Origin of the sequence: Aminobacter sp. P9b (genome assembly GCF_045345995.1) — a bacterium.
In the GTDB taxonomy this organism is placed as follows: Bacteria; Pseudomonadota; Alphaproteobacteria; order Rhizobiales; family Rhizobiaceae; genus Aminobacter; species Aminobacter niigataensis.
The window spans coordinates 637,934-860,647 of the sequence record NZ_CP150082.1; the positions used below are offsets into that span (position 1 = coordinate 637,934).

General features: G+C 64.6%; 222 protein-coding genes, 1 tRNA gene and 6 pseudogenes (2 of these 229 only partly in view). 113 read left to right on the forward strand and 116 right to left on the reverse strand.

Annotation, left to right across the window (positions count from 1 at the left end; translation table 11 throughout):
- A protein-coding gene (locus WHT83_RS03165) for an acyltransferase family protein (RefSeq protein ID WP_406872946.1) crosses the window boundary here: on the reverse strand, nt 1-24 show its 5' end (the start). Its footprint begins 1,959 nt before the window's first position; only the first 24 of its 1,983 coding nucleotides appear in the window; it begins with the start codon at nt 22-24; its stop codon lies off the left edge, out of view.
- 256 nt (nt 25-280) lie between these two features.
- On the opposite strand from WHT83_RS03165, the gene WHT83_RS03170 reads away from it, so the two are divergent.
- Both WHT83_RS03170 and WHT83_RS03175 read left to right on the forward strand, forming a co-directional pair.
- Nucleotides 281-709 (forward strand): hypothetical protein, encoded by a 429-nt coding sequence (locus WHT83_RS03170; RefSeq protein ID WP_406872947.1) that lies wholly within the window; start codon nt 281-283, stop codon nt 707-709.
- 169 nt (nt 710-878) lie between these two features.
- On the forward strand, nt 879-2,120 hold the full coding sequence (locus WHT83_RS03175; protein ID WP_108606335.1) for an MFS transporter: 1,242 nt from the start codon (nt 879-881) through the stop codon (nt 2,118-2,120).
- A 76-nt stretch (nt 2,121-2,196) separates the two neighbouring features.
- Here the strand turns inward: WHT83_RS03175 and WHT83_RS03180 are convergent, their stop codons facing one another.
- The 6 genes from WHT83_RS03180 to hemC all read right to left on the reverse strand — a co-directional run bounded on the left by WHT83_RS03180 (nt 2,197) and on the right by hemC (nt 8,176).
- Nucleotides 2,197-2,922 (reverse strand): glutamine amidotransferase, encoded by a 726-nt coding sequence (locus WHT83_RS03180; RefSeq protein ID WP_406872948.1) that lies wholly within the window; start codon nt 2,920-2,922, stop codon nt 2,197-2,199.
- Nucleotides 2,923-2,929: 7 nt separating this feature from the next.
- Nucleotides 2,930-3,409, reverse strand: coding sequence for a TerB family tellurite resistance protein (locus WHT83_RS03185; protein ID WP_318763333.1), 480 nt, complete (start codon nt 3,407-3,409; stop codon nt 2,930-2,932).
- 49 nt (nt 3,410-3,458) lie between these two features.
- Nucleotides 3,459-5,039, reverse strand: a complete 1,581-nt coding sequence (locus WHT83_RS03190; RefSeq protein ID WP_406872949.1) for a heme biosynthesis protein HemY — start codon at nt 5,037-5,039, stop codon at nt 3,459-3,461.
- Between the two features lie 10 nt (nt 5,040-5,049).
- Nucleotides 5,050-6,408 (reverse strand): COG4223 family protein, encoded by a 1,359-nt coding sequence (locus WHT83_RS03195; RefSeq protein ID WP_406872950.1) that lies wholly within the window; start codon nt 6,406-6,408, stop codon nt 5,050-5,052.
- A gap of 121 nt (nt 6,409-6,529) precedes the next feature.
- A complete protein-coding gene (locus tag WHT83_RS03200; RefSeq protein ID WP_406872951.1) occupies nt 6,530-7,246 on the reverse strand; it encodes a uroporphyrinogen-III synthase in 717 nt (238 codons plus the stop codon).
- Nucleotides 7,247-8,176, reverse strand: coding sequence for a hydroxymethylbilane synthase (gene hemC / locus WHT83_RS03205; RefSeq protein ID WP_406872952.1), 930 nt, complete (start codon nt 8,174-8,176; stop codon nt 7,247-7,249). It lies immediately after the preceding gene.
- A gap of 98 nt (nt 8,177-8,274) precedes the next feature.
- Between hemC and tsaD the strand changes: the two genes are divergently transcribed.
- Genes tsaD through WHT83_RS03230 form a run of 5 tightly spaced genes read left to right on the forward strand, consistent with a single transcriptional unit; the run spans nt 8,275 to nt 11,780 of the window.
- Nucleotides 8,275-9,360: a tRNA (adenosine(37)-N6)-threonylcarbamoyltransferase complex transferase subunit TsaD gene (tsaD, locus tag WHT83_RS03210; RefSeq protein WP_406873916.1), complete on the forward strand. Its 1,086-nt coding sequence runs from the start codon at nt 8,275-8,277 to the stop codon at nt 9,358-9,360.
- Nucleotides 9,357-10,340: an NAD(P)H-dependent glycerol-3-phosphate dehydrogenase gene (locus tag WHT83_RS03215; protein ID WP_406872953.1), complete on the forward strand. Its 984-nt coding sequence runs from the start codon at nt 9,357-9,359 to the stop codon at nt 10,338-10,340. Before tsaD ends, WHT83_RS03215 begins: the two co-directional genes overlap by 4 nt.
- Nucleotides 10,341-10,360: 20 nt before the next feature.
- Nucleotides 10,361-10,657: a YciI-like protein gene (locus WHT83_RS03220; protein ID WP_406872954.1), complete on the forward strand. Its 297-nt coding sequence runs from the start codon at nt 10,361-10,363 to the stop codon at nt 10,655-10,657.
- A 20-nt stretch (nt 10,658-10,677) separates the two neighbouring features.
- Entirely contained in the window at nt 10,678-11,112 is a 435-nt protein-coding gene (locus WHT83_RS03225; protein WP_108606326.1) for an EVE domain-containing protein, read from the forward strand.
- Nucleotides 11,067-11,780: a class I SAM-dependent methyltransferase gene (locus tag WHT83_RS03230; RefSeq protein WP_406872955.1), complete on the forward strand. Its 714-nt coding sequence runs from the start codon at nt 11,067-11,069 to the stop codon at nt 11,778-11,780. Before WHT83_RS03225 ends, WHT83_RS03230 begins: the two co-directional genes overlap by 46 nt.
- 6 nt (nt 11,781-11,786) lie before the next feature.
- Here the strand turns inward: WHT83_RS03230 and gcvA are convergent, their stop codons facing one another.
- Nucleotides 11,787-12,704 carry a transcriptional regulator GcvA gene (gcvA, locus tag WHT83_RS03235; protein ID WP_108606324.1) on the reverse strand — a complete coding sequence of 306 codons (918 nt, stop codon included), beginning with the start codon at nt 12,702-12,704 and terminating at the stop codon, nt 11,787-11,789.
- 134 nt (nt 12,705-12,838) lie between these two features.
- Here gcvA and WHT83_RS03240 point away from each other — a divergent pair, with 134 nt between their 5' ends.
- Nucleotides 12,839-13,087, forward strand: coding sequence for a hypothetical protein (locus tag WHT83_RS03240; RefSeq protein WP_108606323.1), 249 nt, complete (start codon nt 12,839-12,841; stop codon nt 13,085-13,087).
- A 93-nt stretch (nt 13,088-13,180) separates the two neighbouring features.
- Here the strand turns inward: WHT83_RS03240 and WHT83_RS03245 are convergent, their stop codons facing one another.
- Entirely contained in the window at nt 13,181-13,684 is a 504-nt protein-coding gene (locus WHT83_RS03245) for a L,D-transpeptidase (protein WP_406873917.1), read from the reverse strand.
- A 174-nt stretch (nt 13,685-13,858) separates the two neighbouring features.
- Here WHT83_RS03245 and WHT83_RS03250 point away from each other — a divergent pair, with 174 nt between their 5' ends.
- The gene (locus WHT83_RS03250) at nt 13,859-14,542 is read left to right on the forward strand and encodes a response regulator transcription factor (RefSeq protein WP_108606322.1); all 684 of its coding nucleotides are present in this window, start codon (nt 13,859-13,861) and stop codon (nt 14,540-14,542) included.
- A gap of 73 nt (nt 14,543-14,615) precedes the next feature.
- Nucleotides 14,616-15,071: a Crp/Fnr family transcriptional regulator gene (locus WHT83_RS03255; RefSeq protein WP_318763326.1), complete on the forward strand. Its 456-nt coding sequence runs from the start codon at nt 14,616-14,618 to the stop codon at nt 15,069-15,071.
- 190 nt (nt 15,072-15,261) lie between these two features.
- Here the strand turns inward: WHT83_RS03255 and WHT83_RS03260 are convergent, their stop codons facing one another.
- The 4 genes from WHT83_RS03260 to WHT83_RS03275 form a co-directional block, all read right to left on the reverse strand.
- Nucleotides 15,262-16,068: an exodeoxyribonuclease III gene (locus WHT83_RS03260; protein WP_183263455.1), complete on the reverse strand. Its 807-nt coding sequence runs from the start codon at nt 16,066-16,068 to the stop codon at nt 15,262-15,264.
- Nucleotides 16,069-16,333: 265 nt separating this feature from the next.
- Nucleotides 16,334-16,987 (reverse strand): outer membrane lipoprotein carrier protein LolA, encoded by a 654-nt coding sequence (locus WHT83_RS03265; RefSeq protein WP_406872956.1) that lies wholly within the window; start codon nt 16,985-16,987, stop codon nt 16,334-16,336.
- A 119-nt stretch (nt 16,988-17,106) separates the two neighbouring features.
- Nucleotides 17,107-19,752 (reverse strand): DNA translocase FtsK, encoded by a 2,646-nt coding sequence (locus WHT83_RS03270; RefSeq protein ID WP_406872957.1) that lies wholly within the window; start codon nt 19,750-19,752, stop codon nt 17,107-17,109.
- A gap of 125 nt (nt 19,753-19,877) precedes the next feature.
- Nucleotides 19,878-20,798 carry a hypothetical protein gene (locus WHT83_RS03275; protein ID WP_406872958.1) on the reverse strand — a complete coding sequence of 307 codons (921 nt, stop codon included), beginning with the start codon at nt 20,796-20,798 and terminating at the stop codon, nt 19,878-19,880.
- A gap of 290 nt (nt 20,799-21,088) precedes the next feature.
- Here WHT83_RS03275 and WHT83_RS03280 point away from each other — a divergent pair, with 290 nt between their 5' ends.
- From WHT83_RS03280 to WHT83_RS03290, 3 genes are all read left to right on the forward strand, one after another.
- Nucleotides 21,089-21,310, forward strand: coding sequence for a hypothetical protein (locus WHT83_RS03280; RefSeq protein WP_406872959.1), 222 nt, complete (start codon nt 21,089-21,091; stop codon nt 21,308-21,310).
- Nucleotides 21,311-21,452: 142 nt separating this feature from the next.
- Nucleotides 21,453-21,704: a DUF1344 domain-containing protein gene (locus WHT83_RS03285; protein ID WP_108606315.1), complete on the forward strand. Its 252-nt coding sequence runs from the start codon at nt 21,453-21,455 to the stop codon at nt 21,702-21,704.
- Nucleotides 21,705-21,848: 144 nt separating this feature from the next.
- Nucleotides 21,849-22,268, forward strand: coding sequence for a hypothetical protein (locus tag WHT83_RS03290; protein ID WP_108606314.1), 420 nt, complete (start codon nt 21,849-21,851; stop codon nt 22,266-22,268).
- A 128-nt stretch (nt 22,269-22,396) separates the two neighbouring features.
- Here the strand turns inward: WHT83_RS03290 and WHT83_RS03295 are convergent, their stop codons facing one another.
- From WHT83_RS03295 to WHT83_RS03305, 3 genes are all read right to left on the reverse strand, one after another.
- Complete coding sequence (locus tag WHT83_RS03295; RefSeq protein ID WP_108609651.1) at nt 22,397-23,779, reverse strand: ammonium transporter; 1,383 nt, start codon at nt 23,777-23,779, stop codon at nt 22,397-22,399.
- A 30-nt stretch (nt 23,780-23,809) separates the two neighbouring features.
- On the reverse strand, nt 23,810-24,148 hold the full coding sequence (locus WHT83_RS03300) for a P-II family nitrogen regulator (protein WP_055975214.1): 339 nt from the start codon (nt 24,146-24,148) through the stop codon (nt 23,810-23,812).
- Nucleotides 24,149-24,369: 221 nt separating this feature from the next.
- The gene (locus tag WHT83_RS03305) at nt 24,370-25,242 is read right to left on the reverse strand and encodes an acyl-CoA thioesterase (RefSeq protein WP_406872960.1); all 873 of its coding nucleotides are present in this window, start codon (nt 25,240-25,242) and stop codon (nt 24,370-24,372) included.
- A gap of 92 nt (nt 25,243-25,334) precedes the next feature.
- Here WHT83_RS03305 and WHT83_RS03310 point away from each other — a divergent pair, with 92 nt between their 5' ends.
- Nucleotides 25,335-26,594 (forward strand): ubiquinone biosynthesis hydroxylase, encoded by a 1,260-nt coding sequence (locus WHT83_RS03310; protein WP_406872961.1) that lies wholly within the window; start codon nt 25,335-25,337, stop codon nt 26,592-26,594.
- A gap of 674 nt (nt 26,595-27,268) precedes the next feature.
- On the forward strand, nt 27,269-27,694 hold the full coding sequence (locus WHT83_RS03315; RefSeq protein ID WP_406872962.1) for an OsmC family protein: 426 nt from the start codon (nt 27,269-27,271) through the stop codon (nt 27,692-27,694).
- Nucleotides 27,695-27,727: 33 nt separating this feature from the next.
- Here WHT83_RS03315 and WHT83_RS03320 read toward each other — a convergent pair whose 3' ends face one another.
- On the reverse strand, nt 27,728-28,699 hold the full coding sequence (locus WHT83_RS03320) for an AraC family transcriptional regulator (protein ID WP_406872963.1): 972 nt from the start codon (nt 28,697-28,699) through the stop codon (nt 27,728-27,730).
- A gap of 579 nt (nt 28,700-29,278) precedes the next feature.
- Here WHT83_RS03320 and WHT83_RS03325 point away from each other — a divergent pair.
- Nucleotides 29,279-30,397 (forward strand): Glu/Leu/Phe/Val family dehydrogenase, encoded by a 1,119-nt coding sequence (locus tag WHT83_RS03325; protein ID WP_406872964.1) that lies wholly within the window; start codon nt 29,279-29,281, stop codon nt 30,395-30,397.
- A 118-nt stretch (nt 30,398-30,515) separates the two neighbouring features.
- Here WHT83_RS03325 and WHT83_RS03330 read toward each other — a convergent pair whose 3' ends face one another.
- From WHT83_RS03330 to sdhC, 7 genes are all read right to left on the reverse strand, one after another.
- Complete coding sequence (locus WHT83_RS03330) at nt 30,516-31,154, reverse strand: YceH family protein (RefSeq protein WP_183263506.1); 639 nt, start codon at nt 31,152-31,154, stop codon at nt 30,516-30,518.
- A gap of 36 nt (nt 31,155-31,190) precedes the next feature.
- The gene (locus WHT83_RS03335; RefSeq protein ID WP_406872965.1) at nt 31,191-32,198 is read right to left on the reverse strand and encodes a glycosyltransferase family 4 protein; all 1,008 of its coding nucleotides are present in this window, start codon (nt 32,196-32,198) and stop codon (nt 31,191-31,193) included.
- A 145-nt stretch (nt 32,199-32,343) separates the two neighbouring features.
- Nucleotides 32,344-33,123: a succinate dehydrogenase iron-sulfur subunit gene (locus tag WHT83_RS03340; RefSeq protein WP_108609649.1), complete on the reverse strand. Its 780-nt coding sequence runs from the start codon at nt 33,121-33,123 to the stop codon at nt 32,344-32,346.
- Between the two features lie 10 nt (nt 33,124-33,133).
- Nucleotides 33,134-33,577, reverse strand: a complete 444-nt coding sequence (locus WHT83_RS03345; RefSeq protein ID WP_406872966.1) for a DUF3052 family protein — start codon at nt 33,575-33,577, stop codon at nt 33,134-33,136.
- Between the two features lie 3 nt (nt 33,578-33,580).
- A complete protein-coding gene (gene sdhA / locus WHT83_RS03350; protein ID WP_183263444.1) occupies nt 33,581-35,416 on the reverse strand; it encodes a succinate dehydrogenase flavoprotein subunit in 1,836 nt (611 codons plus the stop codon).
- Nucleotides 35,417-35,420: 4 nt separating this feature from the next.
- The gene (gene sdhD, locus WHT83_RS03355; RefSeq protein WP_108606305.1) at nt 35,421-35,819 is read right to left on the reverse strand and encodes a succinate dehydrogenase, hydrophobic membrane anchor protein; all 399 of its coding nucleotides are present in this window, start codon (nt 35,817-35,819) and stop codon (nt 35,421-35,423) included.
- A gap of 1 nt (nt 35,820) precedes the next feature.
- Nucleotides 35,821-36,237 (reverse strand): succinate dehydrogenase, cytochrome b556 subunit, encoded by a 417-nt coding sequence (gene sdhC / locus WHT83_RS03360; RefSeq protein WP_406872967.1) that lies wholly within the window; start codon nt 36,235-36,237, stop codon nt 35,821-35,823.
- A gap of 412 nt (nt 36,238-36,649) precedes the next feature.
- On the opposite strand from sdhC, the gene WHT83_RS03365 reads away from it, so the two are divergent.
- Nucleotides 36,650-37,006, forward strand: coding sequence for a hypothetical protein (locus tag WHT83_RS03365; RefSeq protein ID WP_108606304.1), 357 nt, complete (start codon nt 36,650-36,652; stop codon nt 37,004-37,006).
- Between the two features lie 6 nt (nt 37,007-37,012).
- On the opposite strand, the gene WHT83_RS03370 is transcribed toward WHT83_RS03365, so the two are convergent.
- The 7 genes from WHT83_RS03370 to rplS form a co-directional block, all read right to left on the reverse strand.
- Nucleotides 37,013-38,224 (reverse strand): diguanylate cyclase, encoded by a 1,212-nt coding sequence (locus WHT83_RS03370; RefSeq protein WP_406872968.1) that lies wholly within the window; start codon nt 38,222-38,224, stop codon nt 37,013-37,015.
- A 166-nt stretch (nt 38,225-38,390) separates the two neighbouring features.
- Complete coding sequence (leuC, locus tag WHT83_RS03375; protein WP_108606302.1) at nt 38,391-39,800, reverse strand: 3-isopropylmalate dehydratase large subunit; 1,410 nt, start codon at nt 39,798-39,800, stop codon at nt 38,391-38,393.
- Between the two features lie 355 nt (nt 39,801-40,155).
- Nucleotides 40,156-40,704, reverse strand: a complete 549-nt coding sequence (locus tag WHT83_RS03380) for an MgtC/SapB family protein (protein WP_406872969.1) — start codon at nt 40,702-40,704, stop codon at nt 40,156-40,158.
- 60 nt (nt 40,705-40,764) lie between these two features.
- The gene (locus tag WHT83_RS03385; protein ID WP_406872970.1) at nt 40,765-41,400 is read right to left on the reverse strand and encodes a class I SAM-dependent DNA methyltransferase; all 636 of its coding nucleotides are present in this window, start codon (nt 41,398-41,400) and stop codon (nt 40,765-40,767) included.
- On the reverse strand, nt 41,397-42,212 hold the full coding sequence (locus WHT83_RS03390; protein WP_183263438.1) for an amino acid ABC transporter permease: 816 nt from the start codon (nt 42,210-42,212) through the stop codon (nt 41,397-41,399). Before WHT83_RS03390 ends, WHT83_RS03385 begins: the two co-directional genes overlap by 4 nt.
- 235 nt (nt 42,213-42,447) lie before the next feature.
- Entirely contained in the window at nt 42,448-43,245 is a 798-nt protein-coding gene (locus WHT83_RS03395) for a basic amino acid ABC transporter substrate-binding protein (RefSeq protein WP_108609647.1), read from the reverse strand.
- Between the two features lie 176 nt (nt 43,246-43,421).
- Complete coding sequence (gene rplS, locus WHT83_RS03400) at nt 43,422-43,970, reverse strand: 50S ribosomal protein L19 (protein ID WP_108606297.1); 549 nt, start codon at nt 43,968-43,970, stop codon at nt 43,422-43,424.
- Between the two features lie 344 nt (nt 43,971-44,314).
- Between rplS and WHT83_RS03405 the strand changes: the two genes are divergently transcribed.
- Nucleotides 44,315-45,070, forward strand: a complete 756-nt coding sequence (locus tag WHT83_RS03405) for a sulfite exporter TauE/SafE family protein (RefSeq protein ID WP_406872971.1) — start codon at nt 44,315-44,317, stop codon at nt 45,068-45,070.
- A gap of 10 nt (nt 45,071-45,080) precedes the next feature.
- On the opposite strand, the gene WHT83_RS03410 is transcribed toward WHT83_RS03405, so the two are convergent.
- The 3 genes and pseudogenes from WHT83_RS03410 to rimM form a co-directional block, all read right to left on the reverse strand.
- Nucleotides 45,081-45,518: a DUF4279 domain-containing protein gene (locus tag WHT83_RS03410; RefSeq protein ID WP_406873918.1), complete on the reverse strand. Its 438-nt coding sequence runs from the start codon at nt 45,516-45,518 to the stop codon at nt 45,081-45,083.
- Nucleotides 45,516-46,190 (reverse strand): annotated as a pseudogene (gene trmD / locus WHT83_RS03415) (tRNA (guanosine(37)-N1)-methyltransferase TrmD); the annotation flags it as partial. The pseudogene trmD and the gene WHT83_RS03410, both read right to left, overlap by 3 nt.
- Nucleotides 46,187-46,789 carry a ribosome maturation factor RimM gene (rimM, locus tag WHT83_RS03420; RefSeq protein ID WP_406872972.1) on the reverse strand — a complete coding sequence of 201 codons (603 nt, stop codon included), beginning with the start codon at nt 46,787-46,789 and terminating at the stop codon, nt 46,187-46,189. The gene rimM and the pseudogene trmD, both read right to left, overlap by 4 nt.
- Nucleotides 46,790-46,857: 68 nt before the next feature.
- Here rimM and WHT83_RS03425 point away from each other — a divergent pair, with 68 nt between their 5' ends.
- Together WHT83_RS03425 and WHT83_RS03430 are read left to right on the forward strand one after the other, a co-directional pair.
- Nucleotides 46,858-47,796, forward strand: coding sequence for a tyrosine recombinase XerC (locus WHT83_RS03425; RefSeq protein ID WP_108606292.1), 939 nt, complete (start codon nt 46,858-46,860; stop codon nt 47,794-47,796).
- Nucleotides 47,797-47,866: 70 nt separating this feature from the next.
- Nucleotides 47,867-48,937 carry a TraB/GumN family protein gene (locus tag WHT83_RS03430; RefSeq protein WP_406873919.1) on the forward strand — a complete coding sequence of 357 codons (1,071 nt, stop codon included), beginning with the start codon at nt 47,867-47,869 and terminating at the stop codon, nt 48,935-48,937.
- Here the strand turns inward: WHT83_RS03430 and WHT83_RS03435 are convergent.
- The 13 genes from WHT83_RS03435 to acnA all read right to left on the reverse strand — a co-directional run bounded on the left by WHT83_RS03435 (nt 48,934) and on the right by acnA (nt 65,143).
- Nucleotides 48,934-49,413 carry a DUF2867 domain-containing protein gene (locus WHT83_RS03435; protein WP_406872973.1) on the reverse strand — a complete coding sequence of 160 codons (480 nt, stop codon included), beginning with the start codon at nt 49,411-49,413 and terminating at the stop codon, nt 48,934-48,936. The genes WHT83_RS03430 and WHT83_RS03435 overlap by 4 nt on opposite strands.
- 627 nt (nt 49,414-50,040) lie before the next feature.
- On the reverse strand, nt 50,041-51,480 hold the full coding sequence (gene lpdA, locus WHT83_RS03440) for a dihydrolipoyl dehydrogenase (RefSeq protein ID WP_406873920.1): 1,440 nt from the start codon (nt 51,478-51,480) through the stop codon (nt 50,041-50,043).
- The gene (locus tag WHT83_RS03445; protein WP_108606289.1) at nt 51,477-52,232 is read right to left on the reverse strand and encodes an SDR family oxidoreductase; all 756 of its coding nucleotides are present in this window, start codon (nt 52,230-52,232) and stop codon (nt 51,477-51,479) included. Before WHT83_RS03445 ends, lpdA begins: the two co-directional genes overlap by 4 nt.
- Entirely contained in the window at nt 52,229-52,723 is a 495-nt protein-coding gene (locus tag WHT83_RS03450) for a hypothetical protein (RefSeq protein ID WP_108606288.1), read from the reverse strand. Before WHT83_RS03450 ends, WHT83_RS03445 begins: the two co-directional genes overlap by 4 nt.
- Nucleotides 52,723-53,364 carry a LysE family transporter gene (locus tag WHT83_RS03455; RefSeq protein ID WP_406873921.1) on the reverse strand — a complete coding sequence of 214 codons (642 nt, stop codon included), beginning with the start codon at nt 53,362-53,364 and terminating at the stop codon, nt 52,723-52,725. Before WHT83_RS03455 ends, WHT83_RS03450 begins: the two co-directional genes overlap by 1 nt.
- Nucleotides 53,364-53,822, reverse strand: a complete 459-nt coding sequence (locus WHT83_RS03460) for a VOC family protein (RefSeq protein ID WP_183263433.1) — start codon at nt 53,820-53,822, stop codon at nt 53,364-53,366. Before WHT83_RS03460 ends, WHT83_RS03455 begins: the two co-directional genes overlap by 1 nt.
- Before the next feature lie 66 nt (nt 53,823-53,888).
- A complete protein-coding gene (gene odhB / locus WHT83_RS03465; RefSeq protein ID WP_108606284.1) occupies nt 53,889-55,154 on the reverse strand; it encodes a 2-oxoglutarate dehydrogenase complex dihydrolipoyllysine-residue succinyltransferase in 1,266 nt (421 codons plus the stop codon).
- Nucleotides 55,155-55,176: 22 nt separating this feature from the next.
- Entirely contained in the window at nt 55,177-58,164 is a 2,988-nt protein-coding gene (locus WHT83_RS03470; protein ID WP_108606283.1) for a 2-oxoglutarate dehydrogenase E1 component, read from the reverse strand.
- Nucleotides 58,165-58,303: 139 nt separating this feature from the next.
- The gene (gene sucD / locus WHT83_RS03475) at nt 58,304-59,200 is read right to left on the reverse strand and encodes a succinate--CoA ligase subunit alpha (protein WP_406872974.1); all 897 of its coding nucleotides are present in this window, start codon (nt 59,198-59,200) and stop codon (nt 58,304-58,306) included.
- Between the two features lie 4 nt (nt 59,201-59,204).
- Nucleotides 59,205-60,401, reverse strand: a complete 1,197-nt coding sequence (sucC, locus tag WHT83_RS03480; protein WP_406872975.1) for an ADP-forming succinate--CoA ligase subunit beta — start codon at nt 60,399-60,401, stop codon at nt 59,205-59,207.
- Between the two features lie 11 nt (nt 60,402-60,412).
- Entirely contained in the window at nt 60,413-61,381 is a 969-nt protein-coding gene (gene mdh, locus WHT83_RS03485) for a malate dehydrogenase (RefSeq protein ID WP_108606280.1), read from the reverse strand.
- Between the two features lie 203 nt (nt 61,382-61,584).
- Entirely contained in the window at nt 61,585-61,845 is a 261-nt protein-coding gene (locus tag WHT83_RS03490; protein ID WP_183263431.1) for a hypothetical protein, read from the reverse strand.
- 607 nt (nt 61,846-62,452) lie between these two features.
- The gene (gene acnA / locus WHT83_RS03495) at nt 62,453-65,143 is read right to left on the reverse strand and encodes an aconitate hydratase AcnA (protein ID WP_406872976.1); all 2,691 of its coding nucleotides are present in this window, start codon (nt 65,141-65,143) and stop codon (nt 62,453-62,455) included.
- 284 nt (nt 65,144-65,427) lie between these two features.
- Between acnA and ccmA the strand changes: the two genes are divergently transcribed.
- From ccmA to WHT83_RS03520, 5 genes are all read left to right on the forward strand, one after another.
- A complete protein-coding gene (gene ccmA / locus WHT83_RS03500; protein ID WP_406872977.1) occupies nt 65,428-66,039 on the forward strand; it encodes a heme ABC exporter ATP-binding protein CcmA in 612 nt (203 codons plus the stop codon).
- Nucleotides 66,040-66,267: 228 nt separating this feature from the next.
- A complete protein-coding gene (ccmB, locus tag WHT83_RS03505) occupies nt 66,268-66,933 on the forward strand; it encodes a heme exporter protein CcmB (RefSeq protein WP_108606277.1) in 666 nt (221 codons plus the stop codon).
- 126 nt (nt 66,934-67,059) lie between these two features.
- A complete protein-coding gene (gene ccmD, locus WHT83_RS03510; RefSeq protein WP_108606276.1) occupies nt 67,060-67,230 on the forward strand; it encodes a heme exporter protein CcmD in 171 nt (56 codons plus the stop codon).
- On the forward strand, nt 67,227-67,805 hold the full coding sequence (locus tag WHT83_RS03515; RefSeq protein WP_183263427.1) for a DsbE family thiol:disulfide interchange protein: 579 nt from the start codon (nt 67,227-67,229) through the stop codon (nt 67,803-67,805). The genes ccmD and WHT83_RS03515 overlap by 4 nt, the downstream gene beginning before the upstream one ends.
- Before the next feature lie 27 nt (nt 67,806-67,832).
- Nucleotides 67,833-68,900 carry a DUF2332 domain-containing protein gene (locus WHT83_RS03520; RefSeq protein ID WP_406872978.1) on the forward strand — a complete coding sequence of 356 codons (1,068 nt, stop codon included), beginning with the start codon at nt 67,833-67,835 and terminating at the stop codon, nt 68,898-68,900.
- Here WHT83_RS03520 and WHT83_RS03525 read toward each other — a convergent pair.
- The 5 genes from WHT83_RS03525 to dapF all read right to left on the reverse strand — a co-directional run bounded on the left by WHT83_RS03525 (nt 68,897) and on the right by dapF (nt 73,822).
- A complete protein-coding gene (locus WHT83_RS03525; RefSeq protein ID WP_108609643.1) occupies nt 68,897-69,064 on the reverse strand; it encodes a hypothetical protein in 168 nt (55 codons plus the stop codon). The genes WHT83_RS03520 and WHT83_RS03525 overlap by 4 nt on opposite strands.
- 165 nt (nt 69,065-69,229) lie before the next feature.
- Nucleotides 69,230-69,883: a septation protein A gene (locus WHT83_RS03530; protein ID WP_183263424.1), complete on the reverse strand. Its 654-nt coding sequence runs from the start codon at nt 69,881-69,883 to the stop codon at nt 69,230-69,232.
- A 3-nt stretch (nt 69,884-69,886) separates the two neighbouring features.
- Nucleotides 69,887-71,641, reverse strand: a complete 1,755-nt coding sequence (gene ftsY, locus WHT83_RS03535; RefSeq protein ID WP_406872979.1) for a signal recognition particle-docking protein FtsY — start codon at nt 71,639-71,641, stop codon at nt 69,887-69,889.
- Nucleotides 71,642-71,654: 13 nt separating this feature from the next.
- Complete coding sequence (gene mtaB / locus WHT83_RS03540; RefSeq protein ID WP_406872980.1) at nt 71,655-72,938, reverse strand: tRNA (N(6)-L-threonylcarbamoyladenosine(37)-C(2))-methylthiotransferase MtaB; 1,284 nt, start codon at nt 72,936-72,938, stop codon at nt 71,655-71,657.
- The gene (dapF, locus tag WHT83_RS03545; protein ID WP_406872981.1) at nt 72,938-73,822 is read right to left on the reverse strand and encodes a diaminopimelate epimerase; all 885 of its coding nucleotides are present in this window, start codon (nt 73,820-73,822) and stop codon (nt 72,938-72,940) included. Before dapF ends, mtaB begins: the two co-directional genes overlap by 1 nt.
- Nucleotides 73,823-74,043: 221 nt before the next feature.
- On the opposite strand from dapF, the gene WHT83_RS03550 reads away from it, so the two are divergent.
- Both WHT83_RS03550 and zapE read left to right on the forward strand, forming a co-directional pair.
- Nucleotides 74,044-74,589 carry a protease inhibitor Inh/omp19 family protein gene (locus tag WHT83_RS03550; protein WP_183263420.1) on the forward strand — a complete coding sequence of 182 codons (546 nt, stop codon included), beginning with the start codon at nt 74,044-74,046 and terminating at the stop codon, nt 74,587-74,589.
- Between the two features lie 32 nt (nt 74,590-74,621).
- Nucleotides 74,622-75,803, forward strand: coding sequence for a cell division protein ZapE (gene zapE, locus WHT83_RS03555; RefSeq protein WP_318763291.1), 1,182 nt, complete (start codon nt 74,622-74,624; stop codon nt 75,801-75,803).
- Nucleotides 75,804-75,846: 43 nt separating this feature from the next.
- Here the strand turns inward: zapE and WHT83_RS03560 are convergent, their stop codons facing one another.
- Nucleotides 75,847-76,551 (reverse strand): ceramidase domain-containing protein, encoded by a 705-nt coding sequence (locus tag WHT83_RS03560; RefSeq protein ID WP_406872982.1) that lies wholly within the window; start codon nt 76,549-76,551, stop codon nt 75,847-75,849.
- Between the two features lie 204 nt (nt 76,552-76,755).
- On the opposite strand from WHT83_RS03560, the gene WHT83_RS03565 reads away from it, so the two are divergent.
- The 4 genes from WHT83_RS03565 to WHT83_RS03580 all read left to right on the forward strand — a co-directional run bounded on the left by WHT83_RS03565 (nt 76,756) and on the right by WHT83_RS03580 (nt 79,954).
- The gene (locus WHT83_RS03565) at nt 76,756-77,511 is read left to right on the forward strand and encodes a thioredoxin family protein (RefSeq protein ID WP_108606267.1); all 756 of its coding nucleotides are present in this window, start codon (nt 76,756-76,758) and stop codon (nt 77,509-77,511) included.
- Nucleotides 77,512-77,922: 411 nt separating this feature from the next.
- On the forward strand, nt 77,923-78,306 hold the full coding sequence (locus WHT83_RS03570) for a DUF2794 domain-containing protein (RefSeq protein WP_108606266.1): 384 nt from the start codon (nt 77,923-77,925) through the stop codon (nt 78,304-78,306).
- A gap of 107 nt (nt 78,307-78,413) precedes the next feature.
- Complete coding sequence (locus WHT83_RS03575; protein ID WP_108606265.1) at nt 78,414-78,932, forward strand: GNAT family N-acetyltransferase; 519 nt, start codon at nt 78,414-78,416, stop codon at nt 78,930-78,932.
- A complete protein-coding gene (locus tag WHT83_RS03580; RefSeq protein ID WP_406872983.1) occupies nt 78,929-79,954 on the forward strand; it encodes a histone deacetylase family protein in 1,026 nt (341 codons plus the stop codon). The genes WHT83_RS03575 and WHT83_RS03580 overlap by 4 nt, the downstream gene beginning before the upstream one ends.
- Before the next feature lie 5 nt (nt 79,955-79,959).
- Here WHT83_RS03580 and WHT83_RS03585 read toward each other — a convergent pair whose 3' ends face one another.
- A complete protein-coding gene (locus WHT83_RS03585; protein ID WP_406872984.1) occupies nt 79,960-80,511 on the reverse strand; it encodes a DUF308 domain-containing protein in 552 nt (183 codons plus the stop codon).
- A 257-nt stretch (nt 80,512-80,768) separates the two neighbouring features.
- Between WHT83_RS03585 and WHT83_RS03590 the strand changes: the two genes are divergently transcribed.
- On the forward strand, nt 80,769-82,880 hold the full coding sequence (locus WHT83_RS03590; RefSeq protein WP_406873922.1) for a putative bifunctional diguanylate cyclase/phosphodiesterase: 2,112 nt from the start codon (nt 80,769-80,771) through the stop codon (nt 82,878-82,880).
- Nucleotides 82,881-82,924: 44 nt separating this feature from the next.
- Here WHT83_RS03590 and WHT83_RS03595 read toward each other — a convergent pair whose 3' ends face one another.
- The 5 genes from WHT83_RS03595 to WHT83_RS03615 all read right to left on the reverse strand — a co-directional run bounded on the left by WHT83_RS03595 (nt 82,925) and on the right by WHT83_RS03615 (nt 88,384).
- On the reverse strand, nt 82,925-84,568 hold the full coding sequence (locus WHT83_RS03595; RefSeq protein WP_406872985.1) for a CopD family protein: 1,644 nt from the start codon (nt 84,566-84,568) through the stop codon (nt 82,925-82,927).
- Nucleotides 84,569-84,570: 2 nt separating this feature from the next.
- Complete coding sequence (locus tag WHT83_RS03600) at nt 84,571-85,101, reverse strand: copper chaperone PCu(A)C (protein ID WP_406872986.1); 531 nt, start codon at nt 85,099-85,101, stop codon at nt 84,571-84,573.
- A 101-nt stretch (nt 85,102-85,202) separates the two neighbouring features.
- Entirely contained in the window at nt 85,203-85,583 is a 381-nt protein-coding gene (locus tag WHT83_RS03605) for a hypothetical protein (protein ID WP_406872987.1), read from the reverse strand.
- Nucleotides 85,584-85,678: 95 nt separating this feature from the next.
- The gene (locus WHT83_RS03610) at nt 85,679-86,725 is read right to left on the reverse strand and encodes a proline racemase family protein (protein ID WP_406872988.1); all 1,047 of its coding nucleotides are present in this window, start codon (nt 86,723-86,725) and stop codon (nt 85,679-85,681) included.
- Nucleotides 86,726-86,869: 144 nt separating this feature from the next.
- Nucleotides 86,870-88,384, reverse strand: a complete 1,515-nt coding sequence (locus tag WHT83_RS03615; protein WP_406872989.1) for an aldehyde dehydrogenase family protein — start codon at nt 88,382-88,384, stop codon at nt 86,870-86,872.
- A 581-nt stretch (nt 88,385-88,965) separates the two neighbouring features.
- Here WHT83_RS03615 and WHT83_RS03620 point away from each other — a divergent pair.
- Complete coding sequence (locus tag WHT83_RS03620; RefSeq protein WP_318763283.1) at nt 88,966-89,604, forward strand: protein-L-isoaspartate(D-aspartate) O-methyltransferase; 639 nt, start codon at nt 88,966-88,968, stop codon at nt 89,602-89,604.
- A gap of 1 nt (nt 89,605) precedes the next feature.
- Here WHT83_RS03620 and WHT83_RS03625 read toward each other — a convergent pair whose 3' ends face one another.
- From WHT83_RS03625 to WHT83_RS03640, 4 genes are all read right to left on the reverse strand, one after another.
- Complete coding sequence (locus WHT83_RS03625) at nt 89,606-90,181, reverse strand: N-acetyltransferase family protein (protein WP_406872990.1); 576 nt, start codon at nt 90,179-90,181, stop codon at nt 89,606-89,608.
- A gap of 108 nt (nt 90,182-90,289) precedes the next feature.
- On the reverse strand, nt 90,290-91,069 hold the full coding sequence (locus WHT83_RS03630; protein WP_406872991.1) for a Bax inhibitor-1/YccA family protein: 780 nt from the start codon (nt 91,067-91,069) through the stop codon (nt 90,290-90,292).
- Between the two features lie 193 nt (nt 91,070-91,262).
- Nucleotides 91,263-93,806: an ABC transporter permease gene (locus WHT83_RS03635; protein ID WP_406872992.1), complete on the reverse strand. Its 2,544-nt coding sequence runs from the start codon at nt 93,804-93,806 to the stop codon at nt 91,263-91,265.
- 10 nt (nt 93,807-93,816) lie between these two features.
- Nucleotides 93,817-94,524 carry an ABC transporter ATP-binding protein gene (locus tag WHT83_RS03640; RefSeq protein ID WP_108606255.1) on the reverse strand — a complete coding sequence of 236 codons (708 nt, stop codon included), beginning with the start codon at nt 94,522-94,524 and terminating at the stop codon, nt 93,817-93,819.
- Between the two features lie 65 nt (nt 94,525-94,589).
- Here WHT83_RS03640 and WHT83_RS03645 point away from each other — a divergent pair, with 65 nt between their 5' ends.
- Together WHT83_RS03645 and thpR are read left to right on the forward strand one after the other, a co-directional pair.
- On the forward strand, nt 94,590-95,210 hold the full coding sequence (locus WHT83_RS03645) for an arylesterase (protein WP_406872993.1): 621 nt from the start codon (nt 94,590-94,592) through the stop codon (nt 95,208-95,210).
- 139 nt (nt 95,211-95,349) lie between these two features.
- A pseudogene (gene thpR / locus WHT83_RS03650) lies at nt 95,350-95,947 on the forward strand (RNA 2',3'-cyclic phosphodiesterase).
- On the opposite strand, the gene WHT83_RS03655 reads toward thpR, so the two are convergent.
- The gene (locus tag WHT83_RS03655) at nt 95,851-96,369 is read right to left on the reverse strand and encodes a low molecular weight protein-tyrosine-phosphatase (protein ID WP_108606252.1); all 519 of its coding nucleotides are present in this window, start codon (nt 96,367-96,369) and stop codon (nt 95,851-95,853) included. The pseudogene thpR and the gene WHT83_RS03655 overlap by 97 nt on opposite strands.
- 52 nt (nt 96,370-96,421) lie before the next feature.
- Between WHT83_RS03655 and WHT83_RS03660 the strand changes: the two genes are divergently transcribed.
- The 4 genes from WHT83_RS03660 to WHT83_RS03675 all read left to right on the forward strand — a co-directional run bounded on the left by WHT83_RS03660 (nt 96,422) and on the right by WHT83_RS03675 (nt 98,463).
- Nucleotides 96,422-96,718: a 4a-hydroxytetrahydrobiopterin dehydratase gene (locus tag WHT83_RS03660; protein ID WP_108606251.1), complete on the forward strand. Its 297-nt coding sequence runs from the start codon at nt 96,422-96,424 to the stop codon at nt 96,716-96,718.
- Between the two features lie 75 nt (nt 96,719-96,793).
- Complete coding sequence (locus WHT83_RS03665) at nt 96,794-97,156, forward strand: YkvA family protein (RefSeq protein WP_183263404.1); 363 nt, start codon at nt 96,794-96,796, stop codon at nt 97,154-97,156.
- A gap of 239 nt (nt 97,157-97,395) precedes the next feature.
- Nucleotides 97,396-97,899: an invasion associated locus B family protein gene (locus WHT83_RS03670; protein WP_108606249.1), complete on the forward strand. Its 504-nt coding sequence runs from the start codon at nt 97,396-97,398 to the stop codon at nt 97,897-97,899.
- Nucleotides 97,900-97,965: 66 nt separating this feature from the next.
- Nucleotides 97,966-98,463, forward strand: coding sequence for a GNAT family N-acetyltransferase (locus tag WHT83_RS03675; protein ID WP_406872994.1), 498 nt, complete (start codon nt 97,966-97,968; stop codon nt 98,461-98,463).
- Between the two features lie 10 nt (nt 98,464-98,473).
- Here WHT83_RS03675 and WHT83_RS03680 read toward each other — a convergent pair whose 3' ends face one another.
- A complete protein-coding gene (locus tag WHT83_RS03680; protein WP_108606247.1) occupies nt 98,474-98,806 on the reverse strand; it encodes a DUF1294 domain-containing protein in 333 nt (110 codons plus the stop codon).
- Nucleotides 98,807-98,950: 144 nt separating this feature from the next.
- On the opposite strand from WHT83_RS03680, the gene rlmN reads away from it, so the two are divergent.
- From rlmN to WHT83_RS03695, 3 genes are read left to right on the forward strand one after another with little or no spacing between them, the layout of a single operon-like run.
- Complete coding sequence (gene rlmN / locus WHT83_RS03685; protein WP_318763279.1) at nt 98,951-100,183, forward strand: 23S rRNA (adenine(2503)-C(2))-methyltransferase RlmN; 1,233 nt, start codon at nt 98,951-98,953, stop codon at nt 100,181-100,183.
- Nucleotides 100,183-100,617 (forward strand): hypothetical protein, encoded by a 435-nt coding sequence (locus tag WHT83_RS03690; RefSeq protein ID WP_318763278.1) that lies wholly within the window; start codon nt 100,183-100,185, stop codon nt 100,615-100,617. Before rlmN ends, WHT83_RS03690 begins: the two co-directional genes overlap by 1 nt.
- Nucleotides 100,614-101,075, forward strand: coding sequence for a hypothetical protein (locus tag WHT83_RS03695; protein WP_406872995.1), 462 nt, complete (start codon nt 100,614-100,616; stop codon nt 101,073-101,075). The genes WHT83_RS03690 and WHT83_RS03695 overlap by 4 nt, the downstream gene beginning before the upstream one ends.
- Here WHT83_RS03695 and WHT83_RS03700 read toward each other — a convergent pair.
- Both WHT83_RS03700 and WHT83_RS03705 read right to left on the reverse strand, forming a co-directional pair.
- A complete protein-coding gene (locus WHT83_RS03700) occupies nt 101,049-101,696 on the reverse strand; it encodes a LysE family translocator (protein ID WP_406872996.1) in 648 nt (215 codons plus the stop codon). The two genes, WHT83_RS03695 and WHT83_RS03700, sit on opposite strands and share 27 nt — an antisense overlap.
- Before the next feature lie 207 nt (nt 101,697-101,903).
- Nucleotides 101,904-103,169, reverse strand: a complete 1,266-nt coding sequence (locus WHT83_RS03705; protein ID WP_108606243.1) for a Glu/Leu/Phe/Val dehydrogenase — start codon at nt 103,167-103,169, stop codon at nt 101,904-101,906.
- 346 nt (nt 103,170-103,515) lie between these two features.
- On the opposite strand from WHT83_RS03705, the gene WHT83_RS03710 reads away from it, so the two are divergent.
- From WHT83_RS03710 to WHT83_RS03740, 7 genes are all read left to right on the forward strand, one after another.
- The gene (locus WHT83_RS03710; protein WP_406872997.1) at nt 103,516-104,574 is read left to right on the forward strand and encodes a dipeptidase; all 1,059 of its coding nucleotides are present in this window, start codon (nt 103,516-103,518) and stop codon (nt 104,572-104,574) included.
- A gap of 37 nt (nt 104,575-104,611) precedes the next feature.
- Nucleotides 104,612-106,249, forward strand: a complete 1,638-nt coding sequence (locus WHT83_RS03715) for an ABC transporter substrate-binding protein (protein ID WP_183263498.1) — start codon at nt 104,612-104,614, stop codon at nt 106,247-106,249.
- A 27-nt stretch (nt 106,250-106,276) separates the two neighbouring features.
- Nucleotides 106,277-107,335 carry an ABC transporter permease gene (locus WHT83_RS03720; protein WP_406873923.1) on the forward strand — a complete coding sequence of 353 codons (1,059 nt, stop codon included), beginning with the start codon at nt 106,277-106,279 and terminating at the stop codon, nt 107,333-107,335.
- On the forward strand, nt 107,332-108,249 hold the full coding sequence (gene nikC / locus WHT83_RS03725; protein WP_108606241.1) for a nickel transporter permease: 918 nt from the start codon (nt 107,332-107,334) through the stop codon (nt 108,247-108,249). Before WHT83_RS03720 ends, nikC begins: the two co-directional genes overlap by 4 nt.
- Nucleotides 108,246-109,079, forward strand: coding sequence for an ABC transporter ATP-binding protein (locus WHT83_RS03730; protein WP_406872998.1), 834 nt, complete (start codon nt 108,246-108,248; stop codon nt 109,077-109,079). The genes nikC and WHT83_RS03730 overlap by 4 nt, the downstream gene beginning before the upstream one ends.
- Nucleotides 109,076-109,825 (forward strand): ABC transporter ATP-binding protein, encoded by a 750-nt coding sequence (locus WHT83_RS03735; RefSeq protein ID WP_406872999.1) that lies wholly within the window; start codon nt 109,076-109,078, stop codon nt 109,823-109,825. Before WHT83_RS03730 ends, WHT83_RS03735 begins: the two co-directional genes overlap by 4 nt.
- Nucleotides 109,826-109,929: 104 nt before the next feature.
- Nucleotides 109,930-110,370, forward strand: coding sequence for an RbsD/FucU family protein (locus tag WHT83_RS03740; protein ID WP_406873000.1), 441 nt, complete (start codon nt 109,930-109,932; stop codon nt 110,368-110,370).
- 278 nt (nt 110,371-110,648) lie between these two features.
- Here WHT83_RS03740 and WHT83_RS03745 read toward each other — a convergent pair whose 3' ends face one another.
- Nucleotides 110,649-111,431: an IclR family transcriptional regulator gene (locus WHT83_RS03745; protein ID WP_406873001.1), complete on the reverse strand. Its 783-nt coding sequence runs from the start codon at nt 111,429-111,431 to the stop codon at nt 110,649-110,651.
- A gap of 120 nt (nt 111,432-111,551) precedes the next feature.
- Here WHT83_RS03745 and WHT83_RS03750 point away from each other — a divergent pair, with 120 nt between their 5' ends.
- The 8 genes from WHT83_RS03750 to WHT83_RS03785 all read left to right on the forward strand — a co-directional run bounded on the left by WHT83_RS03750 (nt 111,552) and on the right by WHT83_RS03785 (nt 119,893).
- Entirely contained in the window at nt 111,552-112,301 is a 750-nt protein-coding gene (locus WHT83_RS03750; protein WP_318763270.1) for an SDR family oxidoreductase, read from the forward strand.
- Nucleotides 112,302-112,315: 14 nt separating this feature from the next.
- Complete coding sequence (locus WHT83_RS03755; protein ID WP_406873002.1) at nt 112,316-113,200, forward strand: amidohydrolase family protein; 885 nt, start codon at nt 112,316-112,318, stop codon at nt 113,198-113,200.
- A complete protein-coding gene (locus WHT83_RS03760; protein ID WP_406873003.1) occupies nt 113,197-114,741 on the forward strand; it encodes a sugar ABC transporter ATP-binding protein in 1,545 nt (514 codons plus the stop codon). The genes WHT83_RS03755 and WHT83_RS03760 overlap by 4 nt, the downstream gene beginning before the upstream one ends.
- Complete coding sequence (locus tag WHT83_RS03765; protein ID WP_406873004.1) at nt 114,738-115,736, forward strand: ABC transporter permease; 999 nt, start codon at nt 114,738-114,740, stop codon at nt 115,734-115,736. The genes WHT83_RS03760 and WHT83_RS03765 overlap by 4 nt, the downstream gene beginning before the upstream one ends.
- Nucleotides 115,737-115,837: 101 nt before the next feature.
- Entirely contained in the window at nt 115,838-116,785 is a 948-nt protein-coding gene (locus WHT83_RS03770; RefSeq protein WP_406873005.1) for an ABC transporter substrate-binding protein, read from the forward strand.
- Nucleotides 116,786-116,849: 64 nt separating this feature from the next.
- Complete coding sequence (locus WHT83_RS03775) at nt 116,850-117,704, forward strand: fumarylacetoacetate hydrolase family protein (RefSeq protein WP_108606232.1); 855 nt, start codon at nt 116,850-116,852, stop codon at nt 117,702-117,704.
- A gap of 123 nt (nt 117,705-117,827) precedes the next feature.
- Complete coding sequence (locus WHT83_RS03780; protein WP_183263391.1) at nt 117,828-119,105, forward strand: L-fuconate dehydratase; 1,278 nt, start codon at nt 117,828-117,830, stop codon at nt 119,103-119,105.
- A gap of 11 nt (nt 119,106-119,116) precedes the next feature.
- A complete protein-coding gene (locus WHT83_RS03785) occupies nt 119,117-119,893 on the forward strand; it encodes an SDR family oxidoreductase (RefSeq protein WP_406873006.1) in 777 nt (258 codons plus the stop codon).
- Nucleotides 119,894-120,028: 135 nt separating this feature from the next.
- On the opposite strand, the gene WHT83_RS03790 is transcribed toward WHT83_RS03785, so the two are convergent.
- Both WHT83_RS03790 and WHT83_RS03795 read right to left on the reverse strand, forming a co-directional pair.
- A tRNA-Gly gene (locus tag WHT83_RS03790) sits at nt 120,029-120,103 on the reverse strand.
- Nucleotides 120,094-120,318 (reverse strand): hypothetical protein, encoded by a 225-nt coding sequence (locus tag WHT83_RS03795; protein WP_318763201.1) that lies wholly within the window; start codon nt 120,316-120,318, stop codon nt 120,094-120,096. Before WHT83_RS03795 ends, WHT83_RS03790 begins: the two co-directional genes overlap by 10 nt.
- Here WHT83_RS03795 and WHT83_RS03800 point away from each other — a divergent pair.
- From WHT83_RS03800 to WHT83_RS03815, 4 genes are all read left to right on the forward strand, one after another.
- Nucleotides 120,317-120,829 (forward strand): prolyl-tRNA synthetase associated domain-containing protein, encoded by a 513-nt coding sequence (locus WHT83_RS03800; protein WP_406873007.1) that lies wholly within the window; start codon nt 120,317-120,319, stop codon nt 120,827-120,829. The two genes, WHT83_RS03795 and WHT83_RS03800, sit on opposite strands and share 2 nt — an antisense overlap.
- Nucleotides 120,830-120,902: 73 nt before the next feature.
- Nucleotides 120,903-121,871: a thioredoxin gene (gene trxA, locus WHT83_RS03805; protein WP_318763199.1), complete on the forward strand. Its 969-nt coding sequence runs from the start codon at nt 120,903-120,905 to the stop codon at nt 121,869-121,871.
- A 71-nt stretch (nt 121,872-121,942) separates the two neighbouring features.
- Nucleotides 121,943-122,614, forward strand: coding sequence for an LON peptidase substrate-binding domain-containing protein (locus WHT83_RS03810; protein ID WP_108606227.1), 672 nt, complete (start codon nt 121,943-121,945; stop codon nt 122,612-122,614).
- Between the two features lie 22 nt (nt 122,615-122,636).
- A complete protein-coding gene (locus WHT83_RS03815) occupies nt 122,637-122,861 on the forward strand; it encodes a Trm112 family protein (RefSeq protein ID WP_108606226.1) in 225 nt (74 codons plus the stop codon).
- Nucleotides 122,862-122,886: 25 nt separating this feature from the next.
- On the opposite strand, the gene WHT83_RS03820 is transcribed toward WHT83_RS03815, so the two are convergent.
- The 3 genes from WHT83_RS03820 to WHT83_RS03830 are packed head-to-tail and all read right to left on the reverse strand — an operon-like array spanning nt 122,887 to nt 128,637.
- Nucleotides 122,887-126,231 carry an error-prone DNA polymerase gene (locus tag WHT83_RS03820; protein WP_406873924.1) on the reverse strand — a complete coding sequence of 1,115 codons (3,345 nt, stop codon included), beginning with the start codon at nt 126,229-126,231 and terminating at the stop codon, nt 122,887-122,889.
- A 2-nt stretch (nt 126,232-126,233) separates the two neighbouring features.
- On the reverse strand, nt 126,234-127,703 hold the full coding sequence (locus tag WHT83_RS03825) for a Y-family DNA polymerase (RefSeq protein ID WP_406873008.1): 1,470 nt from the start codon (nt 127,701-127,703) through the stop codon (nt 126,234-126,236).
- Nucleotides 127,645-128,637, reverse strand: coding sequence for an ImuA family protein (locus WHT83_RS03830; RefSeq protein ID WP_406873009.1), 993 nt, complete (start codon nt 128,635-128,637; stop codon nt 127,645-127,647). Before WHT83_RS03830 ends, WHT83_RS03825 begins: the two co-directional genes overlap by 59 nt.
- Nucleotides 128,638-128,830: 193 nt before the next feature.
- On the opposite strand from WHT83_RS03830, the gene WHT83_RS03835 reads away from it, so the two are divergent.
- Nucleotides 128,831-129,253: a metallopeptidase family protein gene (locus WHT83_RS03835; protein ID WP_108606224.1), complete on the forward strand. Its 423-nt coding sequence runs from the start codon at nt 128,831-128,833 to the stop codon at nt 129,251-129,253.
- A 21-nt stretch (nt 129,254-129,274) separates the two neighbouring features.
- Here the strand turns inward: WHT83_RS03835 and WHT83_RS03840 are convergent, their stop codons facing one another.
- A complete protein-coding gene (locus tag WHT83_RS03840; RefSeq protein ID WP_108606223.1) occupies nt 129,275-129,481 on the reverse strand; it encodes a DUF1737 domain-containing protein in 207 nt (68 codons plus the stop codon).
- A complete protein-coding gene (locus tag WHT83_RS03845; protein ID WP_406873010.1) occupies nt 129,478-130,377 on the reverse strand; it encodes an HpcH/HpaI aldolase/citrate lyase family protein in 900 nt (299 codons plus the stop codon). The genes WHT83_RS03840 and WHT83_RS03845 overlap by 4 nt, the downstream gene beginning before the upstream one ends.
- Nucleotides 130,378-130,474: 97 nt before the next feature.
- Here WHT83_RS03845 and WHT83_RS03850 point away from each other — a divergent pair, with 97 nt between their 5' ends.
- Both WHT83_RS03850 and WHT83_RS03855 read left to right on the forward strand, forming a co-directional pair.
- Entirely contained in the window at nt 130,475-131,644 is a 1,170-nt protein-coding gene (locus tag WHT83_RS03850; protein WP_406873011.1) for an NAD(P)/FAD-dependent oxidoreductase, read from the forward strand.
- A gap of 273 nt (nt 131,645-131,917) precedes the next feature.
- On the forward strand, nt 131,918-133,474 hold the full coding sequence (locus tag WHT83_RS03855) for a hypothetical protein (RefSeq protein ID WP_406873012.1): 1,557 nt from the start codon (nt 131,918-131,920) through the stop codon (nt 133,472-133,474).
- Nucleotides 133,475-133,656: 182 nt separating this feature from the next.
- On the opposite strand, the gene WHT83_RS03860 is transcribed toward WHT83_RS03855, so the two are convergent.
- Together WHT83_RS03860 and WHT83_RS03865 are read right to left on the reverse strand one after the other, a co-directional pair.
- A complete protein-coding gene (locus tag WHT83_RS03860; protein ID WP_406873013.1) occupies nt 133,657-133,878 on the reverse strand; it encodes a hypothetical protein in 222 nt (73 codons plus the stop codon).
- A 104-nt stretch (nt 133,879-133,982) separates the two neighbouring features.
- Complete coding sequence (locus tag WHT83_RS03865) at nt 133,983-134,192, reverse strand: cold-shock protein (protein ID WP_108609632.1); 210 nt, start codon at nt 134,190-134,192, stop codon at nt 133,983-133,985.
- A gap of 486 nt (nt 134,193-134,678) precedes the next feature.
- Between WHT83_RS03865 and WHT83_RS03870 the strand changes: the two genes are divergently transcribed.
- Nucleotides 134,679-135,353 (forward strand): permease, encoded by a 675-nt coding sequence (locus WHT83_RS03870; protein ID WP_406873014.1) that lies wholly within the window; start codon nt 134,679-134,681, stop codon nt 135,351-135,353.
- Between the two features lie 91 nt (nt 135,354-135,444).
- Nucleotides 135,445-136,242: a DUF2189 domain-containing protein gene (locus WHT83_RS03875; RefSeq protein WP_406873015.1), complete on the forward strand. Its 798-nt coding sequence runs from the start codon at nt 135,445-135,447 to the stop codon at nt 136,240-136,242.
- Nucleotides 136,243-136,284: 42 nt separating this feature from the next.
- Here the strand turns inward: WHT83_RS03875 and WHT83_RS03880 are convergent, their stop codons facing one another.
- A complete protein-coding gene (locus WHT83_RS03880) occupies nt 136,285-136,743 on the reverse strand; it encodes a carboxymuconolactone decarboxylase family protein (protein WP_406873016.1) in 459 nt (152 codons plus the stop codon).
- Nucleotides 136,744-136,870: 127 nt separating this feature from the next.
- Here WHT83_RS03880 and WHT83_RS03885 point away from each other — a divergent pair, with 127 nt between their 5' ends.
- Nucleotides 136,871-137,743, forward strand: coding sequence for a sigma-70 family RNA polymerase sigma factor (locus WHT83_RS03885; protein WP_406873017.1), 873 nt, complete (start codon nt 136,871-136,873; stop codon nt 137,741-137,743).
- 44 nt (nt 137,744-137,787) lie between these two features.
- On the opposite strand, the gene WHT83_RS03890 is transcribed toward WHT83_RS03885, so the two are convergent.
- Both WHT83_RS03890 and WHT83_RS03895 read right to left on the reverse strand, forming a co-directional pair.
- The gene (locus WHT83_RS03890; protein ID WP_406873925.1) at nt 137,788-139,065 is read right to left on the reverse strand and encodes a serine hydrolase domain-containing protein; all 1,278 of its coding nucleotides are present in this window, start codon (nt 139,063-139,065) and stop codon (nt 137,788-137,790) included.
- Nucleotides 139,066-139,120: 55 nt separating this feature from the next.
- Nucleotides 139,121-140,641, reverse strand: a complete 1,521-nt coding sequence (locus tag WHT83_RS03895) for an alginate export family protein (RefSeq protein WP_406873018.1) — start codon at nt 140,639-140,641, stop codon at nt 139,121-139,123.
- A 225-nt stretch (nt 140,642-140,866) separates the two neighbouring features.
- Between WHT83_RS03895 and WHT83_RS03900 the strand changes: the two genes are divergently transcribed.
- The 3 genes from WHT83_RS03900 to WHT83_RS03910 all read left to right on the forward strand — a co-directional run bounded on the left by WHT83_RS03900 (nt 140,867) and on the right by WHT83_RS03910 (nt 143,282).
- Nucleotides 140,867-142,306 (forward strand): FAD-binding oxidoreductase, encoded by a 1,440-nt coding sequence (locus WHT83_RS03900; protein ID WP_406873019.1) that lies wholly within the window; start codon nt 140,867-140,869, stop codon nt 142,304-142,306.
- A gap of 119 nt (nt 142,307-142,425) precedes the next feature.
- Nucleotides 142,426-142,767 carry a helix-turn-helix transcriptional regulator gene (locus tag WHT83_RS03905; protein ID WP_318764143.1) on the forward strand — a complete coding sequence of 114 codons (342 nt, stop codon included), beginning with the start codon at nt 142,426-142,428 and terminating at the stop codon, nt 142,765-142,767.
- A 26-nt stretch (nt 142,768-142,793) separates the two neighbouring features.
- Nucleotides 142,794-143,282: an SRPBCC family protein gene (locus WHT83_RS03910; RefSeq protein ID WP_406873020.1), complete on the forward strand. Its 489-nt coding sequence runs from the start codon at nt 142,794-142,796 to the stop codon at nt 143,280-143,282.
- Between the two features lie 69 nt (nt 143,283-143,351).
- On the opposite strand, the gene WHT83_RS03915 is transcribed toward WHT83_RS03910, so the two are convergent.
- Nucleotides 143,352-143,669: a hypothetical protein gene (locus tag WHT83_RS03915; RefSeq protein ID WP_245439631.1), complete on the reverse strand. Its 318-nt coding sequence runs from the start codon at nt 143,667-143,669 to the stop codon at nt 143,352-143,354.
- A gap of 69 nt (nt 143,670-143,738) precedes the next feature.
- Nucleotides 143,739-144,641, reverse strand: a complete 903-nt coding sequence (locus tag WHT83_RS03920; protein WP_108606212.1) for a LysR family transcriptional regulator — start codon at nt 144,639-144,641, stop codon at nt 143,739-143,741.
- Nucleotides 144,642-144,793: 152 nt separating this feature from the next.
- Between WHT83_RS03920 and WHT83_RS03925 the strand changes: the two genes are divergently transcribed.
- From WHT83_RS03925 to WHT83_RS03935, 3 genes are all read left to right on the forward strand, one after another.
- Complete coding sequence (locus tag WHT83_RS03925; RefSeq protein WP_406873021.1) at nt 144,794-145,975, forward strand: MFS transporter; 1,182 nt, start codon at nt 144,794-144,796, stop codon at nt 145,973-145,975.
- 88 nt (nt 145,976-146,063) lie between these two features.
- The gene (locus WHT83_RS03930) at nt 146,064-146,897 is read left to right on the forward strand and encodes an aldo/keto reductase (RefSeq protein ID WP_406873022.1); all 834 of its coding nucleotides are present in this window, start codon (nt 146,064-146,066) and stop codon (nt 146,895-146,897) included.
- 209 nt (nt 146,898-147,106) lie between these two features.
- Complete coding sequence (locus tag WHT83_RS03935; protein ID WP_406873023.1) at nt 147,107-147,565, forward strand: glyoxalase superfamily protein; 459 nt, start codon at nt 147,107-147,109, stop codon at nt 147,563-147,565.
- A 70-nt stretch (nt 147,566-147,635) separates the two neighbouring features.
- On the opposite strand, the gene WHT83_RS03940 is transcribed toward WHT83_RS03935, so the two are convergent.
- Genes WHT83_RS03940 through WHT83_RS03950 form a run of 3 tightly spaced genes read right to left on the reverse strand, consistent with a single transcriptional unit; the run spans nt 147,636 to nt 150,515 of the window.
- Nucleotides 147,636-148,451 (reverse strand): ABC transporter ATP-binding protein, encoded by an 816-nt coding sequence (locus WHT83_RS03940; RefSeq protein WP_406873024.1) that lies wholly within the window; start codon nt 148,449-148,451, stop codon nt 147,636-147,638.
- Nucleotides 148,444-149,496, reverse strand: a complete 1,053-nt coding sequence (locus WHT83_RS03945) for a FecCD family ABC transporter permease (protein WP_406873025.1) — start codon at nt 149,494-149,496, stop codon at nt 148,444-148,446. Before WHT83_RS03945 ends, WHT83_RS03940 begins: the two co-directional genes overlap by 8 nt.
- The gene (locus WHT83_RS03950) at nt 149,493-150,515 is read right to left on the reverse strand and encodes a FecCD family ABC transporter permease (RefSeq protein ID WP_406873026.1); all 1,023 of its coding nucleotides are present in this window, start codon (nt 150,513-150,515) and stop codon (nt 149,493-149,495) included. Before WHT83_RS03950 ends, WHT83_RS03945 begins: the two co-directional genes overlap by 4 nt.
- Nucleotides 150,516-150,605: 90 nt before the next feature.
- Between WHT83_RS03950 and WHT83_RS03955 the strand changes: the two genes are divergently transcribed.
- From WHT83_RS03955 to WHT83_RS03970, 4 genes are all read left to right on the forward strand, one after another.
- Nucleotides 150,606-151,520 (forward strand): ABC transporter substrate-binding protein, encoded by a 915-nt coding sequence (locus WHT83_RS03955; RefSeq protein WP_406873027.1) that lies wholly within the window; start codon nt 150,606-150,608, stop codon nt 151,518-151,520.
- Between the two features lie 138 nt (nt 151,521-151,658).
- A complete protein-coding gene (leuD, locus tag WHT83_RS03960) occupies nt 151,659-152,264 on the forward strand; it encodes a 3-isopropylmalate dehydratase small subunit (protein WP_108606205.1) in 606 nt (201 codons plus the stop codon).
- Nucleotides 152,265-152,456: 192 nt separating this feature from the next.
- Nucleotides 152,457-153,290 (forward strand): hypothetical protein, encoded by an 834-nt coding sequence (locus WHT83_RS03965; protein ID WP_406873028.1) that lies wholly within the window; start codon nt 152,457-152,459, stop codon nt 153,288-153,290.
- 8 nt (nt 153,291-153,298) lie between these two features.
- On the forward strand, nt 153,299-153,679 hold the full coding sequence (locus WHT83_RS03970) for a RidA family protein (protein WP_108606204.1): 381 nt from the start codon (nt 153,299-153,301) through the stop codon (nt 153,677-153,679).
- A 27-nt stretch (nt 153,680-153,706) separates the two neighbouring features.
- Here WHT83_RS03970 and WHT83_RS03975 read toward each other — a convergent pair whose 3' ends face one another.
- On the reverse strand, nt 153,707-154,096 hold the full coding sequence (locus WHT83_RS03975; RefSeq protein WP_318763177.1) for a PIN domain nuclease: 390 nt from the start codon (nt 154,094-154,096) through the stop codon (nt 153,707-153,709).
- Nucleotides 154,093-154,323, reverse strand: a complete 231-nt coding sequence (locus tag WHT83_RS03980; RefSeq protein WP_406873029.1) for a type II toxin-antitoxin system VapB family antitoxin — start codon at nt 154,321-154,323, stop codon at nt 154,093-154,095. Before WHT83_RS03980 ends, WHT83_RS03975 begins: the two co-directional genes overlap by 4 nt.
- A gap of 141 nt (nt 154,324-154,464) precedes the next feature.
- On the opposite strand from WHT83_RS03980, the gene leuB reads away from it, so the two are divergent.
- On the forward strand, nt 154,465-155,568 hold the full coding sequence (gene leuB, locus WHT83_RS03985; protein ID WP_108606201.1) for a 3-isopropylmalate dehydrogenase: 1,104 nt from the start codon (nt 154,465-154,467) through the stop codon (nt 155,566-155,568).
- A 3-nt stretch (nt 155,569-155,571) separates the two neighbouring features.
- On the opposite strand, the gene WHT83_RS03990 is transcribed toward leuB, so the two are convergent.
- On the reverse strand, nt 155,572-156,276 hold the full coding sequence (locus WHT83_RS03990) for a DUF805 domain-containing protein (RefSeq protein WP_406873030.1): 705 nt from the start codon (nt 156,274-156,276) through the stop codon (nt 155,572-155,574).
- A gap of 302 nt (nt 156,277-156,578) precedes the next feature.
- On the opposite strand from WHT83_RS03990, the pseudogene WHT83_RS03995 reads away from it, so the two are divergent.
- Nucleotides 156,579-158,482 (forward strand): annotated as a pseudogene (locus tag WHT83_RS03995) (ABC transporter ATP-binding protein/permease).
- A gap of 2 nt (nt 158,483-158,484) precedes the next feature.
- Here WHT83_RS03995 and WHT83_RS04000 read toward each other — a convergent pair.
- A complete protein-coding gene (locus WHT83_RS04000) occupies nt 158,485-158,946 on the reverse strand; it encodes a DUF6644 family protein (protein WP_406873031.1) in 462 nt (153 codons plus the stop codon).
- 14 nt (nt 158,947-158,960) lie between these two features.
- Nucleotides 158,961-159,347: a DUF6152 family protein gene (locus tag WHT83_RS04005; RefSeq protein WP_406873032.1), complete on the reverse strand. Its 387-nt coding sequence runs from the start codon at nt 159,345-159,347 to the stop codon at nt 158,961-158,963.
- Between the two features lie 145 nt (nt 159,348-159,492).
- On the opposite strand from WHT83_RS04005, the gene WHT83_RS04010 reads away from it, so the two are divergent.
- The 4 genes from WHT83_RS04010 (at nt 159,493) to WHT83_RS04025 (ending at nt 163,254) form a co-directional block, all read left to right on the forward strand.
- Nucleotides 159,493-159,627: a hypothetical protein gene (locus WHT83_RS04010; RefSeq protein ID WP_256371662.1), complete on the forward strand. Its 135-nt coding sequence runs from the start codon at nt 159,493-159,495 to the stop codon at nt 159,625-159,627.
- 109 nt (nt 159,628-159,736) lie between these two features.
- Complete coding sequence (locus WHT83_RS04015) at nt 159,737-160,771, forward strand: aspartate-semialdehyde dehydrogenase (RefSeq protein ID WP_108606196.1); 1,035 nt, start codon at nt 159,737-159,739, stop codon at nt 160,769-160,771.
- 172 nt (nt 160,772-160,943) lie between these two features.
- Nucleotides 160,944-162,188: a glycosyltransferase gene (locus WHT83_RS04020; protein ID WP_406873033.1), complete on the forward strand. Its 1,245-nt coding sequence runs from the start codon at nt 160,944-160,946 to the stop codon at nt 162,186-162,188.
- A 160-nt stretch (nt 162,189-162,348) separates the two neighbouring features.
- Nucleotides 162,349-163,254, forward strand: a complete 906-nt coding sequence (locus WHT83_RS04025; protein WP_406873034.1) for a bestrophin family protein — start codon at nt 162,349-162,351, stop codon at nt 163,252-163,254.
- Here the strand turns inward: WHT83_RS04025 and WHT83_RS04030 are convergent.
- The 4 genes from WHT83_RS04030 to ffh all read right to left on the reverse strand — a co-directional run bounded on the left by WHT83_RS04030 (nt 163,245) and on the right by ffh (nt 166,311).
- Complete coding sequence (locus WHT83_RS04030) at nt 163,245-163,778, reverse strand: cupin domain-containing protein (protein WP_183263362.1); 534 nt, start codon at nt 163,776-163,778, stop codon at nt 163,245-163,247. The genes WHT83_RS04025 and WHT83_RS04030 overlap by 10 nt on opposite strands.
- A 167-nt stretch (nt 163,779-163,945) precedes the next feature.
- Nucleotides 163,946-164,338 (reverse strand): 30S ribosomal protein S16, encoded by a 393-nt coding sequence (gene rpsP / locus WHT83_RS04035; protein ID WP_108606192.1) that lies wholly within the window; start codon nt 164,336-164,338, stop codon nt 163,946-163,948.
- A 55-nt stretch (nt 164,339-164,393) separates the two neighbouring features.
- Nucleotides 164,394-164,720, reverse strand: coding sequence for a chorismate mutase (locus WHT83_RS04040; protein WP_108606191.1), 327 nt, complete (start codon nt 164,718-164,720; stop codon nt 164,394-164,396).
- A gap of 10 nt (nt 164,721-164,730) precedes the next feature.
- Nucleotides 164,731-166,311 (reverse strand): signal recognition particle protein, encoded by a 1,581-nt coding sequence (gene ffh, locus WHT83_RS04045; RefSeq protein WP_108606190.1) that lies wholly within the window; start codon nt 166,309-166,311, stop codon nt 164,731-164,733.
- A gap of 344 nt (nt 166,312-166,655) precedes the next feature.
- On the opposite strand from ffh, the gene WHT83_RS04050 reads away from it, so the two are divergent.
- Nucleotides 166,656-168,398: a putative bifunctional diguanylate cyclase/phosphodiesterase gene (locus WHT83_RS04050; protein ID WP_406873035.1), complete on the forward strand. Its 1,743-nt coding sequence runs from the start codon at nt 166,656-166,658 to the stop codon at nt 168,396-168,398.
- Between the two features lie 180 nt (nt 168,399-168,578).
- Nucleotides 168,579-169,304, forward strand: a complete 726-nt coding sequence (locus WHT83_RS04055) for a DUF2270 domain-containing protein (protein ID WP_108606189.1) — start codon at nt 168,579-168,581, stop codon at nt 169,302-169,304.
- Between the two features lie 41 nt (nt 169,305-169,345).
- Here WHT83_RS04055 and WHT83_RS04060 read toward each other — a convergent pair whose 3' ends face one another.
- Together WHT83_RS04060 and WHT83_RS04065 are read right to left on the reverse strand one after the other, a co-directional pair.
- Nucleotides 169,346-169,951, reverse strand: coding sequence for a DUF1236 domain-containing protein (locus WHT83_RS04060; protein ID WP_183263360.1), 606 nt, complete (start codon nt 169,949-169,951; stop codon nt 169,346-169,348).
- Nucleotides 169,952-170,067: 116 nt separating this feature from the next.
- Complete coding sequence (locus tag WHT83_RS04065; protein ID WP_406873036.1) at nt 170,068-171,303, reverse strand: flavin monoamine oxidase family protein; 1,236 nt, start codon at nt 171,301-171,303, stop codon at nt 170,068-170,070.
- A 166-nt stretch (nt 171,304-171,469) separates the two neighbouring features.
- Between WHT83_RS04065 and WHT83_RS04070 the strand changes: the two genes are divergently transcribed.
- Nucleotides 171,470-172,288, forward strand: a complete 819-nt coding sequence (locus WHT83_RS04070) for a lytic transglycosylase domain-containing protein (RefSeq protein WP_108606186.1) — start codon at nt 171,470-171,472, stop codon at nt 172,286-172,288.
- Between the two features lie 127 nt (nt 172,289-172,415).
- On the forward strand, nt 172,416-172,934 hold the full coding sequence (locus WHT83_RS04075; RefSeq protein WP_406873037.1) for a hypothetical protein: 519 nt from the start codon (nt 172,416-172,418) through the stop codon (nt 172,932-172,934).
- A 50-nt stretch (nt 172,935-172,984) separates the two neighbouring features.
- Here the strand turns inward: WHT83_RS04075 and WHT83_RS04080 are convergent, their stop codons facing one another.
- Both WHT83_RS04080 and WHT83_RS04085 read right to left on the reverse strand, forming a co-directional pair.
- Complete coding sequence (locus WHT83_RS04080; RefSeq protein WP_183263357.1) at nt 172,985-174,202, reverse strand: argininosuccinate synthase; 1,218 nt, start codon at nt 174,200-174,202, stop codon at nt 172,985-172,987.
- A 286-nt stretch (nt 174,203-174,488) separates the two neighbouring features.
- Nucleotides 174,489-176,677, reverse strand: a pseudogene (locus WHT83_RS04085) (Tex family protein); the annotation flags it as partial.
- A gap of 192 nt (nt 176,678-176,869) precedes the next feature.
- Between WHT83_RS04085 and WHT83_RS04090 the strand changes: the two are divergent.
- Complete coding sequence (locus tag WHT83_RS04090) at nt 176,870-177,226, forward strand: DUF423 domain-containing protein (RefSeq protein ID WP_318763163.1); 357 nt, start codon at nt 176,870-176,872, stop codon at nt 177,224-177,226.
- Between the two features lie 4 nt (nt 177,227-177,230).
- Here the strand turns inward: WHT83_RS04090 and WHT83_RS04095 are convergent.
- Nucleotides 177,231-178,642, reverse strand: a pseudogene (locus tag WHT83_RS04095) (short-chain fatty acyl-CoA regulator family protein).
- Between the two features lie 165 nt (nt 178,643-178,807).
- On the opposite strand from WHT83_RS04095, the gene WHT83_RS04100 reads away from it, so the two are divergent.
- The 5 genes from WHT83_RS04100 (at nt 178,808) to scpA (ending at nt 186,169) form a co-directional block, all read left to right on the forward strand.
- The gene (locus WHT83_RS04100; RefSeq protein WP_406873038.1) at nt 178,808-179,389 is read left to right on the forward strand and encodes a biotin transporter BioY; all 582 of its coding nucleotides are present in this window, start codon (nt 178,808-178,810) and stop codon (nt 179,387-179,389) included.
- Nucleotides 179,389-180,921 (forward strand): acyl-CoA carboxylase subunit beta, encoded by a 1,533-nt coding sequence (locus tag WHT83_RS04105; RefSeq protein ID WP_406873039.1) that lies wholly within the window; start codon nt 179,389-179,391, stop codon nt 180,919-180,921. The genes WHT83_RS04100 and WHT83_RS04105 overlap by 1 nt, the downstream gene beginning before the upstream one ends.
- A gap of 8 nt (nt 180,922-180,929) precedes the next feature.
- Nucleotides 180,930-181,835 (forward strand): hypothetical protein, encoded by a 906-nt coding sequence (locus WHT83_RS04110; protein WP_406873040.1) that lies wholly within the window; start codon nt 180,930-180,932, stop codon nt 181,833-181,835.
- Entirely contained in the window at nt 181,835-183,838 is a 2,004-nt protein-coding gene (locus WHT83_RS04115) for an acetyl-CoA carboxylase biotin carboxylase subunit (protein ID WP_406873041.1), read from the forward strand. Before WHT83_RS04110 ends, WHT83_RS04115 begins: the two co-directional genes overlap by 1 nt.
- Nucleotides 183,839-184,027: 189 nt before the next feature.
- The gene (gene scpA / locus WHT83_RS04120; RefSeq protein ID WP_406873042.1) at nt 184,028-186,169 is read left to right on the forward strand and encodes a methylmalonyl-CoA mutase; all 2,142 of its coding nucleotides are present in this window, start codon (nt 184,028-184,030) and stop codon (nt 186,167-186,169) included.
- 58 nt (nt 186,170-186,227) lie between these two features.
- Here the strand turns inward: scpA and WHT83_RS04125 are convergent, their stop codons facing one another.
- Together WHT83_RS04125 and hemN are read right to left on the reverse strand one after the other, a co-directional pair.
- A complete protein-coding gene (locus tag WHT83_RS04125) occupies nt 186,228-187,559 on the reverse strand; it encodes a UDP-glucose dehydrogenase family protein (RefSeq protein ID WP_406873043.1) in 1,332 nt (443 codons plus the stop codon).
- A gap of 80 nt (nt 187,560-187,639) precedes the next feature.
- On the reverse strand, nt 187,640-188,989 hold the full coding sequence (hemN, locus tag WHT83_RS04130) for an oxygen-independent coproporphyrinogen III oxidase (protein WP_406873044.1): 1,350 nt from the start codon (nt 188,987-188,989) through the stop codon (nt 187,640-187,642).
- A gap of 149 nt (nt 188,990-189,138) precedes the next feature.
- Between hemN and WHT83_RS04135 the strand changes: the two genes are divergently transcribed.
- Nucleotides 189,139-189,864, forward strand: coding sequence for a Crp/Fnr family transcriptional regulator (locus WHT83_RS04135; RefSeq protein WP_406873045.1), 726 nt, complete (start codon nt 189,139-189,141; stop codon nt 189,862-189,864).
- A gap of 9 nt (nt 189,865-189,873) precedes the next feature.
- Here WHT83_RS04135 and WHT83_RS04140 read toward each other — a convergent pair whose 3' ends face one another.
- Nucleotides 189,874-190,443 carry a hemerythrin domain-containing protein gene (locus tag WHT83_RS04140; protein ID WP_406873046.1) on the reverse strand — a complete coding sequence of 190 codons (570 nt, stop codon included), beginning with the start codon at nt 190,441-190,443 and terminating at the stop codon, nt 189,874-189,876.
- 62 nt (nt 190,444-190,505) lie between these two features.
- On the opposite strand from WHT83_RS04140, the gene ccoN reads away from it, so the two are divergent.
- The 9 genes from ccoN to holA all read left to right on the forward strand — a co-directional run bounded on the left by ccoN (nt 190,506) and on the right by holA (nt 199,612).
- Entirely contained in the window at nt 190,506-192,122 is a 1,617-nt protein-coding gene (gene ccoN / locus WHT83_RS04145; RefSeq protein WP_183263349.1) for a cytochrome-c oxidase, cbb3-type subunit I, read from the forward strand.
- Nucleotides 192,123-192,132: 10 nt separating this feature from the next.
- A complete protein-coding gene (gene ccoO / locus WHT83_RS04150; RefSeq protein ID WP_108606173.1) occupies nt 192,133-192,864 on the forward strand; it encodes a cytochrome-c oxidase, cbb3-type subunit II in 732 nt (243 codons plus the stop codon).
- 10 nt (nt 192,865-192,874) lie between these two features.
- Nucleotides 192,875-193,024 (forward strand): cbb3-type cytochrome c oxidase subunit 3, encoded by a 150-nt coding sequence (locus tag WHT83_RS04155; protein ID WP_108606172.1) that lies wholly within the window; start codon nt 192,875-192,877, stop codon nt 193,022-193,024.
- 3 nt (nt 193,025-193,027) lie between these two features.
- Nucleotides 193,028-193,891 carry a cytochrome-c oxidase, cbb3-type subunit III gene (gene ccoP, locus WHT83_RS04160; protein WP_183263348.1) on the forward strand — a complete coding sequence of 288 codons (864 nt, stop codon included), beginning with the start codon at nt 193,028-193,030 and terminating at the stop codon, nt 193,889-193,891.
- Nucleotides 193,892-194,052: 161 nt separating this feature from the next.
- On the forward strand, nt 194,053-195,609 hold the full coding sequence (ccoG, locus tag WHT83_RS04165; protein WP_318763151.1) for a cytochrome c oxidase accessory protein CcoG: 1,557 nt from the start codon (nt 194,053-194,055) through the stop codon (nt 195,607-195,609).
- Nucleotides 195,606-196,103, forward strand: a complete 498-nt coding sequence (locus WHT83_RS04170; protein WP_406873047.1) for a FixH family protein — start codon at nt 195,606-195,608, stop codon at nt 196,101-196,103. The genes ccoG and WHT83_RS04170 overlap by 4 nt, the downstream gene beginning before the upstream one ends.
- Entirely contained in the window at nt 196,100-198,373 is a 2,274-nt protein-coding gene (locus tag WHT83_RS04175; protein ID WP_406873048.1) for a cation-translocating P-type ATPase, read from the forward strand. The genes WHT83_RS04170 and WHT83_RS04175 overlap by 4 nt, the downstream gene beginning before the upstream one ends.
- Nucleotides 198,370-198,510, forward strand: coding sequence for a cbb3-type cytochrome oxidase assembly protein CcoS (ccoS, locus tag WHT83_RS04180; protein ID WP_108606167.1), 141 nt, complete (start codon nt 198,370-198,372; stop codon nt 198,508-198,510). Before WHT83_RS04175 ends, ccoS begins: the two co-directional genes overlap by 4 nt.
- Nucleotides 198,511-198,562: 52 nt before the next feature.
- Nucleotides 198,563-199,612 carry a DNA polymerase III subunit delta gene (holA, locus tag WHT83_RS04185; RefSeq protein WP_108606166.1) on the forward strand — a complete coding sequence of 350 codons (1,050 nt, stop codon included), beginning with the start codon at nt 198,563-198,565 and terminating at the stop codon, nt 199,610-199,612.
- Between the two features lie 56 nt (nt 199,613-199,668).
- Here holA and WHT83_RS04190 read toward each other — a convergent pair whose 3' ends face one another.
- From WHT83_RS04190 to mnmE, 5 genes are all read right to left on the reverse strand, one after another.
- Nucleotides 199,669-200,550 carry a ParB/RepB/Spo0J family partition protein gene (locus WHT83_RS04190; RefSeq protein ID WP_406873049.1) on the reverse strand — a complete coding sequence of 294 codons (882 nt, stop codon included), beginning with the start codon at nt 200,548-200,550 and terminating at the stop codon, nt 199,669-199,671.
- 33 nt (nt 200,551-200,583) lie between these two features.
- Complete coding sequence (locus WHT83_RS04195) at nt 200,584-201,381, reverse strand: ParA family protein (RefSeq protein ID WP_108606164.1); 798 nt, start codon at nt 201,379-201,381, stop codon at nt 200,584-200,586.
- Between the two features lie 41 nt (nt 201,382-201,422).
- A complete protein-coding gene (rsmG, locus tag WHT83_RS04200) occupies nt 201,423-202,055 on the reverse strand; it encodes a 16S rRNA (guanine(527)-N(7))-methyltransferase RsmG (protein ID WP_406873050.1) in 633 nt (210 codons plus the stop codon).
- Entirely contained in the window at nt 202,052-203,926 is a 1,875-nt protein-coding gene (mnmG, locus tag WHT83_RS04205; protein ID WP_406873051.1) for a tRNA uridine-5-carboxymethylaminomethyl(34) synthesis enzyme MnmG, read from the reverse strand. The genes rsmG and mnmG overlap by 4 nt, the downstream gene beginning before the upstream one ends.
- A gap of 170 nt (nt 203,927-204,096) precedes the next feature.
- Nucleotides 204,097-205,416, reverse strand: coding sequence for a tRNA uridine-5-carboxymethylaminomethyl(34) synthesis GTPase MnmE (gene mnmE / locus WHT83_RS04210; protein WP_406873052.1), 1,320 nt, complete (start codon nt 205,414-205,416; stop codon nt 204,097-204,099).
- A 63-nt stretch (nt 205,417-205,479) separates the two neighbouring features.
- On the opposite strand from mnmE, the pseudogene WHT83_RS04215 reads away from it, so the two are divergent.
- A pseudogene (locus WHT83_RS04215) lies at nt 205,480-207,499 on the forward strand (thioredoxin domain-containing protein).
- 5 nt (nt 207,500-207,504) lie between these two features.
- Here the strand turns inward: WHT83_RS04215 and rho are convergent.
- From rho to hemE, 3 genes are all read right to left on the reverse strand, one after another.
- Nucleotides 207,505-208,770: a transcription termination factor Rho gene (rho, locus tag WHT83_RS04220; RefSeq protein ID WP_055981803.1), complete on the reverse strand. Its 1,266-nt coding sequence runs from the start codon at nt 208,768-208,770 to the stop codon at nt 207,505-207,507.
- A 164-nt stretch (nt 208,771-208,934) separates the two neighbouring features.
- Nucleotides 208,935-209,474: a protoporphyrinogen oxidase HemJ gene (gene hemJ / locus WHT83_RS04225; RefSeq protein WP_108606160.1), complete on the reverse strand. Its 540-nt coding sequence runs from the start codon at nt 209,472-209,474 to the stop codon at nt 208,935-208,937.
- Nucleotides 209,471-210,505 (reverse strand): uroporphyrinogen decarboxylase, encoded by a 1,035-nt coding sequence (gene hemE, locus WHT83_RS04230; RefSeq protein ID WP_406873053.1) that lies wholly within the window; start codon nt 210,503-210,505, stop codon nt 209,471-209,473. Before hemE ends, hemJ begins: the two co-directional genes overlap by 4 nt.
- Before the next feature lie 400 nt (nt 210,506-210,905).
- On the opposite strand from hemE, the gene WHT83_RS04235 reads away from it, so the two are divergent.
- The 5 genes from WHT83_RS04235 to dnaQ all read left to right on the forward strand — a co-directional run bounded on the left by WHT83_RS04235 (nt 210,906) and on the right by dnaQ (nt 214,582).
- Complete coding sequence (locus WHT83_RS04235) at nt 210,906-211,727, forward strand: pyruvate, water dikinase regulatory protein (protein ID WP_108606158.1); 822 nt, start codon at nt 210,906-210,908, stop codon at nt 211,725-211,727.
- A gap of 53 nt (nt 211,728-211,780) precedes the next feature.
- Nucleotides 211,781-212,380: a Maf-like protein gene (locus tag WHT83_RS04240; protein ID WP_406873054.1), complete on the forward strand. Its 600-nt coding sequence runs from the start codon at nt 211,781-211,783 to the stop codon at nt 212,378-212,380.
- Entirely contained in the window at nt 212,373-213,209 is an 837-nt protein-coding gene (locus WHT83_RS04245; RefSeq protein ID WP_406873055.1) for a shikimate dehydrogenase, read from the forward strand. Before WHT83_RS04240 ends, WHT83_RS04245 begins: the two co-directional genes overlap by 8 nt.
- A complete protein-coding gene (coaE, locus tag WHT83_RS04250) occupies nt 213,206-213,796 on the forward strand; it encodes a dephospho-CoA kinase (RefSeq protein ID WP_406873056.1) in 591 nt (196 codons plus the stop codon). The genes WHT83_RS04245 and coaE overlap by 4 nt, the downstream gene beginning before the upstream one ends.
- A 69-nt stretch (nt 213,797-213,865) precedes the next feature.
- Nucleotides 213,866-214,582: a DNA polymerase III subunit epsilon gene (gene dnaQ / locus WHT83_RS04255; protein WP_406873057.1), complete on the forward strand. Its 717-nt coding sequence runs from the start codon at nt 213,866-213,868 to the stop codon at nt 214,580-214,582.
- Nucleotides 214,583-214,648: 66 nt separating this feature from the next.
- Here the strand turns inward: dnaQ and secB are convergent, their stop codons facing one another.
- Nucleotides 214,649-215,143: a protein-export chaperone SecB gene (secB, locus tag WHT83_RS04260; protein ID WP_055981830.1), complete on the reverse strand. Its 495-nt coding sequence runs from the start codon at nt 215,141-215,143 to the stop codon at nt 214,649-214,651.
- Between the two features lie 111 nt (nt 215,144-215,254).
- Nucleotides 215,255-215,728, reverse strand: coding sequence for an FxsA family protein (locus WHT83_RS04265; protein ID WP_108606153.1), 474 nt, complete (start codon nt 215,726-215,728; stop codon nt 215,255-215,257).
- 214 nt (nt 215,729-215,942) lie between these two features.
- On the opposite strand from WHT83_RS04265, the gene WHT83_RS04270 reads away from it, so the two are divergent.
- Genes WHT83_RS04270 through WHT83_RS04285 form a run of 4 tightly spaced genes read left to right on the forward strand, consistent with a single transcriptional unit; the run spans nt 215,943 to nt 218,692 of the window.
- Nucleotides 215,943-216,650, forward strand: a complete 708-nt coding sequence (locus WHT83_RS04270; RefSeq protein WP_108606152.1) for a Tim44/TimA family putative adaptor protein — start codon at nt 215,943-215,945, stop codon at nt 216,648-216,650.
- 22 nt (nt 216,651-216,672) lie between these two features.
- A complete protein-coding gene (locus WHT83_RS04275; RefSeq protein ID WP_406873058.1) occupies nt 216,673-217,779 on the forward strand; it encodes a murein transglycosylase A in 1,107 nt (368 codons plus the stop codon).
- Nucleotides 217,776-218,321 (forward strand): Smr/MutS family protein, encoded by a 546-nt coding sequence (locus WHT83_RS04280; RefSeq protein WP_406873059.1) that lies wholly within the window; start codon nt 217,776-217,778, stop codon nt 218,319-218,321. The genes WHT83_RS04275 and WHT83_RS04280 overlap by 4 nt, the downstream gene beginning before the upstream one ends.
- Nucleotides 218,318-218,692 carry a helix-turn-helix domain-containing protein gene (locus WHT83_RS04285; protein ID WP_108606149.1) on the forward strand — a complete coding sequence of 125 codons (375 nt, stop codon included), beginning with the start codon at nt 218,318-218,320 and terminating at the stop codon, nt 218,690-218,692. Before WHT83_RS04280 ends, WHT83_RS04285 begins: the two co-directional genes overlap by 4 nt.
- On the opposite strand, the gene WHT83_RS04290 is transcribed toward WHT83_RS04285, so the two are convergent.
- The 4 genes from WHT83_RS04290 to WHT83_RS04305 form a co-directional block, all read right to left on the reverse strand.
- A complete protein-coding gene (locus tag WHT83_RS04290; protein ID WP_406873060.1) occupies nt 218,689-219,651 on the reverse strand; it encodes a DUF1402 family protein in 963 nt (320 codons plus the stop codon). The genes WHT83_RS04285 and WHT83_RS04290 overlap by 4 nt on opposite strands.
- A 158-nt stretch (nt 219,652-219,809) precedes the next feature.
- Complete coding sequence (gene hslU, locus WHT83_RS04295) at nt 219,810-221,120, reverse strand: ATP-dependent protease ATPase subunit HslU (RefSeq protein ID WP_108606147.1); 1,311 nt, start codon at nt 221,118-221,120, stop codon at nt 219,810-219,812.
- Nucleotides 221,121-221,149: 29 nt separating this feature from the next.
- On the reverse strand, nt 221,150-222,220 hold the full coding sequence (locus tag WHT83_RS04300; RefSeq protein WP_406873061.1) for a hypothetical protein: 1,071 nt from the start codon (nt 222,218-222,220) through the stop codon (nt 221,150-221,152).
- Nucleotides 222,220-222,714, reverse strand: partial view of a DUF2585 domain-containing protein gene (locus WHT83_RS04305; protein WP_318763136.1) — the 3' portion only. It continues 105 nt past the right edge of the window; the window shows 495 of its 600 coding nt (coding positions 106-600); its start codon lies beyond the right edge, outside the window — the gene reads right to left on this strand; the stop codon is at nt 222,220-222,222. The genes WHT83_RS04300 and WHT83_RS04305 overlap by 1 nt, the downstream gene beginning before the upstream one ends.

Sequence of the window (222,714 nt, forward strand, 5' to 3'; positions counted from 1 at the left end):
GAACGTCGACGCGGCTGCGCTCATGAGTTGGCGGGGATGAGGCTGCTGGACATGCGGGCAGGATCGGCGACGCAGTCCGGCAGGACAACTCAAACTATGTTGCAATGCAATATGATCGCTTCGGCACGATCTGCCGCAACGCCATGGAAACGAACGCGCTGCGGCGCCTGCCGCCCATAACATCGAGCCTGACTTTTCTTGCCGGGCCTCTTTGGACGGAACCGATACCGCTCCGGCCGGTTAACCCGGCGCGAAGGGGTGAAAATCGAAGAGGTAGAAGATGAGACATTCACTCGCCATCGCGGTCCTGCTTGCGTCCACCGCTCTCGCAACGCCCGCCTTTGCCGGTGGCGCGGCCAGCACGGAAGCCCGCTCCGTGGACACCTCCACCACGGCGAGCACCGGCGCCAAGGCTGATCTCGGCACAGTCCTGTCGGCCATCCAGGCCAGCAAGAACACCGCGACCGCCATCCAGGCCATGACCACGGTCGGCGCGGTCAACATCGTCAAGCTGTTGCCCACCGGCGACGACAAGCAGGCGCTGGACAAGGCCGTCGGCGACAATCAGGCCGACATCACCGGCGTGCAGGCTGCGATCATGGCCAACAAAGCGCTCAAGACGAAGCTCGACGCCGAAACGGTCGACACCTCGGCCATCGTCGCAGCCAGCATCGAGGCCGACGGCTCGGTCACGGTCTTTGTGAGATAGCCTCACATCGGCCGCGCAGCGTGGTCCGGCGGCTTGAAGCGCCGGACCACGCTGGCACCCTTGCCGAAAAGCTTGATCCAGCGGCACAATATCGCCCGCCCGGCGCCGATCTGCGCTATGGCACCTCCGCCGGGGCGATCTGACCCGGCGTCGAAACCCGCCGGACCACATGACAGCCCATCCCGCAACCGCGCCAGAACAACGCTTCGCCGCATTTCGCCATAGCGCGTTCTCGCGTTTCTGGATCGCGCGTTTCCTCGCCACCTTCTCCACCCAGATCGTCTCCGTCGGCGTCGGCTGGCAGATCTACGACCTGACGCGAAATCCCTTCGACCTCGGCCTCGTCGGCGTCATCCAGTTCGCGCCGGCCTTGCTGCTGGTGCTCGTCACTGGCGTCGTCGCCGACCGCTTCGGCCGCCGGCTCATCATGGCGCTGGCAGCGCTTGTCGAGACAGCGTGCGCAGCAACCCTCCTGCTCCTCACCTTCCACGGACTTGCCGGTCCGCTGCCGATCTTCGCCGTGCTCGCCGTCTTCGGCATTGCCCGCGCCTTTTTCGGCCCTGCGTCGGCCTCGCTGGTCGCCAACCTGGTTCCGGCCGAGGATTTCGCCAACGCGGTCGCCTGGAACTCGTCCGCCTGGCAGACCGCCACCATCGTCGGGCCGGTCGCGGGCGGCCTGCTCTATGGCGTCTCGCCCGAAGCGGCCTATGGCGCGGCCACCGCGATCATGCTCGCCTCGGCGGTGCTGATCTTTTCGATCCCGAAGCCGGCACAGCGCAGCGAAACGGACGCGTCGACCGCCGAAACTCTATTCGCCGGTTTCCGCTACATCTGGGGTGAAAAGATCGTGCTCGGCGCCATCTCGCTCGACCTGTTCGCCGTGCTTCTGTCGGGCGCCGTCGCGCTCCTGCCGGTCTATGCGCGCGACATCCTCGAACTCGGGCCATGGGGCCTTGGCATGCTGCGCGCCGCTCCCGGCGTCGGCGCCATCGTCGTTGCCGTCTGGCTTGCCGGCCATCCGATCCGCGACCATGCCGGCCTCGTGATGTTCGTTTTCGTCGCCTTGTTCGGCGTGGTCACGGCAATATTCGGCGTCTCGACCATTCCCTGGCTGTCGATCACCGCCCTTGCCCTGATCGGCGCCACCGACATGGTCAGCGTCTACATCCGCGAGACGCTGATTCAGCTGTGGACGCCGGATCGTGTCCGCGGCCGCGTCAACGCCGTCAACGGCGTCTTCGTCGGCGCCTCGAACGAACTCGGCGAATTCCGCGCCGGTACCATGGCCGCCCTGATCGGAACCGTGCCGGCCGTCGTTTTCGGCGGCATCGGCGCCGTTGCCGTCGCCGGCATCTGGGCCTGGACCTTCCCGCAGCTGCGCAAGGTCAGGCGCCTCGATGGAAGGGTGTGACGGGACGCGGTAGGGGAATAGGGCAGTATCTATCCGAGGAGCCCTTACTCCCTTACTCCCTTACTCCCTTACTCCCTTACTCCCTTACTCCCTTACTGCCTTCCCCCTGGCCAAATATCGTAACCAGAAACTCGTCGAGCCAGCGCTTGAGGTGCATGTCCCAGATCAGCCGGCCACCGAGATGGTCGCGTCCGGGCTGTGCGCCGGGCAGAACGAAGCGTTCGGCCCCACGCACCACCCAGCGTTGCATCATCACGCGCGTCAGCTCGGCGTGGAACTGGATGCCCCAGGCATTGTCGCCATAACGGAAAGCCTGGTTGGGATACGTGTCCGAAGAAGCCAGCAGAACGGCGTCTTTCGGGAGAGAAAAGCCCTCGCGATGGAACTGGTAGACCATTTCGGGCCAGTGCATCAGCTTGCGGCCCTCCTCGGTCGCCTTGATCGGATACCAGCCGATCTCCACCAGCCCGTCGCCATGGCCCTCGACCTTGCCGCCGAGATGGTTGACCAGCATCTGTGCGCCAAGGCAGATGCCGAGGAACGGCCGGTTCTCCTTGAGCGGCACGGTCAGCCAGTCGGTCTCGCGGCGCACGAATTCATCGTGATCGTTGGCGCTCATCGGCCCGCCGAACACCACCGCACCGGCGTGTCCAGCAAGGGTCTCGGGCAGGTTGTCGCCCAGCGGTGGCCGGCGGATATCGAGATCGAAACCGTTCTCGATCAGCACATGGCCGACACGGCCGGCGCTGGAATGCTCCTGATGCAGGACAACCAGGATCTTCGCTCTCGCCTTGCCCGGCATCGAGCGCCTATTCGTCCGCTTCGGGTCCGACGGAACGCTGCGCCTTCTGCGCCGCCTTGCGCTTGGCCTCGATGCGATCGCGGCTTTCGACGCCGATCAGTTCGGCGATGCGCCAGATGGTGTTGTCCTCCATCTCGTGCAGCTCGCCATCGGCATAAACGATCTCCCACATCATGCCGATGAAGTCCTTGCGCGCCTCGTCGTCGAGGCTGCGCTTGAGCACGCTGGTGAAAGCGTAGAGATCGATCGCCTCGTTGTCGGCCTGCTCGCCGGCCTTCGCCAGCCGGTCGAGTTCGCCACCCGAAATGCCGTAGCTCTTGGCCAGCAGCTGCTTGACGCGCTCCCATTCGACGTCCTGCCGGTCGCCGTCGGCGTCCATGACGTGATACATCAGCGCCGCTGCGGCGACGCGCGGGTCGTCCTCGCTCGATTGCCTCGTGCCCGCCGACGGCAGATCCTTCAGAAACGAAATCATGCGCTCGAACATTGGCAGAATCCTGTTTGGGGCCAAGCCTAGATTTAGGGTTGGCCGATAATCAAAACAAACGGAAACGCCGCTGGGCGTTTTCCCGTTCCACCTCGGGGTCGACACCCGGGTCGTCGGGAAGCCGGATCGGCTCTGCCTTGTCCTCGTCCACCACCCCGGCGACACCATCCGGCGTCGGCGGAACGACTTTTGCCGTGGCTGTCTCAGTCGCCTTTTCCGGCATCACCTCGACGTCGCTTTCCACCTCAACGATGTCATCGCCGGCGGGCTGTGCGGCCCGGATCGCCGGGATCGCCACGCGTGCTTCCGGCTCCTCGTCTTGCTGTTCGATGAGATGGCCGAGACGCTCCTCAGGCGCCTTCCATTCGAAGGCGTCAAGCCTGCCGGTCACCGGCGAGAACGGCGCCCAGCGCTCGGAAACGACGCCGTCGGCGACCCATGCCGGGTCGCGCGGCGCCCGCACCGCCTTGGCGAGCCACTGTCGCACCTTGCCCTGGTTGCCGGTTTCCGCTTCTTCGATGTCGGCAAGCAGCAGGTAGGCGCCCTCGCGCGGCTGCATCCGGGCCGCCGCCTCGGCCTCGGCGCGTGCCAGCGCATAATCCTGTGCCTCCAGCGCCGCCCGCGCCACGGCAAGCGAGGATTCAGGGTGGTTCTGCTTCAGCGATTGCAGCTTCTTGGCCCGTGCCAGCCGGTCGAGCACCGCATCGCCGGGTCGGCCATGAACATAGAGTTCGGCGACATCTGGCAGCGGTTCGGCCTTCCACGCGCCTTCCAGCGCTTTCGAGCCCTTACGCACGTCGTTCTGGCGGAACAGCGCCTTGGCAGCGACGATGGCCGCCGGGCCGAACTCCGGCCGCAGCCGGTTGGCTTCAAGTGCCGCGGTCCGCGCCGTGTTGAAGTCGCTCTCGAACAGCGACATCGCCTTGGCCGTCAGCAGCACCGAGCGGCGGTTGTTGGCGACGTCGCGCTCGATCTGCCGTGTCGCTTTCTGGGCATCGACCAGCGCCAGGGCGCCATCCCAGTCGCCGCGCTCGGCCTTTTCCTCCAGTGTCGAATCCGCCGCCCAGGCGAGCTGTGGCGCAAGGCCTGCGGCGCGCCCGGCATAGTGGCGGGCGGCCGAGCGATCGCCAAGCCTTTCGGCCTCGAGATAAAGTCCGCGCAGGCCAAGCAGGCGCATTTCGGGATCGTCGAGCATGGCCTCGAATTTCTGCCGCGCGCCGTCATGGTCGCCTTCGAGCAGTGCCGCCTGGGCATCGAGCAGCTGGATCAGCGGCTCCTGGTCGAAGCGGATCAGCTTTGCCGCTTCCTTGTTCTTCTTGCGCGCGAGCGCCGCATCGCCGGCACCGGCAGCGATCATGCCGGTCGACAGCGCCTGGTAGCCACGGTCGCGGCGGCGGGCGCGGAAATGTCGGGCGATGGCATAGGGGCTGTTCCACAGCGACTTGGTCAGCCACCACGACAACATCACCGCAACCACGATGGCCGTCACGGCCACCGCAGCAACCATCAGGCTGACCTGGTACTGGTAGCCGCCGAAGGTTACCACCATGTCGCCTGGGCGATCAGCCAGCCAGGCAAAACCGAGCCCGAGCCCGAAGACGACGGCAAGGAAGAACAGGATGCGTATCATCTGATGTTCCTCACGCCTTCATCGCATTGGCGACGAGCTGGTCTACCAGCGTCTCGACCTCCAGCCGCGCCTTGACCTTGGCGGCAAAGTCGACACCCGCCGCCTTGGCCGTATCCGGCAGCGTCTCGTATTCGGCAATTGCCTTGGCGAAGTCGCCCTGGCTGACCGCCAGTTCCATGCGCGCCACCGTTTCTGGCGCGCCAGCGCCTTCGACGGCGCCGATCGGCCGCACCTTGACCAATTGTTCGGCGCTCGAAACCAGGCGCTCGAACACGCCGGCGTCGGGATTGACCGGCTTCGCCGCCGCGATCATCGCGTTGGCGGCGGCGTCGGTCTCGGCGACGATGTCGGCCCGTGTCGCCACGCCCTTTTCGGCATGCGCCCTGAGCGTGGCCAACTCCGGCGCGTCGGGCGAAATGGCGGCGAAGGTTTCGAGTTCGGCGCCGAAGGCGCCACCCCGGTCGACGGCTGCCTTGAGCGCCGATGCGGCGATCGCCAGCGCGATCTTGGGCTGGGACGCCTGCGCCTCGACCTTGGAGGCGAGCGCGGAAACCGACTGCTCCAGCGTCGCCATCTTGCCGTCGTCGGCAGTCGCTGCCTCGCCAGCCGACTTCACCGCCGCGTCGAGCCCGGCAAGGCGTTCGTTCAGCGCCGCGATCTCGGTCGACGCCGCCCCGTTCTGGCCGAGCGTGGCAACGGCCGCCTCGATCTGCTTGATGCGGCCGTCGAGCCCTGCGAGCGCCTCGCCCGATCCGGCCTGGCCGGCCGCCGTCTTCAGCGCCTCGACCTCGGATTTCACTTCCTGGACCGCTGTGGAAAGGCCATCGACCTGTCCCTTGAGCTCGCCGCCCCCGCTCGAAGCGCCGATATCGGCGACCTGCGACTTCAGCGATGCGATCTCGGCCTGCAACTGCTCGTCGCCGCTGCTGCCGGCGCTGCCTGGTGTGCCCAGCACGCCTGCATATTGCAGCCCGCCGGCCACCAGAAGCGTGATCAGGCCGCCGGCGAGTCCCGGCAGGATGCCGGACGTCGGCCGCCGCGCCGGGCCTGACGTGGAAGCAGCCGAACTTGACGCGTACGAACTGCCGGCACCCGAAGCTTCAGCCGGCGCCTCGGCCTTCGGCTTCTGCGCCTGCTGCCCATTGTCGAAATCATAGTCATAGGAAGCATAATCGCTATCGGCCGGCGCTTTCGGCTCGCGAGCCGCGGGCTCTGCCTCGTCACCCATCGTCGCCGAAACGCTTTCGGCCTCTGCCACGGCCTCGGCCTTGGCGACGTCCTCGACGCGCGACACCGCGCCTGGCTCCAGCTCGATCGTGACCGGCTCGCGATGCGTCTTCGAGTGGCGCGTCTTCGGCGTCTTGACCATGCTTGGGGCTCCGAGATTTCGTTGGCACATGTCCCGCGGCGGTTGCGGGGTCGAAGATCAAAATCAGTAACACCCACCGTCCAGCGAAAAAAGGCCGCGTGATGGCACGTTCAACGCAACGTCAGTCCGGCAAGCCAAGAAGATCGAGCAACGCATCCTCGTTGGGATCGGGCGCGACCTCGACGTTGAAGCCGTCGCCCAGCGCCGACGCAATACGCCCCGACAGGCAGAAACACGTCGCACCCCGTATCAGGTAATCCGCCTCGGCCTGCATTTCCATCAGCGTACCGAATGCGGCTGCCGCCCGGGCCGAATAGATCAGCACCGCGTCGACCGGCTGGCCGCCGAGTTGCTGGCGCACGAACGAAGGCGGCGGTGAAAGAGCTATCGTGTCGTAGGTTTCGATAGGCACGACCTTGATGCCGTTTGCGCCGAGGCGCCGCTCGAAATCCGGCATCCGCACGCGTCCGCAGAGATAAGCCAGCGTTGCCTTGCCCAGCTCGATGGCGATCATGTCGGCGAGGCCTGCCGCATCGCCCGGCCCTTCATTGACGGAGGAAAATCCCGCCTTGCGCGCGCCCTCTGCGGTCCGTGAACCGACCGCGTGGCAAGGCAGGTGGCTGAGCCGCTCGACCAGCCCGCTCGGGGCATGGCGGAGCGCATTGGCACTCGTCACGGCAACCGCGGTGGCGTTGGTCGGCACGCTTTCGCGCGTCACCGGCAGCGGCTGGGTTTCGGAAAGCGGCAGCAGGACTGGTTCGAAGCCGAGCGCTTCAAGGCGCCGCGCGGTGCGGGTGGCGCCGGGATCCGGCCTCGTCACCAGCACACGGCGTGCCATCTAGCTCCACCCCTCGAAGAACTTTTCGCCGGCTCGTGCCCTGACGTCTTCGCCGGCCTTGCGGCCGATTTCAGCAGCGTCTGCCGCCCGGCCCTCGGCCTTGGCTTCGTGCGACAAGGTACCGTCCGGTGTCAGGATCAAACCTTCAAACGACAGCCTGTCACCGTCGATCATAGCGTATCCGGCAATCGGCGTCCGGCACGAACCGTCGAGCGCCGCAAGAAACGCCCGTTCGCAGGCCAGCGCTTGTCCGGTCGGCTTGTGGTCGATCGCCGCAAGCATGTCGCGCACGCGACTGTCGCCGATGCGGCTTTCGATGCAGATAGCACCTTGCCCCGGCGCCGGCGGAAACACGTCCAGCGGCATCAGGTCGGTGATGATGTCCGCAAGGCCGAGCCGGCGCAGGCCGGCATTGGCGAGGATGGTGCCCTGGGCCACGCCCTCGTCGAGCTTTCGCAGGCGAGTCTGCACATTGCCGCGGAACATCACCACGTCGAGGTCGGGGCGCATGCGCCGGATCAGCGCCTGCCGCCTCAGCGACGACGAGCCCACGATGGCACCCTCCGGCAGCTCCGCGATCCTGGGCGCCGCCCGTCCGATGAAGGCGTCGCGCGGGTCCTCGCGCGGCAGGAACGCGGAAAGTTCCAGCCCGTCAGGCAGCTGCGTCGGCATGTCCTTTGACGAATGCACGGCGAAATCGATCTCGTCGGCGTACATCGCCTCTTCGAGTTCCTTGGTGAACAGGCCCTTGCCGCCGGCCAGCGCCAAAGGCCGGTCCTGGATGCGGTCGCCGCTGGTGGCGATCACCACGATCTCGAACGCCTCTTCCGGCAAGCCATGCGCCGCCATCAGGCGCGCGCGCGTCTCATGCGCTTGCGCAAGCGCTAGCAGGCTGCCGCGGGTTCCGATTCTCAAGGCTCTAGTTTGCATAGCGCTTGGTCCGTGATAACCCCGCGCTGGCGGGGCGGTCCCGTACCTCCTATCTAGGAAATTACCACCGGGCAATCATGCAGGGTAGCGACCAATTGATCCGCGTTCTGGGCATCGAGACAAGCTGCGACGAAACCGCAGCCAGCGTCGTTGCGCTCGAGGCAGGCAAGAAGCCGGTGATCCTGTCGAGCGCGGTCTTCAGCCAGATCGAGGAACACGCGGCCTTTGGCGGCGTCGTACCCGAAATCGCCGCACGCGCCCATGTCGAGGCGCTCGACGGTATCGTCGAGGCAGCACTTGAGGATTCGGGCCTGTCGCTGGCCGATATCGACGCAGTCGCCGCCACCGCCGGACCCGGCCTTGTCGGCGGACTGATCGTCGGGCTGATGACCGCCAAGGCGATCGCCGCCGCCTCAAGCAAGCCGCTGCTCGCCATCAACCACCTCGAAGGCCACGCGCTCACCGCGCGGCTGACCGACGGGCTCGAATTCCCATACCTTCTGCTCCTCGTCTCCGGCGGCCACACCCAGATCGTGCTGGTGCGCGGCGTCGGCGACTACCAGCGCTGGGCCACAACCATCGACGACGCGCTCGGCGAAGCCTTCGACAAGACCGCCAAGATGCTGGCCCTGCCCTATCCCGGCGGCCCCAATGTCGAGAAGGCGGCGCAGTCTGGCGACGCCACCCGCTTCGTCTTCCCGCGTCCGATGAAGGGATCGGCGCAGCCCGATTTCTCCTTCTCCGGCCTCAAGACCTCGGTGCGCCAGGCAGCAACTTCAGTTGCACCGTTGAGCGACCAGGATGTCGCAGACATCTGCGCCTCCTTCCAGGCCGCCGTCACCGACACGCTGGGCGACCGCGTCAAGCGCGCGCTGGCCCGCTTCCGCGCCGAGTACTCGCATGTCGCCACGCCGGCGCTGGTCGTCGCTGGCGGTGTCGCCGCCAACAAGCAGATCCGTACATGCCTCGAAGCGCTGTGCGCCGAGAATGGCTTCAGCTTCATCGCACCGCCCATGTGGCTCTGCACAGACAATGCCGCGATGATCGCCTGGGCCGGCATCGAGCGGCTGCGCGCCGGGCTGACCGAGCCTGACGCATTCGATTTCGTGCCGCGCTCGCGCTGGCCGCTGGACAGCGTCTCAGCACCGGTCGTCGGCTCCGGCAGGCGGGGAGCCAAGGCATGAGCGCATACAAGGTCACGGTTCTGGGCGGCGGCGCCTGGGGCACGGCGCTGGCACTGGCCATGCTGCGCGCCGGCCATTCAGTCACGCTCTGGGCCCGCGACGCCGACAGCGTCGAGGCCATCGCCAAGGGCCAGAACCCGCGCTACCTCCCCGGCATCACCTTCGAGACCGGCATCGCCGCGACATCCGACCTCGCGAAAGCGCTGACCGGCGCCGACTGCGTTCTGGTCGTCACCCCGGCCCAAGCACTGCGCAGCGTACTTGGCGAGGTCAAGCCGCATGTCGCCTCCCATGTCCCGCTGGTGCTCTGCGCCAAGGGCATCGAGCGCGACACCGGCACGCTCCTGTCTGCCATCGCCAGGGAACTCCTGCCCGAAAATCCGGTGGCCGCCCTTTCCGGCCCAAGCTTCGCCACCGATGTGGCGCGTGGCCTGCCGACCGCCGTTGTTGTTGCCGCCGAAGACGACGAGCGCGCCGCAGCCCTCGCTTTGCGTTTTTCCGCTGCCAATCTGCGCTGCTATTCGACCGACGACCTCATCGGCGTCGAGCTCGGCGGCGCGCTCAAGAATGTCTTTGCCATCGCCGCCGGTGCCGTCACCGGTGCTGGCCTCGGTGCGTCGGCGCAGGCTGCGTTGGTCACCCGCGGCTTCGTCGAGCTGCGCCGCATCGGTGCTGCCTTCGGCGCCCGGCCCGAAACGCTGATGGGCCTGTCCGGTCTCGGCGACCTGATGCTGACCTGTTCTTCCGCGCAGTCGCGCAACTTCGCCTATGGCGTGGCGCTCGGCAAAGGCGAGGAGTTGTCCGGCCGGCCGCTGGCCGAGGGCGTCGCCACCTCCTACATCGCCGCGCGGCTGACCCGCGAGCGCGGCATCGAAGCGCCGATCGTCGAGGCGGTTGCCGCCTTGCTCGACAAGGCCATCACCATCAACGAGGCGGTTGCCGGCCTGATGACGCGGCCGCTGCGCGCCGAAGCCGACTGATTTCCATCGAGAGGGACAACATGCTTTTCGCACTGATCTGCAAGGACAAGCCGGGCCATCTTCAGGTCCGCCTCGACACCCGCCCCGAACACGTCGCCTTCCTCAACGACCTTAACGCCAAGGGTGCGCTGAAGTTCGCCGGCCCGTTCCTCGACGGCGAAGGCAAGCCCGACGGCAGCCTTGTGGTCATCGAAGCGGCTGACAACGCCGCTGCCCAGGCAATTGCCGCAGCCGACCCCTATGCCAAAGGCGGCCTGTTCGAAAGCGTCCAGGTCCGCCCTTGGAACTGGGTCTTCAACAACCCGGCGAGCGCCTGATCGGATATCGAGGGGACGACATGAGCGACAAGAAATACTGGCTGTTCAAATCCGAGCCTTTCAAATTCTCCTTTGAGATGCTGAAGGCGGCCGGCAAGAAGGGCACGCAGTGGGACGGCGTGCGCAACTATCTCGCCCGCAACAACATGCGCGCCATGCAGATCGGCGACCTCGGCTTCTTCTACCATTCCAATGAAGGCCTCGAGGTTGTCGGCATCGCCGAGGTCTGCGCGCTGGCGCATCACGACACCACCACCGACGACCCGCGCTGGGAATGCGTCGACATCCGCTACCACAGCGAAATCCCCAAGCCTGTCACCCTGGCCGACGTGAAGGCCAATCCGGCGCTCGAAAAGATGGCGCTGGTCACCTCGATGCGCCTTTCGGTCCAGCCCGTCACCCCGGACGAATGGCAGGAAGTGTGCCGCATGGCCGGGCTCGACAAGGCGCCGTGACGACAGGCTCCGTGACACAGCTCACGCCCGAAAGCGCGGAAAACTTCATCCGTGCCAACACGGCACTGATGCGGCCGCCGCATGTGCCCGAGATCGCGCTTTACCTTGCCGACGAGGCGCATGATCTCTGGCACCGCACCGAGGAACAACTGGCCGAGATCGGCCTGCCGCCACCCTTCTGGGCCTTTGCCTGGGCCGGTGGCCAGGGTCTGGCGCGTTATGTGCTCGATCACCCGGAGACCGTGCACGGCAAGCGCATCCTGGACTTCGCTTCCGGCTCCGGCCTCGTCGCCATCGCCGCCATCCAGGCGGGCGCTGTTGCCGTCGTCGGCGCCGACATCGATCCGTTCTGCGAAGCGGCCATCCGGCTCAACGCTGCAGTCAACAATGTGACCGTTGGCTTTGCCGGCTCGGACCTCGTCGGCAGCGACGACGGCTGGGACGTGGTGCTTGCCGGCGACGTCTTCTACGAAAAGCCCTTCGCCGACCGGTTGGTGCCCTGGTTCGAAGCGCTCAGGGCACGCGGTGCGGAGATTCTCGTTGGCGATCCCGGCCGCTCCTACCTGCCCAGCGAGCGGCTCGAAAAACTGGCCTCCTACGAGGTGCCCGTTACCCGCGCGCTCGAAGACGCCGAGGTCAAGCGCACCACCGTCTGGCGCTTTGCCTGACGCCTGTCAGGTCTGCGTCTTCTCGGCCTCATCCAGAATCCATTGCCGGAACGCCGCGATACGCGGATCGTCGGCAACCCCCTTGGGATAGACCAGGAAATAGGCGAACTCGCGCGACACCCGGATGCCGAGGTCAAACGGCCGGACAAGCCGCCCCTCGGACAGATCGTTGGCGACCATGGCGAAATCGGCCAGCGCCACCACGCTGCCATCGATCGCCGCCTGCACGGCGTCGGATGAGGTGGTGAACACGATCGAGCGGCTGTCGTCGAAATCGTCGACGCCGGCCGCCGCCATCCACATCCGCCAGTTCGGCCAGGTCACGCCCTGCTGCGACCATTCGATATGCACGAGCGTGTGGTTGAACAGGTCGCGTGGCACGCGCAGCGGCGGGCCGGACGCCAGCAGTGCCGGGCTGCACACCGGAATGATCATGTTGTCGAACAACCGGTCGGCGACAAGCCCCGGATATTTGCCCGTGCCGAAACGAATGCCGACATCGACGTCGTCAAGGTCGAAGTCGCGCACGTCGTAGCTGATGTCGAAGCGCAGCTCGATGTCGGGGTGCAGCTTGCGGAAGCCGTCGACGCGCCGCATCAGCCATTTCGAGGCGAACTGCGCGTCGAGCGTCACCTTCAGCAGCGCCGTCCCGCGCGTCAGCTTGCGCGCCCTGGAAACGGCGCGGTTGAGCGTGTCGAGCGCATCGGCTGAGGCGTCGCAAAGTGCTGCTCCCGCCTCGGTCAGCCGGATGCTGCGGCTGGTACGCGTGAACAGCACCACGCCGAGCTGATCCTCGATTTCCTTGATCTGGTGGCTGACGGCGGCCGGCGTCAGGCCGAGCTCGTCGGCCGCACGGGTGAAATTCAGGTGCCGGCCGGCAGCCTCCAGCGTCCGCAAAGCACGTGTCCCGGGTACGAAGCGCATCACCAGATCTTCAAATTCGGTTTGATGATCGAGAAAGAACTACTCGTTTCTCTTTTGTCTTTCAAAGCAGCATCATGAGCCCAGTTCAATCAATGTCAAACCGGATTTGATGTCCGGACGAAACGGAACCGACCATGTCTACCGATGTCCTGAAAGCCACCTTTGTCCAGCCGGCACGGCTGCAGCCGGTTTTCGATTGGTTTCGCCAGATGAAGGCAGCCCTCAACCTGCCCGCCGAGGATTTCGGCTGCCTGACTGAGCATTATCGCCGCGACACCGGCATTGCCAGCAAGGACATCGCCAAGGCTGTCGACGCCGATCTTGGCCGCCTCGGCCTGCTCGACATCGGTTGGCAGCAGCCGCGCCGCCAGCCCCATCGTTGAAGCCTTCTCCCACTCACTCTGGGAGCACACTCGGCCCGAAGATCATGTCTCCCGATCTTCGGGTCGCTTTCTTTACAGGGCCACTTGGCGGCGCTAGCGCACCACTTTCATGATCGTACGGCTCGACAGGTGCGGCAACAGCCGCGCCATAACCTGTGCCGTCACCGCCACGCAGCCTTGCGTCGGGGTGAAACCCGGCCGCGCCAGATGGAAGAATATGGCGCTGCCGCGGCCGCGCCGGCGCGGCCTGATGTTCCAGTCGAGCACGATGCAGGCGTCATAGAGCCGGTCGTCGCGCTTCATCCGCTCATGGCTGGCGCCGTAGGGAATCTTCACCGGCCTGTTGTAATTGCGGTCGTCGGGCACTTCGCACCAGCCGAGGTCAAGCGCGATCGCGCTCATCGCCAGCCCTGTCTGCCCGGCTGCGAAATGATCACGCCTGAAATAGCCCGACAATAGCCGCATCGGCCCGAGCGGCGTGCCGCCATCGCCCTCGCGTTTGTTCGCGGTGATCCCGCCACGCCCCAGCGCGCAGGGAAACACGGTCCCGCCAACCTGCAGAAGCCCCTTGGTCCGGTCGCCGGGCTTGGCCCGCACGACGATGGTGGAAATGCATTTTCGCAAAAACCCGCCCGCCCCAATTACGCCTTTGATTTTTCTTGTATGATCGCACGCGGAACCAAATCACCGCGTTGACAGTTGTGCCGTTCAGCTTCTTCATCCAATTGCCGCGGTCAACAGAATTTTGATTTTAAAACAACGGATTGATTCATGACCTCACGTACCATCCTGATCGTCGACGATGACGACGATCTGCGCAGCACGCTGGTCGAGCAACTCGCGCTTTATGAGGAGTTCGAAGTCCTTGAGGAAGCGACGGCGGCCAAGGGCGTCAATGTCGCCCGCGCCGGCCTCATCGACCTGCTCATCATGGACGTCGGCCTGCCCGACATGGATGGCCGCGAGGCGGTGAAGATATTGCGCAAGGGTGGCTACAAGGCGCCCATCATCATGCTGACCGGCCACGACACTGATTCGGACACCATTCTCGGCCTCGAGGCCGGCGCCAACGACTACGTCACCAAGCCGTTCCGCTTCGCCGTCCTGCTCGCCCGCATCCGCGCCCAGTTGCGCCAGCACGAGCAGAGCGAGGATGCTACCTTCTCCGTCGGCCCCTACACTTTCAAGCCGAGCCAGAAGCTGCTCCTCGATGCACGCGGCGGCAAGGTCAGGCTCACCGAAAAAGAGGCCTCGATCATCAAGTATCTCTACCGCGCAGACCAGAAGGTCGTTACCCGCGACGTGCTTCTCGAAGAGGTTTGGGGCTATAATTCGGGTGTGACGACACATACGCTGGAAACACATGTCTACCGGCTGCGGCAGAAGATCGAGCGCGATCCTTCCAATGCGGAAATTCTTGTGACAGAAAGCGGCGGATACAAGCTGGTTCCCTGACCGGTTTTTCGGCGGTGTGGGGCCGCCGGTCAACGACAGGGAGAAGGAGCCGGTCTGAGAAGTCGGGGACATAATGGCGCTGGATGACGACATCCGCATCCTGTCCGGCGTGAGGCTGTTTGAGGGCTTCACCCAAGAACAGCTGCGTTTGCTGGCCTTCGGCGCGGAGAATGTGCATCTCCCGGCCGATCGCAAGCTCTATCGCGAGGACGACGAGGCTGATTCGGCCTATGTCGTCATCTCGGGCCGCATCGCGCTCTATCGCGAGGTCGATGGCGTTCGCCTCGAACTCGGCACCGCGGGTCCGGGTTCGATGCTCGGCGAACTGGCCCTCATCGCCGACACCAGGCGGCTGACAAGTGCCGCTGCTGCGACCGATTCGGAAATCATCCGGCTCAACCGGAAAATGTTCCACCGCATTCTCGAGGAATACCCCGAGGCCGCCGCCGACCTGCACCAGCACATCCTCGAGGACCTCCAGGACATGCTCGCGCGGATCGAGGACATGGCGCCCCGCTTCGGCAAGTAGGCTGCCGTCGGTTGGATCAAGGAACAGCTTGTGCGTCGGTTTCGACCTCGTCCGGCCCCGCCGGCCTCCTCCCGCCCCTGACTTGTCAGCATTGCGGCATGGATTCCCGACGCTCTCAGCTCGTTTCACTCGCTCGGGGGCAAACCGACGAAGCTGGCCTGCCCGCAACCGCACGCGGTTTCACCGAATCTCAGTCCAGGTCAAACCGAGCAATGACCGGCACATGGTCCGACGGTCGGTCCCAGCCGCGCGCAGCGCTCAGGATCTCGATGCCGGTCAGCTGCGGCGCCAGATTGGCCGACGACCAGACATGGTCGAGCCGGCGGCCGCGGTTGGAGATCTCCCAGTCCTTCGCCCGGTAGCTCCACCATGTGTAGATCTTCTGCTCGTCCGGCACGTTGAGCCGCATCAGGTCGACCCAGCCGCCAGCCTTGCGCATCGCCTCGAAATTCTCGGTCTCGACCGGCGTGTGGCTGACCACGTTGAGCAACTGCTTGTGCGACCAGACATCGTGCTCCAGCGGCGCAATGTTGAGGTCGCCGACGAGCACCGAGGCCGACGTCTCGTCGTGAGCCGCCCGGATGGCATTCATCTCGGCAACGAAGCCAAGCTTGTGTCGGAACTTCGGGTTGATCTCGGGATCGGGTTCGTCGCCGCCGGCGGGAACGTAGAAGTTATGCAGCGTCACCTTCTTACCACCGGCGTCGAACCGCACCGACAGGTGCCGGCTGTCGTCGATCTCGCAGAAGCGGCGCTTCTCGACGATCTCCAGCGGCCGCCGCGCCACGGTCGCCACGCCGTGATAGCCCTTCTGGCCGTGGATCGCGATGTGCTCGTAGCCGAGCTTGCGGAACGCCGCCGAAGGAAACTGGTCGTCCGGGCACTTGGTCTCCTGCAGGCACAGCACGTCTGGCGCGTATTCGTTCAGCAGCCGCTCGACCAGCGGCATGCGCAGGCGCACGGAGTTGATGTTCCAGGTCGCAAGGGAAAAGGGCATGGCTGGTTCCGGCAAGAATTTGCGGCGGAACCTGCCAGTACAGGCCAGCGATGACAAGGCGCGAAGACGGATGCAGCGCCGGCCGCAGCGCTGTCCACAGCTAAGGCGGGCAGACTTACCCCAAGAGGCTGATTGATCACTCGCCCTGCCGAGACATATGGCGGGGGTTTCGAGAACCGGAGCGGAGCGTACTAAAGTGCGTGAGCACCGGAAGCGCAGAAAGCCGCGTCAGATGACCGGCAGGGTAGAGTTTGCAAGCAGCCTCTCAGTCGCTCTTTTTTTGCGTGTTAAGCTCGCGGTTGAGCTTGTAGTCGATCTTGAACGTATCGGCGGCGAAGGAGCCGCCCTGCTTGACGTTGAACACCATCACGGTGGTGTCCTTGCCCTGCGCATCGGTGATCGTCCACTGCCTAAGCTCATAGGTCTTGGGGTCGAACATCATGGTGATGGTCGAATTGCCGAACACCTGCTTGTCGGAAAGCTTGATGGTGGTCAGGTCGTCCTCTTCGGTGACGCTCTTGACCTTGTTGCCGGTGAGATCGATGCGCTCGTCGAGCAGCAGCTTCAGCGGCGTCTTCGACAGCGGATAAAGATCGGAGGTCCGCATCTTGGAGTTCAGGATGACCACCGACTTGCCGTCGGAGATGACCTTGAAATTGGACGGCGCCTCATAGTTGAAGCGGATCTTGCCCGGGCGCTGCAGGAAGAACTTGCCGCCTGTCTGCTCGCCGCGCGGACCGAATTGCACGAACTCGCCCGACATCGAGCGCACGCTGGAGAAATGGTCGGCGATACGTTGCGCCGCCTCGGAGGCCTGGGCCGGGTTCTGCCATGCGATCAGCGGCGTCGCGGTCAGCGCGATGGCCGCCGCGAAGCCGAGCAGGCGTCGGCGGGTCGGGGTGCGGATGTCGTCGTTCATGCCGGTTACTCTCTCAATCCAGTTCGACGGTTCTATCGGCACTTAGTAGGGCTGAAGTTTGACATGGTTCACGCCATGCGCCCAAGAACGCGAAAACGTGATCGCAGGTTCCCCTGATCCTACATCTTGTCGTCTTCGGTCGGCACCAGAATCTCGCGCTTGCCGGCATGATTGGCAGGCCCGACGATACCCTCCTGTTCCATCTTCTCGATGATCGAGGCAGCACGGTTGTAGCCGATGCCGAGACGGCGCTGGATGTAGCTCGTCGAGGCCTTGCCGTCGCGCAGCACCACGGCGACAGCCTGGTCGTACGGGTCGTCCGAATCCTCGAAATTGCCGCCGCCACCGCCGCCGCCCTTGGGCGCATCGTCGTCGTCCTCGCCATCGTCCTCGGTGATCGCGTCGAGATACTCCGGCACGCCCTGCAGCTTGAGGTGGGCGACTACCTTCTCGACCTCGTCGTCGGCAACGAACGGGCCATGGACGCGCTGGATGCGGCCGCCGCCGGCCATGTAGAGCATGTCGCCCATGCCCAGCAGCTGCTCGGCGCCCTGTTCGCCCAGGATCGTGCGGCTGTCGATCTTCGACGTCACCTGGAACGAGATGCGGGTCGGGAAATTGGCCTTGATCGTGCCGGTGATGACGTCGACCGAGGGACGCTGCGTCGCCATGATGACGTGGATGCCGGCCGCGCGCGCCATCTGCGCCAGGCGCTGAACGGCACCTTCGATGTCCTTGCCGGCGACCATCATCAGGTCGGCCATTTCGTCGATGATCACGACGATGTAGGGCATCGGCTCCAGGTTGAGGTCCTCGGTCTCGTAGATCGCCTCGCCGGTTTGGCGGTCGAAGCCGGTCTGCACGGTGCGCGAGATCTTCTCGCCCTTCTTCTCGGCCTGGCTGACGCGGGCGTTGAAACCGTCGATGTTGCGCACGCCGACCTTGGACATCTTGCGGTAGCGGTCCTCCATCTCCCGCACCGTCCATTTCAGCGCCACCACAGCCTTCTTCGGGTCGGTGACGACTGGCGTCAGAAGGTGCGGAATGCCGTCATAGACCGACAGTTCGAGCATCTTCGGATCGATCATGATCAGCCGGCATTCCTGCGGCGTCATGCGGTAGAGCAAGGACAGGATCATCGTATTGATCGCCACCGACTTGCCCGAGCCGGTGGTGCCGGCAACGAGCACGTGCGGCATCTTGGCGATGTCGACGATGACCGCCTCGCCATTGATCGACTTGCCGAGCGCCAGCGCGAGCTTCGCCTTGGTCGTCTCGAAGTCGCGGCTCGCCATGATCTCCCTGAGATAGACCGTCTCGCGCTTGGCATTGGGCAGTTCGATGCCGATGGCGTTGCGCCCCGGCACCACCGCGACACGGGCGGCGATTGCGCTCATCGAGCGCGCGATGTCGTCGGCAAGGCCGATGACGCGGGACGACTTGATGCCCGGCGCCGGCTCAAGCTCATAGAGCGTGACGACAGGACCCGGGCGGACATGGATGATCTCGCCCTTGACGCCGAAGTCCTCGAGCACGCCTTCGAGCAGGCGCGCATTCTGTTCCAGCGCGTCCTTGGACAGGCTGGCGTCGCGCGCCACATTCTTGGGCTCCGACAGGAAATGCAGCGACGGCATCTCGAAAGTGTCGGCACCGATCAGCGTCGTTTGCGCTTCGCGCTGCACGCGAGCGCCGGGAGCAGGCCGCGGTGCGGGCGCCGCGACACGTGCCGAGGCGGGACCTGCCGAGGCGGGCGAGCGGAAATTCTGTACCTGCGCGCGACCGTCGAGCGAGGGCATGTCGAAATCGTCGTCGTCGCCGAACACGTCCTGGTCGTCCGGGGCGACCGAGACCTGGCGGTCCTGCGACACCATCTGGGCAAAGAACTCCGGCTCGACGCGCGCGCGGCCACCTGCGGTAACGCGGGCTTCGGCACGTTCGGCCGATTCGACGCGCTCGGCCGCCTGCCGCCAGGCGCTCTCGCGCTTCACCGGCGGCATGTCGTAGCCTTCCTGCTCGCGGCGCTTGGCGGCGCGGCGGCGCATATAGGCCTTGGCCGACAGCCACCAGTGGGTGATCGCGCCAAGCGCCAGCACACCCTCGTTGTCGTCTTCGTCCTCGTCGTCGAAGCTGGCGAAATCCTGCTCGCGCATGTCGGGCTTGGGCTTCGGGTTGACGACGGCAAAGCCGTTCTCGCGGTTGAGCAAGCCAGCCCCGAAGGCAAACAGCCAGATCGCCGGCGCGATCAGCAGCACGCCGATGACGGTGGCGATCAGACCGGTCGGATAGCCGCCGATGAACAGCCCCGGCACCTTGAGCACCATGTCGCCGAACACGCCGCCGAGGCCGGTCGGCAGCGGCCAAGTCGGCGGGGCGCCGACGCAGCCTGTGATTGCCGCCGCCAGCAGGGCAGAGCCAAACCAGGCAACGCCGCGCTTGGGCATGCGGTCGACGCCGCGTGCGGTGGCAAACAGCACGCCCCAGATCACCGCCGGCATCAGGGCTGCGACCGAGGCCAGGCCGAAGAACTGCATGGCGAGGTCGGCAAATACCGCGCCGGGATAACCCATGGCGTTGGTCACCGGATTGTCGGTGGCATGGCTGAAGCTCGGATCGGCGACGTTCCAGGTGCCGAGCGCCGCCAGCCCAAAGGCGACGAAGGCAAACAGGCCCAAGCCCGCCGCGCGGCCTGCCTGCCGTCGCGCGAATGCCTGGATGCCGTGCCCCGTTTCAGTCAGCGCGAGCGGTGAGGAAACCCCAGAACGCATGCCTCGTCCCCGTCCAATAATGCCTTGGCCCGGGCGCGGACGCGTCTCGGGCAGATTCGGCTGTCAGACTATCGGGGCGAAGGTTAAGGCCGCATTAAGGTTAAGCCATGGTTCATCTGCCGGCCTCAGCGGCCGAGCCATTCACGGTCGAACATCTCGACGAGGGGCTGGAAATCATCGGTGGCGATCTGGTCGGCGCCAGCATCGCTGGCACGCGTCAGAAACCTGCGCAGTTGCAGGTCGGCGACGTCAGGCTGGGCGAGATCGATGTCGAACCTCGCCAGATCCTGCGGGATCGTCAGGGCCGGATCGAGATAGCCGTCGCCCGCATTCGACTGCATATCCGCCTGCTTCAGCCGCACCAGGACGACACGCGTGGCCGAGGGCTGGGACTCCGGCCCGAGCACGGTCGTGCCGGCAAGGTATCCGCCAAGCACGCTTCCCGGCGGCGAGAACGGAAACAGCGCGAAGAAGAAATGGGTATCGTCGCTTGGTCCGCCGACATGGATATAGACGCTGCGCCGCGTGACGGTCACATGACCCTTGAGCTGCAGCCGCATCGTCGGCAGATGTTCTATATAGGTCGCGGTCAGCCGCTGCGGCCCGTGCTCCTGTTCGATCACCAGCGTCCCACGGATGAACTGGCCGCGAAAATATGGCGACCAGCTGTGCGAATAGCAGGCATAGCGGCCGACGATCGTGGCCCCCCTGTCGTCCTGCCCCGGCTGCTGGGGCTTGCCGAAAGCCATCGCTCTCCGCTCGAGTTGCTGGCGATCCCTGCCATGGTGTTCGCATATCTGGCCGACGAAGCTGTCCAGGTCGCAGTCGACGATCCAGTCGGCCTGCTTGGGAAGTTCGAGCATCTTGATCCAGTCTTCGTAGACGCTGAACTGTCGCGGCGTTGACCGGCCCTGGAGCCATTTGTCGGCCCGATCGACATCGAATGCGGTCGTCGGATTCACCCGCCTGAAAGCCGCAGCCAAATCCTTCCGCGTCGCTGCGCCAACAAAAGCCGCAGTCAGGCGCAGCTTCCGGTCAATATTCATTCCATTAATTCTCCCCCAGCGCTCCAGTTCGACATATTTTCTTCTTTGCCACCGAAAGCAAGCCACCTCAGGAACTTCCGGGAAATTCCGTAGTGTTCCGGACGTTCCGCTCCCATTGCATTTACACTGTGGCCACGTCGCGAGATCGTCCGCTCGCACGATCGGGCATTGTCGCCGGGGGGCGTCAGAATGCCCGATGGAGCGGGCCATAGGCCCAGGCCGGTTGTTCCGGCTTGGGCCGGCGCCCTTTGCAGAAGTCCCCGATTTCAGCACCAGAAGGGCGCAAACTCATGCAAGGTGACGCGATTCAGTTACAGCAGGCCGTCGAAGGCTGCGCCAAGGAGCCTGCTGTCCGGCAGCGTTCCTTTCTAGCCAATGTCCTCCTTGGCGCGATTGCACTCTTTTCGTCGGTCAGGTCGCGCACGTATCCCGGCGAACAAGCTGACGGACTCGATGCTTTAGACATGCTGGGCGGCTGGCAAGGCACCGACGCGCGGCGTCGGAAGCGCTAGCCATCTCTGGCAAGTGTTGCCTTCCTCGCCGCCCGGCGTCCGCCGGCCAAGGGCGGTGTTATCCCATCGACCACTCGATTTGATGCAACCATGGCGGACTTGGGTCGTTGGTAGGGCGAGGGAACAACCAAGGAGAAGCAGAATGAGAAAGCTGATTTTGGCTCTTGGAGCCGCGGCACTCATGGCAGGCGCAGCATGGGCGGCCTCGGCCGACGGCGTCGTCAAGGAGTTCAACAAGGACACCCGCGTCATCACGATGGAAGATGGCAAGAGCTACACCGTGCCCGCTGACGTCGCACTGCCGGCCGATCTGGCCGCTGGCATGAAGGTCACGGTCACAGTGGCCGACGACGATGCCACCAAGGTAAGCGCGGTGACGATGTCCGCCATGTAGACCACCTCCTGTGGACCTATTGGCAGGAAAAACCCCGCTCCCCTCCGAGCGGGGTTTTTCCGTTCCGGCGAGACAATACGGGCTTGCCGCGGCATCGGCATCGCCATACCTTTGTATATTAGCGAAAACTAAAAGGAGGCAACGATGAAGCACCATAGCATCGAGCAATTGCAAGCCTTCGCTGAAGTCCGTCCCGCAACTCCGCGCTTGCCGATGACGCGAACCCAGCGCCTCGAACGTTGGGCCGAACTTCTGCAGCGCGAGCCGGAACGGCGCCTTGGAACGCTTTCAGGCACGGAATACACGCCTCGCGCCGCACGGCAGGCACTGCGCGTCGCGGGCTCGCCCATCACCGTGGCATTCGAGGACGCGGGTTTCCGGGCCGATGGCCTTGCCGACGACAGCTATGGCGAGGCAAAGCGCTTCTTCGACCTGTCCGACAGGCAACTGCACAATATCGTTTGCTACTGCCATTTCGGCGAAGCGGTTCGGGGTGCCAACGCCGCCCGCCGCGTGCGCGCAGCGATCGGTTTGTGGCCGCGGATTCGGGCGTTTTTTGCCTGATTTGATGCGCCCGGCATAAAAAGAGGGCCCGGATTGCTCCGGGCCCCAAGGCGTGGGCGCTTTTCGGGCGGCCACGACGGGATAGGGAGGATGCGGCGGCGAGTTTTTCGATCCGCCGCCGGCCGGAATTACGTGTGGTAGGCCACTTCGCCATGCGAGGTCAGGTCGAGGCCTTGGCGTTCAGCTTCGACGGTCGGGCGCAGTCCGATCAGCAGATCGACCAGCTTGTAGAGCACCAGCGAACCGACGCCGCACCAGATCACCGTCACCGACACGGCGAGGAACTGCGTCCAGACCTGGCCGGCGACCGACATGTCGCCATAGCCGATGCCACCGAGCGACTCGGCATTGAAGATGCCGGTGCCGATCGCGCCGACGATGCCGCCGACGCCGTGGATGCCGAACACGTCGAGCGAGTCGTCATAGCCGAGCTTGATCTTCACCACCGCCACGAAGAAGTAGCAGATGGCCGAGGCGATGGCGCCGAGCACGATGGCGCCAACCGGACCGACGAAGCCGGCAGCCGGCGTCACTGCAACAAGGCCCGCGACCATGCCGGAGGCCGCGCCCAGCATCGAAGCCTTGCCGCGTGCGACCACTTCGATGATCACCCAGGCAAGGATCGCGCCGGCGGTGGCGGTGAAGGTGTTGATCATGGCGAGTGCTGCACCGCCATTGGCTTCGAGGTTCGAGCCGGCATTGAAGCCGAACCAGCCGACCCACAGGATCGAGGCGCCGACCATGGTCAGCGTCATCGAGTGCGGCGCCATGTTGTCCTTGCCGTAGCCGGTGCGCTTGCCGACGAGCAGGGCGCCGACCAGCGCGGCGATGCCGGCATTGATGTGCACGACCGTGCCGCCGGCAAAATCAAGCGCGCCCCAGCCATAGATCAGGCCGTCCGAATCCCACACCATGTGGGCGATCGGGAAGTAGACGAAGGTCACCCACAGTGCCACGAACAGCAGCACCGCCGGGAACTTGATGCGCTCGGCGAACGAGCCGACGATCAGCGCCGGGGTGATGCAGGCGAAAGTCATCTGGAAGACGATGAACACATATTCGGGAATGACCACGCCCTTGGTGAAGGTCGCGGCCATGCTTTCCGGCGTCACGCCGGCAAGGAAGGCCTTGCCGAGACCGCCCCAGTAGGGGCTCGGCGCGTCGCCGAAGGCCATCGAGTAGCCCCAGAACGTCCAGATCACGATCACCAGCGCCACGATCATCGTGCACTGCATCAGCACCGACAGCATGTTCTTGGCGCGCACCAGCCCGCCGTAGAACAGCGCCAGGCCCGGCAACGCCATGAACAGCACCAGCAGCGACGAGGTCAGCATCCAGGCGACGTCGCCCTTGTCCATGACATCAGCGGGTGCTGGGGCCGTCGCAGCGGCATCGGCTGCCGCGGGTGCGGTTTCCTGGGCGAAGGCCGCGACCGTTCCCAGGGCGGCGAGCGCGAGCGTGCCAAGCAAGGCCGAGCGCGCCGCCGTCTTCAATGAGGTTGGAATTTGCATTGAGGTCTCCATGAGAATTGGTTGGCCCGCTCAGAGCGCGTCGGTGTCGGTTTCGCCGGTACGGATGCGCACGGCCTGGTCAATGCCGAAGACGAAGATCTTGCCGTCGCCGATCTGGCCGGTCTTGGCGGCACCGGTGATCGCCTCGACCGCCTTGTCGACGAGGTCGGTGCTGACGGCGACTTCGATCTTGATCTTGGGCAGGAAGCTGACGGCATATTCGGCGCCGCGGTAGATCTCGGTGTGCCCCTTCTGGCGCCCGTAGCCTTTGACTTCGGTGACGGTCAGGCCCTGGATGCCGACATTGGTGAGCGCTTCGCGCACCTCGTCGAGCTTGAACGGCTTGATGATGGCCATCACGATTTTCATCAGGTTTCACCCCTTGCTGTTGCGGGTCCCCCGCGTTGCAGACGTCGCCAGCGGACCCGAAAGCCACCGGTGAGTGACCTACGCCATTCAAGCTCCGTGCCAGTTTGCATTGGCACAGGCTAAGCTATTGAGATTGAAGTGAAATGCCCCATGGCCATGCAGCATCCTTCGCAGGTGCAGCAATGCACCTGCTCACACAATGTGCATAAATTCTAAAATGCCTAGTTTGTAGGCTTGCTCCGCAGGCGGATCAGCCCTTCCTGCGCCACCGATGCGATCAGCGTGCCGTCCTGGGCGTAGAGCGCGCCGCGGGTGAAACCGCGCGAACCCGAGGTCGAAGGGCTGTCCTGGGTGTAGAGAAGCCAGCCGTCCAGCGCATGTTCGCGGTGGAACCACATGGCATGATCCAGGCTCGCCGCCTGGATGTCGGGATCGAAGATGCCGCGGCCATGGGCAAAGGTTGCCGTATCGAGCAGCGTCATGTCGGAAAGATAGGCAAGCACCGCCGCGCGCAGCGCCCGATCGTTGGGCACAGGGCCGGTCAGGCGCAGCCATACCTTCTGCAGCGGCGGCAGCTTGTCTCGGCTCGAATAGTGCTCGGCATAGACCGGACGGAGCTCCAGCGGCCGCTCCTTGGCCCAGAACAGCCGGATCTGCTCGGGCACATGCTTGGCTTCCTGCAGAAGCTCGCGCTGCGACCTCAGCTGCTCGGGCGGCGGCACGTCGAGCGGCATCGGCATCTGGTATTCGAGCCCCTCCTCTTCGACCTGGAACGATGCCTCGAGCGAAAAGATCGCGTGGCCGTGCTGGATCGCCACCACCCGCCGGGTGGTGAAGCTGCCGCCGTCGCGGATGCGGTCGACCTCGTAGACGATCGGCACGTTGATATCGCCCGGCCGCATGAAATAACCGTGCAGCGAATGCACATGCCGGTCGGCCGTCACCGTGCGCTGTGCCGCCACCAGCGCCTGGGCGATGGTCTGGCCGCCGAACACCCGTTGCCAGTGCGCCTGCGGGCTGCGACCACGATACAGGTTGTGTTCCAGCTTCTCGAGATTGAGAATGCTCAGAAGCTCTTGTATTCCGGCCGGCATGCTTTCCCCTTTTCGGGACGAAGTATCCCCGGTTTCCATCAGGAAGCCCCCGTCGAGTCAAGGCGGGAAGCCTAGCCGTAAAGGACGCCGCCATGGTCACGCGCGAAACTGACGACAAGAAATCGACGCAGCTCGACGTGCTGGTCGCAGGTGCCGGCTATGTCGGCCTGGCAACCGCCGTATCGATCAAGCAGGCCCGGCCCAATCTGCACGTCGCCATCGTCGACGCCGCACCTGCCGAGGTCTGGCGCAAGGACGGCCGTGCCTCGGCGATTGCCGCTGCCGCCTGCCGCATGCTCGACCAGCTCGGCTGCTGGGAAGAGATCGCGCCCGAGGCGCAGGCCATCACCGACATGGTCATCTCCGATTCGAAGAGCGCCGATCCAGTCCGCCCGGTTTTCCTCACCTTCGACGGCGAGGTCGGCTCCGGCGAACCTTTCGCCCACATGATCGAGAACAAGGTGCTCAATGGCGCGCTGCGCCGCCGCGCCACTGAGCTCGGCATCGACATCATCGAGGGCGTTGCCGTCGAGGCCTTCGAGGCGGGCATCGCAGGCGCCAAGGTCCATCTCGCCGATGGCGTCAGCATCGATACGCGCCTTCTCGTCGCCGCCGACGGCGTGAAATCCAGGCTGCGCGATATGGCCGGCATCAAGACCGTGCGCTGGGAATACGGCCAGTCCGGCATCGTCTGCACCGTCGCGCACGAACGCCCGCATGGCGGCCGTGCCGAAGAGCATTTCCTGCCCGCCGGCCCCTTCGCCACGCTGCCGCTCAAGCCGAAGGACGGCGTCAACCGCTCCTCCATCGTCTGGAACGAGCGCACCGAGGATGCCGAGAAGCTGGTCAACGGTGATCCGTTCGTCTTCGAGATCGAGCTTGAGCAGCGCTTCGGCCTGAAGCTCGGCGAGATCCGCGTCGAGGACAAGCCCCGCGCCTGGCCGCTCGGCCTGACCCTGGCGCGTGCCTTCGTCGCACCCCGCTTCGCCCTTGCCGGCGACGCCGCCCATGGCATCCACCCGATCGCCGGCCAGGGTCTCAATCTCGGCTTCAAGGATGCGGCAGCCCTCGCCGAAACCATCGTCGAGGCCGACAGGCTCGGCCAGGACATCGGCGCGCTCGACGTGCTCGAACGTTACGAGCAATGGCGCCGCTTCGACACCGTGCGCATGGGCGTCACCACCGACGTGCTCAACCGGCTGTTCTCCAACGACATCGCCCCCGTCCGCGCCCTCCGCGACATCGGCCTTGGGCTGGTCGACCGCGTGCCGCGCCTGAAGGAGTATTTCATCCGCCAGGCGTCCGGCCTGACGGGCGAAACGCCGCGGCTGCTCAAGGGCGATGCGATCTAGGGACGGGTCTGTTCCACCTCTGCCCGGAGGTCTGCCAATCGTGGAGCTCTGCCACTCGCAACACCGGTGGTCTCTGTCACTCGCAACACCAGAGGTCTCTGCCAATCGCAGCACCTGAGATTGGCGGAGGCGCCTCCGCATCCGTCATCCTCGACCTCGTGAGCGAGCGAAGCGAGCGGAGAGTGTCGGGGATCCATGCCGTGACGCCGGCAATGCCAGAACCGGTCCAGAACTCGTTCCTCCACCTCCGCAAGTCCAGTTGGTCGGTTGTGCGTCCTTCGACAAGCTCAGGATGAGGACCGTTGACGCTATATCTCTATCGTCAAATCTGTCGATTCTAACGCAGGCAGCACCGAACGTCGGCAGCACCGAGGGTCCTCATCCTGAGCTTGTCGAAGGACGCACTCCCAAGCAACCTCGCCTGGACACTGGCTTCCCGGAGCCGGCGCCAGCATCAGCGCCACCGCCCCGCACCCTGTCCCTGTCCCTGCCGAAGGGTGAGCCCGCCGGGCCGACCTCCAAGGACGAGCGCACAACAAGCAGACATTTTCGCAAGACAGTTTTTTCGCACGACGCTGCTTTCCTGACGTCGGAAAGCTGGCAGGCGCGTCAGCCAGCGCTATAGTCTCATCCGGCTGCCGAACCCGGCCCCGTCAGAAATCATGGAGAAAATCATGAACCACAGCGCCAACGCCGTCTGGAAAGGCAATCTGAAGGAAGGTTCGGGAACGCTCGACACCCAGAGCGGCGCGCTCAGGGGCCAGCCCTATTCCTTCAAGGCGCGCTTCGAGGATGAAACCGGCAGGTCCGGCACCAATCCCGAGGAGCTGATCGCCGCTGCCCACGCCGGCTGCTTTGCCATGCAGCTGTCGCACTTCCTTGCCGAGAACGGCACCCCCGCCGACAAGCTCGACGCCAAGGCGGTCGTCACCCTCGTCCCCGGCACCGGCATCACTGAAAGCGCGCTCACGCTTGTCGGCACCGTCCCCGGCATCGACGCCGCCAAGTTCCAGGAACTCGCCGCCAAGGCAAAGGAAGGCTGCCCCGTGTCCAAGGCACTCGGCGCCATCAAGGTCTCGCTCGACGCCAGGCTAGCCTGAGCCGCAAGGGCGCCGGGCGCTGGCTCGGCGCCCTCATGCCGCCAGCACCCCCGCACGTATGTCCGACGGCGTGACGCCGTAGCGCTTGCGGAACGCCCTGTTGAAATAGGACAGGTCGTTGAAGCCCGCCTCATAGGCGATGTCGATGATGCTGTGCCCGGCCCAAATCGGATCGGCCAGCATCCGGTGTGCCCGCATCAGCCTCTGCCCGAGCGCGAATGCCGTGAACGACAGCCCCTCGCCTTCGAACAGCTTCCTGACATAGCGCGCCGACAGCCTGTGCTCGGCGGCGACCGCCTCGGCCGAGAGCCCGTGCAGGTCGGCGCGCGCCGAAATATCGGCCTTGATCGCCGCCAGACGCGCAGCCCGCAGCCCGCGCCCCATCGCCACCTGCTCCGCCTCGCGCGTCGCCCCCAGCGTCAGCGCCGTCAGGTCCAGCAGATGGCTCGCCACCTTGCGCGCCATGTCGCCGGGCAAGGCATCGTCCAGTTGCTGCAGGGCGGTGGCATAGCTCAGCAGCAGGTGCATTGGTCCTTGGTCCACGGCGATCGGCCGCATCATCAGTTTGGATACGTCTCCAACCAGCGGCTGCAGCGCCTTCCGCTCGAAGCGCAGATTGACATAGGTGAAGCCTGGCCGCGTCACATTGGCGCCGGTCCGGCCGCCGGGCACGAACATTGCGCAGCCCGGCAACACGCTCTCTTCCTGCTTGCCGATCTGCATGTGGCTGCCGCCGGCGAGAGCGGCCAGCAGAATGATGTCGTCATTCTCGATCATCTCGGATTTGACGCCGACCTTGATCGGTGAGGCGGTGCCGGTAGCAATGCCTATCCCCGGCAGCAGCCTGACCCGCATGTCCATCTGGACCGGACTATCGTCGACGGGTTCGAGATCGGCCTTGAGGATCGTCTTGCCGTAGACCTCGCGCAGCACGGGCAACCTGTCCTCTACCGGCAGGTCCTCCGTCACGATGCGAAATGAAGTGAACTGTCCGTCAGCGGCCATCGACTCACCCAACTAGATACAACCCATACGCGAAGCTGCGCTTTGTAGTTCGCGTCAGACGATAGGTCAATCCAGGACCGCCCAGACCCGTCGCAGGTGCCGTCCCGTCCAAGAATATGCTGTGGCGCGTCTCTAGTTTGCCGCTCGCAAATCGAATTTGGTCCAGTCCAGCCACGGGGAAACGGGCATGCACCATCTTCAATTCTGGAAGACCTTGGCGGCCCTGGCCGCGGCGGGGTTCAACCCGCGCGCGTTTCTGGCGCCGATGGCATCGGGCAGCAAGCCGCCAAAGCCGGCCGAGCCGAAGCCGCCAAGGGAGCGAAACGAACGGAGGCGCTGAGGGCCGGGATCGTTCGGATGACAGGTCTGGCTGCATCGCAAGCAAGCTGGGGGCAGTAGCACTTGCGGCAGCACAGCGGCCGGGCGTCGGGTGGGCAGACCCGGCGTCCGGCCATTTTTTCGTTTGTTGCGCGGCAGACCGGACGAGCGCAATGCGCGGTCGCGGCGCGCCCCGTCTTCGAAACCAAAAATCGCCTGAAATGTTTACCCTCCAGGGATCAGCCTACCGGGAGGACCCTCATGCTGAATGTCCTGGAACCGCGCCACCAGAAGCTTGCCGGCGCAACCACGCTCGAAATCACCGACATCACCGCAGACGTCGCCCATCTCGACGGCTTCGACCATCACGAGCAGGTCTGGCTCGGCCGCGACACGGCGCGCGGACTGACCGCCATCGTTTCGATCCACACCACCGTGCTCGGCCCCGCCCTCGGCGGCACCCGCATCTGGCCGCACATCAGCTTCGAGGCTGGCGTCATCGACGCGCTTCGGCTGTCGCGCGGCATGACCTTCAAGTCGGCTATCGCCGGCCTGCCGCTCGGCGGCGGCAAGGCGGTCATCATCGCCGACGCCAAGAAGGACAAGACGCCGGCCATGCTCGAGGCCTATGCCGAGATGCTCAACACGCTCGCCGGCCAGTACATCACCGCCGAGGATGTCGGCATGACGCTCGCCGACGCCGACTTCCTCGCCGAGCGTGCGGCCAATGTCAGCGGCACCACCAAGGGCGGCAGCGGCAACCCCTCGCCCTTCACCGCCCAGGGCACCTTTGTCGGCCTCAAGGCCGCACTCCGCCACCGCACCGGCAGCGACAATCTCTCTGGCGTCCGCGTGGCCGTCCAGGGCCTCGGCTCGGTCGGTTGGTCGCTGTGCGAAAAGCTCCAGGCCGAGGGTGCGGTGCTCACCGTCTCCGACCTCGATGCGGCCCGCACCGCCCGCGCCGCCGAAAAGTTCGGCGCAACCGTCGTTTCCGGCGATGCCATCCTCTCGGCCGACGTCGACATCTTCGCGCCCTGCGCATTGGGCGGCATCCTGTCCGCCGAGACGATCCCGCAGCTCAAGGCAAAGATCGTCGCCGGTGCCGCCAACAACCAGCTTGCCACGGCCGAAGACGGCATGCGCCTGGTCGAGCGCGGCATCCTCTATGCCCCCGACTACGTCATCAACGCCGGCGGCGTCATCAACGTCGCCGCCGAAATGGCCGAGGGCGGCTACAGCGTCGAGGCGGTTTCGCCGCGCGTCGAAAAGATCGCCGACACGCTGACCGCCATCTTCCAGCGCGCCGACCGCGAAGGCCGCACCACCGATGCGGTCGCTGAAGTCATGGCCCGCGAGATCGTCGAAGCGGCAAGGAAGTAGGCGCGGCCTTTCCTTCTCCCCTTTGTGGAAGAAGGAAAGGCGCGCCGCGCTGTACCAAAAACAAAAACGGCCCAGCTGCTTCCACAACCGGGCCGTTTTCAATCTGTCCGCCACGCGCCTATCCGCCGACAGCGTCGAGCCGTGCCTTGAGCGCCGCCACTTCCTCTTCCAGAAGGCGGACGCGTTCCTCGAGCTCCGAAACAACGGGCGCGGCGGCGCTCGGTGCCCGGCTTGTCGTGACAACCGCAGCGTCGACATCGCCGGACAACAGATGCGCGAAACGATCCTCGCGTTGGCCGGGTGCGCGACCGATCTCCTTGACCAGCGCCGGCCTGCGGCCGATCAGCATATCGAGTTCGCTACGCACGGCGTCGGCATCGGCGAAGTTCGCCATGCGCTCGGCGCGGGCGAGCAATTCGTAGACGGTCTGCGGTCCGCGCAGCAGAAGCAGGCCGATCAGAGCGCTCTGGTTGCGCGTCAGCGAGAATTTCTGCGCCATCTGATGTTCGTAGCGCTCGACGCGCGAGGCGAATTGCCGGCCCGCCAGCCCCTTCGCCTGCAACGTGCCGAGCGCCCGGGTGATGTCGACCATCTCCAGGGCCATGACCGGCTCGCGCGACGTCTTCTGGTTGGCCGCGGCAACCAGCGCGTTCGACGTCATCGGATAGACGTCAGGCGTCAGTTCCTTCTTCTCGATCAGGCAGCCGAGCACGCGTGCTTCGGCCGCGGTGAGGTGGGGTAGATCCATGTCCGTCATGTCAGCCACTATCGCCTCATATCCGCAGTTCGACCATCATCTTCTCGATTTCGGCTGGCGCGACGCCACGGGCGCAACCAAAAGCCGATCGACGAAACCGGGCGCGCCGCTCCTGAGCAGATTGGCGTAGAGGTGGTAGCAGTTGAGCCCTATCGCTTCCGGAGAAAAGCTGGTCGCGATCCGCTCGCGCGCAGCCAGCCCCATGGCCTTCCGGCGCTCTACATCGCCGGCAAGCAGCTTGAGCGCACCGCTCCAGGCATCCGGATCGTAAGGCAACCCGAACCCCGATACACCTTGCTCTATGATCTCGGCGGTCCCACCGAAGTTCATCGTCAGCACCGGCACACCTGCGGCCATCGCCTCGGCTGGCGCCAAGCCGAACGATTCGCCCGGCAGACGGGACGGGGTGACGAAGATGTCGAAGGCAGCCATCATGTCTCTGGCGCCAGGTATTTTGCCAAGCAGTCGCAGCCGGTCACCGCCAGCCTGCCTGATCCGCTCAAGCTCCGTTTCACTTCCGCTTCCCACCACCGCAAACACAAATGGCGGCCCCAAGCGTCGGACAACATCGGCGACGAAGGCAAGGTTCTTGATGGGCCGTATCCAGCACACCGTGCCGACGACGATCTCATCCGCCGCGAAGCCGTATCTGGCCCGTAGTACAGCGCGTTCGGTTTCCCCCAAATCAGGGGACGGTGCAATTGCATGGGGCAAAACATCGCAACGCCCAGACCCGATGGCCCGCCGAAGCAAGGGCCTGCCCATCCAGTTGTTGACGTGCGCCTTGGACGGCACCAGCAGGCGGGTAATGCGCCGGTTGAAATAGGTCATCCAATCGAACGGGCTGAGGAGGTTGAGGCCTTCGATCGCACCGTGGGAGAACACCACAGGCATTTCCGGCATACCGCGCAGTGCCAGCATGACGGGAAGCGCCACGGTGCGCCCCTGCCCGATGTGGATGATGTCAGGCGAGAAGTCTTCGATTGCCCGCTTGATGGAACGAACCATGGAGGCGCTCGGCAGATAGCGATGAACCTTGTTCATCGTCCGATTCCGGCTGCCGACCCCGCGCAATTCCTGGATCGGAAGGACACGTATGGACACGCCCATTCCTTCCAGGATTGGCGCGATGGGCGTGTCTAGGTGGTAGGTACCCTCGGTTAGGTAGAGAACGCGCATCGGGCGCGCCTCACACCCGCCGCTCCACCATCATCTTCTTGATCTCGGCGATCGCCTTGGCCGGGTTCAGCCCCTTCGGGCAGGTCTGGGCGCAGTTCATGATCGTGTGGCAGCGATACAGCCGGAACGGATCCTCGAGATTGTCGAGGCGCTCGCCCTTGGCTTCGTCGCGGCTGTCGATCAGCCAGCGATAGGCTTGCAGCAGCGTCGCTGGGCCGAGATAGCGGTCGCCGTTCCACCAGTAGCTCGGGCACGAGGTCGAGCAGCAGGCGCACAGGATGCACTCGTAGAGCCCGTCGAGCTTCTGGCGGTCCTCGTGGCTCTGCAGCCACTCCTTCGCCGGCTCCGGCGACACCGTCTTCAGCCACGGCTCGATCGAGCGATGCTGGGCGTAGAAATTGGTGAGGTCGGGCACCAGGTCCTTGACCACGGGCATGTGCGGCAGCGGGTAGATCTTCACAGCACCCGAAATGTCGTCGCAGCCCTTGGTGCAGGCCAGCGTGTTCGAGCCGTCGATGTTCATCGCGCAGGAGCCGCAGATGCCTTCGCGGCACGAGCGGCGCAAGGTCAGCGTCGGGTCGATGTTGTTCTTGATGTAGAGCAGGTGGTCCAGCACCATCGGGCCGCAATCGTCGACGTCGACGAAATACGTGTCCATGCTCGGATTCTCGCCATCGTCAGGCGACCAGCGGTAGATCCGGTACTCGCGCAGATTGGTCGCACCCTGCGGCTTCGGCCAGGTCTTGCCCTGCTTGATCTGCGAGTTCTTGGGGAGTGTTAGTTCGACCACGATCGGTTCCTCACAGCTTGGCGCGCAGTTCCTTGCGGATGACGAGCTTGAGCCCGCTCCACACGGTGTCCACGGCACAGACCTTGACGTCCACCAGCCCCTTGGGCAGCGCCACGTCGCGAATGACATCCTCGGTGATGTCGGTGGCGATCTTCGACGCCTTCTTGGGCCAGGAAATCCAGACCGCGCCATCAGGCGCGATCATCTTCTTGAATGTCCCGACATTGCCGTCGAGATCGGCACGTCGCCTGGTGAAGGCATGGACCACGTCGTGGCCCTCGCCTGCCTCATCGATCCCTGGCCAGTCGGTCAGCGTCTTCGCTGCAAACGCGCGCGACAAAGCCAGTTCGCCAAGTTCGTCCGGCAGGCCGACAAACACCACGCTCTGGCCGTCCTTGAGGCCGAGCTTCGCCGCAAGCGGCGTTGGCGAATATCCTGCCGCCGCCAGCGCCACGGCTCAGTACACCCGCGCCTTCGGCGCGATCTTTGCCAAGCTGATGCCGCCGTCTTCTTCCTTGAGCAGCGGCTCGGTGTGCACCGGCCGGTAGGTCAGCGTCACCTCGCCGTCCTCGGCGACATTTGCCAGCGTGTGCTTGCGCCAGTTGGCGTCGTCGCGGGCCGAGAAGTCCTCGCGGGCATGCGCGCCGCGGCTTTCCTTACGCGCTTCGGCGCCATAGACGGTGGCGATCGCGTTGGACATCAGGTTCTCAAGCTCCAGCGTCTCCACCAGGTCCGAGTTCCAGATCATCGAGCGGTCGAAGACCTTGATGTCCTTCATCTCGCCCCAGATCTGGGAGATGCGCTTGCAGCCCTGCTCCAGTGACTCCTGGGTGCGGAACACGGCAGCGTCTTCCTGCATCGCGCGCTGCATCTTCTCACGCAGCACCGCCGTCGGCGTGCCGCCATTGGCGTGACGCAGGCGGTCGAAGCGGTCCATGATCTTTTCGACCGAGGCCGCGTTCGGCGACGGGATCGGCGCGTTGCGGTCGACCACCTCCCCGGCGCGGATGGCTGCGGCGCGGCCGAACACCACCAGATCGATCAGCGAGTTGGAGCCGAGGCGGTTGGCCCCGTGCACCGAAGCGCAGCCAGCCTCGCCGACGGCCATCAGGCCGGGCGACACGCGGTCGGGGTTACCCGCGGTCGGGTTCAGCACCTCACCCCAGTAGTTGGTCGGGATGCCGCCCATGTTGTAGTGCACCGTAGGCAGCACCGGGATCGGCTCGCGGGTCACGTCGACGCCGGCGAAGATCTTCGCCGATTCCGAGATGCCGGGCAGCCGCTCGTGCAGCACGGCTGGATCGAGGTGATCGAGGTGCAGGAAGATGTGGTCCTTGTTCTTGCCGACGCCGCGACCGTCACGAATCTCCAGCGTCATGCAGCGCGAAACCACGTCGCGCGACGCCAGGTCCTTGGCCGACGGCGCGTAGCGCTCCATGAAGCGCTCGCCCTCGGCGTTGACGAGATAGCCGCCTTCGCCGCGAGCGCCTTCGGTGATCAGGCAGCCCGAACCGTAGATGCCGGTCGGGTGGAACTGCACGAACTCCATGTCCTGCAGCGGCAGGCCGGCACGCGATGCCATGCCGCCGCCGTCGCCGGTGCAGGTATGGGCCGACGTGGCGGAGAAATAGGCGCGGCCGTAGCCGCCGGTCGCCAACACAACCATCTTCGCCGAGAAGCGGTGGATGGTGCCGTCGTCGAGGTTCCAGGCCACGACGCCGGTGCAGGTGCCGTCCGGCTCCATGATCAGGTCGAGGGCGAAATACTCGATGAAGAACTGCGCGTTGTGCTTGAGCGACTGGCCGTAGAGCGTGTGCAGGATGGCGTGGCCGGTGCGGTCGGCAGCGGCGCATGTGCGCTGCACGGGCGGGCCGTCGCCGTAGTTCATCATGTGGCCGCCGAACGGGCGCTGGTAGATCTTGCCTTCTTCGGTGCGCGAGAACGGCACGCCGTAATGCTCGAGCTCGTAGACTGCGGCCGGCGCTTCGCGCACCAGGTATTCCATGGCGTCCATGTCGCCGAGCCAGTCCGAGCCCTTGACGGTGTCGTACATGTGCCACTGCCAGGAGTCGGGCCCCATGTTCTGCAGCGAGGCGGCGATGCCGCCCTGCGCCGCAACGGTGTGCGAGCGGGTCGGGAACACCTTGGTGATGCAGGCTGTCTTCAGCCCCTGCTCGGCCATGCCGAGCGTGGCGCGCAGGCCCGCACCGCCGGCGCCGACAACGACGACGTCGAACTTGTGATCGACGAATGTGTAGGCGGATGCTCCGCTGGTCTTGCCGTCCTTGGCCACCGTATCAGCCTCCAAATGCCAGTTTGAGCAGGGCGAAGAGCGAGGCCACGCCGACCGCTACGGTAAAGAAAGTATTGAGCATGATGAGGATCACCTTGAGGCCCTCGCCATGGATGTAGTCCTCGATCACGACCTGCATGCCGAGGCGCATGTGGTAGAGGCCCGAGAGCAGCATCAGCGCCAGCACCAGCGACACGAACGGGTTGGCGAGCGAGGCGCGCACGGTCGCGAAGTCGGCGCCGTTCAGCACGATCAAAAGGCCGACGAAGAACAGCATCAGCGGAATGTTGGCGACCGCCGTCAGGCGCTGGCGCCAGAAATGCTCGGTGCCTTCGCGGGCGGAGCCGAGGCCGCGAACCTTGCCGAGCGGGGTGCGCATGTCGTGATTGTTGCTGCCGCTCATGTCAGGCACCCCGAACCATGTAGCCGACGATCCAGACCAGCGCCGTCAGCACCACCGATGCAGCCAGCGATGCCCAGGCGATCTTTGATGCCGTGTGTTTTTCGAGCCCGGCACCCGTGTCCCAGACCAAGTGGCGGATGCCGCCCAGCATGTGCAGCATCAATGCCCAGGTGTAACCAAGCAGCACCAGCTGCCCGATCCAGCTGCCATAGACCCAGCTGACGAAATCGAAATAGTGCTGCGAGGTCGCCGCCGCGATCAGCCACCAGGCAACCAGGAGCGTGCCGAAATAGAGCGCGCCGCCGGTGATGCGGTGCAGGATCGACGTCGTCATGGTGATCGGCGAGCGATAGACGGACAGATGCGGCGACAATGGCCGCGCACGCGATGTGGCTTGGGTTGCTTGTGATTTGCTCATGGCTCCCCCGGTCTGCATCCGAGCGTGGCTATGTTTGAATACGGCGCCGTCGCACCGTTTTGCGACGTCGGACTGCGCGCTTTCTAATGTGCTTTTTGCACCGCGTCAAAGTCGGAAAACCGTTCAGGCGCACCTATTTAGTCGCATCACGGCTTCAATCGATTGAACGCCGATCGCAGCTACCCGCTTGGGTAAGCAGCGGGCGGACGAAGCCGGCACGATCGGTAGCTGACGTATCCCCCATTGGCGCAAACGCGGGCCTACCCGTCCGTTGACTGGGAGCGGTGCCGGGTTGCATTCGGCCAAAATTAACCATGCTCGTTAATCAGCGCTGCCCGGGCTCTTAACAAAGATTAAGAAAAGGTTAAGCTTCGAATCGAAACCTCGCGCCGCAAACCATGGAGATTGCGCGATGCGCCTCCCACTGGCTTTCATCGGAACTGCGTCCCTCGCACTCGCGGCGACGATCGCCTTGGCAACACCTGCCGCTTCCGGCGGCTGGGACCATGACCGCGTCTATGCCGATTCCTTCGGCAATCTCGTGGTCGACAGCGCCGCCGGCTACAAGCGCATCGTCGTCGGCCAGGGCCATTCGGCCCGCAAGCTGGCCGAATACACCCGCTCCGCCACGCCGAAGGTCGTCTACCTCGACGAGGGGCAGCGTGCCACGCGCCATTGCTACCGTCCACCGATGCTGCTCAAGGGCCGCAGCTACATGTACGGCTTCTCCGAGGGAGAGATCCCCCAGCCCGGCCTGCGCTGCTACTGATTTGGGTCAGGACTTGCTGCCGAAGGGCACCACGTTCGTCTCGGCCTGCATCTCGACGACGCTGCCAGGCGCCACCCGCACGCAGTCGCGCCCGTCCTTCTTGGCTTCGTAGAGCGCTGCGTCCGCGCGGCGCATCAGCTGGTCGATCAACTCGCCGCCCACCAGTTCGGCAACACCGAAGCTCGCGGTAAACCGCTGGTTCGACGGCAGTCCTTCGATCGGCAGGGCCGAAAACGCGCTGCGTGCACCCTCGGCGAACAGCCGCGCCGCAGCCAGATGCGTGCCGGGCAGGATGATGGCGAATTCCTCGCCGCCGATGCGCCCCGCTATGTGGTGGCCCACCTTGGATTCATGGATGAAGCGCGCGAACGTCTCGATGACCCGGTCACCGGACAAGTGGCCATAGGTGTCATTGATCGACTTGAAATGGTCCAGGTCGGAAATCACCAGCGTCACCGGCAGGCCCTGGCGCTCTGCCTCGCGCAGCGCAATCGCAGCCTGGCGTTGGAACCCACCACGGTTGAGCAGGCCCGACAGCGCGTCCGTCTCCGACTTCTGTGTTGCGTCAGCAAGGATGTCGCGCACCAGGATCACCAGCAGCATCAGCGCGATGGACAGCGCGAACACCGTGCCCAGCGCCTGCGAGATCATCGCATAGGTGCTCTGCAGATACTGATGCGGATCGGAGCCGGAGCCGACGGCAAGCGCCAAGTAGGGCTTCGAGAAGAACTGCAGCGCACTCGTCAGGAGCACGCCGGTCAGGGCGTAGTCGAACTGGCTGAGCTTGTCCCGCGACCTGAGCACGATCGCTGCACCCATCGCCTGCACCGCGGCGTAGGGCGTCTGGAACGTCATCATCCTGAGCAGCGAGTCGCGCGGCAGTCCCTGGGTGAAATAGACTGCAGCGGTGGCCAGCACCAGGAACACCAGCATGGTGCGCCATGGCGGCGCCACCTCGTAGCGGCGCGCCAGCCCGACATTCATGATGATCAGCGTGGCCAGGAAGGCAGCAAAATTGGCGGTGACGATGGGCCGCGTGTTCTCGAACCACGGGATCGAGAATTCCGTGCCGATATAGAGCAGGCCGGTCAGGTAGCAGAGCGCGAACCAGCGCGCTGAAACGCGCTTGGAGTCATAGATCGAGATCGCCATGAACGCCGCCGCCAGCAGGCCGGCAACGAACACATTGATCGTGAGAATGAACCCTGCACCGCTCATCGTCTGACGTCGTCTCCCACGGCCGGATCAAACCATATCCGAGAGAAAAAGACGTTAACGTGACCTCGCGGAAGCAGGACCTTTTCGACATCCTCAACAAATGGAAAAGGCGGCGGACTCGCGCCCACCGCCCTGTGTTCGATACGCCGGATTGACCGGCGTCTGGTCAGTGCCAGTCGCGAATGTCGACGAAATGGCCGGCGATCGCCGCCGCTGCGGCCATGGCCGGCGACACCAGATGGGTGCGGCCCTTGAAGCCCTGGCGGCCCTCGAAGTTGCGGTTCGAGGTCGAAGCGCAGCGCTCATGCGGCTTGAGGCGGTCGTCGTTCATCGCCAGGCACATCGAGCAGCCCGGCTCGCGCCAGTCGAAGCCAGCGGCGACGAAGATCTTGTCCAGGCCCTCTGCTTCCGCCTGCTCCTTGACCAGGCCGGAGCCCGGCACGATCATGGCGCTGACGGTCGAGGCGACCTTGCGGCCTTCGACCACCTTGGCCACCGCGCGCAGGTCCTCGATGCGGCCATTGGTGCACGAACCGATGAACACGCGGTCGATGGCGATGTCGGTGATCTTGGTGCCGGCGGACAGGCCCATATAGTCGAGCGCGCGCTTCTTGGAGTTGCGCTTGTTCTCGTCCTCGATCACTTCGGCATCCGGCACCACGCCGGTGACGGCGACGACGTCCTCGGGCGACGAGCCCCAGGTGACGATGGGCGGCAGCTTGGCTGCGTCGAGCACCACAACCTTGTCGAAATGCGCACCTTCGTCGGTGTGCAGCGTCTTCCAGTACTCCAGCGCCATATCGAACGCCTTGCCTTTCGGCGCGCGCGGCTTGTCCTGGACGTAGGCATAGGTCTTTTCGTCGGGCGCGATCAGGCCGGCGCGGGCACCGCCCTCGATCGACATGTTGCAGATCGTCATGCGGCCTTCCATCGACAGCGCGCGGATCGCTTCGCCTGCATATTCGATGACGTAGCCGGTGCCGCCTGCCGTGCCGATCTCGCCGATGATGGCGAGCACGATGTCCTTGGCGGTGACGCCTTCCGGCAACTGGCCGTCGACACGCACCAGCATGTTCTTTGCCTTCTTCTGGATCAGCGTCTGGGTCGCCAGCACGTGCTCCACTTCCGACGTGCCGATACCGTGGGCCAAAGCGCCGAATGCACCATGCGTCGAGGTGTGGCTGTCGCCGCAGACGATGGTCATGCCCGGCAGGGTAAAGCCCTGCTCGGGGCCGACGATGTGGACGATGCCCTGGCGCTTGTCGTTCTCGGAGTAATACTCCACGCCGAAGTCGGCCGAGTTCTTGGCCAGCGCCTCGACCTGGATGCGGCTCTCCTCGTTCTTGATGCCGTTCTTGCGGTCCGGCGAGGTCGGCACGTTGTGGTCGACCACGGCCAGCGTCTTTTCGGGATGACGCACGGTGCGGCCGGTCATGCGCAGGCCTTCGAAGGCCTGCGGGCTGGTCACTTCGTGCACGAGGTGGCGGTCGATATAGAGCAGGCAGGTGCCGTCGTCCTGGCGGTCGACAACGTGGTCGTCGAATATCTTGTCGTAGAGGGTACGCGGTGCGCTCATGATCTTGGATCCGTCGATGGCAACAATTGAAAATGGCCGGCCAAAATGCCGGAAGGAGCCCGTCGGCTCAGGGAAGTCGGCAGCTTAGGGCGCCGGAAATCCGGGCAAAGAATCGGGCGGGCAGGCGCTTGTGGTCCTGCAGCACGAAACCTTTATAGGCCGGATCTCCAAAGAGCTCTTCCATGGCCTGCTCATATCAATCTTTTCGGCCCCCGGCAATTGCGATGGCGTCACCCTTCGTCATGGCCGCTCATGCGTCCGGAACATGGTCCAAAATGTGGGACCGGTTCTCGAAATTGCAACATGCTCGGCTAGGCATATGGAGCTCTCGCTCCGGCCGAAGGATGCAACAGCGCTACGGACGTCTGGCCTTCACCTGCGCCTTGCGCGCCACAGGCTTTTCGTCCCGCTTGTCCTCGCTCAGGTCGAACTTCACCTCGATCGTGTGCATCAGGCCCAGGACGACAAGGACCAGCAACGTGCCGAAGCCGGCGATCTGCCAGAAGCCGAGCCCGGCGGCGAGGCCGATAGCCCCCGCCAGCCACATGCCGGCTCCGGTCGTAAGACCCTGGATCTCGCCTCGGGCGAACAGGATGGTGCCTGCGGCAAGGAAGGCGACGCCTGCCGTCACCGCCTCGACCGCCCGGATCGGATCGACCTTGACCATCTCCTTCATCCCGTCGGCCGTAAACATCGGCGCATGGACGATCTCGATGGTCAGGATGCCAAAGGTCGCCGCGGCAACGCAAACCAGCACATGAGTGCGCAGGCCCGCCGGCCGGTTGCGCCATTCGCGCTCGAAGCCGATGACCGCGCCGAAGATCGTCGCCAGCAAGAGCCTTGCTACGATGACCGGAAACGAGGTGTAGGTCGGATGGCCGAATTCCTCGACGAGTTGTTCCATGGGACCCTCATGCTGGTTCGGCACCCAACGCGCCGAGACTGCCGAGGTTCCTTCGCCGCCTCAGAGGACTTCGAAAACGAAGGCCTGCACCAGCACCTCCGGCTCAGCCACCGCGAAGGCCCGGAACGGCAGGCTCTCCTCGACCGGCCGCCATTTGCCTGATGCCTCAAGCTCGGCGAATTTCGTCCGGAACCCACCTGCATCCAGCACCACGTCGCGAACGGTGAAGATGATAAAGGCGCCCCGCCTGGTGATCCGGACCAACTCGTCCAGGCTCGAAGCCGGCGCGTGCCCGGCGGTGAACACACCTGTCGAGAAGGCGGCGGCGAAATGCCCATTCGTCCATGGCAACGGTCCGCCCAGTGCTGCCCGCGTCAGCGCCGTGTAGCCGCCGCGCGCCCGGGCCAGGTCGAGCATCTCCTCAGACAGATCGAGCCCTTCGATCTTGTCATAGCCGAGTGCCCGGAGATACGGCCCCGACAGCCCGGTGCCGCAGCCGGCATCGAGCAACGGCCCTTCGCCCTTGGGCACATGCCGCGCCACCCACCCCGCGATCACGAAGGGCAGGCAGTAGCCGAGTGCCACCGTCTCCCTGTCGTAGCCATTGGCCCAGGCCGCGTAGGCAGCGGCGAGCTCGGCTTCCGTCTCGGCAGCGTAGACCATGTCGAGCGCGGTCTTGTCGGCGTCTCCGGTCATGCTGCGCGGTCCCTTCGCATCCGCCGCTCCAGCGCCCTCAGGCCGAGTGACAGCCCGACGGTCAGGAGCAGATAGACATAGGCGACGATCGAATAGGTCTCGAAGAAGCGGAACGAGCCCGAGGCATAGACCTTGGCCATCTGGGTGATGTCGGCGACGCCGAGCACCGAAACCAGCGAGGAATCCTTCACCATGGCGATGAAGTCATTGCCGTAGGGCGGCAGGATCGTCCGAAACGCCTGCGGCCAGACGATCAGCCTGAAACGCTGATAGCGCGAAAGGCCCAAGGCCTTCGCCGCCTCGATCTGGCCGACGTCGACAGCCTGGATGCCGGCGCGGAAGATCTCGGCGATGAAGGACGAATAGGCAATCGTCAGCGCGAGGATTGCCCGCCACAACAGCGAGAAGTCGCGTACCTGCATCGGCTCGACCAGCCCCGCCGCCTGCAGCGGTAGCGACAGCCAGTTCCATGCCGCCACGAAGGCCGGCGCGCCGACAAAGGCGATCCAGAACAGCAACACCAGGATCGGCAGCCCTCTGATGATCTCGACATAGAAGCGCGCGATCTGGCGCAGCATTTGCGAGTTCGACAGTCCGAGAAGGGCAATGAACAGGCCGAGCGCCGAGGCAAGTGCGAAAGCGACGACGGTGACGAACAGCGTCACCCACAGCCCTTTGACCAACGTTGACAGGATCTGGCCGTAGACGTCGCTCGCCGCGATCGCCACCGCGGCGGCAATACCGATCGCCCCGGCGGCCACCAGCCACCAGGGAAAGTCCGCCTTTGTGCCCGTACGGTGTGACGGCGGCATCTATCGAGTGACTGCTGGGGCTGTTGACGGCGGCGCCTTACGTCGCCCCCCTCTGGCCTGCCGGCCATCTTCCCCACAAGGGGTGAGATCAGGCTGGCCGCTTGGCTTTCGCCAACTTGCGATGTTGCCATATTGGCGTGGCTGGTGACACTGCAGATCTCCCCCCTTGTGGGGAAGATGGCCGGCAGCCCAGAGGGGGGCAACGTGGAGCACTGACACCGAAGAATGCCCCAGACTACTGGCCCATCTTGTAGTCAAGGAACCACTTCTTGTTCAGCGCATCGAAGGTGCCGTCAGCCTTGAGCGCGGCAATCGCCGCATTGACCGGTTGAACCAGGTCCGAACCCTTCTTGAAGATGAAGCCGAAATCCTCGCTGCCCAGCGGCCCGCCCACCACCTTGAGCTTGCCTTCCGAGGCATCGACATAGCCCTGGGCCGCGACGCTGTCGGTCAGCACCAGATCGACGTCGCCTGCCTTGAGCGCCTGCACGGTGGCGCCGAAGGTCTCGAACAGCTTGATGCGCGGGTTCTGTTCGTTGCCGTCGAGGATTTCGTAGACGGCGGTGTAGAACGGCGAGGTGCCCGGCTGCGCCGCGATCAGGCCGTCCTTGAGGGCGCCGAAGCTCTTGGCGTCGGTGAAGCGGGCCTCGTCGGCGCGCACCAGCATGAACTGCTGCGAACGCATGTAGGGATCGGAGAAATCGACCTTCTCCTTGCGGTCGTCCTTGATGGTGATGCCGGTCATGCCGAGCTGGTACTGGCCGTCGGACACTGCCTGGATCATCGCGTCCCAGGAAGTGTTCTGGTACTCGACCTTGAAGTTCAGGCGCTTGGCGATCTCGTCCATTGCGTCATATTCCCAGCCTATCTGCTTGCCGGTCTTGGGATCGATGAACTGCAGCGGCGGATAGGCGTTCTCGGTCACCACCACCACCGTCTTGCCGCCGAGGTCGGGCAGGCTCTGGGCTTGGGCAACGAAGGGCGAAAGCACGAGGGCGAGAGCGCCGGCAAGCGCGAGCTTGAGACTATTCATGATCAGTTCCCCGAAATGCGCGAGACCGGCGACGCCGGTCGTTTGCGCGAGACTTTAGCTCGCCGCGGGCCGCATGCAAGCAGGCTCCATGCGCCATGCATGGAAGAACTGGAATTCCATCCTCCGAAACGCAAAAGGGCGGCCGAAGCCGCCCTTTCGAAAACAAGTGCCGGAAATTACTCGGCTGCAGGCTCAGCCGCTGCTTCCGCAGCCTTGGCGGCCTCGGCTGCTGCCTTCTTCTCGGCTGCTTCCTGAGCGGCCTTCTCGGCGGCCAGAGCCTGGGCGGCGGCGACCTTCTCGGCCTCGATGCGGGCCTTCTCGGCGTTGGCTGCTTCGCGCTCGGCGTCGTTCAGCTTGCGGGCGCGCACGCCGGTGTTCTCGACGATACGAGCCGACTTACCGCGACGATCGCGCAGGTAGTACAGCTTGGCGCGACGGACCTTGCCGCGGCGGACGATCTCGACGCCCTCGATCATCGGCGAGTAGACCGGGAACACGCGCTCCACGCCTTCGCCATAGGAGATCTTGCGGACGGTGAAGTTTTCCTGGAAGCCCGAGCCGGCGCGGGCGATCACGACGCCCTCATAGGCCTGCACGCGGGTACGCGTGCCTTCCGTGACGCGAACCAGAACGCGCACGGTGTCGCCCGGCTGGAATTCCGGCAGGGTGCGCTTGGCTTCGATCTTGGCGGCCTGTTCGGCCTCGAGCTGACGGATGATATCCATCTCAACTATCCACTTCTTGTTCTTCCGACAGCCAGAGCGCCCACGCTCGCCTTGCAGTTCCAATGACCGCTCGGATATGCCTTGTTCCCTCGCGGGCCTTCCGGCAGGGGCGACTACACCGTCACTGTTGACGGGTCCGGTCGATTATTCGTCCGGTTCGGGCGGGCACATACCGCTATTTCAGCCATTTGTCACGCCTTGCAGTGTCTTTTTTACGCGCTTTGCGTGCTGTCGCGGCTTGCCGGACCTTGGACCAAGTGGCCGCCATCGGCAAGCCATGGCTTGCATCGCCGGCCCGGGCTACCTACAGACCCCCAGGCGCAGCGTATCGGAGCAGGCAACCCGTGACCCTCATCACAGTCGGAATCCTCTTCGTCGCGGGCTTCCTCTCGGGCGTCGTCAACGCCATTGCCGGCGGCGGCACCTTCCTGACCTTCGGCGCGCTGACCATGGCCGGGCTGCCGCCGATCTCGGCCAATGCGACGTCGTCGATCGCCCAGTTTCCCGGCTACATCACCTCGACCTGGGCCTACATAACGGATATCCGCCGGATGTGGCGCGGCGCGCTCGCCTTCGCCGTCATCTCGGCCGTCGGTGCCCTGATCGGCTCGCTGTTCCTGCTGTCGCTCGACAATGTCTCCTTCGGCGCGCTCGTCCCCTGGCTGCTGCTTGCCGCCACCGCGTTGTTCGCCGCCGGCCCCTGGCTCCGGCCGGCAAGACTTGCCGAGCGGCCTGAAGACGCACCGTCGTCACTCGCCGGCCGCATCGTCCAGTTCTTCACCTCGATCTATGGCGGTTTCTTCGGTGCCGGCATGGGCGTGATGATGCTGGCAACCCTCGGCCTCACCGAGGGCGGCGACTACCACCGCCTCAATGCGCTCAAGAACATGCTCTCCATCGTCATCGCAGCGGTCGCCATCATCATCTTCGCCTCCGGTGGCGTCGTCGCCTGGACGGCGGCGGCCGTCATGGTTCCTGGCGTCGCGCTCGGCGGCTATGCCGGCGTCTGGACCGCACGCCGCGTACCGCAAGCGATCGTCCGCGCGCTTGTCGTCGCGGTCGGTCTGTTTTTGGCTTTTTATTATTTTAGGAGAGGCTGAAGTGGCTGAGCTACCTAAGTAGCTCTTCGTGATAGATATCGAAGTCGATTGAAATCCTGCGCTGGGATAGAAAATTCAGCGTTTCTTTATTGAGGTTGAAGCCTTGGTTGTAACCGGATAGCCAAAGGCCACACGAGACTTCGACGGCGAACCTGTCGGCGAGCGCTGACCAATCAATGTTAGGAAGCAGTCTGTCAAAGAGTGAGGCTATCGCGCTGTCGATATCGTCCGATGCTTCTACAGAGATTTTCCAATAGCCGACCCTGCTCTTGGTCAGCTTAGCCTTCTCCGAAATCCTGACGGATTCCCCCTTCTTCCAGGAAGTTTTCGGCTCGCACCCCAACAGTGCGGTTATTTCTTTGGGATCAAGGTCCTCACCACGCAGGTTCAAACTAACCTGAGAGCGAATTTTACCGACGTAACCGCCGTCAGTGCTCATACTACGCATCAAATCCGGACGCCGCTCCTTGGTTAGCTTCTCCGCCTCGGCCCGCCGCCATTTGGCGATCTTGCCGTGATTGCCCGAGGTCAGCACCTCGGGGATCGCCCGGCCTTCGAACTCCTGCGGTCTTGTGTAGTGCGGATGCTCCAGCAGCCCGCCCTCAAAACTCTCTTCCTCGCCCGATACCTCGTTGCCCATCACGCCGGGCAGCAGCCTGACCACCGCGTCGAGCAGCACCAGCGCCGCCGGCTCGCCACCCGAGAGGATGAAGTCGCCGACCGAAATCTCCTCCAGTTCACGCGCCTCGATGACGCGCTGGTCGACGCCTTCGAAGCGGCCGCACAGGATGACGGCACCCGGACCAGCCGCCAACTCGCGCACGCGCTCCTGGGTCAGCGGCTTGCCGCGCGGGCTCATCAGGATGCGCGGGCGCGCATCGCCCTCGGGCGAGGCATTGTCGATCGCCTTGGCCAGGATGTCGGCGCGCATCACCATGCCGGCGCCGCCGCCGGCAGGCGTGTCGTCGACGGTGCGGTGCTTGTCGGTCGCAAAGTCGCGGATCTGCACGGCTTCAAGCGACCAGTCGCCACGCTCCATCGCCCGCCCCGCCAGCGACAGTCCCAGCGCGCCCGGGAACATCTCGGGATAGAGCGTGAGCACGCTGGCCCGGAACATCAGCGATTTCCCCCGGCATCCCTGGGTCCGCGTGGCCGACCTTTGTGCTCGAACTCGCCGTCGGAAGGTGCGTCCGCGTCGTCTTCGTCCTCGACCAGCCCGGCAGCAACCGTATCGATGGCGACGAAGCCGCCAGCGATGTCGACCACGGGCACCGCCGCCTGCGTGAAGGGAATCAGCACGCCCTTGCGGCCCTGATACTGGATTTCCAGGATATCGCCGCCGCCGAAATTCTGCACGGCAAACACCTTGCCGACCGGCTCGCCGTTTTCGTCGCGAACCGCAAGCCCGACAAGATCGGTGTGATAGAATTCGCCCTCCTCGCCATCGTCGGGCAGCGCCGAACGGTCGACGAACAGCTCGGTGCTGGTCAGCGCCTCGGCGGCGTTGCGGTCGTTGACGCCCTTGAAGCGCACCACCACCACCTCGTTGGCCGGCCGGATCGCGGCGATCTCGAAGGCTCGGCCGTCCTTGGCGTAAAGCGGGCCGTAGTCGGCCAGCGCCAGCGGATCGCCGGTAAAGGTCTTCACGCGCAGCTCGCCCTTGATGCCGTGGGCGGCGCCGATCACGGCCATCTGGATTGGATTTTGGGGTCTGGCCATCGCCTGCTTCACTGCTTGCTAACTTCGCTCGTTCAACACTGACTTATTCAATCGGACCCGCGCTGCCAATGCAGGAATTCCTCATCGCCGCAAAACCCGACCTCCAGGCGGCCCGAGAAGGCTGGCTGAAGTCGCTGGCCGGCGAACGCCGCCTGTCGACATCGACCGTCGATGCCTACGAACGCGACACGCGCCAGTTCCTGCAGTTCCTGACCGGCCACAATGGCGGCCCACCCGGCATTTCAGACATCCGAGACCTCCGTCCGGCCGACCTGCGCGGCTATCTCGCCTCGCGACGGGCTGACGGTGCCGGTGCCCGCACGCTTGGACGCGGCCTTGCCGGGGTGCGCTCGCTGCTGCGTTTCCTCGAACGCCAGGGCCTGGTCAACGCCGCCGGCTCCGCGGCGCTGCGCGCGCCGAAACAGCCGAAATCGCTGCCCAAGCCGCTCACCGCGATCGACGCCAAGCGTGTCGTATCGGCAGGCGAGCAGCTTGCCGAGGAGCCCTGGATCGCAGCTCGCAATGCTGCCGTGCTGACCCTGCTCTACGGCTCGGGCCTGCGTATTTCCGAAGCGCTCAACCTGTCCGGCACGGAGCTCGCCTCGCCCTCCGACACCGTGCTGCGCATCACGGGCAAGGGCGGCAAGACGCGCCTCGTCCCCGTTCTGCCGGTCGCACTGCAGGCGGTCGCAGAATACCGCAAGCTTTGCCCATATCATCTCGCTGCCGAAGGCGCACTTTTCCGCGGCGCCCGCGGCGGCCAGCTCGACCCGGCGATCATCCAGCGCGAGATGCGCAAGATGCGCTCGGCCTTGAACCTGCCCGACACGGCAACCCCGCACGCGCTGCGCCACTCCTTCGCCACCCATCTGCTCGGCCGTGGCGGCGACCTGCGCACCATCCAGGAGTTGCTCGGCCACGCCAGTCTGTCGACCACGCAGATCTATACGGGCGTCGACACAGCCCGCCTGCTCGAGATTTACGACGCGGCACACCCCCGCGCCTGACCCCGCGAGGCTGACAATTGTCACTGCGGCATTAACCGTTTTGCCGCTTTTGGCGGATACACAAATGCCCATGACACGTCTCGCCGCCTTTGCCGACCGCGCATCGTTGCTATCGCTGAAGCTGCTTGCAGCGCTCAACGTGCTGTTCTTCGTCCTGTTCTTTGCCGTCGCGTTCCTGTTCGCCGGCAAGGCACGCGCCGAAGCGCCCGTCTGCACCGGCTCCGACATGCTGGCCGAGCTTGCCAAGGACAACCCGACGCTTCTGGCCAAGATCGAGGCCGAGGCCAAGGCCACGCTCAACGGACAGGGCCTGTTGTGGAAGCTGGAAAAGCCCGGCCAGAAGCCGTCCTGGCTCTACGGCACCATGCATGTCACCGATCCGCGCGTCACCAAGCTTCAGCCCGCGGCGCAGAAGGCCTTCGACGGCTCGCACACGCTGGTCATCGAAACCACCGATGTGCTCGACCAGAACGCCATGGTCGCCAGCCTGATGAAGCAGCCCGAGCTGATGATGTTCACCGACAGCACCACGCTGCCGTCGCTGATGTCGCCGGACGAGCTCGCAACCGTCAACGCGGCGCTCGAAGCGCGCGGCATCCCGCCCGGCAGCGTCTCCAAGATGAAGCCGTGGATGCTGTCGTCGATGGTCGCCCTGCCGGCCTGCGAGCTCACCCGCAAGGCCGCCGGCGCGCCGGTGCTCGACATCCTCATCGCCCAGCAGGCCAAGGCCGCCGGCAAGCAGGTCAAGGGTCTGGAGACCGCCGCCGACCAGCTTTCGGCCATGGCCTCGCTGCCGATCGAGTTCCACATCAAGGGCCTGGTCGAGACCCTCAAGCTCGGCAACCGCATGGACGACGTCATCGAGACCATGGTCGTGCTCTACCAGCGCGGCGACACCGGCATGTTCTGGCCGCTGTTCCGCAACGCCCTGCCGTCGGGCAGATCTGACGATTCCGGCTACGCCGCCTTCGAGGAAGCGATGGTGACGACGCGCAACAAGACCATGGTCGATCGCGCAGGACCGCTCGTCGCCCAGGGCGACGTCTTCATGGCTGTGGGTGCGCTGCATCTGCCCGGCCCCGCAGGGCTGGTCGAGCTGTTCCGCAAGGCCGGCTACACCGTCACCGTTGCCGACCGCTAACCCCGCGCGTCGGCCACCCTGGCCAGCATCGCCGGAACGATGATGCGGTGGAACGGCATGACGACCGAGAGATAGATCCGGCCGAACCTGTTGTGAGGCCTGGCCAGCGTCGTCGCGCTCACCTCCTGCCGCCCCTCGCCCAGTTCCTTCACTTCGACCACCAGCCGGAAATCGAGATGGCGGTCGTCGAGGCCGAGAACCACCCGGGCCGGGGCGTCGCTGATCACGGGAAACATGCCGACCCGCTTTTGCTGCCCGGGGAGGTCGGCGTGCCCGGTTTTCAGCCCGAACGGCCGCACCAGCAGGTTGCGCAGCATCATCAGCCGGCCGATCCAGGACGGGACTTTGACGATGGCCCGCTTGGCCGCCGTCATGGCATCCAGCGACTGCCCGCTGACCACCATGACGTAGCGGTCGGCAAAGCTCGTGCCGGGCAGCAGTTCGTCTACGTTGGAAAGGCATTGCACCACGGGCATGTCGCTGGCCTCAGGTCGCTGCATCTTTCTCGAAGCTAGCGCGTTTTGTGAGCGAAGGCGGCGTGGCGAAACGACGCCGCAGCGCCTCCCGGCCTCTGCACCGGCGTCGGCCTCCTGTATTTGCAGTCTTTTTTCGTCTCCGGTGAAACCGAAATGGGTTTCGCGCGTTGATTGCGATGTTCACGCAATGATTGCGGAGCGCAGCTGAGGGAGATCTCAATGGTGAACAATCCAGATCCAGGACGCCCAACCGGCCAGTCGAGCATGGGCAGCACGTGGCTGATAGCCATCATCGTCGTGCTGCTCGCTGCGGTGGCCTATTACATCTTCGGCCCGACCGGAGAAGCGCCGGCACCGGCCGAGCCCCCGGCTGCGACAACACCAGCACCCGCTCCGGCAGAACCGGCACCCGCGCCCGCGCCAGCAGAGCCTGCCCCTGCGCCCGCACCGGCAGAACCTGCGCCTGCGCCAGCTGAACCTGCGCCGGCGCCAGCGGAACCTGCTCCAGCTCCGGCCGAGCCAGCCCCGGCGCCTGCTCCGGCAGCCCCCGCCAACTAAGGTTGGTCTCCTAATGCAAACGGCCCGCTCATCGAGCGGGCCGTTCTGTTTCAGGCGTAATCGCCGGTCTTACATGTGGATTGGCTTGAAGAACGTGGCGAGCGCTGCCTCCTTCACCGCTTCCGACATCGTCGGATGCGCGTGGCAGGTACGGCCGAGATCTTCCGACGAACCGCCGAACTCCATCAGCACCGCCGCCTCGTGGATCATCTCGCCTGCACCGAAGCCGACGATGTGCACGCCCAGCACCTTGTCGCTGTCCTTGTCGGCCAGAACCTTGACGAAGCCATCCGTGTGCAGCATGGCGCGCGCCCGGCCGTTCGCCGTGAACGGGAACTTGCCGGCCTTGTAGGCGATGCCGGCCTTCTTGAGCTCTTCCTCGGTCTTGCCGACCGAAGCAACCTCGGGGCTGGTGTAGACCACGCCGGGGATCACGTCGTAGTTCACGTGGCCGGCCTGGCCGGCGATGATCTCGGCAACCGCCACGCCTTCGTCCTCGGCCTTGTGCGCCAGCATCGGACCGGCAACCACGTCGCCGATAGCATAGATGCCCGCGACGTTGGTGCGCAGATGGCCGTCGGTCTTGACCCGGCCGCGCTCGTCCATCTCGACGCCGGCTTCCTTGAGGCCAAGGCCATCGGTGTAGGGCTTGCGGCCGGTGGCGACCAGCACCACGTCGGCCTCGATGGTCTCGGCAGCGCCGCCCTTGACCGGCTCGAAGGTCACGGTCGCACCCTTCTTGGCCTTGGCGGCACCGGTCACCTTGGAGCCGAGCTTGAACTCGAAGCCCTGCTTGGCCAGCATGCGCTGGAACTGCTTGGCAACGTCGCCGTCCATGCCGCCCAGGATGGTGTCGAGATATTCGACCACGGTCACCTTGGCGCCCAGGCGCGCCCAAACCGAGCCGAGCTCGAGGCCGATGACGCCGCCGCCAACGACCACCAGATGACCCGGCACCTTCTCCAGCGACAGCGCGCCGGTCGACGACACGATCACCTTCTCGTCGAAGGCGACGTCGACGCCGGGAATACCGGCGACGTCCGAACCGGTGGCGATGACGATGTTCTTGGTCTCGATTTCCTGGCTCTTGCCGTCAGAACCGGTCACGCCGACCTTGCCGGCGCCCAGCACCTTGCCGGTGCCCTGGAAGCTGTCGATCTTGTTCTTCTTGAACAGGAACGACACGCCGGTCACGTTGGCCCCAACCGTCGCATCCTTGTGCGCCATCATCTTCTTCAGGTTCATCTTCGGCGTGCCGACCTCGACGCCGAGCGCATCGAACGAATGCTGGGCCTCGGCCAGCATTTCCGAGGCATGCAGAATTGCCTTGGAAGGGATGCAGCCGATGTTCAGGCAGGTGCCGCCGAAGGTCGCGTTCTTCTCGACCACGGCGACCTTCAATCCGAGCTGTGCTGCCTTGATGGCGCACACATAGCCGCCTGGGCCCGATCCGATAACGACGACGTCATATGCCATGGTCCTGTCCTTCTCCTGGGCGCGCGCGCTCAGCGGCCGCCACTCACGTTCAAAATTGAGCCCGTCGTATATGATGCCTCATCCGACAAAAGCCAGATGACGGCATGGGCGACTTCCTCTGCCTGGCCTTCGCGCTTCATCGGCACCATCCCGCGAATGGCGGCGATCCGGTCGGGTTGTCCGCCCGACGCGTGGATTTCGGTGTCGATGATGCCGGGGCGTACGGCGTTGACCCGGACGCCTTCGGTCGCCACTTCCTTGGCAAGTCCGATGGTGAAGGTGTCGATGGCACCCTTGGCGGCGGCATAGTCGACATATTCGCCCGGCGAACCCAGCGTGGCGGCCGCCGACGAGATGTTGACGATCGCCCCGCCTGCGCCGCCATGCAGGCTCGACATGCGCTTGACCGCCTCGCCGGCGCACAGGATCGAGCCGATGACGTTGATGCGCATCATGCGCTCGAGGCGGGCCGCATCCATCTGGTCGACACGCGCCTTGATGTCGACAACGCCGGCATTGTTGACGAAGGCGTCGAGCCGGCCATAGGCGGCATCGACGGCAGCAAACATGCCAAGCACGTCGGCTTCGTTGCCGACGTCACCCTTGATGGCGATAGCCTCGCCGCCGCCGGCCTTGATCTCGGCCACCAGCGCGTTGGCGGCGGCTTCGTTCGACGCATAGTTGATCGCCACGACATAACCGGCCTTGGCGGCGAGCCGGCAGATGGCGGCACCGATGCCGCGGCTGCCGCCGGTCACCAGCAGGACCTTCCCTTGAGCGCTCATTCCTGGCACCCCTGTATCTCGAACACGTCCCACGGCACTTTGGAAAAGCCGTCCGGACCATAGGCCGCCGACATGCGCAGCGAATGGCCGAGGTCGGCGAAGATCAGCTTCTTCGGCGCTGCGGCCCCAATGCGTTCGCGTGGCAGAAGCCCGACATTGCCCTGTTCGTCGACACTGTAGATCACGCCTTGCCACACCGTGCAGGCATCCAGCTCCTCGCCGGTCACGTCGCCTTCCGGGCACTGGTGCATCAGCATGCCGTTCGGCCGCCCCACCTCGTCCGACCACATCACCACGCCGTCGAGCACGACGGAATTGTCCATCACCATCTTGAAGCTGTTGGTGACGGTGGCCGACTCCAGCGTCGGCCGGAAGTCGATCTCGGCCGCCTTGTCGCGGTCGCCATAGACGGCGAGCTCGATCGGGCATGCAGCATTGGCCGTCGTCGCCGACAGCATCGCCACAGCCGAGATGAGCGCCTGGAGCCGCATCAGCTTGCCTGCTGCGTGGCCAGCTTCACGCCAAGCCCGATGAAGATCATGCCGGTCGCCTTATTGAACCAGCGGCCCCAGGCAACGAAGCGCGCGCGCACCGAGGCCATGGTGAAGAACATCGACACGCCGACGAACCACGCGATCAGCACGACTGCCATCAGCAGCCCATAGACGCCCTTCACCGCAGCCGGCGTCTCATGGCTGACCATCGCCGTGAACAGCGGCACGAAAAGCAGCACCGCTTTCGGGTTCAGCGCGTTGGTGACGAACCCCATCAGAAAGTAGCGTGTCGCTGTAACTTCCTTGGTCTGGTCGGCTGCCTCCTGCGCATCTACTGAAGTCAGTTCCATCGGGTCGGCGCGCAGTGCCCTGATGCCGAGATAGACGAGATAGGCCGCCCCGGCCCATTTCAGCATCGAAAACAGCAACAGCGACTTCGACACGATCAGCCCGATGCCCAGGATGGTGTAGCTGACGTGGAACAGCAGCGACGTGCCGATGCCGAAACTGGTGATGATTGCGGCACGGCGGCCATGCACCACGCTCTGGCGCACGACCATGACGAAATCGGCGCCTGGCACCACCATCAGCACCGAAAACACCGCCAGCAGGCCGGCAAATTCGAACGCATATTGCATCATGCGTTGCCGCTCCCGGCTTGCGCGCCCAGCGCCGCGTTGCCCAAAGGCGCGTTGAACGCCCAGACATGGCCGAACGGATCGCGGATGCGGCCGTAGCGGGCGCCCCAGAACACGTCGTCCGGTTCCATGGTGATCTCGGCTCCGGCGGCGACCGCGCGCTCGATGGCCTGGTCTACTTCGCCCGGCAATTTCAGGTTGATGTTGACGGTCATGCCGGCGCCGCCCCGCGACAGCGGCGACAGCACATCGGCGCCAAACTCGGGGAATTCGTCGTGCAGCATCACTTCGCTGCCGAACATGGCGAGGTTCGCATGCAGCACGCGAACCCCGTCATCGGCCATCTGCTCGAAGGTCTCGACCGCGTCGAACGCCTTTTCATAGAAGGCAATCGCTTCCTTGCCGCCCTTGACGCACAGATGCACCTGGATCGGGGGAATTTCCGGTTCGAAGGCCATGATCCGGTTCCTTTCGGCTGCGCAACCAGAGCGGGTTCTGTGAAACCCGCTCTACACGCCTCGACCTCAGAGGTCGAGAACCAGGCGTTCCGGATCTTCCAGGCTGTCCTTGACGCGGACCAGGAAGGTCACGGCTTCCTTGCCGTCGACGATGCGGTGATCGTAGGAGAGCGCGAGATACATCATCGGGCGGATGACGATCTGGCCGCCGACCACGACCGGACGCTCCTGGATCTTGTGCATGCCGAGGATGCCCGACTGCGGCGCGTTCAGGATCGGCGTCGACATCAGCGAACCGTAGACGCCGCCATTGGAGATGGTGAAGGTGCCGCCCTGCATGTCGGCGACCGACAGCTTGCCGTCGCGCGCGGCGAGGCCGAGGCGGCCGATTTCCTTCTCGATCTCGGCGATCGACATCTGGTCGGCATCGCGCACGACAGGAACCACCAGGCCCTTTTCGGTGCCGACGGCGACGCCGACATGGGCGAAGTTCTTGTAGATGATGTCGGTGCCGTCGATCTCGGCGTTGACGGCCGGGATTTCCTTCAGCGCATGTGTCACCGCCTTGGTGAAGAAGCCCATGAAGCCGAGCTTCACGCCGTGCTTCTTTTCGAAGATGTCCTTGTACTTGGTGCGCAGCGCCATCACGGCGCTCATGTCGACCTCGTTGAAGGTGGTCAGCATGGCAGCCGTCGACTGCGCTTCCTTGAGGCGGCGCGCGATCGTCTGGCGCAGCTTGGTCATGCGCACGCGCTCTTCGCGCGGTGCATCGGCCACGCTTGAGGGAACACGTGCAACTACGGGCGCAGCAACCGGAGCTGCTGCGGGCACGGAAACGCCCTTGGCGATGGCTTCGAGCACGTCGCCCTTCAGCACCTGGCCGCGCTTGCCCGAACCGGCGACCTGGTCGACCGAAAGATTGGTCTCGGCCAGCAGCTTGGCGGCAGCCGGTGCCGGCGGCATCTTGCGTTCCTCGATGGCCGGTGCACCGGCGACCGATGCGGTCTGTGCGACGGCTTCCTTGACGGTCGAGGCAGCATTCGGAGCCGACGCCTGCGCCACGGCAGCGGGCTTGGCAGCGGCAACTGCGCCGTCGCCGGCACCGATGGTGCCGAGCAGCGCGCCGACGCCGACGGTCTCGCCTTCCTTGACCGTCAGCTCGACCAGCACGCCGGCGGCGGGTGCCGGCACTTCGATGGTGACCTTGTCGGTCTCGAGCTCGACCAGCGGCTCGTCGACGGCAATCACATCGCCGGCCTTCTTGAACCACTTGCCGATGGTTGCCTCGGAAACGGATTCGCCGAGGGTGGGGACACGGATTTCGGTAGCCATTTTTTGCCTGTCCGTTCTTTGGTTATTCGCCGAGGGCGTCGTCGAGGAATGCCTGGAGCTGCGCCAGGTGCTTGGACATCAGGCCCGTCGCCGGAGAGGCGGCGGCCGGACGGCCGGTGTAGCGCACGCGCTGGTGCTTGGCGTCGATATGGGCGAGCACCCACTCCAGGTACGGATCGATGAACGACCACGCACCCATGTTCTTGGGCTCTTCCTGGCACCACACCATCTCCGCGTTGCGGAAACGGCTGAGCTCGGTGATCAGCGCCTTGGCCGGGAACGGATAGAGCTGCTCGACGCGCAGGAGATAGATGTCGTCGATGCCGCGCTTCTCGCGCTCCTCGTAGAGGTCGTAATAGACCTTGCCGGTGCACAGCACGACGCGGCGGATCTTCGAATCCTTGACCAGCTTGATCGGCTCGTTGCCGAGATACTGGGCGTCGTCCCACAGCAGGCGGTGGAACGAGCTTTCGCCCGAGATCTCCGACAGCGAAGACACCGCCCGCTTGTGGCGCAGCAGCGACTTCGGCGTCATCAGGATCAGCGGCTTGCGGAAGTCGCGCTTCAGCTGCCGGCGCAGGATATGGAAGTAGTTAGCCGGCGTCGTGACGTTCGCCACCTGCATGTTGTCTTCTGCGCAGAGCTGCAGGAAGCGTTCGAGGCGCGCCGACGAATGCTCCGGACCCTGGCCTTCATAGCCATGCGGCAGAAGGCACACGAGGCCCGACATGCGCAGCCACTTGCGTTCGCCACTGGAGATGAACTGGTCGAACACCACCTGCGCGCCGTTGGCGAAGTCGCCGAACTGCGCTTCCCAAAGCGTAAGCGCCTTGGGCTCGGCCAGCGAGTAGCCGTATTCGAAGCCGAGCACGGCTTCTTCCGAGAGCATCGAGTTGATGACCTCGTAACCGGCCTGTGCTGCCGACAGGTTGTTGAGCGGGATGTAGCGGTTTTCGTCCCGCTGGTCGTAAAGCACGGTGTGGCGCTGCGAGAACGTGCCGCGCTCGGAATCCTGGCCCGACAGGCGGACCGGATTGCCGTCGAGCAGGATCGAGCCAAACGCCAGCGATTCCGCCGTTGCCCAGTCGATGCCTTCACCCGATTCGATCGCCTGGCGGCGGTTTTCGAGGAAGCGGCCGATGGTGCGGTGGACTTCGAAGTCCTTCGGCACCTCGGTCAGCTTCTTGCCGATTTCCTTCAGCGTCTTGACCGGCACCGCGGTCTTGCCGCGGCGCTGTTCGTCCTGGTTGTCGGCCGTGCGCAGGCCCGTCCACGCGCCATCCAGCCAGTCGGCCTTGTTCGGCTTGTAGGCCTGTCCCGCTTCGAACTCGGCTTCGAGATGGCCGCGCCAGTCGGCACGCATCTTGTCGACCTCGGACTGGTTCATCAGTCCCTCGCCGATCAGCTTGTCGGCATAGGTCTGCACCGTCGTCTTATGGGTGCGGATGTTGCGATACATGATCGGCTGCGTGAACGCAGGCTCGTCGCCTTCGTTGTGGCCGAAGCGACGGTAGCAGAACATGTCCACGACCACCGGCTTGTGGAACTTCATGCGGAATTCTGTCGCCACCTTGGCCGCGAACACCACCGCTTCCGGATCGTCGCCGTTGACGTGGAAGATCGGCGCCTCGATCATCTTGGCCACATCGGACGGATAGGGCGACGAGCGCGAGAAGCGCGGGTTCGTCGTGAAGCCGATCTGGTTGTTGATGATGAAGTGCAGCGTGCCGGCGACGCGATGGCCGCGCAGGCCCGACAGGCCGAGGATTTCCGCGATCACGCCCTGGCCGGCAAATGCCGCATCGCCGTGCAGCAGAAGCGGCATCACCTTGGCGCGCTCTTCCTGCGGCACGATCTCGCCGCGCGCACGGCCAAACAGCTGGTCCTGCTTGGCGCGCGCCTTGCCCATCACGACCGGATCGACGATCTCGAGGTGCGAGGGGTTGGCGGTCAAGGACAGGTGGACCTTGTTGCCGTCGAACTCGCGGTCCGACGAAGCGCCAAGATGGTACTTCACGTCGCCCGAGCCTTCGACGTCGTCGGGCGCGTAGGAGCCGCCCTTGAACTCGTGGAACACGGCGCGGTGCGGCTTGGCCATCACATTGGTCAAGACGTTGAGGCGGCCACGGTGGGCCATGCCGAACACGACCTCCTTCAGGCCGAGCGCGCCACCGCGCTTCAGGATCTGCTCGAGTGCCGGGATCAGCGATTCGCCGCCGTCGAGTCCGAAACGCTTGGTGCCCTTGTACTTGACGTCGATGAACTGCTCGAAGCCCTCGGCCTCGATCAGCTTCTGCAGGATCGCCTTCTTGCCCTCGGCGGTGAAGGCGATCGCCTTGTCCGGCCCCTCGATGCGGGCCTGGATCCACGCCTTCTCCTCGGGATCGGAGATGTGCATGAACTCGACGCCGAGCGTCGAGCAATAGGTGCGCTTGAGGATTTCAAGCATGTCGCGGATGGTCGCGTATTCGAGCCCGAGCACGTGGTCGATGAAGATCGGCCGGTCGTAGTCGGCCTCGGTAAAGCCATAGGCCTCGGGCGACAGCTCGTTATAGTCTTCCAGCGGCTTGGCGATGCCGAGCGGGTCGAGATTGGCGTGCAGATGGCCGCGCATGCGATAGGCGCGGATCATCATGATGGCGCGCACGGAATCGCGCGTCGCCTGCAGCACATCGGCCTTGGACGGCACGACACCGACGGCGGCGGCCTTGTCCTTGACCTTCTTTTCCAGATGCTTTTCGACCAGGCCCCAATTGCCGTCGAGTGCCGACACCAGTTCGCCATTGGCCTGCAGCGGCCAGCTCGGCGTCGACCACGAAGCGCCCTTGGCGTTCTTGCGGATGTCGCCGGCGTCGTCCTTCAGCGCCGAGAAGAAGTCGCGCCACTCGGGATCGACCGCTTCCGGATCGTCAAGGAAGGCGGCGTGCAAGGCCTCGATGTAGTCGGCGTTGCCGCCATAGAGGAACGAAGTGAGGGAAAATTGGTCGTTGGCCTGATCGGATCGTGCCATCTTATCGCTCGGAGCCTCTGGCTCCTCTCCTGTTTCAGCGCGAGTAGTGAGTAGCGAATAGCGAGTAGGACTTTGCTTTTGCTTGGTCGCTCATCGCTCTTCTCTACTCTCTATTCGCTACTTTCTATTGGCTATTGACTTAGCCCTTGATCGCCTCGACCAGCGTCGTGCCGAGACGTGCCGGCGACGGCGACACGCGGATGCCCGCTGCCTCCATCGCCGCGATCTTGTCTTCCGCGCCGCCCTTGCCGCCGGAAATCACAGCACCGGCATGGCCCATGGTCCGGCCTTCAGGTGCGGTGCGTCCGGCGATGAAGCCGGCCATCGGCTTGCTGCGGCCGCGCTTGGCCTCGTCGATGAGGAACTGTGCTGCGTCCTCCTCGGCCGAGCCGCCAATTTCGCCGATCATGATGATCGACTTGGTCTCTTCGTCGGCCAGGAACATCTCGAGCATGTCGATGAATTCCGTGCCCTTGACCGGATCGCCGCCGATGCCGACAGCCGTCGACTGGCCGAGACCGGCATTGGTGGTCTGGAACACCGCCTCATAGGTAAGCGTTCCCGAGCGCGACACAACGCCGACCGAACCCTTGCGGAAGATGTTGCCCGGCATGATGCCGATCTTGCACTGGTCCGGCGTGACGATGCCCGGGCAGTTCGGCCCGATCAGCCGCGAGGCCGAGCGGTCGAGACGTGCCTTGACCTTGATCATGTCAGAAACCGGAATGCCTTCGGTGATGCAGACGATCAGCGGGATCTCGGCGTCGATCGCCTCGATGATCGCAGCAGCAGCTCCTGCCGGCGGCACGTAGACCACGGACGCATTGGCGTCGGTCTTTTCCTTGCCTTCGGCAACCGTCGAGAAGATCGGCAGCGGCACCGAGCCGTCCCACTTCTCGCCGCCCTTCTTGGGGTGGATGCCGCCGACCATCTTGGTGCCGTGATAAGCCAGTGCCTGCTCGGTGTGGAACGAACCGGTGTTGCCGGTCAGGCCCTGCACCAGGATCTTGGTGTTCTTGTCGATGAGAATGGACATTGGCTCAGTTTCCCTTCACCGCAGCGACGATCTTCTTCGCCGCGTCGTCGAGGTCGTCGGCGGAAACGACGTTCAGCCCGCTCTCGTTGATAATCTTCTTGCCAAGCTCGGCATTGGTGCCTTCGAGGCGAACCACCAGCGGAACCTTGAGACCCACTTCCTTGACGGCTGCGATCACGCCTTCGGCGATGATGTCGCACTTCATGATGCCGCCGAAGATGTTGATCAGGATGCCCTTCACGGCCGGATCGGCGGTGATGATCTTGAACGCCGCCGTCACCTTCTCCTTGGAAGCGCCGCCGCCGACGTCGAGGAAATTGGCGGGCTCGGCGCCGTAGAGCTTGATGATGTCCATCGTCGCCATGGCCAGGCCCGCGCCGTTGACCATGCAGCCGATGTTGCCGTCAAGCGCGACATAGGCGAGGTCGTATTTCGACGCCTCGATTTCCTTGGCGTCCTCTTCGGTGGTGTCGCGCAGCTCGAGCACGTCGGCATGGCGGAACAGCGCGTTGTTGTCGAACGACACCTTGGCGTCGAGCACGCGCAGGCGGCCGTTCTTCATGACGATCAGCGGGTTGACCTCGAGCAGGCTCATGTCCTTGTCGACGAACGCCTTGTAGAGGATCGGGAACAGGCTCTCGCCGTCCTTGGCCGCGTCGCCCGAAAGCTTCAGCGCGCCGTTCAGCGCCTTGAGGTCGTCAGCCGTCACGCCCTTTTCCGGGTCGATCGCGACAGTGATGATCTTTTCCGGCGTGTCGTGGGCGACGGCCTCGATGTCCATGCCGCCTTCGGTCGAAACCACGAAGGCGACGCGGCCGACGGAGCGGTCAACGAGGATCGACAGATACAGCTCGCGGTCGATGTCGGCGCCGTCTTCGATGTAGAGGCGGTTGACCTGCTTGCCTGCCGGGCCTGTCTGCTTGGTCACCAGCGTGTTGCCGAGCATTTCCCTGGCGAACGCCACGACCTCGTCGACCGACTTGGCCAGGCGCACGCCGCCCTTGGCCGCGGCGGGCAATTCCTTGAACTTGCCCTTGCCGCGGCCGCCGGCGTGGATCTGGCTCTTCACGACATAGAGCGGACCCGGCAGCGCCTTGGCCGCCGCTTCCGCTTCCTCGATCTTGAACACCGGCACGCCGTCAGCGACGGGAGCACCGAAACCCTTGAGCAATTGCTTGCCCTGATATTCGTGGATGTTCATGCGCGTGATCCTTACTTCTTGGCGAGGTTCGGCGCGATCGCGACACAGGCCTCGCACAGGCCCTTCACCGCCTCGACGGACTTCTCGAACATCTTCTGCTCGGCCTTGTTGAAGTCGAGCTCGATGATGCGCTCGACGCCGCCGGCGCCGATCACCACGGGCACGCCGACATACATGTCCTTGACGCCATACTGGCCCGACAGGTGCGTCGCGCAGGGCAGCACGCGCTTCTTGTCCTTGAGATAGGCTTCGGCCATCTGGATCGCCGAGGAGGCCGGCGCATAGTAGGCCGAGCCGGTCTTGAGCAGGCCGACGATCTCGCCGCCACCCTTGCGGGTACGCTCGACGATGGCGTCGAGCTTGTCCTGGCTGGTCCAGCCCATCTTGATCAGGTCCGGCAGCGGGATGCCGGCAACCGTCGAGTAGCGCACCATTGGCACCATGTCGTCGCCGTGGCCGCCCAGCGTCATGGCCGAGACGTCCTCGACCGAAACCTTGAACTCTTCCGACAGGAAGTAGCGGAAACGCGCCGAGTCGAGCACGCCGGCCATGCCGACGACGTGGCTCTTGGGCAGGCCCGAGAACTTCTGCAGCGCCCACACCATGGCGTCGAGCGGGTTGGTGATGCAGATGACGAAAGCCTTCGGCGCATACTTCTTGATGCCGGCGCCAACCTGTTCCATGACCTTGAGGTTGATACCCAAAAGGTCGTCGCGGCTCATGCCCGGCTTGCGCGGCACGCCGGCGGTGACGATGCAGACGTCGGCGCCTTCGATGCCGGCATAGTCGTTGACGCCGGTGAAACGCGAGTCAAAGCCGTCGACCGGCGAGGACTGGGCGATGTCGAGGCCCTTGCCCTGCGGGGTGCCCTCGGCAATATCGAACAGGACGACGTCGCCGAGGTCCTTGAGGCCGACCATATGGGCGAGCGTGCCGCCAATCATGCCGGAGCCGATGAGGGCTATCTTGTTGCGTGCCATGAAGGAATTTCCCTTTGCCTTTAACGACGCCGTGGCGGCGGGGTGGAGTAGGTTTGGGCCAGGTGGCCGCGAGAATGCAGCCAGAAATAGCGGCTCGCAATAGCTCCGTGGCCAAAAAAATTCAACCGATTATTTTGACCTCAACTTTTTCAATCGGTTAGAAACAACGGGATTTACGTAAACGTCAAAGTTTTGTGACGACTTTACGAAGAAAAGGTGAAGAGGACGATGCCTCCCATCGAAATCCGCAGGCTCCAGCCCAGCGTCGAGGCGCTGCTCGACAATGTTGCCCTGAGGTCTTCTACGAAGCCCTTCACCCGCTCCGCCTGAAGGCCTGCCTCGCCTCGCAGGGCCACATGCTCTTCGTCGCCCGCGATGATGGCCGGGTTGTGGCGCAGGCAGCCGGCGGTCGCGCATCGTGGCAAGGGCCGGACCCAACTCAGGCTCGGCCGGGGCAATGGCATGGATAACTTCTCCACGCTTCGGCAAATCGTTCTTCTACACCGCTAGCATCGGCCCTCAGCCTCACGGCATGGCAACCGCCGTTACGGTTCAATAGCACCCAAACATATCGATGCAGCCTGTCACCATCTGTCAGCAGCCCGCGTGGATAGACCGTCCCCGTTTTTCCACCCCCTCTCCACCTCTCGTATGATTCCCCTCGCGATCTTCCACGGGACCCCGGTGCGCACCGGGCAGCGGGGGGAAGCGCCGGTGCCGGGCTGGCAGGAGGTCGGATCTCTTGCTGGGTGATGAGCCCCCAAGTCCGGGCCTTGCGGCGGCTGGCGGTGAAAGCCGAGGCGACTGAGCGGGGCAAGAACACCGGGCGGGGCGCGAACGTCGCGCCACATACTAATTATCGGAAGGCACGGCCTCGCGCCCCGCTTCCCGAACTACCTCCCGGCAACGGGAGCGCTCTTTGACAATGGCCAGGCGCGAAAGCGAGCGTGGCGGTGGATAAGTGTGTCGGCCAGAAGGGGGCAACGTAGAGCGAGACGGTAGCGATCCCAAAACAAAAAACCGCCGGAGCTTGCGCCCCGGCGGTTGTTTCACATGAATCGCCAGTCGAACTTACGCTGCGAGGTCACGCAGGACGTATTGCAGGATGCCGCCGTTCTTGAAGTAGTCGAGTTCGTCGAGCGTATCGATGCGGCACAGGATCGGCACGTCCTTGGTCGAACCGTCGGCGAAGGTGACCTTGGCTGTCATCTTCTGGCGCGGCTTGATCGTCTCCAGGCCCTCGATCGTCACCTGCTCGTCGCCCTTGAGGCCGAGCGTCTTCCACGACGTGCCGTCCTCGAAGGTGAACGGGATGACGCCCATGCCGACCAGGTTCGAGCGGTGGATGCGCTCGAAGGACTGGGCGATGACCGCGCGAACACCCAGGAGATTCGTGCCCTTGGCCGCCCAGTCGCGCGACGAGCCGTTGCCGTATTCGACGCCGGCGAAGATCACCAGCGGTGTGCCTTCGCTGCGGTACTGCATCGCCGCATCGTAGATCGGCATCTCTTCCTTGGACGGATAGTGGAAGGTGTAGCCGCCCTCGCGGCCGTTCTCGCCGAGCATGTGGTTGCGGATGCGGATGTTGGCGAAGGTGCCGCGCATCATCACCTCGTGGTTGCCACGACGCGTGCCGTACTGGTTGAAGTCGGCGACGCCGACGCCATTGTCGGTCAGGTACTTGCCGGCAGGCGAGGCCGCCTTGATCGAACCGGCCGGCGAGATGTGGTCGGTGGTGATCTTGTCGCCGAACAGGCCGAGCACGCGTGCGCCCTCGATCTTGCCGATCGCACCCGGGCGCGCGCCCATGCCGACGAAGTAGGGCGGGTTCTGCACATAGGTCGACTGGTCGTCCCAGGCATAGGTCTGGCCTTCCGGCGCCTGGACGTTCTGCCAGTTCTCGTCGCCCTTGAAGACGTCGGCATATTTGCGCGCAAACAGCTCGCGGGTGACGTTTTCGGCGATGAACTGGTCGATCTCGACATTGGTCGGCCAGATATCCCTCAGGAACACCGGCTTGCCGTCGCGGTCCTCGCCGAGCGGCTCTGTGGTCAGGTCCTTGGTCACCGAACCGGCAAGCGCATAGGCGACCACCAGCGGCGGCGAGGCCAGGTAGTTGGCCTGCACGTCGGGCGAGACGCGGCCTTCGAAGTTGCGGTTGCCCGAAAGCACCGCCGCACCGATCAGGCCCTTGTCGTTGATGGTCTTGGAGATCGGGGCCGGCAGCGGTCCGGAGTTGCCGATGCAGGTGGTGCAGCCGAAGCCGACGAGGTTGAAGCCGATCTGGTCGAGCTCCTTCTGCAGGCCGGCCTTCTCGAGATATTCGGCCACCACCTGCGAACCCGGCGCCAGCGAGGTCTTGACCCACGGCTTCTGCTTGAGGCCGAGGCGGTTGGCGTTGCGGGCCAGCAGGCCGGCACCGATCAGCACGCTCGGGTTCGAGGTGTTGGTGCACGACGTGATCGCCGCGATCACCACGTCGCCATGGCCGAGGTCGAAGTTTTCGCCCTCGACGGCATAGCGCTTCGACTGGTCGACGGTCTTCTTGTATTCGGCTTCGAGCGCGGTCGCAAAGCCCGCGGCGATGCCTTCGAGCGGGATGCGGCCCTCGGGACGCTTCGGGCCGGCCATCGACGGCACGACGGTTTCGAGGTCGAGCTCGAGCAGGTCGGTGAAGACGGGATCGGCCGACGAGGCGTCGCGCCACATGCCTTGCGCCTTGGAATATTCCTCGACCAGTGCGATGCGGTTTTCGGCGCGGCCCGACATGTTGAGGTAGCGGATGGTCTCGGCATCGACCGGGAAGAAGCCGCAGGTCGCGCCATATTCGGGCGCCATGTTGCCGATGGTGGCACGGTCGGCCAGCGTCATGTTGGACAGGCCCGGGCCGAAGAACTCGACGAACTTGCCGACGACGCCCTTCTTGCGCAGCATCTGGGTGACGGTCAGCACCAGGTCGGTGGCGGTGACGCCTTCCTTCAGCTTGCCGGTCAGGCGGAAGCCGATGACCTCGGGCAAAAGCATCGACACCGGCTGGCCGAGCATCGCCGCTTCCGCCTCGATGCCGCCAACGCCCCAGCCGAGCACGCCAAGGCCGTTGACCATGGTGGTGTGCGAATCGGTGCCGACGCAGGTGTCGGGATAAGCGGTGGTTTCGCCGTCCTCGGTGTTGGTCCACACCGTCTGGGCGAGGTATTCGAGGTTGACCTGGTGGCAGATGCCGGTGCCGGGCGGCACGACGCGGAAGTTGCGGAACGCCTGCTGGCCCCACTTCAGGAACTTGTAGCGCTCTTCGTTGCGCTCGTATTCGAGCTCGACGTTGCGGGCGAACGCCAGCGGCGTGCCGAATTCGTCGACGATCACCGAGTGGTCGATGACCAGGTCGACCGGCACCAGCGGGTTGATCTTCTGCGGGTCGCCGCCGAGCGAGGCGAGGCCGTCACGCATGGCGGCCAGGTCGACGACGGCGGGGACGCCGGTGAAGTCCTGCATCAGCACACGCGCCGGGCGGTAGGCGATCTCGACACCGGCGGTGCCCTTGTCGGTCAGCCAGCCGGCGACCGCCTGGATCGCCTCCTTGGTGACGGTGCGGCCGTCTTCGTTGCGCAACAGGTTTTCCAGCAGCACCTTCATCGAATAAGGCAGCTGCGAGATGCCGGTCAGGCCGTTCTTTTCGGCCTCGATCAGGCTGTAATAGACATAGTCGGTGCCAGCAGCAGTCAGCGTGCGGCGGCAATTGAAACTGTCGAGTGATTTGGACACGTGCGATCCATCCTTGTCTGTTCAGCCTACACGGGAACGGACTCCGATGGCATGCAATCACGCGCAAAGGTGCGGGTACGGCCATTTCCGCTGTCCGGCCCCAAGCAACCCGAGCCGTTCAAGGCGGCGCGTGCGCTGGTTCGGCGCATATTCGCTTTCCATGCCGACCGCTGGCATGGTCGAACTGGCATATAGAGAATTAATTGGAATAGTTCTAGACGGAGATTCGCCTATTTTGCTGTGACGCAAGGCAGCGGCGACAAGACTTCGGCGATGGGGGACGGATGCGGCTGATCGCCGAAAATCTCAGCGGAGAGCGCGGCGGCGAGGCTGTCTTCACCGGCATCGGCTTTGCGCTCGAGGACGGCCAGAGCCTTGTCGTCACCGGCCCCAACGGCTCGGGCAAGTCGACGCTTTTGCGCGTCATCGCCGGGCTTTTGCCGCATGCATCAGGACGAATCATGGTCGAGGGCGGGGGCGAGGAGTTTTCGACCGTCGCCGCCGCCTGCCACTATCTCGGCCACCAGAACGCGATGAAGGCAGCCCTCACCGTCAACGAGAACCTCGCCTTCTGGCGTGACTTCTCAGGCGACGGAAAGCTCGGCATCGCAGATGCGCTCGAAGAGGTAGGCCTCGGCGGCCTCGGCCACCTGCCCTTCGGCTACCTCTCCACCGGCCAGAAGCGCCGTGCCGCGATCGCCAAGCTGCTCATCGGCCACCGGCCGGTCTGGCTGCTCGACGAACCCACCGCCGGCCTCGACAAGGCGTCCGATGTGCGCTTCGCGGACTTGATGAAGGCGCATTGCTCCGCCGGCGGCATCATCGTCGCCGCGACGCATCTGCCGCTTGGGCTGGTGGGGGTGAAGACCCTGGAGATGGGGCGAGTACATGTTTAGCGCCGTATCCGGCCCGCATCAGCGCCCTACGTTGCCCCCCTCTGTCCTGCCGGACATCTCCCCCACAAGGGGGAAGATTGGCAGCTCGACCCGCTTCGCCCGTCCTGCGGCGCCGGAGATTGGCGCGGGCAGCGATGACGGCGTGATCTCCCCCCTCGTGGGGGAGATGTCCGGCAGGACAGAGGGGGGCAACGTAGAACTCCAGACCGGCCGAAACGGAGGGCCCTCATGCTAGCCCTCTATCTCCGTGACCTGCGCATGGGCATCCGCGCCGGCGGCGGGGCGCTGACGGGCGTGCTGTTCTTTTTGGCCGTCATCGTCACCATCCCTTTCGGCGTCGGCCCCGACCTCAATTTGCTCGCCCGCATCGGCCCGGCGATTCTCTGGATCGGCGCGCTGCTCGCCAGCCTGCTCGGCCTCGACCGCCTGTTCCAGGCCGACCGCGAGGACGGTTCGCTCGACCTCCTGGTGCTGAATTCCGACCGGCACATGCTGGCGCTGACGGTGTTCGTCAAATGCCTGGCGCACTGGACGGCAAGCGTGCTGCCGCTGGTCATCGCCGCCCCGCTGCTCGGGTTGTTGATGAACATGTCGCTGCTCGGTATTGGCGCTGCGGCGCTGACGCTGCTCGTCGGCACCCCGGCCATCGTCTTCATCGGCGCCGCCGGCGCAGCGGTGACAGTCGCCCTGCCGCGTGGCGGACTGCTGATCTCGGTTCTGGTGCTGCCACTGGTCATCCCGGTGCTGATCTTCGGCGTCACCGCGAGCTACGGTGCGGTCAACGATCCAGACCCGTTCGCCCCACCCTTCATGATCTTGTGCGCGCTGACCATGTTCCTGGCCGTGATCGGGCCGCTGGCGGCGGCGGTCGCCCTGCGCTCGGGCACCGACTGATCACGATCGCTTCAAGACACACGGTGCGGCGCGGCGTCCGATTGCGCGGCGGCACACCCGCGGCTAAGTGAAGGACATGGCCGGAAACAGCGACATGATCGATTTTTGCCAGCGCACGGGTGCCCGATGAGCGCGCACGCCCTCTATGTCGCCGCTGCCTACGGCGTCTCGGCGCTGGCGATCGCCGGGCTGATCATCTGGATCCTCGCCGACCAGCGCGCCCGCAAGCGCGAAATGGCCGAACTCGAGGCAGCCGGCCATCGCCGCCGCTCCGACCGCAGTGGAACCGCGTCATGACCATCGAAACCGAAAAGCCGGCACGCCCGCGCAAGCTGTTCGTGCTGCTGCCGTTGCTGGTGTTTCTTGCACTGGCAGCGGTTTTCCTGATGCAGCTTTTGTCCGGCCGCGATCTGTCGGTCGTACCCTCGGCGCTGATCGGCCAGGCCGCGCCCAAGACCGTATTGCCGCCGCTCGAAGGGATTTCGCTTCCCGGTCTCAACTCGGCTGAATTCATCGGCAAGGTGACGCTGGTCAATGTCTGGGCATCGTGGTGCGGGCCGTGCCGTGACGAGCACCCGGTGATCGTCAGCCTGTCCAAGGACGAGCGCCTGACCATCGTGGGGCTGAACTACAAGGACAAGGCGGAAAACGCGCGCCGGTTCCTCGGCGATCTTGGCAATCCCTACGACGCGGTTGGCGTCGACCCTAACGGCCGCGCGGCGATCGACTGGGGCGTCTACGGGATTCCGGAGACCTTCCTCGTCGGCAAGGATGGCAAGATCGCGTTCAAGCATGTCGGCCCGATGTCGCCCGAGACGGTAGCAACCACACTGATGCCCGAGATCGAAAAGGCTGCCGCCGCTTCCCAATAAGCAGCTGTGCGGGTTAGGGTCTCCGCCATGTCCGATGGCGACCCTTCCTCTCGCATCCGCGCCCATTTCCACAATCAGGCCGATGCCTGCGACCAACTCGGCTCGCCCTTCACCGCACGGCTGTGCCGGGCGCTGGCTTCGGTGCTCGACGGCCGGACGGCGGTCGGGCGCACGATCCTCGGCTGGCCCGGCGATCCGCGCGCCGACGCGCTGGCGCTGAGACTATGCGGCGGACTGCATGCGCTGGTGCTGTCCGATACCGACGCGGGACTGGCAAAAATCTATCCGCCCGAGACAGCCGACGACCAGGCTATCGCATCGGCTGTTCCCGACGCGCTGATACGCAACGAAGCTCACCTACTGGCCATGCTCGAAAGCGCGCCGCAAACCAACGAGATCGCCCGCTCCGCCATGCTGCTGCCGGGGTTTCTGGCCATATCAAGGGACAGCGGCCTGCCTTTGGAGCTGGCCGAGATCGGCGCCAGCGCCGGGCTGAACCTCTTGTTCGACAGTTTCGGCTATCGCTACGGGGAAAATGGCTGGGGCAGCACGGTATCGCCCGTCCAGCTCGCGCCCGACATCAGGGGCCAGGCACCGCCGCTGTCGGACAACCTGCAGGTCGCCGCACGGGCAGGCTGCGATATCGCGCCGATCCGGATCTCCGACCAGGCGCAAAGGCTGAGGCTGCGTTCTTATGTCTGGGCCGACCAGGCGCTTCGGCTCGAGCGGCTCGACGCCGCGATCGGCCTCGCCGAGCAGGCACTGCCAATGCTGGTCAGGCAAGGTGCCGAGGAATTCGTGGAAGACTGCCTTGCCGGACGAAAGATGGATGCAGCCTTCGTGCTGTTCCACTCGATCATGTGGCAGTACATGCCGGAGACGACGCGGACGTGGATCTGGCAGATGCTTCAGGTGGCAGGCGCGGCAGCGACAAGGCAGTCGCCGCTCTACTGGCTCAGGATGGAGCCGCTTGTGGCGGGCGACCCGTTTGCAACGCTCAGCCTGACGTCATGGCCGGGCGGCACCACCAGGGCGCTCGCCCGCTGCGACTATCACGGCCGCTGGATCGAATGGCTGGGGCAAGCCGGAGCTTAGCCGTAGACCTGCTTGAAGGCCTGGTACAGCATTTCGCTGCGGTCGGCGCGCATGTCGGCCAGGTCGCGACCGGAGAAGCCGTCGATCTCGGCAACGAGGCGCTTGTACTGCTTGCGCTTGGAGGCGCTTTCACGGGCACGGGTCAGAAGGCTGTCGAAAAACATGGTGCGTTCCTTTCATCATGCCGCGGGTGACGGCGCGATTTGACCTCCCTGATCAATCCGACGATGACATAGGAACTGCCGCGCCGCAAAATAAGATGCTGCAATGCAGCAATGCGCGACGCGCATGGCGACCCGACGATGCGTCAAGAGTTGGTGTGGTTCGGCCTACTTGCCGGCGTGCTCTTCCAGCGAATGGCGCATGATCAGCGGCATCTGGCTGAAGGTGAACAGAAGCGTGATCGGCATGATGCCCCACACCTTGAACGCCACCCAGGTGTCGGTCGAGAACGAACGCCAGACCACCTCGTTGACCACGGCCAAGAACAGGAAGAACAGCCCCCAGCGAAAGGTCAGCTTGCGCCAGCCTTCGGCGTCGAGCCGGAAGGCGGAGGCAAAGACGTAGCCGAGCAGCGACTTTCCGAACATCAGGCCGCCAAGCAGGATCGCCCCGAACAGCGTATTGACGATGGTCGGCTTCATCTTGATGAAGACGTCGTCCTGCAGATAGAGCGTCAGCGCCCCGAAGACGAAGACGACGACGCCCGACACCAGCGGCATGATTGGCAGCGAACGGGTCAGAAGCCACGATGCGATCAGCGCCACCGCCGTGGCGGCCATGAACAGGCCTGTGGCGATGAAGATCGGTCCGCCGAGCTCGGCCAGCGTCGGAAACTGCGACGCCAGCCATTCGCCGCGCGCATTGGCGAAGAAGAACACGACCAGCGGCCCAAGTTCCAGCACCAGCTTGAGCAACGGGCTGACCTCTTCCTTCTTGGTCGTCGGATCCGAAGGGTCGCGTTCGAGGATCGGTGCATTCATGGGTCAGGCGACTCCTGCGATCGCCTTGGCGAAATCGCTTGCCGAAAAGGGTTCGAGATCGTCGACCTGTTCGCCGACACCGATGAAATAGACCGGCAGCTTATGTTTGGCGGCGATTGCGACCAAAATACCGCCGCGCGCCGTGCCGTCGAGCTTTGTCATCACCAGGCCGTTCACACCTGCGATATTGCGGAATATCTCGACCTGGTTGAGCGCGTTCTGGCCGGTTGTGGCGTCGACCGTCTGCAGCACCGTGTGCGGCGCTTCGGGATCGAGCTTGCCGAGCACGCGCACGATCTTTTCCAGCTCGGCCATCAGCTCGGTCTTGTTCTGCAGGCGTCCGGCCGTGTCGATGATCAGGACGTCCGAGCCAGCCTCCTTGGCCTTTTCGAAGGCGTCGTAAGCAAGGCCGGCGGCATCGGCGCCGAGCTTGCTGGCGATGACCGGCGACTTGGTCCGCTCGCCCCAGATCTTCAGCTGCTCGATGGCTGCGGCGCGGAAGGTGTCGCCGGCGGCGAGCATGACCGACAGGCCGCCCTCTGTGAGCTTGGCCGCGAGCTTGCCGATGGTCGTGGTCTTGCCGGTACCGTTGACGCCGACGACAAGAATGACATGCGGCTTGTGCGACAGGTCGAGCTCGAGCGGCAGCGCCACCGGCTTCAGCACCTTTTCGACCTCGACCGCCATGATCGAGCGGACCTCATGGTCGGAGACGTCCTTGCCGTAGCGGCTGGCGGCCAGCGCATCGGTGACGCGCAGCGCGGTTTCGACGCCGAGGTCGGCACGGATCAGCACGTCCTCGAGGTCCTGCAGCGTGTCTTCGTCGAGCTTCCGCTTGGTGAAGATGCCGGCGATGTTGCCCGACAGTTCCTTCGACGAGCGCGACAGGCCCTGGCGCAGGCGCTGGAACCAGCTCTGCCGCGGCGCTGGCGCGGCAGCTTCGACGATTTCAGCCTTCTGCTCGACCTTCTTCTGGACCGTGACCTTGCCGGCCGCGGGTTTCTGGGCAACAGGCGATGGCTGGGCGTCCTCTTCCCCCTTGGGGGGAAGATGGTCCGAAGGACCAGAGGGGGTTGTCTCGGCAGTGCTCGGCGCCTGCGTAGCTTCGAATTGTGTCGCGTCCGACGATTCGGCGACCCCTCCCGGCCGCTGCGCGGCCACCCTCCCCTCGAGGGGGAGGGGAATCGCAGGCGCAGGCTCGGCTTCGGCGGCCACTTCGGGCTGCGGCGCAACCTCATCGCGAACAGGCACTTCGAGCGGCGGTTCGGCTGGCACAGGCGCGGGCTGGACAGGGATTTCCGCGGGCCGCTCCGGCGCCGCCGGTTCGGCCGGTGGAACAGGCAACTCGACCGGTGTGGGCGCGGGCTCGACCGGGCTCGGCGCAGGTGCAGGCTGCTCGGCGGGCTTTTCCGGCTCGACAACAGGAACTTCCGGCGCGGGTTCGGGCTTGGGCTGTTCCGGCGGAATCGGCTGCGGCGCAGGCTCGACCGGCACGGGCTGCTCGGCCGGCTTGGGCTCGGGCACCACGGGCGGCGCGGGCGGAGTCTCGGGCGCGGGTTCCCGCTTCGGCTCCTCGACCGCGGCGGCTGGCGCATCGACGACAACGGGCGTTTCCGGAGCGGCTGGTGCCTCCTCGGCGGGCTTCAGCGCCTCCAGCGCGTCGAAATTCAGCGGCGGCAGGACCTCGTCCTCGGCCGGCTGCTCGACGGCTTCCTTCTTGCCGAAGGAAAAGACTTTCTTGATGAACCCGAATGCCATGCGGTTGCTTTCGTCAGGCCGCACGTGCGGCGGCCGGTGCCGCTGTCAGCCGCTCGCCGTCATGACCGGCGATGTCGACCTCGACGATTTCGCCCTGTTCGCCGCGATCGAGCGCGACGAGCGTGAAACCTTCCGTCCTGCCGAGGCCTTCGCGCTCGACCAGCACCCTCTGGCGCGTGCCCGCCAGGCTTGCGAGATGGCTCTGGTAGGCTCCCTCGCCGGCGGCGCGCAGGCGCGCGGCACGTTGCTTGACGATCTCGCGCCTGACCTGCGGCATGCGCGCGGCGGGCGTGCCTTCGCGCGGGCTGAACGGGAAGACGTGGAGATGGGTCAGCCCGCACTCCTCGACGATCCGGATCGAATTCTCGAACATCTCGTCGGTCTCGGTCGGGAAGCCGGCGATGATGTCGGCGCCGAAGACGATGTCGGGGCGCAGCGCCCGCACGTCCTGGCAAAACTGGATCGACTGGTCGCGCAGGTGGCGGCGCTTCATGCGCTTCAGGATCATGTCGTCGCCCGATTGCAGCGACAAATGCAGATGCGGCATCAGACGCTTCTCGGTGGCGACCGCCTCGAGCAGGTCTTCGTCGGCCTCGATCGAATCGATCGAGGACAGGCGCAGGCGACGCACATCCGGCACCTGGCGCAGGATGGTCTTGACCAGCTTGCCGAGGCGCGGCGCGCCCGGCAGGTCGGCGCCGTAGCTGGTCATGTCGACGCCCGACAGCACCACCTCGGCATAGCCGTTGCCGGCAAGCCGCTTGATCTGCTCGACCACCGCCCCCATCGGCACCGAGCGCGAATTGCCCCGGCCGTAGGGGATGATGCAGAAAGTGCAGCGATGGTCGCAGCCATTCTGCACCTGCACGAAGGCACGCGCCCTGCCTTCTATGGCGTCGACCATGTGACCGGCGGTCTCGCGCACGGAAAAGATGTCGTTGACCCGGGCCTTCTCGAAATCGTTGACACCAAAATCGGGCAGCGCGCGATAATTGTGCGCCTTGAGCTTTTCTTCGTTGCCGAGCACGAGGTCGACCTCGGCCATGTCGGCAAAGGCAGCCGGATCGGTCTGCGCCGCACAGCCGGTGACGATGATGCGCGCGTCCGGGTTCTCGCGCCGCGCCTTGCGGATCGACTGCTTGGCCTGGCGCACGGCTTCGCTGGTGACCGCGCAGGTGTTGAAGATGACCGCGCCGCCCTTGAGCTCTTCCAGGCCCGCGGCCTTGGCCTCGCGCTTCATCACCTCGGATTCGTAGGTGTTGAGGCGGCAGCCGAAGGTAACGACATCCACCGCCATCAGGCGACGTCCTGCCGGTCGCGGGTCCAGCTGCCGGTGGCCGGATCGAAGCTGCCGGAGAATTCCCACTCGGCCGGACCGGTCATCACCACGTGGTCGTCGGCGCGCCAGTCGATCTGGAGAGTGCCGCCGCTCGGCACGGTGACCGTGACGGTGCGGCCGGTGCGGCCGGTGCGTGCGGCGGAGACGGCAGCGGCACAAGTTGCCGAGCCGCAGGCCAACGTCAGGCCGGCGCCGCGCTCCCAGGTGCGCAGGTTCAGCGTTTCGCGCGACGTCACCTGCGCGATCGAGATGTTGGCGCGCTCGGGGAAGATCGGATGGTTTTCCAGCAGCGGGCCGAAACGGTCGAGGTCATAGGACCAAACGTCGTTGTCGACCCAGAAGATGGCGTGCGGATTGCCCATCGAGGCGACCGAGGGCGAGTGCAGCACCGGCGCGTCGATCGGGCCGATCTGCAGCTCGATGGCGCGGGTGTCGCGGAACTCTTCCGCCAGCGGAATGTCCTGCCAGCCGAAGCGCGGGGCGCCCATGTCGACGGAAATGGAGCCGTCCGCGTGCTCTTCGGCGTTGAGGATGCCGGCGACCGTCTCGAAAGTGAACACCTTCTGCCCGGTCTCGGCGGCCAGCGCCTGGACGACGCAGCGCGTGCCGTTGCCGCAGGCCTGGGCATGGCTGCCGTCGGCGTTGATGATCTCAATGTAATTGACCGTGCCCGGCGTGCGCGGGTCATGGATCGCCATGATCTGGTCGAACTTCGTCGCCGGATCGGCGGCGAGCGCAATCGCCGCGGCAGGCGCAACGCGGTCCGCACGGCCGCGCATGTCGGCGACGATGATCTCGTTGCCGAGCCCGTTCATCTTGGCGAATGGGGCCTCACTGGCCATGGCGGACATTACTCGTGGCTGTTCGGCGCCTATATGGCGGAAACATCGTCGAATTACCAGTCTCGCGGCGCGCCAGCCTATTGAGGCAATTTTGCAACAATTTCATACGCAAACCCTATTTTAACCATATCGGGTTGAAATTCTGCCAACTTCGCCGCTTTAGAGGCGAGCTATCGATCGCGCGGGGGCGCCCCCAGAACTGCCCCGACGGAGGGACTGCAATGGCTTTTTCGAAAACCGGCCTACTGGCCGCATCGCTGGTAGCGCTGATGACGGCCGCCGGCTGCACCAGTTCGCGCCTTTCCTCTATGGACACACAGCCCGCGCCGCTGCCCGCGGCACCTGCAGGCACGGTGACCAGCGGCCAGCTGCCGCCACCAGCAGCACCCGGCGCAGCCAGCGCCTCGCAGTTCCCTGCAGCACCCCAGCAGCAGACCCAGGTCGCGGCTTTGCCCGCCGACGGTGGCGCCGCTGCCGCCAATGCGCCCGACCTCACCGCGGCAAGCGTCGCTGGTGTGTGGAGTGCTTCGGTTTCTGGCCAGAGCTGCAAGGTGGCGACGCCGCAGACCAAGTTCGGCCAGGGCTTCCGCGCCGGCCCGCTGCGCTGCCCGGCACCGGTCGACGGCGTCAAGTCGTGGAACGTCGCCGGCAAGCAGCTGACGCTCTATGATGAAGGCGGCTCGCCGTTGGCCAGGCTCTATTCGTCGGGCGCCGGACGCTTCGACGGCCAGACCTCGAACGGCCTGCCGATCTCGCTCAACCGCTAAGAGCAAATTTCGAATTCGTGCCAGAGTGAACCATGCACCTGCGTGACGGCCTACAGACCCATGTGACCGTCAGGCAGCGCTATGACCATCTGGTCGAGCTCGGCAATGTCCGGCGCGATCCGGCGCAGCTAGCCATCATCGCGGCCCTCGACAGGCTGATCGACGAGATTTCCGACAAGCGCCTGGCGCGCAAATCGAGCGCGCTTGGCTGGCTGTTCGCCAAGCGCAAGCCCCAGCGCGAGCCTGTGAAGGGGCTCTATGTCTATGGCGGCGTCGGCCGCGGCAAGACCATGCTGATGGACATGTTCTATGAGCTCGTGCCGGTCAAGCACAAGCGCCGCGTCCATTTCAACGACTTCATGGCCGACGTTCACGACCGTATCCAGAAGCAGCGTGCGGCGCGCAAGAACGGCACGTCGCGCGACGACGATCCGATCCCGCCGGTCGCCGCAGCCCTTGCCGAAGAGGCCTGGGTGCTGTGCTTCGACGAGTTCTCGGTCACCGACATCGCCGATGCGATGATCCTGTCGCGGCTGTTTTCGGCGCTGTTCGGGCTCGGGGTGGTGCTCGTCGCCACCTCCAACGTGGCGCCGAAGGACCTTTACCGCGACGGACTGAACCGCCAGCTGTTCCTGCCCTTCATCGCCATGCTCGAACAGAACGCCGCGGTGCTCAACCTCGATGCCGACACCGACTACCGGCTGGAGAAACTCGACCGTGTCCCGGTCTATCTCAGCCCGCTCGGCGAGGCCGCCGACCAGGCGATGGACAAGGCGTGGGCGGCCGTGACCCATGGCGCCGCGGCACAGCCGGCGACCGTCGCCGTCAAGGGCCGCAAGGTGCATGTACCGGCAGCGGTCGACGGGTGCGCTCGCTTCGGCTTCGCCGATCTCTGCGACAAGCCGCTTGCGGCACGCGACTATCTTGCCATTGCGGCGCACTATCAGACGATCTTCGTCGACCACGTGCCGGTCATGGCCGAAGCCAACCGCAACGAAGCCAAGCGTTTCATCCTGCTGATCGACACGCTCTACGACCAGAATGTGCGGCTGGTGCTCAGCGCCGCCGCCTCGCCCGACAAACTTTATGCCGGCAAGCGCGGCCATGAGGCCTTCGAGTTCGACCGTACGTCGTCACGCCTCATCGAGATGCAGGGCGCCGAATGGCTCGACCGCTGGGCCGAACGGCACGCTCAGCCGGCAGTCTCTGCCTGACCGACCGGGCTTGTCGATGGCGCGCGGCCATGCCCGCGCCTGTTCACTGCCATGCGCCGACGGCTCCCGACATCGACTGAGGCTCCGTCCGGGGCTTTGCGTAGCGCGTCGTTGCGGCCATCAGCACGCCGAGCATCAGCCCGTTGAGCACATGCCACATGAAATGCGTGCCGATCGGCATGGCATCGCAGACCATCGGATCGAGGACCCGGCAAGTGACGGACCCGAGAAAGATCGCAGCAGCAGCGAGATTGTACCAACCGGCCGCGCTGCCCTTGGCGATGACCACGCAGCCGAAGAAGATCAGCGCCAGGAATGGCGGCAGGTAGCCGGTAGTGCCGTTCGAGGCCGCGTGCAGCCAGTCGGGCACCATGTAGGTCAACAGACCGACCGCGATGTAGAAACCAAGGAAGATGGCCAGCGCCTTCGGCCAGGCCATGCCGGCGAAACGCCTGAGGTTAAACAGCGTATAGGCGAGCGTGAAGCCGGCAATGGGCAGGATGTCGGCCCATTTGGTGGCTTCGGTGGCGAAGGTATGGAACAGCGTCGAGCCGATCCCGATTGCCACCACCCACCAGCCCAGCACCTCTGCGAAGACGCCCGCCTTCAGCCTCCGCGCCTCGTAGACGCCCCAGAAACCGGCGGCGAAGAAGGCAAGATTGCTGACCGCATTGAGCGGTTCGGCCCACAGGCCGGGGCCCAGCCGCTCGCAGTAAAGATCGACATGTTGGCTTAGCTGTTCCAGCATCGATGCTTCCCCCGCCGGTACCCGATCCTACCCATCTAGGGGCATTTTTCGATAAGAAATTCCGCACGCCGAAGGTGACGCAGCGGAAATGCATAGCTGCCAAAATTTCACCGCAACGTGACTTCCCGTTGAATGGCGCATCTGCCACATATTTCGCCAACGACAAGAAAAGCCGGTGACGTCGGCTGAGGATCCGGATTGGTCATGGAGTTTCGAAGATATTTTCGGCTGGCAGCCGTGGCGCTGGCCTTTACCGGATTTGCCGGTTCAGCCAATTCCCAGGTGAAGGATCGTCCGCTCGGCGTGATCGAGCTTTTCACCAGCCAAGGCTGCAACTCCTGTCCTCCCGCCGACGAACTGTTCGCCGAGTTCGCTGCCCAGGATGACATGGTAGCGCTTGCCTACCACGTCACCTATTGGGATTATCTCGGCTGGCAGGACAAGCTGGCGAGCAACGACAACACCGAGCGCCAGTATGCCTACATGCGCGCCTTCGGCTCGCGCTCCGTCTATACGCCCCAGGCCGTCATCAATGGCCGCACCCATGTCAGCGGTGCCAAGCGCGAAGACGTGACCGGCGCGCTCGACAACCTCGCCAAGACCGGCCAGGCGATGAACATCGACATCAAGATCACGGAAAACCCCGACACCTTCACCATCGATGTCGGAGCCGCCGAGGGGCCGAGCAGTGCAGCCCATGTGGTGGTCGTCCACTACCAGGCGCCACAGGAAGTCGACCTCCAGAAAGGCGAGAACAAGGGCCGCAAGGTCACATACTGGAATGCCGTCACCGACCTGCATACCGCTGGCATGTGGCACGGCAAGGCACAGCGCTACGAACTGCCCAGGAGCGAAGTGGAAAAGAAGGGCGGCTGCGCCGTCCTGCTGCAGGCGGTCGGCAAGGATGGCCTGCCCGGCCCGATCCTCGGCGCGGCGGTGGTGCGCAGGCCGGTCAACTAGACGCGTCCCGGACGAACCCGAACCGGCATGCAAAAAAGCCGACGCCAGCTTGCTGCCTGACGTCGGCTTCAGATTTTGGGATCGTCGCACCTGGTTCCAGTAAGAACCGAGGTTGGTTCGATCCGACTCGGGCCCGTGGGCGGGGGGCTTGGGGTTTACGAGCCAGTGCCGGACCGAACCGTCTCAGGCAACGGGGCTAAATTCGTCGGACATTGGGGCGTCAGCGCGGATAAAAAACGGCAGGAATGTGGCGAGTCATCACCAATTCCAACAGCCTGTCTTGTAAACGTTACCGTTGCGGTAACCCCATGCGTATCGTTCGCCGCATGGTTTGATTCGCCGCCGCGGGTTGCAATTCCGGCGCGAATGGGCGATTCTTAGCCGTAGTCGTATTCTGCAAGGGAACGATTGATGACGGATCGCGGTGCTGGAGCGGAGGATGGCGAGACATCCACAGTGATCCCGCTTCATGAGGCCCGGCGGGAGCGCCCGGACCTCCCGGTCGCGTTCGAGAGGCGGGAGCTCGACCAGATCCTCAGGCTCTACGGACGCATGGTTGCCGCCAATGAATGGCGCGACTACGCCATCGACCATCTTAGCGACCGCGCGGTCTTCTCGGTTTTCCGCCGCACCAGCGAAACCCCGCTGTTTCAGATCGTCAAGGACCCCCGGCTCGCCCGCAAACAAGGTGCCTTCTCGGTGATTGCCGCCGGCGGCCTCATCCTCAAGCGCGGCCACGAACTGGCTCGCGTGCTCGGCGTGTTCGACAAGCGGCTTAAGGTCGTCGAGGCCTGAGCGCATCGGGACATGGCGGCCGGATCCTTGCAGCCAGCGACCGAATCCTGCTCGCCACGGTTCCGCCGGATGCTATCAAGATCGCATCCGCGCGGGAGTTCGACCGAATGAGCATCACAGCCAAGCGGCCAATCGCCGTCACCATTCGCCCGGCGACATCGGACGATGCGGCGCTGCTGATGCAGGCCATCACCGGCCTGGCCGAGCATGTCGGCGAAGCCGACGGCGTAGCTTGCACCGAAGCGGACCTGCGGCGTTTCGGTTTCGGCGAAAACCCGGCCTTCGAGGCTGTCATCGCGGAAGTGGATGGCGCGTTTGCCGGCATGTGCCTGTTCTTCCCGATTTTCTCGAGCTGGTACGGCCGCCCCGGCGTGTTCGTCCAGGACCTTTATGTCGACAAGCATTTCCGCAGTCTCGGCATCGGCGAGCGGCTCTTGCGCCATGTCGCCGGGCTTTGCCGCGGCAGAGGCGGCGTCTATATGCGCCTGGCGGTCGACGACGACAACGCGCGGGCGCACCCCTTCTATGTCAGGCTCGGTTTTGCTTGGACGAGCGATCAGCGATCCTACATTGCCAGCGGCGACGCTTTTGCCGATCTGAGCGGAGCCATCGGGGAGCAGACATGAAGACCTTCTACGCCGACGAGCAGAAGCGCCACGACCCCAAGGCTTTCCTGTCGATGGGGATGCAAAAGCCCAATCCGGAACAGCCCGAGCGCGTCGAGCGCCTGCTTTCGGGCGCCCGCGCCGCAGGCTCGACGATCCACCGCCCGCCCAGTTTCGGACTTGGCCCCATCGCCGCCATCCACACGCCCGAATATATCGAGTTCCTGGCCCACATCTTCGAGCGCTGGCAACGCATGGAAGGCGCGTCGGCCGAGGTGATCCCCAACATCCACCCCTTCGCCCGCAACGGCAGCTATCCGGCAGGCGCTGCCGGCCAGGCCGGCTATCACATGGCCGACACCGCCTGCCCGATCTCGGCCGAAACTTTCGACAGTGCCTGCTGGAGCGCCTGGAGCGCGGTGGCCGCCGCTGACGCCGTGCTGTCCGGCGAGCCGGCCGCCTATGCGCTGTGCCGGCCGCCGGGCCACCATGCCTTCGCCGACGTCGCCGGCGGCTTCTGCTTCTTCAACAATTCGGCCATCGCCGCACAGCGGCTACGCGGCACGGCGGCACGCGTCGCCATCCTCGACGTCGACCTGCATCACGGCAACGGCACCCAAGGCATCTTCTACGCAAGGCCCGATGTACTGACGGTTTCGCTGCATGCCGATCCGAGCCGCTTCTACCCGTTCTTCTGGGGCCATGCCGACGAACGCGGCGAAGCGGGCGGCCTCGGCTACAATCTCAACCTGCCTTTGCCACGCAAATCGGGCGACGCCGAGTTTCTCGCCGCGCTGGACCACGCCAGCCGCCGCATCCAGGCTTTCGCGCCCGATGCACTCGTCGTCGCGCTCGGTCTCGACGCCTTCGAGGGCGACCCGTTCGGCGGCCTGTCGGTCACCACGCCGGGCTTTTCGCGCATCGCCGAAGCGATCGCCCGGCTCGGCCTGCCCACCGTCATTGTCCAGGAAGGCGGCTATCTCTGCGATGCGCTCGGCGACAACCTGACTGCCTTCCTCGCCGGCTTCTCCGGCGCGCGCTGACCGGATCAGGCCCCGGCGCGGATTCGCCAGGCGCGATAGAACAGCAGCAAGGCATAGAGCATCATCAGGATGGTGGCGATGCGCATCAGCGTCGCCGCACTGGTCAACGGCACGAACATCAGCACCAGGCCGAAGGCGGCATAGACCGCGCCACCCACCAGCGTCGGCCAAAGCCGCGTCTGGCGCTCGCTGTCGATGAAGCTCGACACCATCTCGATCAGGCCGACGACCAGGGCAAGAACACCGACCAGCCCGGCCAGGAAGGACAGGGTGAAGACATTGGCCAGGATGCCGCTGGCCAGCACGATCACGCCGGCGGCGATCGACAGGATGTTGCGCGCCAATGCCAGCCAGTGGCCGGTCGTCCGCGGCGCCGCATGATCGATCGTCGCCAGCCCGAGCACGCCATCGACAAGCAGCAGACCGCCGCCGACCATGACCAGCAGCTTCACCGCCTGTGCCGGATAGAACAACGCGACCAGGGCCGCAGCAACGATCAGGATACCCCGCAGCGCCGTCAGGGTTGCCTCGAAGCGTTTGGTCTTCGTCTCGGCCATGTCTTGCTCCTTTGAACTAAGACGTCCATTTGTGCGAGATAAGCTCCGGATTCGCAACCAGGGCGATTGTTCGCGGCTGACCAGTAGCCGCTCCCTCCGGATATCTCACCGGCGAGACCTGGCACAGGCGATTCATCGCCACCGAAGTCGTCTAGCCCGAGCGAAACCATTGTTACATTAGGAAATTCTTTCATCTTTGCTGTGAACACTCGTTCCGGGGTCTGCCAGGAAGTCCTGGCTGGAATTGAGGCGTGGCGATGTTCAAGGTCATTTCCTGTCTTGCTTACGAGCATGACTATTCATTCGTGGTCATTGCGGCGATCGTCTGCGTCGCCGGTGCGGCCATGACGATGCGGCTTTTCGACCGCGCCGCGCGCCTCTCCCCCGAAGCGCGGTTCGCATGGATCATGCTCTCGGGCGTCGCCTGCGGCTCAGCCATCTGGACCACCCATTTCGTCGCCATGCTTGGCTTCCAGCTGCCCTTCGACGCCGCGTTCAATCCTCTTTTGACGATTGCCTCGCTGCTCATCGCCATCGCCTTCACCGCTGCCGGACTGCATCTCTCGGCAACGCCGCCCAACGGCATGCCGGTCGAAACCGGGGGTGCGGTAATCGGTATCGGCATCGTCGCCATGCACTACACCGGCATGAGCGGCTACGAGTTCGCCGGCCGGATCGAATGGGACGCCAGGCTGGTCGAGGCCTCGATCCTGTTTGCCGTGGCCTTCGGTGCGCTGGCGATGCACCTGGCGGCCCGCCAGCGCATCCGCTTCGCCAAACCGCTGTCGGTCGTTGCGCTCGTGCTCGCCATTTGCGCCATGCATTTCACCGGCATGGGCGCGGCAACATTGGTGCCCGATCCCTCGGTGCCGGTGCCGACAAAGGTATTTTCGAGCGAATTCCTGGCCGTCCTGGTGCTGGCCACCATGGCGATCATCGCCGGCCTGACGCTTTACGCAATGGATGCCAAGTCGCAGCGCGAACTGGTCGACAGCTTCCGCCATGCCGCGCAGCATGACCCGCTGACCGGCCTGCCCAACCGCGCATTCCTTTCCGACAATCTGCCCGCGATGCTCGAGCGTAGCGCCGCCGCCGGCAAGGAAGCAGCCGTCATCGTCGTCGACCTCGACCGCTTCAAGGAAATCAACGACGTCCACGGCCACAATGCGGGCGACCTGCTGCTGCAGACCCTTGCCAACAGGCTGAAGGCACTGACCGGCCCGGGCGAACTGGTGGCGCGCGTCGGCGGCGACGAGTTCGTCGCCGTCAAGCAGGACATCGGCTCCAGGCAAGAGGTCGACAGCTTTGTCCGCCGCCTCGTCGACAGCGTCCTCGATCCGATCCACAACAAGGCCAAGACACTGTCGGTCGGCGCCAGCGTCGGCGTCAGCCTCTATCCCGACCATGCAGGCGTTGCCGACGACCTGATCGGTGCCGCCGATCTTGCCATGTATCGCGCCAAGCGCGCCCTGACCGACAAGATCTGCTACTATGACCGGTCGATGGACGAGGGCCGGCGCGAGCGCAGCGCACTCGCCATCGAGCTTCGCCATGCGCTGGATCGCGACGAGTTCGAGCTCTATTACCAGCCGCAGCACGACATGAAGAGCGGCGAAGTGACCGCTTTTGAGGCGCTGCTGCGCTGGCATCACCGCGAACGCGGCCTCGTCGCTCCCGAAGAATTCATCCCTATCGCCGAGGAGAACGGGCTGATCATCCCGATCGGCGAGTGGGTGCTGCGGACCGCCTGCGCCGAAGTGGCGACGTGGCGCAAGCCCTACAAGATCGCCGTCAACATCGCCGCCGCCCAGCTCACTCAGGCCGACCTGCCCAGGGTCGTCCACGAGACGCTGCTGGCGACCGGCCTCGCCGCCTCGCGGTTGGAGCTCGAGATCACCGAGGCCAGCATCATCGAGGACCGCGAGCGCGCCTTGCATGTTGTACGCCAGCTCAAGGCGCTCGGTGTCACCATCGCCATGGACGACTACGGCATCGGCTATTCGTCGCTGTCGACGCTGCAGATATTCCCCTTCGACAGGGTCAAGATCGACCGTTCCTTCGTCGAGGACGTGGCGAATGACAGCGCGTCAGCTGCGATCGTCCGGGCGACCATCCTGCTGGCCAACGACCTCCGCATCCCGGTGCTCGCCGAGGGCGTCGAAAAGCAGGAGAACTTCGAGTTCCTCCGCGCCGAGGGCTGCTCCGAAATGCAGGGCTTCCTGTTTGGCCGGCCCCAGCCGCTATCGGAGATCGCAAGCCTCGTCGGCCGCGAAACCCGCCCGGCCGAGACGCCGAAAGCGTCGACCTCGGGCGTGCGCCGCATCGAGGCCTCGGGCCTGGCGCTCAGCCGCCAGTCGGGCGTCGCCTGACGGCACGCTGGACGCCGACCAGCTGACGCTTCGTCCCGATCGTTCTATGGGCGGATGGTGATCTCGCTGGTCAGCGTCACGCGTTCGGTCGCAGAGATCTCGACGTCGATCGCCGTTGTCCATTTTCCCGGCACAGGCAGTTCCATGCCGTCGATACGCCAGGTGCCGTCGCCGGGCTTGTGCGCGCTGACGCTGATCGGCGCCACCTGGGCTTCCGCATGGTTCATTCGCAGCGTCACGCTGCGCGCGTCGAGCGGGCCGAAATCGCCCGACATGATCACGATCGAGGCGCTTACGGCGCCGGCGCGTCCGGGCGTGAGACTGACGTCGGCCATAGCCTCCGGCGTATGAACATGGAATGTCGCCGGTTCGGCTGCCTCGATCGCCAGCACGCGCGGCGGCGGCGTGAAGCGGAAGCCGGCGACGGCCGCAAGGATCGCCATCATGACCAGCGTCTCAAGGACGATATTGCGCGCAAGCCGTCGCTGCGCATCCGGCTGCGCCACCAGTGACGGCTTGGTCAGCTTCCAGCGGTTGACGGCGGCGAGCAGCAGCAGCGGCACGACGAGCGCCAGCTTGACCAGCAGGAGCCGGCCGTAGGCCGTCTGCCATAGGGCTTGGACGTTCTCCACCTGGATAACGGCCAGCCCTACACCGGCAGCAATCAGGGCTGCGACCACATAGGGGATCGCAGCGGAGAAGCGGCGCAAGGCCTCGCCGGCATCGGGCGCACGGTGACGGCAGGCCAGACCGAGCGGCACGAGCGCGCCGGCCCAGAAGGCGATGCCCGCGCCATGGATAAAGACCATCGGCCGTGTCAGCCATTGCGGCGCAGCAGCGCTGGCGTGCCCGCTTGCCGCGAGCGCAGCACCTGTGCCGACGAGTGCCGCCAGCGCCAGCCCACGCGCCAGCGCGCCCTCGCTCGCCAGCGCCAGAAGCGCCAGCGCCAGCGCCATGAAGGCGATCGCCGCGGTGAAACCGTAGCTGGTCGCAGCCGCCGCCTGCCAGGTGACCGGCTGGCCAAGCAGCCCGAGCGGCGCGCCGAGCGCATCGAGCCCCTGCAGGCCGAACGAGACAGGTGCTGCGACGAGGCCGAGAACGGTGAAGGCGGTGACGATCGCCATGCCGTGGCGGCTCTTGGGTGCAAGCCAGGCCAGTGCAAACGCGCCACCGGCGCCGAAAAACACACCGAGATAAAGCGCGAGCTTTGCCGCCCACAGAGCGGCCCGCAATGTCGGGTCGTTCAACTCGGGAGTCACCGGCGGCGTGGCGCTGGGCCTACCAACGGAAAAGGTTGAATAGCCTGCGACCGGATGGCCGTCGGTCGAAACCACGCGCCATGACAGCAGGTAAGTGCCGCTGGCGGCATCATTGGCCGGCAAGGCGATGCTCAGGCTGTCGTCCGAGACATCGCCGATGAGCCGGACAGAACCCCCGTCCGGCTGCAAAAGTTCGATGACCAGAGGTGTCACCGGCTCGCTGAAGGTCAGCGTCGCTTGCGGCGGCAACGTCTGGACCACCGTACCTTCGGCCGGCATCGCCCGCAGCAGCGAGGCATGGGCTGCGGCCATGGCAGTACCGCCGACGAGGATCGCAGCGGCCAGCAGGAACCGGGCGAGCAAGGCTGCGAGGCGCGCGCCTTCAGGCGGCAGGCCGCCCTTGGTGCGGAGCAGATGGCGCGCGCCCATGCTCAGTGACCAGAATGGTCTTGGCTCTGGCCGCCCATCTTGTCGGCCTGGAACTCGACCGTCACCGTGCCTGCCTTTTCGAAGGTCAGCGTGCCAGAGAACTTCTCGCCTTCCTTCACCGGCGCCTTCAGGCCCATGAACATGATGTGATAGGCGCCCGGCTTGAGTGCGACTTCGCCGCCGGCCGGGATTTCAACGCCCTCGGCCACTTGGCGCATGGTCATCACGCCCTTGGCGTCGACCGCCATTTCATGGATCTCGGCCTTCTCGGAGACATCCGACTGGATCGACACCAGCCGGTCGGCTACCGCGCCGGTGTTCTTGACGGTGAGATAGCCGGCGGCAACCTTGGCCCCGGCCGGCGTGGCGCGCGACCACGGGTGGCCGATCTCGAGATCGCCGACCTTGAAGCCGTGGGCGAGTAAAGCATGCGTCGAGGCAAACAGCAGCATCGCCGCAAAGACGATGATGCCGAGACGTTCTTCGAAGCTGCGGAAGAGCGGGCGCGCATAGGCGCGAGCGGAATTGGTCATGGGGAACTCCGATATGGAATGGAAGCGCCAGCGATCGTGGCGCGAGGTTCGTTTCAGGCGAAATTTCACTGCGCCGCAGGCGTTTGCGCGCGGCAGCAACCTCAGGCGGCCTGCGGCGGCGCGCGCGGACTGCCGGGATCGTGCTTCGCAGCCGTAGGCGGATCGCGCCGCACGTGAACGAACGCGGCTGCCATCGGAAACTGCAGCGTAACCGGCAATGCCACGCCGTCGGGCGGCATGGCCATTGCAGTGGAGAACACGTTGCAGCCGAGTGTGCAGCATTCCGGCAGGCTCGGATGATCGCTCTTGGCAGGCGCTGTGTGGTCAGTGGCTGATGTAATGCAGAGCGGGTTGCCGAAGATGTCGAGCGGCGGCGTGCCCTGCCCGATCGCCAGCGCTGCGGCCGCCGTCTGCAGGACGAGCATCAGCGCCGCGGCAAACGCGACCCCAAATCCCCATCCCTGGCGGCGAAACACGACCAAGCGGCCCGATCCTCAGCTTCGATGCCGAATTGATAGCATCATCGACAGGTCCGGAGAATTACCGGAAACTGCGACATATTCTTTGATCTGTCGCACTATCGCAGCAGGAAGCCGCGGCCAAGTTCGTCGCCCGCCTCGATCGAGAAGCTCGAACGCCCCGAATAGAACGCCCGCCCGCCGACCTCGACGCGAACGGCATCGAACCGCCCGACCTTGTCGGCGCGCACCGCCTTGCCTGAAAACACCGCACCGGTGACGCTCTCGAAGCGGCGCTGTTCGCCCCACCCAAGTGTTCCCCGGGCAACGGCAACCGCGATCCGCGCGGACACCCCGGAACCTGTCGGGCTGCGGTCGACCTCGCGCTCGGCAAAGACGCAGAGATTGCGCGTCGGATCCAGCGCCCCCTCGCCGCCGTCGGTCAGGATGGTGCCGTAGAGAAAAGCGAGATCGGGATCGTCGGGATGTTCGAGCGGCAGGCTTTTCGCCACCGCCTTGGTGATGCGGTCGGCGGCATCGACCAGCCGGTCGAGCGGCGTTGCCTTGAGATCGAGCCCGATCGAGGCGGTCTCGACCAGCGCGTAGAAGGCGCCGCCATAACCGACATCGAACGTCACGCCGCCCAGCCCCGGCACGTCGATCTTCTGGTCGAGCGAAAAGGCGAAGGACGCCACGCTCTCGAAGGACGCAGCACCTGTGGCGAAGCCATCCGCCGTCCTTTCGACCTCGACCCTGACGTTGACCAGCCCGCACGGGCACTGCAGCCTGACCTCGGTCACCGGCACCTGGGGCGCGACGATGCCGTGATCCACCGCATAGCGTCCGAGCGCGATGGTGGCGTGGCCGCACATCGTCGAGTAACCCTCATTGTGGATGAACAGCACCGCCATGTCGGCGCCGGGCAGATCGGGCTCCACCGGGATCACGCCGTACATGTCGTAATGGCCGCGCGGCTCGAACATGATCAGCTTGCGCAGGTGGTCGAGGTTTTCACGGGCGTGCCGGCGCTTGTCCAGGATCGTCGCGCCGGGGATCGGCGGATAGCCCGAGGTGACGATGCGCACCGGTTCGCCGCCCGTGTGCATCTCGACCGTCTCGACGGTGCCGTCGAAGCGGCCATCGCCGCTGATGCTGAGTTCGACCATGTCCACCCCGTTCTGCTTCCGCCGCGATCTGAGCCGCTTCGCCGCCGCGCCGTCAAGCTTCGTAGTCGAAGCAAACAAAAAGCGCCGCCTGCTTTCGCGGGCGACGCTTTGGTTTCGGTCAGGCCTGTTGGCTCACCCGATAACTTATTCGATGTCGAACGACACGCCCTGCGCCAGCGGCAGCGCCTTGGAATAGTTCACGGTGTTGGTGGCGCGGCGCATGTAGGCGCGCCAGGCGTCCGAACCGCTCTCACGACCGCCGCCGGTCTCCTTTTCGCCGCCGAACGCGCCGCCGATCTCGGCGCCCGAAGTGCCGATGTTGACGTTGGCGATGCCGCAGTCCGAACCCTCGACCGACAGGAAGCGCTCGGCCTCCTGCAGGTCGAGCGTGAAGATCGACGACGACAGGCCGGCACCGACCGCATTGTGCAGTTCCAGCACCTGGTCGAAGTCGGAATACTTCATCACATAGAGGATCGGCGCGAAGGTCTCTTCGAGCACCGGGCCGACCTGGCCCGGCATCTCCACCAGCGCCGGCTTGACGTAGAAGGCGCCGTCATGGCCGTTGTCGACGCGGGTGCCGCCGGTGACCTTGCCGCCATGTCCGGCTGCTTCCTTCAGCGCCTTCTGCATGCCGTCGAAGGCGGCCTTGTCGATCAGCGGGCCGACCAGCGCCGAGGTCTCCAGCGGGCTGCCGACCGAAACGCTCTCATAGGCCTTCTTCAGGCGCGGCACGAGCGCGTCATAGACGCTGTCATGCACGAACAGGCGGCGCATGGTGGTGCAGCGCTGGCCGGCGGTGCCCATGGCGCCGAAGGCGATGGCGCGCAGTGCCATGTCGAGATTGGCCGTCGGGCAGACGATGCCGGCATTGTTGCCGCCGAGCTCGAGGATGGCGCGGGCAAAACGCTTGGCCAGCCGCGGGCCGACATCGCGGCCCATGCGGGTCGAGCCGGTGGCCGACACCAGCGGCACCTTGGGGTGGTCGACAAGCACCTCGCCGACGGCGCGGTCGCCGATCAGCACCTGCGACAGGCCCTCGGGCGCATCCGCGCCGAAACGGGCCGCGGCGCGCTTGAAGATCGCGTCGCAGGCAAGGGCGGTCAGCGGCGTCTTTTCCGACGGCTTCCACACCACCGCGTTGCCGCAGACGAAAGCGAGTGCGGCATTCCACGACCACACCGCAACGGGGAAATTGAAGGCGGAGATGACGCCGACGACGCCGAGCGGGTGCCACGTCTCCATCATGCGATGGCCGGGGCGCTCGGTGGCAATCGTCAGGCCGTAGAGCTGGCGCGACAGGCCGACGGCGAAATCGCAGATGTCGATCATCTCCTGGACTTCGCCCAAACCTTCCGACGGGATTTTTCCCACCTCGATCGACACCAGCCGGCCGAGGTCGGTCTTGGCGGCGCGCAGTTCCTCGCCGAGCAGGCGGACAAGCTCGCCGCGCTTCGGCGCCGGCACGTTGCGCCAGGCCTTGAAGGCCGTGTCGGCGCGTTCGATGGCCTTGCCGGCCTCGGCAGGCGAGATCGACGTCAGTGCACCGATCTGCTCGCCGGTCACCGGGCTGCGCACGATCAGGTCGCCACCGCTGAAATCGGCCTTGGCAACGCCCAGCCGTTCGAGAAGGGCAGCGGTTTCGCTGGTCACGTTCATGCTGATTACCTTTCCTCGTTCCTCACCACCCGCGGCCATCTGCGTATCTGTTTTTGCTTGTCGCCGGCCGGGGCTTCATCGTTTGGTATCTCCGCGGGCTTGGCCGGGAGACGCTTGGCATTGCCTATAGCCTGATCGGGCACCGAAACGCCACACCAGTCGCAGCACCACGGGCTCTGGACGGCGAATTGGCCTGGTGTGGTCCACAAACCGGCCGGAAAGCACAGGTTGCGATCCCGTTGGCCAGGCGCAGAAATTGTCGATGTGGGGGAGGCTGAAAAAACAACACCCGCCGGGGGAGGAGGTCCGGCGGGTGTCGTATTGGTGGCCAGCGTCTGGGAGGAGGTAGGCGCTGACCTATTCGTCGGAAACCTGGGAGGAGGTAGGCCCGACAAATTCGATGACCCATATCTAGCTCCGCCGGGTCGGGTTTTAAAGTGTTGATATTGCATAGGAGCTTTGCGTTTTGTGCAATGCAACATGATCGTCGCGCTGCAACATCAGGCGGACGTTGCGGCAAGTCCGGCACGCGGGGAACTTCGTGCCCGCATGCCGGTTAATTGGCAACGGCAGGCAAGGCCATGATCGACTACAGGGCAGCGCGGCTCAGAATGGTCGAATACCAGATCGCCCGGCGCGGCATACGCGACCTGGCGGTGCTCGAGGCGCTGTCTGCGGTTCCGCGCGAAGAGTTCGTCACCGATGCGCTGCGCGACTACGCCTATGAAGATACGGCACTGCCCATCGCCCACGGCCAAACCATCTCCCAGCCCTACATCGTCGCGTTGATGGCCCAGGCGGCCGAGCTGACGGGAGCAGGCAAGGCACTGGAGATCGGCGCCGGCTCGGGCTACGCAGCGGCGGTGATGGCTGAAATCGCCGGGCACGTCGTCACCATCGAGCGCGTGGCGGCACTGGCCGAGCTGGCGACAAGCCGGCTGCAGCGGCTCGGCTATGCGAATGTGGAAGTCATATCGGGCGACGGCACGGCAGGGTACGCCGGCCAGGCACCGTTCGATGCCATTCTTTCAGCGGCGGGAACCCGCAAGGTGCCGGCGGCCTGGAAGGAACAGCTGGCCATCGGTGGCCGGCTCGTCTTGCCGCTCGGGCCGCTCGGCGACCAGAAACTGATGAAGATCGTGCGCACCGGCGACAAGGACTACAGCCAGCGGCCGTTGGTCGACGTGCGTTTCGTGCCGCTGATCGAAGGTCCGGGCTGACTTAGCCCTTGCCGCCCTTGGCCACGAAGCGGCGCTCGGGCATCGAATTGGCGTCGGGCGGAAGCGTAGCGCCGCCATTCATCGCCAGCTGCATGAACACGGTGTCGAGCCAGCGGCCATGCTTGTAGCCAGAGCCTTCCATCCGTCCGGTATGGTGGAAGCCGAGCCTTTCATGCAGCCGAACCGACGCGCTATCGGCATGGCCGTCGCCGATCACCGCAATGATCTGGCGAAAGCCGAGGATGGTTGCCTCGTCGATCAGCGCCTGCATCAATGCCTTGCCGATGCCCGCTCCCTTGGCCTCGGGCGCTATATAGATCGAATCCTCGACGATGAACCGATAGGCCGGGCGCGCCCGGAATGGACCGGCATAGGCGTAGCCCAGGATGATGCCGTCCCGTTCGGCGACGAGATAGGGGTAACCGCCCTCCATCAGCGCCTCGTAGCGCGCGCCCATTTCGGCACGCGTCGGCGGTTCGAGCTCGTAGCTGGCCGTGCCGTTGAGCACGGCGTCGGTATAGATCTGGGTAATGCGGTCGAGGTCGTCAGGCAGCGCGTGCCGTATAGTCATGCTCATTTTTTAGGCAATCCAGATTGTTGCCTCCATTAGAGCAAAGCTCGACACAAATGAAAAGGGCGGCCGTTGGGCCGCCCTTCGAAAGTCTGATGGTCCAGTCTCGATGCGTTATTCGCGGTTGCCCAGGAACGACAGCAGGAACGAGAACAGGTTGATGAAGTCGAGATAGAGCGTGAGCGCGCCCATGATCGCCTTGCGGCCGGAGACGAGTGCGTCGTCGCCGTCGAAATACATCTCCTTGATCTTCTGCGTGTCGTAGGCGGTCAGGCCCGAGAACACCAGCACGCCGATCGCCGAGATGGCGAACTGCAGGGCCGACGACTGCAGGAAGATGTTGACCACCATCGCGATCAGGATGCCGAACACGCCCATGATCAGGAACGAGCCCATGGCCGTCAGGTCACGCTTGGTCGTGTAGCCGAACAGCGACAGCGCGCCGAAGGCCGCAGCGGTCACGAAGAAGGTCTGCACGATGCTGGCGCTGGTGTAGACCAGGAAGATCGACGACAGCGACAGGCCCATCAGGCCGGCGAAGACCCAGAACGCGGTCTGCGCGCCCGAGGTGGTCATCGACTGGATGCGGGCGCTCAGGAAGAACACCATGCCGAGCGGAGCCAGCATGACGACCCACTTCAGCGGCGAACCATAGAGCGCGACGCCGAGGCTGGTCAGCATCTTGCCGTTGCCCATCGTGGCGACGGCAGTTGCCGGATCGTTGGTGGTCGCCAGCATCATCGTGCCGAAAGCGGCCAGGCCGGTGATTGCGAGGCCAAGCGCCATCAGGTTGTAAACCTTCAGCATGTAGGCGCGCAGGCCCTCGTCGATCGACGCGTCGACGCGGCTGCCCGCCGCCGCCGTACGCGTCTGGTAATTTCTGAAGTCGGACATGGTTTCCTCTGTTGCTTCTGCCCCGTCGGGTGTCAGGCCGAAACCCAGGCGCCGCTGGCGGGGCTCCAGCATGCCTCCGCCGAAATATGATGATTCTTTCAGGCCAGAACAAGGCCCGTTACGGCCTGAAACCCGCTGTGAGGGCCATTTCTCATACAAATGTCGTTGAAGTCCAGCCCTCAACGGCATTTCGCTACTCGCTGCGCAACACCGGTGCTGCCTTGTGGCCAAGCACGCGCCATGTGCCGATGAGGCCGAAGCCGACCGTCAGCACCAGGGCGAAGACGATCGTCGCGACCGCGACCTCGGGCAGGAAGGACGACGGCAACGTCATGATTCGGGCAACGACGAACCAGGCCGCGACGCCGCCGGCAGCGAGCGCGAACACCGCCGTGGCCAGGCCGATCAGCATGTATTCGAGCGAAAAGGCCGAGATCAGCGTCCGCCGGGTGGCACCCAGCGTCTTCAGGATCACCGCGTCGTGGACCCGGGCGCGATTGCCCGCTGCGAGCGCCCCTGCCAGCACCAGCACCGAAGCGATCAGCGCCACGCCGGCAGCCGCGCGGATCGCGGTGCCAAGCTGGGCGACGAGCCGGTTGACGACGTCGAGCGCATCCTTGACGCGAACCGTGGTGATGGCCGGATAGCTGCGCGTCACCGAATTGAGGATGCGCGATTCCTGGATCGGCGACGCCTTGTCCTCGGTCAGCGTGGCCAGCCAGCTGTGCGGTGCGCCGGCGAATGTGTTGGGCGAAAACACCATGACGAAGTTGATGCCCATCGATTCCCACTGCACTTCGCGGAAATTGGCGATCTTCGCCGTCACGTTGCGGCCCAGCACGTTGACCGTCACCATGTCGCCGAGCTTGAGGCCGAGCTCGCCTGCCTCTTGCGCCGAAAACGACACCAGCGGCTCGCCCGCATAGTCCGCCGGCCACCACGTGCCTTGCGACAGCGTCGAGTTTTCCGGGATGTTCTTGGCATAAGTCAGGCCGCGGTCGCCGCGCAGCACCCAGGCGCCCTCGGGCGGCACGTTGAGCTTCTGCACGTCGGTGCCGTTTAGCGCCATGACCCGGCCCCGCAGCATCGGCACGCGCACCAGCTTGCCACCGGGCGCTTCGGCCTGCACCAGTTTGGCGAAATCGTCGACCTCGCCGGGTTGGATGTCGACGAAGAAGAAGTTCGGCGCCCGCTCCGGCAGGCTGCCGGCGATCTGGCGGCGCAGATTGCCGTCGATCAGCGCCAGCGTCACCAGCAGCGTCAGCCCCAGTCCGAGCGACAGCACCACCGACGGCGTCAGCGCGCCGGGCCGGTGGATATTGCCGATGGCAAGGCGAAGGGCGGTCGAGCGCACGCGCGGGCTCTTGCGCGCCAGCCACTGCACGGCGACAGCCACCGCGCGCAGCACCAGGAATGAAAACACGGTCGCGCCGACGAAGATGGTGGCGATGCGGCGGTCGCCGGCGAACCAGACGGCAAGCAATGCCAGCGCCGCCGCGATGCCTACGGCTGTCGCGATGTAGACCAGCCGCGGCAGGCCGCGTCCCTCGAAACCCATCTCGCGGAAAAGCGCCGTCGCCGGCACGTCGCGGGCGCGGCCCAGCGGCAGGATGGCGAAGGCGAGCGTCACCAGCACGCCGAACAGTGCGGCCATGCCAAGCGCTGCAGGATAGACGCCCGCCTCGGCCGGCACCGGGATGACGGATTGCAGTGCAGCGCTTGCCGCAAACGGCATCAGCGCGCCGAGCACAAGGCCGACGGCGATGCCGAACCCGGCGATCAGCAGTATCTGGATGAGATAAACCGACAGCACGAAGCCGCCGGAGGCACCGAGGCTCTTGAAGGTGGCGATGACGCCGCGCTTGCCGTCGAGATAGGCGCGCACGGCATTGGCCACGCCGACGCCGCCGACCACCAGCGAGGTCAGCCCGACCAGGGTCAGGAACTGCGTGAAACGCTCGATATTGGCCGACAGCGCCGGCGCCGCATTGCTGCGGGTGCGGATGCTCCAGCCGGCTTCGGGCAGTTCCGCGTTCGCCCGCTCGCGCACAGCCGTGACCTCGGCCTCGCTGGTGCCGACCGGCATGCGGATCTTGTAGGCGTGTTCGACCAGGCTGCCCGGCTGGATCAGCCCGGAAGCGCTCAGGCCCTCCATCGACGCCAGCAGGCGCGGGGCGAAACCGAAACCGTCGGAAACCGCGTCGGGTTCATTGACCAGCTTGGCCCTCAGTTCGAAGGTCGTGCCGCCGAGCCTGATCCTGTCGCCGAGCTTGAGGTCGAGCCTTTCGAACAACAGGTCCGGCGCGGCAGCACCATAAGCGCCCGACTTTTCGGCAAAGAGTTCGTCGCGCGGCAGCGCCGGTTCGGTGACCAGCGTCCCATAGAGCGGGTAGGCGGCATCGACCGCCTTGGCCTCGACCAGTGACTGGTCGGAGCCGTCCTCCAGCCGCGCCATCGAGCGCATGCCGGCATTGTGCGAGACCGTGCCGAGCCCTTCGAGGAAGGTCTTTTCCTTGTCCGTCGCCTCGCGCTGGATCAGCTGGAAGCGGATGTCGCCGCCAAGCAGCGCCTGGCCTTCACTGGCAACGCCTGCGGTGATGGCGCGGGCCACCGAATTGACCCCGCCGATGGCAGCCACGCCAAGTGCGATGCAGGTCAGGAAGATCAGGAAGCCGCGCAGGCCGCCGCGCATCTCGCGCGATGCGAAGCGGAAGGCGAGAGGCAGGTCCTTCAGCATAGGGGCACCCTCATGCCCGCACCTTCTCGGCAACCGGCGCGATCGTCGCGGTCTCGATCCGCCCCGAGCGCATCGCCACCTGCCGGTCGCAGCGCGCGGCAAGTGCCGGGTCGTGCGTGACGAGCACCAAAGTCATCGCCCGTTCGGCAGCCTTGGCAAACAGCAGGTCGGCGATCTGGCGGCCGGTCGCCTGGTCGAGATTGCCGGTCGGCTCGTCGGCGATGAGGATGCGCGGTTCCGGCGCCAGCGCACGCGCGATCGCCACGCGCTGCTGCTCGCCGCCCGAAAGCTCACCCGGATAATGCGTGACGCGATCGGCAAGGCCGACAGCCGCCAGTTCGCGCGCGGCGATGGCAAAGGCATCGCGCTTGCCGGCCAGCTCCAGCGGCACCGCGACGTTTTCCAGCGCCGTCATATTGGGGATCAGGTGGAACGACTGGAACACGATGCCGATATTGCGGCCGCGGAAAGCCGCGATCTGGTCTTCGCTGCGGCCGTTGAGCAGCTCGCCGGCAATCGTCACCGTGCCGCCGTCGACCCGCTCCAATCCTGCCAGAACCATCAGCAGCGTCGACTTGCCGGAACCCGAGGGGCCGACGATGCCTGTTGCTTCGCCCGCCGCGACATCGAGGCTCACGCCCTTCAGCACATGCACCGAGGAAGCCCCCTGGCCCAGCGTCAGCGATACATCCCTCAGTTCGATGACGGCTTCTGTCACGGCAAATTCGTCCTATATGGAAATTGAAGGGCGGGGATCGTCTTCGTCATATCGGGTCTGACTTTATGGCTTTCAAACAACTAGTTGCCGCAGCCCTTCTGATGCTTGCGGCCGCAGCCCCCTCCTGGGCTGAGCCTTTCCGCATCGTCGGCTTCGGCGACAGCCTGATGGCCGGCTACGGCCTTGGCCCTGGCGAGGGTTTTCCAGAAAAACTCGAGGCCGCGCTACGCGCCCGCGGTCACGATGTGGTGATCGCCAATGCAGGCGTGTCGGGCGATACGACCAGCGGCGGCCTGTCGCGGCTCGACTGGTCGATACCGGACGGCACGCAACTGGTGATCCTCGAGCTCGGTGCCAACGACATGCTGCGCGGCATCGACCCGGCGCTTGTCGAGCAGAACCTCGACAAGATGCTTGCCCGGCTCAAGGAACGCAAAATCGAGGTGCTTCTGGCAGGCATGGTCGCCGCGCCCAATCTCGGCAACGCCTACGGCGAACAGTTCGGGACGATCTATCCGAAACTGGCGGAAAAATACGACGCCACGCTCTATCCGTTCTTCCTCGATGGCGTCGCCGGCGATGCCAAGCTGTTGCTGGAGGACGGCATGCACCCGAATGCCCTGGGCATCGACCGTATGGTCGAGAACGCCCTGCCAACGGTGGAAAAGGCCATTGCCGGCAAATGAACCTCGTCATGCAACGTTGCAACACATCGCCAGCGGCAGCGTTGCCTAAACAGCAACGTGCAAACAAACCTCTTGCCCGGCGCTGCGATCGATGATTCGCTGAGGTTACGGATTGCGATTCGAGGAAGGGAGCCTGGCCATGCCGCGACTTTTCACCGCCCTCGAAATTCCGCGTGATGCCGCGTTGTCGCTCTCCCTGCTCAAGGGGCGGCCTGTCGGGCGCCCGCTGGATCGACGTCGAAAACTACCACCTCACCTTGCGCTTCATCGGCGATGTCGAAGGCCATGTTGCCGACGAGATCGTCGAGGCCATCGACCGTGTCGACCGGCCAGGCTTTCCGCTGACGCTTTCAGGTGTCGGCGCCTTCGGGCAGAAGAAGCCGCATGCGGTCTGGGCCGGCGTCACGCCCTCGCCGGAACTCAACGCACTGCAAGCTGAGATCGAACGCATCTGCAAGCGCCTCGGCGTCCCGTCCGACCCGCGCAAATTCACCCCGCATGTGACGCTGGCACGGCTCCGCAACACCAGCCCGCTCGACGTCGCGCACTATCTTTCGGCACGCGGCAACTTCGCCACTGTGCCCTTCCGTGTCGGCCGCTTCGTGCTGATGTCGTCGCGCGACTCGGTGGGCGGCGGCCCCTACATCGTCGAGGAAGCGTGGCCGCTCAATGGCTCGGACGCCGGTTCGCTGATCCGGTCGGCAAGCGCTTCCGAAGCCTCGCGGATCATGCGGTAGACAACCAGGAACCCGTCTTCCCCGCCATAATAGGGATCGGGCACGTCCTGTGGCCGATCGGTGACATGGCCGAGGAAAAGCTCGACGCGGTCCTGGGCCTGCTGCGGTGCAAGCGCCCTGAGGTCGTCGGCGTTGGAGCGATCCATGGCGAGGATCAGGTCGAAGCGCTCGAAATCGGCCGGCACGACCTTGCGGGCCTGCTGGGCGGCGATGTCGATGCCGTGTTGCGCCGCCACCGCGATCGACCGCGGGTCGGGCGCCGAGCCGGCATGCCAGCCGCCGGTGCCGGCGGAGTCGATGGTGAATTCGCCGTCCAGTCCGCGTTCGGCAAGCACGGCGCGAAACACGCCTTCGGCCAGCGGCGAACGGCAGATATTGCCGAGACAGACGAAGAGAATGGATTTTACCTGCTTTTCGACCATCGATCCCGCGCTATGCTGGTGAGGAAAGAACTCGATAGCACGGGAGCATGAAATGGCCAGAGAGAAACTTGAACCTGCCGCAGTGACGCAGGCCCTTGCCGAGCTCGACGGCTGGACGCTAGCCGCCGACGGGCTGTCGATGTCGCGCAGCTTCGTGTTCAGGAATTTCAGCGAGGCCTTCGCCTTCATGACCCGTGTTGCCCTGGCGGCGGAGAAGCTGGACCACCATCCCGACTGGTCGAACGTCTACAAGACCGTCGACGTCAAGCTGAACACGCATGACGCCGGCGGGCTGACCGAACTCGACGTCAAGCTGGCCAAGCGCATGAACGCCTATTTCGGTTCTTGAGGGCCACATCTTGCAGCGAGGCGCGCTCCTTCCCACATTTCCGGCAAAGGAATTCGGGCAAAGGAGACTGTCTGGATGGTGAAAATCCCCGGCTTTGACGGCTTCCGCGGCGACGATGCGCCGGCGAGCGAGAGCGAAGTGCGCGAAAAATTCTGGCGCAAGGCCAAGGGCGCCGCCCGCCACGTCCCCTTCATGGAGGAAGTGGTCGCGGCCTATTATTGCGCCATGGACAAGGACACGCCGCTGCGGGCCAAGGGCATACTTCTCGCCGCCCTGGGCTATTTCATCCTGCCGGTGGACACCATTCCCGACGTCATCCTCGGCCTCGGCTTCACCGACGACATCGCCGTGCTGACGGCGGCCATCACCGCCGTGCGTGCCCACATGACGCCGGCCCACCGGCTTGCCGCCAAGGAAAGCCTGTCGCGCGAGCCCTGACGCGCGGCGGCCTTGTTTCAGCCTGACATCAAAAGTCAAACTCTTGCCGTTTTCTCGGGGTTCAACCGCGACAGGGACACGATGCCTGTGCATGACAGGCCGAACGGCGGGGTTCCAGGCGGCAAATGTCCTTTCTGCAAGGCCATTCACCCTTTGGTAACCCAGATTAAATCAAAATGAAGCCAACGGGCGGGCGCGCAGTCGGCCTGCCCCGCTCCATTTGAACTACAGGAAAAACGATGCGCGGTTTGATAGCTATAATTTCGGGTCTGGTGCTTGCAGCGTCGGCAATGCCGGCGCTCGCCCAGTCGGCGACCAAGATCGGCCAGCACAATGCCTGGGGCACCTACAGTTACCAGGCGCAGAACGGCAAGGTCTGCTACGTGCTGACGGTGCCGACCGACAAGCAGCCGCCGACGCTCGATCACGGCGACATGTTCTTCTTCGTCAGCCAGCGCCCGGGCCAGAAGGTTTCCTTCGAGCCGCAGTTCATTGCCGGCTACAATTTCCAGGAAAACTCCAAGGTCGCGGTCACCATCGGCGACAAGTCGTTCTCGATGTTCACCAAGGGCAAATCGGCCTGGGTCGAGAATGCGGCCGAGGAACCGGCACTGATCGCCGCCATGCGCGGCGGCTCGGACATGAAGGTCACGGCCAAGTCCGGCCGCGGCAACCCGACCAACTACGTCTTCTCGCTCAAGGGCATTTCGGCAGCGCTGAGCTCTATCGCCACCTGCAAATAAGCTCTTCGGGTGCAGCTACAAAGACCGGGCGATCCGATCGCCCGGTCTTTTGTTTGAGGCCCAGCCATGTTCAGCATCGTCGACGGAACTTCAACTCATATCGATGAAGCTGCGGCCATCTGGGCGCGGGCCACCGCTGCGCGCGATGGCGACGACGATGTCGCCTCGCTCGCCGAAGCCCGGCCGGTCATCTCGAGGGTGCTCGAGAGCTCGCCGCATGCCCTGCTTGCGATCGCCGTGAACGAAGACGGCACTGCCGTCGCCTTTGGCGCCCTTGCGCCCGTTCCGGGCGTGGATGCTACCGCCGAGCTGCATTATTTCGGCGTCGATCCCGACCGTTGGGGCCGGGGCGCGGCAGGCGAGCTGTTGACCCGCATTGCGGCAATGCTTCGCGAACGCGGCTTCGATACGGCCGAGCTCGCGGTCTATGCCGACAATGATCGCGCCGTCAGGCTTTACGAGCGCCTTGGCTGGCGCAGGCAGGGCGCCCCGGTGCCGCATGCGCGCAGCGGGCGGGCGGAACAACGCTACCAACTGGCGCTCCATCCAGCCGCCGGAAGCTGAGGCCGACGGTTCACGAAACCGCGGGACCTTTCAGCGCATTGAACAGGCCGGATGCCCATTGCGGCGCGATCAGCCAGAGCGCCAGCACGGCGACGGCTACCGCATGAAGCGCCACGATCGCGTAAAGCCTGCTGCGGAACGGCTCCTTGCGCGTCTTGTGCCGGAACAGGTGCTGAGCCGACAGCGCACCAAGGCTGCCGCCGGCGAAAGCAAGCCAGAGCAGGGTTTTCTCAGGGATACGACGCGCTCCGGACCGGGCCAGGCGCTTGTCGCGCCAGAAGGCAGCGAACGCCGCAAAGTTGACGGCGAGCACCACCAGGACGATGTGTAGGATGTTGCTCATCGCGCCAGCATCCCAGCCATTGCCTAACAGACTGCAAAGCTGCGGCACAAATGCATGGCCGCCAAAACGTGACGCAGAGACAGACCTGTGATATGTCGCGCCAAAATCCTACATTTGCCGCTATATCAACCTAGCTGAGCCCGAATGACCCTTTCGCTCGACCTAACCTCCGATGCTACCCGCGATGCGTTGCGCGCCCGTGCGGCTGCGCCCGTCAAGGGCGAGCTGATCGGCCTCACCCGCGAAGAGCTCGCCGAAGCGCTTGTAACCTCGGGCATCGTTCCCGAGCGCCAGGCCAAGATGCGCGTCCAGCAGCTCTGGCACTGGCTCTATGTCCGCGGCGTCTCCGACTTCGCCGACATGTTCAACATCTCCAAGGACCTGCGCGCCGAACTCGCCAAGCACTTCACGATTGCGCGCCCCGAGATCGTCGAGGAGCAGATTTCCTCGGACGGCACGCGCAAGTGGCTGTTCCGTTTCCCGCCGCGCGGCGCGGGCCGCCCGGTCGAGATCGAAACCGTCTACATTCCCGAGGAAGGCCGCGGCACGCTCTGCATCTCGTCCCAGGTCGGCTGCACGCTGACATGCTCGTTCTGCCACACCGGCACGCAGAAGCTGGTGCGCAACCTGACGGCGGAAGAGATCCTGACGCAGCTGATGACGGCGCGCGACCGGCTGGGCGACTTCCCCGACCGCAACACGCCCGCTGGAGCCATCGTGCCGGCCGAGGGGCGGAAAATCTCCAACATCGTGATGATGGGCATGGGCGAGCCGCTCTACAATTTCGAGGCGGTGAAGAAGGCGTTGCTGATCGCCTCCGACGGCGACGGCCTGGCACTGTCCAAGCGTCGCATCACGCTGTCGACCTCGGGCGTCGTGCCGGAGATATTCCGCACCGGCGAGGAGATCGGCGTCATGCTGGCGATCTCGCTGCATGCCACCAACGACGATCTGCGCGACCTTTTGGTACCGATCAACAAGAAGTACCCGCTCAAGGATCTGATCGAGGCCTGCCGCGCCTATCCCGGCCTGTCCAATGCGCGGCGCATCACCTTCGAATATGTGATGCTCAAGGACGTCAACGACTCCCTCGAAGACGCCAAGGCACTGGTCAAGCTGCTGCGCGGCGTGCCGGCCAAGATCAATTTGATCCCGTTCAACCCCTGGCCCGGCACCAACTACCAGTGCTCAGACTGGGAGACGATCGAGAAGTTCGCCGACTACATCAACAATGCCGGCTACGCCTCGCCGATCCGCACCCCGCGCGGTCGCGACATCCTCGCCGCCTGCGGCCAGCTCAAGTCAGAATCCGAGCGCATGAAGAAGAGCGAGCGCCTGGCGCTCGAGGCGATGATGATCGCTGGACACGGCGACTGATGATTGACTGGGCCGTTCGAGTGATCGTGGTCGGCCTTGGTTATTGTTGTGCTGTTTTCATTGCAGTTTGGGTGTCGCTGTTGGTGCTCGATTCGCCATGGTCGGTGGTATCAGTTCGTCACGCCAGTGACTGGCGGCTCACTTTTCTCCCAGCCCTGATGGTAACATTTGTTACGGCCTTGCCCGGATTTCTTCTGGCACTCTTGTTTAGTACGGCGATGTGGCAACCGAACTGGTTGTATTTTTCCCTTGCAGGCCTGGTGAATGTCATGCTGGCAATCTGGCTGTTCAGCTTCTCCGGGAGGCTGTTCGGGAACACGGCAGAAACGATCAATTTCGCCTTGCACTGCATGCCGGGCGGCTTTCTGGGTGGATTGACGTTCTGGCTTGTGGCGTACCGATTGGAAAAGGGACCGCAGGAGCGGAGTTCATGAGTCGAGTGTTGCTCTATCTCGGCAAGTTCGCCCACATGGTGCTGGGCTATCTCGCGGCGTCGCTCGCCGCGAGCGCCTTTCTCAATATGGTGTTCCTTGGCGCTGCCGGCCTGATGGCCGCCGACATCCCGCCGGAAGTCGCGACCGGGTCGATGGTCTTCACCATCCCCTTCACAGCGCTTTTCGTCGCCTATTTCGCCTTCGTGCCGGCGCTTGTCGTCATGCTGCTCGCCGAATTGCTCGGCAAGCGCGACTGGCTGTTCTACGCGCTGTCGGGCGGCTTCGTCGCGCTGGTCTTCCTCGGCTTTGCCTACCAGGGCGGCGACCCGGGCTTCGCCTATCGCGACCCCCTGCTGCCGGTTTCGATCATCGGCAGCGGCCTGATCGGCGGCATCGCCTACTGGTTCGTCACCGGCCGTTTCGCCGGTGCGCTACACCCTACTTCGCCTGCGCCGTAGAATCTTCAGCGCGAAGGCCGAGAATACACCTGCAAACAGATAATCGACGATGCGGGTGACGCGCGGGCTCTTCTTGAGCAGGCCGGCGAACTTGTCGGCGGCGATCACCATCGGCGCCGTCACCGGCAGCGACAGCACGATGAACATCGCGCCCAGGAAGAACAGCTTGCCCGGCGCATTGGTGTCGTGGGCCGAGACGAACTGCGGTAGGAAGGTCATGAAGAACAGGATGATCTTCGGGTTGAGCAGGTTGATGCCGAGGCCCGTCGCCCAGTTCTGGAACACCGAGCGCGGTTCGCGCTTGGCGGTGTCGGGCGAAAACGCCGAGCCCTTGGTCACCGCCTGGAAGGCGAGCCAGACCAGGTAGCCGGCGCCGACGATCTTGAGTACCATGAAGGCCTGCGGCGAGGCGACGATCAGCGCCGACAGCCCGAGCGCCACCAGCGTGGTGTGGATGACGATGCCGGTCATCGCCCCGGCCATGCAGGCAAAACCCGCCTTGCGGCCCTCGGACAGCGCCCGACCGACGAACAGCGTCATGTCGGGGCCGGGCGTGATCGCGATGATGAAGGTGGCGATCGCAAACTGGATGATGGTCGCCCAATCGGGAATGAAGGACATGGTCGCGCTGCCGGGTTTTGCCTTTGAGGCGTGATGAAGGGGGGTCAGTCGGGATTTCGCCCACAGACCTACCTACGCCCGCCAACCTAGCGCTTCAACAGGAAAATGGCAGGCCAGAGCGCCGGGCGCCCCAATGGACGCAGGAAAGGCGCGCCCCAAGTCACTGCTGCGCCGCCGGACCGTTTCGATCCGGCGGCGCTGTTTGGCTCAGCTTGCGAAGTAGTTCTGCGTGCCGTGCGCTTCGATCGCCTCGGCGAGGCGTGCGAGCGCATGGACATAGGCCGCGGTGCGCACCGAGACATCCTTGGCCTTGGCGACATCCCAAATGGCGCGGCCCTCGCGCTCCATGATGATGCGCAGGCGGTCGTGGATCTCCTCGATCGGCCAATAGTAGCCCTGCCGGTTCTGCACCCACTCGAAGTAGGAGACGGTGACGCCGCCGGCATTGGCCAGGATGTCGGGCAGCACGACGATGCCCTTCTTCTCCAGCACCTCGTCGGCTTCCGACGTGACCGGGCCGTTGGCGAGTTCGAGCACGATGCGGGCCTTGACGATGTCTGCGTTGTCGATGCGGATCATGTTCTCCAGCGCCGACGGCACCAGGATATCGCAATTGACGCCGACCAGCGCATTGCCGTCGAGCAGCTCGTGCCCACCCTCTCCGGCCGTCGAGGTGACCGAACGGCCATTGTCCTTGGCGGCCAGCAGGCGGCCGAGGTCGAGCCCGTTGGCGGCCTGGACGGCGCCTTCCGAGTCGGAAACGGCAACGATCGTGTGGCCATCGGCGGCAAGCAGGCGCGCAATGTGCTGGCCGGCGTTGCCGAAACCCTGGACGGCGATGCGCAGGTTGCCCTTCAGACCGAGTTCGTCTGCGAGATGGCGGACCAGATAGTAGCCGCCACGCGCGGTGGCGTCGCCGCGGCCGAGCGAACCGCCCAGCGCCAGCGGCTTGCCGGTGATGACGGCGGGCGACGCCTGGCCGACGATCTGCGAATACTCATCGGCCATCCAGCCCATGATCATCGAGTTGGTGTAGACGTCGGGCGCGGGAATGTCGCGGTCCGGCCCGATGATGCTGGCGAAGGCCTGGATGTAGGCGCGAGAGAGGCGCTCCAGTTCCGCCTTCGAAAGCTTGCGCGGGTCGACCTGTACGGCACCCTTGCCGCCGCCATAGGGCAGGTTCATCACGGCGCATTTGAACGTCATCCAGAAGGCCAGCATCTCGACTTCGTCGGCCGTCGATTCAGGATGGAAACGGATGCCGCCCTTGGTCGGGCCGCGCGTGTCGTCGTAGCGGCAGCGCCATGCCAGGAAGGATTTGCGCGAGCCGTCGTCCATGCGGATCATCAGGCGGGCTTTGGTGGTCTCGCGGGCAAATTTCAGTTTCTCGATCACATCGGCGTCGACGGTCAGGTGTTTTGCCGCCTCGTCGAGGCGCACGAGAGCATGATCGAGAAGACTGCCTTCTGACATATGTAAATTTCCTGTCGTGATAAACGGATTTGCAGTTCGGAGAGCGGCGGATAGCCGCTGGCAGCCCGACTGCCCAAATTTTTGCCAGATTTCAATGCCGAACAAGGTCGCAGACCTGCCGCAAGGTCAGGCCTGAACTTCGTCTGTGCCTGCAATGGCGGCAAATTGCCTCGTTTTAGCGCCGAAACACATAAGCCTGCGACGAATGGTCCAGCGCGAACTTCCTTTTGGTCCTGGCGGCACCTTACGAAGCGGAACTGCGGGATGAGCGCAAAAGCGCATGCCGTCGGCAGATTGACTCGGCCTGCCGTGCGTCCTTCAACTGCCTCCCTGACAGGAGTGCATGATGCAGGCAGTTTTCGACGGTCACAACGATGTGCTGTTCCGGTTGTGGACCAACGCCGCCAAGGGTGCTGACCCGGTGGCCGAATTCATCGAAGGCACCAGGCAGGGCCATATCGACATGCCGCGCGCCAGGAAAGGTGGCCTCGCCGGCGGCCTCTGCGCCATCTACATCACCTCCGGCGACATTGGCGACGACGCCCGCGACGGCAACGGCCACTACGCCATTCCGCTCTCGGCCCCGCTTGAACGCGCACCGTCGCTCGACATCGCCCTCGACATGGCGTCGATCGCCTTCCGGATCGAGCGTGCCGGCGGCTGGAAGATTTGCCGCAACGGCGCCGACATCGATGCCGCCGAGGCCGAAGGCAAGTTTGCCGCAGTGCTGCACATGGAAGGCTGCGAGCCGATCGACGCCGATCTCGCCGCGCTCGAGGTCTTCTACGCCGCCGGCCTGCGTTCGCTCGGCCCGGTGTGGAGCCGCAACACCATCTTCGGCCACGGCGTGCCCTTCGCCTTCCCGTCGAGCCCCGACACCGGCCCCGGCCTGACTGAAGCCGGCAAAAGACTGGTCCGCGAGTGCAACCGCATCGGCATCGCCATCGATCTCGCCCACATCACCGAAAAGGGTTTCTGGGATGTGGCCAGGCTCTCCGACAAGCCGCTGATCGTCAGCCATTCCAACGCCCATGCCCTCACGCCGATCAGCCGCAACCTGACCGACAAGCAGCTTGCCGCCGTCAGGGAAAGCAACGGCCTCGTCGGGCTCAACTTCGCCGTCACCATGCTGCGCGAGGATGGCGCCAAGAGCGCCGACACCCCGCTCTCGGACATGGTCCGGCACATCGACTACATGGTCGAGCATGTCGGCATCGACGGCGTGGCGCTGGGATCCGACTTCGACGGCGCCACGATCCCGGCCGAGATCGGCGACGCCGCCGGGCTTCAGAAGCTCGTTGCGGCCCTCCGGAACGCTGGATATGGTGACGCCGATCTGGCGAAAATCTGCCGCGACAACTGGCTGAGGGTCTTGCGCTCGGCCTGGCACGAAGCGGCAGCCTAACAACAAATAATTCGTCAACTTGGGGAACTGAAAAATGATGCTTGGTAAAATGAACGGACAATTCCGTCTGCTGCTTGCAGGCGCAGCCCTTTCGGCGATGGTCTTTGCGGCACCCGCGCTTGCGGTGACGCCGGCCGACACGCTGGTCCAGGCCTGGGCCATCGACGACACCATCACGCTCGACCCGGCCGAATCCTTCGAGCTCAGCCCGGCCGAATTCCTCGGCAACGCCTATGACATGCTGGTGCGCCTCGACATCAACGACACCACCAAGGTGCGCCCCGGCGTCGCCGAAAGCTGGACCGTTTCCGACGACGGCCTGACCTATACCTTCAAGCTCAAGCCCGGCCTGAAGTTCGCCTCCGGCAACCCGATCACCGCCGCCGACGTCGCCTGGTCGTTCGAGCGCGTCGTCAAGCTCGACAAGAGCCCGGCATTCATCCTCACCCAGTTCGGCCTGACTAAGGACAACGTCGCCGAGAAGGCCAAGGCCGCCGACGACAGCACCTTCGTCTTCACCGTCGACAAGTCCTATGCGCCGTCCTTCGTGCTCAACTGCCTCACCGCCACCGTCGGCGCGGTGATGGACAGCAAGCTGGTGCTAGAGCATGTCGCCCCGGTCACGCCGACCGACGACTACAAGTTCGACAACGACTTCGGCAATGGCTGGCTCAAGACCGGCTATGCCGGCTCGGGACCGTTCAAGATCCGCGACTGGCGTGCCAACGAGATCCTCGTGCTCGAGCGCAACGACAACTACTATGGCGACAAGCCGGCACTGGCCCGCGTCATCTATCGCCACGTCAAGGAAAGCGCCACCCAGCGCCTGATGCTCGAAGCCGGCGACATCGATGTCGCCCGCAACCTTGAGCCGGGCGACCTCGAAGCGGTTTCGAAGAACGCCGAGCTGACCACCACCAGCGCGCCCAAGGGCACGGTCTATTACATCAGCCTCAACCAGAAGAACGAGAACCTGGCCAAGCCGGAAGTGCGCCAGGCGCTCAAGTACCTGGTCGACTACGACGCCATCGGCGCCACGCTGATCAAGGGCATCGGCGAAATCCGCCAGACCTACCAGGCCAAGGGCGTGCTCGGCGCGCTCGACTCGAACCCGTTCACCTTCGACCCCGCCAAGGCCAAGGAACTGCTGGAGAAGGCAGGCCTGAAGGACGGCTTCTCGGTCACCATGGATGTGCGCAACACCCAGCCTGTCACCGGCATCGCCGAATCGTTCCAGCAGACCGTCGGCCAGGCCGGCGTCAAGGTTGAGATCATCCCCGGCGACGGCAAGCAGACGCTGACCAAGTACCGCGCCCGCAACCACGACATGTATATCGGCCAGTGGGGCATGGACTACTGGGATCCGAACTCCAACGCCGAGACCTTCACCTCCAACCCGAACAACGCCGACGACGGCACTGTGAAGACGCTGGCCTGGCGCAACGCCTGGGACGTGCCGGAGCTGACCGAGAAGACCAAGGCAGCCCTTCTGGAGCGCGACAACGACAAGCGCGCCGCCATGTACAAGGAACTGCAGCAGGCGGCACTGGACACCAGCCCGTTCGTGCTGATCTTCCAGCAGACCGAGGTTGCCGGCCTGCGCGGCAACGTCAAGAACTACAAGCTCGGGCCGAACTTCGATTCGAACTTCGTCGCCCCCGTGACCAAGGAATGATCCAATAGGATCAGACCTTTGAGCAGCATGGAAAACCAGACGCAAGCGAGGCGCGCCAACCGGCGCGCCTCCGCCATGCTCAAGGCGGTCGCCAGTTTCGCGGTGATCGTGGCCACGACCTATCTCGGCCTGCTGGCCGTCACCTTCTTCATCGGCCGCGTCGTGCCCATCGACCCTGTGCTGGCCATCGTCGGCGACCGGGCGCCGGCCCATGTCGTCGAGCGCACGCGCGAGCAAATGGGCTTCAACCTGCCCTACTACCAGCAGTTCTATCTCTATGTGAAAGGCGTGCTGCAGGGCGATTTCGGCACCTCGGTGCTGACCACCAACCCTGTCATGGCCGACATCCGCCGCGTCTTCCCGGCGACGATGGAACTCGCCACCGTCGGCACCATCATCGGCGCCGCCTTCGGCATCCCGCTCGGCGTGCTTGCCGCCGTCAAGCGCGGCAGCCTCGCCGACCAGATCGTGCGCATCATCGGCCTGATCGGCTATTCGGTGCCGATCTTCTGGCTCGGCCTGCTGGCGCTGCTGGTGTTCTATGCCCGCCTCGGCTGGACCGCCGGTCCCGGCCGCATCGACGTGGTGTTCGAATACACCTTCACCCCGATCACCGGCTTCTACCTGCTCGACGCGGTGCTCAACCGCGACTGGGCTGCCTTCAAGGACATCTTCGCCCACATCATCCTGCCGGCCTCGCTGCTCGGCTATTTCTCGCTCGCATACATCAGCCGGATGACACGTTCCTTCATGCTCAACGAGCTCAGCCAGGAATACATCGTCGCCGCACGCGCCAAGGGCCTGTCGGAAACCCGCATCATCTGGGGCCATGCGCTGCGCAACGCCGCCGTGCCGCTGGTCACCGTGATCGCGCTGTCTTATGCCGGCCTGCTCGAAGGCTCGGTGCTGACCGAGACGGTCTTCGCCTGGCCAGGGCTCGGCCTCTACATCACCAACTCGCTGCAGAACGCCGACATGAACGCGGTGCTGGGCGGCACGATCATCATCGGGTCGGTGTTCATCGCGCTCAACCTGTTCTCCGACCTGCTCTATCGCCTGCTCGACCCAAGGACGCGGATCAGATGAGCGACACAGCAATGACCCGCCGCGAATGGCTGCTGACCGACCGGCCGCAATCACGCATGCAGGCGCGGCTCGGCCGCACCTACCTGACCTGGCGCCGCTTCACCGCCAACAAGCTCGCCGTCATCGGCCTCGGCATCATCCTGTTGCTGCTGTTCGTCGCCGCCACAGCACCCCTGCTCGCGCCCCATTCGCCCTATATCGGCGACCTCAGGAATGCCCGCCTGCTGCCGCCCAGTTCCACCTATTGGCTCGGCACCGACGACCAGGGCCGCGACATCCTCTCGCGCCTGATCTACGGCTCGCGCCTGACCTTGCAGGTCATCGTGCTGGTGGCGATCATCGCCGCCCCCATCGGCCTTCTGGTCGGCACCGCCGCAGGCTATGCCGGCGGCTGGATCGATGCGGTGCTGATGCGCATCACCGACATCTTCCTCGCCTTCCCCAAGTTGGTGCTGGCACTGGCCTTTGTCGCCGCCCTCGGGCCCGGCATCGAAAACGCCATCATCGCCATCGCCCTGACATCGTGGCCGCCCTATGCCCGCATCGCCCGCGCCGAAACGCTGACGGTGCGCAACTCCGACTACATCTCGGCGGTCAAGCTGATGGGCGCGTCGCCGATGCGCATCGTGCTGCGCCACATCATGCCGCTGTGCATCTCCTCGCTGATCGTGCGCGTGACGCTCGACATGGCCGGCATCATCCTCACCGCCGCCGGCCTCGGCTTCCTCGGCCTCGGCGCCCAGCCGCCGCTGCCCGAATGGGGTGCCATGATCGCCTCCGGCCGCCGCTTCATCCTCGACCAGTGGTGGGTGGCCGCAGCACCCGGTGCGGCGATCCTCATCGTCAGCCTCGGTTTCAACCTGCTCGGCGACGGCCTGCGCGACGCACTCGATACCCGCAGCGGTGGCCAATGAGCACGCTGCTGCATGTCGACGACCTGCGCGTCTCCTTCCCCACCCGCACCGGCGTGGTCGAAGCGGTGCGCGGCGTCTCCTTCGCGCTCGGCCAAGAGCGGCTCGGCATCGTCGGCGAAAGCGGTTCCGGCAAGTCGCAGACCGGCCGCGCCATCATGGGGCTGACGCCGCAGCAGGCCGAGATCAAGGCCAGGCGGCTCGAATTCAGCGGCATCGACCTTTTGAAGGCGTCGCCGGCCGAACGGCGGGCCTTGCGCGGCAGCCGCATCGCCATGATCCTGCAGGATCCCAAATATTCGCTCGACCCCGTCATGACCATCGGCCGCCAGATCGTCGAGACGCTGCGCACGCATGAGAAGGTCGGCAAGTCGGAGGCGCGCCAGCGCGCGCTCGACATGCTTGCTGCCGTCCAGATCCGCGACCCCAAGCGCGTCTACGACCTCTACCCGCACGAGGTCTCGGGCGGAATGGGCCAGCGCGCCATGATCGCGATGATGCTGATCGCCGGCCCCGAACTCTTGATCGCCGACGAGCCGACCTCGGCGCTCGACGTCACCGTCCAGCTCGACATCTTGCGCATCCTGGACCGGCTGGTGATCGACCGTGGCATGGGGCTGGTCTTCATCTCCCACGATTTGCGCCTGGTCTCGACCTTCTGCGACCGGGTCATCGTCATGTATGCCGGCAAGGTCGTCGAGGAACTCAAGGCCTCCGAATTGTCGCAGGCCAAGCACCCCTACACGCAAGGCCTGCTCAACTGCATGCCCAAGATCGGCGAGAGCCGGCACCCGCTGCCCGTGCTCGACCGCCAGCCGGAGTGGCTGCTGTGACCCCTGCCCTCAAGATAGACAAACTGCGCGTCGTCTATGACGACTTCATCGCGTTGAAGGATGTCAGCCTTAGCGTCGCGCAGGGCGAATCCTTCGGCCTTGTCGGCGAATCCGGTTCCGGCAAGTCAACGCTGCTGCGCGCGGTCGCCGGTCTGGCGCCCGTGACCTCCGGCACCATCGACGTTTCCGGCCAGCGCCTCGGCAAGACCCGCGACAAGGCGTTCTACCGCCAGGTCCAGATGGTGTTCCAGGACCCTTACGGTTCGCTGCATCCGCGCCAGACCGTCGACCGGCTGCTGCTCGAACCGCTCGACATCCACGGCTTCGCCGACACCGAAAAACGCATCCAGCGCGCGCTCGACGAGGTCGGCCTCGGCTCAGGCTTCCGCTTCCGTTATTCGCACCAGCTGTCGGGCGGCCAGCGGCAGCGCGTGGCCATCGCCCGGGCGCTGATCCTAGAACCGTCGATCCTGCTGCTCGACGAGCCGACCTCGGCGCTCGACGCCTCGGTCCAGGCCGAGGTGCTCAACCTGCTCGAACAGGTGCGCCGCGACCGCAAGCTGACCTTCGTCATGGTCAGCCACGACCTCGGCGTCATCACCCATATGTGCGAGCGGCTGATGGTGATGCAGAGCGGCGAGGAGGTCGAGCGGCTGCAGGCCGGCGATCTCGCCACGCGTAACGTGGCCCAGGACTACACGCGCAACCTTCTGATGGCGTCGGAAGGATTCGTGCGCGGCGGCTAGGCAAATTCGGCAAACGCGAAAATGCCCTGACGGCTTGCACGCCGAAGCACTTGCCTGCAATTCTGGATACAGCCAATCCGCAACCCGCATCTCAGGTGACAAAAATGCTCCTTGGCATCGACCCGCTGCTCGGCCCCGACGTGCTCTACGTGCTCCGCGCCATGGGCCATGGCGACGACCTGATCATCGCCGACGCCAACTTCCCGGCCGATGCGATGGCGAGGCAAACGGTGTTCGGCCGCCCGCTGCGCATCGATGGCGACATCGTCAGCGTGATGAAGGCGGTGCTGTCGGTGATGCCCGTCGACACCTTCGTCGACGATGCCTTCGGCCGCATGGAGGTCGTCGGCAAGCCGGACGAGATCCCGGACGTCCAGCGTGAGGTCGGCAAGCTGATCGACGGCACCGGCACGAAGATGGTCGGCATCGAGCGCTTCGCCTTCTACGAACGTGCCAGGAAGGCCTATGCCGTCATCCAGACCCAGGAGCGCCGCTTCTACGCCGACTTCGCCGTCCGCAAGGGCGTGGTGCCGCCGGAGGCGTGAGGCGCTCCGACCAACCTGCCCTCATCCAACTGCGAGTTTGTCGAAGGGTCGGCACCTCTCCTGAAAGGGAACAGCCGCCCCTCATCCCCTACCGGACCTTCTCCCCGTGAACGGGGCGAAGGAAGCCGGCTGCGACGACTACGCCCACTTCCACAACACAGAAGAGGTCAGCGGAAACGTCGACGCCCCCTCTCCCCGCTTGCGGGGAGAGGGCAAGGGTGAGGGGCAGCGCTGAGCTGCCCAATAGAAAGAGTTAGAGCAAAGAGTATTCAGCCCGCCTACGACAGCGACAGCTTCGCCGCGACATCCTTGAGCAACACCAGCGTCTGGTCGATGTCGGCCTGCTTGTCGTCGAGCCTCTGGATGTAGGGGCAGGTCAGCACGGCGATCGCGTAGCCGTCGGGCGACAGGATCGGCACCGAGATATCCTCGATGGCGCGCATCTGCTGGCTTGGCCCGACACGGTGGCCGGCCTCACGATAGGCCTTCAGCACCGGCTCCAGCCTGTCCCGCGCCTCGGCCTGCTTCGTGCCTTCCCAACGCATCGCCAGCTCCGACTGCGCCTGCCCGTCGAGGAAGGCGAGCAGGATATGGCCGGAACTGGTGGTCAAGAGCTCGATATGGGCGCCGATGCGGATGCCGAACTCCCAGTTGCCGGGACAGCTGGCATGCGCGACAACGAGTGCCGCGCCGCCTTCGGGAACGACGAGGTGGCAGGACTGCCCGGCCTCGCTGGCGAAGGCGTCCATCAGCGGCAAGGCGCGCGCCACCAGGCGGCGCACCGGCGGATGGCGATGGGCGAGGATGAACAGCTTCATCGTCAGCGCATAGCGGTCGCCCTCGGGTGAGCGGCTGACATAGTCGCGCGCCACCAGCCGTTCGAGCATGCGGTAGACCTCGCTCGGCCCCCGCCCCATCGCCTTGACGATCTCGGCGCGGGTCAAGCCGCCCGGCTGCTCTGACAGAAGCTCCAATATGTCGAGCCCCTTGTCGAGCGCCGGCGCCCGGTATCGCTCGTCCTTGTCCTGGTCGTTCGCGGCGTTAATGGGCCGTTTTGGCATTGCGCAAATTCCTCCCTCGCCACCGCCTCACATTTCCCCATTGCAAGGTCGGTTCATTTATGAATAGTATGTTCGTATATAGACAGAAGCGCAAGCAGTTTGCTGGGAGGAGCGACGGTTATGCGACTAAGCGGGAAACGCATTTTCATTTCCGCCGCTGCCCAGGGCATCGGCCGCGCCAGCGCGCTGGCCTGCGCCAAAGAGGGCGCCCACGTCGTCGCCACCGACATCAATGACGATGCGCTGAAAGCCCTTTCGGCCGAGAGCACGAACATCGAGACCCATCGTCTCGACGTGCGCGACGGCGCGGCAGTCGCCGCCTTTGCCAGGCAGCAGCCAGCACTCGACGGCCTCTTCAACTGCGCGGGCTTCGTCCACAACGGCACGATCATGGACTGCAGCGACGAGGACTGGGATTTCAGCTTCGACCTCAACGTCAAGAGCATGTACCGCACGACCCGCGCCTTCCTGCCCGGCATGCTGGAGCAGGCGGAAAAGACCGGCGCCGTGTCGATCCTCAACATGGCCTCCATGGCCTCGTCGATCAAAGGCTTCCCCAACCGGCTGCTCTACGGCGCCACCAAGGCGGCGGTGATCGGCTTCACCAAAGGCATGGCCGCCGACTATGTCCGCCGCGGCGTCCGCTGCAACGCGCTCTGCCCCGGAACCGTCGACACGCCCTCGCTGCGCGGCCGCATCGCTGCCGCCGCCGATCCCGTGCAGGCCGAGAAGGATTTCATCGCCCGCCAGCCCATCGGCCGGCTCGCCACCGTCGACGACATCGCGCCGCTGGTCGTCTACCTATTGTCCGACGAATCCCGCTTCGTCACCGGCCAGGCCGTCCTGGTCGACGGCGGCGTCACCATCTAGGCGGAGCGGCGGCCATGATCGAAAGGATCGACGGCCACTGCCACTACTGGACGCTCCAGCGCGGCGATTACGGCTGGCTGACGCCTGGCGCCGCCCACCTCGCCCCGATCTACCGCGACTTCGGTCCGGCCGAGATGCGCCCGCTGGCCGAGGCGGCCGGAATCGCCAGGCGCATCCTCGTCCAGGCAGCCCCCACCGAAGCTGAAACGTTGTTCCTGCTCGACCAGGGCCGCAACGACAAGGCCGTCGCCGGAATCGTCGGCTGGGTCGACCTGTCGTCAGCCGAAAGCGTCGCTTCCCTGGAAAACTTCGCAAAAAATCCTTTGTTCAAGGGCGTGCGGCCGATGCTGCAGGACCTGGAGGACATCGACTGGATCGCCACCCGTCCCAGCGGAAAAGCCGTCGCCGCGCTGAAGCGCCTCGGCCTGCGTTTCGACGCGCTGGTCCTGCCGCAGCACCTGCAGTCGCTCAGGCATTTCGTCGAGACGCATCCCGATCTGCCTGTCGTCATCGACCACGCCGCCAAGCCTGCCTTCGCCGCACCCGCCGACGACCCGCGCCATGCCATGTGGAAGTTCGGCATGGCCGAACTGTCGGGCCACCCGCATCTGTGCTGCAAGCTGTCCGGCCTGCTGACCGAATTGCCGGAGGGGCTGAGGACGACGCCGAAGGCTGCCGCCGAAGCCCTCCGCCCCACCGTCGACAGCCTGCTCACCTGGTTCGGGCCGGACCGCCTGATCTGGGGCTCGGACTGGCCGGTGCTGACGCTGGCCGCTCCCTTCGCCTTCTGGGACGAGGTCACCGAACGCCTGCTCCAGGACCTCGGCCAGTCGCAACGCGCAGCGATCCTCGGCGGCACTGCGGCACGCTTCTACGGCATAGAGGGAGGCCGCGCATGACCGTCCTCGTTGCGATGAAGGACATCGAGAAGTCGTTCCCCGGCGTACGCGCGCTGCACAATGCCCAACTCGACCTGCGCGCGGGCGAGGTCCACGCCCTGATGGGCGAGAACGGCGCCGGCAAGTCGACGATGATGAAGATCCTCGCCGGCATCTACCGCCGCGACGGCGGGGAAATCTTGCTCGACGGCAAGCCGGTCGAGGTCAACTCGCCGCGCCAGGCCCAGGACCTCGGCATCGGCATCATCCATCAGGAACTCAACCTGATGCCGCATCTGACGGCGGCGCAGAACATGTTCATCGGCCGCGAGCCGCGCAAGGCGGCAGGCCTTCTGCTCGACGAGGCCAAGCTCAATGCCGATGCCGCCGAAATCTTCGCAAGCATGCATCTCAAGCTCGACCCGCGCACGTTGGTCGGCGGGCTGACCATCGCCCGCCAGCAGATGGTCGAGATCGCCAAGGCGCTGTCCTACCGCTCGCGCGTGCTGATCATGGACGAGCCGACGGCGGCGCTGAACGACGCCGAGATCAACGAGCTCTTCGCCATCATCGCCAGGCTCAAGGCCGAGGGTGTCGGCATCGTCTACATCTCGCACAAGATGGACGAACTCAAGCGCATCGCCGACCGCGTGACGGTCATGCGTGACGGCGAATATATCGGCACCGTCCCTGCCGCCGACACGCCGGTGGAAAAGATCATCTCGATGATGGTCGGGCGCGCGCTCACCGAGGATCGCCCTGAAGTGCCCGACCATTCGAACGCGGAGGTCGTACTCGAGGTCAGAAGCCTCAATCGCGGCGCGGTCATTCGCGATGTCGGCTTTTCCGTGCGCAAGGGCGAGATCCTCGGCTTTGCCGGCCTGATGGGGGCCGGGCGCACCGAGGTCGCCCGCGCCATATTCGGAGCCGACCGCCGCGACAGCGGCGACATCTTCGTGCACGGCAAGAAGGTCGACATCCGCATGCCGCAGGACGCCGTGCGCGCCGGCATTGGCTACCTCTCCGAGGACCGCAAACATTTCGGCCTCGCCACCGGCATGGACGTGCGCAACAACGTCGTGCTGGCGAGCCTGTCCCGCTTCGCCGGCCCGGGCGGCCTGTTGCGCGAGTCGGCCATGCACGAGGCAGCAAGCCGCTACATCGACCAGCTCGCCATCAAGACCCCGTCCGACCGGCAGGAGGTGCGCCTGCTCTCGGGTGGCAACCAGCAGAAGATCGTCATCGCCAAGTGGCTTTTGCGCGACTGCGAGGTGCTGATCTTCGACGAGCCGACGCGCGGCATCGATGTCGGCGCCAAGAACGAAATCTACAAGCTGTTGAACGCACTGGCCCAGCAGGGCCGCGCCATCATCGTCATCTCGTCCGAACTGCCCGAGATACTGCGGCTCAGCCACCGCATCGCCGTGATGTGCGAGGGCCGGCTGACCGGCATTCTTTCAGACGGCGCAAGCCAGGAAGAGATCATGCATCTCGCCACGCTTCGCGGCGAGGCCGCCAACCACAACAAACAAGATAAGCCGGCAAAGGGAGAGGCCAAATGAGTGCGACCGCATCCACGGCGAACGTCTCGACCGCCTCGCGTTTCTCGGGCGCTCAGCACAGGCTTCTGGCCTTTGCCAGCCTGATTGCGCTGATCGTGGTCTTCAGCCTCGCCTCGCCCAATTTCATGCAGACCTCCAACATCATCGCCATCCTGCAGGCAACGTCGGTCAACGGCGTGCTGGCGATTGCGGCGACGCTTGTCATCATCACCGGCGGCATTGACCTGTCGGTCGGCACGCTGATGACCTTTTGCGCGGTCGTCGCAGGCGTGGTGCTGACCTCATGGGGCATGCCGCTCGGCCTCGGCGTGCTCGCCGCCATCCTGGCCGGCGCGGCAAGCGGCATCGCCTCCGGCACGTTTGTCGCCAAGCTCAAGATCCCGCCCTTCATCGCCACGCTCGGCATGATGCTGATCCTCAAGGGCCTGTCGCTGGTCATCTCGGGCACCCGGCCGATCTACTTCAACAGCACGCCCGGCTTCACCCAGATCTCGCAGGGCTCGCTCATCGGCACCGTCATTCCCGGCCTGCCTATCCCCAACGGCGTGCTGATCCTGTTTCTCGTTGCGATTGCGACGAGCTTCATCCTCGAGCGCACCATCCTCGGGCGGTTTACCTTTGCACTCGGCTCCAACGAGGAGGCGGTCCGGCTTTCCGGCGTCAACACCGACCGCTGGAAGATCGCCGTCTATGCGCTGTCCGGCGCCATCTGCGGCATCGCCGGGCTGCTGATCGCCTCGCGCCTCAACTCGGCGCAACCGGCGCTCGGCCAGGGCTACGAACTCGACGCCATCGCCGCGGTCGTCATCGGCGGCACCTCGCTCTCCGGCGGCCGTGGCACCATCATCGGTACGCTCATTGGCGCGCTCATCATCTCCGTGCTTGCCAACGGCCTGCGCATCCTTTCGGTCGCCCAGGAATGGCAGACCGTGGTCACCGGCCTCATCATCATTCTCGCCGTCTACACCGACATTCTGCGGCGCCGCGGGCTTTGAGGAAAGCTTGCTTCGCGCAGCGCCGACGTGCTGCGCCAACATCAAGAAGAGGGCGAAAGCGCCCCACGGAAACGATCAACCAACGATCAATTGGAGGAAACATGTTCACTAGACGCACCGTGCTTGGCGCCCTCGGCGCCATGACGATCCTCGGCTACGGCTCGACCATGGCAATGGCCCAGGACAAGATGTACATCCCGCTCATCTCCAAGGGCTTCCAGCACCAGTTCTGGCAGGCCGTGAAGGCAGGTGCCGACAAGGCCGCCGCCGATCTCGGCGTCGAGGTCACCTTCGAAGGTCCGGATTCGGAGTCCCAGGTCGACCGCCAGATCGACATGCTGGCAGCGGCCCTTGCCAAGAAGCCGGCGGCGATCGGCTTCGCCGCCCTCGATAGCCAGGCGGCGATCCCGCTGCTGCAGCAGGCCAAGGATGCCAAGATCCCGGTCGTCGCCTTCGACTCCGGCGTCGACAGCGACATCCCCGTTGCCACCGCCTCGACCAACAACATCGCAGCGGCAGCCCTTGCCGCCGACAAGATGGCCGAACTGATCGGTGGCGAGGGCAAGGTGGCGGTGCTGGTCCACGACCAGACCAGCCGCACTGGCATCGACCGGCGCGACGGCTTCGTCAATCGCATGAAGGAGGCCCATCCGAAGGTCGAGATCGTGTCGATCGAATATGGCGGCGGCGACCATCTCAAGTCGACCGAGATCACCAAGGCCATCCTGCAGGCCAACCCCGACCTGAAGGGCATGTTTGGCGGCAATGAGGGCTCGGCCATCGGCGTCGTCAACGGCGCCAAGGAACTCGGCCGCAAGCTGGTGATCATCGGCTACGATTCCGGTGCCCAGCAGAAGCAGGCGATCCGCGACGGCGAAATGGCCGGCGCCATCACCCAGAACCCGGTCGGCATCGGCTACAAGACCGTCGAAGCGGCCGTGAAGGCGGCCAAGGGCGAAGCGGTCGAGAAGAACATCGACACCGGTTTCTATTACTACGACAAGTCGAACATCGACCAGCCCGACATCGCAGCCGTTCTGTACGACTGACCACGATCCCGACATCTCCGGAGGCGGTTCGCCGCCTCCGGCTTTCTCAACCAGGGTGACTTCAATGAAACTGCTCCGTTACGGCCCCAAGGGCAACGAAAAGCCCGGCATCCTCGACACGTCCGGCCGCGTCCGCGATCTCTCCGGCATCGTCGACGACATCGCCGGCGAGGTGCTTGCGCCCGAAGGCCTTGCCCGACTTCGCAGCATCGACCCCGAGACCTTGCCGCTGGTCGCCGGCACGCCGCAGCAGGACCTGCGCCTCGGCGCCTGTGTCGGCCGCATCGGCAAGTTCATCTGCATCGGCCTCAACTATGCCGACCACGCCGCCGAAACCGGCGCCGCCATCCCGGCCGAACCCATCGTCTTCAACAAGTGGACCTCGGCCATCGTCGGACCCGACGACGACGTCGAGATCCCCCGCGGCTCGCTCAAGACCGACTGGGAGGTCGAGCTCGGCGTCGTCATCGGCAAGCCCGGCCGCTACATCGACGAGGCCGACGCCATGAGCCACGTCGCCGGTTATTGCGTCGTCAACGACGTCTCCGAGCGCGAATACCAGATCGAGCGCGGCGGCACCTGGGACAAGGGCAAGGGCTGCGACACCTTCGGCCCGACCGGCCCCTGGATGGTGACCGCCGACGAGATCGCCGATCCGCAGAACCTCAAGATGTGGCTCGACGTCGACGACAAGCGCTTCCAGGACGGGTCGACCAGGACCATGATCTTTTCGGTACGGCAGGTCGTCGCCTATCTCAGCCGCTTCATGAGCCTGCAGGCCGGCGATGTGATTTCCACCGGCACCCCGCCCGGCGTCGGCCTCGGCCAGAAGCCGCCCGTCTATCTCAAGGCCGGCCAGACGATGTCGCTCGGCATCGAAGGCCTCGGCACCCAGAGGCAGCGCGTCGTCGCCGCCTGAACCCATTGGTGCGAGACGACGTCTCCTTGAGCCGCCATCTCGCCCCGAGCTCTCGTTTTAGTCGCCTGATCTTGTCCGAAAAGTCTGCAACTTTTCGGGATCATGCTGTGAGGACCCCAGACCATGACCAGAATCATCGACATGCGGGTGCTCGACCTGCGCTTCCCGACTTCGCAGCATCTCGACGGTTCCGACGCGATGAACCCGGACCCCGACTATTCGGCGGCCTATGTCATCCTGAAGACCGACGCATCAGGCATCGAGGGGCATGGCCTGACCTTCACCATCGGCCGCGGCAACGAGATCTGCTGCGCGGCGATCGAGGCGATGCGCCACCTGGTCGTCGGCCTGGACATGGACAAGGTCACATCAGACATGGGCGCCTTCTGGCGCCATGTCACCTCCGACAGCCAGCTGCGCTGGATCGGGCCCGACAAGGGCGCGATCCATCTGGCCACCGGCGCGGTCGTCAACGCCGTCTGGGATATATGGGCCAAGATGGTGGGCAAGCCGGTGTGGAAGCTGGTCGCCGAGATGTCGCCCGAAGAGCTCGTGCGCTGCATCGACTTCCGCTACATCACCGACTGCATCACGCCTGACGAAGCGCTCGCCATGCTGCGCGACAAGGCACCCGGCAAGGCCGAGCGTATCGCCACGCTCGAGCGCGAGGGCTATCCCTGCTACACCACCTCAGCCGGCTGGCTCGGCTATGGCGACGAGAAGCTGCGCCGGCTCTGCCAGGAGGCGGTCGACGCCGGCTTCAACCACGTCAAGCTCAAGGTCGGCCGCGACAAGGCCGACGACATCCGCCGCCTGCGCATCGCCCGCGAGGTGCTCGGCCCCGACCGCCAGCTGATGATCGACGCCAATCAGGTCTGGGAAGTCGGCCAGGCCATCGACTGGGTGCGCGACCTCGCTTTCGCCAAGCCGTGGTTCATCGAGGAGCCGACCAATCCCGACGACGTCGAGGGCCACCGCAAGATCCGCGAGGGCGTGGCGCCGGTGCAAGTCGCCACCGGCGAGATGTGCCAGAACCGCATCATGTTCAAGCAGTTCATCATGCGCGGCGCAATCGACGTGGTGCAGATCGACTCCTGCCGCCTCGGCGGCGTCAACGAGATTCTCGCCGTGCTGCTGATGGCGGCCAAATACAATCTGCTCGTCTGCCCGCATGCCGGCGGCGTCGGCCTCTGCGAATATGTCCAGCACCTGTCGATGATCGACTATGTCTGCATCGCCGGAACCCGCGAGGGCCGCGTGGTCGAATATGTCGACCACCTGCACGAGCATTTCAAGGAACCCTGCGTGGTGCGCAATGCCGCCTACATGCCCCCCAGCGCGCCCGGCTTCTCCATCGAGATGAAGCCGGCGACGCTCGAAGATTTTCAGTTCCGCGGCTGAGGGAGACCAAAATGGACCTGGGGCTGAAGGACAAGGTGGTGATCGTCACCGGCGGCGGCGCCGGCATCGGCGGTGCGGTCACACTCGGCCTCGCGGCAGAGGGTGCAGTCCCCGTCGTCTTCGGACGCAGCCCGCTGGCCGACGACTTCGCGGCGAAGCTGAAGGTTGCCTCACCGCGTGCAAAATTCATCCAGGTCGAACTGATGCACGACCCGGAGATCGGTGCGGCGGTCGCTGAAGTGGCAAAGGCCTTCGGCCGTATCGACGGGCTGGTCAACAATGCCGGCATCAACGACGGCATCGGCCTCGAAGCTGGCCCCAACGCCTTTCGCGAGTCGCTGGAGCGCAACCTGATCCACTATTACACGACCGCGCACCACTGCCTGCCGTGGTTGAAGAAATCGCGCGGCGCCATCGTCAACGTCTCGTCCAAGACGGCACTCACCGGCCAGGGCAGCACCAGCGGCTACACCGCCGCCAAGGGTGCGCAACTGTCGCTGACGCGCGAATGGGCGGCAGCGCTGCGCAGGGACGGCATCCGCGTCAACGCGGTCATCCCGGCCGAGGTGATGACGCCGCTCTACGAGAAGTGGCTGAAGACCTTCGACGATCCCGAAGCGCGCCTGGAAGAAATCACCCGCCGGATCCCGTTGGGACAGCGCATGACGACGGCGGAGGAAATCGCCGACACGGTGATCTTCCTGCTCTCAGACAAGGCGAGCCACACCACTGGGCAATGGTTGTTCGTCGACGGCGGCTACACCCATCTCGACCGCGCGCTGGACTGAAATCCCGCACGGCACCGCGCCATCGTTGCCGGCACTTCGGAACCTCGATTGCTAAGTGCAGCTTCGAACGGGCTTTCTTCAAAGCCCAGAAACGACGAAGGCCGCGGAGAACCGCGGCCTTTTTCGTGGGATATTTGGAGCGGGTGAAGCGATTCGAACGCTCGACCCCAACCTTGGCAAGGTTGTGCTCTACCCCTGAGCTACACCCGCTCGCCGCGGCTCGTCACCGCAACGGCGCCTATATGGCCGATGCTCGCGGCGAATGCAACAGGCAAATCGCGATCTTTTTTCAGCTCTTCCTCCGCACCCCGGCAAAGCCCGGATTTCCGCGAATGAACGCCTGGGGAAGCGGTGGCCGGGCTTGTCTTGGCGCCGGGCTTTGCCCATAAACCCTGCAATCGAACAATTTTGACGAAGGCGGCCATGACCGGCGCGACGAATCCTAGGACCAAGGCCGACCTGCTCGCTTTCCTCGACACGCTCGGCATCGCCGTCCGGACACACGAGCACCCGCCGCTCTACACCGTCGCCGATTCGCAGGCGCTGCGTGGAACGATTCCCGGCGGCCACACCAAGAACCTGTTCCTCAAGGACAAGAAAGACAGCTTCTTCCTCGTTACCGTCGATGAAGAAGCCAGCGTCGACCTCAAGCAGATCCATCACCTGATCGGCGCGTCGAGCCGTGTCTCCTTCGGCAAGCCGGAGGCGCTGATGGAGCTCCTCGGCGTCGCCCCGGGCGCAGTGACCGTCTTCGGGCTGATCAACGACACGTCGGGCAGGGTCAGGCTGGTGCTCGACAGCGCCCTGATGGAAAACGCCGTGATTAACGCCCACCCGCTGACCAATGAGGCGACAACCTCGATCGCGGCCGCCGACCTGTTGCATTTCGTCAAGGCAACCGGCCACGATCCTGTTATCTTGAAAGTCACCGGCTGATCGCCACATGGTGGCCTGACAGCGGCGCGGTCGGGTGGCCGATGGGCACAGAATACACAGCGGAAGAACCAGTATGAGCAACGAGAACAACCCCTTCGGCGGCATGAGCAGCCAGTATGCCACGAACGTACAGTTTGGCGGCGCCCCCGCCGGCGGTGCTGCACCGGCGGCCGATCTGATCAAGGACACCACGACCGCTGCCTTCAGCGCCGACGTCATCCAGGAATCGCGCAACCAGCCGGTGCTGGTCGACTTCTGGGCGCCATGGTGCGGCCCGTGCAAGCAGCTGACGCCGGTGATCGAGCGCGTCGTCCAGGCTGCGGGCGGCCGCGTCAAGCTCGTCAAGATGAACATCGACGATCATCCCGCGATTGCCGGTCAGCTCGGCATCCAGTCGATCCCGGCGGTCATCGCTTTTAAGGACGGCCAGCCGGTGGACGGCTTCATGGGCGCCGTGCCCGAGAGCCAGATCCGCGACTTCATCGACAAGGTCGCCGGCAAGAATGGCGGCCAGCCGCAGATCGCCGAAGCGCTTGCCGCCGCCACCGAGGCGCGCGACGCAGGCGACCTGCAGACCGCGGTGCAGATCTATGACGCCGTGCTCGAGCAGGCCCCCGACAACCTCGATGCCATCGCGGCGCTTGCCGATATCCTCTTCGAGGCCGGCGACGTTGCCGGTGCAAACGAGGTGCTGGCGCGTGCGCCCGAAGGCAAGCAGGATGCGCCGGCACTGGCTTCCGTGCGTGCCCGAATCGCGCTTGCGGAGGAGGCCGCCGCCCTCGGCGATTCCGCCGAGCTGGAGCGGCGGCTGGCGCAGAACCCCGGGGATCACCAGGCGCGCTTCGATCTCGCCATGATCCAGAATGCAAACGGGCAGCGCACCGAGGCGGCCGACAGCCTGCTCGCCATCGTCAAGGCCGACCGAACCTGGAACGACGACGGCGCAAGGGCACAGCTGCTCAAGCTGTTCGAGGCCTGGGGCTTCACCGACGAGGTGACGCTGGCGACGCGGCGCAAGCTGTCGTCGCTGCTGTTTTCGTAACGGTTTGTCGCAGGCGCCCTTGCGCTCGACCGTTACGGCCCCAGATGAAGGGGTAGCCAGCTGAGGACCAGATGCAGGCAGGAAACGCGCATTACAGGCTCGACACCGATCTGCCAACGACGCTGGCGGTGTTCCCGCTGACGGCGGCGCTGCTCCTGCCAGGCGGTCGCATGCCGCTCAACATCTTCGAGCCGCGCTATCTGCAGATGATCGACGACGCCATCGCCGGATCGCGGCTGATCGGCATGATCCAGCCGTCGCTCGACGGCACGCTGCGTCCCGACGGCGAACCGGCCCTGTGCCCGGTCGGCTGCATCGGCCGCATCACCTCTCTCGCCGAGACCGGCGACGGCCGTTACCTGATTTCGCTGCAGGGCGTCTGCCGGTTCCGGGTCAGCCAGGAACTGGCGGTGAAGACGCCATTCAGGCAATGCAAGATCACCTGCTTTGGCGCCGACCTCGGCGAGGACAAGGCCGGCGCGGATGTCGACCGGCCGGCGCTGCTCAAGGCATTCCGCACCTATCTCCAGGCCAACGAACTCGAGGCCGACTGGGAGAGCGTCAGCCGCGCCGACAATGCCATCCTGGTCAACGCGCTGTCGATGATGGCGCCATACGGGGCCGCCGAAAAGCAGGCGCTGCTCGAAGCGCCCGATCTCAAGACCCGCGCCGAGACGCTGATCGCGATCACCGAAATGGCGCTGGCGCGCGAAAACGAAGATTTCGGGTCGAGCCTGCAATAGGCGGGGCAACCAGGAGGCTGGAATGGTTGAGGCCAACAAGCGCGACATCGACGTGAAGCTGCTCGAACTGCTGGCTTGTCCGCTGACCAAGGGACCGCTGAAGTGGGATGCCGAGCGCGGCGAACTGGTGTCCAGGCTCGCCCGCCTCGCCTACCCTATTCGTGACGGCATCCCCGTGATGCTGCCCTCAGAGGCGCGGCAGATTCCGGACGAGGCAGCGCCGAAAGGCGCTCCGTCCTTGGACTGAATTTAAGCTTCCTTCCAAGCCTCCTTCATTGAAAGTTTCGTCCCTTAGGCATCACGCTGCTGGCCGTGCGGACAAGCCGGTCGTAGCTCTGCACGACACGCGGGTCCTTTGCCGCCTTCTCGGCAGCGCTTTGCCTGGGCTCCATCACAGAGGGGAGCACAGCCTTGTCGTCGGCCGATGCCTGGAGTTCCTCCGACATGGCCGCCAGCCAGTGTGTCAGGTCCTCCATCTTGTCGGCAACGATATGGATGACGCCCGACTCCGTCTGCAGCTTGCCGCTGACGCGAATGAATTTCGATCCCATGATGACGTGCCGGAAACAGTCGAAGACCCGCGCCCAGACAATGACATTGGCGATCGAATGCTCGTCCTCCAGCGTGAGGAAGATGGCATTGCCCTTGCCCGGTCGCTGGCGGACCAGAACCAGTCCGGCAACGGACACGCGCCGCCCGTCGGGCACGTCGCCGAGCCGGGCATTCGGCGTGATGCCGGCACGGTCGAGGTGATGCCTGAGAAAGGCGACCGGATGCGCCTTCAGCGAAAGACCGAGCGAGCGGTAGTCGTGGATGACATGCTCGCCGAGCGGCATGGCGGGCAGATACATCTGCGGTTCGTTATCGGACAAATGAACTTCCGGCTGGTCGAACAGCGGCAGCCTTTCGGCGGCACTCTTGCCGTCGAGCGCGCGCACCGCCCATAGCGCCTCGCGGCGGTCGAGACCGATCGAGCGGAACGCGTCGGCCTGGGCGAGCAGCTCGATCTCGCCGACATCGAGCCCCGAGCGCAGCCAGACATCGCGCACCGAGGCATAGCCCTTGCCACGCCGTTCGACGAAGGCGTTCATCTTCTTGTCGCCAAGCCCCTTGATCTGGCGGAAGCCGAGCCGGACGGCGTGGCTGGTCTTGATGACATCCCGCATTTCGGCGTGGCGGGCACGGATACGCCTGGGATCGAAGCCCGAACGCTCAAGCGTGCAGTCCCATTCGGAGCGGTTGATGTCGACGGCACGAATCTCGACGCCATGGTCCTCGGCGTCGCGGACCAGTTGCGCCGGCCGGTAAAAGCCCATCGGCTGCGAGTTCAGGATCGCGGCACAGAAAACGTCGGGATAATAGGCCTTGAACCAGCAGGAGGCGTAGACGAGCAGCGCGAAGGCCGCAGCATGGCTTTCGGGAAAGCCGTATTCGCCAAAGCCCTCGATCTGCTTGAAGCAGCGTTCGGCGAAGTCGCGCTCATACCCACGCGTAACCATGCCCTCGATCATCTTGTCGCGATGATTGCCGATAGTGCCGGTGCGTTTGAAAGTGGCCATGGCGCGCCTGAGCTTGTCGGCCTCGCCGGGGCTGAAGCCGCCGGCGACGATGGCGATCTTCATCGCCTGCTCCTGGAACAGCGGCACGCCCAGGGTCTTGCCCAGGATGTCCTCGAGTTCCTTCTTGGGAAAATCGACCTTTTCCTTCTTTTGGCGGCGCCTGAGATAGGGATGCACCATGTCGCCCTGGATCGGGCCGGGCCGAACGATCGCGACCTCGATGACGAGATCGTAGAATTCGCGCGGCCTGAGCCGTGGCAGCATCGACATCTGCGCCCGGCTCTCGATCTGGAACACGCCCAGCGTGTCGGCCCGACAGATCATGTCATAGACCCTTTGGTCTTCAGCCGGCAGCGTCGCCAGCTCAAGCGGACGGCCATGGGGATCGCGTTCGTCGTAATGCGCCTCAAGCAGGTTGAAGGCCTTGCGCAGGCAGGTCAGCATGCCGAGCGCCAGGATATCGACCTTCAATATGCCGACGGCATCGAGGTCGTCCTTGTCCCACTCGACCATCTTGCGCTCGTCCATCGCCGTCTTGACGATCGGCACGATCTCGTCGAGCCGGTCGCGGGTGATGACGAAGCCGCCGACATGCTGTGACAGATGACGCGGAAAGCCCATGATGCCGTTGGCATGTTCGATCACATGCCTGGTCAGCGGGTCGACCTTGTCGAGTCCCCCAGCCGCCGTTTCCTTCTCGCCAAGCTCGGACGAATACCAACCCCAGATCGACCCCGACAAAGCCCCCCTGACGTCGTCGGACATGCCCATCGCCTTGGCGACTTCACGCAGTGCCGAGCGGCCGCGATAAGTGACGACGGAAGCCGCGAGTGCGGTACGCTTGGCGCTGTATTTTTCGTAGATGAACTCGATCACCTCACTGCGCCGCTCATGCTCGAAGTCGACGTCGATATCCGGCGGCTCGCCACGTTCCACCGAGATGAAGCGCTCGAAAAGCACGTCGACGATATCCGGTCCGACATCGGTGATGCCGATGCAGAAACAGATGACCGAATTGGCCGCCGAGCCGCGCCCCTGGCAAAGGATGCCCTTCGAGCGCGCGAATTGGACGATGTCGTGCACGGTGAGGAAATAGCGGGCATAGTTGAGTTCCTCGACGATGCCGAGCTCATGCCGGATGATCCCCTGCACCTTCTCCGGAACACCATCCGGATAGCGCCTTTTCGCCCCTTCCCAGGTCAGTCTTTCCAGTTCCGCCTGCGGTTCGAGGCCCGATTCCGTCGGCTCGTCGGGGTAGTTGTATTTGAGTTCACCCAGCGAAAAATGCAGGCTTGCGGCAAAGCGCAGCGTCTCGGCCAAAGCCTCCGGATGCCGCCTAAAAAGCCGGCTCATATCGGCAGGGCCCTTCAGATGGCGCTCGGCATTCGCCTTCAGTTCGAACCCGACCTCAGTGACCGGCGCGTTGAGGCGGATCGCCGTCAGCACGTCCTGGAGCGGGCGCTGGCCCGGCATATGGTAGAGCACGTCATTGGTCGCCATCAGCGGCACGCCTGCCATCGCAGCCATGGCGGCGGCCTGCTCGATCCTGAAGCGGTCGTTGCCGCCGAAATTCGGCGCGACCGCCAACCACAAGGAGGCGCTGAAACGCGCCTTGAGACTGCGTAGAAGCGCGACATCATCTTCCGTGACAGCCGCGACATCGGGCAGAATGGCAAGCGACAGCAGATCGCCCCACTCGAAAAGGTCGTCCCGGTAGAGGAGCGGCGCGCCCTTTTCGCTTTCATCCCGGGCATTGGCCTGGGTCAGCATGCGGCAGAGATGCCCCCAGCCCTTGCGATCCCTAGGGTAGGCGAGCATGTCGGGCGTACCATCAGCAAAGACCAGGCGGCAGCCCGGGTGGTAGGCAAGCCCTTCCGTCTCGGCCATCTTCCAGGCGCGCACGGTGCCGGCCACCGTATTGCAATCGGCAAGGCCGATGGCCGAAAGCCCCAGAAACTTTGCCGCGATCACCAGCTCTTCCGGCGCGGAGGCGCCGCGCAGAAACGAGAAATTCGACTGGATGCCGAATTCGGCATAGCCGATCGGGGCAGCGGCCATGTTCATGCAAAGACCCCATGCAGGAACCAGCGCGGGGCCGTTGCCTGCGCACCGTAGAGGCCCTGCCGGTAGAGCCAGTAGCGACGGCCGTCGGCATCCTCGACCCGGTAATAGTCGCGTGTCGGCGCATCGGTTTCTTCGCGCCACCATTCGGGCGCGATCCGTTCCGGGCCCTCGGCACGCGCGACGCGATGCATGGCGCGGCGCCAGCGGAAATTTTGCGGCGGACCATCAGGAACCTCGGTCAACGGAACCTCGATCGGCTCTGGCGAGCGAAACAGGCGGATCGGACGCTCCAGGCGGGCCGGCCTGCTGGCGGACCCGCTTTTTGCCTTGCCCGCCTTTGCCAATGTCTTCCTGTCTTCTTCCTGCGCGTAAGAAGCGACCGCCGCGGCCCGCTCCGGCAGATGGCTTGCGGCAGGAACAGGTTCGAGGATGGCGGCCTCGCCGAGCCTGGCTGTCACGCGATCGGCGAAGATGGCCAGCTCTTCGCCAGTGTCTTCGATTTCGCCGGCAAGGTCGCCTTGCCGCGCATCGAAGCAGGCCGTCGAAAGCGCCGAGAGGCGAACGAGGTCAAAGCCACAGCCGGCATCGATGGTCTCGCCAAGCGCGGTCAGCCGTTCATGGAACAGCTTGCGGACCAGGCTGGGTTCGCGGATCGGGCGCGACGCCCCGACCGTGATGCGGCTGACCACGCCGTCGACCCTGAACAGCAGGAGTTCGAGCGCCCGAGCCCCTTCCTCCCGGCGTTCGAGATCGACCTTGAGCGTGGCGGCGAGCAGGCCGACCAGCCGCTCGACATCCTCGATGAGCGACAGCGGGTCGGCAAGATGCCGCTCGACCGAAAGTGGCGCTACCGGCAGGCGCGGCGAAATCGCCTCCTCCAGCCGCCCAAGCCCCTGATCGAGCCGCTCGATCAATGCCCCGCCAAAACGCCGGACCAGCGGCGCGCGCGGCCCGTCCATGATCGCACCGACGGTGCGCAGCCCGACGCTTTCGAGGCTCGCCTTCGTCCTGGCATCGATCCTGAGCGCCGACAGCGGCAGGCGGGAAAGGAAATTACGCTCGCTGCCCGGCGCAATGATGTGGCCGGCGGCGAAGCGGGCTGCCGCCCACGCAGCGCCCGGCGTCGCGGCAAGGCCGGCGCGGACATCGAAACCCTGATGGAAGAAACGGGCCATGAGATCGGCAAGCAGGGCCTTTTCGCCACCGAAGAGATGGGCGCAGCCGGTGATGTCGAGGAACAGGCCGTTTTCGCCGTCGAGCGCGACCAGTGGCGTGTAGCGGTCGCACCAGTCGGCGAGGCTTTCGAGCAGCCGGCGGTCCGCTTCGGGATCGGCCTCGACGACGTCGATCGACGGGTGCATGGCGCGCGCTTCGGCAATCCCCATTCCCGGCCTCAGCCGCAGTGCTTCAGCCTGCTCGTCGAGGGCGGCGATGCGCTGGGTGTTGTTCTCCCGATGGCTGACCACCAGGGGCTGGTTCGGCCGCTGGCCTGAACGCCACGACCGTCCCAACCGCCGCCTGAGGATCCGCTCGGCTGCGAGATGGGGGAACCACAGCGACACGATCCTCTGGGCTGTGTCTTCTTTCTTCGAGGGTGTGTGCATCGGGGTTCCATTCCAGAATGAATTTGCCGGGAAGCGCCGTGCGGCTCTTGCCGATTTCGACCGAGATGGCGGGCGGGCCGATGGAACCGGCAAGCGGACCGGCGACGGTATGGCGAAGCGATGCCGGGGCCGGCGAAGCGATGAGCCTGACGGGCGCTGCCGTGGCCTCCGGTTCAGCCGACTGTCGCAGCAGGAGCACCGGCCGGCCCGCATCCTGCGCCCGGCGGTGCAGCCGGCGCGTCGCCGTGAGATCCAGGCTGCGCGGGTTGCCGCGCAGTTCGACGATGACGGCGGCAAGCTCGCCGATGCGGGCGGCTTCCTCGGCGATCCACAGTGCGTCGGCGGGCTTGGGCGCTTCGGCAAAAAGCAGGCGTTCCGGCGCGAGGCCAAAAAGCCAATCCAGTCCCGCCGCATAAGGAAGCCCGGCCTCGCGGAAGATTTCGGCGGTGCCGATCCACAGCACCAGTGCCCCCGGCTTCTGGCTGGCTTTGAGCATCAGGCTGACGAGGCATAGAGCCAGGCCCGCAGCCGCCCCCGCATTGCGGGTTTCCGTGCCGTGGATCTCGGTCAGCGCGGCTTTCGGCAACCCGCCGCCCAGGGCCTCGTCGAGGCGCTCGACACCGGTCGGCAGGAAGAAGTCGCGAGCCGAGGCAACGCCGTGGCGTCGAACCAGGACGCCGGCGGGCGGCCGGTTGTCGGAAGGCGACACCAGCAGCTCGGGCAGCGTACCCTCGATCTTCGCTATCTTCTGGCGCAGGGCAAAAACGACGTCCCGCGCCACGGCGCTGGTCGCCATGTCGATCTGCCTCCGGCTAATTGTTCCCGTTATGTTCTTATAGATTCCAGAGGCTCTGATCAGAGTCAAGCCGATTCATGGGGAATTTATTCCTCTCCCGGAGGCAACCCGCTCACCGCTTATTTATCGCCCGGGCGGCAAAGGCCTCGTAAGCGAAGCGGTGAAAGGCTATATGCCCTCAAAAGGAAGAATAATGGCCCGCATCTACAAGACCCGCGCCTGGCACGACCAGCTTTCGCCCTCGATCGAGGAGATGGAGCTCCTGGCGCTCGAATCCTATGCCCACCTGCCGGAGGAATTTCGCCAGCTGACCGGCGAGGTCGTCATCCAGCTGGCGGAATTCCCCACCGACGAGATCATGGACGACCTGTCGCTGGAAACGCCGTTCGACCTGCTCGGGCTTTTCGAGGGGCGCGGCATCGCCGAGCGCTGGAACCCGCAGACCGGCGAAGGCCCCAACCGCGTCACGCTCTACCGCCGCGCCATCCTCGACTACTGGGCCGAGAACGAGGAGACGCTGGGCGACATCGTCACCCACGTGCTGATCCACGAGATCGGCCACCATTTCGGCCTGTCGGACGACGACATGGAACGGCTGGAGGAAGCCGCCGAATAGGCGGGCGGCCCCGCCGAAAAATCAGAAATCGCTGAGCTTGATACCGGGGTCGTATTCGACGCCTTCGACGTCCTTCACCACGGCCTGGCCGCAGCGCATGGTCTTGCTGTCGGCGTCGAAGGAATAGGTCGGCGAGCCGAACAGGTGCCAGCCCTTGTTCACCGCAGCGGTGACCTTGTGGCAGAAGGTGGCGTCGTCGGGACCGGTCAGGAAGCGGTAGAGTTTCATTTTTCGTCTCCCGTCATCTCGGCGATCATCGCAGCCCTCGCCAGCATCTTCTCGGCCTGCGCCAGATGCAGCCGCTCGACCATCCTGCCACCGAGCGAGATTACACCGCGCGAGGCATTTTCGGGAAGCGCGAAGGCGCCGACGATGGCGCGTGCTTCGGCAAGTGCTGCGGCCGATGGCGAGAATGCCGCATTGGCCGGCCCGATCTGTGCCGGGTGGATGACGGTCTTGCCGGAAAAGCCCATGGCCGCGGCCTCGCCGCACTCATCGGCAAAGGCGTCCAGGTCGCGGAAATCGTTGGAGACGCTGTCGAGCATGTCGACGCCGCCGGCGCGGGCGTAAAGCACCATCTGCAACAGCCACGGCTGGAGGTAGCGGCGGTCGGGCGTGATCATCACCCCGGTATCCTTGGCGAGGTCGTTGAGCCCGGCGATCAGGCACGACAGCCGGGCCGAAGGATCGCGGCCGAGCTCGGCGATGGCCGCCAGGTTGACCAGCGCCCGCGGCGTCTCGATCATCGCCCAGAGTTTCAGCGTGTCGGGGGCGTCGGCCTCGTCGAGCACGTCATTGGCTTCCAGCAGGTCGCGCGGCGTCTCGATCTTGGGCAGCACCACCCCGTCGGTGGCCCAGCCGCTCGCCGCCGCAAGATCGTCAGCACCCCACGCACTTTTCAGCGAATTGATGCGCACGACATATTCGCGCGCGCCGGCCGGCCTTTCGGCGAAGAATTTGGCCAGCCTGTCGCGCGCCGCGGCCTTTTGCTCGGGCAGCACGGCATCCTCCAGGTCGAAGATGACGGTATCGCAGGCAAGCTGCGGCAGCTTGGCGATGGCCTTCTCGTTGGTGGCGGGCACGAAAAGCGCCGAACGGCGCGGGCGGGAGACAGAATGTGACATCTGGTCTTCTTGCCCGGCAATGCTGGCCCTTGCAAGGGCTTGCCGGGCAATGCGGTAACTGCTTTTGTCCTCCATCATAACAGGACGGGAACACTTCATGGCACGCTACGACGTGGTCATCATCGGCGGCGCGATCGTCGGCAGCTCGGTCGCCTATTATCTGCGCGACGAGGGTTTTGCCGGCTCGATCGCGCTGATCGAGCGCGACCCGCAATTCGCCCATTCGGCAACGACGCTGTCCTGCGCCTCGATCCGCCAGCAATTCTCGATCCCCGAGAACATCCGCCTGTCGCAATTCACGCTCGGCCTGTTCCGGCGACTGAAGGACGAGTTCGGCGCCGACGCCGACATCGGCTTCCGCGAGGGCGGCTACCTGATCCTCGCCGGCGAGAATGGCCTGCCGATCCTCGAGGCCAACCATCGGGCGCAGACGGCCGAGGGCGCCGACATCGTGCTGGAGGACGCCGAGCAGCTCGCCAGGCGTTTTGCCTGGATCTCGACCGAGGGCATTTCCGCCGGCGCCTATGGCCGCACCGGCGAGGGCTGGTTCGACGCGCACGCCATGCTCGGCCTGTTCCGCAAGGCGCTGAAGACCAGAGACATCGACCTTATCACCGCCGAGGTGACCGGCATCGAGCGCGAGCGCGACCGTGTCACAGCAGTCACCCTTGCCAATGGCGAACGCCTTGAGGCCGGCACCGTCGTCAATGCCGCCGGGCCGAATGCCGGCAAAGTCTCGGCCCTGGCCGGCATCGCCCTGCCGGTCGAGCCGCGCAAGCGCAACGTCTTCGTTTTCGAGGCGCGCGACAGGTTCGCCGACATGCCGCTGATGGTCGACCCCAGCGGCGTCTATGTCCGCCCCGAGGGTTCGGTCTACATCACCGGCGGGGCCGAGAGCGAGGACGGCGAGCTGGCCGCCGACCCGCAAGACTTCAACCCCGACTGGGGCCTGTTCGAAGACGTGATCTGGCCGGTGCTGGCGACGCGCGTGCCGGCCTTCGAGGCGATCAAGGCGACGCAGGCCTGGGTCGGGCATTACGACTACAACGCGCTCGACCAGAACGCCGTCATCGGCCCGCATCCGGAGGTCGCAAACTTCATCTTCGCCAACGGCTTTTCCGGCCACGGCCTGCAGCAGGCACCCGCAGTCGGCAAGGCACTGGCCGAGCTCCTGGTCCATGGCGGATACCGCTCGATCGACTGCTCGGCCTTCGGCTACCAGCGCATCGCCGAGGGCCGGCCGTTCCGCGAGCTGAACGTGATCTAGGGTTTTCGGCAACTGCCTTCATCCCGAGTCTTTTCGCCCTCATCCTGAGCCTGTCGAAGGATGCGGACGCTCCATTCGCCCTCGCCCCTTGGGCAAGGGATCCGCATTGCCCCCGCGGATATCTTGCACCGCAATGGGCTTCGCCCCCCGTGCCGGAATCCATCAAGATTAATGTAGCACAACGTCAGAAGGCATCCCGCAATAGGTCAAAAAGGCTATCTGTTCGCCGAAGTCGTGTCAGCGTAACGTGTCGAAAGGTAGTTGGGGGGTCCAATGAACCGGTGGCTCGGCGTTTTATTACTCTTGGTCTGTTCGAGTAGTGCGGTCCTGGCAAACGAAGAACTGCTGGGTCGCTGGACTGGAGGCCTTACCTGCGGTCCAGATAAGAACCTCCCGTTGACGCTATCCATCACCGAGGCCAGGAATGGAAAGTTGAAGGGCGTTTTCGAGTTCCGGTCCGGGTGGCACAAGGCAAAATACCATGTCGTCGGCACGACCACGTCGACAGGCGCGTTTCAGTTGGATCCCGGACCATGGATCATGCAGCCCACCGGCTTCCGAGCCGTCGGACTGCAGGGACAGGTCGCTCGTTTCGGTAGCCGTCCCATGATTCAGGGGACGCTCCTCGATTGCAATGGCGGATCCTTTACTGCTTTTTTGCAGCCACCGCCCGAAGAGCCACCGCCGCCCCCTCTAGCAAAAATGTTCGACCGAAAAGGTCCCCAGTGGATAAAGGCTGTCCGCGATCGAGTCCAAGAATACGTCAGGAAGCGTGTGGACAAGCCGCGCTGGTGGAACCAACTCGAACGCGAAGTTGGATTCAGCAAAGTCGATCAAGCGACCAGGGAGACGCTGCTGGCGGAGGTTAGGGAAGCGCGGGCCGATGTCCGAGCCGATGCTCTCCTGCAAGAACTTGCATCTGGCCCGAAGGAGTTTCCTCAGGGCATAGGAAGGGCTCTCTTTATTTTCCGACAGGCGCAGACGTCAGAATGGCCCGACAAGACCAAGCTTCGGGTCTACAAAGCCTGCCAAAAACAGGTAGCTGAAGTACTCCGGCCCAAGTTGACGGAGATTGCGGCTTTGGCAGCAAACCTGCCTACCACCTTGGAAGGTCTGGCAGAGGCCCGCGCGGCAATTGCTCCGATGGAAGACTATCGACATTCTCTCGAACAGGCGTTTGGAACTCTAGACCAAGAAAACCTGCTGTCTCCCATGTTGAAACGGATTGCAGAACTTGAATTGAATCCGGCCATAGCAATTGCATTTCGCGAAGCGTTGGCGGTAGCGCGACAACAATCTGACCCCCGCACAGCGACCGAGAACGTAATTTACAATGTCCTTGGTCAGGCAAGTTCGTCATATCCGCTTGCCGCGATCGCGGCGGAAGGGCGGAAGCTGGCCGCATTGGCTGAGGTTGTGGTCGAGAGCATCGCAAGTGAAGGGGATCGCTCCGAACCGAGTGCCAGTGACATGGCAGCCTATATGTTCACCCTCGTAGAACGCTTCAATGCACCGTTAGCAGCAATGCGATGCGCTCCGGGGCAGCATGATGTGACCGACCTGCCCAGATGTCAGTTGGGAGAATTGGAAGCCAGACTGAAAAAAATTGTCAAGTCTGGCTGCCAGGCAGAGAAGCCAGGCCAACAATATGTCTGCGATTTCAATCAGTATTCGCAGCTCGTCTACTTCCGTACGGGCGAGCCTCCGGTGGACAGCTTTGCACTGTCGACTCGCTTCCCTGGAGGGCGCATGGAGGGCCCGCAAAAGGTACGTTTTGTCCGCCAGGTTCTTGGTGGAGGATGGGTGGGCTCGCGCGCAAGTCCCGAATAGGCGGGCAATGCCCCTCCAGCTGGTCAGCCGACGCGCCCTACAGCAGCACCGCCACGCTAGGCCGGCGGGTGGTTTCCGTCAACAATGCAGGCGAAAGGCGCTGCGCCGGCAGGACTCGTTGTCCGCCGGATGATCACCCGTCCCGCCCGGTGGCGGGAGATGGTCCCGGGTGAAGCGGGTGGCTATGCCGCCGGCTTCTTGCGGCGCGCCGGCTTGGCGGGCGCGGGTTCCAGGGTTGCCTCGATGGCAAGCCGTGCCGCCCGAAGCCGCGCGGTCTTGGCCTCGCGTGCGATGACCTCGGCATGGAGGATCGAATGCGCCACCCGGGTGGTCATGTCGCCCTTTGCTTCGGCCTTGTTCTGCGAGGGGACAAACAGATTGTCCTTGGTGATGGAACTCGCCATGCGGTTTCTCCTGAAACGAAAAAGGCCGGGAACTCCCGACCTTCTCCTGATTGCCTCGACGGCCGATGCCAGTTCATCCGTGGTCAGCGGCCGGAAGCAATGCGTTAGGCAGCCTGAAGATTCTCGGCTGCATTCTTGCCGCTGCGGTTGTCGCGCACGACGTCGAAGTTCAGCTTCTGACCCTCGACGATGGTGCGCATGCCGGCACGCTCGACGGCCGAGATGTGAACGAACACGTCCTGCTCGCCGGTGTCGGGTGCAATGAAGCCGAAACCTTTGGTGGCATTGAAGAATTTAACGGTACCAGTAGCCATGACGAAACCTTTCAATCGACATAGTGAAGTATTCGCCGAGCAGAATGCCGGGCGATGTTTTCCGATCGATTTTGAGGGGGAAGATCGTAGAGGCGCCAGGCGCGCGGAACAAAGTTCTACAGCAAGATCGATCGGTCCAATATAGTGCTCAATACGACAATAGCAAGGCTGGCCCGAAAAAGGGCGGCACGACGGCCTTGCAATCGCGAACCCGGCACCCCACATAGGCTTCATCGGCGAGCTCGCCGGGAGCGAAACGCGCATCGGGATACGATGACCGGGTTTTGCCGCGAGCCGCTGCATTTGCCCTGATTGACGGCATGCCGACCACGGATGTACCGGCAGCATGACAGGTCTCAGGAGCCAGAGGGAAGCGGGCATTGCCCGCTTTTTTCTTGTCCGGCGCCAGCACCCGACACCACCCTTTGCAGACGGGCTTTTGGCCGACATGATGCGCTTCGCGCCGGCATTGCGGAGGGGACAGCCATGGATTTCATGCGCCTGCTGAAATCGCTCGAGGAACTGCTCTACGAGCTGGCGTCGTGGCTGGTCTTCTATCCCATGACGATGTGGCGGACACTGCGCCGGCCACAGGCGATGATGCGTTATGCCGACGTCGAGCTGGCCGACGACGTGGCCGAGCAATATACCGACACGCTGAGCCCGCCACTGTTCCTGCTGATCACCTTGCTGATCGCGCATGGCTTCGAGCTGGCGCTGGTGCGCCAGGAGACGCCCTGGGCGCCGCCGTCGTTTCTCGCCAGCGATGCCAACCTGCTGATGTTCCGCGCCGTGGCGTTCAGCGTCTTCCCGCTGCTAATGGCGCTGGCGCTGCTGCGCCACCGCGGCATCCGCATCGACCGCAGCACGCTGAAGCGGCCCTTCTACAGCCAGTGCTATGTCGCAGCGCCCTTTGCCCTACTGGCAAGCGCCGGCGGCCTGCTGACGCGCATCGATACCGCCGAGACGCGGCTGGCCGGACTGGCGCTGTTCGGGCTGGCGACGCTGTGGTACCTGACCGTCGAAACGCGCTGGTTTGCCAAGCATCTCGACCTGTCGCTACCGCGCGCGGCATTCAAGGTGACCGTGATCCTGTTCGAGGGGCTGGTGGCGACCCTGCTGGCGGGGGCGGCAATCGCCTACGGCCTGGCGGACGCGTGATCGCGCCGGCGGCGGGCCCTTGATCCTGATCAATGTCCTGCGCACCGTGACGTATAGGGGTAGGCAGACGGCGCCAGCGAGGGAGGAAGCTATGGCAGACGTGAAGGGAACGGCGCAGCCGCAGGGCAAGCGCCCGGGGGCGCTGCCGGAAGTGCGGGCGTTGACGGTCGCCGACATCAGGCAGAGCCTGGCGGAAGGAGCGGCCGACTTTGCCCGCTGCCCGGCGGTCGGGCTGATGATCGGGGCCGTGTTCATGGTCATCGGCATGGCGATCACGGTGTCGCTGCTGGTGCTGCACGAACCCTGGCTAATCTATCCCTTCGCCATCGGCTTCCCGCTGGTCGGGCCGTTTGCCGCCGTCGGCCTCTACGAGGTCAGCCGCCGGCTGGAGGCCGGGCAGGCGCCGGCCCTCGGCGAGGTGCTCAGGGTGATCTGGGCCCAGCGCCGCCGCGAGGTGTCGTGGATGGCCTTCGTCATGCTGTTCGTGTTCTGGATCTGGATGTACCAGATCCGTCTGCTGATCGCGCTGATCCTCGGCCGCATGTCGTTCGCCACGCTCGACCGCTTCGTCGACGTGGTGACGACCACCAGCGAGGGCTGGATCTTCCTCGGCATCGGCCATGTCGTCGGCGCAGCACTCGCGCTGGTGCTGTTTTCCATCACCGTGATCTCGATCCCGATGCTGCTCGACCGCGAGGTCGATTTCGTCACCGCCATGATCACCTCGGTGCGCACGGTGCTGGCGAGCCCCGTCGTCATGCTGGGCTGGGGCCTGGTGGTGACGCTTGCGGTGCTGGCCGCCTGCGTGCCGTTCTTCCTCGGCCTGCTGGTGGTGCTGCCGGTGCTCGGCCACGCGACGTGGCATCTCTATCGCCGCGCGGTGGTGTAGGGGGCGGCGAGGCCCCCCATCGAGGGGAGAGCGCGGCGAAGCTCAGTTCCAGGCAGCGCCCGCGACCTGGCGGACGGCGGCGTTGAGCCGGTTCCAGACATTGATCAGGCCGATCGAGAGGATCAGCGCCGATAGCGTCTTTTCGTCATAGTGGCGCGCGGCATCGGCCCAGACGTCGTCGGGCACCGGGTCGGCCTTGTCGCTGACGCGGGTGACGGCCTCGGTAAGCGCCAGCGCTGCGCGCTCGGCCTCACTGAACCACGGCGTGTCGCGCCAGGCGGCGACGGCGAAGATCTGCTCGTCCTTCTGGCCGGCCTTCCTCAGTTCGAGCGAGTGCATGTGGACGCAGACGCTGCAGCCGTTGATCTGGCTGGCGCGCAGGTGGATCAGCATGCGCGTCACCTCGGGCAGGCTGTCGAGTTCGGTCGCCTTATTGAGCGCCTGCAGCGCCTTCAGGGCTTCGGGCAGGACGAGGGCCGGGTTGTTCATGCGGGCTTGCATTTTTCGCTTCCTTTCGCGGTCGGGTGCGGTCGATGGTGACGTTGCTGGCCACGTGACGGGTCTCTGTCACATCGGCCAGGTTTCGTTCGTCATCGCCATGACGCATGCCGAAGAGGAGACGTGACAGATGAACGACGAAAATTTTCTGAGCGAGCGATTTGCCGCCAATCGCGGGCATTTGCGCACCGTGGCCTACCGCATGCTGGGCTCGGCCAGCGAGGCCGAAGACGCCGTGCAGGAGACCTGGCTGAGGCTGGCGCGGACCGGCGCCGGCGACATCGACAATCTCGGCGGCTGGCTGACCACTGTCGTGGCCCGCGTCTGCCTGGACATGCTGCGCCAGCGCAAGTCGCGGCGCGAGGATCCGCTGGACGTCGAAGGGCCGGACGAGGTCGCCGACGTTGCCACCGGCATCGACCCCGAGCGCGAGCTGGCGATGGCCGACGCCGTCGGGCTGGCGCTGCTGGTGGTGCTGGAGAGGCTGGCACCGGCCGAGCGCATCGCCTTCGTGCTGCATGACATGTTCGACCTGTCTTTCGACGACATTGCGCCCATCGTCGAGCGCACGCCGGTTGCCGCGCGGCAGCTGGCCAGCCGCGCCCGGCGGCGCGTGCAAGGCAGCGACGAGGCCGACGCACCCGACCGGATGCGGCAGCGAGAGGTGGTGGACGCGTTCCTTGCGGCATCGCGCGGCGGCAACTTCGCCGGCCTGCTGGCCGTGCTCGACCCCGACGTGGTGTTCCGCGCCGACGCGGCAGCGGCCCGGCTGGGCTCGGCCGCCGAGCTGCGCGGGGCGCAGGCGGTGGCGCAGAACTTCAAGGGCCGCGCCCAGGTCGCCCGCCCGGCACTGGTCGACGGCTCGATCGGCCTGCTGATCGCGCCGATGGGCAAGCTGCGCGTCGTGCTGGCCCTCAAGCTCGACGGCGACAGGATCGTCGGCATCGAGGCCATCGCCGATCAGGATCGGCTGGCACAGCTGGACGTGGCGCTGCTGGCGTAGTCAGTCGTGGGAGGTCGGCAACGGAGCGCCGACCCGGCACGAGCTCACTTCATCAGATGCTTGGCCACCGCTTCGTAGGCCGGCAGCGAGGTCGGGTCGTTGGCGGCATTGCCGGCGGTGGGGTGCGACGAGAAGCGGGCAATGACGACGCGCGCCTTGGGATCGATGTAGAGCGCCTGGCCATGCACGCCGCGGGCCATGTAGGCGCCATGGTCGTTGTTGGTGATCCACCACATGCCGCGATAGCTCCAGCCCTTGAGCAGCTGATAACCGGCCTTTTCGAACGCCGCCTTGTCGCCGCCGGCACGGATGCGGGCGATCGCCGCTACCGGTACCAGTTGCTGGCCGTTGAAAGCGCCGTTGTCGAGCAGGATCTGGCCGAGCCGCGCCATGTCGCGCAGACCGGCGTTGAAGCCGCCGCCGGCGAAGGGCGTGCCGGTGGAATCGACGGTGTAGTAGGCGTCCTGCTCGGCGCCAATCTTGCTCCAGATCCGCTCCGACATGAACTGGGCGACCGATTGGCCCGAGACACGCGCGATGATCCAGCCGAGCGCGTCGGTGTTGATGGTCTTGTAGCCGAAGGCCGTGCCGTGCTCGCCTTCCTTGCGCACCGTCTGCAGATATTCGAAATAGCTGCGCGGGCCAGTGTAGCCTTCCGGCTTGGGCAGCGGGCTGCCGGCAGCCGAATAGACCCAGACGTCGGCGTTGGGATCGGCATAATCCTCGCTGTAGCGCAGGCCGGTGGTCATCTCGAGCACCTGCCTGACGGTGGCGTCGCCAAAGGCGCTGTTGGCGAGCTCGGGCACGACTGATGCCACCTTGGCGTTTTCGTCGAGCTTGCCTTCGGCCACCAGCATCTCGCCCATCAGGCCGGTGAGCGACTTGGTGACCGACATGGCGCCGTGCTGGCCGGCATCGTCGAGGCAGCCGAAATAGCGCTCGTAGACGATCTTGCCGTCATGCATGACGACGATGCCGTCGGTGTAGTTGGCGGCCAGCGACTGCTCCCAAGTCATCTCGGCGTCGCCGCCGAGCGGGGTGAACTTCACCGCGTCGATGGTCTCGTCCAGCTCGCGTTCGAGCGGCGCCGGCGCGCCGAGGCCGCGGCTGACATTGACCGTCGGCATCAGCTGGCGGAAATGGCACACCGTCCAGCGCATCTTGGGGAAGCTGAAATAGTCAGGATCGGTGAAGCGGATGATCTTGTCCGCCGGCGGCGGCGAGCCGACCATCCAGCCGAGCTTGACGGGATCGGACTCTGCGGCTGACAGCACTTTTGCCTCCTGTGCCCAAGAGATCGACGGGGTTGCCACGGCAAACATTGCCGCGACCAGCGCAGCGCCCGCGAAACCGCCCCTGACTGCATCCAACCCAGCTTCAGAAATTGACGACGACATTGGCGAAGGCTCCTGTCCACACCGGTGCATCGAAACTGACGACGGAGTCGGCTCCGGGACCGGGAAATGAAACGCTGAACCCGGCGGTGAAATAGGTGTTGGGATTCAGCACACGGTTGTATTCGATGAAAAAGTCGTCCGACAGATGCTTGGCGGAGACGCCGGCGACCGGATTGGGCACGCCGTTGATGATCTCGAGATGCGTGCCCTGGCCGAACTGGATCGGACTGCGCAGTTCGTTGGCGCTGATATAGGCGTAGCGCAGTGTCAGCGTGTCGCGCTCGGTCGGCGTGACGCGCAGGCTGAGCTGGTGGGCGTTGACATTGGAATTGATGAACACCATCGACGACTTCGAGCCTGTCGACCAGGAACTCGGGCTGCCCTCGTAGTAAAGCGGGTCGAAGCGCTCCAGACGCGACGTCGACGGATCGTCGCCGGAGAATGTCTGGTAGGAATAAGCGATGGTCGGCGCCCAGGAGTATTCGGCAAAGGTGTAGCCGACCTGGACGCGGCCGCCCCATGCCCGCGTGTCGATGCGGTCGTTCCATTGGTAGGCGAAATCGCCGGCGACGAACAAATTCTCGAAACTGTCGCCGAACGGCATGGCGCGGCCGTAGACATTGACAAAATTCAGCCCGTCGCGGCCATTGGCAACCAGCGTCGGCACCCCGATGCCGCCGGGCGCGGCCTGCGGGTAGGGCGAGTCGGATTGCAGCACATGGCCGAAGGTCATGCCGGCAAAGGTGTCGGACTCGCCATCGTAGCGGAAATCGCCGCCGACGATCCTGGTCTGGGTGTCGCTTTCGTTCAGCTCGTTGGCATCGAGATAGAATGCCGTGGCGGTGAAATCGTCGAAGCCAAAACTGCCGATCGAAGCCATTTCCCAGGCCTTGCGCGGGCCGAGCTTGAGCGCGCCGCGGTCGAAGCCGCTCGACCCGCCATTGGCGAGCAGCATGCCGGTGCCGGCCTTGAATGTGCGGGGACCGACTGAGAGATCGAAGGACGGATCGCTGTTTTCGTCCGAGCGCAAGCCGAGATAGCCCTCTTCCAGCGTGACGCGGCCAGTGTTTCCGGTTGCGTAGGCATCGATGCCGAGCGTACCCGAAGCAACGGCCGAGACCTTGCCATAAGCCACCAACCCGCCCAGGTCCTGGGTGAAGCTGAGGCCGGGCAAAATGTAGCCTTCGAGCCAGGTCGGATTGGAATTGAACCCGGCCGACGGTGCGAATGTATCTGAATAGTTCCAGAACACATTGTGCTCGGTCACCACGTTCAGGCCGGCCTGAAGATGCATCCGGATCATCAGGCCATCATGGTCGAGCAGCAGCATGCGGTCGTCGGCGGCAAGCGCGCGTTCGGAGGCGAGGAAGCTTGTGGAGACCAGTGCTGCGGTGCCCGCCCAGCCGAGAATCCGCCATTTCCGCTGCCTGGTCTTGAGCCTCTGCGTGCGGACCTGCCCTTGCGCGGCCCCTGGGTCGATGTCGCTGCCCCTAGCCCCCATCGTTGCATGGCCTCCGAATGTGCGCCGCGAGCCGAAGCAGCCAGTCTGTGATTCTCGACTTTATGGCGAGCGAGGCGGAAACGGCAAGGCGCGGCGGCGACATCCGCCCGGCGACGTGTCGCATCCGTCACTTTTAAGCTGCGTCGCTTGTTGAACCGTTCCCGGAAGCGCACAATCCCCGGCCGCGACGGAAGAGGAGGTGTCACTCCATGGGAGGAATGCACCATGAACGACTTGAGCCTAACGACGCTGGATGGCGGCATGGCGATGGTCAGTGCCACGACGCTTGACGCCTTTGCTGCCAGCCTGCGCGGGGAAGTCCTCAATGCCGGCGATGCTGGCTATGACGAGGCCCGTACCATCTGGAATGCCATGATCGACCGCCGGCCCGGCCTCATCGTGCGCTGCGCCGGTGCTGCCGACGTCATCGCCACGATCAACTTCGCACGCGACAACAAGCTGCTCGTCGCCGTGCGCGGCGGCGGCCACAACATCGCCGGCAGTGCGGTCTGTGACGGCGGGCTGATGATCGACCTCAGCAAGATGAAATCGGTGCGCGTCGACCGTGTCGCACGGCGCGTCTGGGTAGAGCCCGGCTGCACGCTGGCCGACCTCGACAAGGAAACCCAGGCGTTCGGCCTCGCGGTACCCACCGGCATCAACTCGACCACCGGCATCGCAGGGCTGACGCTCGGCGGCGGTTTCGGCTGGACGACCCGCAAGCTCGGCCTGACCATCGACAACCTGCTTTCGGCCGACGTGGTGACCGCCGACGGCGAACTGGTGCGGGCGAGCACGGCCGAGCATCCGGACCTGTTCTGGGCACTGCGCGGCGGCGGCGGTAATTTCGGCGTCGTGACGGCGTTCGAGTTCAAGCTGCACAAGCTCGGGCCGCAGGTGCTGGCGGGGCTGGTCGTGCATCCCTTCGACGACGCCAGGCATGTGCTCGCGGAATATCGCGCAGCGCTTGAGGACGCGCCCGACGAACTGACCTGCTGGGCCGTGGCACGGCAGGCACCGCCGCTGCCGTTCCTGCCGGCGGACTGGCACGGCAAGGAAGTGCTGGTACTGGCCATGTGCTACAGTGGCGATCTCGATGCCGGCGAGAAGGCGACGGCTGCCCTGCGCGGCATCGGCAAGCCGATCGTCGACGTGGTCGGGCCGAACCCGTTCACCGGTTGGCAGGCGGCCTTCGACCCCCTGCTCCAGCCCGGCGCGCGCAACTACTGGAAGAGCCACGACTTCATCGATCTGGCCGACGAGACGATCGACATTCTCGACGGCGCGATCAGGAACCTTCCCGGGCCGGAATGCGAGATCTTCATCGGCCATGTCGGCGGCGCCGCCGGGCGGGTGGCGACGGATGCCACCGCCTTCCCGCAGCGCAACGCGCATTTCGTCATGAACGTGCATGCACGCTGGCGCGAGGCGAACATGGACAATGCCTGCATCGACTGGGCGCGCGACATTTACGAAGCGGCGAGGCCGCAGGCGGTGGGCACCGCCTATATCAACTTCATGCCGGCGGATGAGGCCGACCGGGTCGAAGCGGCCTATGGCAGCAACTATGCCCGGCTGCTGGAGGTGAAGCAGAAATACGACCCAGATAATTTCTTCCGCATGAACCAGAATGTGCGGGCCAAGACCGCGCGCAAGGCGGCCTGACCCCCCGGAGCGTGCCGGTTTCAGCCGGCACGCTGCTTCTGCCCATGAGTCATTCAGGGCGCAGGCTTGACAGCAGGCTTCATCTTCATAACCATATTGTTATAGAAAAAGGTTGTGAAATGACGCCGTCCGAACGCCTCGACGCCACATTCACGGCTCTCGCCGATCCAACGCGGCGGGCGATCCTTGCACGGCTGATGCAGGGAGAAGCCTCCGTCATGGAGCTGGCCGAGCCATTTGCGATGAGCCAACCGGCGATTTCCAAACACCTGAAGATGCTGGAGCGGGCCGGGCTGATCTCGCGCGGCCGCGACGCCCAGCGGCGCCCATGCCGCATCGAGGGCGAGGCGCTGGCTCAAGTGACCGGCTGGCTCGAGGACTACCGCAAGGTCTGGGAAGGCAACTTCAAGCGGCTCGACACCCTGCTGGCCGAATTGCAGGCCAACCAGGGCAAGGCCTGACGCAGCAAGACCAGGAGGAAAAGACGATGAAGCACAGGCTGGACGTGACGACGCCGAGCGACCGCGAGATCGCCATGACCCGCGTCTTCGACGCGCCGCGCGACCTAGTGTTCGACTGCTGGACCGTTCCCGCGCTGCTGAAACGCTGGATGACGGGGCCGGACGGCTGGTCGTTTACCGTCTGCGACGTCGACCTGAAGATCGGCGGCAAGTATCGCTTCGTCTGGCGCCACGAGGACGGCCGCGACATGGGCATGACCGGCACTTATCGCGAAATCTTCCGGCCGGAAAGGATCGTCAGCGTCGAGCTGTTCGACATGGACTGGACCGACGGCGAGGCGCACTCGACGCTGGTGCTGACGGAGAAGGACGGCCGGACGATCTCGGTCAACACCGTGCTCTACAGCTCGCGCGAGGCGCGCGACGGCGCGATCGCCATCGGCATGGCCAAGGGTGTCGAGGCGGGCTACGACCGGCTAGACGGCGTCCTGGCGGAACAGGTCGCAGCGAAGTAGGGCGGGCGCGGGCGCACGTTCTTTGACAGGCCATCCTTCGACAGGCTCAGGATGAGGGCGGATGAACGTTCAGCGGCAGACGCGACGATAGATATTGCCGAACAGCCGGATCTGGCAGCTCTGCTTGACCATCGGCACCTCGGGCCGCTGGATCTGCGGCACCACGATCTGGCGGTCCTGTTCGCGGAAGCGTTGCTGCTCGCGCTGGAATTCGATGCGGTTCTGGCGGCTCTGCAGGATCTGCAACTCGTTGAAACGGCCCTCGCGCGCCAGCTGGCTGCGGTCCGGCTGCCCCGGCAGGTCGATGGCAAGCGCCGGCACAGCACCGGCAAGCAAAACGCCCGCCGCCACCAGGGCTGCCAGTTTCGAACTCGCTTTACTCGGCATCGACAAGTCTTCCGGTGCGAGAATCCGCACAGGTTGAAGGTAGTACGCATATCGGCCGAAACAATGGCGTCATCCGCCGCGCGCCTTTTCGGCCAGGAAATCGATGAAGGCCCGGACGCGCGCGGCGAGATGGCCATGGCCGGCAAAGACGGCGTGGATCATCTCGATGTCCTCGGGATTGTAGGCTTCGAGCACCGGCACCAGCATATCGGCATCGATGTCGGCATCGACCTGGAAACGCCCGGTGCGGATCAGCCCGACGCCGTCGAGGCAGAGCCGCCGCAGGCTCGGACCGTTGTTGGCGAGCAGGTTGCCATTGATGCGCTGGGCGAAATTTTCGCCCGTCTCGGGGTCGCGGAAAATCCATTCGTCGCGGCTGGAAAGGAAGTTGAAGCGCAGGCAGTTGTGGCCGATGAGGTCGGCCGGCACCTGCGGCAGGCCGTGGCGTTCGAGATAGGCGGGCGAGGCGACGACGACACGGCGGATTTCGAGGATCTTGCGCGCCATGAGCGAGGAATCGCGCAGCTTGCCCGAGCGGATCGCGACGTCGGCGCGCTCCTGGTAGAGGTCGATGACACTGTCGGTCAACGACAGGTCGAGCTCGATCTCGGGATAGAGCGCCAGGAATTCGGCCATGTGCGGCACGACGTGGCTGGCGCCGAAGGCGACGGAGGCGCTGACCCTGAGCGGGCCGCGCGGCACGGCCGAGCCGCCCGACGTCACCACCCGCTCGGCCTCCTCGATATCGCCCAGGATGCGCTGCGCGCGTTCGAGATAGACCTCGCCCTCAGGCGTCAATTGCAGCGCACGCGTCGACCGGACTAGCAACCGCGTGCCGAGGCGATCCTCGATACGGGTGATGAGCTTGCTGACCGCCGAGGGCGACAGGCCGAGTTGGCGCCCAGCGGCAGAAAAGCTGCCGAGGCCAGCGGCCCGCACGAACACGTCCATCTCGCCGGCGCGGTTGTCCATAGCTCGCCTCTTGTGAATTCGTTTCACAAGCATTCGTCCATCATGGCGGATTATTGCGCAAGTGGCTTTGCCCCATATTGCCGGCAAGGATCAACCGGCGATCAGAACTCGCCCAACTGCGCCCGCGCTCAGCGGGCGAGAATGGTTTTGCCATGCCTCTGGCCATATTTGCACTGACCATTGCGGCCTACGCGATCGGAACAACGGAGTTCGTCATCGTCGGGCTGTTGCCGACTGTGGCCAACGACCTTCACATCACCTTGCCGCTGGCCGGCCTGATCGTCAGCGTCTACGCGCTTGGCGTGACCTTCGGCGCTCCGGTGCTGACAGCACTGACCGGCAGGATCGAGCGCAAGCCGCTGCTGCTCGGCCTGATGGCACTGTTCGTCATCGGCAACACGGCAGCGGCGCTGAGCCCGAGCTACGAGCTGCTGCTGGTGGCGCGCGTGCTCTCGGCCTTCGCCCATGGCGTGTTCTTCTCGGTCGGCGCGACGATCGCCGCCGACCTGGTGCCGGAAAACCGCCGCGCCTCGGCGATTGCCATGATGTTCATGGGCCTGACGGTGGCAATCGTCACCGGCGTGCCGCTCGGCACCTTCATCGGACAGACCTTCGGCTGGCGCGCCACCTTCTGGGGCGTGTCGGCGCTCGGCGTCATCGCCTTCGCCGGCATTGCAGCCCTGCTGCCCGCGACGCTGAAGAAGGCCGCCCCGTCGAGCCTGCTCGACCAGGCCAGGGTGCTCAGCTCCGGCCGGCTGCTGCTGGTCTTTGCCATGACCGCGCTCGGCTATGGCGGCACCTTCGTCGCCTTCACCTACCTCGCCTCGATCCTCGAGACCGTCACCGGCTTCTCGGCCTCGAGCGTCAGCCTGCTGCTGGTGCTCTACGGGCTGGCGATCGCAGCCGGCAACATCGCCGGCGGCCGCATCGCCGACCGCAACCCGGTCAAGGCGCTGACCGTGCTGTTTGCGCTTCAAGCTGCGGTACTGCTGGTGTTTTCCTTCACCGCCGTCTCGCCTGCCTGGACAATGGTGACGCTGGCCGGCCTCGGCTTCCTGTCCTTCGCCAATGTGCCCGGGCTGCAGCTCTATGTCGTGCAGCTGGCCAAGGAACACCGCCCCGGTGCGGTCGACGTCGCCTCGGCGCTCAACATCGCCGCCTTCAACCTCGGCATCGCGCTAGGCGCCTGGATCGGCGGCCTGGTGGTCGCCTCGCCGCTCGGCCTCGGCGCCACGCCCTGGGTCGGTGCCCTGCTGGTGGCCGGCGCATTTGTCCTGACCGTGTGGAGCGGCGCACTCGACCGTCGCGACGAACCGGTATGCCAGCCGGCTTAGGATGATTGATCGGCTGCACCCGAGACCTAACTAAAGGCGGAGCCCATCCGCCCAAGCCTCCCCAACAAGCCCCCACAAGGAGAATTCCATGAACTTCGTGAACGCCAATGGCGCGACGATCCCCGCCCTCGGCTTCGGCACCTTCCGCATGCCTGGCAAGGAAGTGCTCGAAGTGGTGCCCGAGGCCATCAAGCTCGGCTTCCGCCACATCGACACCGCCCAGATCTACGGCAACGAGGCTGAGGTCGGTGAGGCCATCCAGAAATCTGGCGCCGCCCGCGCCGATATCTTCCTGACCACCAAGGTCTGGGTCGACAAGTTTCGTCACGCCGATTTCGTGACGTCGGTCGAAGACAGTCTGAAGAAGCTTCGAACCGACCATGTCGACCTTCTGCTTCTGCACTGGCCGAACGACGCGGTACCGCTGGCCGAGCAGATCGGCGCACTGAACGAGGTCCGGCAGGCCGGCAAGGTGCGGCACATCGGCGTCAGCAACTATAACACCGCGCTGATGGCCGAGGCTGTCCAGCTGAGCGCTGCACCCATCGTCACCAATCAGGTCGAGTACCACCCCTATCTCGACCAGACCAAGGTGCTGGAGACGGCGCGCCGGCTCGGCATGTCGGTGACGGCCTACTACGCCATGGCCGACGGCAAGGTGCTGTCCGACCCTGTGTTGAAGGACATCGGTTCGCGCTACGGCAAGACGGCGGCGCAGGTGGTGCTGCGCTGGCTGGTGCAGCAGGATGGCGTCGTCGCGCTGTCGAAGACCTCGACACTGAAGCGGCTGCCGGAAAACTTCGCCATCTTCGACTTCGAGCTTTCGGCCGAGGAGATGGCGGCGATCCACGCGCGCTCCGCTTCCGGCGGACGTATCGTCAGCCCGGCAAGCCTTGCTCCAACCTGGGACAAGGCAGCCTGAGCGTCGGCGCCGGCGCGACCGTTGACGTCGCGCCGTCTACTCCCTATCTGAGGGCGGTCAAGGGCGGGAAGCCCCTGCCGCCCGCAGCCGCAAGGCCTGGTGAAGCTTCCCTCGAAAAGTTCGTTTCCCTGTCGATGCGACGGCCGAAGCGGCAATGCGGGCTCCCGACCTTCAACCACGCCGTTCGCGCATCGCGAAGGAGCGAACCCATGACCACAGGTCAGACCAACGACTACAAGAACAATGCCCGCAGGCTGCGCGATGCGCTGGCCAGCGAAGGCATCGCCGTCAGCCACGCCAAGGCGCTGGAACTCGTCGCCCGCCAGGAAGGCGTCCGCGACTGGAACACGCTTGCTGCGCGTCCGGCGGCGACCCCGGTGTCGGCGAAGGCCGACGAGCCCAAGGCTGCCGTGCCCTTTGCCGTCGGCGAAAACGTCGCCGGCACTTTCAACGGCAACCCTGCGCAGGGCCGCGTCATCGCCCTCGAAGAGACGATCAAGCCGGACCTCTGGCGCGTCACCGTCGCCTTCAATCCGCCGGTGGACGTGTCGACCTCGAAGCTGTTCTCGTCGGAACGCCGGCGCATCCAGATGGTGGTCGGCGCCGACGGCCGCTCGCGCCGCCTGACCGGCACCGAGACCGGCGTGATGGCGCTCGCACGCGCCTGACGTCTTCTCGTTCACCCTGAAAGTTACGGCCGTGGATCATCCGATCCGCGGCCGTTTTTACATGGGCGGATCAGCCCGCCGTTTCGGCCCGGAAGCGTGGCGACGAATTGCGGATCGGAATGCACAGCGGACGCTCGTGCACCGGGTCGGTGATGACGCGGCAGGAGATGCCGAACACGTCCTCGATCAATTCCTCGCTCATCAGCTCGGCCGGCGCGCCCTCGGCGACGACGCTGCCGTCCTTCAGGAAGACCAGCCGGTCGGCGTAGCGGGCGGCGAGGTTGAGGTCGTGCAGCACCAGAACCACCGTGCGGCCGTGCTCCTGGTTGAGACGCCTGACCAGGTCGAGGCAATCGATCTGGTGGGCCATGTCGAGATGGTTGACCGGCTCGTCGAGGCAGATGATGTCGGTCTCCTGAGCCAGCACCATGGCGATCCAGACGCGCTGCAACTGGCCGCCCGACAGCGAGCCGAGCCGGCGGTCGGCGAGGTGCGACACCCCGGTACCGAACATCGCCGCCTGGATGGCCTCGCCGTCGGCGGCGCTCCACGGCTGCAGCATCGACTGGTGCGGGTAGCGCCCGAGCCGGACCAGCTCCTCGACGCTCATGTCGTCGGGCGCCGACGGGTTCTGCGCCAGGAGGCCGATATGACGGGCCAGCTCCTTTTCCTTGAGCCCTGATATCGGCAGGTCGCCGAGCCGCACCTCGCCCGATTTCGGCTGGTGCAGCCGACGGATGGCGCGCAAGAGCGTGGACTTGCCGCAGCCGTTGGGGCCGGCGAGCACGGTAACCTTGCCCTTGGGAATCTCGAGGTCGATGGCTGAAAGAGCCGTCGCCGCGCCATAGGCGACGGTAAGGGCGGCGACGGTGATCGCTTTATCCATTGGTACTCCCCCTGCGCAGCACGAGGTAGAGGAAATAGGGCGTGCCGATGACTGCGGTGACCGTGCCGGCGGGCACTTCGGTCGGCGCAAACAGCACGCGCACGATGAGGTCGGCACCGACGAGCATGATCGCGCCCAAAAGGAAGCTGGCGACGATGCCCGGGATGACCGGCCGGCCGACGATCAGCCGGGCGAGATGCGGCGCCATCAGCCCGATGAAGCCGACACCGCCGGCGAAGGCGACGGCAAGTGCGGTCAGCGCCGAGGCAAGCGCGAAGACCAGGATGCGGAAGACCGGCAGGTTGAGGCCGATGCCGCGCGCCGAGACCTCGTCGAGGTCGGTGGGCGGCAGGCGACGCGCCACGGCGAAGACGCCGACCATGGCGATGGCGAGGCCGACGGCGACGACTTGGACCTCGCCCCAGTTGATCTCGTTGACGGCGCCGGCGAGCCAGCGGCTGGCCTGGGTGGTGCGGTAGATCGGCCCGACGATCATCAGGATCAGCGTCGCCGCCTTGGCGACGGCACCGACGGCGATGCCGAACAGCAAGAGCCGCACCGCCGACGATGCCTGCTGGCCGGAAAGCAGGAAGACCGCCGCAATCGCCACGCTGGCGCCGACCATCGCCGCCACCGGCTGCCAGACGATAGAGGTGACAAGCGCATTGCTCTCGTCGGAAAGCAGCGCCAGGAAGATGACGACGCCGAGGCCGGCACCGCCGATGACACCGAGCACGCCGGGCGAGGCCAGCTCGTTGCGCGTCACCTTCTGAAGCAGATAGCCTGATACCGCCATGGCGCCGCCGGCGAGGATGGCAATGGCGACACGCGGCGCGCGCAGCTGCAGCACGACGACACGTTCGCCGCGCGTGCCCTCTCCGAGCAGGATTTCCAGAATGCGGCGCGGATCGATCCAGGTCGAGCCGAAGCCGATGCCGCAGAGCGCCAGGACCGCCGCGACAGCGGCGATGACGGCAACTGCGATCCAGGCGCGGCGGCTGATGCGGGCCAATGCCGGCGATAGGCGTGGGGCGAGCGGGCTCATGCGGCGCGCCTCCTGAGCAGGACCAGCAGCAGCAGGCCGCCGACGATGGCCGTGACCGCGCCCACGGGCGCCTCTCGCGGATAGATGACGAAGCGGGCGACGATGTCGGCGAGCGTGGTGTAGAGCGCGCCGACCATCGCGGCGGCGGCAATCTGCAGCCTGTGGCCGAGCCCGACCAGGGCGCGCGCCGCATGCGGCACGACAAGGCCAACGAACATGACGGGACCGGCCATGGCGACAGCCGCACCGCTAAGCAGCGCAACCGCAAGGAAGGCCAGCCCCCTGACGACGCCGAGCGGCACGCCGAGACCGCGTGCCGTCGAATCGTCGGTCTGGAGGATGTCGAGCGGGCGGGCCAGCGACGCCGCCAACGCGGCACCCACGACCACGAAGGGCAGCCCGTTGAGGGCAAGGCCAAGCTTGCGGTCGGCGAATGAGCCGGCCAGCCAGAACAGCAACTGGTCGAGCATCGTTTCGTTCACGGTGAGCACGACATTGACGAAACTGTCGAACAGTCCGGCGAAGGTGACGCCGACAAGCACGATCCTGAGCGGCGAGATGCCGCCGGCCGCGGCGGCCAGGCCGAAAACGACGAAACTGGTCAGCAGCGCCCCGACTGCTGCCGCCAGCGACAGGCCCGGCAGCGAAACAACGCCAAACAGCCCGCTCGCCATGACGACGGCAAATGCAGCACCCGCATTGAGACCAAGCGTGTCGGGCGAAGCGATGCGGTTGCGCGACAGCGTCTGCACGATGACGCCGGCAATGCCGAGCGCCGCACCGACCATGGGCGCCATCAGCGCCCGGGGCAGCCGCAGGTCACGGATCACCACATCGGTCTCGCTGCCGTCGAAGGCGGTGAGCGCCGTCCAGATCTCCTCGGGCGAATAGAGCCGGTAGCCGAGCGCCAGGCTGAGATACATCAGCCCGAGCAGGAGCAGCGCAAGCCCGGCGAAGAGCGACCGGTGCCCGATACGCGGATGCGCTCGGATGCTCGTGGTCGACGAAGCGAGGGGCACGTGGCAGCCTTAATATGAGCTTGACAGTCAGGGTTTGATCTGACCCTTTGCCAAACCTTCCCGCCCTCGTCAAGTTTGGAGCCTTTCGCCATGAAGCTCTTCGTCAAAGCCATTCTCGGTGCGGCACTCGTCGCTTTTGGCCCCAACCCGGCCTTCGCCCACGAGGTCAAGCACGCCATGGGCGTGACCGAAGTGCCCGAGAACCCCCAGCGCATAGTGGTGCTGACCAACGAAGGCACCGAGGCGGTGCTGGCGCTGGGCCTCAAGCCGGTGGGCGCCGTGCGCTCCTGGACCGGCTCGCCCTGGTACAAGCACATCGCCGGCAAGATGGAGGGCATCGAGGTGGTGGGCGAGGAATCGGCCGTCAATCTCGAGCTGATCGCCGGCCTGCAGCCCGACCTCATCCTCGGCAACAAGACGCGCCAGGAGAAGATCTACGACCAGCTCTCGGCCATCGCGCCAACCGTGATGTCGGAGCGCCTGCGCGGCGACTGGAAGGTGAACTTCGCGCTTTACGCCGATGCGCTCGGCAAGAAGACTGAAGGCGACGTGCAGCTCAAGGCCTTCGACGACAAGGCGACCAAGCTCGGCGAGGCGCTCGGCGACAAGAAGGCTGAGAAGGTGTCGCTGATCCGCTTCATGCCCGGCCTGACCCGCATCTACTACAAGGACACCTTCCCCGGCATGATCTTCGACCAGATCGGCATCTCGCGGCCTGCGGTGCAGGACAAGCCGGGCTTCGCCGACGACGTGACCAAGGAACGCATTCCCGAGTTCGACGGCGACCGCCTGTTCTACTTCGTCTACGAAACCGGCAACGGCAAGGCGAGCAAACAGTCGGAAGAATGGCTGGCCGAGCCGCTGTGGCAGAACCTGCCGGTGGTGAAGGCCGGCAAGGCCGTGGCGGTTGACGATGCGGTGTGGAACACGGCCGGCGGCGCGATCGCCGCCAACCTGTTGCTCGACGACATCGCCCGCGTCTACGGCGTGACGCCGGCGCAGTAGCCAACGCCTGTGGGGACGCGTCGCCATATCGGTGAGGCGTCCTGGCTTTCCCCAGCGTCGAAACGCTTTGATTCCCGGCCAAGCTTGTGTAAAGCGGGGCAAGCCAAAATCCCCGCAACAGCCAGACGGGCAAAAGCCATGGAAAAATTCACCAAGCTCACGGGCGTCGCCGCACCCCTGCCGATCGTCAACGTCGACACCGACATGATCATCCCCAAGGATTATCTCAAGACGATCAAGCGCACTGGCCTTGGCACCGGGCTTTTCGCCGAAATGCGCTTCAATGAGGACGGCTCGGAGAACCCCGATTTCGTGCTCAACAAGCCGGCCTACCGCAAGGCACAGATCCTGGTTGCCGGCGACAATTTCGGCTGCGGCTCGTCGCGCGAGCACGCGCCCTGGGCGCTGCTCGACTTCGGCATCCGCTGCGTCATCTCGACGTCGTTCGCCGACATCTTCTACAACAACTGCTTCAAGAACGGCATCCTGCCCATCACCGTCAGCCAGGAAGACCTGGACAAGCTGATGGACGACGCCTCGCGCGGCGCCAACGCCACCGTGTCGGTCGATCTCGAAGTCAAGGAAATCCGCGGCCCCGACGGCGGCGTGGTCAAGTTCGACCTCGACGACTTCCGCCGCCATTGCCTGCTCAACGGCCTCGACGACATCGGCCTGACCATGGAGAAGGCATCGTCGATCGACAGCTACGAGAAGAAGGCTGCCGAGAACCGCCCCTGGGCCTGAGCCCTCGACGCCTCAAGGCTGCAATGTCTCGAAGCCCCGTCCCGATTGAAATCGCGGCGGGGCTTTTTGCTGGAACAATCGGCTCCGGCTGACTGGCCTGCCGCGCCATGCCATGGTCGCACCTCGGGATTCGGAGCGCGAACGGACATCGGCCGCTCCGTGACTTCGCATGTCGATCTCCAGGAGCAGACCATGAAATCTTCCGCCCTCCTTGCAGCCTTCGCGCTGGCGTTGATCGCCTCGACCGCGGCGCTGGCCCAGGACGACGGCTCGCAGACGATCGCCTTCGAAGGCGGCAACTTCACCATCGCCGAGAACGCCGAAGGCGAAAAGATCGTCGCCTACGACGGCAAGGAAATCGCCAGGAACTACGTCGCCTTCCACGATCGCACGGTCGAGGTCAGCGGCACCAAGGTGGCGATCTTCGCGCTCGGCGACGGCGGCAATGCCTGCGGCCCGGAGACCGTGCTCGCCTGGAAACGCGGCGCCGGCATCCAGTCGACCGTCGTCGGCGACGGCGAATGCGGCACCCCGCCTGCGGCTGTCACTGGCGACACGCTCTATTTCGTGCCCTACCTGCTCCCCGGCACCAAGGCGCCCGTGCGCAAGTGGTCGCTTGACGATGGGCTGACCGTAGCCGGAGAGCTGGCGTTCACGCCGCAGCCCGGCACGACCTGGGCCGAACTCAAGGTCGAGAACATCGCCTACCCCGTAGACTTCTTCGACAACGCCGAGCTCTATCAGGCCGCAAGCGCCATGCTGGGCGACCAGCTCGAGGGCGTGGCGCTCGGCCTTTCGGTGTCGAGCGGACCCGAAAGGACAGCCTCGGGCCTGGTCTTCGCCACCGGCTGCGTGCCCCATGCCTGCGGCGTCAACGATTCCTTCATCGGCGTCGATACCGCGGGCAAGAAGCTGTACTTCGCCAAGCAGGGCGATACGTCCGAGCCCAGCACCTGGCCGGCATTGGCCGAGTGGCCGGCAGAGATGAAGGACGCGCTGACCAAGTCGCTTGTACAGGGAGAGTGAGAAAAGCCATGCGAAAACTGATTTCGACAGGATCGCCCTTCGAGAAGACCGCCGGCTATTCGCGCGCGGTGGTCCAGGGCGACTGGTGCTTCGTCTCAGGCACCACAGGCTACGACTATGCCACCATGACCATGCCGGAGAGCGTCGAGGCGCAGACGCGCAACTGCCTGGCGACCATCGCCAAGGCGCTGAAAGACGGCGGCTTCGACATGGCCGACGTGGTGCGCGCGCACTACTACATCACCAACCAGGCCTATGTGGATCTGGTGTTCCCGATCCTCGGCGAGACCTTCGGCGACATTCGTCCCGCGGCAACGATGATCGTCTGCCAGCTCAACAAGCCCGAGATGAAGATCGAGATCGAGGTGACGGCGCTGAAGCGCGCGTGAATGCGCTGCTGGCGACAGGCGTGCGGCTCAAGAGAGTTGGAGGCCGAGGTACTCGGCCATCGGAAGGAAGTCGCGGTCGTCGTGCAAAAGCATATGACCGTGCTCGATGCAGAAGGTGGCGATGATTAGATCGGCAAGCGCCCTGATGGTGATGCCGCGCGCCCGCAGATGGCGATAGTTGGCCGCGGCCGCTACCGCCAGCCGATCGTCCATCATCGGCACGATGGGGTACTTCCGCAAATGGGTTTCAAGAAAGGTTGCATGCCGGTCGTCACGGGCGCCGCGCAAGACTTCGAGCAACACCATGTCGCCGAGCAGAATTTTGCCCTGCGCCGTTGCCCGGTGGAGCTTGGCAACACTCTCGCGCTGCACATCGCGTAGGGCGAAAATCCAAACCGAGGTATCGACGACGATCATTTCCTGTCTTCAAGGCCCCAGTCGGTATCGAGTGTCCAATCGTTGCGCATGGCATCGAGATCGCCGTCCCAACCCATGCCTCGCATAGCCTCGAGAGCAGCCACCTGCTCCGAAATCGCGACCACTTGGCGCAAGGCGGCCTCGACGGTGGCTTTCTTGGTCGACTGGCCAGTGGCCTTCATGGCCTTCTTCATCAAGCGGTCATCGATATCGATATTCGTGCGCATGACACACCTATGTGTATGGATTGCCGCAAACATACACATAGCAGCCCAGAGATTCAAGAAATCCGCGCCTTTCCCGCTTGCACGCGCGCCCCGCCAAGGCTAGCAAGACCGCGGTTCACGCATCTTTCGGAAAGGCTTTCCATGGCGACGCGCAATCTTCTTCTCCTCCCCGGCGACGGCATCGGCCCCGAGGCCATGGCCGAGGTCCGCAAGCTGATTGCGGCCATGAACGACAAGCTCGGCAGCGGCTTTACCACCGACGAAGGCCTTGTCGGCGGCTCGGCCTACGACGCCCATGGCCAGGCGATCTCGGATGCCGACATGGCAAAGGCGATGGCGGCGGACGCCGTGCTGTTCGGCGCCGTCGGCGGCCCGAAGTGGGATGCCGTGCCCTACGAGGTCCGCCCCGAAGCCGGCCTGCTGCGCCTGCGCAAGGACATGGAGCTGTTCGCCAACCTGCGCCCGGCGATCTGCTATCCCGCACTCGCCTCTTCGTCCTCGCTCCGCCAGGAAGTGGTCGAGGGCCTCGACATCCTGATCGTGCGCGAGCTGACCGGCGGCGTCTATTTCGGCGAGCCCAAGCAGATCATCGACCTCGGCAACGGCCAGAAGCGCGGCATCGACACGCAGGTCTACGACACGTTCGAGATCGAGCGCATCTCGGGCGTCGCCTTCGAACTGGCGCGCACGCGCCAGAACCGCGTGACGTCGATGGAAAAGCGCAACGTCATGAAGTCAGGCGTGCTGTGGAACGAGGTGGTGACCGCCACCCACAAGGCGAAGTACGCGGACGTCAAGCTTGACCACATGCTGGCCGATGCCGGCGGCATGCAGCTGGTGCGCTGGCCCAAGCAGTTCGACGTCATCGTCACCGACAACCTGTTCGGCGACATGCTGTCGGACGTTGCCGCGATGCTCACCGGCTCGCTCGGCATGCTGCCTTCGGCCTCGCTCGGCGCACCGGACGCCCTCACCGGCAAGCGCAAGGCGCTCTACGAGCCGGTGCATGGCTCGGCGCCCGATATTGCCGGCCAAGGCATCGCCAACCCGATCGCCATGATCGCGTCCTTTGCGATGTGCCTGCGCTACTCGTTTAACATGGTAGCCGAGGCCGACAAGCTGGAAGCGGCAATCGCAGCCGTGCTCGACGACGGCCTGCGCACCAAGGACATCATGTCCGAGGGCAAGACCGAGGTCGGCACGACCCAGATGGGCGACGCCATCATCGCGAAGTTCTTCGCGTAACGACTAGGCGGCCGGAACGTAGGGCGGGGGAACCCTTACCCCCGCCGGCACCGGCCCCCATTTGTTGTCGTGCTTCTGCGACGGCAGCAGCGAAAACACCAAGGTGATCAGCCCGCCGACATAGGGCAGCAGCATCAGCAGACAAAACCAGCCCGACAGGCCGAGGTCGTGGATACGGCGAACGGTCATGGCGATGCCGGGCAACAGCGTAGCCAGCACGAACAGGCCGGGCAAGGCGAAGCCGGCGACCGGCTCCTCCAGTCCGGCATCGAGGTTGCCGAGCAACCCATCGATGCCGAAGCCGACGGTCGAGAGCGCGACCGCCGAAATCGCCCAGAACAGATAAAAACCCCAATATTCCTTGCGCCGGGCGCGACTGCGGAAATTGGCGTAGTTTTCGGTCAATCCGCGGCGGGAATAGCTCCACAGGCCGGTCGAGGACGTTGCGGCTTCGGTTGCGAAGCGGCCGAAATGCTGTGGTGTTGCAGCCCGGACCGGAGCCAAGGCCGACGAAGCGGCAAGCGGAGCCTGGATGGCAAAAACCTCCCGCGCCTGACCGCCGCTCGGCTGGAACTCGACCTGAGCGCCCTTGCTCACCGCAGCCATGTGCCTCAGGTCCTCGCGGGCGAAGGTGTAGCGATTTCCGTCGGCTCCGACGATGAAGCCGAAGCCCTGGGTCTCGTCGTAATGCAGTACGTCCCCACGCATCTGTCGCCCTCGTGATTGGAGCGAAGATTGTTCCAAACTCTGCTGCACCGCAAGCGCGGGTGAGGAATGCGGCAGGGTAGTGGGGAGACAGCGGACAGTTGCCCTCCAGCAACGCTCGCGATGCATTGATTAGCCGGTAACCACATGTTGACTGTGAAATGCTCAACTCATGTTACCCTTCAATAGCAAATGGGCACTGGGGCAGGAAAACAGTGATTCGGGTCGACAGACCTCGAGATCCATCGGTGAACAGATGGCGTCGCGGCGCCGCAAGGCCGCCTCCCCTGACGCCGGTTTCGGCGATGCTCAACTTCTGGGGCCTGATGCGGGCCTACTGGATGTCGGATCGCTGGAAGGAAGCCTGGGGGCTGACGCTGGTGATAGCCCTCCTCACTGCACTTTCCAGCAAGGCCAGCGTCTGGATGGCCGAAGCCTCCGGTGAGTTGGTCAATTCGATTGCCTTCTTCCACGACCCGACAAACCTGACGCCGCTGGCGTCTCTGCTTACCAGTGCCGGCACGCTGCTTCTTCTCGTGCTGATCAAGGATGCGGGCTTTACTGGCATCCGCCATCTCTTCTCCACCACATTGCACCGAAAGTGGCGAGGCTGGCTCAACAGCCGCTTCAACGCCGCCCTGCTCGACGGCAACCACACCCATTTCCATGTCCAGCACGGCGGCGTCGACGCCGCGGGCGTCGGCACTCCTCCCCCGACAACATCGACCAGCGCGTCCAGGATTCGATCAAGGGCATGACCGGCGGAGCGATCGGCCTGGCCATGGGCGTCATGAGCGTTGCCGCCTCGCTGTTCTTCGTCGGCCAGAAGCTTCTGGAAACCTCGACCTCGGTGCGCGGGCTGGAGTTCCTTGGCAACTACGGCAGCTTCGTGCTGGCGATCGGCGCGGTCGGGGCCTATGTCCCGCTCAACACCTACATCGCCATCAAGCTGGGCGGGCTGATGGAGCGGCTCAGCATCCGGATGCAGCAGGCCGAGGGCAGCTACCGCGGCGAGCTGACAACCTTCCTGCGCCGCAGCTTCCACGTCGCGGCCTCGCGTGGCGAGAGCGTGCAGCGGTCGATGCACGACCGGCTCTATCTCGACATCGACAAGACTTGGGGGCGGCTCAACACGGTCAATGCCGGCTACATGTCGTTCGAGCTCATCTACAACTTCGTCGCCGCCCGCTTCGTCGCCTACGGTCCCGGCCTGCTGCCCTACATGCACGGCCAGATCAACCTGAAGGGCTACATCACCGGCGCCGAGCTGGTGAATTCGCTGATCAGCCAGTGCTCGTGGTTCATCCACGTGATGCCGGCGATCGCCACGCTCAGAGCCAACAGCCAGCGCGTCATCGGCCTTGCCAACGCAATCGAGGACGTCCAGCGGCCGCAGGAATTCTACGGCCTTACCGGCCATTCCGATTTCAGCTACGGCGGTCAGAACGCAATCTTCGGCCTGACCGTGCGCAATCTCGAACTGATGCATCGGGGCAGCGACGCAACGCCGTTCCTGACCGTTTCCAACCTGCGCTTCAGGCGCGGCGAATGGATCTTCGTGCGCGGCGAGTCCGGCTGCGGCAAGACATCCCTGGTCAAGGCAATCAACGGGCTGTGGCCGTATGGCCGCGGTGCCATCATCTATCCCGAGGGGGTGAAATCCTTCTACGCCACGCAGGACGTCAAGCTGCCGCAAGTGTCGCTAAAGCAGCTTGTCTGCCTGCCGGGCAGTGCCGACGAGCATTCGGAGGCCCGCGTTGCGGTCGCGTTACACAAGGCCGGGCTCGGCGATTTCATCGAGCATCTCGGCGAGGAGATGCGCGAGGGCAAGGTCTGGGACCAGCTGCTCTCGGGCGGCCAGAAGCAGAAGCTGGTGGTGGCCCGCATTCTCCTGCTCCAGCCCGGTCTGCTGTTCCTTGACGAGGCCACCGCCGCACTCGACCCGGAGGCCAAGATCGCTTTCCACCAGGCGATCAAGGACAACTGCCCCGATGTCACCGTGATCAGCGTGATGCACGAGGCCACCCCGCCGAAATCGGCGATGGGGCTGGAGTTCTACGACAGCGTCGTCAGCATCGCAGACGGCGTCGCCACCAAGCAGGCGCATGTCGGCCTGCCCGCCGAGCTCACCGAGCTGCTGGCGCAACCCATGCCCACCGAGGAGTGGCCGCCGCTGCGTTTCCCCCGCATCAAGCTGAAGGAGAAGTAGCTTCACTGAAACCCGATGAAGCGGCCGCACAGCAGTACGGCACACCACAGCACGATCGAGGTTGCGGCAAGCACGCGTGGCGCCGGCGGACGGACACTCGCATCAAGCCCCTTGTCGACGGTGGCGAACGCCACGAAATTGGCCCCGGCGAGGCCGATGAGGCTCATCTTGGCGAGAAACACCGGCATCTGCGCATAGTGCGACGCGCGCACCGAAAACAGCAGGAGCCCGCTCAGCACGGCCACGCCGAAGGCGAGGAAGGCAAGTCGCCTCAACAGCGCCACGAAGGGGCGCTCCGGCAGGGCGCGAAAGGCGCCAAGGATGCGCAGGTCCATCAGCGCAACCGAGGTGAGCAAGGCGCCGATGGCGGCGATATGGACCGCATTGATCACCGGGTAGGCAAAGTACGAGGTCTTCAACAGCTTGACGGCGTCGAGTTGCTCGATAGCCTGCAGCGGCTCCACGCCCCCGATCCCGCTCAGCTCGGCGGCACGCGGTCCGAATAGACGTCGTAGGTCTTGCCGTTGACGACGATCCGGACTGCCTTCATGCGGTTTTCGGTTTCGTCACGCGAACGGTTTCCGATCGCGGTGACCTCGTCGCCTTTTTTGGCGACCTCGTCGCTGAAGCCCGCCGCGATCGTTCTCGCCGGCGGGGCGAGTTCCACCCGCCAGATGTCGCCTTCGACATCGACGTCGAGCGTGGCATGCGGATTGCCGATGTAGATTTCGGCGATGACACCCTTGAGCTCGAAAAAGCCGTCCTGGGTCCAGGACCAGCCGTGATGGGCAAGTGCCGGCAGGGTGAAAATGGCAGCCGCAGCCAGCGTGGCGACGATGGGGACGCGTTTCGACAGGATTTCCATGGGGCTCCTCCGTCAATCGATCCACGGCGAGCCTAGGTACTAGGCGACAAAGGTCAAATCACAAGCGCCGGAGGCCGACAGCTCCGGCCCCGATTGACTCTCCACGCAAACCGGCTAAAAGCGGCGGCGAACAGGGAACCCTCCGATGCGCGGCCTCTTGATGGCGCTTTTCGCATTCGACTTCCCCGGCCACGATGCCAACCATCGTGCCGGGCGCGCAACCGCGTCCCTGCTTTCGACCAAAACCATGGCCAAAACCACCACCACCAAAACGGTGTGATTTCCCTTGGCCTGCTCACCCTCTCCCGGGTCCGGCCCGGGGGATGAAGCCCGCAACGGCCAGCGGGTTTTCTCCAGAAGCGAGCGGAGAGGGACAGGAGATTTTCGATATGGGTTTCAAGGTTGCAGTCGTCGGCGCCACGGGCAATGTCGGCCGGGAAATGCTCAACATCCTCGAGGAACGCGGCTTTCCGGTCGATGAGATCGTCGCACTGGCCTCGCGCCGCTCGCTCGGCACCGAAGTGTCGTTCGGCGACAAGACGCTGAAGGTCAAGGTTCTCGACACCTATGACTTCTCCGACACCGACATCTGCATCATGTCGGCCGGTGGCAACATTTCCAAGGAATGGTCGCCCAAGATCGGCAAGCAGGGCTGCGTCGTCATCGATAACTCGTCGGCCTTCCGCTATGACCAGGACGTGCCGCTGATCGTTCCGGAAGTGAACCCGGACGCGATTGCCGGCTTCACCAAGAAGAACATCATCGCCAACCCGAACTGCTCGACGGCCCAGCTGGTCGTGGCGCTCAAGCCGCTGCACGACGCCGCCACCATCAAGCGCATCGTCGTATCCACCTACCAGTCCGTTTCGGGCGCCGGTAAGGAAGGCATGGACGAGCTGTTCACCCAGACGCGCGCCGTCTTCGTCGCCGACCCGGTCGAAGCCAAGAAGTTCACCAAGCGCATCGCCTTCAACGTCATTCCGCACATCGACGTCTTCATGGACGACGGCTCGACCAAGGAAGAGTGGAAGATGGTCGCCGAGACCAAGAAGATGCTCGATCCCAAGATCAAGCTGACCGCCACCTGCGTACGCGTGCCGGTGTTCATCGGCCACTCGGAAGCCGTCAACATCGAATTCGACAAGCCGATCACCGCCGACGAGGCACGCGACATCCTGCGCGAAGCACCGGGGTGCCTGGTCATCGACAAGCGCGAGGACGGCGGCTACGCCACCCCGCTCGACTCGGCCGGCGAGGATGCGACCTACATCTCGCGCATCCGCGAGGACCAGACCATCGACAACGGCCTGTCGATGTGGATCGTCTCCGACAATCTACGCAAGGGTGCCGCCCTCAACGCCGTGCAGATCGCCGAACTGCTGGTCGAGCGCGGCCTGATTGCGCCAAAGAAGAAGGCAGCCTGAGGCCAGCCTCGGAAAAGTGCCGCGTCGGGCATGGCCTGCGACGCGGCACGACACGATTTGATGCCGGGGCGTGCGCCTCGGTGTCGGTCTCAAGCTTGACCCCGATTCCGGCTACGCTACATTAGCATTGCTTGATGGGCAGTGCGGGCGCCAGCAATCGGGACCACCAGCCATGGCGCGTGACAGCGTCGACGCCGCGCATTCCAGCCCTGTGACAGACGCAAACGGCCAAGATCGCCCGCTGCGCATTCTCATGACCAATGCCGTCCTGACCGGCCGCAGCGGCACGGAAACGCTCGTCCGCGACATGGTGCTGGCGCTGCGCCGGCGCGGCCATTCGGTCGCCACCTTCGCGCCCGTGACCGGCCCGGCGGCGGCCGAAATCCGCGCGACGGGCTCGCCGGTGGTGACCTCGCTGGCGCCGCTCAGTGAAGTGCCCGAAATCATTCACGGCCACCACACGGGTCCCACGATCGCCGCCCTCGTCCGCTTTCCCGGCACACCGGCGGTGTTTGCCTGCCATGACTTCGCCAGCGACCAGGATGCGCCCCCCGTTCATCCCCGCATCAGGCGTTATCTCTATGTGCGCAGTGTGCTGCGCGGCCGGCTTGTCGACGAAAACGGCCTGCCGCCGTCCCGCGTCACGTTCTGGCCAAACACCATCGACCTCAACCGCATCGGTCCTGCCGCACCGGCACCGGAGAAGCTGCGCACGGCCGCGATCTTTGCCCACCCGGGCACCATTCTCGCCAACCTGATTGCCGAAGCGTGCGAACGGCGCGGCATTGGCTTCCGCGGCGAATTGGTGGCAAAGGCAGCCGACGATGTCGTCAAGCGCCTCGATGGTGTCGACCTGGTCTTCGCCAGCGGGCGAATGGCGCTCGAAGCACTGGCCAACGGCCGCGCCGTCATCAACGCCGACCGTTTCGGCATCGGCGGCCTGGTGACCACACAACGGCTCGACGATTTCGCTGCCGTCAACTTTGCCTATGGCGCGCTGTCCGAAGCAGCGTCACCTGAAGTCCTGGACAGGGAAATCGCCGCCTATCGGCCAGACGACGCGGCCGGCGTGACCCAGCATGTCAGGCGGAACTTCAACAGCGACGAAGGCGCACGGCAACTCGAGGCGATCTATCGCGCGGTCCTTTCCGAACGGGATTGGCCCAGGAAGGTCGCCTCCGAGGAGGATTTGGCCCTGGCCGCGATCCTCGAAACGTTGCTCCAGCAGAACCGTATCTTCGACCCCCGCTTCATCAAGCTGCGCGAAGGGGTGGGACCAAGCGAGGAGTTTCATTTCGCCATGGGCGAACTCTCGGGCAGGACCGCGGAGCTGGCAGCCGAGGTTCGCAAGCTTCGCCGCGGCGGTCCGTTCCGCAGTCTGCTGGAACTGTTGACCGGCAATTACACACGTCGCTGAACGCTGGCCGGCCCAGTAAATGGCGGTAGCCCGCGTCGAGCGGCCAAGTGACTGAATCATTTCGACGAAACTGGCACCGACGTCGCATTTGGAGGTGACTTCCCGATAGCCTTCGGCGCACAATGGCGGCCTCACGGCACCGCCAGAGGTTTCCGCCCGCATGATCGTCCGCCCCCGCACCGGCCTGCTGAAACTGTTCTTCGTCATGCGCGGGTCCGTCGTGCCGCGCATCCTGCCGCAGATCTTCGGCTTCGCGCTCTACGGCGCTTTGGTGGTGGCGGCGATCAAGGCGCTCGATCTCAACCTGGGTGACGCCGGCGTCGCGCCCTTCGCCCTGCTTGGCGTCGCCCTGTCGATCTATCTCGGTTTCCGCAACAACGCCGCCTATGACCGCTGGTGGGAGGCGCGCAAGCTGTGGGGCCAGCTGGTCTTCGAGATCCGAAACCTTTCGCGCGCCGCCAACGCGATGATTTCGGACCGCGACGAGTTGCGGCCGTTCCTGATGGATGCGCTGGCCTTCTGCCACTTCCTGCGCGGCGAACTGCGCCGCGTCGACACGCGCGAAGCAGCCCGCCCCTTCATCGGCGACGCCGTCGACGAGATCCATGCCGCCACCAACAAGCCGGACGCCACGATCCGTCGCATGGGCACGAGGCTCGCCGTGCTCAAGCGCGCCAAGGTGCTGGAAGCCATGGACTACCGCATCCTCGACGAGCGGCTGTCGGCGATCGCCGCCCTGCAGGCGGGCTGCGAACGCATCATGGGCACGCCCCTGCCCTTCGCCTACACGCTGCTCCTGCAGCGCACGGCTTATGTCTTCTGCCTGCTCCTGCCATTCGGCCTGGCGGCGTCCGCTGGCTGGGCGACGCCGCTGTTCACCGCACTGATTGCCTACACCTTCTTCGGCCTCGACGCGCTGTCGGAAGAGCTGGAGGACCCCTTCGGCATGGAGGCCAACGACCTGGCGCTCGACGGCCTGTGCCGGGTCTGCGAGATCTCGGTGTTCGAGGCCTTGGGCGAAACGCCGCCGCCGATGCTGGCCGCCGAGAACTTCTTCTATTCCTGAGGGTGCGCAGCCGGGGTCGCAGTTCCGGCAGCGGTCGTGTCGATGCCCTCCCAGTAGTCCATCGTCGCCGCCTTGCGGTAGCCCTCCCCGGTCAGCCGGACGCTGACCCGGCCGGAGTCGGGATAGACGATGACATCGTTGGGATCGCGCTCGCCGATGATGAGATAGCGGCAGGGCTCGTTCGTATGGTTGAACAGCGAGTGTCCGACCTTTTGCCCTGCCGGAAAGCAGACATAGTCGCCGGCCTTCATGACATAGGCGCGTGCGCCGAGCCGAAGCGTAAGCGCGCCCTCGAGGATGTAGGCGTGCTCCTCCTCAAGCATGTGATAGTGCGACGGGTTGGATTCCTTGCCCGGCGCGAGTTCTTCCAGCGCCACGCCGACGTGGTCGCCGCCTGCGAAATTGGATAGGTGCCTGAAACTCGAACCGAAACGCTCGCCCTGCGAAAAGGCCTCGAGCGGCACGGATTCCGCCGCGAAGGGCTCGGACACACCGTTGGCATTGATCGAAGTGCTGCTGGACATCGCCTGCTCCTCCTGGCCCGCGCCGTGGCAAGGTGGCGCGGCCACGAGAAGCGGTCAAGCGACCGGCTGGCGACTCGACTGCTGCCAGTTGGATGAACCAAGGCAGATGCAAACGAAAACGGCGGACCTTGCGGCCCGCCGTTCTCCAGTCGCCGGTTGGGCGAAAATTACTCGGCAGAAGCCTCGGCCGGGGCAGCGGCGGCAGCGGCGATCGCGGCGGCTGCATCGTCCTGGGCCTTCTTCAGGGCAGCCAGACGCTCCTGGGCCTTCTTGCCCGGCTCACCCTTGGTCGGGTTCGAGCGGGTTTCGCGCTTCACAAGGCCAGCCTCGTCGAGGAAGCGGGCAACGCGGTCGGTCGGCAGCGCGCCGTTCGCCATCCAATGCTTGACGCGGTCGCCGTCGATCTTCACGCGATCGCCGTCCTTGGGCAGCAGCGGGTTCCAGGCGCCGATCGCCTCGATGAAGCGGCCGTCGCGCGGGCTGCGGGCGTCGGCGATGACGATGTGGTAGTAGGGGCGCTTCTTCGAGCCGGCGCGGGCCAGGCGGATCTTAAGGGACATTGTCTTACTCCTGAATAGTTCTGTCTTGGGTTTGGTATGTTCTGCTTGTTCCGCCTCAGGCGGAGGTAGTCCTGTCTGAGCCACCGTTATGTTCGGCGGCCAGCATTTCATGATGCCGGATCACCTCGCGGATGATGAAGTTGAGGAACTTCTCCGCGAAATCCGGATCGAGATGGGCATCGTCGGCCAGACGGCGCAGGCGCTCGATCTGGGTCTGCTCGCGCGCCGGATCGGCCGGCGGCAGGCCATGGGTCGCCTTGAGCACGCCCACCGCCTTGGTGCAGCGGAAGCGCTCGGCGAGCATATGGATCAGGGCGGCATCGATGTTGTCGATCGAGGCACGCAGTTCCTGGAGCTGCGCCTGAGGATTGATATCGGTCATCGCGCGCTCCTCACTTCTTCTTGCCGAGGCCGGGCAGGCCGCCGCCGAGGCCCGGAAGCTTCATGCCGCCAGGCAGGCCCGGCAAACCGCCACCTGGAAGTCCGCCGCCGGGCAGGCCCTTGAGGCCCTTGCCGAGGCCGGCGGCTTCCGCCTGCTTCTGCAGCGCTTCGAGCTGCTTGGGATCCATCTTCGACAGGTCGGGCATGCCGCCCATGCCCGGCATCATGCCACCGAGGCCCATCTTTGAAGCAAGGCCGCCCATCATGCCGCGCATGAGACCGCCGCCTTTGCCCTTGCCGCCCATGGCCTTCATCATGTCGGCCATCTGGCGATGCATCTTGAGCAGCTTGTTGATTTCGGCCGCATCGGTTCCGGAGCCGGCGGCGATGCGCTTCTTGCGCGAATGCTTCAAAACGTCGGGGTTGGCGCGCTCGGCCTTGGTCATCGACGAGATGATGGCGATCTGGCGGCCGAACATCTTGTCGTCCAGGCCGGCCGAAGCCATCTGGTCCTTCATCTTGCCCATGCCTGGCATCATGCCCATGATGCCGCCCATGCCGCCCATCTTCTGCATCTGGCCAAGCTGGTCGGCGAGGTCGTTCAGGTCGAACTTGCCCGACTGCATCTTCTTGGCCATCGCCGCGGCCTTTTCCGCGTCGATGTTTTCGGCTGCCTTCTCGACCAGCGAAACGATGTCGCCCATGCCGAGGATGCGGTCGGCGATGCGCTTGGGATAGAACTCCTCCAGCGCTTCCATCTTCTCGCCGACGCCGATCAGCTTGATCGGCTTGCCGGTGACGGCACGCATCGAAAGCGCGGCACCGCCACGGCCGTCGCCGTCCATGCGGGTCAGCACCAGGCCAGTGATGCCGACGCGGTCGTCGAAATTCTTGGCGAGGTTGACGGCGTCCTGGCCGGTCAGCGAGTCGGCGACGAGCAGGATCTCGTGCGGGTCCGACACCTTGCGGATGTCGGCCATCTCGGCCATCAGCGGCTCGTCGATATGGGTACGGCCGGCGGTATCGAGGATGACGACGTCATGGCCGCCGAGCTTGGCCGCCTGGACGGCGCGCTTGGCGATGTCGACCGGTGACTGGCCGGTAATGACGGGAAGGGTGGCAACCTTTGTCTGCTCGCCGAGCTGGCGCAGCTGCTCCTGCGCTGCCGGACGGCGCGTGTCGAGCGAGGCCATCAGGACCTTCTTGCCCTGGCGCTCGGTCAGCCGCTTGGCGATCTTGGCCGAGGTCGTCGTCTTGCCCGAGCCCTGCAGGCCGACCATCATGATGACAACCGGCGCCGGCGCATTGAGGTCGATGGCGACGCCTTCGGAGCCGAGCATCTCGATCAGCTCGTCATGGACGATCTTGACGACCATCTGTCCGGGCTTGATCGATTTCAGGACCGCCGCGCCGACCGCCTTCTCGCGGACGCGATCGGTGAAGGAGCGGACCACTTCGAGTGCGACGTCCGCTTCGAGCAAGGCACGACGAACCTCGCGCAGGGCAGCCGAGACATCGGCTTCCGACAGCGCGCCACGGCCGGTCAGGCCGTTGAGGATCGATCCAAGTCGCTCTTGCAGCGATTCAAACATTCAACTTCCCTTCTCTCAGCCAACCGGTGTCGAACCGAGAGGTAATGCCTCTGCGACTGCGAACCAAACCAAAAAGCACCCGGGGGCGCACTGCGCTGCCGGGTGTTGGCCTCCGGGATCATTTTGTGCCGCTAAGGGCGTCCCGGTCGGCCGCTCGGAGTGGAACTCGTCGCGGAATTTGTGGGCTGTAGACAGGAAAAAGGCCAGAGAGTCAAGAGAAGGCACATTTCCCGCGAGCTTTCGAACCGTTCGCGGCGCGACGGTCAATCCCTGTTAAGACTTGCCCTCTAGTGTGCCGCCTGCCGGGGGGCTCTATATGCATTTAATAAGGGTGTTTTGCCACCATGTGTGACCATGCGGCCGGCTCGCATGTCGTATCCCCGGGAGGCGATCGCATTTCCGACTCGTCGCTGGGCGGATTTGTCGAAAACATCGAATTCGCGCTGGTCGTCATCGACGCCTCGGGAAACATCACCTTTGTCAACAAATCCGCCGAGCGCATGTTCGGCTACGCCAGGTCCGACATGGTCGGCCACACGCTCGACCTGATCATTCCACCCAGGTTGCGCGGTGCCCACAACGCTGGCATCGCGCGCGTCGGCTCCGGCACGCCGTCGAAGCTGACCGGCAAGACGGTCGAGGTGGCAGCTCTTCGGCGCGACGGCAGCGAGTTCCCTATCGAGCTGTCGCTTTCGGTCTGGCACGGGCCGGACGGCGTATCGATGGGCGGCATGATCCGCGACATCTCCGACCGGCGGCAGCGCGACATGCGCCTGCATCGCCTTGCCCATCAGGACACGCTGACCGGCCTGCCGAACCGTTTCCAGTTCGACACGCGCCTCGAGGAAGCGCTCGCCGCCGGCGAGCAGACGGCCGTGCTACTGATCGACCTCGACGGCTTCAAGAAGGTCAACGACACGTTGGGCCACGCCACCGGCGACACACTGCTGCAGGCCCTCGCCGTGCGGCTGCCCGCAGCACTCGAGGCTAATGCCATGGTGGCCCGTCTCGGCAGTGACGAGTTCGCCGTATTGCTGCGCGGGACCGGCAGCCCCTCAGCCGGCGAGGCAGCCGCAAACAGCCTGCTCCAGTCGTTCGAAAAGCCTTTCGAGATCGGCGACCACCTGATCAAGCTCGGCGTCAGCATCGGCGGCGCCGTGGCCCCAAGCGACGGCGGCGACGCCGAGGAGCTGCTGGCCAGCGCCGACCTTGCGCTCTACCGAGCGCGGCAGCAGGGCAATTCCTACCGCATGTTCGAACCGGACATGCGCAACGCGGTCGCTGTTCGGCGCGCCTTGCAGGACGAGCTGTTGCGGGCAATCGGCGCCGGCGAATTCGTGTTGCACTACCAGCCGCAGGTTTGCCTGGAGAGCGGCAAGGTGCTGGGCGCCGAGGCGCTGTTGCGCTGGAACCATCCTTCGCGCGGGCTGCTTTCGCCTGCCGACTTCCTTGCCGTGCTTGAATCGCATTCCGGCGCGCTGACCGTCGGCGGCTGGATCCTCGACGAGGCATGTCGCCAATCGGCGGAATGGCGCGCCCGCGGGCTGGCGCCCATCTCCATGGCGGTCAACCTGTTTGCGGTGCAGGTCAATGCCGGAAATCTGGCGGAAACCGTGCTGACCACGCTGGCCCGCCACGGGCTGCCGGCCAACGCCCTCGAACTGGAAGTGACCGAGACCATCGCCCTCGACCATGAAGAGCGCACGCTGGCACCGTTCCGCAAGCTGGGCGAGGCAGGCGTCGGCCTTGCCTTCGACGATTTCGGCACCGGCCATGCCGCGCTCAGCACCATCAAGCGCTTTCCGCTGACGCTGCTCAAGATCGATCGCAGCTTCATCCGCGACATGCTGAGCCAGCCACAAGATGCCGCGATCGTCCGCGCAGTGCTCGGCATGGCCAGGGACATGGGGCTGGCCGTCGTCGCCGAGGGCATCGAGACGCGCGCGCAGGAAGCCGCCCTCTACGCCATGGGCTGCCGTGTCGGACAAGGCTATCTCTACTCCAGGGCGCTGCCGGCGGCGGATTTCGAACACTTGATGAAGCGTCCGGCCAAGGCCGCCAGGAAAGCAGCCACGGCGAAAATCTGAACCTTTGCCGCCGATTTCCGCGCGATCCCGTCGCAACAGGTATAGGATTTGCGCCGGCGCAGGATATTCGGGCCCCCAGCGTGGCCTGCCGCCGAGACAGCCGCAAACCCGTCGGCCCGGCCCGCGCCGCAACAGCATCGCTAGGAGGCTTGTGCCCTTCCTGATGCAGGCACTCCGGGGATGTCCAGGGAGGCTGCCATGCCCGAAAGCGCCAGTTCATCTTTGCCGCAGCAGGTCGCGCTGCTGCCTTCGACCTCGACCGAAATCGTCAACACCATGGCACATTACCATCGCGCCGAAATGGCCAGGATGGCCGGGTGGCGCGACCGGATAGACCAGACGAGCAACTGGGCGATCACGGTGGTGGCCGCGATGATGTCGGTGTCGTTGTCGACGCCCAACGCCCATCACGGCGTGCTCCTGTTTGCCATGCTGCTCATTTTCCTGCTGCTTTGGATCGAAGCACGGCGCTACCGCTTCTTTGACGTCTATCGGTCGCGCGTCCGCACTTTCGAACGGTATTACTTCGCACCGATTTTCTCGCCTGAGGCCGGGGAAACCGCAAATTGGCGCCAGATGCTTGGCGACAGCCTCCGGGAGCCGCAGTTTCGCATCTCCTACGCCGATGCCTTCTCGCGGCGGCTGAGACGCAATTACATCTGGATGTTCCTGATCCTGCTGCTCGCATGGGTGCTCAAGATTTCGACGCCCAAGCTGCAGGTCTCCGGCGGCAGCAGGGACCTTGTCTCATCGCTGTGGGAGGTAGCGGCCAATGCCAGCCTTGGCCTTGCACCAGGCTGGTTGATCCTGACAGGCGTCGCGGGGTTCTACTTCTGGCTGCTCTACGTTTCGTTCCGACCGCTTGACGACGCGGCTGAAAGCGCGCTGGCACAGGTCCATGTATGAAGTGGCGAGGCCGCCGGACAGGTGCCCGGCGGCCGCTTCACTCAGCGCATCACATAGACGACGCGCCGCGTCGACGGTTCGACCAGCACCGGCTGGCCGTTCACATAGACGTAGCGGTACTCGGAGTCGGGGATTTCAGTCAGTTCGACTGTATCGGGCAATCCGGCGCCGACGACGACTTCGCCGTCCAGATAGACCGGCTCGATCCGGTTGTCTGTCACATAGGTGCGGACCTCGACGGGGGGATCGATGGCCGGCATGGCTTCGCCGGCGATGATCGCGCCCGTCGTCCCATCTATGACGACATCGGCGCCGCCGGCTGGCGGATCGACGACCACGATGCCTGAATCGGCCGGGCGTGCCGAAAGCACGACCTGCTGGCCGCCGAAATCACCGACCAGATAGTCGGAATAGACCCAGCCCTCGCCGCCTGAATCGGCGACGCTGCACCATTTGCTGCTTTCGAGGCAGCCGCGCAGCGTTGTGGCCTGGCCGGCACCGATGACGCCGACAACCGGGTATTGCGGGCCGGGACCGGCACGGACATTGAGATCGGTGGCCGCCTGGACCGCGACATCTGCAAATGACGGGCCGGAGAAGGCGAGAAGCGCGCCCGCCACAGCGGGAAACAACAGCTTGGTTTTCATTTTTTCGCTCCGTTTTCTTGGTCCCTCAGGAGGCGAAAACGGCCCAAGCACCTGTCGGTTCCGGTCCAGAAGACCGGTTCCGCTCACGAATTGTAGCATGTTCATATGTGCCGGCGTTACGCGGCGAGTTGCGCAATGACCTGCCTGGCCACTGCTTCGCCCGACAGCCTGGCGCCGCCGCAGGTCTGGATCAGCGGTCCTGCAAGGTGCTCGCCGGCAAAGAAGATGCGCTCGCCAACCGGCTGCATCAATGCCGCGCGCGCCCCGGATCGTCCGGGCCGCGCCGCGGCATAGGCACCTCTGACATAACGCTCGGCACCCCAGTTGGTCATCATCGCGCGACCTACATGCCGGCGGGTGCCGCTGCCGAAGATCTCGCACAGCCGGTCCGTGGCGAAGTCGATGCCGGCAGCTTCGCCGGCCGCCGACAGCTCCCAGGCAAAGTCGCCGCCGACAAAACCGACCATCAGGTCGAGGTCGAACGGAAAGCCGAGGAAATAGATGTCATGCCGCGCCGTGCGCTCGACCAGAAGGTCATCGAAGGCATTGAGTCCGAGGCGGCTGCCCCTGATTTCAACCGGCAGCTTGGTCAGCATGCCCATCGGCAGGTCGAAAAACGCGGCCATGTGGCTGTCGGGAAGGGCCGGCGAAAAGACGATCTCCTCGAAGGCCAGTACCCCGGGCGATGCCGTGACGATGGCCGCGCTGGCGCGCAGCGTGCCACGGTCGGTGAGACAGGCGACACCGGCACCGTCCCAGTCGATCCGGGTTACCGGCGTGGCAAGTTCGACCGGTACGTCGGCGCCGAAACGCGCAACGAGTGCGCCATAGCCTTCCCTGGTGAAGTAGTTGGGGTCGAGGTCGGCGGCATTCCTGAAGTCGGCGATGGAGATCTCGTCCTCGTCGGTGCCGAAGTCCATCGGGCCGCAGAAGGTGGCGGCGGCGCGCGACGACCGTCCCTTGGCCAAAAGAGCGCCAAGGCGATCATCCATGTCGCTGTGGTTTTCCAGCAGCGCTGCCATCGCAGCGTCCGCTGCCTTGACCGCCGCTTCCTCGGCCTCGCTCGCCTTGCGGTTGCGATAGTAGAGATGGTCGATGTTCATGTCGTGGTGATGCATCGTCCAGCCGGCGGCCTGAGCCTCCGAGAAATAGGGGTTGCGGTCGGCGGCGTGCAGCCAGGCGCAACCGATGTCGAAGGGCACACCGAAATGCCGGTTGCTGGTCCAGGCGCGGCCGCCGATGCGGTCCATTGCCTCCAGCACCTTGAAGCTCAAACCGGCTGAACGCAGCACTTTTGCCGCCGAAAGGCCGGCAGAACCGGCGCCGATGATCACAACATCGACATCTTTCATGGTTTTTCCCCGCTCTCGCCACATTCACCGCTTGATCGTATGCGAGTTTTTTGCCACCAGCCATTGCAAGACGGTGGGGACGTAAACGCCTTCTTAACGATGACAAGAGAGCGTTCGGCTGGCAACATCCCTCCCAGGGGAATGATTCAGGCATCAGGAGAACGGCATGGCAGTACTTGCCAAGGTGAAGACTTTTGCTGCAGCCTCCGCCGTTCTGGCGGTGACAGCTGGCGGCGCATACGCCGCCCAGTGCGGCAACAACGCGGGCGGCTTCGAGGCATGGAAGGCTGATTTCGCCCAGGAGGCGGCGGCGAACGGCATCAGCGGCAACGCGCTCAACGCGCTTGCCAAGACGACCTACGCGACCAAGACCATCTATGCCGACCGCAACCAGAAGAGCTTCAAGCTCTCGCTCGACCAGTTCATGGCCAAGCGTGGCGGCAAGACGATTGCCTCCAAGGGCAAGACCATCAAGAAGCAGAACGCGGCGCTGTTCCAGAGCATCGAGGCGCGTTATGGCGTGCCGGCCGGCCCGCTGATCGCGATCTGGGGCATGGAAACCGGCTTTGGCGGCTTCCTCGGCAACCAGCACACGCTGTCGGCCGTGGCGACGCTGGCCTACGACTGCCGCCGTTCGGAATATTTCACCGATCAGCTCTATGCCGCGCTCAAGCTCGTCCAGAACGGCACGCTGAGCCCCAGCGCCGTTGGTGCCGCACATGGCGAGATCGGCCAGACCCAGTTCCTGCCGGTCAACGTGCTGAAATTCGGCGCCGACGGCGACGGCAACGGCAAGATCGACATGGTCCGCTCCAAGGCGGACGCGCTGGCCTCGACGGCCAACTTCCTGCGCGGCCACGGCTGGAGCGCCGGCGGCGGCTATCAGCCCGGCCAGGCCAATTTCGGCGCCTTGCAGGGCTGGAACGCGGCCAGCGTCTACCAGCAGGCGATCGCCATCATCGGCGCCGAGATCGACGGCAACTGACCAAGGCGGCCGTTTGGCAGGTGTCAGGATGGTTCGCCATCCTGCTGGCCAAGGGGCGACCATCGGCGCATATTGAATGAACCCGGCGGAGACGTCGGGTTTTTTCGATGCGGCCGAGGAACGAACGATGAACGCTCTCAACGCATTGCCGGGCGACCTTTCCGCCTACGGCAATATTCAGGGCTACAGCCACTACCCCAAGTCAGTCACACCTGGTCTCGCCGTGCCGGCAGGCGGCGGGCTGCTCAAATGGTATGACATTGCCGAAGATTCGACGCCGGTGACGCGCGAAACCTGCGCTTTGGCGCAGCGCTTCCTGGCAGCCGAGACGGCGACCGGGCGCCTCAACCTCAAGGGCGAGCTCGGCTTCGTCATCCTGCACCGCTGCGGCGCCGATTTTCACTTCCTGCTGGTGAGTTCGTGGCGCAATGCCAATGAGATGTGGGAGACGGTCTATGCCAAGACCGCGGACGCTCCCGATTTCTCGCTGTTTGCACTGCCCGGGCCGCACCGGGCGACATTCTGCGTCTGGGAGCTTGCGGCGGTCGACCACGAACGCCAGGCCTTCGGCCGCTATCTGTTTTCAACACGCGACGACGCGGCCAAGCGGGCCTATCTCGCCGACATGTATCGGGGCGAGGCCTGAAACGAAAGGAGGCGCCGAAGCGCCTCCAAACTGCCAGATTTTGGCTGATCTCACCGGTTGCGCGCAGCCAGCGTGCGCAGGCGCAGCGCGTTGAGCTTGATGAAGCCGGCGGCATCCTTCTGGTCGTAGGCGCCCTGGTCGTCCTCGAAAGTGACCAGCTTGTCGGAATAGAGCGACTTTTCGCTCTCGCGTCCGATGACCATGACGTTGCCCTTGTAGAGCTTGAGCGTCACTTCGCCCTCGACATGCTCCTGGCTCCTGTCGATCGCCGCCTGCAACATCTCGCGCTCGGGCGAGAACCAGAAGCCGTAGTAAATCAGCTCGGCATAGCGCGGCATCAGCTCGTCCTTGAGGTGCGCCGCACCACGGTCGAGCGTGATCGACTCGATGGCGCGGTGCGCCGACAGCAGGATCGTGCCGCCGGGGGTCTCGTAGACGCCGCGGCTCTTCATGCCGACGAAGCGGTTCTCGACCAGGTCGAGGCGGCCGATGCCGTTGTCGCGGCCATAGTCGTTGAGCTTGGCCAGAAGCGTCGCAGGCGACAGGCGCTCGCCGTTGATCGAGACGGCATCGCCCTTTTCGAAGCCGATCTTGATGACCGTCGCCTTGTCCGGTGCTGCCTCAGGCGAAATCGTGCGCATGTGGACGTATTCGGGCGCCTCGACGGCCGGATCTTCCAGCACCTTGCCCTCGGAGGACGAGTGCAGGAGGTTGGCGTCGACGGAGAAGGGGGCCTCGCCCTTCTTGTCCTTGGCGACCGGGATCTGGTGCTTTTCAGCGAAGTCGAGCAGGTCGGTGCGCGACTTGAACGACCAGTCGCGCCATGGTGCGATGATCTTGATGTCGGGATTCAGCGCGTAGGCCGACAGCTCGAAGCGGACCTGGTCGTTGCCCTTGCCGGTGGCACCATGGGCGATGGCGTCGGCGCCGGTCTTGCGGGCGATGTCGACGAGATGCTTGGAGATCAGCGGACGCGCGATCGAGGTGCCGAGCAGGTAGACGCCTTCATAGACGGCGTTGGCGCGGAACATCGGGAAGACGAAGTCGCGGACGAACTCCTCGCGCACGTCCTCGATGAAGATCTCCTTGATCCCCATCATCTCGGCCTTCTTGCGCGCCGGCTCGAGTTCCTCGCCCTGGCCGAGATCGGCGGTGAAGGTGACGACCTCCGCATTGAGTTCAGTCTGCAGCCACTTCAGGATGATCGATGTGTCGAGGCCACCGGAATAGGCGAGCACGACCTTCTTGACGTCTTTCCACTTGGACATGGGATCACGGCACCTTTCGCATGCGGCCCAGGGCCGCGTTTTCCCGGGCTTTCTAAGCACGAACGGCGAGCCGGGCAAGGGCGATCATGCCGCTGCGACAGCCTCTCTCTACCTCCACCCCGATCCGCTGCGTGGATCGACCCTCCCCACAAGGGGAGGGTATGAAGCCGCCTTACTTACGCTTCATCGCCTCGAGCAGCGCCGCGCCGAACGCGCCTTGCTGGTCCTGCTTGCCCTGCTGTGGCTTGGACGAGGCGAACTTCATGTCGCGGCCCTTGGCCGGCGCTGCCGTGCGCGGGGCTGCCTCGCCGCCGTCCTTGCGCATGGTCAGCCCGATGCGCTTGCGCGGGATGTCGACCTCGACGACGCGGACCTTCACCACGTCGCCCGCCTTCACCACCTCGTGTGGGTCCTTCACGAACTTGTCGGCGAGCTGCGACACATGGACAAGCCCGTCCTGGTGCACGCCGATGTCGACGAAGGCGCCGAAGGCGGCGACATTGGTGACGGTTCCCTCGAGCAACATGCCCGGCTTCAGGTCCTTGATGTCGTCGACACCGTCGGCGAAGGTCGCGGTCTTGAAGCCCGGACGCGGATCGCGGCCTGGCTTTTCCAGCTCGGCGATGATGTCGCGCACCGTCGGCAGGCCGAAACGCTCATCGACGAACGCGCGCGGATCTATTGCCTTCAGCGCGGCGCTGTCGCCCATCAACTGGCGCAGGTCACGGCCGCAGGACGCCACGATCTTCTTGGCCACGCCATAGGCTTCGGGGTGGACCGACGATGAGTCGAGCGGTTCCTTGCCGTCGCGGATACGCAGGAAGCCGGCGCATTGCTCGAAGGCACGCTGGCCGAGCCGTGGCACGGCGAGCAGGTCGCGGCGCGTGGCAAAGGCGCCCGAGGCGTCGCGATGCGCCACGATCGACTCGGCGAGCGACGGCCCGAGACCGGAGACGCGGGCGAGAAGGGGGCGGAGGCCGTGTTGAGGTCGACGCCGACGGCGTTCACCGCGTCCTCGACCACCGCTTCGAGCGAACGGCCGAGCCGATACTGGTCGACGTCGTGCTGGTACTGGCCGACGCCGATCGACTTGGGTTCGATCTTGACCAGCTCGGCGAGCGGGTCCTGCAGGCGGCGCGCGATGGACACTGCACCACGCAGCGACACGTCGAGATTGGGGAATTCGGCGGCAGCCGTGGCGGACGCCGAATAGACAGAGGCCCCGGCCTCGCTGACGATGACCTTGGTCGGCTTGGGCGCCGGCATGTCCGTCAGCAAGTCGGCAACGAGACGCTCGGTTTCGCGGCTGCCGGTGCCGTTGCCGATGGCGATCAGCTCGACCTTGTGGCGGATGATCAGCCGGGCAAGCTCGGCCTGAGTGCCGCGCACGTCGTTCCTGGGCGGGAAGGGGTAGACGGTGGTGGTGTCGAGCACCTTGCCGGTGGCATCGATGACCGCCACCTTGACGCCGGTGCGGATGCCCGGATCGAGACCCATCGTGGCGCGCGAGCCGGCAGGGGCGGCGAGCAGAAGGTCCTTGAGGTTGCGCGAGAAGACGCGGATCGCCTCTTCCTCGGCGGCCTCGCGCAGATCGCGCATCAGGTCGAGCGACAGCGACAGAGACAGCTTCACGCGCCAGGTCCAGCCGGCGACGGTCATCAGCCACTGGTCGCCGGGCAGCGTCGCGCCAATCGCATAGGCAGCGGCGATCATACGCTCGACCGGCTTGACCGGCGAGGTGTCGTCGGCGTCGATCTCGAGGTCGAGCGACAGCACGTCCTCGTTGCGGCCGCGCAGCATGGCGAGCGCGCGGTGGCTCGGCACCGAGGCCCAGCGTTCGGAATGGTCGAAATAGTCCGAGAACTTGGCGCCCGCCTCCTGCTTGCCGTCGATCACGCGGGCGCGCATGACCGCGCGCTCCTTCATGTGAGTACGCAGGCGGCCCAATAGCTCGGCGTTCTCCGAAATGCCTTCGGCGACGATGTCGCGCGCGCCTTCGAGGGCTGCCTTCACGTCGGCTACGTCGCCGACGACGTAAGGCACGGCCAACTCGGCCGGTACCTTGGAGCGGTCGGCGAGGATCGCTTCGGCGAGCGGCCCGAGCCCGCGCTCCCGCGCGATTTCCGCCTTGGTGCGGCGCTTGGGCTTGTAAGGCAGGTAGATGTCTTCGAGCTCGGCCTTGGTGGCGACGCTGGCGATACGGATCGCCAGCTCGTCGGTCATCTTGCCCTGGCCGGTGATGGATTCGACGATTGCCGCGCGCCGCGCTTCCAGCTCGCGCAGATAGGCGAGCCGTTCGGACAGATCGCGCAGCTGGGTATCGTCGAGGCCGCCGGTGACTTCCTTGCGGTAGCGCGCGACGAAGGGAACAGTCGCACCCTCATCCAGCAGTCCGACTGCCGCAATGACCTGCTCGGCCTTCGCATTGATCTCGGCTGCGATGATCGCAGCGATTTTCCTGATGTCGCCAGCCATGGAATCCTGGTGCCTGTTGAACGGGTGCGCGAACATAGTGACTGCCGGGGCGAACGCCAAACGGCCAATCATGCCCGCCTGTTCAAGGTCCACAGGAAAGCGGCCATCCTGCGGCAATCGGCGCAAAGTCGGCGGAACATTTCATGCCGCGCATCTGTATGATCGCCCTCCGTGAATCGAGGAGCGGAAAGCATGAAATTCGATCGGGTCCTGTTTACCGCCGGCGCTGTTTTCGGCGCAGCGGGCGTGGCACTTTCGGCAGCGGCGAGCCATGGCGGCAGCACCAACGTCGCGACAGCGGCCAATTTCCTGCTTTTCCATGCGCCGGCGCTGATCGCGCTGTCCCTGGTGGCAGCCCAGAGCCGCATCCTGCACATCGGGACGGCCATCCTGCTGCTGGCCGTGCTGCTGTTCACAGGCGACCTCTTGGCCCGCGATTATCTCGGCCAGCGGCTGTTTCCCTTCGCCGCCCCCATGGGCGGAACCGGCATGATTTTGGGTTGGCTGACGCTCGCCGCTGGTGCTCTGTTCGCCCCAAGGAACAACTAGAAGTCTAGCCGATCCTGTAGGGAAGGGGATGCCTGACATCCCGGTCGATCACCAGCTTGCGCTTGAGCGGCGGCACGGCGCGCTGCTGGCAGTTGGTGCGCTCGCAGATGCGGCATGAGATGCCGATCGGGTCGAAGGCCGTCTTGCTGCCCAGCTCCAGCCCGTCGGCATAGACGAAATCCTGGGCATAGGTGACCTCGCAGCCGAGCGCGATGGCATAGCGCCGGTGCGGCGCGTTGAAGCCGCCGCCGCCCTTGGAGATCTCCGTGGCGATGCAGAGATAGCGCGCGCCGTCTGGCGTCTCGGCGAGTTGGCGGATGATCCGGCCCGGGTCTCGAAGGCCTGGTGAACATTCCACAGCGGACACGCCGCGCCGAAGCGGGCGAACTGCAGCTTGGCGGCGCTGTGGCGCTTGGTGATGTTGCCGGCGCGGTCGATGCGGGCAAAGAAGATCGGCACGCCCTTGTGGCCCGGCCGCTGCAGCGTGCTGAGCCGATGCGCCACCTGCTCGATCGAGGCACCGAAATGCGCCGCCATCAGTTCGAGATCGTGGCGCAATTCTCCGGCCGCGCGCATGAAGGCCTGGTAGGGGAGGGTCAGCGCGCCGGCGAAATAGTTGCGCAGCCCCATCTTGCAGATTTCCAGCGCCTCGGCGGTGCGGAAATCGGCGGTGCGGGCGATCTGCGCCACCTCGGCCTCCATCTCCATCTCGGCGATCTGGAAGGCGATCTGGAAACTACGGGTGGCGAGCGGCGAGTATGGGTTGAGGAACAACACGCCCGACTTGGCATCGAAGCGCCGCAGCGCATCGTCATTGGCCTCGGCACGGGCAATCCGCACGCCGTGCCGGCTGTCCAGATGTGCTGCGAGCGCCGCATAGCTGTCGCGCTCGCCGATGCCGAGCTCGCCGGCCAGCCGCTCGGCCGCCACGTCGAGGCTATGGATGTAGTTGTCGACGAAGTGGAAGAAGTCGCGCACTTCCTCGTAAGGCGTCGGCTCGGTCAGGCCGACGCTCTTGCCCAGCGTGTCGTCGAGGCTCGCCAGCTGTTCCGAAGTGCGGCGATAGGCCTGGTGCGCCGAGATCAGCGCACGGGCAAAACCCGGCGCGTTCTGCGTCACCAGTTTCAGTTCCTGCAGGTTCGGCGCATAGTTCTCGAACAGCGGATCGCTCAGCGCCTCGGTCAGCGCCGACAACAGCCGGTCGCTGTCGCCTTGCGAAATCTCGGTGATGTCGATCTGGAACTTTTCGGCGAGCGCCAGCAGCACCGAGGCCGAAACCGGGCGCTGGTTGTTCTCGATCTGGTTGAGATAGCTGGTCGAGATGCCGATGCGTTCGGCGAAGCTCGCCTGCGTCGCCTTGTTGGCGTCGCGCAGCTCGCGCACCTTGCGGCCGATGTAGAGTTTGCGTGACACCATGTTTGCAATTTCGCAATTTACAGTTCTCATATTTGTATATTACGCTTTCGCACACTTTCAACTGTTTTCCTGCGCGCGCCACAGGGCTATTGCGCCAACTTCGCTGCTTGCCGCTGACGCGGCGAGAGGCCATTGTTTTCAAACTCGTAGCGCGGGAGAAAGCTCATGACGCTCTACCAAGCCGTCGCCGACAGGCAGACCAGCCGGCTCACCACAATGGACGTCGTTGCCGTCGTCGCGGGTTCACTACTCTTGACGTTGTCCGCAAAGGTCCAGGTGCCGTTCTATCCCGTGCCGATGACCATGCAGACGCTTGTCGTCATCGGCCTCGGCCTGGCGCTCGGTCCGGTGCGCGGTGCCGCTGCGGTGACACTCTATCTGGCACAGGGCGCGCTTGGCTTGCCGGTCTTCGCCGGCACGCCGGAAAAGGGCATCGGCCTCGCCTACATGATGGGCCCGACCGGCGGCTATCTCCTTGGCTACCTGCCTGCCGCCTTGCTCGCCGGCTGGCTGGCCGAGCGCGGCTGGGACCGTAACGTCTTTACCGCCATGCTTGCGGCACTGCTCGCCGGCGCCGTCATCTACGTGCCGGGCCTGCTCTGGCTCGGCGGCGTCATCGGCTGGGACAAGCCGGTTCTCGCTTTCGGTCTCTATCCCTTCATCCCGGGCGACATCGCCAAGGCCGTGCTTGCGGCCATCGCTTTCCCCGCCGCCTGGAAATGGCTTTCCGCAAAGGGCATGAACTGATGCGCGCCGTACTCGAACAACTGGAAGCCCGCCGCGCCGAAGCCCGCCTCGGCGGTGGCCAGAAGCGCATCGACGCCCAGCATGCAAAGGGCAAGCTGACGGCGCGGGAACGCATCGACGTCCTGCTCGACGAAGGCTCGTTCGAAGAGTTCGACATGTATGTCACCCACCGCACCACCGAGTTCGGCATGGCCGAGCAGAAGGTGGCGGGCGACGGCGTCGTCACCGGCTGGGGCACCATCAACGGCCGCCTGGTCTATGTCTTTTCGCAGGACTTCACCGTGCTCGGCGGCTCGCTGTCGGAGACGCACGCCCAGAAGATCTGCAAGATCATGGACATGGCGATGCGCAACGGCGCGCCTGTCATTGGCTTGAACGACTCGGGCGGCGCCCGCATTCAGGAAGGCGTTGCCTCGCTCGCCGGCTATGCCGACGTGTTCAAGCGCAATGTAGACGCCTCGGGCGTGGTGCCGCAGATCTCGGTGATCATGGGCCCGTGCGCCGGCGGTGCCGTCTATTCACCTGCCATGACCGACTTCATCTTCATGGTGCGCGACAGTTCCTACATGTTCGTCACCGGTCCCGACGTGGTGAAGACCGTCACCAACGAGATCGTTACCGCCGAGGAACTGGGCGGCGCGCGCACCCACACCTCGAAATCGTCGGTCGCCGATGGCGCTTATGAAAACGACATCGAAGCGCTGGAGCAGGTTCGCCTGCTGTTCGACTTCCTGCCGCTCAACAACCGTGAAAAGCCCCCTGTTCGTCCGTTCCATGACGATCCCGCGCGGCTGGAGAAGCGCCTTGATACGCTGATCCCCGACAGCGCAGCCAAGCCCTACGACATGAAGGAGCTGATCCTCGCCATCGCCGACGAAGGCGATTTCTTCGAGATCCAGGAAGCCTTCGCCAGGAACATCATCACCGGCTTCATGCGCATCGAGGGCCAGAGCGTCGGCGTCGTCGCCAACCAACCGATGGTGCTGGCCGGCTGCCTCGACATCGACTCTTCGCGCAAGGCGGCGCGCTTCGTGCGTTTCTGCGACGCGTTTTCGATCCCGATCCTGACGCTGGTCGACGTGCCGGGCTTCCTGCCGGGCACGGCCCAGGAATATGGCGGCGTCATCAAGCACGGCGCCAAGCTTCTGTTCGCCTATTCGCAGGCGACCGTTCCGATGGTCACGCTGATCACGCGCAAGGCCTATGGCGGCGCCTATGACGTCATGGCGTCCAAGCATATCGGCGCCGACATCAACTATGCCTGGCCGACGGCCGAGATCGCGGTGATGGGTGCCAAGGGCGCGACCGAAATCCTTTACCGCTCGGAACTCGGCGACGCAGAAAAGATCGCCGCGCGCACCAAAGAATATGAAGAACGCTTCGCCAATCCCTTCGTCGCCGCCGAGCGCGGCTTCATCGACGAAGTGATCATGCCGCATTCGTCGCGCCGCCGCATCGCCCGCGCCTTCGCCGCCCTGCGCGGCAAGAAGGCCGAGGCGCCGTGGAAGAAGCACGACACGATACCGCTGTGAGGGGCGTTATGAGCGATAATGAAACTTCAGCAAAGTCGACCGTAAACCTTGATCTAACTGCAAGCACCAAGGCTGAGTTTAAGGCTGAAATACGCGCTGAGGTCCCCACGACTTCAATGGGTAGATTGGTAGATTCGTTGACTGACATCATTCGACCTTTCTCTGAATCTAGAGGACTTCGAGCTGATCACCTACGTCTTCAACGGGAAGACGTCCTGATTCAAATTGCCCGAAAAGCCAGCGAAAGGCTTCGGCATGAGCAAATTAGTATTCAGCCCGTCTCCAATAAAATCCTTGTTCCTTTTTTGGAAAAGGCCTCGTTAGAAGACCCTACCGATGAGGAAATGGTTTCACGATGGGTCAATTTATTGGCTTCGGCGGCATCGGGTCAGTCATTTCCACCGAGATTGGTATCTACCCTCTCGGAGATGGAAGCCCAAGACGCCCGTTTACTCGAAACGATTTACAGGACGAAACAAATAAAGGAAGGCGTAAAAGAGAGATTATTTGCTTTAGGCGCTGAAGTTGAACCGTTCAATGCGGTTACAAAACACTTTACTTCTTCTGTAATCTACGACGGTATTCAAGACAAGAAAATTCCAGGTAACGCAATATTAGACTATCTTACAGTACTATTGTCAGGACATGGAATATATATGATCTTCGCTGGATATGGTAAGAGACAAAATTACCCCCTCCCCAAGATCATCGATGAGTCATCAATTGCAAGATCTATTGAAGTATTAAGCGCATTGTCTTTGATTCAAAGGGACACAGCGAAAGGATTTCTTGAAAAATATCACTACGATGTACAATTTTATCAAATAACTCCCCTCGGAGTTATGTTGTTAAGTGTGTGCTCGCAGGAAGCAGCGCGCGAAATTAGTGCAATGCGACAGCCTAGGACTGCATAATGTTCAAGAAAATCCTCATCGCCAATCGTGGCGAGATCGCCTGCCGGGTCATCAAGTCGGCCCAGAAACTCGGTATCGCAACGGTCGCCGTCTACTCCGACGCCGACCGCGAGGCATTGCACGTGAAGATGGCCGACGAGGCCGTCCATATCGGGCCGGCGCCGTCGAACCAGTCCTACATCGTCATTCAGAAGATCATCGACGCCGTGCGCCAGACCGGCGCCGATGCCGTGCATCCGGGCTACGGCTTCCTGTCGGAGAACTCGAACTTTGCCGAAGCGCTGAAGGCCGAGGGCGTCGCCTTCATCGGACCGCCGCCCGTTGCCATCGAGGCGATGGGCGACAAGATCACCTCGAAGAAGATCGCGGCTTCCGCCGGCGTTTCGACCGTGCCGGGCCATATGGGCCTGATCGAGGACGCCAGCGAGGCGGTGAAGATCGCCAACCAGATCGGCTATCCCGTGATGATCAAGGCCTCGGCCGGCGGCGGCGGCAAGGGCATGCGCATTGCCTGGAACGACGCCGAGGCGCGCGAGGGCTTCCAGTCGTCGAAGAACGAGGCCAAATCCTCCTTCGGCGACGACCGCATCTTCATCGAGAAATTCGTCACCCAGCCGCGCCACATCGAGATCCAGGTACTGGGCGACCAGCACGGCAACCTGCTCTATCTCGGCGAGCGCGAATGCTCGATCCAGCGCCGCAACCAGAAGGTCATCGAGGAGGCACCGTCGCCCTTCCTCGACGCCGAGACCCGCAAGGCGATGGGCGAGCAGGCCGTGGCGCTGGGCAAGGCCGTCGGCTACTTCTCGGCCGGCACGGTCGAGTTCATCGTCGACGGAGACCGCAACTTCTATTTCCTCGAGATGAACACCCGCCTGCAGGTCGAGCATCCGGTGACCGAGCTGATCACCGGCATCGACCTCGTCGAGGAGATGATCCGCGTCGCCGCGGGCGAAAAGCTGCGCTTCGCCCAGGATGAGGTGAAGCTCAACGGCTGGGCCATCGAGAGCCGGCTTTATGCCGAAGATCCCTACCGCAACTTCCTGCCGTCGATCGGCCGCCTGACTCGCTACCGCCCGCCTGTCGAGGGCAAACGCGACGACGGTACGGTCGTCCGCAACGACACCGGCGTCTTCGAGGGCGGCGAGATCTCGATGTATTACGACCCGATGATCGCCAAGCTCTGCACCTGGGCGCCCGACCGCCTGACGGCTGTCGAGGCGATGGGCCGCGCGCTCGACGACTTCGAGGTCGAGGGCATTGGCCACAATCTGCCGTTCCTGTCGGCGGTCATGGACCATCAGCGCTTCCGCGATGGCCGGCTGACCACCGCCTACATTGCCGAGGAATTTCCCGACGGCTTTACCGGCGTGGCCCCGACCGAGGCGGACGCCCACAAGCTCGCCGCAGTCGCAGCGCTGGTCAACCAGTTCACCCAGCGCCGCGGCGCCCAGATTTCGGGCTCGCTCGCCAACCACCAGCGCCCGGTCGGCACCGACTGGGTGGTGACGCTCGGCGACTTCACGCTGCCGCTGCAGGTCAAGGACGGCGCCGACGGCACGGTGGTCGCGTTCGACGACGGCACGGCCCTTGCGGTTTCGAGCGACTGGATGCCCGGGCACTTGCACGCCAATTTCGCGGTCGGCGGAACGTCCATCGGCGTCAAGGTCTCGCGCTCGGGCACCGGCTGGCGCCTGCGCTGGCGCGGCATGGACGTGGTGACGCATGTGCGCAGCCCGCGTGTCGCCGAACTGGCCAGGCTGATGCCGGTCAAGCTGCCGCCCGACACCTCGAAGATGTTGCTCTGCCCCATGCCGGGCGTGGTGACATCGATCCTGGTCAAGGCGGGCGACGAAGTCGAAGCCGGCCAGTCGCTGGCGACCGTCGAAGCGATGAAGATGGAGAACGTGCTGCGCGCCGAGCGCAAGAGCACGGTCAAGCGCGTGGCTGCAACGGCGGGCGAAAGCCTCGCTGTCGACGAGCTGATCATGGAGTTCGAGTGATGGCGCATGGCGCCCTTTCACCCTCCCCCTGTGGGGAGGGTCGATCCGCGAAGCGGAGCGGGGTGGGGGTCTGACGACCGAATCCATCGCCGCAGGAACTCGACTTAGCCCTCTTACCCCCACCCCGGACCTGCGGTCCGACCCTCCCCACAAGGGGGAGGGTGAGCGCCCGCGCCTGAGGAGGCCCCAATGACCGACAAACCATCCATCGATTCCTGGAAGAAGCTCGCAGAACGCGAGATCAAGGCTTCGCCTGACACGCTGACCTGGAACACGCCCGAGGGCATCGACGTGAAGCCGCTCTACACGGCCGACGATCTCGAAGGCATCGGCCATCTCGGAACGCTGCCGGGCTTCGAGCCGTTCCTGCGCGGCCCGCGCGCCAGCATGTATGCCGGCCGCCCCTGGACCATCCGGCAATATGCCGGCTTTTCGACGGCGGAGGCGTCCAACAACTTCTACCGCAAGGCGCTCGCCGCCGGCCAGCAGGGCGTGTCGGTGGCCTTCGATCTCGCCACCCATCGCGGTTACGACAGCGACCATCCGCGCGTCGAAGGCGATGTCGGCAAGGCCGGCGTGGCGATCGACTCGGTCGAGGACATGAAGATCCTGTTCGACGGCATCCCGCTCGAAAAGGTCTCGGTGTCGATGACGATGAACGGCGCGGTGATCCCGATCCTCGCCAATTTCATCGTCGCCGGCGAGGAGCAGGGCGTCTCGCGCGACAAGCTGTCGGGGACCATCCAGAACGACATCCTCAAGGAGTTCATGGTCCGCAACACCTACATCTACCCGCCCGAGCCCTCGATGCGCATCGTTGCCGACATCATCGAGTACACGGCGAAGGAGATGCCGAAGTTCAACTCGATCTCGATCTCCGGCTATCACATGCAGGAGGCCGGCTCGACGCTGGTGCAGGAACTCGCCTTCACGCTGGCCGACGGGCGCGAATATGTCCGTGCAGCTTTGAAGAAGGGCCTCAATGTCGACGACTTTGCCGGCCGGCTGTCGTTTTTCTTCGCCATCGGCATGAACTTCTTCATGGAAGCAGCCAAGCTGCGCGCTGCGCGCCTTTTGTGGTCGCGCATCATGACCGAGTTCGAGCCGAAAAAGACCTCGTCGCTGATGCTGCGCACCCACTGCCAGACCTCCGGCGTGTCGTTGCAGGAACAGGACCCCTACAACAACATCGTTCGCACCGCCTTCGAGGCGATGTCGGCGGCGTTGGGCGGCACCCAGTCGCTGCACACCAACTCCTTCGACGAGGCGATAGCCCTGCCGACCGAGTTTTCAGCCCGCATCGCCCGCAACACCCAGCTGATCCTCCAGCACGAGACCGGCGTCACCAAGGTCGTCGACCCGCTCGCCGGCTCCTATTATGTCGAGGCGCTGACCAACGACCTAGTCGAAAAGGCCTGGGCGCTGATCGAGGAGGTCGAGGCGATGGGCGGCATGACCAAGGCAGTCGCCACAGGCCTGCCCAAGCGCCTGATCGAGGAGGCGGCGACCCGCAAGCAGGCGGCTATCGACCGCGGCGACGAGGTCATCGTCGGCGTCAACAAATACCGCCTCGAGCAGGAAGACCATCTCGACATTCTCGAGATCGACAACTCCGCCGTCCGCGTGTCGCAGATCGCTCGCATCGAGCAGACACGGCGCCAGCGCGACCCCAAGCGTGTCGAGGACGCGCTTGCCGCGCTTGAGAAGGTCGCCCGGTCAGGCGAAGGCAACATCCTCACTGCTGCCGTCGAGGCGTCGCGCGCGCGCGCCACGGTCGGCGAGATCTCGGACGCCATGCGCCGCGCCTTCGGCGATCATGCGGCCGTCCCGGAAGTGGTCGAGAACGTCTACGGCAAGGCCTATGACGATGAGCCGGAGTTCCAGACGCTGGTATCGCGCCTCGAGCAGTTTGCCGGCTCACTAGGTGAGAAACCGCGCATCATGGTGGCCAAGCTCGGCCAGGACGGCCACGACCGCGGCGCCAAGGTGATCGCGTCCGCTTTTGGCGACATCGGCTTCGAGGTCATTGCCGGGCCGCTGTTCCAGACCCCTGGCGAGGCTGCCGATACGGCGATTGCGTCCAGGGTCCACGTCGTCGGCATGTCGTCGCTGGCAGCTGGCCACAAGACGCTCGCACCGCAGTTGGTCGACGCGCTCAAGGCTAAGGGTGCTGACAACATCATCGTCGTGGTCGGCGGTGTCATCCCGCGTCAGGACTACCAGTACCTGCTCGATCACGGTGTGTCAGCCGTCTTCGGCCCGGGCACCAACGTGCTCGATGCAGCGCGCGCCGTGCTCGACCTGATGGAAGGCAAGCGCCGCAATCAGTGAGCGCTGCGCAGGACAAATGAAAAAGGCCCGCTCGCGCGGGCCTTTTCTGTTGGTAATGCTAGGCCGCCTTCCGGCCGATGGAGATGTACTGGAGGCCATGGCGGGCGACGACCGCGGGGTCGTAGAGGTTGCGACCGTCGAAGATGACCGGCGTCGCAAGCGCCTGCTTGATCGTCTCGAAGGACGGTGCCCGGAAGTTCTTCCACTCGGTGGCGATCAGCAGCGCATCGGCGCCGCGCAGCGCCGCCTCCTTGGTGCCGCAGAGCAGCAGGTCGTCGCGCTGGCCATAGATCTGCTGCGCCTCGTTCATCGCCTCGGGATCGTAGGCCTGGACCTTGGCGCCAGCGGCCCACAGCGCTTCCATCAGGACGCGGGCCGGGGCCTCGCGCATGTCGTCGGTGTTGGGCTTGAACGCCAGCCCCCACAGCGCAAACGTCTTGCCCGCGAGATCGCCGTTGAAGTGACCCTTGAGCTTGTCGAACAGCACCGCCTTCTGGGCGTTGTTGCGCTCCTCGACCGACTTCAGCAGCACCGGCTCGAAGCCGACATCGTCGGCGGTGCGGATCAGCGCGCGCACGTCCTTGGGAAAACACGAGCCGCCATAACCCAGGCCGGGATAGATGAAGTGGTAGCCGATGCGCGGGTCCGAGCCGATGCCCTTGCGCACCTCCTCGATGTCGGCGCCGAGCAGCTCGGCCAGGTTGGCCATCTCGTTCATGAAGCTGATCTTGGTCGCCAGCATGCAGTTGGCGGCATATTTGGTGAACTCGGCCGAGCGCACGTCCATCACGATCATCTTCTCGTGGTTGCGGTTGAACGGCGCATAGAGCTCGCGCATCACCGCCTCGGCGGCCTCGCTTTCGGTGCCGACGATGATGCGGTCGGGCTTCATGCAGTCGGCGACCGCCGAACCCTCCTTGAGGAACTCCGGATTGGAGACGACGTCGAAGGCCAGCTCCTCGCGGCCGCGCGTCTTCAGCGCCGAAGCGATCGCCGCTCGTACCTTGTCGGCGGTGCCGACCGGCACGGTCGACTTGCCGACGACGATCTTGGGTTCGACCATCTCGCGGCCGATCGTCTCGGCCACGGCCAGGACATATTTGAGATCGGCCGAGCCGTCCTCGCCCGGCGGCGTGCCGACCGCGATCATCTGGATCTCGCCGTGACGCACGGCCAGCACCGCATCCGTGGTGAAGACGATGCGGCCCGCCGCATGGTTGTCACGCACCAGCGCCTCCAGCCCCGGCTCGAAGATCGGCACGAACCCCTGGTTCAGCCGCTCGACCTTGGCCGCATCGACATCGACGCAGACGACGTCATGGCCGACCTCGGCCAGCACCGCCGCCTGCACAAGACCGACATAGCCGATTCCAAATACCGTGAGCTTCATACGGTCCGTTCCTGTTCGCCGCCCGCTTTGACGGCGTAGATACAGGAATTCGGCACGGCGCACCAATGCCGCTGTTGCGATCAGACGGCGACGGAATGGCGCGCCGTTCCCTGGCCGAGATAGGCGTCGAAATGCGCGGCGATCGAGCGGACGAAGGGCTTGCCGCGTTCGGTGACGACAAAGCGGTTGCCGGCACGGCCAAAGATGCCGTTTCGGTCGTTGACGGCCAGCAATTCGGCCTCGGCGATCACCGCACGGGCCGGCTCGCCAAAGCGTGAAAGCAGCTCGCAGCGGGAGACGGAAAAGTCGCACATCAGCCGCTCGATGACCCAGGCGCGCATGCGGTCGGCATCGGACAGCGCCACCCCGCGCACGGTGGCCAGGCCGCCGGCCAGAACGCGGCGCTCGTATTCGCCGGTCGCCGGCATATTCTGGACATAGCCCTGCGGCAACAGCCCGATGGACGAGGCGCCGAGCCCGATCAGCGCGTCGGCCTGGTCGGTGGTGTAGCCCTGGAAATTGCGCCGCAGCGTGCCCGAGCGCGCGGCAACCGCAAGGCTGTCTTCGGGCAGCGCGAAATGGTCCATGCCGACCGTTTCGTAGCCGGCCGCGAGGATCAGGCGGCTCGCCGCCTCGGCCTGCTCCAGCCGTGCGGCCGCGTCGGGCAGCAGCGCCTCGTCGATCATGGTCTGGTGTTTCTTCATCCAAGGCACATGGGCATAGCCGAACAGGGCGATGCGGTCCGGCCTGAGCGACAGCACCTTTTCGGTGGTCGCTTCGATCGAAGCCAGCGTCTGGTGCGGCAGCCCGTAGAGCATATCGAGATTGACCGAATGTACGCCGCGGGCCCTGACGGCATCGATGACCCATTTTGTCTGTTCGAAGGTCTGCTCGCGGTTGATCGCCTGCTGCACGCGCTCGTCGAAATCCTGGACGCCGAGGCTGGCGCGCGTCATGCCGATGGCGGCCAGCGCGTCGAACCGCACCTCGTCCATGTCGTTGGGGTCCATCTCGACGCTGATCTCGGCGTCGGGCGCAAAGGCGAAGCTGGCGCGCAGCCTGCCGCCCAGGGCCAGGATGTCGTCGGCCTGGAGCAAGGTCGGCGAGCCGCCGCCGAAATGCAGCGCCGTGGCGCGCAGCCGGTTGCCGGCGAGTGCGGCGATGCTGGCGATTTCGGCGTCGAGCGCCTTGAGGTAACGCGCCACCGGATCATATTGTCGCGTCTGCTTGGTATGGCAGGCGCAGAACCAGCACAGCCGGTCGCAATAGGGGATGTGGACATAGAGCGACGCCGGCGCGCCCCTCGGCAGCGCCCGCAGCCAGTCGGAATAGGTCGAGGTCGACACATCGGCGCCGAAATGCGGGGCGGTGGGATAACTTGTATACCGCGGCACCGGGCTTGCGTATTTTTCGACGAGGCTTCTGTCCATTGTCATCTCCGTCAATGGCCCAGCATCGGACGGAAGCAGCGGCAACACCTTGACCTGGATCAAGAAAGCCAGGGCGGGAGACACAATGACACGGTTCCTATTACCCTCCGCGATCCCTAGATTGAGCAAATCAGACGCCGGACGATGCGATGACCATCCGCCAGGACATTCACAATTCTGAGATACCCGCGCTGTGCCGCTCCTGTGAGGCACGGCATCGCGGCGTCTGCGGAGCGCTGACCACCGATCAGCTGGTCGAGCTCAGCCGCCACACGACCAAGCGCAAGGTCGATCCGGGCACGGTGCTGGTGTCGGACGCCGACACCATCGACAGCTATGCCAATGTGCTCGCCGGCGTGGTCAAGCTGACCAAGACCCTGCCCGACGGCCGCCAGCAGATCGTCGGCCTGCAATTCGCACCCGATTTCCTTGGCCGTCCGTTCAAGCACGAGAGCTCGATCACCGCCGAGGCGGCGACCCCGGTACGCGTCTGCGCCTTCCCCAAGAAGTCACTCGACCGGATGATCGAACAGGCGCCTGAACTCAGTCACCGGCTGCACCTTCAGGCCCTCAACGAACTCGACGAAGCCCGGGACTGGATGCTGATGCTTGGGCGCAAGACCGCCTCCGAGCGGGTCGCATCCTTCCTGCATCTCATTGCCCGCCACAGCGATCCCGAAGCAGAAATCAGCGGAGAGATCAGCTTCGACCTGCCGCTAACCCGTGCCGACATCGCCGATTTCCTGGGCCTGACCATCGAGACCGTCAGCCGGCAGCTGACCAAGCTGCGCAAGGACGGCCTGATCACGGTCGAGAACAACCGCCACATCACCGTCTTCGACGTCGCCAGGCTGGAACGTCGCGCCAACGTCTGATCGCTCGGCTCAATCGCCGGATGACAGCACCGGGAGCACATGGTCGCGCTCGAAGGCGATGTGCCTTCGCAATGCCCCGAAGAATCCGCGCAGCATGAAGCCCAGCGTCTCCGGGTTTTCCGCCCGGCCGCGGCGTGCCGTCGCACGCAGCACATCGCGCAGCTCGGCGGCATAGCCTTCATCCTCGAAATGCTCGTTCTTGAGCCGCTCGACCGTCTCGCGTGCCTCGCCACCATGCGCCAGGCGCGCGGCGAACTGCGGATGGAGCCGCTGTTCCTCGAAGCGATGGACCTTGACCATCGCGGGCCCGAGGGCTCTTGCCGCGAGCACGCAACTGCGTCGGTCGATCTCGTTGGGCAGGGAATCGGCGATTTCCTCCAGCCTGTCGCACAGCGCAAGCATTTCCGCATGCGCGCGCTGTATGGCCGCGACCGCGTCAAGTAGAGCGGCGTCGTCCGATCCGGCCTTCATTTCCGAGCGCGCATTCATCTTGTTTGAAAGTTCCTCATTGGCCCAAGGCTGGTCTGCCCGGCGGCGCTTGACCTTGATCCAGATCAAGGCAGGGTGGGCAATTGTCATGGATGTGTGCCGTCTGGTGCCGACGCGAGCTTTCGGCGCCCAGCTACCGTCGGGGATCGCTCATGAAATACGCAATGGAAACAATCCTGCTGGCATTGGCGGCCTTTGCCGCCTTGCTCGGCGCCGCCTTCGCCAAGGACAGCCAGTTCGGCGCCCATATGTGGGTGCTGTTCTTCGTGCTGACCGCGAGCGTCATCGTCCTGATGCGCACCAGCAGCTATGCGCCGGTTGACATCCTGGCCGAGGACAAGTCAGCCTACATGGACGGGCCGATCCGCTACGGTGTCATCGCCACCGTCTTCTGGGGCGTGACCGGCTTTCTCGTTGGCGTCATCGTTGCGGCACAGCTTGCCTTCCCCGACCTCAACATCGAGCCGTGGCTGAACTTCGGGCGCCTGCGCCCGCTGCACACCTCGGCCGTGATCTTCGCCTTCGGCGGCAACGCGCTGATCGCCACCTCGTTCTACGTGGTCCAGCGCACGTCGCGCGCGCGTCTCTTCGGCGGCAATCTCGCCTGGTACGTGTTCTGGGGCTACCAGCTGTTCATCGTCATGGCAGCCACCGGCTATCTCCTCGGCATCACCCAGAGCCGCGAATATGCCGAGCCGGAATGGTATGTCGACATCTTCCTGACCGTCGTCTGGGTCGCCTACCTCATCGTCTTCCTCGGCACGATCCTGAACCGCAAGGAGCCGCATATCTATGTGGCCAACTGGTTCTACCTAGCCTTCATCGTCACCATCGCCATGCTGCACATCGTCAACAACCTGGCGGTGCCGGCGTCCTTCCTCGGTTCGAAGAGCTATTCGCTGTTCTCGGGCGTGCAGGATGCGCTGACGCAGTGGTGGTACGGCCATAACGCCGTCGGCTTCTTCCTGACCGCCGGCTTCCTCGGCATGATGTACTATTTCGTGCCCAAGCAGGCCGAGCGCCCGGTCTATTCCTACCGGCTGTCGATCATCCACTTCTGGTCGCTGATCTTCCTCTACATCTGGGCCGGCCCGCACCACCTGCATTACACCGCCCTGCCCGACTGGGCGCAGACGCTCGGCATGGTGTTCTCGATCATGCTGTGGATGCCTTCCTGGGGCGGCATGATCAACGGCCTGATGACGCTGTCCGGCGCCTGGGACAAGATCCGCACCGATCCGATCATCCGCATGATGGTGGTGGCCATCGCCTTCTACGGCATGTCGACCTTCGAAGGTCCGATGATGTCGATCAAGGCGGTCAACTCGCTCAGCCACTACACCGAGTGGACCATCGGCCACGTGCACTCCGGCGCGCTCGGCTGGAACGGCATGATCACCTTCGGCGCCATCTACTTCCTGGTGCCGCGCCTGTGGGGCCGCGAGCGGCTCTACTCGATGCGCCTGGTCACCTGGCACTTCTGGCTGGCTACCCTCGGCATCGTCGTCTACGCCGCCGTCATGTGGGTTGCCGGCATCAGCCAGGGCCTGATGTGGCGCGAATACGACGAGCAGGGCTTCCTGGTCTATTCCTTCGCCGAAAGCGTCGCGGCCATGGTCCCCTACTACATCGTCCGCACCATCGGCGGCCTGATGTTCCTCGCCGGTGCGCTGGTCATGGCCTGGAACGTCTACATGACCATCCGCGGCCACGTGCGCCAGGAAGAGCCGCTGCCCGGCGCGGCCCCTGCACTCCAGCCTGCCCAGTAAGGAGCCCGACATGGCACTGCTCGACAAACACAAGACCATCGAGAAGAACGCGACGCTCCTGCTGGTCGGCACGCTGCTGGTCGTCAGCATCGGCGGCTTGGTCCAGATCACGCCTCTCTTCTACCTCGAGAACACCATAGAGAAGGTCGAGGGCATGCGTCCCTACTCGCCGCTGGAGCTGGCCGGCCGCAACATCTACATCCGCGAGGGCTGCTACACCTGCCACAGCCAGATGATCCGGCCGTTCCGCGACGAGGTGGAGCGCTACGGCCACTACAGCCTGGCGGCCGAGTCGATGTACGACCATCCCTTCCAGTGGGGATCGAAGCGCACCGGCCCGGACCTTGCCCGCGTCGGCGACCGCTATTCCAACGAATGGCACGTCCAGCACCTGATCGAACCGCGTTCGGTGGTGCCGGAATCGGTGATGCCGAGCTACGCCTTCCTCAAGGAGACGCCGCTTGCGGTCAACACGATCAGCTACGACCTGACGGCCAACCGCCGGGTCGGCGTGCCCTACAGCGACGAGATGATCGCCAGCGCCGAGGCCGACATCAAGGCGCAGGCCGACCCGAACGCCGACACCTCGGGCGTCCTGGCCCGCTACCCCAAGGCCAAGCTCGGCGACTTCGACGGCAACCCGGCGGCACTGACCGAAATGGATGCGCTGGTCGCCTATCTGCAGATGCTTGGCACGCTGGTCGACTTCTCGACCTACGACGCGGCCGCCGGCTACCGCTAGGAGATCTGTCATGGACTACACCACGTTGAGACAATTCGCCGACAGCTGGGGGCTGCTGGCGATGACCGTCTTCTTCATCGGCGCCGTGATCTTCGCGCTTCGCCCGGGCAGCCGCGAAGCGGCCGAACGGGCCGCACAAATTCCGCTCAAGGAGGACTGATCTGTGAGCGAAAAGCAAATCGACGAACTGTCCGGCGTCGAGACCACCGGACATGAATGGGACGGCATCCAGGAACTCAACAATCCGATGCCGCGCTGGTGGCTGTGGACCTTCTACGCCACCATCGTTTGGGCGGTTGCCTACAGCATCGCCTATCCGGCCTGGCCGATGATCAGCACCGCGACGACCGGCCTGCTGGGCTATTCAAGCCGCGTCGACGTCAAGAACGAGCTCGCCGCCGCCGAAGAGGCCAAGAGCGCCTATGTCGAGGCAGTCAGCGCGAAGAGCGTCGGCGATATCCTGGCCGACCCGGAGCTCAGGCAGTTCGCCACCGCCGCCGGTTCGGCAGCTTTCAAGGTCAACTGCATCCAGTGCCACGGCTCTGGTGCGCAGGGCTCGCCAGGCTTTCCCAACCTGAACGACGACGAATGGCTGTGGGGCGGCAACATCGACCAAATCTACCAGACCATCGCGCACGGCGTCCGCTTTGCCGGCGACGAGGAAACCCATGTCTCGGAGATGCCGGCTTTCGCCGAGGTTCTCGAACCGCAGCAGATCAACGAGGTCGCCGCCTATGTCGCCAGCCTCGAGGGTCAGGCCGACACGCCCGACCTGGTGCCCGCCGGTGCGCAGGTATTCGCCGACAATTGTGCCGCCTGCCATGGCGAGGACGCCAAGGGCAACAAGGAAATGGGCGCGCCCGACCTGACCGACGCCATCGCGCTCTATGCCTCGGGGCAGGCCGCCATCGCCCAGCAGGTACGTCACCCCAAGCACGGCGCCATGCCCGCCTGGGGCGAGCGACTGGGCGACGTGAAGGTCAAGGAGCTTGCCATCTTCGTCCATTCGCTCGGCGGCGGCGAATAACCCTCCATCGCCGTGGGGTGATGGACGAAGGCGGGGGAGAGGCTCGGCAGCAATGCCGGGCCTCGACGCGCAAAGACCCGGGGATTGACCTGGGTCAAGGCCGGACTTCAGCCGGCCGGGCATAACAGGCCAACCCGGGTGATGGGTTGCAGGAGACTTAGATGCTTGACGAGACCGAAGTCGAGAGGCTCGAGGTAGAGGCGGTCAACTCCGCCAAGACCCGCCAACCTCTGTACAGCGCGCGCAAGAAGGTCTTTCCCAAGCGCGCTTCCGGTCGATTCCGCCAGTTCAAATGGCTGATCATGCTGATCACGCTCGGCATCTACTACCTGACGCCGTGGATCCGCTGGGACCGCGGTCCCTATGCGCCCGACCAGGCGGTTCTGCTCGACATCGCCAACCGCCGCTTCTACTTCTTCGCCATCGAGATCTGGCCGCAGGAATTCTTCTACGTCGCGGGCCTTTTGGTGATGGCCGGCATCGGCCTGTTCCTCGTCACCTCCACCGTCGGCCGCGCCTGGTGCGGCTACACCTGCCCGCAGACCGTCTGGGTCGATCTGTTCCTGGTGGTCGAGCGTGGCATCGAGGGTGACCGCAACGCCCGCATCAAGCTCGACGCGGCGCCGATGTCCGCGGCAAAATTGGCCAAGCGCACGCTCAAGCACGCCATCTGGCTCGTCATCGCGGTGGCCACCGGCGGCGCCTGGATCTTCTACTTCGCCGACGCGCCCAGATTGCTGGGCGACTTCGTGACCGGCCAGGCAGCGCCGGTCGCCTACATGACGGTCGCCATTCTCACCGCCACCACCTATGTCTTCGGCGGCCTGATGCGCGAACAGGTCTGCACCTACATGTGCCCGTGGCCGCGCATCCAGGCGGCGATGCTCGACGAAAACTCGCTGACCGTCACCTACAACGACTGGCGCGGCGAGCCGCGCTCGCGCCATGCCAAGAAGGCTGCCGCCGAAGGCCTTTCCGTCGGCGATTGCGTCGACTGCAACGCCTGCGTGGCGGTCTGCCCCATGGGCATCGACATCCGCGACGGCCAGCAGCTCGAATGCATCACCTGTGCGCTCTGCATCGATGCCTGCGACAGCGTCATGGACAAGATCGGCAAGGAACGCGGCCTGATTTCGTATGCCACGCTTGCCGACTACCAGTCGAACATGGCGATCGCCACCGACCCGGTCACGGCCACGATCGACCCCAAGCGGGTGCGCAATTCCGAGGGCAGGCTCAATGCGGCAATCGCCCATTTCCGCCTTGGCCGCATCTTCCGGCTGCGCACCCTGATCTATGCCGGCGCCTGGAGCTTGATCGGTGTTGCCTTGCTCGTTGCCCTGCTCAGCCGCGACCGGCTGGAGGTCAACGTGCTGCAGGACCGCAATCCGCAATTCGTGCGCCTGGCCGACGGCTCGATCCGCAACGGCTACACCGTCAAGCTGCTCAACATGGTGCCTGAACCGCGCACCATCGTGCTCCGCATGGAGGGCCTGCCGGAAGCGATGATGACCGTGGTCGGCATGGACCTGCCGGAGGGCCGTTCGGTCACGGTCGAGGCCGAGCCGGACAGGCTCAAGACGATCAGGGTTTATGTCCGCCTGCCGCGCGAAAGCCTGGCCGAGGGCCAGAGCTTCAAGTTCATCGTCGAGGACAAGGCAAGTTCCGAAGCCGACTCCTATGTTGCAAACTTCAACGTCCCGGAGGCAGGCAAATGAACTCTCGCGCCGGTCAGCCCAGGCAGTTCACCGGCTGGCACATGCTGGCGATCATGGTCGCCTTCTTCGGCGTCATCATCGCGGTCAACCTGCTGATGGCGACCTTCGCCAACACCAGCTGGACTGGCCTTGTCGTCCAGAACACCTATGTCGCCAGCCAGCAGTTCAATGAGCGCGTCGCCGAATCCCGCGCCCAGGCTGCCCTCGGCTGGAAGGGCACGCTGACGATCGCCGGCGGCGAGATCCGCTACAGCCTTGTCGATGCGTCAGGCACGCCTGTTCGAGCCGAGAACGTCACCACCTCCTTCCGCCGCCCCGCCTACGAGGCCGAGGACTGGAAGGTAACGCTCGCTCGCAAGGCCGATGGCACCTTTTCGGCGAAGGCTGCCGTCCGCGACGGCATCTGGATCGTCAATACAGAGGCAATGACGACAGTCGGGGCGCCCTACCAGGAAGCACGCCGGATCGTCGTGGCCAATGGAGCGGTGAAATGAACTGCTGTGGTCCTGACGCCGATGCCGCCCTCAGCCTGCCCTCGGCTGCCGCCAGGGGGCCGTCGCGCGAAGAACTGGCGCTGTCCAGCCGCACCCTGCCCGGCGGCATGCGTCAGACCGACCTCTCCGTTCCCGGCGTGCATTGCGGCGCCTGCATGACCAATATCGAAGCCGCCCTCGGCCGCCTCGACGGCGTCGACCATGCGCGCGTCAACCTTTCGACCAAGCGTGTCTCGGTGCGCTGGCGCGAGGATGCCGGCGCACCCGACATCGCCGAGGCGCTTGGGCGGCTGGGCTATGAAAGCCATCTCTTCGAGCAAGGCGCCGACGACAAGGACGAGACGCTTGCCGAACTCATCCGCGGCTTGGGCATCGCCGGTTTCGCCGCCGGCAACATCATGCTGCTGTCGGTCTCGGTATGGTCAGGTGCAACCGATGCCACGCGTGACCTGTTCCATTGGATCTCGGCACTGATCGCCCTGCCGGCACTCGCTTATGCCGGCCGCATCTTCTTCCGTTCCGCCTGGGGCGCACTGCGCAACGGCCGCACCAACATGGACGTGCCAATCTCCATCGGCATCCTGCTCGCCTACAGCATGAGCCTGTATGATACCGCCAACAGCGGCCCGCACGCCTATTTCGACGCCTCGGCCTCGCTGCTGTTCTTCCTGCTGATTGGCCGCACGCTGGACCACGTCATGCGCGAGCGTGCCCGCGTCGCCGTCAAGGGCCTGGCCCGGTTCGCCGCCCGCGGCGCGACCGTGCTCAACCCCGACGGCAGCAGCGCCTATCTGCCGGTCAGCGACATCAAGCCGGGCACCCACATCCTGCTGTCGGCCGGCGAACGCGTGCCTGTTGACGCCAGGGTGCTCAAGGGCCGCTCCGAGCTGGACTGCGCCATCGTCTCGGGCGAAAGCGATCCTGTCGCCGTCGAGGCCGGTGCCGCGCTGCGCGCCGGCACGCTCAATCTCACCGGCCCGCTGACCATCGAAGCAACCGCGGCGGCACAGGATTCGTTCCTCGCCGAGATAATGCGGCTGATGGAAGCCGCCGAGAGCGGCCGCGGCGGCTATCGCCGCGTCGCCGACCGGGCGGCCGCGCTGTACGCCCCTATCCTGCATTTGACCGCGTTCCTGACCTTCATCGGCTGGATGGTCGCAGCAGGCAACTGGCACCAGGCCATCACCATCGCCATTGCCGTGCTGATCATCACCTGCCCCTGCGCGCTGGGCCTTGCGGTGCCGATCGTGCAAGTGGCCGCCGCGCGGCGCCTTTTCGAGAACGGCATCATGGTTAAAGACGGCTCAGCAATGGAGCGGCTGGCCGAGGTCGACACCGTCGTCTTCGACAAGACCGGCACGCTGACGCTCGGCATGCCACGGCTGGTCAATGCCAACGAGATGTCGCCTGATGCACTAGCGCTGGCAGCAGCTATCGGCCGGCATTCGCGTCACCCGATCTCGCGCGCTCTGGCAGAAATCCCGGTTGAAATGCCGGCAAAGGAATGGGCATTCGACGCGGTTGAAGAAATTCCCGGCTTCGGGCTCGAAGCCAGGAGCGGCACCGACACCTACCGTCTGGGCCGTGCCGCCTGGGCGCTCGACGAGGCGAACACCGCCGCCGGCACGGTACTGTCGAAGAACGGTACCGGCCTCGCCGAGTTCATCTTCGAGGACCGGCTGCGCGCCGACGCTATGGCCGCCGTTTCCGCGCTGCGCGACAGGGGCCTGGCGATCGAGATCGTTTCCGGCGACCGGCCGGATGCGGTGGCATCAGTCGCCGCATCCTTGGGCATCGACCAGTTCTCTTCGGGCGTGCTGCCCAATGGCAAGGTCGCCCGGCTTGAGGCGCTCAAGGCCGAGGGCCGCAAGGTGATGATGGTTGGTGACGGGCTCAACGACGCCCCGGCGCTGGCTGCGGCGCATGTCTCCATGGCTCCGGCCAGTGCTGCCGATATCGGCCGCAGTGCCGCCGACTTCGTCTTCCTGCGCGAAAGCCTGTCGGCAATCCCGCTGGCGCTGGCGACATCGAGGGAAGCAAGCCGCCTGATCCGGCAGAATCTCATGCTGGCTATCGTCTACAATGCCGTCGCCGTGCCGATTGCCCTGCTCGGCTACGTCACCCCGCTGGTTGCGGCTCTGGCAATGTCGGGGTCTTCAGTTATTGTCATCGCCAATGGATTGCGGCTCGGCACCGGCAAGACCAGGTCACCAAGACCTGCCGCCGGTCAGGGGCAACCCTTTCCAACCAAGGAGGCAATGGCATCATGACCGGTCTGTTGTTCCTGCTCCCCGTCGCACTTCTCCTCGGCGGACTCGGGCTTGCGGCGTTTCTCTGGTCGCTGCACAGCGGCCAGTACGACGACATGGATGGCGCAGCCGAACGCATCCTGGTCGACGACGACTAGAGCGCGGACAAAAATGCTGCGGCAGCCCGAAGGCCTGTGCTAACAGGGCGGCATGGCGCAGAAGAAAGCTCACGAGGTCGATTCCTGGCTCGCACGCCCCGCAGCCGAAGCGGTGATCGTGCTGATCTACGGTCCTGATCGCGGTCTCGTTTCCGAACGTGCGGCAGCCTTTGCCGCCAAGACCGGCCTTCCTCTCGACGATCCGTTCTCGGTGGTGAAGCTCGACGCCGCCGATGTCGAACGCGACAGCGGTCGCCTCGTCGACGAAGCGCGGACCGTTCCGATGTTTGCGCCGCGACGCCTGATCTGGGTGCGCAACGCAGCCGCCCAGAAGAGCCTGGCCGACGACGTCAAGGCCCTCGTCGCCGATCCGCCGCGCGATGCGATCGTATTGATCGAGGCCCAGGACCTCAAGAAAGGCGCACCGCTGCGCACCGTGGTCGAGGGCGCTTTTGCCGGCATGGCCCTGCCCTGCTACGGCGACGAGGCGCGCGATATCGAGACCCTTATCGACGAAGAGTTGCGTGCCGCCGGCCTGACGATGGCGATGGATGCCCGCAATGCGCTGCGCCGCAGCCTCGGTGGCGACCGCCTGGCGACGCGCGGCGAAGTTCAGAAGCTCACGCTCTACGCCATGGGACGCGGCGAGATCAGCCTCGACGACGTCAAGGCGATGACCGGCGATGTCTCCGCGCTTTCTCTCGACGATGCCATCGACGCCGCCCTTGGCGGCAACATCGCCGAGTTCGACGCGGCCTTCACCAAACAGTGCCAGACCGGCAGCCAGGCAGCCCAGTTGCTGGCAACTGCGACCCGCCACCTGCAAAACATCCATTTGATGCGCGGCGAAATGGAATCGGGCAGCCGCAACGCCGCAGCCGTGATCGCAGCCGCGCGGCCGCCGGTGTTCTTCGCCCGTCGCCGTGCAGTCGAGCGCGCGCTGGCAGGCTGGACTGCGGCGGCGCTGAGCCGCGCGCTTGTGCGGCTGCAGTCAACAACCTTGCAGACGCGACGTCGACCGGACCTCGCCATTGCCCTGGCCAGGCAAGCGATGCTGGGCATCGCCGTCGAAGGTGCACGCTTGGCCGGCGGACGGCGTTGAAAGCAGAACGCCGGCTAAGAAGCCGGCGTTCGCAGAATAAGAATCAATCGAATCAATTAGATACGTTCGCTCTTCAGGCGGCGGCATAGATCGTCCAGCTGTTCGAGCGAGCGGTAGCTGATGCGCAGCTCGCCGCCCTTTTCCTTGTGAGCGATCGAAATTTTCATGCCGACGACGTCGGTGAGCAGCTTTTCCAGTGCGATCGTGTCCGGATCCTTCTCGACCAGACGTGCCGGCTGCTTCTCCATTACGGCGTCCGCCGGAAGCTGGGCCAGAGCCTCCGCCTGGCGCACCGACAGGCCTTCTTCAACGATCCGCTTGGCCAGACCGGCCGGGTCCTGGGCAGTGATCAGGGCGCGCGCGTGGCCGGCGGACAATTCGCCATTGATCAGCATGTCGCGCACCACGTCCGGCAGCTTGAGCAGCCGCAGCGTATTGGCGACATGGCTGCGGCTCTTGCCGATGACCTGGCCGAGATCGGCTTGGGTGTAGCTGTGGTCGTCGATCAGCTGCTGGTAGCCCATCGCCTCTTCGATGGCGTTGAGATCGGAGCGCTGCACGTTTTCGATGATGGCGAGTTCAAGCGCCGTCCGGTCATTGACGTCACGGACAATGACCGGGATCTCGTTGACCCCTGCGCGCTGGGCTGCGCGCCAGCGACGCTCGCCAGCGATGATTTCATAGCGCCCTGACTGGGCGGCGGGCCGCACGACGACCGGCTGCACCAGGCCATGCTCGCGGATCGACTGCGCCAGGTCGGCCAATTCGGCCTCGCCGAAATGGCGCCGCGGATTGCGCGGGTTCGGACTGACGAATTCGATCGGTACCCGTCCATCGGCTAGCGCTGCGGGCTTTTCGGGAACAACCGGCTTGTCCATTTCGCCGATCAGTGCGGCAAGTCCTCGCCCAAGGCGCTTTCTGGAAAGGTCTTCGTTCATGTCTAACCCAGCTTGTTTCGAGTCCGAATCGATTTACGCGGCCCGGAGTTTACGTTCGCGCCTGATCACTTCAGAGGCGAGCTGCAGATAGGCTTGGCTGCCTGAGCACTTGAGGTCGTAGAGGATCGCCGGCTTGCCATAGGAAGGCGCTTCCGAGATGCGCACGTTGCGCGGGATCACCGTGTCGTAGACCTTCTCGCCCATATGAGCACGCACGTCTTCGACCACCTGGTTCGCGAGATTGTTGCGGCCGTCGAACATCGTCAGCACGATGCCCTGGATGGTCAGGTCGGGATTGATCGACCGGCGCACCTGATCCACGGTCTCAAGCAACTGGCTCAAGCCCTCAAGCGCAAAGAATTCGCACTGCAGCGGCACGAGCACCGAATCGGCTGCCGCCATCGAATTCAGCGTCAACAGATTGAGCGACGGCGGGCAGTCGATCAGCACGTAGCTGTAGCCTGCCGACCGCTCCGAGGATGCCCGCAGGGCATTGCGCAGCTTGAGCACGCGATCGGGCGCCGAGGCGATTTCCATTTCGATGCCGAGCAGGTCCAGCGTCGATGGAATGAGCGACAGGCCCGGCACGGCCGTCTCCATGGCCGCCTGCTCGATCTCCAGCTCGCCGGTCAGCACGTCATAAGACGACACGCTGCGATCCTTGCGATCGATGCCGAGACCGGTGCTGGCATTGCCTTGGGGATCAAGGTCGATGATGAGCACGCGCTCGCCGATGGCGGCAAGTGCCGTCGCCAGATTGATGGCCGTCGTGGTCTTGCCGACGCCGCCCTTCTGATTGGCAACTGTAATGATTCTTGGTGTGATCTTCATGGCTCGACTGCTGTTTTCCGTCTCGTCACATGGCGTCGCGATCAGATGCGACGCAGGTTCCGAATCTCGAGGATGACCCCCTGCGTGTCGGTCAGGCTTGGGTGTTCTACCAGATCGAATCCCCACTGGAGAGCGCTATCTTCGATCTCCTGGCGGTAATCCCGGCCTTTGTGGAAAAGTGCTGTGGTGCCGGCCTCGAGCCAGGGCGCCGACAGTTTGAGCAGCAATGGCAGCGGCGCCAGTGCCCGGGCACTCAGTACTTCGGGAGCGCGAATCACGCCGTGCACGTCCTCGATGCGCTTGGCATGAACCCGCGCCGGCAGGCTGAGTTCTCCGGTCACCGCCTGCAGGAAGCCGGCTTTCTTGCGGTTGCTCTCGACCAGATCGATAGATGCCCCTGCCCGCCCCGCAATCATCGTAGCTATGATCAGCCCTGGAAAACCGCCGCCGGAGCCGATGTCGAGCCAGCGCATCGCGTCTCCGCCGAGGCGCACGACCTGGGCGCTGTCGAGAATGTGGCGCTCCCAAGCGTCCTGGAGCGTCGACGGCGCCACGAGATTGATGCGCTGCGCCCACTTGCGGAACACGGTTTCGAAGGCAATCAGCTTATCGAATGTTTCACGTGAAACGGGACCTGCGACGTCTTGCAACCTGTCATAAGCGTGCTGTTTCAAGCGGCACCCCTGCGCGCCAGCGCCTCGGCATTTCGGACGTGGGAAAGAATAATTGCCAGCGCCGCCGGCGTCATGCCGTCGATTCGTTGTGCTTCAGCCAGAGAGCGCGGGCGACGCGTCCGCATCTTCTGGCGCAATTCATTCGAAAGCCCGGGAACCGACTCAAAATCAAGCGTTTCGGGGATGACCCTCTCCTCTTCCTTCAACATCAGTGCCGCATCGGCCTTCTGTCGGTCAAGATAGACGGCGTATTTCGCTTCAGTTTCAATGGCTTCGGTAGTCTTGGCGTCAATCGACGCCAGTTCCGGCAAGATCTTAACAAGTTGGTTGAGGTCAATATTGGGGTAAGCCAGAAGCTCATAAAGCGAGCGCTTGACGCCGTCGAGATTCACTTCGATGCCATGGCGTCGCGCTTCGTTGGGCGACAAGATATGCGACTTGATCAGCGCACGGGCAGCATCGACACGCGCAGTCATTTCGCCAAACCGCGCTTCACGCTCTTCGGATGCAATGCCGAACTCGATTGCCAGAGGCGTCAGTCGCTCGTCGGCATTGTCGGCACGCAACGAAAGCCGGAACTCGGCCCGCGAGGTGAACATGCGATAGGGCTCACTGATACCGCGGCTGATCAGATCATCGACCATCACACCGATATAGGCCTGGCTACGGCTCAGAATCACCTGCTCGCTGTTGCCCGCGAGACGGGCCGCGTTGATGCCTGCAAGCAGACCCTGCGCACCCGCTTCTTCATATCCGGTCGTCCCATTTATCTGGCCGGCGAGGAAAAGTCCCCCGACGCGCTTCGTTTCAAGCGTCGCTTCCAGTTCGCGCGGGTCGATATGGTCGTATTCGATCGCATAGCCCGGCTGCAGCATGACCGCACGCTCAAGCCCTGGTATCGATTTCAGGATATCGAGCTGCACATCTTCGGGCAGCGAGGTCGAGATGCCGTTGGGATAGACGGTGTCGTCGTCGAGACCTTCCGGCTCAAGGAAGATCTGGTGACCCTCACGGTCGCCGAACTTGACGATCTTGTCCTCGATCGACGGGCAGTAACGTGGCCCAATACCTTCGATCGAACCGGAATACATCGCCGAGCGGCCGAGATTCTCCCGGATGATCTGGTGCGTCGCCTCGGTCGTACGTGTGATGCCGCATTCGATCTGCGGGTTGGTGATCCTGTCGGTGAGCAACGAGAACGGCACTGGATCGGAGTCTGCTGCCTGCGTCTCCAGCGACGCCCAGTCGATCGTCCGGCCATCGAGACGCGGCGGCGTGCCTGTCTTCAGACGGCCGAGTCGTAGCCCGGCGCGTTTCAGAGTTTCCGACAGGCCCATCGAGGCCTGCTCGTTCATGCGCCCGGCCGCGAACTTGCGTTCACCGATATGGATAAGCCCGCGCAAGAAAGTACCCGTTGTCAGGACGACCGCCGCACAGGCCAGCGCACGTCCGTCACCGAGAACGACAGCCGTAACACGGTCATTATCTATAATGAAATCAGAGACTTCCGCCTCGACAACAGTAAGATTCGGCTGGGCTGCGATGGCATCCTGCATCGCCAGCCTGTAGAGTTTTCGATCGGCCTGGGTGCGCGGACCGCGCACGGCCGGGCCCTTGCGCCGGTTGAGCAGACGGAACTGGATGCCCGCGGCATCGGCGACACGGCCCATCAGCCCGTCCATGGCGTCGATCTCGCGGACAAGATGGCCCTTGCCCAATCCGCCGATCGCCGGATTGCACGACATGGTGCCGATCGTATCGTGGCGAAGGGTCACGAGCGCGGTCTTGGTACCGGCACGTGCGGCTGCAGACGCCGCTTCGCAACCGGCATGGCCTCCGCCCACCACGACGACGTCGTAGCTTTCACGCATCAGAGTCTCCAGGAAACATTTGCCGTGACAGATGTCCCCATCTCCGCCTCATGTCAAGAGAATCGCTGGAGTGGTGGTTTCACGTGAAACAACCTGGCCGCGCGAGCGGGAGTCAACGCCGATGTTTCACGTGAATCAGCACAATCCCCCGTCAAAATGTTTCACGTGAATCATTTGCCGATGCAAAACTGGGAGAAAATCACGTCCAGCAGATCTTCGACGTCGACCGCGCCCGACAGTTTGCCGATTCGATCGCTGGCCAGCCGCAAATTCTCGGCCTTCAACTCCAGAAGCGAATGCTGAGTCGACAGTGCGGACCAAAGATGGGCGGACGCTTCCTGCAGCAATTCGACATGCCTCAAGCGCGAGGGGAGAACGTCGCCGCGTTGTCCGATGGCCTCGCCAGCCATTTCGCTGATCATTTTGAGAAGACTACTAATGCCTTCGCCAGACTTGGTGGAGATTGTCACGGCGTAACGATCGGCTCCGGGTGCGGTGGCCAGGTCCAGTTTATTGCCAACTCTAACGGTGCGAATTGCCGAGGGCACGTCGAGCTCGACGCCCGGCAAAGACATGTCCTCCAGCAAGATTACAAGGTCAGCGCCTTTTGCCCGCTCCCTTGCGCGCGCGATGCCAATGGCCTCGACCTTGCCGGCAGGCGCGCGCAAACCCGCTGTGTCGGTGACGCGTACCTTCAGCCCATCCAGATCGAGCTGAGCTTCAACGAGATCGCGCGTGGTGCCTGGCTCGTCGGTCACGATTGCCGCCTCGCGACGCAACAACGAATTGAGCAGGCTTGATTTCCCGGCGTTGGGTGCACCCAGGATGACCACGTCAAAGCCGTCGCGGATCATCTCGGCCTTGCCGTAGCTGTCGATGTGACGTTCGATCTCTTCGATCAGCGATCCGACGTCGCGCCAGACCTGGGACGACACCGATCCCGGCACATCGGCCTCGTCGGCAAAGTCCATCTCCGCTTCGATCATTGCCCGCGCATGGATCAGGCGCTTACGCCAGCCGAGATAAAGCTCGCTCTGCGCGCCGCCTGAATTCATCACCGCGAACTGGCGCTGCGCTTCTGTCTCTGCGTTAACCAGGTCGGCGAGCGCCTCCGCCTCCAGGAGGTCGATCTTGCCGTTAAAAAAAGCGCGTCGCGTGAATTCGCCCGCCTCGGCCTGGCGAAAGCCCGGCAACCCGGAAATTTCGGTAAGCAACGTCGCCACGACCGCCCGGCCACCATGCACATGGAACTCGCCGCAGTCTTCGCCGGTAAAGCTGTTCGGACCAGGGAAAAACAGCGTCAGCGCCTGATCTATCCGCCTGCCGTCGGACGCATGCAATGAGCCGTAGTGAGCCAAGCGCGGTTTCGGGAGAGAACCGCTAATCGTTTCGATGGCGAATCGAACATGCGGCCCCGAAATGCGTATGATCGCCACCCCGGATGGTAAGTGGCCGCTGGAAAGTGCGGCGATGGAATCGGTGAATAGCATTTGCCGGTCTCACGGAAGCGCCCTAGGTTGGGCGGTATTACCACTGTTTCGGACTGATCGCGCATGCTTCCGCAAGACAATTTGCTTCGTGACGAAGGCAGCCCTTACCTGCGCCAGCATGGCGACAATCCGGTGCACTGGCGCCCGTGGTCACCTGCGGCTCTGGCGGAAGCCGTGGAGCTGGACAGGCCCATCTTGCTCTCCGTCGGTTATGCCGCCTGCCATTGGTGCCATGTCATGGCGCACGAAAGCTTCGAGAATGCCGAAGTTGCTGAGGTCATGAACCGGCTCTTCGTCAACATCAAGGTCGACCGCGAGGAGCGGCCCGACATCGACCAGATATACATGGCAGCGCTCGCCAGCATGGGCGAGCAAGGCGGCTGGCCGCTGACGATGTTTCTCACGCCGGACGCCAAGCCATTCTGGGGCGGGACCTATTTTCCGCGTGAGGCGCGCTACGGGCGTCCGGGCGTCATCCAGGTACTCAACGCCGTCGATGCGGCATGGCGTGGCAAACGCGCCAGCATCCTGCAAAGCGCGTCAGACCTTGCGCAGCATGTCAGCAAGCGCCTCGGTGGCAGCAGCGCGCCCGGGCAATTGTCGACCGACACCGCCCGGACACTTGCATCAGGCATCTACGACATGATCGACCGCCAACTCGGCGGGCTCCGCGGGGCGCCAAAATTCCCGAACGCGCCCTTCATGCAGACCCTGTGGCTGTCCTGGCTCCGCTCGGACAACCAGGAACATCGCGATGCGGTCACGGAAAGCATGCAACATATGCTTTCCGGCGGCATCTACGATCATGTTGGCGGTGGTTTGGCGCGCTATTCCACGGACGCACCATGGCTGGTGCCGCATTTCGAGAAGATGCTGTACGACAATGCCCAGATGATCCGCCAGGCCAACTGGGCCTATGCCGCCACCGGAAACGAACTGTTTCGGATACGAGATCGAAGACACCGTCGCCTGGCTGATGCGGGAAATGCAGCTGCCCGACGGAACGTTCGCCTCCAGCCTCGACGCCGACAGTGAAGGTGAAGAAGGCCTGTTCTACACCTGGACGAAACACGACATAGAAGCCATTCTCGGTGACGATTCGTCCTTGTTTTTCAACCACTTCACACTCAGCAAGCCGGATTCTTGGGAAGGGGATCCCATCATCCACCAGACAGAAGCGCAGACCGTTCAGTCGGCCGATGCGCGCCGCCTAGTCTCCGGGCTCCTGGCCCGGCTGCTCGAGGCGCGCGAGAAGCGCGTTCGGCCCGGCCGCGACGACAAGGCCCTGACGGATTGGAACGGCCTGGCCATAGTTGCCTTAGCGGAGGCGGGACGAAGCCTCGAACGCAGCGATTGGATAGCGACAGCGAAGGCGGCATTCGACGCGATTCTAGCTTCGGCCAATCCAGACGGCCGGCTGCCCCATTCCAGCTTGGGCGAAAAGCGGCTCTATCCGGCGCTGTCGAGCGATTATGCCGCGATGGTCAACGCTGCCGTTTCGCTGTTCGAAGCCACCAGGGACGCGCGATACCTGGAGCACGGCGCCCGTTTTCTAACCATGCTCGAAACCTGGCATGCCGATGCCGACAAAACGGGGCACTATCTCACCGCTTCGGACAGCACCGACGTGCCCATGCGCATCCGCGGTGACATCGACGAAGCGATCCCGTCGGCGACCAGCCAGATCATCGAAGCGCTGGTACGGCTCGCCAACATCACCGGCGACATCGACCTGCAGCAACGCGCCTGGACGATCGCCGAGCATGCCGCCGGCCGCATCCAGAACCAGCAATATGGGCAGGCCGGCATCGTCAATGCCAGCGTATTGGCGCTCGAGCCGTCTAAGCTGATAGTCGTCGAAGACCCGGTAGCGCCAAGCCTTGTTTCGGTAGCGAATCGGAACCCCGATCCGCGCCGCGTCGACATCTTCGTCAACATTGGCGACGAGATGAGCCGCGCCAAACTGCCGGGGGACATCCTGCCGGATACGAAAAAGGCCGGTGCATATCTCTGCACCGGCCTCATCTGTCTGCCTGTCATTAGCGATCCCGAAAAGCTTGAAGAAGCCCTTCGTCGTCGCTGAACAGGTCAGGTGTTCATCGAATCGAAGAAGTCGGCATTGGTCTTGGTCTGCTTGAGCTTGTCGATGAGGAACTCGATCGCATCGGTGGTGCCCATCGGCGCCAGGATGCGGCGCAGCACGAAGATCTTCTGCAGGTCCTGGCGCTGGACGAGCAGGTCTTCCTTGCGGGTGCCAGACTTGAGGATGTCCATCGCCGGATAGATGCGCTTGTCGGCGACCTTGCGGTCGAGCACGATTTCCGAGTTGCCGGTGCCCTTGAACTCTTCGAAGATGACTTCGTCCATGCGGCTGCCGGTGTCGATCAGCGCCGTAGCGATGATGGTCAGCGAACCGCCTTCTTCGATGTTACGGGCAGCGCCGAAGAAGCGCTTCGGACGCTGCAAGGCGTTGGCGTCGACGCCGCCGGTCAGAACCTTGCCGGATGACGGCACGACGGTGTTGTAGGCGCGGCCGAGACGGGTGATCGAATCGAGCAGGATGACGACGTCGCGGCCATGTTCGACCAGGCGCTTGGCCTTCTCGATGACCATTTCAGCAACCTGGACGTGGCGAACGGCCGGCTCGTCGAAGGTCGACGACACCACCTCACCCTTCACCGAGCGCTGCATGTCGGTCACTTCTTCCGGACGCTCGTCGATCAGAAGCACGATCAGGTAGCACTCGGGATGGTTGGTGGTGATCGAGTGCGCGATGTTCTGCAGCAGCACGGTCTTGCCGGTACGCGGCTGCGCCACGATCAGGGCGCGCTGGCCCTTGCCCAGCGGCGCCACCAGGTCGATGACGCGGGGCGAGATGTCCTTTGTCGTCGGGTTCTCGACTTCCATCTTGAGCCGCGACGTCGGGTACAGCGGCGTCAGGTTGTCGAAGTGGATCTTGTGACGGATCTTTTCGGGATCGTCGAAATTGATCGTGTTGACCTTTAGCAGCGCGAAATAGCGCTCGCCCTCCTTGGGGCTGCGGATCGGGCCCTCGACCGTATCGCCGGTCTTCAGCGAAAAGCGCCTGATCTGGGAAGGTGAAATGTAGATATCGTCCGGACCCGGAAGATAATTGGCGTTGGCCGAACGCAGGAAGCCAAAACCGTCCTGCAACACTTCGACGACACCGTCACCGATGATCTCGATATCCTGGCCGGCCAGCTTCTTGAGAATCGCAAACATCAGTTCCTGCTTGCGCATGACGCTGGCGTTTTCGACCTCGAGCGATTCGGCGTAAGCGATCAGCTCCGGCGGCTTCTTGTTCTTGAATTCGGCGAGTTTAGTTTCCTGCATAGACGGACTCTGAGCGTGGGGAAGGATTGGCTATCGGCATTTTGCGATAAGCGCCGGGCGCGGCCAGGGAATGAGAATGGGGCGGCGCATGGCGGGAAGGAAGAACAGCCTTTTAGCTCTCCCGAAACGAAAGAGCAAGGCGCAGTCCAGCAAATTTAAGGTCGTCAGAAGGGCTTTACAACCACCAGGATGACGATGACGACCATCAGGACCGTCGGGATCTCGTTGACAATGCGCCAATGCCGCGACGGTTTCTCGTTACGGTCCTCGGCAAAGCGGCGGACGGACGCCGAGAGATAGCCGTGCACGCCCGAAAGCAGCAATACGGCAGTGAGCTTGGCGTGCAGCCAGCCGCCGCTGAAATCAAATCCCTTCCAGGCCAGCCACAGGCCGAACACCCAGGTGACGATCATCGCCGGGTTGATGATGGCCCGCAGCAGGCGACGCTCCATCACCTTGAAGGTCTCCGATTGCACGGAACCCTTCTCCGCCTCTGCGTGATAAACGAACAGCCGCGGCAGATAGAGCATGCCGGCCATCCAGGAGATCACCGCGATGACATGGATCGCCTTGGCCCAGAGGTAGAAGCCGTCTGGTGCGGCGAGGAAGAGCAGCGCCGTCAGCGCTGCCAGAACAACGATCGAGATCACAGCGCGTTTCGCTGCCGTCGCACCGCTTGATGCCCCTTGCGCGTTGCTGCTCATTGCTGGGTTGCCTTTCGCACCTGGCGGACCATCGCCTCGACATGCGCCACAGGCGTCTCAGGCGTAATGCCGTGGCCGAGATTGAAGATCAGCGGACCGTTTCCCAATGCCTTCAGGATGGCATCCACGCCCTCGTCCAGAGCCTTGCCACCGACAACGAGCCTGAGCGGGTCGAGGTTGCCCTGCACGGCTCCTGCGCCCTGCAGACGCTGCGCCTGCGACAGAGGCACCGTCCAATCTAGGCCGAGGCCGGTGACGCCTGTGCGCTCCCTGTAGCTGTCGAGCTGGGCTCCAGCCCCCTTCGGGAAGCCGATGATCGGAACGTCCGGATAGACCGCGCGCACCTTCCGCACGATCTCGGCAACCGGCTTGACGCAGCAGACCTCGAAAGTCGCTTCGTCGAGCACGCCCGACCAGGAATCGAAGATCTGCACCACGTCGGCGCCCGCTTCGATCTGGCGGATGAGATAGGCTGCCGAATGATCGGCAAGGATCGACAGCAGCCGCGCCATGGCTTCCGGCTCGCGATAGGCGAACAGCCTTGCTGGTGCCTGGTCTGGCGTGCCGTGTCCGGCGATCATGTAGGTGGCAACCGTCCACGGCGCGCCGCAGAAGCCGATCAGGGTCGTCTTCTCCGGCAATTCGCGGCGCAGCCGGCGCACGGTTTCGTAGACCGGTTCGAGATTCACGTGAAACTTTTCGCCATCCAGAGCTGCGACGTCGGCCGCGGTGATCGGCGTCATCAAGGGCCCACGGCCTTCCTCGAAGCGGAGATCGCGACCAAGCGCATGCGGAACGACCAGAATGTCCGAAAACAGGATCGAGGCGTCGAAGTCGAAGCGCCTGATAGGCTGCAGCGTCACTTCGACGGCAAAGTCGGGGTTGTAGCAGAGATCGAGGAAGCTCCCGGCCTTCTTACGTGCTTCGCGATACTCCGGGAGATAGCGGCCTGCCTGGCGCATCATCCAGAGTGGAGGAACCTCCAGGCTTTCGCCTTTCAGGACTTGGAGCAGAGCGCGTTTTACGGGCATCAGGTCTGCCTTTCCTTGAGCCTTCTATAAACAAAAATTTATATCGAAGGATTCTTCTAATTCTTAGAGTCTGTTGGAATCGAGAATTACGACCTGTCCATAGGCAGCCCGAGATATCCACTTGTCATAGTGACGCGCGGCCGTTTTCGCCAGCGTGGAAAACTTCGAGCAAGAAGCGGATTCGTCGATTTGAATCAGGAATGTAGCTGAGCGCATGCCAGATGCTGATTCTGTGGACAGCCGGGGACTAAAAAACTATCCCCACAATACTCCCCGCCACTGAATCGAAACAGACAGCAGAGCGAATTGTGGACAAGTCGGCATCTGATACAGTCGCGCCGGCCGCTTCGAGCCAAACCGCCCGTTTATCCACATTTGACCACAGACCCAGGCGCCCGCTGTGAACAAACCGCAAAGCTTCTTCCATCTACACCTGATCTCCGACGCCACCGGCGAGACGCTTCTGGCGGCCGGGCGCGCGGCCTCCGCGCAATACAAGGACGCGCGCGCGATCGAGCACATCTACCCGCTGATCCGCACCGAAAAGCAGCTGATGAAGGTGTTCGACGACATCGAGGAAGAGCCGGGCATCGTGCTCTACACCGTTGTCGATCAGCACCTCGCCGGCATCATCGACAGCCGTTGTGCGGCGATGGGGCTGCCCTGCGTGTCGGTGCTCGAGCCGGTGCTGTCGGTGTTCCAGTCCTATCTCGGCGCGCCGGCCGGCCGCCGTGTCGGCGCCCAGCACGTGCTCGATGCCGAATATTTCCGCCGCATCGACGCGCTCAACTTCACCATGGAACATGACGACGGCCAGTTGCCGACCGACATGGAGCAGGCCGACGTGGTGCTGATCGGCATTTCGAGAACGTCGAAGACACCGACCAGCATCTATCTCGCCAACCGCGGCATCAAGACCGCAAACATCCCCATCGTGCTTGGCGTCCCCGTGCCCGACAGCCTGGTCAAGGCGGAAAAGCCACTGGTCGTCGGGCTGATCGCCACCGCCGAGCGCATCTCGCATGTGCGCCAGAACCGTATTCTCGGCACGACCATGGCCTTCGACGCCCAGGAATACATCGACCGCGCCTCGATCACCGAGGAACTGGCCTATGCCCGCAAGATCTGCACCAAGCACAATTGGCCGATGATCGACGTCAGCCGCCGCTCGATCGAGGAAACGGCCGCCGCGATCGTTGCCCTGCGCAACAAGAGCCGCTAGGACCCGATACACCCAGCAACGCCGCCTGCGCGGTTCGTTTTCAGGCAAAGCCAGTGACCGAAAAACTCATCCTTGCTTCCGGCAGCCCGTTTCGCAAAGCCATGCTGGAACATGCCGGCGTGGCTGTCGATGCCATCCCCGCCGATCTCGACGAGCGCGCGCTCGAGGCACCGCTGGCCGAAAGCGGTGCGACGCCCGAGGAAGTGGCCTTGGTGCTCGCCGAGGCAAAGGCGGTCGCAGTCAGCGAAGCACACCCTGGCCGGCTGGTGCTCGGCTGCGACCAGACGCTGTCGCTCGGCGACGAGGTGTTCCACAAGCCGGCCGACATGGAAGGGGCGCGTCGCCACCTGCTCAGGCTCTCCGGCCAGACGCATCAGCTCAACAGCGCCGTGGTTTTGGTGCGCGATGGCGAAACGATCTGGCGCCATGTCGCGGTCGCGTCGCTGACCATGCGCCAGCTCGACCCGGCTTTCATTGGCCGCCACCTTGCCCGTGTCGGCAGGAAAGCCCTGTCGAGCGTCGGCGCCTACCAGATCGAGGGCGAAGGCATCCAACTGTTCGAAAAGGTTGAAGGCGACCATTTCACCATCGTCGGCCTGCCGCTTTTGCCGGTTCTCAAGGAACTGCGCGAGCTCGGGGCCATCGATGGCTGAGTTGAAGGCATTCGTCTGCGGCCACCCCATCGCGCATTCGCGCTCGCCGCTGATCCATAGCCATTGGCTGAAGAGCTACGGCATTGACGGCAGCTACACGGCAATCGACGTCGCTCCGACTGATTTCGCCGCGTTTCTCAGCGGTCTTGCTGCGGCTGGCCTCCGCGGCGGCAATGTTACCATCCCGCACAAGGAGGCAGCCTTCGCCGCTGTCCAGCGCCGCGACGAGGCCGCCGAGCAGATCGGCGCCGTCAACACGCTGTGGTTCGAGGATGGCGTTTTGTGGGGTGGCAACACCGACGCCTATGGTTTTGCCGCCAATCTCGATTATTTTGCGCCGGGCTGGGCCAAGGGCGATGTGGCCGTCGTGCTGGGCGCCGGCGGTGCGTCGCGGGCGATCATCCATGCGCTCAAGCAGCGCGGCTTCAAGGATATCCGCATCGTCAACCGCACGGTTGCGCGCGCCGAACAGCTTGCCGACCAGTTCGGCACCGGTGTCACCGCCCATCCGCAGGCAGCGACGTTGGAACTGCTTGGAGATGCATCTTTGCTGGTCAACACGACGGCGCTCGGCATGCATGGTAACGAGGGCCTGCCTGCCGATCCCGCAACCCTGCCCGGCCACGCCATTGTCACCGATATCGTCTATGTGCCGCTCGAGACACCGCTGCTCACAGCGGCAAAGGCGCGAGGCCTCAAGACGGTCGATGGCCTCGGAATGCTGTTGCACCAGGCAGTCCCGGGCTTCGAACGCTGGTTCGGCAAGAGGCCTGAAGTCACGGCCGAGTTGCGAAACCTGATCGTTGCCGACATGGACCGCAAAAAATGATCGTCCTGGGGCTGACAGGGTCGATCGGCATGGGCAAGTCGACGACAGCCAGGATGTTCGCGGAAGCCGGCGTCCCGGTCCATGATTCCGACGAGGCGGTCCATCGGCTCTATGCCGGCGACGCAGCCCCCCTGATCGAGGCGGCCTTTTCAGGCACGGTGAAAGACGGCACCGTCGACCGCACCGAACTCGCCCGTCATGTTCTGGGCGATACAGCGGCCCTGAAGAAGCTCGAAGGCATCATCCATCCGCTTGTCCGGGCCGATGCAAATGCGTTTCTCGAGCGCAGCCGCGCCGCGGGTGCGTTGATTGCCGTTCTCGACATCCCGCTGCTGTTTGAAACCAATGGCCGCGGCCGGGTCGATAAGGTGGTGGTGGTCACCGCATCGCCGGAAATCCAGCGCGAGCGCGTTCTGGCTCGCCCAGGCATGACCGAGCAAAAATTCGAGGCGATCCTGGCCAAGCAGGTACCCGACGCTGAAAAGCGCGCGCGCGCCGACTACATCGTCGATACGGGCCAGGGCCTTGAGCCGGCCCGCGCTGCCGTTCAGGCCATCATTGCCGATTTGACGGTGGGAAAGCCCTAGGCCGGCGAATCGCCGCACTTGTCCGCCGGCTGCCCATGAGGGCATGCTCGCGGCAAGGAGAATCATCACTTGCGCGAGATCATTTTCGATACGGAAACGACCGGCCTCGACAATCGCGAGGACCGCGTGATCGAGATCGGCGGCATCGAGATGGTCAACCGCTTTCCGACCGGCCGCACCTTCCACAAATACATCAACCCGCAGGGGCGGCAGGTCCATCCGGAAGCCCAGGCCGTGCACGGCATCTCCAATGCCGATCTCGAGGGCAAGCCGACCTTCGCTGAGATCATCGACGACTTCATCGACTTCATCGACGGCGCCAAGCTTGTCGCGCACAACGGCACTTTCGATCTGGGTTTCATCAATGCCGAGTTTGCCAGGCTCGACCAGGCGGCGATCGAGGCCGAGCGCCTGATCGATACGCTGGCGCTTGCCCGCCGCAAGCACCCGATGGGCCCGAATTCGCTCGATGCGCTGTGCCGGCGCTACGGCATCGACAACAGCCGCCGTACCAAGCACGGCGCCCTGCTCGACTCCGAGCTCCTGGCCGAAGTCTATATCGAGCTGATTGGTGGCAAGCAGTCGGCGCTGGTGCTGGACAGCTTTTCGTCATCCGGTGGTAATCGCGGGTCGACGCGGCAGATCGAGATCGTCATCGCCGCCCGGCCTGAGCCGCTGCCGACCCGGCTGAGCGAGGCCGAGCTTGCCGCGCACGAGAAGCTGGTCGGCACCCTTGGCGAAAAGGCGATCTGGGCGAAGCTGCTCTCTCCGACCGAGCCAAACTGAACGCCGAGTACGAAAAAGCCCGGCGCTGAGGCCGGGCTTTCGATATCTGCGCTCTTGGGCGAGGTCTTAGCTGACCTTGACCTGCGAAGCGGCCTTTTCCTCGGCGATCTTCTGCTGGAACATCTGCGCGAAATCGATCGGATCGAGCATCAGGGGCGGGAAGCCGCCGTTGCGGGTCGCTTCGGCGATGATCTGGCGGGCGAAGGGGAACAGCAGGCGCGGGCACTCGATGAAGAGCAGCGGCAGCATGTGTTCCTGCGGGAAACCGTCGATGCGGAAGACGCCGCCATAGACCAGCTCGACGTTGAACAGCACGTCCTTGTCGAAGGCAGCCTTGGCGCTCAGCGTCAGGTTGACGTCGAACTGCTTGTCCGTCATCGGGTTGGCGTTGACGTTGACGTTGATGTTGATGCCGGGAGCCTTGTCGCGGCCGCGCAGCGAGTTCGGCGCGCCGGGGCTTTCGAAGGACAGGTCCTTTACATACTGCGCCAGCACGTTGAGCGTGGGCTGCTGTGCGTTACCGTTGCCGTTGGCGCCTTCCGGCGCTTCATTAGTGGCCATAAGCCCATGTCCTCTTGGCTCGGCCGCGGCGCGGCCCGTATTGAAATCGCGCGTTGGCTACCACGCTCGGCATGCCAAGACAAGGTTTTGCCGGCGTCGCAAGCTTCGGCCCTACTCGTCGCGGATCGAACGCCAGGGCGAATTGGGGTTGGGCTGGCGCGAAAAATCATCTTCGTCGAGATCGATGGTCTTGCCGCCGGCCGGACCGCCGCGTCGGGCAAAGCCGCCGAAATCGGTAGAGAAGCGAACCCGCTTCCCGAGGAAGCGCCAGGCCAGGGCGCGGACCGGCGGCAGGAACAGGAGGATGCCCAGAATATCGGTGATGAAGCCGGGGATCAGCAGCAGGATACCGGCCAGCACGATCATCGCGCCGTTGGCCAGCTCCTTCGAAGGGTCGCGGCCGGCGTCCATCTCGGTGCGAATCCGGGTCATGACGCCAAAACCCTGCACCCGCAGCAGGATCGAGCCGACGATGCCGCTGAGAAGGATCAGGCCGATGGTTGCCAGCACGCCGATTTCGCTGCCGACCACCACGAAGCCGGCTATTTCGAGCAAGGGCAAGGCAAGGATCAGGAGTGGCAGCATGAAGGGCGTCGATCCGGTCCGGTTTGTGTTGACGTGACAACGATATGCGGTCACAGGCATACCGCATACATCTTTAGATAGGGCGCTGCGCCTTTAATTTGAATGATCGGCGCATGCGTTCTATATGCAAAGGCTCAGGGGCGCCCCAAAAGCGCCGGCAATTGGCAGATAGTCTGGCTTTGGCCGTGAACAAGGGACGGATCGGCGGGAAGATATGGAATTCTTCGATTTCGGCACGATTTTCTTTCTGATCGCAGCGGTGGTGATCTTCTTCCAGCTGCGCAACGTGCTCGGCCGCCGCACCGGCAACGAACGCCCGCCTTTCGATCCCTACACCGCAGCGCGCAACAAGCCGCAGGACGCCAATGGCAAGTCCGAGAACGTCGTCTCGCTGCCGCGCAAGCGCGCCGCCGGCGAGCCCGCTGAAGACGCCTATGTCGCCATCGACGCCTTTGCCAAGCCCGGTACCGAGCTCAACAAGGGCCTGCGCGCCATCAAGGATGCGGATGCTTCCTTCGAGCCCAAGGGTTTTGTCGAAGGCGCCAAGATGGCCTACGAGATGATCGTCATGGCCTATGCCGACGGCGACCGCAAAACGCTCAAGAACCTGCTGTCGCGCGAGGTCTTCGATGGCTTCGTCGCGGCGATCACCGAGCGCGAGGGCCGTTCGGAAAAGATCCAGTCTTCCTTCGTCGGTATCGACAAGGCCGATATCGTTTCGGCCGAGATGAAGGGCGGCGAGGCCCATGTCACGCTTCGTATCGTCTCGGAGCTGATCTCGGCGACCCGCGACAAGGCCGGCGACGTCATCGACGGCGATCCGGAGACCGTGGCCGAGGTCAAGGATGTCTGGACCTTCGCCCGCGACACCCGCTCGCGCGACCCGAACTGGAAGCTCGTCGCCACCGAGGAAGAAGACTGATCGCGACTGGCGGGCGAAGCCCGTGCCGCTCTCGCCCGCAATCCGCCAGGTCACTTTCGCCGACCTGCCGGGCTGGCTGGAAGATGACCAGCTGGCCGCCTTCGAAGCCTTCCGGCGCTCTGCCTTTCATGTCCTGACCAAACCCTATCGCAGCGGCGCCCTTGGCGTCGCTTTCGATGCTTTTGGCCCCTCCTATGCCGAAGCCCGCGAACAACCGCCAACGACCGGCGCCAAGGCCCGCGAATTCTTCGAACGTCATTTCCAGCCAGCCTTTGTCGCGCCGGATGGCCGCGACCGTGGTCTGGTCACTGGTTTCTATGAGCCCGAAGTCGAGGCATCTCCCGTCAGGACAGAGGTTTTCCGGATACCGCTACTGTCGCGCCCGGCCGATCTCGTCGACGTTGACGATAAGAACCGCCCGGTCGGCATGGACCCCTATCTCGCTTTCGCGCGCCAGGCCCCGAATGGGCTCGTCGAACATTTCGACCGGCGGGGGATCGAACAGGGCGCCTTGTCGGGCAAGGGCCTGGAGATCGCCTGGCTGGCCGACCCGGTCGACGCCTTTTTCATCCATGTCCAGGGTGCCGCGCGCCTGCATATGACCGACGGGTCGCTGCGGCGCGTCACCTACGCCGCGAAATCCGGCCAGCGCTTTACCGGTCCCGGCGGGATTTTGGCCGGAATCGGCGAGATTCCGCTTGAGAAGGTGACGATGCAGTCGATCCGGGCCTGGTTCAAAGCCAACCCGCAGAGGATCGACGAGATCCTATGGCAGAACCGCTCCTACATCTTCTTCAGGCAGGCAGCGGTCGATGATCCCGCTCTCGGGCCGATCGCCGCGGCAAAGGTGCCGCTGACGCCGGGTCGTTCGGTCGCCGTCGATCGCCTGCTGCACACTTTTGGAACGCCGTTTTTCATCGCGGCGCCATCGCTGACCGCATTCGGGGGCAAGCCCTTTGCCCGGCTGATGATCGCCCAGGATACCGGATCGGCCATCACCGGCCAGGCGCGCGGCGACCTGTTCGCCGGATCGGGCTTCGATGCCGGGGAGATCGCTGGCGTCGTCCGCAACGATGCCGATTTCTTCGCGCTTCTGCCGAAGTCCTTGTTCGCCGGGGCCAGTTCATGAGCACGCGCCGCGAACGCAAGCTGAGCGACGAAGAACGCGTGCTGTGGAACGTCATTGCCCGGACGACCTCGCCGCTGAAGGGCAAGCGGGCGGTTGAGGTTCCCGAACTGCCTGTTGCCGTGGCTGAAAAGTCGGTTGCAGCACCAGTCCAGGCGGCGCAAGTGCCGGCACCAGCGGCACCGACACCGCCGAAGCGCCAGTATGTCGCCCATTCGCTCGACGAGCCGACGCGCGACAAGCTGTCCAAGGGTCGCCTTCCGATCGAAGGCCGCGTCGACCTGCATGGCCTGACCCAGGACGAGGCCTATTCCCTGCTGCTTACCTTTTTGGCGCGGGCCCATGCCGGCGGGGTTCGCTATGTCCTCGTCATCACCGGCAAGGGCAACTCCAAGGGCGGCGACGGCGTGCTGAGGCGCATGGTGCCGGCATGGCTGAACACGGCGCCGTTTCGCATGCTGGTCTCCAGCCACGATCATGCCGCACGCCACCATGGCGGCTCGGGTGCGATCTACATCCGGCTGCGGCGGAGGACCGGCCATTGACACCGCTGGGCGAACGCATCCGCGAACTCCGGCGCGAACGCGGCGTCAGCCAGAAGGACATGGCTGCCTCCATCGGCGTCAGCGCCGCCTATCTCTCGGCGCTGGAGCATGGCCATCGCGGCGTGCCGACCTGGGCGATGATCCAGAAGATCATCGGCTACTTCAATGTCATCTGGGATGATGCCGAGGAATTGCAGAAGCTGGCCGAGGGTTCGCACCCGCGCGTCGTGGTCGACACGGCGGGGCTTTCGCCTGCCGCTACCGAACTCGCCAATCTCCTGGCCCAGGCCATCGGCGAGTTGAACGAGACCGAACTTGCCGCCCTTAACGTTCACGTCCGCCAGGCGATCGCGCGGAAGAAGCGCGGCTAGAACAGCGCCTTGAGTTCGCTGAGGCGGTCGTTGACCAGCCAACCGTAGTAATTTTCCTCTGGCACCTTGGGCGCCTCGCCGGCCGCCTCGCGCCGTTCGTTCTCGGCCTTGAGCGCGTAGGCACGCGCCTCGGGGTTACCGACATTGTAGAGCGTGGCGGTAATCCCCGGATTGCCGGAAATATCGAAGCCGGCGATGCTCTTGTAGGCGTCGATCGAAGTCTTCAGCGTCGCGGCGACGTAAGGCAGTGTCAGGTCCGGGTCCATGATCGTCTTGTAGACGGCATTGGGGTCGCTCTCATCGAGCTTGGGCAGGCGCGATACCTTGTGCACGACGTCGCTCATCTGCAGCGCCGTCAGCGGATTGAGCTGGCCGATGCCGAATGTCTGGCCGGCGTAGAACGGCTGGAAGAAGGTCGCGCTGAAGCGGTCGTTGGGATAACTGGTGCCGCCCACGGTCTTGCCGCGGAAATCCTGGTTCCAAACCCGCTCGCGGCATTCCCAAAGGTCGTAGCTGCCCGATTTGCCGCTACACTCGGCGAATTCCGGCCGCTTGATGAAATCGGAGATGTCTTCGCCCTCATAGGCGAAACGCAGCTTGCTGGAGAGGTAGGACACTGCCTTGACGTAGTAGGTCTGCAACCGGTCGTAGGCGTCGACATTGTAGGTGTGCTCGCCGACGATGGCACCGACGATATGCATCGGGTCGATGCCGTAGTCGCGTGCCACCGCATTGATCTTGCCGCGCAGCTCGCCATCGTTCTGCAGCAGCGCATAGACCTTGCGGTATTTGGCGTCGAACGTGGTCTTGCCTGCCCTCGTACGTTTGGACGAGGCGCCGGGCACTTCGGGCTGTTCGACATTGACGTTGCCGGCGGCAACCACCGTCGTGGCAGCCGATGCCTGCGGCGCGCCGAAGGCTGCCGCCAGAAGAAATGCCGTGAGAAATGCGCTTTTCATATGCTGCTGTATGCCCAAGCTTTGTCCGGGCAAACTAGAAAATGCCCCAGGCTTAGTCGAGGGCGTTGTCGCCCGAAGCTGCGAAACCTGGCCGAATGGTTCCATTCGGCCACAGGTCGGGATGGACGGCGGCCCTGCCGGGCCGCCGTTGGAGCTTTCTAGAGGATGAACCGCGACAGGTCGGTGTTCCTCGAGAGATCGCCGACATGCTTTTCGACATAGGCAGCGTCGATCTTGACCGAGGTGCCGTTGCGATCGGGTGCGTCGTAGGAGATCTCGTCGAGCACGCGTTCCATCACCGTTTGCAGGCGCCGCGCGCCGATGTTCTCAACCGAGGCATTGAGGTCGACCGCGATGCCGGCGAGCGCATCGATGGCGTCGTCGGTGAATTCCAGGTTGACACCTTCGGTGTTCATCAGGGCGATGTACTGCTTGATCAGGCTGGCCTCCGTCTCCGTCAGGATTCGACGGAAGTCGTCCTTCTCCAGCGCGCGCAGCTCGACGCGGATCGGCAGGCGGCCCTGCAACTCCGGCAACAAGTCCGACGGCTTGGCCACGTGGAACGCACCCGAGGCGATGAACAGGATGTGGTCGGTCTTGACCTGCCCGTACTTGGTCGCAACCGTCGTGCCTTCGACCAGCGGCAAAAGGTCCCGCTGCACGCCTTCGCGCGACGGCCCGCCATGGACGTCGCCGCCCCGGGCTATCTTGTCGATCTCGTCGAGGAAGACGATGCCTTCGTTCTCGGTGACCTCGAGCGCCCGGCGGACGACCTCGTCCTGGTCGAGCAGCTTGTCGGACTCGTCGCTGATCAGAAGCCCGTAGGATTCCTTGACGGTGGTCTTGCGCGCTTTGGTGCGCTGGCCGCCCATCGCCTTCGACAGCATGTCGTTGATGTTGAGCACGCCGACATTGCCGCCGGGCATGCCGGGGATGTCGAAGCTCGGCATGCCGCCGGTGCCGGTGTCGGCGACCTGGATCTCGATTTCCTTGTCGTCGAGTTCGCCGTCGCGGAGCTTTTTCCGGAACGAGTCGCGGGTCGCCGGGCTGGCGGTCTTGCCGACCAGCGCCTCGAGCACGCGCTCCTCTGCGTTGACATGGGCGCGGGCCTCGACGTCCTCGCGCATCTTCTCGCGCACCAGGCCGATGGCGACCTCGACGAGATCGCGGATGATCTGCTCGACGTCGCGGCCGACATAGCCGACCTCGGTGAACTTGGTCGCCTCGACCTTGACGAAGGGCGCACCCGCGAGCTTCGCCAGTCGGCGCGAAATCTCGGTCTTGCCGACGCCGGTAGGTCCGATCATCAGGATGTTCTTGGGCATGACCTCTTCGCGCATCTGGCCTTCCAGCTGCTGCCGGCGCCAGCGGTTGCGCAGCGCGATCGCCACGGCGCGCTTGGCGTCCTTCTGGCCGATGATGAAGCGGTCGAGTTCGGAAACGATCTCACGGGGAGAGAATGTGGACATGGCGTTACTCTCGAATACTCAGTTGGGGCTTATGTATGGGCTGGAAGCTGTACCGCAAGGGCGCCGGGCAGCAGTGGCACAAGGGTCCGCCGCAGCGCATGCCAGCCGGCGCTGAGCAGCAGCACCAGGGCGCCGAGCACCAGCATGGTCAGCGGAACGACGCTGTCCGCCAGCCCCGCCTTGACGACCAGCGAGCCGAAGGCAAAACCGGCGTAGGACAGACCGGAAACAAGGATCGCGCGCCTGTCGACGACGAGGGCGACGAGTGCCAGTCCAATGAAGATCGCCAGGATACTCCAGGCGGAGATCGCGTCGGAACCGCCCTCGCCGACCAGCCCGCTGATCAGCGGATGGACGATCAGCGGTGCTGCCAGCATGTGCAGCCAGAACGCGATGTCGGTGCGTCGGGTCTGGCGTTGCGGGTCGCTGAGGTCGAACCGCATGGCCAGCGCGAACACCGAAACGCCGCAGGCGAGCAGCAGGGGCTTGGCCGCCTGGATGGCGAAATCCGGCAAGACCATGAAAAGAATCCCGACGGCCGAGGCGACAAGGGCGGCTACGCCGGCTGCGATCGTCACCGGCACGCGGAAGCGCTGGTAGTGCAATGCGGTTGCCGCGGCGGTCGCAAGACCGGCGACAACAATCGGCAAGCCGCCGTGGTTGCCGAGACCCATGCCGATGCTGAGGCTGGGGTTGAAGGCTTCCGCAACCGTCGAAAAGACCGCTCCGGCATAGACCAGAAGCAGCACGATGCTGGGCAGCGCCATGCGCTGCCGGCGGGTGAAGTATTCGGCCAGAAGCCAGCTCGCCACGGCGATGGCGGCGAACATGCCGGTGTTGCCGATCATGTCGCCGGAGAAATAGCCCAGGGCGCCCAGAAACAGCCCAAGGCCGATGGTGACGAAGATATCGCTGAAACCGCTGATGAACCGAAATTTTTCGTCGTCATGCGGCTCCCTGTCGAGGGTGCTCGCACTCGCACTCTCCAGGTCCCGCAGCCCTTGTGCCTGCTCTGCCGTCAGCAGGCCGTTTGCGACTGCGGCGAGCAGGGTATCGGGCGATATGCCGGGCGCTTCTGACGGCATCGCAAGATTGGTCATCACATGATCCCCGCCTGCCACTGCTTGATCGCATCGAGCGGATAGACCAGCATGATGACGTTGAGCGTCAGGTTGTCCCGGATGACGTAGCCGACGCCGATTTCAAAGATGAGGGCGAGGGCTATGATGCTCCATACAGGAAGCCGCGCGGCCATCACGAAGCCGAGTACCATCGCCAGGGTGTCGAACACCGAGTTCAGGACGCTGTCGCCGTAGTAGTCGAGGGAAATGGTCCCCTCGCGGTAGCGGTTGATGATGAAGTCGCTGTTTTCGACCAGCTCCCACGCCAGCTCGATACCGATGGCGACCGCCAGCCGGAAACCAAGCGAACTCTTGGGCGCGAGCCAGCTCAGCAGCGCATAGAACAGGAAGCCGTGGATGATGTGCGAGAAGGTGTACCAGTCGGAGATGTGTTGCGAATTCTCCGAGCTCTGCACCACCCCGTGCCACAGCTTGACGTATCCGCACTTGCAGATCGCCGGATGGCCCATCCA

Coding starts and splice junctions, on each gene's coding strand:
- WHT83_RS03170 (WP_406872947.1), top strand. CDS start 281: ATGAGACATTCACTCGCCATCGCGGTCCTGCTTGCGTCCACCGCTCTC.
- WHT83_RS03175 (WP_108606335.1), top strand. CDS start 879: ATGACAGCCCATCCCGCAACCGCGCCAGAACAACGCTTCGCCGCATTT.
- WHT83_RS03180 (WP_406872948.1), bottom strand. CDS start 2,922: ATGCCGGGCAAGGCGAGAGCGAAGATCCTGGTTGTCCTGCATCAGGAG.
- WHT83_RS03185 (WP_318763333.1), bottom strand. CDS start 3,409: ATGTTCGAGCGCATGATTTCGTTTCTGAAGGATCTGCCGTCGGCGGGC.
- WHT83_RS03190 (WP_406872949.1), bottom strand. CDS start 5,039: ATGATACGCATCCTGTTCTTCCTTGCCGTCGTCTTCGGGCTCGGGCTC.
- WHT83_RS03195 (WP_406872950.1), bottom strand. CDS start 6,408: ATGGTCAAGACGCCGAAGACGCGCCACTCGAAGACGCATCGCGAGCCG.
- WHT83_RS03200 (WP_406872951.1), bottom strand. CDS start 7,246: ATGGCACGCCGTGTGCTGGTGACGAGGCCGGATCCCGGCGCCACCCGC.
- hemC (WP_406872952.1), bottom strand. CDS start 8,176: ATGCAAACTAGAGCCTTGAGAATCGGAACCCGCGGCAGCCTGCTAGCG.
- WHT83_RS03215 (WP_406872953.1), top strand. CDS start 9,357: ATGAGCGCATACAAGGTCACGGTTCTGGGCGGCGGCGCCTGGGGCACG.
- WHT83_RS03220 (WP_406872954.1), top strand. CDS start 10,361: ATGCTTTTCGCACTGATCTGCAAGGACAAGCCGGGCCATCTTCAGGTC.
- WHT83_RS03225 (WP_108606326.1), top strand. CDS start 10,678: ATGAGCGACAAGAAATACTGGCTGTTCAAATCCGAGCCTTTCAAATTC.
- WHT83_RS03230 (WP_406872955.1), top strand. CDS start 11,067: ATGGCAGGAAGTGTGCCGCATGGCCGGGCTCGACAAGGCGCCGTGACG.
- gcvA (WP_108606324.1), bottom strand. CDS start 12,704: ATGCGCTTCGTACCCGGGACACGTGCTTTGCGGACGCTGGAGGCTGCC.
- WHT83_RS03240 (WP_108606323.1), top strand. CDS start 12,839: ATGTCTACCGATGTCCTGAAAGCCACCTTTGTCCAGCCGGCACGGCTG.
- WHT83_RS03250 (WP_108606322.1), top strand. CDS start 13,859: ATGACCTCACGTACCATCCTGATCGTCGACGATGACGACGATCTGCGC.
- WHT83_RS03255 (WP_318763326.1), top strand. CDS start 14,616: ATGGCGCTGGATGACGACATCCGCATCCTGTCCGGCGTGAGGCTGTTT.
- WHT83_RS03260 (WP_183263455.1), bottom strand. CDS start 16,068: ATGCCCTTTTCCCTTGCGACCTGGAACATCAACTCCGTGCGCCTGCGC.
- WHT83_RS03265 (WP_406872956.1), bottom strand. CDS start 16,987: ATGAACGACGACATCCGCACCCCGACCCGCCGACGCCTGCTCGGCTTC.
- WHT83_RS03270 (WP_406872957.1), bottom strand. CDS start 19,752: ATGCGTTCTGGGGTTTCCTCACCGCTCGCGCTGACTGAAACGGGGCAC.
- WHT83_RS03275 (WP_406872958.1), bottom strand. CDS start 20,798: ATGAATATTGACCGGAAGCTGCGCCTGACTGCGGCTTTTGTTGGCGCA.
- WHT83_RS03280 (WP_406872959.1), top strand. CDS start 21,089: ATGCAAGGTGACGCGATTCAGTTACAGCAGGCCGTCGAAGGCTGCGCC.
- WHT83_RS03285 (WP_108606315.1), top strand. CDS start 21,453: ATGAGAAAGCTGATTTTGGCTCTTGGAGCCGCGGCACTCATGGCAGGC.
- WHT83_RS03290 (WP_108606314.1), top strand. CDS start 21,849: ATGAAGCACCATAGCATCGAGCAATTGCAAGCCTTCGCTGAAGTCCGT.
- WHT83_RS03295 (WP_108609651.1), bottom strand. CDS start 23,779: ATGCAAATTCCAACCTCATTGAAGACGGCGGCGCGCTCGGCCTTGCTT.
- WHT83_RS03300 (WP_055975214.1), bottom strand. CDS start 24,148: ATGAAAATCGTGATGGCCATCATCAAGCCGTTCAAGCTCGACGAGGTG.
- WHT83_RS03305 (WP_406872960.1), bottom strand. CDS start 25,242: ATGCCGGCCGGAATACAAGAGCTTCTGAGCATTCTCAATCTCGAGAAG.
- WHT83_RS03310 (WP_406872961.1), top strand. CDS start 25,335: ATGGTCACGCGCGAAACTGACGACAAGAAATCGACGCAGCTCGACGTG.
- WHT83_RS03315 (WP_406872962.1), top strand. CDS start 27,269: ATGAACCACAGCGCCAACGCCGTCTGGAAAGGCAATCTGAAGGAAGGT.
- WHT83_RS03320 (WP_406872963.1), bottom strand. CDS start 28,699: ATGGCCGCTGACGGACAGTTCACTTCATTTCGCATCGTGACGGAGGAC.
- WHT83_RS03325 (WP_406872964.1), top strand. CDS start 29,279: ATGCTGAATGTCCTGGAACCGCGCCACCAGAAGCTTGCCGGCGCAACC.
- WHT83_RS03330 (WP_183263506.1), bottom strand. CDS start 31,154: ATGACGGACATGGATCTACCCCACCTCACCGCGGCCGAAGCACGCGTG.
- WHT83_RS03335 (WP_406872965.1), bottom strand. CDS start 32,198: ATGAACAAGGTTCATCGCTATCTGCCGAGCGCCTCCATGGTTCGTTCC.
- sdhD (WP_108606305.1), bottom strand. CDS start 35,819: ATGAGCGGCAGCAACAATCACGACATGCGCACCCCGCTCGGCAAGGTT.
- sdhC (WP_406872967.1), bottom strand. CDS start 36,237: ATGAGCAAATCACAAGCAACCCAAGCCACATCGCGTGCGCGGCCATTG.
- WHT83_RS03365 (WP_108606304.1), top strand. CDS start 36,650: ATGCGCCTCCCACTGGCTTTCATCGGAACTGCGTCCCTCGCACTCGCG.
- WHT83_RS03370 (WP_406872968.1), bottom strand. CDS start 38,224: ATGAGCGGTGCAGGGTTCATTCTCACGATCAATGTGTTCGTTGCCGGC.
- leuC (WP_108606302.1), bottom strand. CDS start 39,800: ATGAGCGCACCGCGTACCCTCTACGACAAGATATTCGACGACCACGTT.
- WHT83_RS03380 (WP_406872969.1), bottom strand. CDS start 40,704: ATGGAACAACTCGTCGAGGAATTCGGCCATCCGACCTACACCTCGTTT.
- WHT83_RS03385 (WP_406872970.1), bottom strand. CDS start 41,400: ATGACCGGAGACGCCGACAAGACCGCGCTCGACATGGTCTACGCTGCC.
- WHT83_RS03390 (WP_183263438.1), bottom strand. CDS start 42,212: ATGCCGCCGTCACACCGTACGGGCACAAAGGCGGACTTTCCCTGGTGG.
- WHT83_RS03395 (WP_108609647.1), bottom strand. CDS start 43,245: ATGAATAGTCTCAAGCTCGCGCTTGCCGGCGCTCTCGCCCTCGTGCTT.
- rplS (WP_108606297.1), bottom strand. CDS start 43,970: ATGGATATCATCCGTCAGCTCGAGGCCGAACAGGCCGCCAAGATCGAA.
- WHT83_RS03410 (WP_406873918.1), bottom strand. CDS start 45,518: ATGCGTAGTATGAGCACTGACGGCGGTTACGTCGGTAAAATTCGCTCT.
- rimM (WP_406872972.1), bottom strand. CDS start 46,789: ATGGCCAGACCCCAAAATCCAATCCAGATGGCCGTGATCGGCGCCGCC.
- WHT83_RS03425 (WP_108606292.1), top strand. CDS start 46,858: ATGCAGGAATTCCTCATCGCCGCAAAACCCGACCTCCAGGCGGCCCGA.
- WHT83_RS03430 (WP_406873919.1), top strand. CDS start 47,867: ATGACACGTCTCGCCGCCTTTGCCGACCGCGCATCGTTGCTATCGCTG.
- WHT83_RS03435 (WP_406872973.1), bottom strand. CDS start 49,413: ATGCCCGTGGTGCAATGCCTTTCCAACGTAGACGAACTGCTGCCCGGC.
- WHT83_RS03445 (WP_108606289.1), bottom strand. CDS start 52,232: ATGAGCGCTCAAGGGAAGGTCCTGCTGGTGACCGGCGGCAGCCGCGGC.
- WHT83_RS03450 (WP_108606288.1), bottom strand. CDS start 52,723: ATGCGGCTCCAGGCGCTCATCTCGGCTGTGGCGATGCTGTCGGCGACG.
- WHT83_RS03455 (WP_406873921.1), bottom strand. CDS start 53,364: ATGCAATATGCGTTCGAATTTGCCGGCCTGCTGGCGGTGTTTTCGGTG.
- WHT83_RS03460 (WP_183263433.1), bottom strand. CDS start 53,822: ATGGCCTTCGAACCGGAAATTCCCCCGATCCAGGTGCATCTGTGCGTC.
- odhB (WP_108606284.1), bottom strand. CDS start 55,154: ATGGCTACCGAAATCCGTGTCCCCACCCTCGGCGAATCCGTTTCCGAG.
- WHT83_RS03470 (WP_108606283.1), bottom strand. CDS start 58,164: ATGGCACGATCCGATCAGGCCAACGACCAATTTTCCCTCACTTCGTTC.
- sucD (WP_406872974.1), bottom strand. CDS start 59,200: ATGTCCATTCTCATCGACAAGAACACCAAGATCCTGGTGCAGGGCCTG.
- sucC (WP_406872975.1), bottom strand. CDS start 60,401: ATGAACATCCACGAATATCAGGGCAAGCAATTGCTCAAGGGTTTCGGT.
- mdh (WP_108606280.1), bottom strand. CDS start 61,381: ATGGCACGCAACAAGATAGCCCTCATCGGCTCCGGCATGATTGGCGGC.
- WHT83_RS03490 (WP_183263431.1), bottom strand. CDS start 61,845: ATGCCATTGCCCCGGCCGAGCCTGAGTTGGGTCCGGCCCTTGCCACGA.
- ccmA (WP_406872977.1), top strand. CDS start 65,428: ATGCGGCTGATCGCCGAAAATCTCAGCGGAGAGCGCGGCGGCGAGGCT.
- ccmB (WP_108606277.1), top strand. CDS start 66,268: ATGCTAGCCCTCTATCTCCGTGACCTGCGCATGGGCATCCGCGCCGGC.
- ccmD (WP_108606276.1), top strand. CDS start 67,060: ATGAGCGCGCACGCCCTCTATGTCGCCGCTGCCTACGGCGTCTCGGCG.
- WHT83_RS03515 (WP_183263427.1), top strand. CDS start 67,227: ATGACCATCGAAACCGAAAAGCCGGCACGCCCGCGCAAGCTGTTCGTG.
- WHT83_RS03520 (WP_406872978.1), top strand. CDS start 67,833: ATGTCCGATGGCGACCCTTCCTCTCGCATCCGCGCCCATTTCCACAAT.
- WHT83_RS03525 (WP_108609643.1), bottom strand. CDS start 69,064: ATGTTTTTCGACAGCCTTCTGACCCGTGCCCGTGAAAGCGCCTCCAAG.
- WHT83_RS03530 (WP_183263424.1), bottom strand. CDS start 69,883: ATGAATGCACCGATCCTCGAACGCGACCCTTCGGATCCGACGACCAAG.
- ftsY (WP_406872979.1), bottom strand. CDS start 71,641: ATGGCATTCGGGTTCATCAAGAAAGTCTTTTCCTTCGGCAAGAAGGAA.
- mtaB (WP_406872980.1), bottom strand. CDS start 72,938: ATGGCGGTGGATGTCGTTACCTTCGGCTGCCGCCTCAACACCTACGAA.
- dapF (WP_406872981.1), bottom strand. CDS start 73,822: ATGGCCAGTGAGGCCCCATTCGCCAAGATGAACGGGCTCGGCAACGAG.
- WHT83_RS03550 (WP_183263420.1), top strand. CDS start 74,044: ATGGCTTTTTCGAAAACCGGCCTACTGGCCGCATCGCTGGTAGCGCTG.
- zapE (WP_318763291.1), top strand. CDS start 74,622: ATGCACCTGCGTGACGGCCTACAGACCCATGTGACCGTCAGGCAGCGC.
- WHT83_RS03560 (WP_406872982.1), bottom strand. CDS start 76,551: ATGCTGGAACAGCTAAGCCAACATGTCGATCTTTACTGCGAGCGGCTG.
- WHT83_RS03565 (WP_108606267.1), top strand. CDS start 76,756: ATGGAGTTTCGAAGATATTTTCGGCTGGCAGCCGTGGCGCTGGCCTTT.
- WHT83_RS03570 (WP_108606266.1), top strand. CDS start 77,923: ATGACGGATCGCGGTGCTGGAGCGGAGGATGGCGAGACATCCACAGTG.
- WHT83_RS03575 (WP_108606265.1), top strand. CDS start 78,414: ATGAGCATCACAGCCAAGCGGCCAATCGCCGTCACCATTCGCCCGGCG.
- WHT83_RS03580 (WP_406872983.1), top strand. CDS start 78,929: ATGAAGACCTTCTACGCCGACGAGCAGAAGCGCCACGACCCCAAGGCT.
- WHT83_RS03585 (WP_406872984.1), bottom strand. CDS start 80,511: ATGGCCGAGACGAAGACCAAACGCTTCGAGGCAACCCTGACGGCGCTG.
- WHT83_RS03590 (WP_406873922.1), top strand. CDS start 80,769: ATGTTCAAGGTCATTTCCTGTCTTGCTTACGAGCATGACTATTCATTC.
- WHT83_RS03595 (WP_406872985.1), bottom strand. CDS start 84,568: ATGGGCGCGCGCCATCTGCTCCGCACCAAGGGCGGCCTGCCGCCTGAA.
- WHT83_RS03600 (WP_406872986.1), bottom strand. CDS start 85,101: ATGACCAATTCCGCTCGCGCCTATGCGCGCCCGCTCTTCCGCAGCTTC.
- WHT83_RS03610 (WP_406872988.1), bottom strand. CDS start 86,725: ATGGTCGAACTCAGCATCAGCGGCGATGGCCGCTTCGACGGCACCGTC.
- WHT83_RS03615 (WP_406872989.1), bottom strand. CDS start 88,384: ATGAACGTGACCAGCGAAACCGCTGCCCTTCTCGAACGGCTGGGCGTT.
- WHT83_RS03620 (WP_318763283.1), top strand. CDS start 88,966: ATGATCGACTACAGGGCAGCGCGGCTCAGAATGGTCGAATACCAGATC.
- WHT83_RS03625 (WP_406872990.1), bottom strand. CDS start 90,181: ATGAGCATGACTATACGGCACGCGCTGCCTGACGACCTCGACCGCATT.
- WHT83_RS03630 (WP_406872991.1), bottom strand. CDS start 91,069: ATGTCCGACTTCAGAAATTACCAGACGCGTACGGCGGCGGCGGGCAGC.
- WHT83_RS03635 (WP_406872992.1), bottom strand. CDS start 93,806: ATGCTGAAGGACCTGCCTCTCGCCTTCCGCTTCGCATCGCGCGAGATG.
- WHT83_RS03645 (WP_406872993.1), top strand. CDS start 94,590: ATGGCTTTCAAACAACTAGTTGCCGCAGCCCTTCTGATGCTTGCGGCC.
- WHT83_RS03655 (WP_108606252.1), bottom strand. CDS start 96,369: ATGGTCGAAAAGCAGGTAAAATCCATTCTCTTCGTCTGTCTCGGCAAT.
- WHT83_RS03660 (WP_108606251.1), top strand. CDS start 96,422: ATGGCCAGAGAGAAACTTGAACCTGCCGCAGTGACGCAGGCCCTTGCC.
- WHT83_RS03665 (WP_183263404.1), top strand. CDS start 96,794: ATGGTGAAAATCCCCGGCTTTGACGGCTTCCGCGGCGACGATGCGCCG.
- WHT83_RS03670 (WP_108606249.1), top strand. CDS start 97,396: ATGCGCGGTTTGATAGCTATAATTTCGGGTCTGGTGCTTGCAGCGTCG.
- WHT83_RS03675 (WP_406872994.1), top strand. CDS start 97,966: ATGTTCAGCATCGTCGACGGAACTTCAACTCATATCGATGAAGCTGCG.
- WHT83_RS03680 (WP_108606247.1), bottom strand. CDS start 98,806: ATGAGCAACATCCTACACATCGTCCTGGTGGTGCTCGCCGTCAACTTT.
- rlmN (WP_318763279.1), top strand. CDS start 98,951: ATGACCCTTTCGCTCGACCTAACCTCCGATGCTACCCGCGATGCGTTG.
- WHT83_RS03690 (WP_318763278.1), top strand. CDS start 100,183: ATGATTGACTGGGCCGTTCGAGTGATCGTGGTCGGCCTTGGTTATTGT.
- WHT83_RS03695 (WP_406872995.1), top strand. CDS start 100,614: ATGAGTCGAGTGTTGCTCTATCTCGGCAAGTTCGCCCACATGGTGCTG.
- WHT83_RS03700 (WP_406872996.1), bottom strand. CDS start 101,696: ATGTCCTTCATTCCCGATTGGGCGACCATCATCCAGTTTGCGATCGCC.
- WHT83_RS03705 (WP_108606243.1), bottom strand. CDS start 103,169: ATGTCAGAAGGCAGTCTTCTCGATCATGCTCTCGTGCGCCTCGACGAG.
- WHT83_RS03710 (WP_406872997.1), top strand. CDS start 103,516: ATGCAGGCAGTTTTCGACGGTCACAACGATGTGCTGTTCCGGTTGTGG.
- WHT83_RS03715 (WP_183263498.1), top strand. CDS start 104,612: ATGCTTGGTAAAATGAACGGACAATTCCGTCTGCTGCTTGCAGGCGCA.
- WHT83_RS03720 (WP_406873923.1), top strand. CDS start 106,277: ATGGAAAACCAGACGCAAGCGAGGCGCGCCAACCGGCGCGCCTCCGCC.
- nikC (WP_108606241.1), top strand. CDS start 107,332: ATGAGCGACACAGCAATGACCCGCCGCGAATGGCTGCTGACCGACCGG.
- WHT83_RS03730 (WP_406872998.1), top strand. CDS start 108,246: ATGAGCACGCTGCTGCATGTCGACGACCTGCGCGTCTCCTTCCCCACC.
- WHT83_RS03740 (WP_406873000.1), top strand. CDS start 109,930: ATGCTCCTTGGCATCGACCCGCTGCTCGGCCCCGACGTGCTCTACGTG.
- WHT83_RS03745 (WP_406873001.1), bottom strand. CDS start 111,431: ATGCCAAAACGGCCCATTAACGCCGCGAACGACCAGGACAAGGACGAG.
- WHT83_RS03750 (WP_318763270.1), top strand. CDS start 111,552: ATGCGACTAAGCGGGAAACGCATTTTCATTTCCGCCGCTGCCCAGGGC.
- WHT83_RS03755 (WP_406873002.1), top strand. CDS start 112,316: ATGATCGAAAGGATCGACGGCCACTGCCACTACTGGACGCTCCAGCGC.
- WHT83_RS03760 (WP_406873003.1), top strand. CDS start 113,197: ATGACCGTCCTCGTTGCGATGAAGGACATCGAGAAGTCGTTCCCCGGC.
- WHT83_RS03765 (WP_406873004.1), top strand. CDS start 114,738: ATGAGTGCGACCGCATCCACGGCGAACGTCTCGACCGCCTCGCGTTTC.
- WHT83_RS03770 (WP_406873005.1), top strand. CDS start 115,838: ATGTTCACTAGACGCACCGTGCTTGGCGCCCTCGGCGCCATGACGATC.
- WHT83_RS03775 (WP_108606232.1), top strand. CDS start 116,850: ATGAAACTGCTCCGTTACGGCCCCAAGGGCAACGAAAAGCCCGGCATC.
- WHT83_RS03780 (WP_183263391.1), top strand. CDS start 117,828: ATGACCAGAATCATCGACATGCGGGTGCTCGACCTGCGCTTCCCGACT.
- WHT83_RS03785 (WP_406873006.1), top strand. CDS start 119,117: ATGGACCTGGGGCTGAAGGACAAGGTGGTGATCGTCACCGGCGGCGGC.
- WHT83_RS03800 (WP_406873007.1), top strand. CDS start 120,317: ATGACCGGCGCGACGAATCCTAGGACCAAGGCCGACCTGCTCGCTTTC.
- WHT83_RS03795 (WP_318763201.1), bottom strand. CDS start 120,318: ATGGCCGCCTTCGTCAAAATTGTTCGATTGCAGGGTTTATGGGCAAAG.
- trxA (WP_318763199.1), top strand. CDS start 120,903: ATGAGCAACGAGAACAACCCCTTCGGCGGCATGAGCAGCCAGTATGCC.
- WHT83_RS03810 (WP_108606227.1), top strand. CDS start 121,943: ATGCAGGCAGGAAACGCGCATTACAGGCTCGACACCGATCTGCCAACG.
- WHT83_RS03815 (WP_108606226.1), top strand. CDS start 122,637: ATGGTTGAGGCCAACAAGCGCGACATCGACGTGAAGCTGCTCGAACTG.
- WHT83_RS03820 (WP_406873924.1), bottom strand. CDS start 126,231: ATGGCCGCTGCCCCGATCGGCTATGCCGAATTCGGCATCCAGTCGAAT.
- WHT83_RS03830 (WP_406873009.1), bottom strand. CDS start 128,637: ATGGCGACCAGCGCCGTGGCGCGGGACGTCGTTTTTGCCCTGCGCCAG.
- WHT83_RS03835 (WP_108606224.1), top strand. CDS start 128,831: ATGGCCCGCATCTACAAGACCCGCGCCTGGCACGACCAGCTTTCGCCC.
- WHT83_RS03840 (WP_108606223.1), bottom strand. CDS start 129,481: ATGAAACTCTACCGCTTCCTGACCGGTCCCGACGACGCCACCTTCTGC.
- WHT83_RS03845 (WP_406873010.1), bottom strand. CDS start 130,377: ATGTCACATTCTGTCTCCCGCCCGCGCCGTTCGGCGCTTTTCGTGCCC.
- WHT83_RS03850 (WP_406873011.1), top strand. CDS start 130,475: ATGGCACGCTACGACGTGGTCATCATCGGCGGCGCGATCGTCGGCAGC.
- WHT83_RS03855 (WP_406873012.1), top strand. CDS start 131,918: ATGAACCGGTGGCTCGGCGTTTTATTACTCTTGGTCTGTTCGAGTAGT.
- WHT83_RS03860 (WP_406873013.1), bottom strand. CDS start 133,878: ATGGCGAGTTCCATCACCAAGGACAATCTGTTTGTCCCCTCGCAGAAC.
- WHT83_RS03865 (WP_108609632.1), bottom strand. CDS start 134,192: ATGGCTACTGGTACCGTTAAATTCTTCAATGCCACCAAAGGTTTCGGC.
- WHT83_RS03870 (WP_406873014.1), top strand. CDS start 134,679: ATGGATTTCATGCGCCTGCTGAAATCGCTCGAGGAACTGCTCTACGAG.
- WHT83_RS03875 (WP_406873015.1), top strand. CDS start 135,445: ATGGCAGACGTGAAGGGAACGGCGCAGCCGCAGGGCAAGCGCCCGGGG.
- WHT83_RS03880 (WP_406873016.1), bottom strand. CDS start 136,743: ATGCAAGCCCGCATGAACAACCCGGCCCTCGTCCTGCCCGAAGCCCTG.
- WHT83_RS03885 (WP_406873017.1), top strand. CDS start 136,871: ATGAACGACGAAAATTTTCTGAGCGAGCGATTTGCCGCCAATCGCGGG.
- WHT83_RS03890 (WP_406873925.1), bottom strand. CDS start 139,065: ATGTTTGCCGTGGCAACCCCGTCGATCTCTTGGGCACAGGAGGCAAAA.
- WHT83_RS03895 (WP_406873018.1), bottom strand. CDS start 140,641: ATGGGGGCTAGGGGCAGCGACATCGACCCAGGGGCCGCGCAAGGGCAG.
- WHT83_RS03900 (WP_406873019.1), top strand. CDS start 140,867: ATGAACGACTTGAGCCTAACGACGCTGGATGGCGGCATGGCGATGGTC.
- WHT83_RS03905 (WP_318764143.1), top strand. CDS start 142,426: ATGACGCCGTCCGAACGCCTCGACGCCACATTCACGGCTCTCGCCGAT.
- WHT83_RS03910 (WP_406873020.1), top strand. CDS start 142,794: ATGAAGCACAGGCTGGACGTGACGACGCCGAGCGACCGCGAGATCGCC.
- WHT83_RS03915 (WP_245439631.1), bottom strand. CDS start 143,669: ATGCCGAGTAAAGCGAGTTCGAAACTGGCAGCCCTGGTGGCGGCGGGC.
- WHT83_RS03920 (WP_108606212.1), bottom strand. CDS start 144,641: ATGGACAACCGCGCCGGCGAGATGGACGTGTTCGTGCGGGCCGCTGGC.
- WHT83_RS03925 (WP_406873021.1), top strand. CDS start 144,794: ATGCCTCTGGCCATATTTGCACTGACCATTGCGGCCTACGCGATCGGA.
- WHT83_RS03930 (WP_406873022.1), top strand. CDS start 146,064: ATGAACTTCGTGAACGCCAATGGCGCGACGATCCCCGCCCTCGGCTTC.
- WHT83_RS03935 (WP_406873023.1), top strand. CDS start 147,107: ATGACCACAGGTCAGACCAACGACTACAAGAACAATGCCCGCAGGCTG.
- WHT83_RS03940 (WP_406873024.1), bottom strand. CDS start 148,451: ATGGATAAAGCGATCACCGTCGCCGCCCTTACCGTCGCCTATGGCGCG.
- WHT83_RS03945 (WP_406873025.1), bottom strand. CDS start 149,496: ATGAGCCCGCTCGCCCCACGCCTATCGCCGGCATTGGCCCGCATCAGC.
- WHT83_RS03955 (WP_406873027.1), top strand. CDS start 150,606: ATGAAGCTCTTCGTCAAAGCCATTCTCGGTGCGGCACTCGTCGCTTTT.
- leuD (WP_108606205.1), top strand. CDS start 151,659: ATGGAAAAATTCACCAAGCTCACGGGCGTCGCCGCACCCCTGCCGATC.
- WHT83_RS03965 (WP_406873028.1), top strand. CDS start 152,457: ATGAAATCTTCCGCCCTCCTTGCAGCCTTCGCGCTGGCGTTGATCGCC.
- WHT83_RS03970 (WP_108606204.1), top strand. CDS start 153,299: ATGCGAAAACTGATTTCGACAGGATCGCCCTTCGAGAAGACCGCCGGC.
- WHT83_RS03975 (WP_318763177.1), bottom strand. CDS start 154,096: ATGATCGTCGTCGATACCTCGGTTTGGATTTTCGCCCTACGCGATGTG.
- WHT83_RS03980 (WP_406873029.1), bottom strand. CDS start 154,323: ATGCGCACGAATATCGATATCGATGACCGCTTGATGAAGAAGGCCATG.
- leuB (WP_108606201.1), top strand. CDS start 154,465: ATGGCGACGCGCAATCTTCTTCTCCTCCCCGGCGACGGCATCGGCCCC.
- WHT83_RS03990 (WP_406873030.1), bottom strand. CDS start 156,276: ATGCGTGGGGACGTACTGCATTACGACGAGACCCAGGGCTTCGGCTTC.
- WHT83_RS04005 (WP_406873032.1), bottom strand. CDS start 159,347: ATGGAAATCCTGTCGAAACGCGTCCCCATCGTCGCCACGCTGGCTGCG.
- WHT83_RS04010 (WP_256371662.1), top strand. CDS start 159,493: ATGCGCGGCCTCTTGATGGCGCTTTTCGCATTCGACTTCCCCGGCCAC.
- WHT83_RS04015 (WP_108606196.1), top strand. CDS start 159,737: ATGGGTTTCAAGGTTGCAGTCGTCGGCGCCACGGGCAATGTCGGCCGG.
- WHT83_RS04020 (WP_406873033.1), top strand. CDS start 160,944: ATGGCGCGTGACAGCGTCGACGCCGCGCATTCCAGCCCTGTGACAGAC.
- WHT83_RS04025 (WP_406873034.1), top strand. CDS start 162,349: ATGATCGTCCGCCCCCGCACCGGCCTGCTGAAACTGTTCTTCGTCATG.
- WHT83_RS04030 (WP_183263362.1), bottom strand. CDS start 163,778: ATGTCCAGCAGCACTTCGATCAATGCCAACGGTGTGTCCGAGCCCTTC.
- rpsP (WP_108606192.1), bottom strand. CDS start 164,338: ATGTCCCTTAAGATCCGCCTGGCCCGCGCCGGCTCGAAGAAGCGCCCC.
- WHT83_RS04040 (WP_108606191.1), bottom strand. CDS start 164,720: ATGACCGATATCAATCCTCAGGCGCAGCTCCAGGAACTGCGTGCCTCG.
- ffh (WP_108606190.1), bottom strand. CDS start 166,311: ATGTTTGAATCGCTGCAAGAGCGACTTGGATCGATCCTCAACGGCCTG.
- WHT83_RS04050 (WP_406873035.1), top strand. CDS start 166,656: ATGTGTGACCATGCGGCCGGCTCGCATGTCGTATCCCCGGGAGGCGAT.
- WHT83_RS04055 (WP_108606189.1), top strand. CDS start 168,579: ATGTCCAGGGAGGCTGCCATGCCCGAAAGCGCCAGTTCATCTTTGCCG.
- WHT83_RS04060 (WP_183263360.1), bottom strand. CDS start 169,951: ATGAAAACCAAGCTGTTGTTTCCCGCTGTGGCGGGCGCGCTTCTCGCC.
- WHT83_RS04065 (WP_406873036.1), bottom strand. CDS start 171,303: ATGAAAGATGTCGATGTTGTGATCATCGGCGCCGGTTCTGCCGGCCTT.
- WHT83_RS04070 (WP_108606186.1), top strand. CDS start 171,470: ATGGCAGTACTTGCCAAGGTGAAGACTTTTGCTGCAGCCTCCGCCGTT.
- WHT83_RS04075 (WP_406873037.1), top strand. CDS start 172,416: ATGAACGCTCTCAACGCATTGCCGGGCGACCTTTCCGCCTACGGCAAT.
- WHT83_RS04080 (WP_183263357.1), bottom strand. CDS start 174,202: ATGTCCAAGTGGAAAGACGTCAAGAAGGTCGTGCTCGCCTATTCCGGT.
- WHT83_RS04090 (WP_318763163.1), top strand. CDS start 176,870: ATGAAATTCGATCGGGTCCTGTTTACCGCCGGCGCTGTTTTCGGCGCA.
- WHT83_RS04100 (WP_406873038.1), top strand. CDS start 178,808: ATGACGCTCTACCAAGCCGTCGCCGACAGGCAGACCAGCCGGCTCACC.
- WHT83_RS04105 (WP_406873039.1), top strand. CDS start 179,389: ATGCGCGCCGTACTCGAACAACTGGAAGCCCGCCGCGCCGAAGCCCGC.
- WHT83_RS04110 (WP_406873040.1), top strand. CDS start 180,930: ATGAGCGATAATGAAACTTCAGCAAAGTCGACCGTAAACCTTGATCTA.
- WHT83_RS04115 (WP_406873041.1), top strand. CDS start 181,835: ATGTTCAAGAAAATCCTCATCGCCAATCGTGGCGAGATCGCCTGCCGG.
- scpA (WP_406873042.1), top strand. CDS start 184,028: ATGACCGACAAACCATCCATCGATTCCTGGAAGAAGCTCGCAGAACGC.
- WHT83_RS04125 (WP_406873043.1), bottom strand. CDS start 187,559: ATGAAGCTCACGGTATTTGGAATCGGCTATGTCGGTCTTGTGCAGGCG.
- hemN (WP_406873044.1), bottom strand. CDS start 188,989: ATGGACAGAAGCCTCGTCGAAAAATACGCAAGCCCGGTGCCGCGGTAT.
- WHT83_RS04135 (WP_406873045.1), top strand. CDS start 189,139: ATGACCATCCGCCAGGACATTCACAATTCTGAGATACCCGCGCTGTGC.
- WHT83_RS04140 (WP_406873046.1), bottom strand. CDS start 190,443: ATGACAATTGCCCACCCTGCCTTGATCTGGATCAAGGTCAAGCGCCGC.
- ccoN (WP_183263349.1), top strand. CDS start 190,506: ATGAAATACGCAATGGAAACAATCCTGCTGGCATTGGCGGCCTTTGCC.
- ccoO (WP_108606173.1), top strand. CDS start 192,133: ATGGCACTGCTCGACAAACACAAGACCATCGAGAAGAACGCGACGCTC.
- WHT83_RS04155 (WP_108606172.1), top strand. CDS start 192,875: ATGGACTACACCACGTTGAGACAATTCGCCGACAGCTGGGGGCTGCTG.
- ccoG (WP_318763151.1), top strand. CDS start 194,053: ATGCTTGACGAGACCGAAGTCGAGAGGCTCGAGGTAGAGGCGGTCAAC.
- WHT83_RS04170 (WP_406873047.1), top strand. CDS start 195,606: ATGAACTCTCGCGCCGGTCAGCCCAGGCAGTTCACCGGCTGGCACATG.
- WHT83_RS04175 (WP_406873048.1), top strand. CDS start 196,100: ATGAACTGCTGTGGTCCTGACGCCGATGCCGCCCTCAGCCTGCCCTCG.
- ccoS (WP_108606167.1), top strand. CDS start 198,370: ATGACCGGTCTGTTGTTCCTGCTCCCCGTCGCACTTCTCCTCGGCGGA.
- holA (WP_108606166.1), top strand. CDS start 198,563: ATGGCGCAGAAGAAAGCTCACGAGGTCGATTCCTGGCTCGCACGCCCC.
- WHT83_RS04190 (WP_406873049.1), bottom strand. CDS start 200,550: ATGAACGAAGACCTTTCCAGAAAGCGCCTTGGGCGAGGACTTGCCGCA.
- WHT83_RS04195 (WP_108606164.1), bottom strand. CDS start 201,381: ATGAAGATCACACCAAGAATCATTACAGTTGCCAATCAGAAGGGCGGC.
- mnmG (WP_406873051.1), bottom strand. CDS start 203,926: ATGCGTGAAAGCTACGACGTCGTCGTGGTGGGCGGAGGCCATGCCGGT.
- mnmE (WP_406873052.1), bottom strand. CDS start 205,416: ATGCTATTCACCGATTCCATCGCCGCACTTTCCAGCGGCCACTTACCA.
- rho (WP_055981803.1), bottom strand. CDS start 208,770: ATGCAGGAAACTAAACTCGCCGAATTCAAGAACAAGAAGCCGCCGGAG.
- hemJ (WP_108606160.1), bottom strand. CDS start 209,474: ATGAGCAGCAACGCGCAAGGGGCATCAAGCGGTGCGACGGCAGCGAAA.
- hemE (WP_406873053.1), bottom strand. CDS start 210,505: ATGCCCGTAAAACGCGCTCTGCTCCAAGTCCTGAAAGGCGAAAGCCTG.
- WHT83_RS04245 (WP_406873055.1), top strand. CDS start 212,373: ATGGCTGAGTTGAAGGCATTCGTCTGCGGCCACCCCATCGCGCATTCG.
- coaE (WP_406873056.1), top strand. CDS start 213,206: ATGATCGTCCTGGGGCTGACAGGGTCGATCGGCATGGGCAAGTCGACG.
- secB (WP_055981830.1), bottom strand. CDS start 215,143: ATGGCCACTAATGAAGCGCCGGAAGGCGCCAACGGCAACGGTAACGCA.
- WHT83_RS04265 (WP_108606153.1), bottom strand. CDS start 215,728: ATGCTGCCACTCCTGATCCTTGCCTTGCCCTTGCTCGAAATAGCCGGC.
- WHT83_RS04270 (WP_108606152.1), top strand. CDS start 215,943: ATGGAATTCTTCGATTTCGGCACGATTTTCTTTCTGATCGCAGCGGTG.
- WHT83_RS04280 (WP_406873059.1), top strand. CDS start 217,776: ATGAGCACGCGCCGCGAACGCAAGCTGAGCGACGAAGAACGCGTGCTG.
- WHT83_RS04290 (WP_406873060.1), bottom strand. CDS start 219,651: ATGAAAAGCGCATTTCTCACGGCATTTCTTCTGGCGGCAGCCTTCGGC.
- hslU (WP_108606147.1), bottom strand. CDS start 221,120: ATGTCCACATTCTCTCCCCGTGAGATCGTTTCCGAACTCGACCGCTTC.
- WHT83_RS04300 (WP_406873061.1), bottom strand. CDS start 222,220: ATGACCAATCTTGCGATGCCGTCAGAAGCGCCCGGCATATCGCCCGAT.